This is a genomic window from Acinetobacter sp. ANC 4558, assembly GCF_002135375.1.
Classification (GTDB): domain Bacteria; phylum Pseudomonadota; class Gammaproteobacteria; order Pseudomonadales; family Moraxellaceae; genus Acinetobacter.
The window spans coordinates 115,344-280,052 of record NZ_NEGH01000004.1; the positions used below are offsets into that span (position 1 = coordinate 115,344).

A 164,709-nucleotide genomic window follows, 5' to 3' on the forward strand; every position below is an offset into this window, starting at 1 on the left:
TGGTCTGTTAAATAAAGTGAGCAATGGTGGTGGTTTAGCAATAGGTACAAAAAATCAAGTTTCAGGGAGTTCATATAGTTTAGCGCTTGGGCAAGGAAATGTAAGTTCAGATTATTTTTCAGTTACCTTAGGGATCGGAAATTTAGCAGATAAACATTCATCTATTGCGATTGGCGTTGCAAATAAAGCACAAGGAATTATGTCTATTGCTATGGGGCGCCAAAGTTATGCAACTGGAAATCAAAGTACGGCAATAGGCTATATCGCAACTGCCACTGCAAAAAATAGTGTTGCATTGGGGAGTGAAAGTAAGTCTGCAGGAATAGATAATATTGCGATTGGAAGTAAAGCAGTTACAGGACAAAAAACCAGCCCTTCATTGGATGGGCGAGTCTTATTAGGAGGGGGGCAAATTGCAATTGGTAAAGAGGCATTTACAGATGCTGTAGGTTCAATTGCAATTGGTGCTTTTGCGAAAACTGGAGACAGCCAAAATTTTGGTTTAGCTATAGGTGGCTATGCGAAGGCAGTTGGAAATAGTGCAATTGCAATTGGACGTAGGTCAGAAGCAATTTTGCAAAATGCTACCGCTATAGGGAGTAGAGGTACACAAGCGCTCGGTGCTGGTTCTACTGCACTTGGATCTGGAGCAATTGCAAAAGGGCTAGAATCTTCTGCATTGGGTGCAGGCTTAGGAAGTGATCTTTCAAAAAATAAAACCATTGCAGAAGGCGCACAATCACTTGCTTTAGGAACAGCCTCTCGTGCAACAAAAACTTTTTCAACAGCAATTGGAGGTGGCGTCTCTGAAGGTGATCATGCAATTGCAATAGGAAAAAATGCCACAGCATCTGCAAAAAATGCACTTTCCTTTGGAATAGATTCACGATCAAATCTAGAAAATAGTGTATCTATTGGTTCAGGAGCTATAACCTCAAAATCATCAGACATAGCCTATTTAACAGGTCAAGCAGCAGTAGAAAAAAATGGCGTGATTTCTGTAGGGAGAGCCGATGCCGCACGTCGTATTCAACAGGTTGCAGATGGGTCTTCTGATTTAGAAGCAGTTAATGTGAGGCAGTTAAAAAAAGCACAAAGTCATTTAGAAAGTATGATTGGTTCAAGTGCAAAGAATGTAAATGGAAATATTACAACAACTAATATTGCGGGTACGGGGCAAAATACTATTGATGGGGCGATACGTGCAGTCAAAACGAATATTCAAGGTGCCAATAATAGCGTATCAATTCATAAGAAAACCGAAGCTGATGGCGCAACAACCTATCAAATTGGTTTATCTAAATCTACACAAGATGGATTAAAAGCAGGACAAGATGCACATAAAAATATACTCGAAAAAGGTCTAACGTTTAGAGGAAATAGTGGATTAACAGAGCAGAAAAAATTAGGTGAACAGATTTCTATCATAGGAGATAAAAGCGGCAACATTACAACAATTGCAGATAATGATGGTTTAAAGTTAGCACTGTCTAAAAATTTAAATTTAACAGCCGATGGTAATATTACCATTGGAAACGTGCATTTAAAAAATGACACCATTCGTATTGGTGAAGTTCTGATTGAAAAAGGTTCAGCGATCGGTTTAAAAAATAGAGTATTGACGCATCAAGATTTTGCCAAAGTTGGGCGTGCAGCAACGGAAGAACAATTAAAATTAGTCGCAAATCAAACGCAAGCTACTCAAAATGAAGTTGTTCAAAAATTAGATGGATTATCTAAAAATACCAATGATGCGCTGCTATTAGGACAAGCTGTCCAAAAAAGTGTATTAGAAAAAGGTTTAACGTTTAGTGCAGATACAGGACAAACGCATCTTAGAAAATTGGGTGATCAGTTATCCATTATCGGTGATGATAGTAATATAAGAACGATTGCAGATGGGGATAATCTAAAGATTCAACTCGCTAAAAACTTAAACTTAAGTACGACTGGTCGCATTATTATTGGGAATATGCATTTAAGAAATAATGCTTTGCAAGTCGGTGAAACGCTATTGGAGCAAGGATCAGTTAAAGGTTTAAACAATACAACATTAACCGATCCTAATTTCGCTACAACTGGACGTGCGGCAACGGAAGAACAATTACAATTAGTCTCAAATCAACATCAAGTTGGACAAAAAGAAGCATTAAAAAAATTAGATGGTTTAACAAAAAATACCAATAAAGCGCTACAGTTAAGCCAAGAAAACAAGAATATACTGCTCGAAAAGGGCATAACATTTCAGGGTAATAATGGCAATACAGGACAGAAAAAATTAGGAGATCAATTATCGATTGTTGGTGATCAAGATGGAAATATTACAACAGTAGCAGATCAAGAAGGACTTAAGTTAGCACTTTCTAAAAATTTGAATTTAACAGCCGATGGAAGTTTAAAAATAGGAAATATTTTTTTAAAAAACAACACTATACAAATTGGTGATACATTGTTTGAGCAAGGATCAATTAAAGGACTAAAGAATAAGACATTAGCAGATTCAAATTTTGCTAAAACTGGACGTGCGGCAACAGAAGAACAATTAAAATTGGTCTCGGATGCTCAAGGTGTAGCAAGTAAATCGGCAGTGAGCTATGTCGTTAATCAGCAAACAGGAGACGTTAATTACAATAAAATTGTATTGAGAGGAGAAGGCTTTAAATTGACGACTCATCCGGAGAACAATAAATGGATGATGACAGGAGGAACAAGTATTTCCAACTTAGCGAGTGCCGGAGATTATACCAATAAAGCAAATGCAAATAAGGCTGTAAATGCCGGTGACTTACATAATGCAATTGGTCATGTCATTGGTAAAGGTATTATTTTACAGGCCAATAGTGGAGTACCTTATAGAATAGCATTGGATGAAGCGATCACATTTAAAGGTGCTGAAAAAAATACTGATTTTAATCAATCGGATCAAGGTAAGAACATCTACACCAAAACTAAACCAGGAGGAGAGGTTTTATTTGGGTTAGCTCGTAATATTGAATTAGGTGCGCAAGGAAGTATTTTGATTGGTACAACCAATATTAGAAATAATTATATTACAGGGTTGGCGAACACAAAATGGGACAGTAATAATGTTCAATCAGATCGTGCCGCAACTGAAGGACAATTACAACAAGTATTAGCCAGTATAAATCAAAAAGGTAATCAGCAAAGAGGAGATATGCCACAGTATGATAAAAAAAGAGATGGTTCTACAGATACATCGAAGCTGACTTTTGAAGGTTCTAAAGGAACTAAACTATCAAATGTTGCACCTGGCGATATTGGTCAAAATTCAAAAGATGTTGTCAATGGTGGTCAGTTATGGGGTGTACAACAACAAATAGAAGCGAATAAGAATAATATTTTAAATTTACAGCAACGTTTAGGTAATGGTAGTAGCAGCCCTGGACTTGTACAACAGGGAACAAATAATGCAGATATTACATTAGCGCAAAATAGTGGTGGTAATAAAGTTAATATGGCTGGAAAAGATGGAGATCGAGTTCTTGCTGGGATTGCAGCTGGTAAAGCTGAAAATGATGCGGTAACGGTTGGTCAATTAAATACAACGAATCAAGTCTTAAGCCAATATTTAGGCGGAGGTGCGAAATATGATCAATCGAAACAAATATTTCAGGCACCCACCTATCATGTTGCAAATAAAGCTTATCAGAATGTTGGAAGTGCGATAGATGCGTTGAATAATACAGATAAAGTCTTAGATCAACGAATCACAAATTTAGATCAAAAAATAGATAAATCTTTGGCTGCTACTCATAAGAAAATAGGTCAGGTTTCTAAACAAGCAAATGCTGGTATTGCGGCAGCTATGGCTATGGAGCCTGCACCATTTGTTGCAGGTAAATATACTTATGCTGCAGGAGTAGCTCATCATGGTGGGGAGTCTGCAGTGGGAATGACCCTAAAGCGGACAGCAGAAAGTGGGAATTGGGCTGTAACAGGTGGGTTGGCAGTCGCTTCAGAAGGTGATCCGAGTGTACGCATTGGTGTAAGTGGTGTGATTGATTAAAATCTGCATAAATGAAGTGATTCGCTTTTAAAATTATGAATAAAAAAGATACGATTTTAAATGATGATGAGTTATGCTAAATTTATATTTTAAAATGATATAAATATAATTGACTAAAAATATAAAGAAAATTCCACAATAGAATGAAACTTATCATTTTTAGTCAATTTAAAACTTTTAGAAAAATTTCACACATAAATATAATTTTATTTAAAGAAAAAATAAAGAAAAGAGGAAAAATAGCATGCTAAAAAAAATATTTATTTTGTGCTTATTATTAGGTCATACGTTAAGTGTCCAAGCGTTGGATAAAACCAGAGTTAATTTAGATAAAGAGTTTTGGGGGACGTGGGTACTACATAATCCAAAAACACAATGTATCGAAAAATTTGAATTTAAAAAACCAGGTGATTTTAAATATCAAGTCAATAAAAAGTTATTGGTCGGTGAATTTGCAGTGGTAAGATCGACTTCATCAGATAATTTAGATGTTCTTTTAATGAATGTGACTACAGATAATTTATTAGAGGGGTGTGCAGGAGATAAATCAGACTATAACAATACAAAAATTCAATTGGCATTGAAGTGGATAACACCTAAAATGGCTGAAATTTGTACAAATGTTGATGCAAAAGCATGTACTGGTTTATATTTGACTAAAAGTAAATGATAGAAAAAGGTTTCTATATAAGGAACCTTTTATAGCTTTTTTTTATGCAAAATGATAAAAATATTCATGAAAGTTTTGTTTTTTCTCTATTCAGATAACGATATAGTAGTTCTTCAATTTAAATTTTAATTAAACATTTAGAAATATCTTTATAGATTGTCTTGATAAGAGTTCATCTATTCTTCATGAATTATAGTATGATATTTAGTCTTAGACTGATCAACTCAAATATTATCAGGGATATTTCGCCAGAATGAGTGAAACTATTCATTCAAGCACAAATACTGTTGGAAAAATACCATGCCAGATTATCGTTCAAAAACATCTACACACGGAAGAAATATGGCTGGCGCACGTGGTTTATGGCGTGCGACAGGAATGAAAGATGAAGATTTTGGTAAACCAATTATTGCAGTCGTCAACTCATTCACACAATTTGTACCAGGTCATGTCCATCTTAAAGATTTAGGGCAACTGGTTGCAGAACAAATTCAGGCTTCTGGCGGTGTCGCAAAAGAATTTAATACGATTGCTGTAGATGATGGTATTGCAATGGGTCATGATGGCATGTTGTATTCACTTCCTTCACGTGATTTGATTGCCGATTCTGTTGAGTATATGGTCAATGCACACTGTGCAGATGCAATGGTATGTATTTCAAACTGTGACAAAATCACCCCTGGAATGTTAATGGCTGCAATGCGATTAAATATTCCAGTTGTATTTGTGTCAGGCGGACCTATGGAAGCGGGTAAAGTTAAAATCCGCGGAAATGAACATGCCATTGACCTTGTAGATGCAATGATTGTTGCGGCAGATGATAGTTTCACTGATGAAGAAGTTGCAGAATATGAACGTTCAGCATGTCCAACATGTGGTTCATGTTCAGGAATGTTCACTGCAAATTCAATGAACTGTTTAACAGAAGCATTAGGTTTGTCACTTCCAGGTAATGGTTCAACACTTGCAACACATGCGAATCGCAAAAAATTATTTGAAAAAGCCGGTCAGCTCATTGTTGAAATTACGAAACGTCATTATGAGCAAAATGATTACAGTTTGTTACCACGTAATATTGCAACCAAAGCGTCGTATGAAAATGCCATGACTTTAGATATTGCAATGGGTGGTTCAACAAATACGGTGTTGCACTTATTGGCTGCTGCATATGAAGCAGAAGTTGATTTTACGATGGACGACATTGACCGTTTATCACGTCAAGTGCCTGTACTTTGTAAAGTTGCACCTGCGAAACAGGATGTACATATGGAAGATGTGCACCGTGCAGGTGGAATCATGTCGATCTTAGGTGAATTAGATCGAGCAGGTCTATTAGACACTTCGGTTGGAACAGTTCACGAAAAAACGTTAAAAGATGCTTTAGATAAGTGGGATATTATCCGTACAGAAAATGAAGAAGTGTACAATTTCTTTAAATCTGCACCGGGTGGTGTACCAACACAAACTGCATTTTCACAAGATCGTTACTATTCACGCTTAGATGGTGATCGTGAAAATGGTGTCATTCGTAATGTAGAACATGCGTTTTCTAAAGATGGTGGTTTGGCTGTACTTTACGGTAATATCGCGCTTGATGGTTGTATCGTAAAAACTGCAGGTGTAGATGAGTCTATCCTAAAATTCAATGGAATAGCACGTGTATTTGAAAGCCAAGATGCAGCAGTAGATGCGATTTTAGGCGGAAAAATTGTGGCTGGTGATGTTGTTGTTATTCGTTACGAAGGCCCACAAGGTGGTCCTGGTATGCAAGAAATGCTTTATCCAACCAGTTATTTAAAATCGAAAGGATTAGGTAAAGATTGTGCATTAATAACCGATGGTCGTTTCTCTGGCGGTTCTTCAGGTTTATCGATTGGTCACGTTTCACCGGAAGCTGCTGAGGGTGGTGCAATTGGTCTCGTTGAAGATGGTGATCGTATTGAGATTGACATTCCAAATCGTACCATTCACTTAGCAGTAGAAGATGCTGTAATGAATGCTCGTCGTGAAGTGCAAGAAGCCAAAGGTTGGAAGCCTGCACAAGAGCGTCCACGTAAAGTGTCTAAGGCACTTAGAGCCTATGCGATGCATACAACAAGTGCTGCAAAAGGCGCAGTACGAGAAATTTAAAACATTGAATTATTCGATGATAAAAGCATCCTTTTAATGAGGGTGCTTTTTTAATTTATAGGGTGCATAAGAGAATTTATAATATATTTAAGATCATATGTTTTATACTTTGAATAACTTATTATAAGTAAATGATTGAATATTTTAGGTGAGCTTGATATAAGTTTTCACAAGATTTGTATTTCTAGATTGTATTAAATAAGAGAAAATAAGTTTGATTTGTAAATCACAAATGTATTTATTTCTTCGAGGTTAAATCCCATGTCATTGTTACGCCGTTGGTTTGATCCAATTCGATCGAGCTGGTTTTACCAAAAACCGATTCGAAAAACGGTGTTATCTATTGATCAAGGTTTGAGTATTCATCTTCGTTTAGATGATGTTTATAGTTATTTGACTGTACAACAATTGCCACAATTAGAAGAAATATTAGTTGATGAATTAAAGCCATTAAAAATTATTATTTCCAGCCAAGCCGCTGAGCCCCCAAATGCAATGTCATATTTGGAATGGCAAAATTATTGTTTAAATGACGCAAAAATTTTATCTAAACAACATCGTTTTAGTTTTGATGAAACACCTGAACAACCAACCGCTGAAGCCTTACAGCAAGCAGAAATCATTTTAAAAAATACACCTTTGAGAGGACAAGATTTCTTATATTTGCTAGAAGATATTTTTCATATGTTGTGGCAAAAACAATATGGAAAACTCAGAATGCTTCATGCAATGGCAAGTTATCATCATAAAGCACAAAACTTTCCAGAGCGTATTTTTAATGATGATCCTGTATTGGTCAGCTATTTTGAAATTGGTGGGCGACAATATCATGCCGTAGATGATTTGCTCCGATTGACACGACGTTTGAAACAACAAAAATTATTGACGGATAATCCAATTTTTTTGATCAATCATATTGATTGGCGTGAACATTTAATTAGTCATGCAGAAGCCTTAAATGAAATACAAAAATTAGATCCAGAACTTGATTTGTATATTGCTTTAGAAGATCCTATTTCATGGTTGTTATTGGCTTATATTAAGGAAGAGTTAGCCAACTATTATAATATTCATTTAAAAGTTTACCCGTTAAGTTATCATGGGCGTGATTTATTTGATTGGAGTCTCGCAACAAGGTTATCTAAACGTACGGAAGTTACTTTTACCCCATTTTGTCGCCCAACAGAATCAGCCAGCATGCAAATGGCTCAATTATTTTATAGTGTTCCTGAAGATCAGCAAATCGATGCAATCTATCGTATTTTACAAGCGGTTTGGACGGAAGGAAAAGACTTATCTTACGCACCTCATTTTAATGAAGTTTTGCATGAACTTGGTGTAAAAACTTTGTTTGATCAAGATATAAGAAAAAAGTTAGCAGAAAATGATCATCATTGTGAAATGAAATCACAACCAAACTTCCCAGTATTAGAATTACGTATCGCGGGACAAAATTTTGTATTTAATAGTCTTTATCGAGTTTGGATGATTGAAAGTATTTTTAGTAATGTGTTAGAAGAAAAGTATAAAAGTGAAAATGATATAGAAGAGTAACAAGGGGTGTGTATGGAAAAGAAAAAAGTTGAGACTTTGGAGCAGGCACAGGCCAAAATAGAAGAGATTGATATGGCTTTGGTCGAATTAATTGCAACACGTCAGTTTTACCTTGATCAAGTGCTGCGTTTTAATCGAAAAAAACAGGACATTGAATCACCTAAAATGGATGAAGTAATTGCACGTGTTCGGCAGCATGCACAGCATCAAGGTTTAGATCCAGACCTTATTGAAAGCTTATATACGGAAATGCTTCAGTATTTTTTACGCCGTGAATTAAAAGAATTACGCCCTTAAGAATTATTGCTCAATTCAAGCTGTTCATTTTTTAAGTATATGGATGGTTGTAGAAAGAGGATAATTTTGCATGAGCATTTATTTTGTAATGTGTACTTATAATAGAAGAGATAAAATAGGCTCAATTTTTTATTGAGGCTTCCTTCAAAAAACAATGATATGAGAAGAATAAGAAAGGATTTAGCATAAGCTAAATTTTTAATATACGAGTTAAGTGCTCATGATGTTGTTTGTAATGATGGTATTTGCAGTTGCAGGAGTCATCAAGGGAACCATTGGTTTAGGTTTGCCAGCAGTGTCGATGGGGCTTTTAACTATGGTCATTAGTCCATTTCAAGCCGCAACGTTATTAATTATTCCTTCTATGGTGACCAATTTTTGGCAGCTTTTTGCAGAAGGAAAGGTCCTTAGATTAATTCGTCGTTTCTGGCCAATGTTGATTTTTATTGGAATTGGCTCGGTATGGAGTATTTTCCCAACATTAGGTCATAGTGCATTTAAAAGTGAGGCATTATTAGGCGCAATGTTGGGATTATATGGACTTTATGGTTTATTCGCTAAAAATATGCCAAATCTTTCTAAACATGAGAAATGGTTATCTCCAATTGTTGGCTATTTAGGTGGTGCCTTAACAGTTGCAACAGGAGTTGTCGTTATTCCAGTTGTTCCTTATTTACAAAGTTTACATTTACAACGAGATGATTTAGTTCAGTCATTAGGTTTAGCATTTACCACTTCTACACTTTTTCTTGCGATTTTTCTTTATAAAAATCCAGTTGATAATATGCCAATTGATTATGCAATGTCTGCGATGGCTTTAATACCAGCATTAATTGGAATGTGGTTAGGTACAAAATTGCGTTATAAAATACCTGAGCAAAAATTTCGTAAGGTGTTCTTTTTTGGTCTAATTGCTTTAGGCTCATATATGATTTTACATTAACAAAATGACTTACCCTCTAACTAGGAATTAGAGGGTAAGTGTCATCACTATCATTCCCAGATCATATAAGTCTGTTGCATATGAGGTTTCTAATGCATGTTCAAAATGATATTTTTTATAGAATTTTTGGGCTCTAATATTATTATTTAATACTTCTAGATAAATAAATTTATAGTTTTTTTCATGTAAAAAACGAAGAATATATTGAAAAAATTGCTGACTCATTTTTTTTAAAATTGCTGCATCTAAAAGATAAAATTTTTGTAATTCAGTGCCTATTTGTTTTAAGTTCGGATTGTATTTATTGAAGTTGATTTTTGCAAACCCTTGGGGGATTTGATTTTCATCAAATAAAATAAACCATAATTGGTTTTTATCATTTAAAGATAACGTTAATGATGCTAAAGAAAAATCTTGATTTAAATAATCGATGATTCCTTCTTTACTCCATATATCTGAAAAGTGTTATAAGTAAGTTTCTTTCCCTATTTTTTGTAAGATTAAAATATTTTTATAATCCGCTTGTATTATTTTCATCGATTCTTATCTATAAGCTCATGGTTAGAAAGTAGTTTTAATAGGCTGCTTTGTGAAATTAAAAATTGCGTGAAATGTTGATAAGCCATTGGGAGTTCATCAAAGTTTTTTGCAGTCAGTAATAATCTTCTGTTGGCCCATTCACCTTCAAGCTGAACTTGTTTAAATGCAAATTGTGAATTATTACGTTGAGCCGCACGTTTGGGCATAATCGCAATACCGACGCCACTTGCAACGACTTGTGAAATAGCTGCAAAATTGGGAAGTCGTAAACGGTATTGAATTTGACAACCGAGTAGTTTAGCTTGTGTTTCAATGGATTGTTGCAATGAATGGTATTGCATTAGCCCTACAAATGGATAGTTCAGAATATCATTTAAGTTAAGTTTTTCGTATTGAGTGAGTTCATGTTGTGGTGGGCATATTAGAACCAATGGATCTTCTGAAAAATCTAATGTTTGGAGATTTGGAGATTTAAAAAAGCTTGAAATAAGCCCTAATTTTGCTGTGCCATTTTCAATATTTTGTACCACAATACTTGATTCGGCTTCTTTTAATAAAATTTGAGTATTGGTATTTTCAACTAAATATTGTGGTAAAAGCATGGGCAAGTATTCACTTTGAGCTGAAGAATTACACCATAACGTAACGGAAGAACTGAGTCCTTGTGCAAATGGGGACATCGCTTGTTGTAATAGTTTTCCTTGTTGCAAAATGCGCTGTGCATGTTCGATAAAGGTTTGACCTGCTAAAGTGAGTTTTACGCCAGATGCATGTCGTGTGAATAAGTTAACGGCATAGAGCTGCTCTAATTTTTTTATTCTTTCACTACAGGCTTGTAATGAAATAGAAGATCGCTCAGCACCTTTAGTTAAACTACCAGTTTCTACAATATGTAAGACGAGCTCTAAATCAAAAAGGTCTAAACGCATATAGTTCACATCATTCTAATGAGCCTCCCATCTTATGAAAAAATTACAAATAAAAAAAGCAGTCCGAAGACTGCAATAACAATTCAATATATTGAATGAATGTAATTAAGTTTTATCAGTTAAATTGAAGAACCAATTGAGTAATAATGCAGCAAATGTTGCTGTACCAATTCCACCTAAGTTAAAGCTACCAAATTGAAGTGCAAAATCACCAGTTCCTAAAATAATAGTCACAGCCGCAACCATCAAATTTTTATTTTTAGAAAAGTCGACTTTGTTTTCAATCCAGATTTTTGCACCTGCAATGGTAATTAAACCAAATACAACAATAGATGCACCTGTTAAAATTGCAGTAGGAATCGTATGAATCACTGCACCAAATTTAGGAGAAAGCCCCAAAAATATGGCGAATACACCTGCTATGGCAAAAACAATGGTGGAATACACGCGTGTTACTGCCATTACGCCAATATTCTCGCCATAGGTGGTCATACCTGGTGCACCGACACCGCCAGATAGTGTCGTTGCAATACCATCTGCAACAAAGGCTTTACCAATTTGCGGATCTAAGTTTTCACCAGTCATAGCACTCACGGCTTTAATATGCCCTAAGTTTTCAGCGACAAGAATTAATGCAATAGGCGCAATAATGAGAACAGCATTAAAATTAAATGTTGGTGAATGGAATGTTGGAAGACCAAACCACATAGCTTGTTGAATAGGAACAAAATTAATTGGTGTTCCATAACCCATTATATTGGAAACAAGATAATACAGCAGATAGGCCATAACCAGTCCGACCAATAATAAAAGCCGTTGCAATAAGCCCTTAGTAAAGACAGCAATTGAGCCCATACATAAAATGGTAACCAAGGCCATCCACATATTAAAATTATTTCCAACAACACCTTTTACGGTGACAGGCGCTAAATTTAGTCCAATGATCATCACAACTGCGCCTGTTACAACAGGAGGCATCAGCTTTTCAATCCACCGAGTCCCAGTGGCCATGACAATGAATCCAAAGATTGCATATAAAATACCACATGCCATAATTCCGCCTGCGGCAGCTGCGATATTTACATTGGGTGCACCAGTGCCAGATGCAGCATAACCAGTTGCCGCAATAACAACGCCAATAAATGCAAAACTTGATCCTAAATAACTTGGAACTCGTCCACCGGTCATAATAAAAAATAAGATGGTACAAATTCCAGACATCATAATCGCAAGGTTAGGATCAAAACCCATTAAGAATGGAGCAAGAACAGTTGCTCCAAACATTGCAAAAACATGTTGTATGCCTAGAACAGCACTTTGGAAGGGAGGAAGGTATTCATTTGTACCTACAGGACGAGCATCGATACTGCCCGAATAAGGGCGCCATTTGGGAAACCAATTGGACATAAAATGAACACTCAATAGATAAATTGTGCATATGATACGCTTGTTTATTCGAAGATTTAATCACTGATACAAAATTTTGTTCAAATTAATTGTATGACTTATATGGTATTTTACCAGATGGTAAAAGTATTATTATTTATAAAATAATTTTAAATCAGTAAATTATGTTAGACGAAAATTTTAAAATGAATCAATAAAGATGATTCTTAAAGATTGATAAATCATTTTTTCTTTGGATAGTCTACGCAAGAAAGCACATGAATTGTGCATGTGCTTTCTTTATATTGAGTAGATTAGCCTGTATTTCGAAGACCTGCAGCAATTCCTGTAATACTCACCATTAAAGCGTGATCAATTGGAGTTCGGTCAGTTTGTTGTGTTGCTAAGTAGGCACGACGACGCTTCATCAGTTCTGCTTGTAATAGGTGTAGTGGAAGTAGATAGGGTTTCCGCACTTTCATAGATTGATCCAAGACATCGTTACTACTGAGTAGTTTAGATTCACCTTTTAGTGCTAATAATGTTTGAACTGCATTTTGAAGGCGTTCACGTAATTCAGCACCTAATTCTTTTAAATTTTCATCTTGTGTTAAATGCGATTCATAATAAAGCGCAATATGCCTATCTGATTTTGAAAGCACCATTTCTAACATGTCAATTAAGGTTTGGAAGTAAGGCCATTCTTTTAGCATTTCTTCTAAACGTGCTTTTTGGTTTTGCGTAATCACTTGATGAAGTGCAGTTCCAGTCCCTAACCAAGCAGGTAACATGAGTCGAATTTGTGTCCAAGCAAAAACCCAAGGAATTGCTCGTAAAGACTCGATTCCACCACTGACTTTGCGTTTCGCAGGTCTAGATCCTAATGGTAGCATTTGTAACTCAAGCTCTGGTGTAACCGTTCTTAAGTATTGAACAAAATATGGATTTTCACGAACAGTTTGACGATACACCTGCACAGAGAGTTCTGTCATGGTATTCATTAAGTCACGCCATTCCTGTTTAGGCGTTGGAGGGGGAAGAAGCGTGGCTTCTAAAGTTGCTGCAGTATAAATTTCAAGTGTTTGGAGGGCTATTCCTTCTAAACCGAATTTAAAGCGAATCATTTCACCTTGTTCAGTAACACGAATAGCCCCTGAAATTGAACCAGGAGGTTGTGAAAATAAGGCTTGTTGAGTGGGCGCACCACCACGACTGATTGATCCACCACGACCATGAAATAACGTTAATTGTACATTGTGCTTTTGAGCAATCGCTGTGAGTTCTTCCTGAGCTCGGTATTGTGCCCAATTGGCTGACATAAAGCCTGCATCTTTTGCTGAATCAGAATAACCAATCATAACTTCATGTTTACCTTGAATATGCTGTTTATACCAATGCATATTGAATAAGGTATTCATGGTATTTGCTGCATTATCTAAGTCTTTTAAGGTTTCAAATAACGGCACAACTCTTAAAGGGTGTTGAATTCCCGCTTCTTTTTGTAAAAGTAGTACCGCCAAAACATCACTTGGGTATTCAGCCATAGAAATAATATACGCACCTAAACTTTCAGCAGGTTGCGCTGCTAATGTACGCATTGTTGCAAAGACCTCTTGTACATTGGGGTCTTCAATTAAGCTTCCTTTGGGTTCTTGAAGAAATTTTGGTAATAATGGTCGTTTACTTTGTAACTCTTGTAACAAGAAGTTTTGACGCGCTTGCTCGGTCCATGTTTCAAAATTCCCTAAACCTAAATACTCCGTGATTGCAGAAATTGCTTGGCGATGGCGACCAGACTCTTGACGAATATCTAATTTTAGTAATTCGATGCCAAAACAATTGACACGATGAATGAAATCTAACAATTTACCATTGGCAATTTCAGGTAAATTAGAGGCAATTAATGAGCGATGACAAAGGAGGAGAGGTTGTAGTAATTCATCTTTACTTTTAATAACAAGATGGTCATCTAAATCTTTACCTGACAATTTTGCTGTTAACCATTCACGTGTTGTTTTTAAGCGTTCACGGATATCACGTAAATATTCTCTGTAAGGTTCTTGATGATCTGAACCTAATGCTTGTAAAAGTTCATCAGAACATTGTTGGATTGAAAGTTCCCAACGTAAGTTTTCAATATCACGTAAATATAAATCTGCTGCTTTCCAGCGAGATAGCCATAAAACTTCTTGTGTAACTTGATGAGTCACATTTGGATTACCATCTCGGTCTCCTCCCATCCATGATGCAAAGCGGATTGGAGAAATCGTTAATGGCAGCGGCTGTTCACAATGTATCGCAACAAACTCATCTAATTCACGCATAAATTTTGGAACTGCATTCCAAAGCGTTTGTTCAATGGTTGTGAATCCCCATTTTGCTTCATCGACTGGGGTTGGACGATGTTGCCGAATTTCATCGGTTTGCCATGCAGAACAAATGAGTTGTTTTAGATCATTTAAAACCGCTTGATGTTCTCTTGGAGTAAGCTTTTGTTGATCCATCTTGAATAAACAATCATTAATTCCATCATACTTTTGAATTAATGTTCTACGGCTGACTTCGGTTGGATGTGCTGTAAGGACCAACTCAATTTTTAATTCACAAATTTGTTTAAAAAGAATATCGGAGGAAATTTTTTGATCTTTAAATTTTTTAAATAAATGATCAAGAGGGTTTGGAGAGGGGGAGTTTTTGTCAAATTCACTTTGTCTACGGTTACGAACAACGTGGTATTGTTCCGCAATATTGGCAAAATTTAAAAAATGTGTGAATGCACGAGTTAAAGGTAAAATATCTTCATCATTTAAACTTGAAAGTAAAATTTCTAATTGTTTTTCAGCTTCAGCTTGACCGTCTCTTGCACCTTTAGATAAGGCACGTATTTGCTCTACTTGATTAAACAAATCTTGGCCTACTTGCTCCTTGAGTGTTTCCCCAAGTAAATTTCCAAGTAATCGTACGTCTTCGCGTAAAGGGGCTGCAATTTGTTGAATCATTTTATGCTCTCCATTATATCTTTCTTTGTTGACTATACTCTGAAAATATGACATTCCAAGTAATATCCAACAAAAGTTGCATATTAATGACAGTCTTAATAGATAAAAATTACGAGCAAAATATTAGAATTATGATGGAGAAAATTTTGTGCGCGTTCCATAAAAGTGAAATTCTTTTTAATATGTTTTTTATTAGGTTTTAAGGTAAGTATAAAGTTTGGCGCAGCGATATAAAATTAGTGGAATCAGTGAAAATAAATGTCTATTGATTGCCATTACAAATTTATATTGAATATAAAGAAAAAATACGAATAATATTGATTTGCTAGTATTTGAATGAATGATTTTATGCGCTATTATTCGATGTACATAGAACATTTTTTATTGCTATACTTGCGGAAGGGTATTCTGATGAATGTTCTATTTGGCTCTATCTTATAAATAACAAGATTTAAGATGGAAAAATAAACAATATTATTTAAATATTCTGTCATTCTATAGCGGAAAATATTGAATATTTCGATACGATTATCCTCTGTATTTTGTAATACGGTTTTAAAATTGATGGGTCACATAGTATAAAATAAAAATGTGGCATTTGGGGTTGAGTTTAGAATGGCAAAAGATAATTTAGCAAAGTATCGTCGCTCAATTATGATCGCTTATATCTGCATGTTTTTCGCTTTATTTACAGTATTTACAAGCATATTTGCTTATTTTTTTGCAAAAAAAATAATAGCTGCTAATGATGCGGAAGTTTGGTTGCAGGCGCAAGCATTCTGGGTCATGAGAAATTCGCTCATTTATTTTATTGTTATGATTTTTGCATCCTTGTGGTTTATTCCTCTCTATTTTTATTATTGGGATACATATATCTGGGTAACTGCTTGTACGGTTATTGGTGTAGTATTCGTTCTAATTGCCTTTCTTTATTTGCTCAATGCTTGGATTAAAGGCATTTCTAAGTTTATAAAAAATAAAGCAGTTTTTTAATTGCATTAATTTTTTATATATCACGCTTGTAAAATATAATTTAACCCCCAATTAAAGACGACATTAAGTCGTTAGTAATTTCCGTGAGGAGCATCGCCAGACATGGCTAAACGTGATTATTATGAGGTTTTAGCTGTTTCTAAAACCGCTAGTGATGATGAAATTAAAAAAGCCTACCGTAAGTTGGCGATGAAATATCATCCAGACCGTAATCCAGATAATACGGAAGCTGAAGAAAAGTTTAAAGAAGCAGCTGAAGCATATGAAGTTCTTTCAGATTCTGAAAAACGAAGTATGTATGACCGTATGGGACATCAAGCATTTGAAGGTGGTATGGGCGGAGGCGGCGGTTTTGGCGGCGGCTTCAGTGCAGAGGATATTTTCAGTCAATTTGGAGATATTTTTGGCGGTGCATTTGGCGGAGGCGGAGGCCGAGGTCAACAACGAGCACGCCGTGGTTCAGACTTGCGCTATGTGATGGAGTTGACGCTTGAAGAAGCAGTCAAAGGCGTTAAGAAGACGGTTACCTTCACTGCACCAGCACCTTGTGAAACATGTGATGGAAAAGGCTCTAAAAATCCAAATGATGTAGAAACTTGTAAAACATGTCATGGCGCGGGTCAGGTGCGTATGCAGCAAGGTTTCTTCTCCGTTCAACAAACTTGTAGTACTTGCCGTGGACAAGGGAAGATCATCAAGAATCCTTGTAATACCTGTCATGGATCGGGTGTATCAGATCGTCAACAAACACTTGAGGTGACTATTCCAGCAGGTGTAGATAATGGTGACCGCGTTCGTTTATCTGGCAAAGGTGAAGCGATTCGTGATGGTCAATCTGGTGATTTATACGTTGAAGTTGTGGTTCGTGAACATGAAGTTTTCCAACGCGATGGTGCTGACCTTTATATGGATGTACCTGTAAGTATTGCTGATGCTGCTTTAGGTAAAGAAATTCAAATTCCGACACTTGACGGTCGTGTAAGTTTAAAAATTCCTGAAGGAACACAAACAGGTAAATTATTCCGTTTACGTGGTAAGGGGGTAAAACCTGTTCGTACCAGTATGGTTGGGGATTTATTGTGTAGAGTTGTGGTGGAAACACCAGTACATTTAACATCCCGTCAACGTGAATTATTACAAGAATTACAGGCAACCATGGATGGTGATGATAATAAATCATCGCCAAAGAAAAAATCTTTTTTTGACCGTTTGTTTGATTGATGAATTGATCTAAGATTAAAAAAGGATGCTTAAGCATCCTTTTTTTATGTGTTGAAATAGATGTGTATAAAATCTTGACTCAATGTTTTTGATTTTATATTCATTATTTAATTAAAATTTAAAACCAAGATCAAGTCATCTAGGTTTTAGTTTTATTTTATAGATTTATTTTTTTTTGAATGAATTATTGCCAAACCGTACAATGGCCATTTTTGTTTGGTTTTAAAATTATTGACTAAATGAGCAATAGTTACTAAGGCAATAGAACCAAGTAACACAGGGAAAATTAAAAAACTCCATTCATAATGTATGCTATTTCCAGTCAGTAAGATGAGTAGAGGGTTTGCACCTGCAGGAGGATGAACACATTGTAGTAATTGCATTGCAGCAATTGCGCAACCAACCGATAACGCCATTGTAAAAATAGAAATTCCAAAAACTTTTAAAAATAACAAGCCAATAAATGCAGAAACAAAATGACCAAAAATAATATTTCTAGGTTGTGCAAGTGGAGATTGAGAGACTGCATAAAGTAAAACACAAGTAGCGCCAAAAGGAGCCATAATAAATGAATTATTTGTCCACTTTCCTAAAAGCAATAAAACGAAGATACTTAGACTCCCTCCAATTAAACTTCTAAAGGCTTCAGAGCTTGGAGATTTTGTCGGAAGTTTTTCTTTTCCACTGAATAAAGCATACATGATAATTTCTTCTGAAATATTGTTTATAGAGTATGATAGCGTTAAAATTAAAAATAGTACAGAGTTGTACTATTCGGGGAGTTTAAATGTCTAAATCTGCATTAAAAATATTAAATACTGCTGAAAAGTTATTTAATCAGTATAGTTTTACCAGTGTGGGAGTAGATTTGATTAGAGATGAGTCGGGTTGTTCAAAAACTACGCTGTACACGTATTATAAAAATAAAGATCATCTGATGAATGCTGTGCTTATAGCGAGAGATCAGTATTTTCAAACATGCCTTTTAGCTTATGTTGGTGAAGCTCATGGCAAAGATGCTTTACATAAAATTTTAGATTGGCATGTACGATGGTTTAAGGAAGATACGTTCAAAGGCTGTTTGTTTATTCGTGCAGTGGCTGAAACAACTCATCGAGATCACGAAATCCGAGAGATTGCTCAACAACATAAGCAATGGATCAAACAACTTATTTATCAATATTGTCCTATGGAAAATCAAAATTTAGTTTCAGAGTTACTTTATACCTTAATTGAAGGTTTAATCAGTCGGTTTTTAGTAGATGGCTTTGATGAACAAGTTGCCGAGCAGATCAGAAAGTTTATAGATAATTGTGATATGACTTCATTTAAATCATAGATAAATATCAAATTCATTCGTTATGATGAATATTCCATTTATCAAAAAAGAAAAGCCAATGCACTTGATTCGTTGACTTTTCTTTTTCAACTGATTTTATTTTTTACTTTATCTTCTTGTCATTTTTTTCTTTATTTGGTTCATTAATGGGAATAGGTGTTTCTGTTCTGATATGAGGTTTCAATTTTAATTTTCCGTCTTTAGCTGACTTTTTCATATGAATGGGCCTATATTTTTTGCTAAATACGACACCACCAATTCGCCAGCCATCTAAACAGGTCACACTTCCCCAAAATCGTTTTAATGATTCAACTTGAACGCCAATAATTCCTTTATTATTATCAATATCCACCATTTTATCACCCGTAACACCAGTCGGATGTAGTGGTTCGTTATATAGTGCAGTCTTAAAAATAACATCCCAAATAGCAAAAACTTGTCCAAAATTACAGTTATGTAATGTGGGGCGCTCAGGTACAAAATCCATATGATGCAGGCGATGAAATTCTGGGCTAACAAAAATTCGACCAAAGATTGGACCAAAGCCAACCCGTACATTGGCATGGGAGAAATTTTGTACTAGCTCGCCAAGTAGCATTAACCAAACAAATTCTTCGCCTGACAAGCCCCAAAAAATACCGACACTTGCTAAAATAAAAGACTGAAAAATTCCGTCTAAATAGTTTGTTCGGTCATTTGTCCAACAACTCATTTGACGTTGACTGTGATGAAGGCTATGCATTGCCCACCACCACGGTAAAACATGTTGGATTCTGTGGATCAAATAATAAACGAAATCATAAGTTAAATAGTAAAGGATAAAAAATATCCAAGGGTGATCTTTAAACCAAGGAAAGAGCGCGCGAACACTCCAAAGAGGTTCATCACCAACAGCTGGTGAAACATCACTTAAATAATTGACGATAGGTGTCATGATAAGGAAGGCAAACAATGGAAATAAGCCAACTAACATGAGCCAAGTTAAATGAAAATCTACGCGTGCATAACGACGATCTGCCCATTTTTCAGCAGGAATCCAATTTTCTAAAGGGCGAAATAAACAACCAATAATGAGTAGTTGTAAGGCACCAATCATTAAGGTCGTCGCAATTTCTATTGGTGATTCAGTGTATTGCGTAATATTTAGAAAATCTAGAATAGGCAAAACTGCGTGATGGCCTAGCCAAATAGCGCATTGTTCCCAAAGAGTCGCTATTTCAGATAACATATTATATTCAACCCTATGAATTACACCTTACTTTGTCAATTGGTTACAGTTTGGTGCAAATATATCGATGTAACTGTTTACGTAACCAAGGTCACTTAGTGCGTACTTATTATAACCTTATTAAAAATAATCATCATGTAATAAAAGCATGTAATAACTAAACTTAAGCACAGAAATTATTCAAAAAACTTTTGTTTTAACCAAAAATTATCAATACATAGTCACTATCTATTTCTAATATCTCTTTATATTAGAACATATATTTCATGATGCACAAGCTTGACGCACTTTTTAAAAAATCAATGGAGATAAAAGGTGAATGAAAATGCTAGAAGAGAGGTATTTTTAATTATGATTTAAAATCATATTGTTTAGTGATTTCAATTTTTTTTTGGCAAACTTTTTATTTCAATCTGGTCAATTGCGTATCTTGTATTTTTTCTTTGAGCTAAATTAAGTGATAAATAGATATATTTAAAAATAAAAACCTGTAAAATATAGAATAAAATTACAATTAAAAAAGAGAGTAATTGAAAATTTATTCGAGCTAATTTCTTTAATTTGGTTTTATTTTTATACGAACAATCTTAGTGAAAGTCGTGACTTTTGCTATAGTAAGAACAATTTCGAATGATCATTAGGAAAATGTTATGTCAGCAGCTCCACGCATTGGTGTTTTAGGTGCCGGCGGTCGTATGGGACGCATTCTTATTCAAGCGGTACAACAAGCGGGATATCAATTGGCAGCAGCAGTGGAACGCCCTGAAAGTAGCTTAGTCGGTTCAGATGCAGGAGAGCTCGCAGGTATTGGTGCGATTGGGGTCAAGGTCGTAGGTGGTTTAGAACTTGTTTTGAAAGATTGCGATGTTGTGATTGATTTTACAGCACCAGTTGCAACGGCACAGCATTTAAAATTATGTCGTGAAGCTGGTGTTGCGATTGTCATTGGTACAACAGGCATGAGTGACGAGCAAAAAGCATATTTAGATGAATCTGCAACTGAAACACCAGTTGTTTATGCAGCAAATTACTCAGTAGGTGTAAACGTTTCGATTAAATTATTGGAGCTTGCATCTAAAGTTTTTGGGGATACCGTCGATATTGAGATCATTGAAGCACACCATCGCCATAAAGTAGATGCGCCTTCAGGAACTGCACTCATGATGGGTGAAGCGATTGCTGAAACACTGGGGCGTGATTTGAAACGTGATGCCGTATATTGTCGTGAAGGTCATACTGGACCGCGTGAACGCCAAACCATTGGTTTTCAAACCATTCGTGGTGGAGACATTGTTGGAGAGCATACAGCAATGTTTATTGGTGAAGGTGAGCGTGTTGAAATTACACATAAAGCGACAAATAGAATGAATTTTGCTTCTGGTGCAGTACGTGCAGCAGCTTGGGTTGTTGGTCGTGAAGCAAAAAAATATGACATGAAAGACGTCTTAGGTTTTAATCATATTCAAGTATAAGACATAGTTTTTGTAAAGATTTTTTATCACATGATAAAAATGCTTTACATAATTATTGGTCTTAAACCAATAAAAATCCCGCCTAAATGGAGGGATTTTTATTATAAAAGTAGTTTGAAAAATGTGCGCCTGAAGATGAATCGTTTTATAACGCTTATGCTTAGTTGTCTACGACAATAGAATCAAAGAGATGTTAATCATTTGATGAGAAAAGAATATTTAAATTATTCGAACACATCGTGCTAGAAAAAATCATTAAGTTTTCAAAGTAACACGTTGAAGGTATCGACTGATCATGATTTGAAAAAATATATCACAGAAAAAAAAGACGTTTCCTGATATATTACTCTTCGTTTTTATAAGGTTAAATCCTCAATTATAAGGCTCTGCAATGTCACAACTTACTGAACTAAAAATTGCCATTATTGGATTGGGTTATGTTGGTCTTCCCTTGGCCGTAGAGTTTGGTAAGAAAGTACCAGTCATTGGTTTTGATATTCATCAAAAGCGCATTGATGAATTAAACGCTGGACATGATCATACATTGGAAGTCTCATCTGAGGAGTTGGCTAGTGCGACTCAGCTTGATTATAGTGCAAACTTAGCTGACTTAAAACATTGTAATTTTTTTATTGTGACGGTTCCAACACCAATCGATGAATTTAAGCAACCAGATTTAACACCGCTCATTAAAGCTTCACAAAGTATTGGACAAGTCTTAAAATCAGGCGATATTGTTGTTTACGAGTCTACGGTTTACCCAGGTGCTACAGAGGAAGTTTGTATTCCTGTATTAGAACGTATTTCTGGTTTAGTGTTCAATCAAGATTTTTATGCAGGATATAGCCCAGAACGAATTAATCCAGGTGATAAATTACATCGAGTCAATAATATTTTAAAAATCACCTCTGGCTCAACGCCTGAAATCGCAGAATTTGTAGATCAAGTTTATAATTTAATTGTTGAAGCGGGAACATATAAAGCAGAAAGTATTAAGGTGGCCGAAGCTGCGAAAGTGATTGAAAATACGCAACGTGATGTCAATATTGCTCTCATTAATGAACTCGCTTTAATTTTTAATAAACTGGGAATTGATACTGAAGCTGTCTTAAAGGCTGCCGGCACGAAATGGAATTTCTTACCATTTCGTCCTGGTCTTGTTGGAGGTCATTGTATTGGCGTTGATCCCTACTATTTAACCTATAAAGCGCAGGCAATTGGTTATCATCCAGAAATTATATTAGCAGGGCGTCGTTTAAATGATGCGATGGGAAGCTATGTTGTTACTCAGCTTGTTAAAAGTATGATTAAGAAAAAAATACAAGTTGAAGGTGCCAAAGTCTTGGTATTAGGGCTGAGTTTTAAAGAAAACTGCCCAGATATTCGAAATACTAAAGTCATTGATATAGTAAAAGAGCTTCAAGAATATCATATTGATGTAGATATTTATGATCCATGGGTCGATGCTTCTGAAGCGGAGCAAGAATATGGCATTAGAACGATCGATGAATTGCAACAAGGTTCATATGATGCTGTTATCTTAGCTGTTGCGCATCAACAATTTATAGAATTAGGTGCAACAGAAATACAAGCACTTGGAAAATTAAATCATGTTTTATATGATTTAAAATATGTATTAACTCAATCTGAATCTGATATTCGTTTGTAATTGTAAGATAGAATTTAGGAATGAAAAATGAACCAATTTAATACGGTTTGTGAACAACTGAAACAAACGCCAAAAACATGGTTAATTACGGGTGTTGCAGGTTTTATTGGTTCAAATTTATTAGAAACATTATTGAAACTGAATCAAAAAGTGATTGGTTTGGATAATTTCGCGACAGGTCATCAGCACAATTTAGATGAAGTTCAACATCTTGTATCAACTGAACAATGGGGAAATTTCACCTTTATTCAAGGAGATATTTGTCGTTTCACAGACTGTCAAAAAGCTTGCCAAAATGTAGATTATGTCTTACACCAAGCAGCTTTAGGTTCTGTTCCACGTTCGATTACAGACCCAATTACGACGAATGAAACAAACATTAGTGGATTTTTAAACATATTAACAGCTGCACGAGATGCTGAAGTAAAAAGCTTTACTTATGCAGCCAGTAGTTCGACCTATGGGGATCATCCTGCGTTACCAAAACTAGAAGAAAACATTGGAAATCCATTATCTCCGTATGCTGTTACTAAATATGTGAATGAGTTATATGCAGATGTTTTTGCTCGCTGTTATGGATTTAAATCGATTGGTTTACGTTATTTTAATGTTTTCGGACAACGTCAAGATCCGAATGGTGCATATGCTGCAGTGATTCCGAAGTGGACGGCAGCGATGATTCATGGAGAAGATGTTTTTGTGAATGGTGATGGCGAAACCAGTCGAGACTTTTGTTTTATAGACAATACCGTTCAGGCCAATATTTTAGCAGCAACAACAGAAAATGAAGAAGCCAAAAATCAAGTTTATAATGTTGCTGTGGGTGATCGCACAACATTGAATGATTTATTCAATGCCATTCAAACAGCATTGGTAGAGAATGAGGTGATTTATTCTAAAAATGCGATATATCAAGATTTTCGAGCAGGAGATGTTCGTCACTCACAGGCGAGTATTGGCAAAATAGAAGCATTTTTAGGTTATCAACCACAATATCGAATTGATGCAGGCATTCAACTTGCAATGAAGTGGTATGTAAATAATTTGACATGAGCATACAACGGCTTATTTTGAAATATAAATCAATTGGATTAATTTCATCTAGTCTTTTAGTTGGTGCGATTATCACATTTATCGCACTTCCTTTTTTAACGCGCTTGTATTCTGTAAAAGATTTTGGAGAATATGGGGTCGCTTTGGCCCTTGTTAGCGTACTGTCGACGGTTGCAAATTTACGTTTAGATCAAGCACAATTGGTCGCAGATGAAGAGCATCAAAAAGGTTTAATTTTTGAAGGTTCTATTATTTCTATTATTTTTTGTGGCATTTTAGCGATTATTTTGGGTTTCTTTTTTAGTTTTCCTATGATTTTGGCAATTTGCTCGGGGATATTTTTTAATACGATTTTACAAAGTCTTTATAATTATAAATTTTCACAAGAAGCAGAGCTTTTTTGTGCAGGTCTGAATATTTTTAGAAGTTTACTGGTGGTTTTAGTTCAAATTGGCTTACCGCTCATGATGAGTGTTACGTTAGTAATGAGTTATGCAATCAGCTCATTATTATTAATGATGATGATTTTAATTTACATCTTGCGTCATAATCTTTATAAAATAAGCTGGAACAATTATAAAAATTACCAAGATTTCATTTTTTCAAATACGCCTCATGCTTTACTCAATAGTTTTTCACATAATCTACCTTATTATGTTGTTTCTCATTTTGTTGGTTATCAGGCAGTTGGTTTTTATGCGATTGTTGAGCGAACATTAAAAGTTCCTATAAATTTAATGTCCCAAACTATTCGACAATTTTTTATTCGAAAGTTTAAACAACAGAGCTCTGCATTAGAGGCTTTAAAAAGTAGCCTTCTGCTAAGTCTAGTATCATTGCCATTTTTTGCATTATTTTTTATTTTACCAGAATCACTTTATTTACTTATTTTTGGGCAAGAGTGGGTCGGTATTTCACTTTATTTCCAAATATTAGCATTAGGTTACTGGGCGATTTTTTGTAATCCACCGAGTTCTGCATTTTTAGTTGCAAATCGAAAGAGCCAAGTCTTATTTAAAATTCAAGTAGTTGAATTAATTATTAAATTAATATTATTTGTGCTCTTATATATGAGTGTATCAAATAAAATTTATATGCTATTTTCCGTACCAATTTCTCTCATGTTTTATAATTTTTCAATTTTATATTGGGTATGGAGAAGCCAAAAATGATTTTTTTTAAATATTTAAAAGTTTTAAATAAGCTTCTAACCATCTGTAGAAATATAATCTATGGTTTCGCTTTTAAAACCAAATTTAAACATTTTGGGCATCATGTAAATCTTGAAATTTCAGGTCAAGTCAATATAGGTAAACATGTTTATATTGGCAATAATGTGACATTAATTGTGGAGAAAGGGGCATCTTTATCGATTGGTGATCATAGTTTCATTGGTGAGAGTTGTTATATTAAATGTTTTGGTGGGAAAATTGAAATTGGTCATGATGTAAGTATTAATTCAAAATCATTTTTAAATGGCTGTGGGAACTTAAAAATAGGAAATAATACGAGAATGGGTACACAAACAATTATGATTGCCAGTAATCACAAGTTTGATGACCCAGAAATATTGATTAAAGATGCGATCACTAAAAAAGGAATTGTCGTAGGTCAAAATGTTTGGTTCGGTGCACGCGTAACGATTTTAGATGGTGTTAATATCTGTGATGATACCGTTGTCGGAGCATCATCTTTAGTGACTAAAAGTATTGATCATCAAGGTATTTACGTGGGAATTCCTGCCAAGAAAATATAAATTGTAAATGAATCTATTCAAGATAGATATGTTGTTGGCTTAATGGTGATATAAACATCATGCAGTGAATTTTATGTTTTATATCGTGTTGTATTGCCGTGAGAAAATTTTTTAAATTTTAGTTAATTTATTCTCTTATATAATGTGTTTTTATAGGCTTTTTATTGGATGGTAGAAAAGTGAAATTTCTATTGAGTAAAGTATGGGATATATTTTCATTTTATTTACATGGTTCCGTAAAATATGCACGTAAAAAAGGTGTAAAAGTAGGTGAAAATTGCCGTATTTATATTAAAAACTGGGGCTCTGAACCATTTTTAATTTCTATAGGTGATCATGTTACAGTGACATCTGGAGTAAAATTTATCACTCATGATGGCAGCACGTGTTTAATCAAAGATGAACATGGAAAGCGTTATCAACGTTTTCTACCTATTGAGGTAGGCTCGAATGTATTTATTGGGGTAAATACCATTATTATGCCTGGTGTAACTATTGGTTCTGATGTTGTGATTGGTGCGGGTTCTGTTGTGACTAAAGATATTCCTAATAACAGTGTTGCGATTGGTGTACCTGCAAAAGTCGTTTCAAGTTTTACAGACTATCAAGAAAAAATTAAAGCCACATGTGTCAGTGATACTGATCTTCAAGGCATTCAAGATTATTCCGAACGTGTGCATAGTGCGATAGAATTACAACGTCAAAAAACCTCTCATTAATCTCCATACATTAGGTTCTATTATGCTGAATAAAGTCATGTTCTTTTTACCTACTTTAGGTGGTGGAGGAGCAGAGCGAACCATCATTCAATTGGCGAATAGTTTTGTGGAGCAAGGCTTAAATATAGACTTAGTGGTCTGTAACATTCATGGAGATAAAGGTAAGTTATTACCAGAGGTCAGTACAAAAATTGAATTGATTGATTTAGATTGTGGTCGTGTTGCCAATGCAATTTTTTTATTAAAACGACGCTTACAAGAAAAACAATATGATTGTGTTATCGCAACACAAACGCATAGTAATATTATTTGTACAATTGCAAAAAAATTAGCAAAAGTAAAGACAACGCTTATTCTGAGAGAAGTTTCAACGCCGTCTAAAAATATTAAAAGCCGCGGTCTGTCTCAATTTATTTTAAAAAAATTGGTTAATTTTATTTATCCTCTGGCCAATCATATTGTTTGTGTTTCTCATGGTGTTTTAGAAGATTTTCGTGAATATTATCAATATAAAAAAAATAACTTAACGACGATTTATAACCCTGTTCTTGATGACTCATATTTTAATAAAATTAATGTTACCGTAACGCATCATTTTTTTCAGCCTGAACATCAAGTGATTATGGCTGTAGGACGCTTAACAGAAGCAAAAAACTTTGAATTACTGATTCGTTCATTTTACCAAGTTTATTCTCAGCATCCTTCTATACGCTTAATTATTTTAGGTGAAGGTGAGTTACGTCAGTCTTTAGAATATTTGGTTAAAGAATTGAGTTTATCTGAAGTTGTCGATTTACCTGGTTTTGATGCAAATCCATATGCTTATTTTAAGTATGCAGATTTATTTATTTTAAGTTCAAATTGGGAGGGTTTACCTGGGGTATTAATTCAAGCACTGGCTTCAAAAATTAAAGTGGTAAGCACTAATTGCCCAAGTGGACCAATGGAAATTTTGAATCATTCAAAATTTGGATTGTTGGTGGAATGTAATGATGTCAATGGAATGAGCCAAGCAATCGAGCAGGCAATCTTTAAAAAATACGTAGAATATACAGATGATGAGTTTGAGGCACATTGCCGTCAATTTCAAAAAGCGAATGTACTTGAGCAATATTTATCGATGATGGAGACTCCATCATGAAGCACAAAGAAACAATCGTGCATGTCATTACGAATTTTGCTGGGGTTGGGGGTGCTGAGATGATGCTTTCGCGCTTAATTCAGCAAACTCATCATGAGTATGACCATGTCCTCATTTCTTTAATGAAGGTTTCCGAAGTATATAGAGATACTTTGACACAATGTACGTCACACTATGCATTGAATTGGAATGGTTTGAATAGCATAGCTGTTGCGACTAAACTAAGAACAATCTTAAAGCAAGTGGCTCCAAAGACCGTACAGTGTTGGATGTATCATGCCAACGTCATGACCAGTTTAAGTCTTTTGGGTCTACAGCATAAACCCAAGGTTTTTTGGGGTATTCATCATTCTTTATCAGCACCTAAAGAAGAATCGATAAGTACAAAAGTCGCTTTAACGTTGAGTAAGTTTTTTGCATCACAAGCCACTGGGATTATTTATTGCGCACACTCAGCATTACAGCAACATGAAAAATTTGGGCTAAATAATTCTAATACAGCAGTGATTGCCAATGGTGTTTCGCTTCATCACTTTCAAATGAATCAAACTTTACATACACCCACAGTGATTGGTTTTGCTGGACGGCATCATAAAGCGAAAGGTTATCCTTATTTATTTGCAACCATTCATCAATTAAAAGATCAGCCCATTATTTTTAAAATTGCAGGGCATGGTGCCAATTTAGATCATCCTGAAATAAAAAAATATTTTGAGCAATATGAATTAGACTCAGAAAAAGTGCAATTACTGGATCAAGTAGCAGATATGCCTACTTTTTATCAGTCTATTGATGCATTTTTAATGACCTCAATTACTGAAGGTTTTCCCAATGTTTTAGTTGAAGCAATGGCTTCGGGAATTCCATGTATAAGTACTGATGTAGGCGATGCAAAATTTATCGTGCAAGATTTGGGATATATTGTGCCATCTCGTGATACAACCGCCTTAGCTCAAGCTGTTTTAAATTATGTTCAGTTATCATCTGTAGAAAAACAACACTTCAAGCAAGCAACACGGCAACGGGTAGAGCAGCACTTTGCAATTGAGCCAATTAGTCAGCAATATCGTGCAATGTGGAGATCAAATAGATGAAATTTCTAATGATTAGTAGTTATTTACCCTCTGTTTTGAATTTTCGAGGAAAGTTATTAGAAGCAATTCATGCACAAGGTTTTGAAATTCATATTTTTGCGCCAAATTTAAATGAGTTCCAAACAGAATTAAATCAATTAAATACTTTGGGATATCAGGTTTATGAGATTCCAATGCAACGTACTGGTACGAATCCTGTACAAGATTTAAAAACATTCACTGCCATGTATCAGCTGATGCGAGAAATTTGTCCAGATTATGTTTTATCCTATACCATTAAGCCTGTTATTTATGGAACACTCGCGGCATGGCTTGCCAAAGTTCCTCATCGTTTTGCTTTAATTACTGGCTTAGGTTACGCTTTTCAAAATGTGGAAACAGGTCAGCGTAGCTTTTTTCAAAAAATGGTTCATCGTTTGTATGCCCAAGCATTAAAACATGCACATCAAGTTTTTTTTCAAAATCCTGATGATTTAAAATTATTTAGGCAAATGCATCTTCTCAATCAAGATCAATCTGCTGTTGTGGTCAATGGTTCAGGAGTGAATGTTCAAGATTTTGATGTGATTGATTTACCTAAAAATGAGCAAGGTGAAGTTAAAGTATCTTTCCTCTTAATTGCACGTTTATTAGGGGATAAAGGTATACGTGAATATGCGCAAGCAGCACGCATTGTAAAGCAACAATATCCGACTGTTGAATTCCATTTAGTTGGATGGATTGACGAAAATCCTTCAGCAATTTCACAACAGGAATTAGAGACTTGGGTGGCTGAAAAAATATTAAATTATTGGGGTAAACTCAGTGATGTGCGTCCAGCGATTGCGGCAAGCTCTGTATATGTTTTACCGTCGTATAGAGAAGGAACGCCCCGTACAGTTTTAGAAGCAATGGCAATGGGGCGAGCAATTATTACCACGGATGCTCCAGGATGTCGGGAAACAGTGATTCAGGGTGAAAATGGATATTTGGTCACCGTGAAATCGGTGGATGCGCTCGTTCAAGTGATGAATGAGTTTATCAAATGCCCTGATTTAATGATTTCTATGGGTCAAGCTTCACGTAAACTTGTGCTAAATAAATATGATGTTAATCGAGTGAATACACAGATGATGTCTGAGATGGGATTACGGTCATGATGAAACGATTTTTAGATGTTGTGATTGCCTCTACTGCATTGATCGTGTTATCGCCTTTATATGTTTTTGTGGCATATAAGGTCAAAAAGAATTTAGGTTCTCCTGTATTATTTAGACAAGCGAGACCTGGTTTAAATGGGCAACCATTTGAAATGGTAAAGTTTAGAACCATGAAAGATGCAATAGATGCTCAGGGTAATCCATTACCTGATCGTGAACGTTTAACTGCATTTGGTAAAATGTTGCGTGCGACCAGTTTAGATGAAATGCCAGAACTTTGGAATGTGATTAAAGGTGATATGAGTATTGTTGGACCACGTCCTTTATTAATGGAGTATTTGCCATTATATAATACTGAGCAAGCGAAACGTCATGATGTCCGACCAGGCATGACGGGGCATGCACAAATTAATGGACGTAATGCTATTAGTTGGGAAGAGAAGTTCAAATTAGATACATGGTATGTAGAACATCGATCTTTGTGGCTCGATTTCAAAATCATGCTAAAAACAGTCAAAAAAGTCATCGCAAAAGATGATATTAGTGCTGAAGGTGAAGTGACAATGACAAAGTTTACGGGAACTTCGGAATATAAAAATGACTAAGCTTTATGCAATTTATGGGGCGGCTGGTTGTGGGCGTAGCTTAATGCCCGTTGCACGTCAACAATTAGCTCGAGAAGCAGATACATCCGAAATTGTTTTCATTGATGATTCATTAGAAAAAATATCAGATATTAATGGTCATCGAGCAATGAATTATGCAACATTCAAAGCTCAAAATTTTACCCAGAAGATGGTTTTAATTGCGATTGCAAATAGTCAAATTCGAGAAAAATTGGCACTGCAGTTGATACAAGATCACATTGGATTATGGTCAATTCAAGCAGATAATGTGGTTATTATGGATCATGTTGATATTGCTTCAGGTGCAGCATTGAGTCCATTTGTCAGCATTACGTCTAATGTGAAAATTGGAAAATGTTTTCATGCCAATTTATATAGCTATGTAGAGCATGATTGTGTGATTGGAGATTTTGTTACTTTTGCACCAGGTGTAAAATGTAATGGTAATGTTCATATTGAAGATCATGTTTATATTGGTGCAGGAGCCGTCATTAAACAGGGAACTCTAGATCAACCTTTAGTCATTGGCCAAGGTGCTGTGATTGGCATGGGCGCCGTTGTAACAAAAAATGTTCCAGCTGGTGTAACCGTTGTGGGAAACCCTGCAAGAATTTTCAAGAAATCATAAGCTTAAAATATGAGGAAATGTCCATGTTAAATACTGCATTCGAGCCATGGCCTAGTTTTACGCAAACTGAAGCTGATGCTGTGTCAAAAGTTCTACTCTCGAATAAAGTAAATTATTGGACAGGTCAAGAATGTCGTGAATTTGAAAAAGAATTTGCACAATTTACAGGAACCAAACATGCTGTTGCTGTGGCTAATGGTACGGTTGCCTTAGACTTAGCCTTGAAGGCATTAGAAATTGGTGTAGGAGATGACGTGATTGTGACATCACGTACTTTTTTAGCATCGGCAAGTTCCATTGTCACAGCAGGCGCAAATCCAATATTTGCGGATGTGGAACTAGATTCACAAAATATTTCGCGTAGAACAATTGAAGCGGTTATTACACCGAAGACTAAAGCCATTATTTGTGTGCATTTGGCAGGTTGGATGTGTGATATGGATCCAATTATGCAATTGGCTGAAGAAAAAAATTTATTTGTAATTGAGGACTGCGCTCAGGCACATGGCGCACAATATAATGGTCACTCAGCAGGGTCTATTGGTCATATTGGGGCCTGGTCATTTTGCCAAGATAAAATTATGACTACGGGTGGAGAAGGAGGCATGGTCACTACCAATGATGAGCATCTTTGGAAAAAGATGTGGTCATATAAAGATCATGGCAAGAATTTTGACAGTATCTATCATAAGCAACATCCACCAGGGTTCCGTTGGTTACATGATTCTTTTGGTACCAATTGGCGTATGTTAGAAATGCAAGCAGTGATTGGTCGGATACAGCTTCAACAGATGAACGATTGGAATAAAGCACGACGTCATAATATGAGTCGTATACAAGCTATTTTTGCAAACCACCCATATTTTATAGTGTCTCAACCACCACAAAATTATATACATGCCGCATATAAATGTTATGTACAAGTCAATACGGAGACATTACCAGAAACATGGTCACGTGATAAAATCATGAGTGAAATGAATGCACATGGTATACCTTGTTTTAGTGGTTCTTGTTCAGAAGTATACTTAGAGAAAGCCTTCGATCAGACAAATTGGAGACCTCAAAAAAGGTTAGTCAATGCGCAACGTTTAGGTGAAACCAGTTTGATGTTTCTTGTGCATCCCACTTTATCTGAAACTAGCTTGGATCAGATGGTTGAGGGGATTCAAAGCGTTATTAACCAGATTTAGAAACGAGCATCGAATGATGAAAATTATTTGAATCATTCGAACAGTTAACATTTAAGTAGAAGTCCGACACTGTGAATTCAATTATTCTCCCATTATCGACTGCGCCAAGACTTGTAAAGCAAGGTGTTTTACTGGCAATGGATTTTTTAATTTTTCCAGTATTGGTTTGGCTTTGTTATGCCATTCGCTTATTTAATTTAGCTGCAGATGTTGTGCCTAATATTCCCTTTGGTCCGCTTTGGGTGACTGTTATTGCAACATTGATGTTGTTTTTATGCGGGGTATATCAATTTATTGTTCGAACTTTTAATGAAGCATTTATTACCAAACTTGCATTTGCAACAACATTAACGGTTTTTTTCTTATATGTTTTGGCCTATTTAACTCCTGCTTTTATTCCAATGTCCATTCCATTGATGTTTGGATTTATGATGTTTGCATGGGTTTGGTTAAGCCGAAGCATTATTCGATTTATTGTTCGCTCACATTTTAAATCAGATGTTCCACGTAAACGTATTGCAATTTATGGAGCAGGTTTTGCGGGGCAACAAATTGCTGCCTTACTAGGTAAGTCTGATGAACATTTTCCCCTGTTTTTTATTGATGATAATTTATCACTATCCGATCAAATGATTGGGCGGTTAAAAGTCTTTAATGCGGAACAAGCAATAAAGCTATTAAAAAAAGAGATGGTTGATGAAGTACTTATTGCTTTGCCTTCTGTGAATCGGCAACGTAAAAATGAGATCATTAAATTTTTAGAACCTACACATCTCAAAATTACTGAATTGCCAAGCTTAACCCGATTGGTCGATGGCAATGTTCAAATCTCAGATATTCAAGAAGTCGATATTATTGACTTGCTTGGTCGAGATCCGATTCCTCCTGTTCCAGCATTATTAGCAAAAAATATTGATCAAAAAGTCGTGATGGTGACGGGAGCTGGTGGATCGATCGGTTCAGAATTGTGTCGTCAGATTGTGAAAAATCAACCGAAACTTCTCATTCTTTATGAGGTAACAGAGTTTGCTTTATATCAGATTGATAAAGAATTGAGTCAAGTTTCAACCATTCAAATTATTCCAATTCTCGGTACAGTACTGGATCAGCAAAAGCTTGAGCGTGTGATTGAGCAGTATCACGTGCAAACTGTTTATCATGCAGCTGCATATAAGCACGTTCCGTTGGTTGAATGTAACCCGATTGCGGGGCTCAAAAATAATGCAGTGGGTACCGCATTTAGTTTAAATGCAGCAGTTAACCAAGGAGTTGAAACTTTTGTATTAATTTCAACAGACAAAGCTGTTCGCCCCACCAATGTGATGGGTGCTTCAAAACGATTAGCAGAGTTATATTGTCAGGCCGTTGCGGAAAGAGAGAATCATACCCAAATTAGCATTGTTCGTTTTGGAAATGTATTAGGCTCATCTGGTTCTGTCGTTCCTTTATTTAAGCAGCAAATTGCCAAAGGTGGCCCAATTACTGTTACACATCCCGATGTAACACGTTACTTCATGACGATTCCTGAGGCATCGCAATTGGTAATTCAAGCAGGAGCGATGGGTAAAGGTGGGGATGTTTTTTTATTAGATATGGGACAGCCTGTACGGATTCAAGATTTGGCACGACAAATGATTTCTTTGAGTGGATTAAAAGTCAAAGAACATGCAAATCATGAAGGTGATATCGAAATCAAATATACAGGTTTACGACCAGGTGAAAAACTCTATGAAGAACTACTCATTGACCAAGATAATACAGAAGATACCGCACATAGTCGTATATTAAGATCCTATGAAAAGCATTATCCTTTAGACGAAATTTTGAATACTATTCATTATATTAATGAATTAACAGCATTGGAAAAAGATGTTAATTGGGTATTAGATCAATTAGAGTATTATGTTGATGGTTATCAACGTAGTAATAAAATTCAAGTAAACTAACGTATATATTTACGATAAAGCAGAGGATTAGGTATTTGTATGGCGGTTAAAAAAGCAATTCTTCCAGTAGCAGGTTTAGGTACTCGTTTTTTACCAGCGAGTAAAGCAATTCCTAAAGAAATGGTGACAGTTGTTGATCGCCCAGCTATTGAATATGTAGTGAAAGAAGCAGTTGCAGCGGGAATTGAACAAATTATTTTAGTCACACATTCATCTAAAGCATCGATTGAAAATTATTTTGACCGTAATTTTGAACTAGAAACGACTTTAGAAAGCAAAAAGAAATTTGATTTATTAAAAGAAATCACTGAAATTTTACCTGCTCATGTCAGTATTGTGAGCGTACGTCAACCTCAACCACTGGGTTTGGGACATGCTGTTCTTTGCGCTAAAGATGTTGTTGGTGATGAAGATTTTGCAGTTTTGCTACCTGATGTATTGGTCAAAGACTCTGATGTAACAAATGATTTAAGTTTAATGATACAGCGTTTTAACGAGACTCAAGCATCACAGATTATGGTTGAAGCTGTTCCTGATCATTTGGTCGATCAGTATGGGATTGTAGATGTAAGTTCTAGCCCAAATGAAGGTCAAAGTATTGTGATGCAAGGTATTGTAGAGAAACCAGCGATTGGTACTGCACCATCAAATTTATCAGTTGTGGGTCGTTATATTCTTCCAGCAAAAATTATGCAGCTTTTAGAACAAACCCCTAAAGGTGCTGGTAATGAAATTCAATTAACCGATGCAATTGCAAAATTACAAGAGAAAGAAATTGTTGAAGCCTACCGCATGAAAGGTCAAACATTTGATTGTGGCAGTAAGATCGGTTATCTAAAAGCGGTATTACATTATGGTATTGAACATCCAAAATTAGGATCTGACTTTAAGAAACTCATTCAAGAACTTGCACTATAAAGTTTAATTTTCTATTTCTTGTGATTATAAATTTACGGGGAAATTTATGAAAGTCGCAATATTAGGGCATACACTTAATGCAGCAGTTTTTGCTGCATTAATGGCCGAGTGCGGGCACTATGTTTATTGGTGTAAACTATTAAATAAAGCACGTACAGAACGTTCTTATATACAAGATGAAGCAGTTAACCAATTATTAAATAAACAAGAACAAAAAGGTTTTCTTAAATATTGTAGTTTTGATGAAATTGGGCTAGATATCGATGTTTATTTTTTTAGTTTTCTTCCAACAGAAGAAGATCAAAATATAGATGTATTGTCGAAATTGAACTTACGTCCAATTATTCATCCAAAATTAATGATTAATACCTCTACTTTTGGTTTACATGGAACTCAACGCTTAGCAGAAAACCTACCAGATGATGATTGGATCTATCTACCAGATACTATTCAGGAAGGAAATGCATTATCGAGCGTATTAGAGTCTAAGCAACTGGTCGTGGGGTACTCTAGTGAAGCAAGTCAGATTCAAATTATTGAATTATTAAGACCTCTTTTTCCACGGAAACAACAGTATCTTTTTATGCCTATATTGGATGCTGAGTTTGCTAAGCTCAGTGTTTCTGGTTTATTGGCAACACGCATTAGTTATATCAATGATCTAGCTGTTGTGGCTGAAAAATTAGGGGTTGATATTGAGTACGTTCGTCAAGGAATGGCATCTGATAGTCGTATAGGTGCATTATATTTATATCCTGGAGCAGGATTTGGGGGCGAAAATTTCTCACATGATATTCTAACTCTTGCAAATACAGTGTCAGGTACAGGGGTACAAAGCCAGCTTTTAGCACAAGTTTGGGACATCAATGAACAACAAAAAGAAATTTTGTTTCGTAAATTGTGGAACTACTTCCATGGGGATTTAAACGGTAAAGTTGTTGCCATTTGGGGAGCATCATTTAAAGAAAATACGGCCAGTATTCGGCAGTCTCCAATTCATGCCATGTTGAAAGCACTTTGGGCTCAAGGTGTGATTGTGAGATTACATGATCCTCAAGCTTTACCAGAAATTGAAAAAGTATATGGTTATCGAGATGACTTAATTTATTGTAGTGATCAATATGAGGCTGTTCAGGGTGCAGATGCTTTATGTTTATTGACGGCATGGAAGCAATATTGGAGTCCGAATTATACTGATTTATTACAATGTATGCGACACCCTTTAATTCTTGACGGTCGTAATATTTATGATCCAAGTTATGTTAAAAGTCAGGGGTTTGCATATATGGGGGTAGGGCGTTAATGGCTAATTTATTCAGTTCTTCCTGGATTGAGGAAGATGAGAAAATAGTAAATGTTGAAAATAAATTAAGTGAGCTTAAAAAAGAATTCGAAACTAAACATTTAACAGAGCTTTTCGCTGAAGATTCTAATAGATTTCATCATTTTTCTGTGCAGTTAAATCCAATTGTTTTTGATTATAGTAAACATCGTATAGATAAAGATGTCATTGAAAATTTAATCGAATGGGCAAAGCAACAGAATTTAGATGGTTGGATTCAAAAACTTTTTTCAACAGAAAAAATTAATTATACTGAACAACGTGCGGTCATGCACTGGGCTTTGAGACTACCTAAAGGTAGTAAAGTACAGTCTGATGTTGTTAATCAAGTACATGAACAGCTTGAAAAAATGTATGCTTTGGTGAATAAAGTTCATGCAGGACAATATCGAGGTGCTACAGGTGAAGTTATTCAAGATATTGTAAATATTGGTGTAGGTGGGTCTGATTTAGGACCACTTATGGTGAGTCATGCATTATCAGATTTTAAAAAAGCCACAGAAAAACCTTTAAATATTCACTTTGTTTCTACGATTGATGGTAGTCAACTTTCAGAGATTTTACATAAATTACGACCAGAAACCACATTATTTATTATTTCATCAAAATCATTTGGTACCATTGATACACTTTCGAATGCACAAACTGCACGAATTTGGTTAGAAAAAACCTTAGGAAAAGTGCCGCAAGTACTCAAACATCATTTTGTTGGTGTGTCAACAAAACCTGATAAAATGTCAGCATGGGGAATTGCACCTGAAAATCAATTTCAATTATGGGATTGGGTGGGTGGTCGTTATTCGTTATGGTCTTGTATTGGTCTTCCAATTGCATTAACGATTGGTGTAAAAGGTTTTAAGCATTTCCTTGCAGGTGCTTACGCTGTTGATGAACATTTCAAAAAAACACCATTCGAGAGTAATATTCCCGTATTGATGGGGTTATTGGGTGCATGGAATAATAATTTCTTAAATATTCAGACACATGCAATATTACCTTATGATGGTCGTTTAAAGTATTTTGCACCGTATTTGCAGCAGTTAGAAATGGAGTCGAACGGAAAGTCGATTCGACGTAATGGAAAAAAAGTTGAATTTAAGACATGTCCAATTATTTGGGGAGAAGTCGGCCCAAATGCACAGCATGCATTTTATCAATTGTTGCATCAAGGAACTCATTCAGTCAGTAGTGACTTTATTGCACCGATATATCGTTATAATTCAAATCATTTTACCTATGTAGATAATGCTGATGCATTGATAGAGCAGCATCATTTGGCTTTATCAAACTGCTTAGCTCAATCACGGTTATTGGCATTTGGTAATCGGGCATTGGATCAGACAGAATTAGCTTCTTTGCCTGAGTATAAACAATACGAAGGTAATCAGCCGAGTACCACCATGTTAATGCAGGAATTGAATCCTTATAGTTTAGGAATGTTGATTGCAATGTATGAACATAAAGTATTTGTGCAATCCGTCCTTTGGAATATTAACTCATTTGATCAATGGGGCGTTGAAAAGGGCAAACAAATTGCAGATCAGCTATTACCAATTCTAAATGGTGAACAAACCAATTTCTCTCAATTAGATGCATCAACAAAGGGTCTGATTGAAATTATAAAAAGTAGTTAATTAAAAAAGAGCCTTTAAAGGCTCTTTTTTAAGCTGAAGTAAAATTATTCTTGAATTAATTGTGTAAGTTCATCAACATAAGTTTGCATTGGTTGAGGATTTCTGTCTAAACGACTTTCAATATTCAGACGTAATAATGGTTCAGTGTTTGAAGCACGAACATTTAACCGCCAAGCACCAAAGTCTAGACTTACACCATCTGTTTGATCAAGAGTCGGATTTTGTGGCGCAAAATGATCAAAAATTTTCTGAATGGTAATTTGAGTATCTGTCACCTTGAAGTTAATCTCCCCTGAACAAGGGAACTTTTCAATCATTTCTTCAACCAAAGAAGATAAAGATTGCTTCGTCTCAGACAAGACTGAAACGGTCAATAACCAAGGAATCATTCCGCTATCACAATATGCAAAATCGCGGAAATAATGATGAGCACTCATTTCACCGCCGTATACAGCATTATTTTCACGCATAACATCTTTAATAAAGGCATGACCAGATTTAGATTGAACAGCGATACCTTGATATTTATCAAGAATATCTAATGTATTCCAAACTAAACGAGGATCATGAACGACTTTTTCACCAGACTGTTTTAATAAAAAGGCCTGTGCGAGTAAGCCGACAATATAATATCCTTCAATAAATTGTCCTTTTTCATCAAATAAGAAACAACGATCGAAGTCTCCATCCCATGCAATGCCCATATCTGCTTGGTGATCAAGTACAGCTTGACGTGTACTATCACGATTTTCAATTAAAATTGGATTCGGAATCCCATTCGGGAAATGACCATCGGCTTCATGGTGAATTTTAATGAATTCTATTGGAACTTGAAGTTGTTTAAATTTAGTTTCAATTGCATCAATAACATGACCAGCAGCCCCATTGCCTGCATTAACAACAAGTTTAAGAGGCTGAATTTTTTGAGGCTCAATGTAGGTCATTAAGTGCTCAATAAATTCAGGTAGAATATTGTAGGTTGTTGTTGTGCCTTGTTGAGAAACATCTATAAATTGCCCTGATTCTGCCAGCAATTGGATTTCTTTTAAACCTGTATCAGCACTAATTGGGCGAGAGTTCTCACGAACAAGTTTCATGCCATTAAAGTCTATCGGGTTGTGACTTGCGGTAATTTCAATACCACCTTGCACCCCAAGATGAAACGTCGCGAAATAAACCTCTTCTGTTCCAGTCATTCCTAAATCAAGAACATTCACCCCTGCATCATTTAAACCTTTGATCGTTGCTTGTTTTAAACCTTCACTAGATAAGCGAATATCGCAACCAATAACAACAGTTTTAGGTTGATAAATTTGGCCATATGCACGACCAATTTTATAAGCAATATCTTCATTTAATTCTGTACCAAGCTTGCCACGAATATCGTAGGCTTTGAAGCAGGTAAGTTTTGTCATTTTAATTTCCCAAAATTTAAAAGAAAGCCAGAAGTTGCTTATATAAGCGTAATTAGAATTTATACTCAACAGATTTTATATGAAATAAGATAAAAAGTAGTATAAATATCAAGCTTATGATAATAGATAATCATCTTATTATAGCGTGAATAATATTTAAATTATGAGTCATTAATCTCAATTTCATGATTGTTTTAATATTGATGTTTATAGGTTGTTCGCTAGTCATGATTTCTAATTCTTTTAAAAATGTTGAGTATGGATTATTCATGATATCTTTTAAAAACTCACTTCATCGTGTGGGTTTGGGAATAATATGAATATCATTGAGTAATATGATTTAATAAAAAGCCAAAAAATTTTGGCTTTGATCTTGGGTATTAAGTTGCTAATTTTGTTTGTTGAACTGATTTTTTTCGAATTGACAGCCAGCAGATGAATGAACCTACAGTTACAGTAATAGCGCCATACCAAAAATTTGAAGAGAGGCTCGAATGTAACACTAGAACGGAAAATGATGATGAGAGTAATGGTGAAAAATAAGAAAGCATGACTAAAACTGGCATATTTCCTTTAATAATCCCAACATTCCATGCTAAATATCCCATGGCGAAAAAGAAAGCACCAATTAAAATGAACAGATAACTTGTCATTGAATTAACATATGGAAAATTAATACCTTGGATTGAAATAGTAAGTATCCATAATGCACTTGCAGTTAAGATAAAATATAATGATATCGCATTTGTTCCATTACTATATTTTTTTGTATAAATACAATATACCGCCCAAAGTAATGCAGCTAAAAAAATTAATAAATAACTAATAGGATTTTGATAAAAATTATCAATAAAATTAAGGTTCGGATGATAATTAATGATCACGATACCAGAGAAACTAATCAGTATACCGATAATGGTTAAGAAATTTACTTTTTCTTCTTTTAAAAATGCGAGCATTAAAATAATCAATGTTGGCCATAGACTAAAAGTAATATTCATTTCAATTGATTTTTCAGCAGATGGAGCTAATGTAATTGAAAATGCAAAGCACAATTCAAAAATAATAAAAAGAAGGCTAGAGATGATTAAGAATTTTTTAGAGATTTTTTTGAAATCAGGTAATCCATAAGAAAAGTATAGAATTACAGCGCTAAGAGTATAGACGTAAGTCACTGTATACATGGGACCAAATGCTTCGGTTGAGAGGCGTAATAATCCTACCAAAGTCGACCATAATAGAAGTGCTAAAATACCTATGCTAGTTGCAATCTGACGATTCATGGCATATTTGATCTAAATAATACGCATCATAATTTTTTACTTCGCAATTGAAAAGTTCTATTCACATGATATTTTTTTATAGATCAATGAATTTTTGTTATGGATGAATTTTTATGAAAATTGTTTATCATTTTTTAATAGTTTTTGAATTAATTATAAAAATTCTTAAATGAATATTTTTCTAAAACATAGAATTTATACGCTTTTTATGCAAATAATATGAGGGCATTTAAAAGTACCCTCATACAACAGCTATGGTTAAGTAATAAAGTATCATCCTAAAATCAACACAAATTATTGATTTTAGGCTTTTAGCAAGATTCTTGAGAAAAATAAAGTTTCATCCTATATTATAAATTCTTCTCGAATTTCAAAAAGTAGAAGTAATAAAGTTTCATCTTAGCCACTGATGTTTGCAGCATCACTCCATTGTAGAAATGCTATTGGTTCAGCACCGCTTAAATTACCAAATTCAACCTTTATTTTGAAGGAGTTGCTTACAATAGACTTTTCTTTGAATGGTTTATTAAAATCATCTGAAGAAACGTTGTAAGAACCCGATTCAGTATCAATAAATAATTGGCGAAACGAGTTTATAATAGCAGTTTTACCAGCCCCATTTTCACCAACAATTACATTTAAACCTTCCCTCAAGTTAATTTTAAAAAGTTCGGAAAAACAACGATATCCGTTAATCGATAATTTTTTTATATACATGAAATATTTCCAGATTCTAGGAATGGATATAATATGAAATTAAGTGTCATATCCTTGGACATGATGGTGATCAAATGCAATTTGTATTTCTCATTAAGCAGCTCATTTACTCCATGAGTTTTTATAACATTTTGATACTTACTTGAAAAAATCCGAATGTATTCTGCAAGCGGGGGCTAAGCCCACAAGCCTTTAAACAGAAATACTCTAGAGAGTTAGAGAGATTCCTATCCACTTTACTGTCTCGGATTAAATAATGGCTTGCTTAAACAATAGGACAATAAATAGTGTAAATCAAGACTAATAAGCTACTAAAAATCTTAATAAATTTAGATATCCGAATTGCTTAAATTACTCTGTAGGAAGCCTATTTAACATCCTCAAACTCTTTACCCTAAAGATTTCAAAACCACCCCAAACCGTCTTCCCCAATTCTTAAACTCTTCATCAGACTCAGCCATTTCAACTAGATTTCGTGGGTGATTAAAGGTTTTCCTTATCCCTATATCCTGTAAAGACTTGGTTGTTGGCCAACGTAAAGAGCGTTTAACGACTTGTTTCCGAAAAGTTGGAAAATGTGAGTTCTATGAGTCTGTATCTGAGATTTTGATAATCAGTGTAGAAAGAGGCTTCAGATTATCACTAGTATCTATTTCCAGAATGACAATTTTTTTGCCTTGAAAACTAAGTTGGACTTCAATAATACACCTCGGATTACCATCATGGGTTCTATGTAGCTTGGAACGATTGACCGCAGGCAGCTTATGTACATGAATGATGGGCTGAATACGATGTTGTGATGCAAATTGTTCAACCATGACTTTGAATGCTTCAAATCTTTTCATGAAAAATGCAAGGTCATCACTATCATCATGGACATTCTCAAATTCCCCACGCCCAATTTCACCAAAGATCGTGGCTTCACCTGTACTCACACCATGATCGGGTAGAATTTCAACATCATTCTGATTCGGTATACCTTTTTTACCTGAACGTTTAGGTATTGCCTTTTTTGTTCCATAAGGACTGGCAAGGGACATAGCAACTTTTGGAGATTCGATTTTGATAATTTTCCGATCACTATCCGCTTCTTTTTCATCATCAATGGTTGGATCATCGTTGGAGGTATTACGTCCTCCAGAGTTTCCCCCTGTTTTTTTCATAACTATTTTTTACGGTAAATTTTGGACTACAAAAAATCACTTCATTAGAAATATCAGTCGGTAAATTAGCAATCCCAATGGTTTCATTCACATAATATTGTTGGCTTTTTTCACTGAAGTAAACTTTCATTGTAATTTCAGACCCTATTAGTGAGGGCGGTGCAAAATTGAAATTCCAAAAGGTTTGTGTTTTAGTTTTAACTTGCTCAATCGAAAAATGTTTGGAAATACTTTCATAGGACGCTCGTGCCTCAGTATCCAGTAATATCCATAAGAGTAGACGAGGCATACCGACACTATCATATTGATGGGGTGGAAATCGGCAAAATTCATGAACCTGAATAATGGTTTGATGTTCTTCTGGGACAATATAATATTCTGTTGTTAGCTTTCTTTGATCCAAAGCTATCTTAGATAAATAGGCATTATGGAAAAATAGAACCCGTGCCAGCTCTATGTGCGGTAAATGGATTTGAATATCTGTATATATACCTTTTAAGTCGCTTACAATATGGCTAAATATGTACTGTCCTGATTTATTTCTTGTGATTTTCTAATTGTTAAAGTCATCTATTTTAATGGTAATGATAGATTCATTGTAGGGAGGGATTTTTTTGGTTTGATTAAATCTTCTATTTTTTGCCAACAGGGGCATATCGGAAAAACGAGCATGTTTTACCATATATTTTTCATAATTTGGTAAATGGTTATAGTGATTTTCTAAACCAATATGAATGTTCCACTCACTATTTTTATGATCCTTAAAAATAGAGCCGAGAAAGGTAATTCGAGCATTCTCTGGAAAATTTCTAATCTTTATCATATTGTGTGACTCTATTATTAGATTTTTTAAGTTTCTCTAAATATTTGATAATTTTTTAATAAGATTTTCTTTTACTTGATACCACTCATCATCAATGATACTAAATCTAACAGAATTTCTTTTTCGTCCATCAGGCATAATTCTTTCATTTCTGACAATGCCTTCTTTTTTTGCCCCTAATCTCAGAATTGCAGTCTGTGATTTTTCATTTAACACATCTGTTGTAAATTGAACTCTAATGCAGTTTAACTCTTCGAATGCATATTTAAGAAGCAAGTATTTTGTCCCTGTATTCGCATATGTTCGTTGCCAAGATTTTGAATACCAAGTGCTTCCAATTTCTAATTTTAAATTTTTTCGGTCAATTTTCCAAAGTCTAGTAGACCCAATTATCTTTCCTGTTAATGTATTTTCGACTACAAAAGGGAGTACCGTACCTGATTTGTAACCATCTAATGCGTTATTAACATATTCGTCAACTGTCTCTGCCGAGGGTATTACAGTGAAAGGTAAGTTCCATAGTTCTCCATCTGAAGCGGCCAATACTAGGTCTTTTGAATCTTCAATCGTTAATAGGCGTAACCGAATACGATCACTTGAAAGAGTTAAAGCGTGGTTCATAACGAAACTCCTAGGTAAAAATTTTCAAATATGTAGAAATTCACACAAATTCTATTTGAATCTATTATTAAGGTTGTCACCTGAAACTAAATTATTGAATGCGTGGAAATTACCAGTCTCAGCAAGAGTACTTGCCGCCTTAATAAAACCGTCCCAAGCTGTGCGAGCCAATGCACCGCCAACACTGATACGTCTCACACCTAAGTCTGCAAGCTCCGCTACAGTTAAATCACTATCCCAACCGATTAAAATATTGACTGGTTTGGGAGATACAGCGTTTACTACAGCGGTGATTTGTTCACGAGTTTTTATACCTGGAGCATAGAGACAGTCTGCACCTGCCTCAGAATATGCTTTTAACCTGATAATGGTATTTTCTAAATCAGGAACACCAACAAAGAAGTTTTCAGCACGACCTATCAGTATTGTATTAGTTTTACTTTCATCAATAGCTTTACGTGCAGCACGAATTCTTTCTATCGATTCTGAAATTTCACGTAATGGTTTCTGGGGATTACCAGTTGAATCTTCTATGGAGATACCTGATACACCTGTTTCAATCGCCAGATGCACACTTTCGGTGACGCCATAAGCCGTTTCAGAAAATCCACTCTCAAAATCTGCGTTAATGGGAAGATTGGTTGTTTGAACCATATAGCGAAGGTGTGCCAAAGTTTCTTCTCTGGTTAATTGACCATCTGCTTTGCCACAAGCCCAAGCATATCCAGAACTCGTTGTTGCCAGTGCTTTAAAGCCTAACTGTTCAAGTATTTTTGCACTTCCTGCATCCCACGAATTTGGTAGAATAAAACATCCCGTTTCGTGAAGATTCTGGAAAATTTTTCTTTTTTCATCAACTGTTGGATGTGTCATGTTTATTATTCCTCAATAGAGTAAGTCAAATATGAAGCTTAACTTATTTTAAGTTGCTTACTTCGAGCAATTTATCATGATAGTGTGAATAACGAGGAAGTTTTGTAATATTAAACAAGAGTTTAACTATATATATTAGTATATTACTCTATCATCAGAAGAAGATTCTTTAAACCTAAAGCCAAAATCTTTATTGATTTTGGCTTTTTTTTTTCAAVCAGAAGACGGCATACGATATTCAATGATTCCTGGCTTTTCAGCAACCCAGTTATAAAGTTTTTGGGCGGTATGATTGGTTTCCTGTGTATGCCAATATAAGCGGTCACATTGTTGAGCAATCGCCTGTTTTTGTACATATTCAATCAGGCGTTTACCAATATGCTGACCACGAGTTTCAGGTGACACATATAAGTCTTCCAGATAACAATAATTTTGTTCTGCCCAAGTCGAACGGTGAATGACATAATGCACAAAGCCTAGAACTTTATCCCCCTGTTTGGCAACAGCACAATATACAGGTTCAGCTTCATCAAAAAAGCGTTGCCATGTGGTTTCAGTTACCTTCGTAGATAAACAGACCTTATAAAAATCCTGATAGGCTAACCAGTAAGGTATCCATTGTTGATAATCTTGTTGCAGTACAGGAATCACCTGAATTTCTTGGCTTTGCATGATAATACTCCCATGATTTTGTGAGTTAAAAAATAGATGAGCAAAGCATAATCCTGATATGGTGCTGTTTTAAGATACAGTTTTAATATTTTCCTCAGTACCAGTTTTGATATAAAAATCTAGGATATTTTTCTATTCATCATCTCCTGAATAAAGATAATCACTACAGTCAGTAGAATAAAAGCAACGGCTAACCATAAAATCTCTATGGCTAACTTTTTATCCAGTAAAAAACTACAGATTAGGGGGCTAACCACGCCACCCAGATTAAATCCTGTGGAAACAATACCAAAAGTACGTCCTTCTGCTCCGACAGGGGGATGCCTTGCGTACCAACATATCTCGGGATGGGGCAATGACGCCCATTAAAAATCCAGCACAGGCAAACGAAGCCACCAATGCCAAAGCAGACATCGGCATACAAATAATCATGATAAGCACTAAGGCAGCACTACCAAACGCTGTCGCAGCAAAAACTGAATGATGCTGAACTCTATCTGCAATAATTCCACCTGCCAGTACCCCAAATGCACCCGAAAACATAAATGCAGTTAAAGAATAATTCGCTGTGTTGAGGTCGATATGTAGTCCATTGATCAGTGAACTGACAGAAAACTTTTCAATTGCCCCTGTGCTTAAGCTGAGCAAGGTAAAAAACAGGGTCAGGATGGCAATGGTTGAAAAATGGATAGCATGAGGGCGAACTTCTATATGGGAATGTTGTTGTTTCTTATCATCTTGACGAGGCTGAATATGAATCTGTGAGAGATTCAACATCAGTAATAGACCAACAAGGCTGATGACTGCTGCCAAAGCGAATGCCCAATTTATGCCAAAGGTCATGCCTATACCAATCATCATCAATGGTGTAATTGCAGCACCAAAGAAACCTGAAAAAGTATGAATGGAAAAAGCCTGACCCATCTGTTTTGCAGGAATGCCTGTAGAAAGCAAAGCATAGTTTGCAGGATGATATACACCATTTGCCACACCAGCCAATGCCATTGCAACGATAAGTGAAATATAAGACGTGCTGATAAAAACTAAAGTGAAACTGATGGTACCCAGCAACAGGGCATAAATCAGCATCTTTCTTGCCCCAAGACGGTCTACTAAAAAGCCAAATGGGGCTTGTACCAGCAGAGAAACCACATTAAACACTCCGATTGCAATGCCCAGTTCCATAAAGGAAACATTGATCGCCTTTGGCAAAATGGGCAATAAAGCAGGTAAAGTCATAATATGAATATGACTAATGGCATGAACAATAGAGATGTAAGTTAAGAGAACTTTAGCACTTCTTTCCAATGGATTGCCTCAAGATGATTAAATTACAAAAAGGGTATGCGTGATACCCTGAATATCAATGGCTGACTCATGAACTGAACTTAAATTTACCATTCAGTACAAGATAAGAAATTAATCCTAGAACTAATCCCCAGAATGCCCCACCAATCCCAAATAAGCTAATATTGGCAGCAGTGGCAACAAAGGTAATTAAAGCAGCTTCACGACTATCAACATCACTCATGGCATTGGCAAGGCTTCCTGAAATCGTGCCTAATAAGGCAAGCCCAGCCAGTGTGCTAATAAATGCGGTTGGAAATGCTGTAAATACTGCGGCCAATGTCACGCCAAAAATCCCGACCAAAATATAAAATATCCCTGCGGCAATCCCTGCGACCCAGCGTTTTGATGGGTCTTCATGTGATTCCTTACCTGTACAGATTGCTGCGGTAATGGCAGCCAGATTAAACGCATGTGAACCAAAAAATGCCATGATAAATGAGCCTAAACCTGTCACAGCCAGAATCGGTTTGGCACTGGTTTTAAAACCATCATTTTTAAGCACAAAAAAACCTGGCATATATTGCCCTGTTAAGGTAATGAGGAATAAAGGTAAGGCAATACTGAGTATTGAGTTAATCGAAAACTCAGGTGTGGTAAAAATCGGTGATGCCAATTTTAGCTCAAATCCAGCAAAGTCAATTCGTGATTGCAACATCAGGAAAATAAAACCAAAAACTAAAACGCTGACAATGGCATAGCGTGCTGAAAAACGCTTGGTGATGAGGTAAACAAAAAATAATGAAATCGCCAGAAATGGGTCAATGGTCATATTGGTAAAGGCCGCAATCCCAAACTGTAATAAAATTCCTGCCAATAAACCAGAGGCAATGCCAATCGGAATCAGGCGAATAAATTTTTCAAAATAGCCTGTAATCCCTAAAATGACAAAGGCAAAGGCAGAAAGTAGATATGCCCCAATCGCTTCGGCATAAGGTACGGTCACAAGAGCAGTAATCAGGAAAGCTGCCGCAGGGGTAGACCATGCAGTAATAATCGGTTCTCGTGTGTACCAGCTTAATATTATCCCTGTGATACCGACCCCAATCGAAATCGACCATACCCATGAAGAGGTAAGCTCAGGGCTAAGTCCTGCCATCTGTGCAGCCTGAAAGATTAAAATAAATGTACCGCCATAATTGACAATGACTGAGATTAAACCTGCCATAATTGGGGGCAGCAAATCATTGGAATGACGCTGAAAAGATGAGTATTGACCAGACATAACCCAACCCCTGAAAATTTAAAAATTAAGTAGCAGAGTGTATTTTTAATGATGGTATTGTCATAAGATACAGTTTGGATATTTTTTAAAGTACCAGTTCAATCATGGCAACGCCACCTTCTGCTTATTTCCCACACTTAATTTTGCCCAAAGGACAGCAGATTAAAGACGGTTTATATTGTATTTTGCGTGATGCGATTTTAGAGGGCCGCCTATCTGCGGGTACAAAATTGCCCTCAAGCCGTGCTTTGGCAGAAATGATGTTGATTTCCCGTAATTCGGTCTTGGCAGCGTTGGAACGTTTGCTTGATGAGGGCTATTTGGTCACTAAACCGAGTTCAGGCACGTATGTTGCCGATATTATCCCTGACCAACTGATTCAAATTCAAAATGATAGACAACAAGCGGTATATCAGTCCACACAAACACTCAACATTAATCCTTATATCGCCAATTTATTGCCACATTGGCACCAGCAGAGTTTTTCTAACCAAGAAAAGAAAATGTTTCATATCGGTGTGGGCTGTGTGGACTTATTCCCCCATCAACTTTGGGGGAAATTATTAGGTCGAGCATGGCGACAGTCCTATTATCAACTTGGACAATTCCATGACCCAAGAGGATATTTGCCATTGCGTCAGGCAATTTGCCAATACGTCCAATCAACACGAGGGTTAAACTGTAACGAAGAACAAATTCTGATAGTGAATGGGACACAGCAGGCAATCCATCTGGCAGCTTATGCCCTGTTACAGCCACATGACCAAGTATGCTTAGATGAACCAGGTTATGATTCGGCTCTTCATATATTTCGTAGCTTTGACGTGACTGTGCAGCCGATTGAAAGTGATGATGAGGGGATGAAAATTCCAGAGATTATTCAGCACCATGCAGCCAGTAAATTAGTCTATACTGCTCCCTCGCATCAGTTTCCACTGGGTGGTACATTAAGCCTTGCCCGACGTTTTGCCTTACTGGATTGGGCGGCTCAACAACAAAAATGGATTTTTGAAGATGACTATAACAGCGAGTTTCGTTATGGCACACACCCGATTCAGGCATTGCAGGGTTTAGACCAACAGCAACGGGTAATTTATGCAGGCACATTTTCCAAAATGATGTTTCCTGAATTTCGACTTGGATTTATGGTCGTTCCAGAAGCCTTAATTGATACATTTAGTTTGGCAAAATATTATACTGACACTCGTAGTTCTTATCTGGAACAAGTGGCACTGACTGAATTTATAAAAGATGGTCATTATGCTCGGCATGTGCGTAAAATCCGTAAAGCATGTTATGAACGGCAGCAGACTTTAATTGCAGCGATTCAACATCATCTCTCGAATGTATTGGATGTACAATCTACCGATTCAGGGATTCATCTGGTATGTTGGCTAAAAGCAAATTGGACAGAGCAGGATTTTATAGCCCAATGTATACAAGTAGGTTTATCGGTACAACCATTATCCCGATATTGTCAGGTTTCATCGCAAAAAGCAGCCGTACTGTTTGGTTATGCGGCACATACACCTGATGAAATCAAAGAGCATATAGAGAAACTGGCAAGACAAATTCAAAAAGAGACGATTTAAGGAATTAGAAAGTTTAAAAAAGAAGTGGTTTCTTCTGTAAGCCTTTCCTCACTGAGACCTGTAATCAAACATTCAATTTAGTAATAGATAATTTTATATGCAAAAGTAGTTCTGTAATAAGAAATTTTACTGAATAGCACCAACCAAGAAGATTCGGGTTTTGGGGCTTATAGTTCGTTGAAACTATTTAGAAAATTTTTTCTTTAAAAAATGATCACTGTCCTCATACTATGATGTGTAGTTGGATATGTATCATTTAACATAAAATTAAGTTATGTGACTTCAGAGTGACCAAAAGTTTTAAGAATTTTGTTTTTTCTTTAAAGCAGTGGTTTCGATAGGCTTTGTTTTTATTTCATTACTATCGTAGCAATACCATGCCACAACAGCATAGCCATTACCATTTATCTCAGTAATAGTCATATTTGGACTACCTGATTTAAGTTCAACAATATCACCTTCTTGAAAATTAGACATAACATCCTTACCTTTTGTAAAGTTAATGTACTATATAAATATTAGTTGTTTTCAGTATTTCAAGTGTGAATTTTTCATGGCTAAATCCGCAAGCATTTATGAACGTATAATAATGTCTTTATCAGAGTATCGAACTATTTCGGCACATATAACTGCTCTTGGAAAAATTAAGATAGTTTCTGATGATGAAATCGTGACAACAATGATTAGGTATGTTGCGTATGATCTGCAAAAAAAGATATGAAGATCCTTATGCTAGAAAGGCTGGTCCTATATCTTTAGAACGATGGAATAATCAGATTGTTCAAAATCTTATTCAATATTGTAACTATATGATTGGTGAAAAGAAGCCTGAATGGCAAATTTTGGCAGAACGTCATGGTTGGATACCACTAAATAAGCTATAACAAAAAAGAGTCCACGCTATCTAATGGTGGACTCTTCTCTCACTTCAAATTCTTACAACACATTGAGCAGAAACCGAGCAGCTTCCGAAACCATACGCTCATCACTTAGACCTGCTTTGCGTAGAATTTTCCAACGAGGCAGAACTTCCCCCTTTATTTTCATTTCAATGAAAGTTTTGGTTAAACGTCTAATCTGGTATGTCCCAATATCTTCGCTATATTGTTCTAAAAATAATTTGGTTAAAGGTAGCATATCTAGATTTTTCTCAAGGGTTGATACATGGGAAGTCTGTTTCATCCACCAATTTGCTGAACGTCTAGGACTGTCCAAATCCCATAGTAAATCATTGTTGAGCTTAATGAGCTGTGTTACAAAGAACAAATCACGGCTATGCCAATCCACTTTAGTGCCTTGAGGAATATGTTTCTGGTGAAACCCCTGATTGGTCTCTAATAACCAATGTTTATCATGGCGGTATAACCAGGCATATAAAGTAGCATTTAAAAGTCGGGCAGGCTTTATGCCATTTTGTTTGATTAAGTTCAGCCAATTTTCTCGCTGTGCTATGGTGAGATCAGTAATATGGTTGTTATGAGCATCTACATGATTATTTTGATTTATTTTACGGAAAGAGCGAACTTGGTTGAGAATTTCGGCAAAAGACCATTCTCTATTGATTAAAGCCTCAATCGTAACGATATGTTCCAGATAACTAAAACTTTTGCGATGTTTTCTGAAAATGTGGTGTAGCCAAGAGGTCTCGGAAGTTAAATCGGCTAAATAATATTGCTCTAAACATTTCTTTGACCAACGAGTAGTTATTCTTTCTAGAATACGCTCATGCAAGATTTGGTTTTGTCCCCGAATACAGTTATTCTGCCGAGCCAGTTCACAATAAAACATCGTCCATTGTTCATAGCTGGCTGACTCAGAGGGAGGCAAGGTCAATAACTCTAACAATTTGGACGTAATAAAAATATCGTCGGGATTGGTGATGGTTTGTTCTGTTTTAGGACATGATTGATGAGATGGAACTAAAAAATCATGCCGATGTAATGATCTTAAATCTAGTTCTGAGTCAATGAGTTGACCATGCTGAATACTTCCCTCAACAACTTTTAGCAATGCGATATCTGCAAAGGGATCTTCAATCCATTCAGCTTCGTTTGCTTCTATAGATTTAGTTAACTCATTTTTTTCGATAAGAAAGGGGTTAGCACTCTGACTATCAATATCAATCCATACGATGTGATAAAGTGTCATTTTAAGGATACGAAAAGATGTATCGTGCAGCTTATAAACATCATTGATTCGAAACATGGCGAATTTCCTCCCACACTTCAATATCACCTAATGTAATTTCAGATAATTTGAGCTTTTTATAGTCCTTGGTGATATCAAAAATAAAATAACGTTGAGCAAGAAGCTCTCGAATTTCTGATAGCGATGAACCCAGTTCTAAATCATATGCCTGATCTACTTTTTTACTTAATTCAATTAATGTGAGATGAGGATATTGAGCAAATTTCTGCATATAGTCATCGAGCTTTTCATAAACAGGGATGGTCGATTCCCTCATGGCAGGATAGAGCCATTTGATATTGTGAAGTACAGTCGCAGGAATATCTTTTTCTGTCAGAATGTACCAAGGTGTCTTTGTACTTTCCCAATATTTTCGTTCCAGCTCAAGTTTTTCAATGGTTCTAATATCTTCTAAATCTGCTACGTATTTTGTTTGCAGAGCAAAATTGGATTGCCTGAAATCTTTACGATCTACATAAAAATCTGAACTCATAATTTGTAGGGCATCACGAACTCTAGGATGAGTAATTTGAGCTTGTTCTGCAATTTGAGTTGTGGCTTGAAGTGGTAAAGGAAACTGTTCCCGAATATCAGTAACTGATGGATTCCAGTCTAAAAGTAAAAAGGTTGCAAGTTCTAAATCAGACAATAAATGATGTGTACGTTTGGTTGTATGTCCATATACCCGATGTGAGCGACCTTTTGAACCAAAATCACGAACAGTCACCCAAGGTTTATAACTCTTTAAGTAGCCCTGACCACGACCTTCTTTAATCCAATTGTCTTGTTATTTTTCAGTCGCCATAGCAAATCGCCTGCTACTCTCATTAATTTAAGAATAGCAGGCGATTGTTATTTGAGCAATATGAGATGATACTTTATTACCTAAGATGAAACTATATTACTTAGGATGATACTTTATTAATCTCATACAACAGCAATTTTAAATTATAAAATATTATTCCACCGTCACAGATTTTGCTAAGTTACGAGGCTGATCAACATCTGTACCACGAAGTACGGCTACATGATAAGAAAGTAATTGAATTGGGAGGCTATAAACAATAGGTGCAAGTAAAGGATCAACACTTGGAACATTGACTACATGCTGACGATCTTTGACTTTAATACCACTATGTTCATCTGCAAAGACAAATAATTCCCCACCACGTGCCTGAACTTCTTCCATATTAGATTTGAGCTTATCTAACATTTCATCTTGTGGTGCTAAAATAACAATTGGCATTTCATTATCAACAAGTGCTAACGGTCCATGTTTAAGCTCACCCGCAGCATAACCTTCTGCATGAATATATGAAATTTCTTTAAGTTTTAAAGCGCCTTCTAGTGCAATTGGAAAATGGGTGCCACGACCTAAAAATAAACAGTGTTGCTTTTCAACAAACAGCTCAGATAAAGCCAAAATTTCATCATCATTTTGTAATGTATCTAGTAAAACTTTAGGAATATGCCAAAGTTCAGTAATGATTTTGGCAATTTGTGCTACTGAAATGGTTTGCTTAACTTCACCAATTTTTAATACCAAAAGTAATAAAGCAGCAAGTTGTGTCGTGAATGCCTTTGTAGATGCTACACCAATTTCAGGGCCTGCTAATGTAAGCAAACAGTGATTAGTTTCGCGAACCATTGAAGATGTTGCAACATTACAAATTGCCATCGTGATAATGTTCAGATTTTTTGCTGTAGCACGTTTTTGTGTATCGCGTAAAGCAGCTAAAGTATCTGCAGTTTCGCCTGACTGAGAAATGCATAAGTATAAAGTACGATCCACAATCACAGGAGAGCGATAGCGATATTCACTTGCAATTTCAACATGACAAGGTAAATCTATGAGCTGCTCAAACCAATATTTTGCAATCATACCGGCATGATAACTTGTGCCACATGCAATAATTTGAATTTGTTGAATGTTCGCAAAGTCTGAAACCGCATCAGCAAGAAAATCTTCACGTAAATGATCATCATTCAGTGCTTGAGAAATGGTTTGCTTAATTGCTTCAGGCTGCTCGTAAATTTCTTTCAGCATATAATGCTTATATTCACCTTTAGAGGCATTTGTAACTGTTGCATCTAATTCTTTAGTGGGGCGACTAGTGAGTTGACCATTGACAAAAATTTCAATGGTATTGCGTGTTAGGCGTGCAATATCACCTTCTTCTAAATAAATAAAACGATTGGTAATCGGAAGAAGTGCCAACTGGTCAGAACTAATAAAGTTTTCACCAATTCCTACACCAATGACTAAAGGGGAACCTTCACGAACGGTAATTAACTCATCTGGATGATCGGTGTGAATAATTCCAAGCGCATATGCACCTTTAAGCAGAGGAATAACCTGTTGAACAGCAGCCAATAAGCTTGGTGTTGTTTTGAGTGCATCATTAATCAGATGTGCAATTACCTCAGTATCTGTTTGAGATGTGAAAACATAACCTAAATCTTTAAGGTGATCTTTTAACTCTTGGTAGTTTTCGATAATTCCATTATGAACGATTGCCACGTTCCCAGAAACATGAGGATGTGCATTGTGTTCAGTCGGTTTTCCATGAGTTGCCCAGCGCGTATGCGCAATCCCTAAAGTACCTTTTAAATCAGATTCTAAAACAGCTTGTTCTAGATTAGCAACTTTACCTACACGACGTTCACGTAAGACTTGTCCTTGGTTAATAAGGGCTAGACCTGCGGAGTCATAGCCACGATATTCCAGACGTTTTAAACCTTCAATCAAAATATGACTGATATTACGTTCTGCAACGCCACCGACGATACCACACATAGTAAATTCCTCTTATTTCTTAATCTTTTGTGGACGTTGATAATTTTCTTTCGAAAACTGCTTAGATCGTTCAACAGCCAAACTATTTTCAATGACATCACGTGTAATTGTTGAGCCTGCGCCAACCGTCGCACCATGACCAATGCTTACTGGAGCAACCAAAGAGCTATTTGAGCCAATAAACACATGGTTGCCGATGAGTGTTTTAGATTTATTCACACCATCGTAATTACAAGTGATGGTGCCTGCACCAATATTTGAATCTATTCCAATTTCAGTATCACCCAAATACGTGAAATGATTTGCTTTTGAGCCTGCACCAATATTTGAGTTTTTAACTTCAACAAAGTTACCAATATGCACATCATTTGCTAATTGGGTACCAGGTCGTAATCGCGCAAATGGTCCAATAATTGTATTTTCACCTACAAGCGTATCTTCAAAAATACTATATGGTTTAACGATAGTTCCTGCAGCAATTTTAGTATTTTTTATGATACATCCAGCGCCAATTTCAACATTATTGCCAATTTCACAATGTCCTTCAATAATGACATTAATGTCTATACGTACATCTTGCCCAGCAATTAATTTACCGCGTAAATCGAAACGAGCTGGGTCAATAAGATGAACACCTTGTTGCATTAATTGTTTTGCTTGAAAGGCTTGAAATTTTCGTTCTAAAGCTGCAAGTTGAAGACGATCATTCACGCCTTCAACTTCGAACGAGAACTCAGGTTCAACAGATGCAACACGTAGGCCATCTGCAATTGCCATTGCAATAATATCGGTCAGGTAATATTCACCTTGCACATTGTTATTACTTAATTGAGGAAGCCATTCATGTAATTTGGCATTACTCACACAGTAAATTCCAGTATTAATTTCTTTAATTTGATGTTGGTCATCTGTTGCATCTTTATGTTCGATAATGGCTTGAATTTGACCATTATGACGAATAATTCGACCATAACCTGTTGAATCCTCCAAGGTTAAAGTCACAATCCCAATGCCTGTTTCACGTGAAACGCTAAGAAGTTGGTTTAATGTTTTTTGACCAATGCAAGGCACATCACCAGAAAGAATAAGTGACATTCCCTCTGTAGGCAAAACACTGAGCGTTGTTTGAACAGCATGACCTGTACCTAGTTGTTCTTTTTGCTCAACCCATAGAATATTTTCATTTCTAAACGTATCTTGTACGAATTCACCACCGTGACCGAAAATGGTAATTATATTTTGTACGTTTAAGGTTTTTGCCGTTTCAATGACATGGCTTAGTAAAGGGCGCCCAGCGAGAGGTTGTAATACCTTGGGTAAACTCGATCGCATTCGAGTTCCTTTTCCTGCAGCAAGAATAATCACAGAAGTAGACATAGCACACCTTTTAAAACTGGGTTTAAGCCATTGAAATATTTAGATAAAATAGGATGCAGAGCGCAGCCCAGATTCCAGCAAGAATATCATCAAACATGATACCGAAACCACCATCAATTTGACGATCAATCAGGCGAATAGGCCAAGGTTTCCAAATGTCGAATAAACGAAATAAGATGAAAGCAATAAAGACCCACCAGCCATTGATATAACCAAAGTAAATCAGCGGTAAAAATGTAATGGACTGACCTGCAAACTCATCCCACACAATACGACCATCATCGTGGACCCCCATTATTTTTGCTGTATGTCCACATATATAGATGCCAATCAATGACATGATCAACATGGTAATGAGTGAGTTCCAAAAGCCAAGGTGGAGCCAGATGGGTATAAAGAGTAAAGCAAATGCGGAACCAAAGGTTCCAGGTGCTTTGGGTACAAGGCCTGAACCGAAACCGACACCAGAAAATACAATGATGCGGTTAAACCAAGACATCTGTTTAAATTGAATAGGTGGCTTATGCAAAGTGTTGATATCCATTGAATTTTAATAAAATTGGATTGCCATGTTGAACAAAATTTAACGTTTGTTCTGAAATGACTTTGCCAATTTTTGTAATTTTTATATCTAATTTCTGTTTTAAGAGTTCATCATATTGCTTCGGTGATAGGGTAAAACAGAGCTCATAATCATCACCCCCTGCAAGTGCATATTGGGTGTATTGTTCTGAACTTAATGTTTTTAATGCAGGAGAAATGGGTAATAAATCTAATTCGAGAATTGCACCGACCTGCGAAGCTTTTAGAATATGTCCTAAATCTTGTGCAAGACCATCAGAAACATCAATCATACTATGCGCATAATCTTTTAATAGATGTCCTAAATGACAACGTGGCGTTGGATAGTCTAGACGCTGTTGTAGAGGATGACCTAAATGATGCAGTGCAAAGGCAGCATCACCAACAGTACCGCTGACACAGATATAGTCACCAACTTGTGCACCTGAACGTTTTACTGCTTTATTTTGTTCAATCCAACCTAAGGCAGTCACTGAAATGGTCAGGTGAGGGCTTTGTGTGGTATCGCCGCCGATTAAACTTACACCGAATTGATCACAGCAATCATATAAACCTTGGCTAAAACCTTTAAGCCAAGCATGATCAATTTGGGGTAAGCTCAGTGCCAATAAAATACTTTGCGGTGTTGCTCCCATTGCAGCAATGTCAGATAAATTAACAGCAACAGATTTCCAGCCAATCGCATGAGGATTTGTATTTAAAGGGAAATGCCGACCAGCAACCAATGTATCGGCACAAATGACCAACTGTTGCTGTGAGGGAGGGGTGAGCAAGGCTGAGTCATCACCCACACCTAAATCGATAGCGTTTAAATTCTTACGATTAAAGTAAGTGTCGATAATTGAAAACTCAGCCATACAACAATGTGACCCAAATGATTAGTTAGATTGTTGCTTTTCTGCTGCACGTAAAGTAGTTGCTAAACGATCTAATACACCATTGATGTACTTATGACTGTCTGCACCACCAAAGTGTTTAGCAAGCTCAATGGCTTCATCGAGAACTACACGATATGGGATTTCCACATGTTCTTGTAATTCATATGCACCAAGACGTAATGTTGCAAGTTCAACACCATCTAATGCATTAATTTCACGATCAAGCACAGGAATGAGAAGTTCATCCAGTGTGACATGATCAGCAACCACTTGTGTCAATAATTCATGATAATAACCGAGATCCACTTTGTGCATTGCATTATCAACACGTGTACGTGCTTCAATTTCATGTACAGGATTGCGGCTCATTTGCCATTCATAAATTCCTTGTACAGCAAAGCGACGTGCTTTACGTTTTGCTGCATAAGCTGCTTGAAGTGTTTGCGACATAACGTTAAATAGCCTTTAACAAATTAACCATTTCAATTGCGGTAAGAGCGGCTTCACCACCTTTATTACCTGCTTTTGTACCAGAGCGTTCAATCGCTTGTTCAATACTGTCCGTAGTTAATACACCATTAATGACAGGTAGACCTGTATCTAGACCAACGACGCCTAAACCTTTGGCACATTCACCCGCAACAAAGTCGAAATGAGGTGTGCTGCCACGAATTACTGCGCCTAGTGCAATAATTGCATCAAAACAACCTGAAGCTGCGAGTTTTTTTGCAACAACTGGAAGTTCCCAAGCACCTGGTGCATGAACAACCGTAATATTATCTTCTGATACACCATGGCGTTTCAATGTGTCAATTGCGCCTTCTAATAGATGTTCTACAACAAAGCTATTAAAACGACCCACTAAAATCGCGTAACGACCTTCGCTCGCGAGATGTAATAAACCTTCAATACGGCGAACTGCCATAGAAACCTCGATTATTTCTGTGATGTTTGATCGGCAGTGATATATTCCACTACCTCTAAATTAAAGCCAGATAAAGCATTAAAACGTAATGGAGAGCTTAGTAGTCTCATTTTTTCAACGCCTAAATCACGTAATATTTGTGCACCTACACCAATGGTTTGGTATTGCTGTGAAAGTGCAGCATTTGATTTTACATTCTTTGGTGTTTTTAGGGTATCTAAAGCTGGACCTAAATCTTGTAAATGGCGTTGACCAATCCAAACTAAAATACCACGTTCGCTATCGGCAATGGTACAAAGTGCTTTATCTAAATTCCAAGCAGCTTCACCACCTTGCTTGTTGAGCTTCAGTAGGTCACGTGTTGGATTAAAACCATGAACACGAACGGTCGTTACACCTTCTTTAGGTTCACCCTTGACTAAGGCTAAATGAATATCAGGATTACCAATTTCACGGTAGCGGAATAATTCAAAAGAACCATATTCAGTATCTAATGTTTGTTGATCAATTCGCTCTACCGTTTGCTCATTGGTCATACGATAATGAATAAGATCTGCAATTGTACCAATTTTTAAACCATGTTTTTCAGCAAAAATTTCTAAATCTGGACGACGAGCCATGGTGCCATCATCATTAATAATTTCACAAATGACAGAAGCAGGCTCTAAACCAGCTAAACGTGCTAAATCACAACCTGCTTCAGTATGTCCAGCACGGTGCAATACACCGCCAGGCTGTGCCATTAATGGGAAAATATGCCCTGGTTGTACAATATCTTGTGGTTTTGCATGAACAGCGACAGCGGTTTGAATCGTATGTGCACGTTCAGCTGCAGAAATACCCGTGGTAACTCCCTGCGCTGCTTCAATTGAAAGTGTGAAGTTCGTGCCGTGCTGAGCCCCATTTTGACCAACCATTAAGGGTAAAGCAAGTTGTTGACAGCGATCACGACTGAGCGTTAAGCATACTAAACCCCGTGCATGGGTAATCATAAAATTAATGTCTTCTGGGCGTACATGTGTTGCCGCCATGACTAGATCGCCTTCATTTTCACGATCTTCGTCATCCATTAAAATGACCATTTTTCCTGCACGGATATCAGCTACAAGCTCTTCAACAGTATTGAACGGCATTAACCTTCACCTTTTGATGTCTGTTAAGACAAGTTGATTGTATAGATGGGACATAGTTTAACGTGTTTTAAAAATATTTGCCTACGATTATTGGCATCATTTCATGACTCATTGTTATACACAGTCTCGTAAGAGTTAGATAGACGAATGATTTAAAAATACTGAATTATTGTGCATATTTTAATCTTATGTTAATCATTAAACTTCATAAATATATGATGAGAATGGGTAAGACTAAGTAATGTCACATAAAGTAAGTGAATATTTTATATGCTGGAAATATATGTCTTTATTAATATATTTTTAGCCGTTATTATTGCAGGTAATTATGTGAATAATGCTAGAAATAAGCAACGACTAATTCCAACATGAAAGAACACGCTAATTCGATGACCTTAAAGAAGCTTCCTAGACTTCAACCACGAAGTGGTTTGAAGGTAATGCTCGCTTCAATACGTGCTTTGTTGTTTCGAGAAGTGCAAACACGATTTGGTCGTTATCGGCTTGGCTATTTTTGGGTATTTTTAGAGCCAATGCTTTCTATCGGAATAATGGTACTTATTTTTGGTACGATTCGAGAAAGGGTTGCACCTGGTATAGATTTTGTTGTTTTTTTAGTGAATGGTATCATTCCATTTTTTATGTTTCGTACAGGTGTCAAACAATCAATGGGTGCGGTGCAAGCAAATAAAGGGTTATTTAGCTATAAACCAGTTAAACCGATTGATGCTGTAATTGCACGAAATTTTTTAGAGCTTATTTTGAAGTTCATTGCTTATTCAAGTTTTAGCGCTGCTTTAATTTGGTTTGGTTATCATATTAGTTTTGAGTCTATTCCACAGATTATAGGTTATTGGGGATTATTGTTCTTATTTATGTTTGCATGTAGTTTAGTATTTATGGTCATTGCAGACTTCTCTCAAGAAATACAGAAATTTTTATCCGTCGTTTTTATACTATTATATTTACTATCAGGAATTATTTATTCCATACATATTATTCCACCACAATATCGTGAATATTTACTTTGGAATCCTTTAATTCATATTTTTGAAAATATGCGTCATGCTGTTTCACCTACCTATGCGTTAGTTCCTGGTATTAGTTTAACCTACTTTATGGAGTGGTTGATTGGAACTTTATTTATTGGATTACTTTTATATAAGCGTTTTGAAAAACGTATGGTGAGTTCAAAATGATTGAGCTAAGAGCACTTACAAAATCGTATGTGACTCCTAAAGGGCGTCATTTTGTGTTTAAAAATTTAAATGCAATTTTGCCAGAAAATAAAAGTATTGCTTTACTGGGCAAAAATGGTGCTGGTAAAAGTACATTACTTCGAATTATTGGGGGTATTGATTATCCAGATTCGGGGCAGGTTATTACTGATAAATCCATTTCGTGGCCAGTAGCATTGTCTGGAGGCTTTCAAGGAAGTTTAAGCGCTCGTCAGAATTGTCGTTTTGTTGCACGCCTATATGTGAGTACAGATGAAGAAGTCGAGTATGTCGTAAATTTTGTTAGAGAGTTTGCTGAGATTGGTAAATATTTTGATATGCCGATGAAAAGCTACTCCAGCGGTATGCGTAGTCGCATTGGGTTTGGTTTAAGTATGGCATTTAATTTTGATTACTATTTATTAGATGAAGTTGGGGCTGTAGGGGATGCATCTTTTAAGAAAAAAAGTCAAAACTTATTAAATGAGTTAAAAGAAAGATCAAATATCATTATGGTTTCACATGATTTAAAAGACCTAACCAATAACTGTGATGTGGCTTTTTGGGTACGAGATGGAAAAGCGGAATATTTTGATGATATTCAAAATGCGATAGAGGTATATAAAGCACATGCAAAATAAAACTAGAAAGTCACTTTGGATTGCATATATTTGCTGTGTGTTAATACCAGTATCTATTATTACGCTCTATTTACTTGCTTATGCAAAAGACCGTTATCAGTCAGCATCGCTGGTTTTAGTTAAGCAAGTTGCAGATACACAAGTTTCAGATGCTTCGGGCTTAGGGGCTTTATTTGGCGTTTCGAGTACGAGTAGAGAAGACTCTCAAATTTTAAAAGAATATATCGCATCTCGAGATATGGTTGCTAAATTAAATAAAAAGTTAAATTTAAGAGAAGAGTTTTCTTCAGTTAAAGATCCAGTATTTGCATTAGCGAAAGATGCATCTGTTGAAGACTTAGTTGCATATTATAATAAAATGGTTAAAGTTGAATTGGATGAACAAAGCATGATGTTAAAGGTGAGTAATCAGGCATTTTCACCAGAGTTTTCACTCAAACTTAATCAAGAAATTTTAAAACAAAGTGATGAATTTATTAACCAAGTTTCAAAAAATATTGCTCAAGAGCAGCAAACCTTTGCTGAACAACAATTCAATGAAGCAAGTAAACAATTAGAGCAGGCGAGACAAGCTGTTTTAACCTATCAAAATGAAAATGAAATTTTTGATCCAGAGTTACAAGCTCAAGCAGTTGCAGCACTAATTTCAGGGTTGCAGTCAAATTTAGCGCAGCTTAAAACTGAGGAACGAACATTACTGAGTTATTTAACGCCAGATGCTCCCCAAGTTATTGCTTTGAAAAGTCAAATAGAGTCCGTGGAACAACAAATTAAAAATGAAAGTACAAAATTAACATCTCCAACTAATCTAAAATTAAATAAAAATGTTGCAGATTTCGAGGCATTGAAGGCACAAGTCGGATTTGCATCTGATTTATATAAAATTTCACTTGGTTCACTTGAAAAAGCAAGACTAGAAGCATCTAAAAAATTGAAAAAATTAGTGATTATTGCTCAACCTTTACTTGCCCAAGATGCACAATATCCACGTAAAATTTATATTATTCTTACTTCATTAGTTTTATTAAATATTATTTTTGGTATAGGTTTACTTATCCAGTCAATTATTCGTGAGCACAGAGAATAAGTTATGAAAAAAATTGCTTTATTATCAGTTTTATCATTCGCATGTGCTACGGCTACGTATGCAGCTGATCAAAGTATATTGCCACCAGAATTATCGAGTATTGGTGGTCATATAAATACATCTTCATCTGATAATCAAATTTTGAATAATGAATCTACTGTAGAACTTTCTCCAAGTAACTCTTTAAAATATCCAAATAATAATCAAATGTTTGGTTCGCAATTGTTTAAAGGTGCTTTTGCTTCAACAGTAGGTTCCACGTTTAACAGTAATTATAAAATTAATCCTGGTGATAGCATCAATTTACGCTTATGGGGAGCGTATCAATTTGCAGGTTCTCAAAAAGTTGATCCACAAGGAAATATTTTTATTCCTAATGTGGGGCCAGTGAGAGTCGCTGGAATAAATAATGGTAGTTTACAATCCGTTGTAGAATCAAATGTACGTCGTATTTATGCATCTAATGTAGGGGTGTATGCCGCATTAGAGCAAGCACAACCTGTTAAAGTTTTAGTAACTGGTTTTGTAAATCAACCTGGTAACTATGGTGGTGTCGCAAATGATAGTGTTATTGCATATTTAGATCGAGCTGGCGGTGTAGATCCAGACCGTGGTAGTTATATTAATATTAAAGTAATGAGAAATGGGCAGCCAATTCAGCATGTCGATTTATATGATTTTTTGTTAAATGGGCATTTAAATCCATTATCTTTTAAAGATGGTGATGTCGTTGTTGTTGGGCAACGCACACATACCTTTAATGTCTCAGGTGAAGTATATAATCAGAATGACTTTGAATTTGATCAACCGAGAATATCTTTAGGGCAAGCACTTGCATATGCAAAACTAAAACCTGGTGCGACAAATGTCAGTATTCAGCGTCGACAAGGCTCAGAATATCGTAGTGAATATTATGATTTAAAACAAGCAAATCAAATTTCTGTTGAAGATGGAGATTTGGTCACGGTAACTGCAGATCGTTATGCAGGAACAATTCAAGTGCGAGTCGAAGGTGCGCATAATGGTGCACATGCAGTAGTATTACCTTATGGTTCTAAACTTTCAGAGGTTTTAGCACAGCTTAATCCAAATCAATTAGCAGAAATGGACTCATTGCAACTATATCGACCTTCAGTGGCTGCACGACAAAAAGAGATGTTAAATGTCTCTTTAGATAAATTAGAAGATGCCACATTTAATGCACGTTCAAGTACCCAAGAAGAAGCCAATTTACGATCTAAAGATGCTGAATTAGTTAAGCAATTTATTGCGAAGGCGAGAAAAGTGCAGCCAAGTGGTCAAGTTGTACTTGACCCAAAAACGTATAATGATGTGATTTTGGAACAAGGTGATGTTCTAAAAATTCCAGAGAAGACTTCAGTGGTGATGGTTCATGGTGAAGTTTCATTTCCTAATGGGGTTGAATTTAAAAATAATCAAAAAGCGATTGATTATATAGAGCAAGTGGGTGGGTTTAGTCAAAAATCAAATACATCTAAAGTGATTGTCATGAGCCAAAATGGTAAGACAGAACTAGTATCTAAAAATACGAAAATTAAACAAGGGGATGAAATTTTAGTATTGCCTAAGGTACAGACGAAGTCGATTGAAGTGACTCGTGGAATTACACAAGTTCTTTACCATTTGGCGATTATGGCGAAAGTTGCTTTAGATTTATAAGAATAAGCAAAAGCTAGAAGTAACTCTAGCTTTTGCTTTAATGATGAAAATTATTTTCCAAATCGAAGCTCATTAAAAGTTTCGAATTTTTTTCCTTCCATTAGATCGCTTATTAATCTAGTACGTGCAGCAATAAAACTATTGCCTAAGAGAGAGTCAACATTGGAGTTAAATTCATGGAAATGACCTGGTCTAGGAGTTATTTCACCAAAATAAATACTATCCTGAGAGGCTAAAAAGTCAATTATTAAAAATGGAGTTGGAATATTTAAGCTTAGTTTTTTGCATAAGCTATTAAAGTCATATTTTTGAAATTACTTTGAAATAATGATTCTTTGAATCGACCAGTATCAATTCTTGCAAAATTTTCATCTAGCCATTCATATTTTATTTTAGCTCCATTTTTATCTATTATTAATATAAGTTTAATAACTCCATAGAAACAAAAAGCTTTTATATCATAAGGAATCAATTGATTTGTATTGCCAGGTATATATTGTTCAACCATCCATTCTGTATATGGAAAAGTTTCAATTTATGTTTTTAGTTCATTTTTAGAAATTTTTTTCAGTTTTCAATAGAGGTAATTAAATTATTATGAATAATATATACATTTTTAGAAGTATGTTCATCCATTGGTTTAATAACGATATTATTCCTTTCAAAATTATTTTTATTTATATGATTTTGATAAATTATGGGCACTGGAATTTCATGAATATTCGCAAATTTAATGGCATTTACTTTGTTGTTAATAATATTCTCGACATTATATTTATTTTTAGAAAAAAAGAACTTTCGAAATAAGGTATGCTCAACTAATTGAGCAGAGAATGAAGGTGTATGAGTTATATGTTCAGAAAAAAATCCCCTTGAGTGACTAAGTTTTCAGGAATATATCTTGAAGGAAGTAGTTAAAATAATTTTCTAGAGGAAGAGTTTTAAAAAGACCTTTCTATATAAAAATTAAGCTCTTATGGTTTTGATATTGGATGTTAATAATAAAAAAGTAGTATTTTCTAAGTTTAAAACTAAAGCTTGTATCTTAGATAGTAGAGTTAATAGTAGTTTACCTTCTAATGATAATGAAATTCTCTTAATAGAAAATTGACACTATCCATATATATTTTTTGTATTTTGCAGTAGTTTTTTTAATTCTGCTTTTGTTGTAGTATTCATATTATCGGAAATTAAAATATTTAAGCAAATCATGGGTATATTCTGAAAATATGTTTAGGCATTTTTGATAGCAGAACTATCAAAAACACCATGATTAATACCTATTAAATTAAGCATCTAATATACTTAATTTTTTTAATTCATTTTCGGTAAAAAGAGTTTTGTCAATATATGGGCTTAATGCTTCGTGATATAATGATTTCATTTCAGTTAGAAATTCATCTTTTAAATCTTTTTCCATACGGTCGTAGGTATACCACAATGAATTAATCTTTTTATAAACTAAGTGAGCTGCATACTGGTCATAGATTTTAAAAGATTTAAAATATTTTGAAACATCATAAAAAGAACGAAGAATTTCAAAGCCTTTTCTTCCCATTCGCAATTCTGTCGTTGAATCCTTACGATTATAATTATAATAGTACCAAGATCCATTAACTTTTTTAGTTTTTTGAGCAAAAGCATGAGCAACAAAAGAAAAACTCATATCTTCTGCCAAATATATACGAGGGAAATATATACAATTATTTTTGATTAGTTCTGTTTTGTAGATCCGATTCCAAATATTAGAAAAATAGCTACTCTCAAAAGCTTTTTCTCTATTTTCAGATTTAGAAATTTCTATATAGTTAATTTTTTGGGGATCAGCAACTTTTCCATCATGACGGAAAAATCCACTTTGAGATGCAATTTCAGCTTTTTCATTTTTGGCTGACTCATATAACTTTTCAAACATTGATGGAGTAACCCAATCATCAGCATCAACAAAACCAATATATTCACCTTTTGCAATACACATTCCCATATTTCTTGGAGTACCCGCATTTCCACTAGGTATATTGCAGTTAATAACTTTGATAGATGGATTTTCTGAATAATATCGTTTAATAATATCTAAAGTACCATCTGTGGAACCATCATTAATAATAATAATTTCAATATCTTGTAAATGTTGTTTCAAAATACTATCTAAACAGCGGGACAAGTAAGTTTCAACATTATGACAAGGAATAATAATTGAAACTGTAGGTTTGGATTCATCTAGTGTAAGATTAGAAGGAGTTGGGTTTTTAAATGTTTTTAATATATCTAAAAACTTACGTGCATTTTCACTAAACAAACCATAATTATTAATTTTATGAGCTTGAATTAAATTTGCTAATTTTTCTTTAAAATCATTTTTAAGATCGTCGCTAATAAATTTTGAGTTGTAGAAATAATCACCTACAGCCTTATACATAACAAATGTAATATATTCATCATATAAATTATGTTTTTTCAAATAGTCGACAATATTGTCATAAGATTTGTACATTTCAAATGCGCCTGTACCTTGTCTACGCTCAATAGTTGAGCCTGGGCGACCGAAACGATAATGATAGAAAATTTCTTCAATTTTATCAACTTGATTGGCTTTTAATAAAGATTTAAAGGCAAATGGCAAGTCGGCAGATGTTTTTACTTCACCAAAAAGAATATGATTATCTAATATCATTTCTCTTTTATAAATTCGATACCAAACAATTGGAAAATGACTACTTAAAAATAATTTAGAGCGTTCGGATTCTGTAGGAATAAATCTACTATTGATGATTTTTTCAGTAATTGTTGTGCCATCCGCGTTTTCACGGAAAAAACCACCACTGCAAACAATATCAGAGTTTGATTTTACACCACGAGCATAAAGTCGTTCGAACATATTTAATTCAATCCAGTCATCTGAGTCGACAAATGCAATATATTCACCACGTGCTTTATAGATTCCCTGATTTCTTGGTGTACCAGAGTTGCCACTTGCTTCAGTATTATTGATTAGAACAATTCGATTATCATTTACTAGGTACTCATGAATAATATTTAAAGAATTATCCGTAGAACCATCATTTATTAAGATAATTTCAATATCTTTTAGGGTTTGATTAACTACGCTATCCAAGCAATTTTTAAGATAATCTTCAACATTATGAATTGGAATAATAACGGATACTTTAGGTTGAGTAAGTATTGGTTTAATATCTGATTCAAATGAGTTTAAAAAGTTTGATTTACGATACTTACTTCCAATAACATTGAAAAAATTTTTAATTTTTTCAATGTCGATGGCGTTTAAAAATTCTTTGTACTCGATATTTAAATTATTTTTTTGATGAACAAAAGGTAAGTAACTGCTCACTATCTTAAAGTGAATAATATCTTGATAGGTTTTATCAATATTGTTTTCATCGATCCAATTTTTAATGAAAGAATATGCTAATAAGTCTGATTCATTATAAATTCTTCCACTCTCTAGAACTTGATGATTTTCATAATTACTATAAAAATAACCATCATTATTTTCACATAAAATAATATGATCGGCATAATAATATGCTTGATTAGTAAAAATAAGATCATGTGTTAATTTATGATCATAAAATTTGATATTATTATCTTTTAGGAATTTAGTTCTAAAAAGCTTATCAGATATTAAAGTACTTTCATGGAAGTGAAATAAAGGATGTTGAAAATCATTAAATTGGGCTTTACTATTTTTGAAAAGATATTTTTTATCTGAATTTATAACTTGAAATCCACTAGCTTGAATAATATCTAATGGGGAATTATTAATATCGTTAATAAAATTACTAATATAATCTGATGCTATAAAATCATTGCTATTTAAGAATAGAGTATAAAATCCTTGAGCTATATCTAGAGCATTATTTTTCTGATCACTTAGTGAGGTAATACCATTTGTTATGTTGTCAAATTTTATAGAAGTATTTCTAACAGTTATTTGGCTTTTGATTAATTCTGATATATTGTCATTAAAGTTTCCAATAATAATAACCTCTAAATAACTATATGATTGTTTTATTATGCTCTCCAAGCATTTTATAATGCTTTTTTCATTGTTTGTAACTGATAATATAATCGTAATTAGGGGGGCCTTTGGTGGAATAATATTGTTTTCATTCTTTTTTTTAAAAAAATCAAATAAGCTTCTAAGATTGCTTTTATTACTTGATTTTTCGTATAAAAAACGTAATTTTGTTAAATCATTTTCTTGAATATACATATAACCAAGATTAAAATTTGCATGATCATTAATATTACTAATTTCTTGATATAAAAACTGTGCTTTATTTAACTCATTATTAGAAAAATAGTGATTTGCTTTTTTAAAAACACTAAGTGCTGCTTCTGGATTGTAAATATCCCCGAAAGAATTATAGTTTTTAACTACAGTAGTCATTTCATAACTCACAAAAATATAATGTTGGTTTTAATGGCAGTATTTTCCTAATAAATCATTAACTTTTCAACTTAAACTTTAATATTTCTATACCAATTTTAAGTGGAAGTTTTAATGTTTCTTTAGGGCTATTGATTGAGTTTATGACAGTATTACCTAAACGATATGACAGGTGCCTTTTAACTTTTTCAGCATCATTTATATCAGCATATTCAGAAATAGGAGGTAAATTAGAAGTTTCTTTTTGACTCTCTTCTTTTATTTTTTTATAAATAATATATGGCATTTTTATAGAATCATTTAGATTTTTAGATTTTTCTATCATTGTTTGACCAATTTGATATGGTAGTTCACTTTTAATTCTATTCGGTGCACCAAATAACAATATTTCAGGATTTTTTGAAGTTACTGAGCTTTGTGAGTTAATTGTTAAGTTAATTGTATTTTGCTGAGTAGTCAATTTTTTTACTTTATTTTTTAATATGTTATTTTCAACTCTAGATTCACTCAGTTCTTCTTGTACATTTAATAGCTGAAGAAATGTAAATTTTTTTTCCTTTTCTAATAGTTGAAGCTTTTGCTCATTCAATTTATTTTTTTCTAATGCGGCAATTTGATCTTTCAATTTTTTATTTTCAAGCATTAATTGATTATTTCTAACATTTACTAACTTATTACTTTCAATTTCTTTTTTTAGGTTTTTGTTCTCTATTTCATATGAATTTAACATTTCTTGTGTAAGAAACATTGTAGTAAGTGCAATTTTATTTTTATGCTCAAATTCATTTTTTGAGTTGATTAATTTTTCATGAATAATATTATTTTCCGACTCTAATTTTTTATAGTTTTCATGAGTGATTTGAGTATTTTTTAAACTATTCACTTTGTCCTGTAAATTTTTATTGTAAGTATTATATTCTACTAATGTTTCTTGGAGTTTCATCATGTTTTGACGAGTAATTATATTTTCTAATTTTAATTTGCTATTATCTTTATATTCTAAATTTTTTTGTTTAAATTCTTCTATTTGTTTTTTTAAATTTTGATTATCAGAAAGAGCACTATCTAATGATTTTTTAAGATTTAGTGTATCTCGATCATTTTTAGCATTTAGGTTTAAATCTAATTTATGAGTATTATTTCTGATAATTTGATTTTTCTTTATATTGTCAAGTTCTTCTTGAAGATATTGATTTTCTAACTTAAATCTGCCAAGTTGTTCTTGTACATTAAGCATTTTTTGAAGTGTTAAATTTTCAATAGTTTGTTGAGAGCTTTTTATCTTACTTAAGTTTACTAACGCAAGTTGTAGATCATCATGTGAATGTTTTTTTAATGAGTCTTGAGCATTACTTTTCAGATGGTGCTTATTGACTGCATTTTTTTTACTCATTTACTTTTTCCAATAGGATTTCACTATATATTTCATTTAATCATAAAAGTATGAATATGTAAGCAACTAATGTATTTTTCAATTAATAAATTGTGACTATTCTTATCAAAATTTTAAAAAATAAGTTCAATAAATTTATCTATTTATTCAATTGTTTTTAGATGCATCACTTTTTATGGAAAAAGTTTTCATTATGTCTCTTTATTCGGTGAATTTATATTGTATCGCATATTGTATTAGATAATTCTATAGATATGACCTAGAAAATAAATTTTTACTATATTATTGTTATTAAAAAGTATATTAATAACATTATTTTTAATAAGATGTATAAAAGTATATTTGTTAGAATTATACTAAAAGATAAGGTAAAAAAGAGTATTGTTATGTTGAATATTACGATTGCTGGAATAGGATACGTGGGGTTATCTAATGCTGTTTTACTTGCTCAATATAATCAAGTAACAGCTTATGATATTGATGAAAAAAGAGTTACTGCGATTCAGCAAAAAAAATCGCCTATAGTAGATGCAGAAATTACAGATTTTTTAAAAAATAAAGATTTAAATTTAACAGCAACGGCTAATTTAGAGTCTGCATTTAAAAATGCAGATATTGTTATTGTTGCAACACCAACCAATTATGATTCTGAAACGCATACATTTGATACTTCTTCGATTGAAGCAGTGATTGAACAAGTATTAAGGATTAATCATGACGCCTTAATTGTTATTAAATCAACAATTCCAGTAGGATATACAGAAGAGGTAAGGACTAAATTTAATACAGATAATATTATTTTTTCTCCAGAGTTTTTGAGAGAAGGTAAAGCATTATTTGATAATTTATATCCATCGCGAATTATTGTCGGTGAAGTTTCTGAGCGCGCTAAAAAATTTGCAACTTTATTAGAGCAAGCATCTTATAAGCAAGATGTGCCTGTACTATTAACAGACAGCACAGAAGCAGAAGCAATAAAATTATTCTCAAATACTTATTTGGCAATGCGTGTTGCATTTTTTAATGAGTTGGATAATTATGCTATGGTTTATGGGTTAAATAGTAAACAGATTGTTGAAGGTGTGTCTTTAGATCCCCGTATAGGGCAGCACTATAATAATCCATCATTTGGTTATGGTGGTTACTGCTTACCAAAGGATACGAAGCAACTTCTTGCAAACTATAAGCAAGTACCTCAGAATCTTATTAAAGCGATTGTAGATGCGAATGTAACTCGTAAGCATGTGATTGCTAAAGATATTATGAAGTCTAAGCCTAAATGTGTTGGTATTTATCGTTTAATTATGAAAGCTGATTCTGATAATTTTAGAGCTGCGGCAATTTTAGATATTATGCATATGCTGAAAGCAAATGATATTGAAGTTATTATTCATGAACCTGTATTTAAAGATGATATGTATAATAATGAGTTTAAAATATGTAACAATTTTAAAGATTTTAGCGAGAATTGTGACATAATTGTTGCAAATAGAATGGTGTCCGAGTTATCTTCTATTTCAACAAAAGTCTATACCCGTGATCTTTTTGGTGGAGACTCGTAATATAGTTAAGGTTAGTAATTGAATCCTATTATTTTTTTAAAAATAAAGTTATTGCTCAAACAGTCGAGATTAATAGAAGTTTGTGCTATTGATGATAGTGATTATTATTTAAATTTAGCATGGGTATATTACCGTTTAGGTATGTATGAAGCAGCTTTTGCAATACAAGTTCAAAACAATAATTTTGAAACACTATTTGCGAAAACTGTTTCTGCTTCATATCTTGGAAAGAGGGACAGTGTTTTAGATTTTTTAAGTATTATTCAAAAAAAATACCCGAAAAGAATAGCGTTATTAATTCCATATCTGGCAACTTATTATCCAGAATGTGCATATGATTTAATCCATAAAACGCAAAGTTATCAAAGTCCTTTATATTTTTCATTATGCCTATTGCTTGAAGGAAAGGCATTTGCAAGAAAGAAGTATGATGAAGCTACGAATAAATCTAAATTATTGTACGATAACGATGAAAGATTATTATATGCAAATATATGTGTAGATGGTCAAAATGAAAAATTAGTCATTTTAAACGATTATTTAAATAGTTTTGAGTTAAGTTCCATTGCTTTACAACAACCAAGCGGGAATTTAACAGTTAATAATCTAAAATCAAATTGTACAGGCATTTCGGATGCGCTAAATAAACCATTGGTTTCAATTTTAGTCCCTGCTTATAATGTAGAAAGATTACTCAGAACCAGTATTGAAAGTTTGGTTAATCAATATTATAAAAATTTAGAAATTTTAATTATTGATGATGCCAGTACAGACAATACTGCAACTGTAATTAGAGACTTAGAAAAACAGTATTCCCAAGTGAGAGGAATATTCTTGTCAAGTAATGTGGGGCCTTTTGTTGCAAAAAATTATGCCGCGCAGCAAGCCTTAGGCGAATATTTAACGACGCATGACGCTGATGATTGGGCTCATCCAGAACGAATTTCACGACAAGTTCAGCCGTTATTGGATGATAAAAAATTAATTGCAACAACATGTCAATGGATTCGTTTAGGTGAAACTGGGGATTTTTATGCTAAGCAGCATTTCCCATTTAAACGGTTTAATCCTAGTTCGCCTTTATTTCGAAAGAAGCAAGTTATTCAAGATGTTGGATTATGGGATAGCGTGAGAATTGCAGCCGATACGGAGTTTATTGAACGATTACGTTTAGTTTATGGAAAAAAGTGCATTGCCTATTTAAAGCTCCCTTTAGTTTTGGGGGCCCATCGTACGAATTCATTGATGACATCAGTAGATACGGGAAATTTAGCGACTCATATATCGCCTATACGTTTATCTTATTGGCAAGCTTGGAGAAATTGGCATATTCAGCAAACTAAACTTGGCATTACTCCTTATATGCCTTGGGGGGCTGACTATCAATCACAATTTGAGATTCCATGCGCTATGCAAAATGAACAGTTAAAGTTATCAAAAATTTATGATTAAACGTGTTGGTGAAGTGTGAAATATCTTACTTCTCGTGGAATACGAAAAATACGCTTTTTAGATCAGTTTCTAGACCATATAGAGACGGATGAACATTTTAAATTAACGAAAGAGCATCTAATACTGGGATGGGGGCGCAAAAAGAGTTTTTTTAAAGCCAAAGCATATGCAAAAAAACATCATCTGCATCTCTTATGCTTAGAAGATGGTTTTATTCGCTCTTTAGGATTAGGTAAAGACGGTTATACACCGTTATCCCTGATTTTAGATGAAACAGGTATTTATTTTGATGCTTTACAACCCTCTGATTTAGAAAATCTAATTCTATTGGCAGAAAATTCTGAGTTAAATCAACGAGCAGAACAAAATATTCAAACCATTTTGAAAAATGGAATCACAAAATACAATCAAAAATTTATACCTTTAGATCCCCAAAAATTTACACCTACTCAGCAGCATATTTTAGTTGTAGATCAAACTTATGGAGATCAATCAATTCAATATGCAGGTGCAAATGTTTTAACTTTTAAGAAAATGTTAGCGCAAGCGCAACACGATTTTCCAGATGCTATTATTTGGGTAAAGGTTCATCCTGATGTACTTGCAAAAAAATCAAAAGGTCATTTTACACATAAAGAATTGAATCACCCTCAAATTCGGGTTTTAACTCAACAATATAATCCGATTGAATTATTACGGCAGTTTACCCATGTTTATGTGGTGAGTTCTCAATTAGGCTTTGAGGCTTTGATGTGTGGTAAGCAGGTCTATTGTTTTGGTATGCCTTGGTATGCCGGATGGGGCTTAACAGATGATCGTTATGCACCAGTTTATTTGGTTAATGAGCGTAGAAATAAGCAACGTTCCTTATTGCATTTGTTTGCTTGCGCGTATTTAAAGTATGCACGTTATGTACATCCAGTCACACAGCAACAATGTGAGCTAGAAGATCTCTTAAGCCTTTTTATACCGAATATTCGTGCACAAAAATATATTCCGATAAAATTATCTGCTTATGGTTTTAGTCATTGGAAACGACAGTTCATCTCAGATTTTCTGAACTTCCCAGATACACAAATAAATTATTATTCACTTTTTAAACCACCTAAAACGGATATTGTTTTGGCATGGGGGAAAAAAGCGCAGCGCTTAAGAGCAAGCGGTTATCAATATGTCATTACAGTTGAAGATGGTTTTATACGTTCGATTGGATTAGGTGCAAATCTAGTGAGACCTTGCTCATTGGTTTTTGATGATATTGGAATTTATTATGATGCGACTCGACCATCAAGATTGGAAAATTTATTAAAATATAGAGCAGAATTGAGCCTTGAAGAAAAACAACGCGTATTAGAATTAACGCAAATGCTGATTGAGCTGCATATTACAAAATATAATGTGGGTATTCAACAAGAATTGGTTCGACCACAGGGATATGACAACGTAATTTTAGTGATCGGACAAGTTGAAGATGATATGTCGATTCAACTCGGTAGCATTGAAATAAAAACAAATTTGTCACTTTTAAAGACGGTTAAAGCTAGAAATCCAACGGCATATATTATCTACAAACCTCACCCAGATGTTGTAGAGGGACTACGGGTTGGTGCTATTTCAGAACATATTGCATATCAATATTGTCATCATATCGAGACTAAAGTTTCTATTTTAGAATGTTTTAAAATTTGCGATGATGTACACACCATTTCCTCATTGAGTGGTTTTGAAGCATTAATTCGAGGTTTGAATGTTTATTGTTATGGTTTGCCATTTTATGCTGGATGGGGATTAACTTATGATGAATATCAATGTGAACGACGAGGCACGCTGATTTCTTTAGAAAAGTTGATTTTTTGTACTTTAGTAGAGTATCCTTTATACAATTTTAAAGAAATTAACATATTACCAACAATACACCCAGAGAATGTCATTGAGCATTTAAGTAAGATGGGATACTTTCAGCACCCTAAATCATATTTAATGAAGGCCATTGGCTTTTTCAGAAATTTTAAAAGTTGATTAAGGTAAGAACTACGTGTCGAAACATTTGAAAGGATTGCTCAGCTGTAAGCGAGTATTACTTTTACAGGGGCCAATGGGAAATTTCTTTTCAAAATTCTCACAATGGTTAGTTCAACACAAAATTGATTGTTTAAAACTAGACTTCAATGGTGGAGATGCTTTTTTTTCTAAAAATATAAAAAATACCTTTGATTATACGGATACATTAGAAAATTTTGAGAATTGGTTAACTCATTTTATTAAAGAATATAATATTGACGCAATTGTTTGTTTTGGAGATTGCCGTTTTTATCATGTCATTGCAAAAAATGTTTCTAAACAGTGTCAGATAAAATTTTATGCATTTGAAGAAGGCTATATCCGCCCGAATTATATTACCTTTGAACAAGATGGTGTGAATTTTTATTCAAATTTCAATGATGCTTTTACAGTGGGGTATTTAGATCAATCAAAAAGCGTGATTCAACCTGCTGTAGCTGTAAATAATCGTTTTTCATTAATGACATTAAGTGCAATTTTATATTATTGGTTTTGGGTTATGCGTAGTTCAAAGTACCCGAATTATCAACACCATCGTCAAATCGCACCTCGATTAGAATTATATTATTGGTGGCGATCTGCATATAGACGTTTAAGAAATCGAATTTTTGAAAAAAGAAGATTTAAACTTTTTTTACGTCAATATTCAAAACAATATTTTATATTTTCACTACAAGTACATAATGATTCTCAGATTCTGACGCATAGTCATTTAAAGTCTGTTGAACTTTATATTGAAAAAGTGATTGAAAGTTTTGGCCAGTATGCAAATAAGAATCAGCATTTAGTGTTGAAACACCATCCTATGGATCGTGGTTATAAAGATTATTCAAAGCTTATTCATGAATATATGATGAAATTTAATTTGGAAGGGAGAATCCATTATTTTTGTGATATTCATTTCCCATCTTTATTGAAACATAGTTTGGGAATGGTGACTGTAAATAGTACAACAGGGTTACAAGCACTTTTTCATGGTATTCCAGTGAAAACAATAGGTTATGCAATATATAACCTTCCAGGTTTAACAAATCAGTATCCATTACAAAAGTTTTGGCTTGAACCTGGTGAGGTTGATATGGCGTATTTTTATTATTTTAGACAAAAATTAATAGATTATTCACAGCTTAATGGATCATTTTATGGGAAATCACCTTGGATGAGTGAAACTAAAAGTATTGAAGATGAAAAATAATGAAATAAATTTATTATTTATTTAAAATATTGTTAATTAAGTCACTGCTATTTTTAGAATTCTTAAATTGAATAGTACATAATAATATAAATGCGACACATGCTTAGGATACAATTCATGGTTATAGATTTTGAGCGATGAATGATGTGCCATGAATTATGAATTAGACGTCTTTTCTACGATCGTTATTTCAGTGATTGTTTTATTTATAGGTCATTTTTTTGTCAATAAGATTAGTCCCTTAAAAAAGTATAATATTCCAGAACCTGTGGTCGGGGGATTAATTGCAGCAGCAGCTACTTATATCCTATTTATAGGGTTTAATATTACGATTTCTTTTGATGCTAAAATTCAGCAAATTTTTATGTTGATGTTTTTTACATCGGTAGGGTTGAGTGCGAGTTTAGCTAAATTAAAAGAAGGTGGAAAAGCATTAATTCTATTTCTCATCAGTGTCATTATCTTTGTATTTTTACAGAATATTGTGGGAATTAGTCTTGCAAAAATACTTGGTCTAGATCCACTTATTGGGTTAATTGTTGGCTCGGTTACATTGACTGGTGGTCATGGAACTGCGGGGGCTTGGGGCGCTGTTTTTGAAAAGAATCATGGTATTCAAGGGGCAGTTGTATTGGGGATGGCCAGCGCAACTTTTGGTTTAGTTATCGGGGGAATGATGGGTGGTCCTGTTGCTAAGTTCTTAATACGCCGTTATCAATTAGCAGAAGAGATTACCCCATCCAGTATACGTGGTGAAGCGCCACCAGCTGCTGAAACAGCGCCTTTTGAATATCCAGAAAAAACACGTTTAATCACAGCAGATGATGCGGTTAAAACTATGGGAATGTTCGCATTTTGCATTTGTTTTGCATATTTTATGACGAGTATAGCTCATGGCCAATGGTTTGAATTACCCACTTTTGTATGGGCTTTAGCATGTGGTGTTATTCTTCGAAATATCTTAGAGCATGGTCTTAAAATTGAAATGTTCGATCGTTGTATTGATGTCTTTGGTAATGCCTCTTTAGCATTATTTTTATCGATGGCGCTTATGTCATTACAACTTTGGTTATTGGCAGACTTGGCAGGTCCTTTAATCATTATCTTATTGGTACAAACCTTAGTGTTGGCCTTATATTTATACTTTGTGACATTCCGTGTCATGGGGAAAAGTTATGATGCTGCTGTATTATGTGCAGGTCAATGTGGTGTGAATTTAGGTGCAACACCAACTGCAATTGCAAATATTCAAGCCGTAACCAATACATATGGCCCATCACATAAAGCCTTTTTAATTATCCCTTTAACTGGTGCTTTTTTTGTTGATATTGTAAACGCAGTTGTCATTCAGTTTACAATTGGATTGTTCAGTTAAGACAAATCAGACATGTTTTAGAGCTCTTTTTGAAAGGGCTCTCAACATTTTAGGAAAATATAGTTAGACGATAAAACTATATATTTCACATAAGATTAGTATAAATAACATCCAATTAATACCCTTATTCATCTTATTTAAAATAAATTAAACACGATTCGTAAATCTTAAATTCATAGATGATCGATTGATTAAAGTTGAGATTTTCTTCATTTTTGAGTTTCTTTTGTCAAGGATGCAAAGAATGAGAACATGGCTATACTCAATTGGGTTAGTGACGACTTTAATGAGTTCCTCTAGTTTCGCGGCACAATTATCTTTAGGTGATCCACAATTAGACAGTGGCGAAGTCAAGCTTACAGGCGCAATTCGCACACGCTATTTGCATAAAAATTATTCTAATAAAGCCAATCAAGGATCAGCCAATAACGATTGGAAGCTTGCGGATATTAAACTCGTCTTGAGTTATGAAAATCCAAATTGGATCGCATCAATGGATACGCGGTGTTACCAATATAGTTCATTATGCGATGCTGTTTTTTTGAAAGATGCATGGGCGGGTTATAAGTTTAATGATGAGCAGAGATTAACTGCGGGCTTGCAATATGTAGATTTTGGTATTGATCGTTTATGGGGGAATAGCTATTACGAAACCATTCTAAATACCGTGGGTGTGGAAGATATTCAAAATTTAGGACTTAAATATCGCTTTAAAAATGATGATTACCATGTTGCACTCGGTTTTTATGCTAGAGATGGTGGAAATTTTAAAGGGACTTCTAAGGATTCTAGTCGTTATTCTGGAAATTTTGTCGCTGCTGATGATGCAACATTTGGTACACATATTAAGGAAAAAAATATGTGGATTGGTCGAGCATCAAAAAAAGTTGAATTGAATAAAGAATTAGGGCTGAAATCTGAAATAGGGGGTTCATTTTGGTATTCTGATTTAGACAATAAAAGAACCGATGTTGATGGACATCGTAAAGCATGGACGGTTTTTGCATTAACTGAACTGGATTCATGGCAATGGTTATTTGTAACGGGTGGTCAGAATATTAATAATGGTGATGATAGACATCCAAATTATTCGACAATGGGTGCCTTTGATTATTCATACCAAGTGGCTAATAAAGGGAAATTTTTAGTCAACGAAATTAGTTATGCCGTAAAAAATCCTGTTTATAAGTTAACGAGTGTTAAGCCTTATCTTTCTTATAGTCAGTTTTATAAAGATGAGGCAGGCTATAAAGACTCTACACGTATTAATGCAGGGGTGTATTTCTTCTATAAAAGTATTGGTATTCAAGGAGAATATATCTGGAGTAAAAATGATCCATTTACTGGAGGAAGCGCCAATGGCTTAGCGGCTGGTGAAAATACTCGTTGGGATCAATTATTCTACTTATCTTTAGGCTACTATTTCTAAAATTATATTGTTTTGAAATTTAGAGCTCCTCTTCGCCCGCTGATCATCAGCGGGTTTTTTTTGAATGATTTATATCGCGATATAATGTGAATAATATTTTTTGTAAATTATAAAAAGACCTTTTCTTTTGAGGGTGAATTTTCAATAGGTCGAATGAGTTCCCCCCGAGGTAAATTCTGAATATGTGCTAAACGACCAATCAGCTCTTGTTGAATAAAAAGAATACATGTTTGTAATTTGGATGAGCTTTTTAAGCGAGATGGATAAACTGCCCAAATATCAGCATCTTGCCAATAGCCAGGAAGAATATGTTGTAACTGCCCTGAAAGTAGTTCATCGGCAACATCCCAAATTGAACGTAGAATAATTCCTTGTCCATCAATGGCCAACTGATTGGTAATCTCTCCATTATTCGATACAAAGCGAGGTGTTACACGTGTAATAACATCTTCACATGAATGTCTTAATTTGAGTAAAACAGAAGACTGATCACGTTCACTAATGGTTAAGCAATCATGGTGTTGTAATTCATCAATATGCTCAGGAATACCATTTTTCATTAAATAGCTTGGTGAAGCGCAGAAAACCCGAAAATTTGAGGCGAGTTTTTTTGCAATCATATTGGGTGCAATTTCATTTCCAATACGAATATCTAAGTCAATACTATGTTCAATTAAGTCTTTTGTATTATCTATCGTATCAAAGTGAATCGTCAGTTTTGGATATAAGGTAATGAGCTTAGAAAGAATAGGTGCAACGTGTTTGCGACCAAAACCAAAGCTACTAATAATATCTAAGTGTCCTACGGGAGCATTTTGTGGGTTATTAATGAGCTCACTGATTTCATGGAATTCATCTAAAATATTTGCAACACGCTCAAGAATAAGTTTGCCATCTTCAGTGAGGCTGACATGGCGAGTGCTACGATGAAATAATTTACTATTTAAACTTGTTTCTAAAATATTAATTCGTTTACTAATATATGCAGGGGATACACCTAATTCTTCTGCTGATTCTACAAAGCTTTTCCGTTTAGCAATGACACAAAAAACCTTTAAATCCGATAAGTTGGGTAAATTATTCACGATTCGTGTCCATTAGGTTAATAGTTTGTATATTGATCATTTTACATGAAAAGATCATTTTTATAACTTGTGAGAAATGTTCGAGCGACGGAGTGAAGTAAGCATATGGCAAAAACATTTAAAATTGCCACCCTTGCAGGTGATGGAATCGGTTTAGAGGTTTTACCAGAGGGGATAAAAGTTGTAAAGGCTGTAGCTGAAAAATACGATATTGATATACAGCTGGATGCATTTGATTGGGCAAGCTGTGACTATTATTTAGAACATGGTCAAATGATGCCAGATCATTGGTTTGAAACGCTACAACAATATGATGCTATTTTCTTTGGTGCAGCGGGTTGGCCAGATAAAGTTCCAGATCATATTTCATTATGGGGATCTTTGCTGCAATTTCGTCGTCGCTTTGACCAATATGTGAATTTACGCCCTGTTCGTTTAATGCCAGGGGTAAAATCACCATTGGCTGATAAACAGCCAGGTGATATCGATTTTTACGTTGTACGTGAAAATAGTGAGGGTGAATATTCTGCAATTGGTGGTAAAGCTTTTGAGGGCACGGATCGCGAATTTGTTTTACAAGAAGCTGTCTTTACTCGTCATGGTGTAGATCGAATTTTAAAATATGCATTCGAGTTTGCAAAAGAACGTGATGCTAAAAAACTAACCGCAGCAACAAAATCAAACGGTATTGCAGTGAGTATGCCGTATTGGGATGAGCGTGTAGATGCGATGTCAGCAAAATACCCAGAAGTTAAAGCAGACAAGCAACATGTTGATATTTTAGCAGCGCGTTTTGTTTTACAACCTGAACGTTTTGATGTTGTTGTCGCATCTAATTTATTTGGTGATATTTTGTCAGATTTAGGACCTGCATGTACCGGTACAATTGGTTTAGCTGCTTCTGCAAATTTAAATCCAGAACGAAAGTTCCCCTCTTTGTTTGAACCTGTACATGGTTCGGCACCAGATATTTATGGACAAAATATTGCAAATCCAATAGCTGCAATTTGGTCAGGTGCAATGATGCTGGAATTTCTGGGTAGTGATGAACCAAAATGTATTGAAGCAAGCCAAGAAATTATGAATGCGATTGAACATGTATTAATTAATGGACCAAAAACTGCTGATGTCGGCGGTACTGCAAAAACTTATGAAGTAGGTGATGCAATTGCTGAATTAATTCGCAGAAAATGATGGATGTATTCGTTAAGGAATAAGAATTTAATTCCATTACAAACGGATTTATGGATATGGAAAATCAAAAGTCAAAAGTATATACAGATAAAATGCTTGCAGTAACAAGCCTTGTATTTGTATTCGTCTCTGTAGCAGGACTTGCAATTTACTCGACTCAATCGATTGAATTGGCATCCAAGTTAATGTACTGGGCAACTTCAATTTTTACGACGCCAGTTTTATTATTTGCTTTTTTATCGATTATTTTTACGGGTATTTTAGCATTTAGTAAATATGGGAAAATCAAACTCGGTGAGGGAAAGCCAGAATACAGTACCATGTCATGGATATTCATGTTTATTCTTTCTGGCATTGGTTCTTCTAGCTTATATTGGGGATTTTTAGACTGGGCGTATTATTATCAAACACCTGGTTTAAGTTTAGCGCCCGAATCTGCTGAAGCGCTTAAATATAGTGTTGCATATTCATTTTTCCACTCAGGTATTAGTGCTTGGGCAATTTATGCATTAGCGTCTATTTCACTGTGTTACAGTTTTCATGTGCGTAAAAATAAAGGGTTAAGCCTCGCTTCAATTATTGAAGCAGTAACAGGATTCAAAGCAACAGGTCCTGTAGGTCGTATTGTTGATTTACTCTTCTTGTTATGTATGTTTGGTGCGTTAACAATATCATTAGTGCTAACTGCGGTCACATTTACCAATATTTTATCTTTACTCACAGGCATTCCAAATACATTCACAACCAAGGTCATTATTATTTTGGCAGTTGCGGTTGTCTTTGCATTAAGTTCATACGTTGGTATGGAAAATGGTATGAAGCGTTTAAGCCATGCTGTGTGTTTGGGTGTTGTATTGTTTGCTGTATATGTATTGGTTTTTGGTCCAACACAATTCATTTTAAATAACTCATTGATGAGCTTTGGTTTAATGGCAACCAATTTTGTAGATATGAGCCTATTTACAGATCCAATGGGAGATGGGAAATTTACCCGTGAATGGACCGTATTCTATTGGTTGTGGTGGATTTCATATGCACCTGGTGTAGCATTATTTGTTACCCGTGTATCTAAAGGACGTACCATTAAAGAAGTCATTGTTGCAATGGTTGTCGGTGGAAGCGTTGGTTTATGGTTTATCTTTGGCGTATTTGAGAACTTTAGTGTCTATAACTTTATTCATGGTGTGGTCGATGTACCTCATATCTTAAGCAATGATGGTGGAGAAGTCGCAATTGGACAATTGCTCAGTCTTTTACCAGCAGGGCAAGTGATGATGTGGATTTTCCTGGCAATTATGGTGGTGTTCTTGGCTGCACATATGGATGCTGTGGGTTACGCTGTATCTGCGACATGTACCAAAGGTTTAGAAGAAGGGCAAGATCCATCACCAAAAGCACGTTTATTCTGGTGTGTCATGTTAACGTTAGTTCCAATTGCAATGATTTTTTCAAAAGCGCCGTTGGACACAATGAAAACAGCAACCATTATTACAGCACTGCCTTTTATTGTGATTATCTTGATTCAAACCTATGGTTTAATTAAATGGTTAATTGAAGATTATTCTAAAATTCCAGCACATTTAATTGATCAACGAAACTTAGAGTTAGACCAAGCGGCATTGAATGAACACATTGATATTGATGTCGGAAAATCTGTATCAGATGAACGTAAAAATGCAGAAAGAGAAGCATCATGAGTACAACAATGCATACAGACTATGTGCTCAGCGAAGAAATGCAGAGCTTAGTGTATTGGAGTGGTGTTTATAGTCCGGCAGATGCAGATATGGACTCTATTCGAGCGGCATATGATGCAATGTGTAAACATTACACATTGCCTAGAGATGGCAAAATTGAAATTCATGATTTTACAATTGAAGATGCTAAACCTGCTGTAAATGTCAGATTATATACACCAAAAAATCAACAACCACCTCAAAATGGTTGGCCGTGTGTTTTATATTTTCATGGCGGTGGTTGGGTCGTTGGCGGTCTAGATTCACACGAATTTATGCTTAGCTATATTTGTCAAGATCTGAATATTGCAGTGATGAGTGTTGATTATCGTTTAGCACCAGAACATAAGTTTCCAGCGGCATATGATGACTGCCTAAATGCTTATATGGGCTTACGTGATCATGCTAAAGAATGGAAAATTGATGTTGAAAATATCATTATTTCAGGTGATAGCGCTGGTGGAAATTTAGCAGCTGCAGTTGCAGTCAATCTGCAAAAAACTGGTCATCAAGCGAAAGGATTAGCGGTTATTTATCCGCTTTTAACAACAAAGTTTGATTTACCCGCATATGAAATTCATGCTAAAGCACCATTGTTGAGTCGTGAAGATTGTGATTATTACTTGCGTGAATATGCACCTGATATTTCAACATGGGAGGATACGCGTTTAGCACCTTTGTTAGCAAAAGACTTTTCAAATATGCCTGAGAGTTTTATTGCAGTTGCTGAATATGATCCTTTAAGTGATGACGGGAAAATTTTTTCTGAGAAACTAACCCAAGCAGGAATAGAAAACCGCTTGCATGTTGCAAAAGGAGTATTACATAGCGGTTTGCGCTTAATGAGAGATTGTCCAGAAGTACAGCAAATGTATCAAGAATTGATCAAAGCCATACAACAGATGATTAATCGCACATCAACTACGTAATCTAAATTGTTTGAAATTAAGAAATGAATGGAGTGAATAACATGAGTTCAGTTGAAACATTACCAAAAGATTTTTGTTCTGATCCAGATAATGCATGGACATTTCCAAAAGTATTTTATACATCATCGCAAATATTTGAGCGTGAAAAAGAAGAGATTTTTGCAAAAAGCTGGATTTGCGTTGCACATGGTAGCGAACTTGCGAATTCTAACGATTATATTACGCGTAAAGTGATTGGCGAAAATATTGTTATTATTCGTGGGAAAGATGGCGTATTAAGAGGATTCTATAATGTTTGCCCGCATCGTGGCCATGAATTGTTATCGGGTAGCGGAAAAGCTAAAAATGTGATTACTTGTCCATATCATGCTTGGACTTTCAAGTTAGATGGCAGCTTAGCTTTAGCACGTAATTGTGATCATGTAGAAAATTTTGATAAAGAAAAGTCAAGCATGGTTCAGTTAAAAGTTGAAGAATATGCAGGCTTTGTTTTCATTAATATGGATGAAAATGCAACATGTGTTGAAGATCAATTACCTGGTTTTTCTGCCAAATTAAATGAAGCTTGTAGCGTGGTTAAAGATTTAAAACTGGCTGCACGTTTTGTTACAGATACACCAGCAAACTGGAAAATTATTGTTGATAATTATTTAGAATGTTATCACTGTGGACCAGCTCATCCTGGTTTTGCTGACTCTGTACAAGTTGATAAATATTGGCACACGACTCACCAAAATTGGACACTTCAATACGGTTATGCACGTTCTTCAGAGAAGTCATTCAAGCTTGATCCATCGATTACAGATCCAGAGTTTCATGGTTTTTGGACATGGCCAAGTACGATGTTTAACGTACCGCCTGGTAGCAATTTCATGACCGTTATTTATGAATTTCCTGTCGATGCTGAAACAACGCTACAGCATTATGATATTTACTTTACAAATGAAGAGTTAACTCAAGACCAAAAAGATTTAATCGAGTGGTATAAGAATGTATTCCGCCCAGAAGATCTAGATCTGGTTGAAAGTGTTCAACGTGGTTTGAAATCACGTGGTTATCGAGGTCAAGGTCGTATCATGACAGACAAACAGCGTTCAGGTATCAGTGAACATGGTCTTGCATATTTCCAAAACCTTGTCGCACAACATCACCAATAAGTGAGTGAGTGTAATTGAACCTTCTGTGAAGGATGAGCCCATTCTCATCTTTCACTGATGTCGCTAAAAGTAGGATGTTAAAGATGTCAGTATTACCAGATAACGATTTATTTCAGCAACTTGGATTCATTCATGGTCAATGGGTAAGTGCACAAAATCAAGATCAATTAAGTGTGACTAATCCTGCCACAGATGAAGAAATTGGTCATATACCCAATATGGGAGCAGCAGAAGCAACCGAGGCAGTTGAAAGTGCATATCGAGCATTGCAATCTTGGAAAGCATTGACGGCACAGCAACGTGCAGACTTACTCTTGGCATGGCATAAACTGATTTTAGAACGTGCAGACGATTTAGCACGTATTATGACCATTGAACAAGGAAAGCCTCTTGCTGAAGCACTTGGTGAAGTGAAATATGCTGCTTCATTTATTCAATGGTTTGCAGAAGAGGGTAAACGTGTTTACGGTGATGTGATTCCAACAACCAATGCAGGTCAGCGCTTTTTAGTAACGAAAGAACCTGTTGGTGTTGTTGCAGCGATTACACCGTGGAACTTTCCTTTGGCAATGATTACACGTAAAGCGGCACCAGCTTTGGCAGCAGGCTGCACAATTGTAATTAAACCCGCAAATGAAACGCCATACTGCGCATTAGCATTGGCGAAATTGGCAGAGCAAGCTGGAATTCCTGCAGGTGTTATTAATGTCGTAACAGGAAAATCGGCTGAAATTGGTTTAGTTTTTACATCACATGAAAAAGTGAAAAAACTAACCTTTACAGGTTCAACGCCAGTTGGTCGATTATTGATGCAGCAATGTGCTTCAACAATTAAAAAACTAGCTTTAGAGCTTGGTGGTAATGCGCCACTGATTGTGTTTGAAGATGCAGATTTAGATAAAGCCGTTGAAGGTGCAATTTTTGCAAAGTATCGTAATGCAGGGCAAACCTGTGTATGTGCCAATCGTATTTATGTACATACAAGTGTTTATGCAGCATTTACAGAAAAATTTGTAGCGGCAGTACAAAAATTAAAAGTTGGTAATGGATTAGACGCAGGGGTAAATATAGGCCCACTGATTAATGAAAAGGCTGTTTTAAAAGCTCAAAAGCTGATTGATGATGCTGTTAAAAAAGGTGCAAAAATTGCTTTTGGTGGTCAAAGACATACATTGGGTTCAAGCTTTTTCGAGCCAACGGTTTTAACTGACGTTAATCAATCTATGGAAATAGTAGACGAAGAAATTTTTGGACCTGTTGCACCGTTGATCCGCTTTGAGTCAGACGAAGAGGTGGTTGCCCAAGCCAATGATACAATTTTTGGTTTAGCTGCTTATATTTATACCGAGAATATTTCTCGTATTTTTAAAGTGTCTGAGCAATTAGAGTATGGAATGGTGGGTATGAATTCAACAACGATTTCGAATGAAGTTGTACCATTTGGTGGTGTAAAACAGTCTGGTGTTGGTCGTGAAGGATCTAAATATGGTTTAGAGGAATTTATGACTATTAAGTATTTATGTCTAGGTGTTTAATACCTAAAGACAGTTGAGACGGATGTAATTCAACGGTCTTAACACATGGCATTTGAAGTAAAATAAGGATATGCAGATGACTGAAAGTTATCAAATGTTTCCTACTGTTGTAACAGCAGTTGAGCAATTAACCCCTTTAATTAAACGCTTTACTTTTAAGCGTAAAGATGGCCAAGACTTTCCCGCATTTACTGGTGGTAGCCATATTATTGTAAAAATGAATGATAAGTTATCTAATGCTTATTCACTCATGAGTAATTTTAAAGATTTATCTACTTATCAAGTTTGCGTTCGTAAGGATGTTGAAGGTAAGGGCGGTTCTGTTTTTATGCATGAACAATGCATACAAGACTTCGAACTGGAAGTATCTTCTCCGAAAAACTTATTTGCTTTAGCTGCAACAGGTCAGAAGCATATTCTTATTGCTGGTGGTATTGGTATTACGCCATTTATTCCTCAAATGGATGAATTGGCTGAGCGTGGAGAAACCTACGAATTGCATTATGCTTTTCGTGCACCTGAACATGCTGCACTATTAAATGATTTACAACACAGTCGTCATGCAGATCATGTTTTTACCTATGTTGATAGTGAAGGCAAGTCGCTTGATTTAGATGTACTTCTAGCAAATCAACCTAAGGGGACGCATGTCTATGTATGTGGCCCAAAGCCAATGATTGATGCTGTGATTGATGCGAGTAATCGCCATCGTTTCCGTGATGAAAACATTCATTGGGAGCAGTTTGCCTCTACTCAACCTGAAAATGGTGAAGCATTTACTGTGGTACTTGCTAAATCTAATCAAAAAATTGAAGTCCGAGCGGATCAAACCATTTTACAAGCTATTGAACTACTTAATATTGATGTAGAATGTTTATGTCGTGAAGGTGTTTGTGGAACATGTGAAACAGCCATTCTTCAAGGCGAAGCAGAACATTATGATCAATATTTAAGTGAGGCTGAAAAAGCATCTCAACAAAGTATTATGATTTGTGTTTCTCGCGCCAAAGGTAAAGAAATTACGTTAGATCTTTAATCAGCAATCAAGCTTATATACATCCTATATAAGCTTGTTTTTATGATGCATTTTCATTTGAATTACTTTATTTGAAAATTTTACTTTTTTATTATGATTAACATAAATACCATGTAGTGATTGCTTAATTTTATAGATTTATACTGCTTATATTTCAATTTTATTCTTTTAATCGTTCACTTAAACAATAAAATAATTTAAGCAGAATTAATTTTATTTTTCAATTAGATGCTTGTATGTGCAAGTATTGAGCATTTTTGTGGCTGATTTCATCTAAATGAGTCTTCATTTAATATTCATAAATTCACTTTTACAGATATAGATTTCTTTTTTTAATATTTTTCTTAATCACATATATTCATTAAGATTTAGAAAATTTGCAAAAATCTGGAAATAGAAATGTTAAATACGACAAGCTTTGGTTTTAAAAATTTAGCATTGTCCATTGGGATTTTGGGCTCTGTATTTTTAGTTGGCTGTGGTAATAGTGGACAACAAAATAAGGAATCAAAAGCTGAGACATCTCAAACCACAGCTGCTGAACTACCAAAAGAAGTTCGTTTAGCCTGGGGCGGTGGTCCACGTGTTTGGGTGTTAGGCAAAGCGAATGGAGATTTTGAAAACGCACTAGGTACAAAAGTGAAATGGATAGAATTCGCAACAGGTGCGGATGTCATTAACTATTTTGCAGCAAATGAAATTGATATCGCGCGTTTTGGTTCAAGTCCAGCTGTTGCTGGTATAACACGTGGTTTACCGATAGAAATTATTGGCTTAGAAGGTCTCATTTCAAGTGCAGAGCGTTTAATTGCTCGTCCAGATATTAAAAACTTACAAGGTTTAGTGGGTAAAAAGGTTGCCTTTCCTGCAAACTCAACAGCGCAATATGCTTTAGAACAAGCATTGGCTTTAGAAAAAATTGATAAGTCTAAAATTCAATTAATTGCACTCAAACCTGCTGAAATTGTTTCTGCATGGACTCGTGGTGATATTGATGCTGCCTATGTTTGGGGACCATTCACCCAACAGTTAGAAAAAGAAGGCGGTAAGGAAATTTTTAGTACGACGCAGCTCAATAATCAAGGCATTTTGGTGTATAACAATTTTGCGGTTCGTAAGGAGTTTGCAGAAAAATACCCAGAGCTGGTGGTTAAATTTTTGAAAACTTATCAAAAGCAAGTGGATGAATATCAAAAAAATCCAAAAGAAGCTTCTGAGAAAATTTCAAAATATTTAAGTCTTCCATATGATCAAGTTGAAACGACTTTAGCAGGTATTGAATATATTCCACTTAAAGAGCAAATCTCTCAGAAATATCTGGGCGCTACTCCAGATGATGAAACATCAGGTATTGCGAAAGCAACTTTGGATATTTCGAAGTTTCTTGTCACGATTGGTGAATTAAAACAATCTGATGTACCAAAAAGTTATGCGCCAAACATCAATAGTAAATACCTTATTGAAGCCACAAAATAAGGTTATAGAATGGTTCATATCAGTTCTTTAAAAGCAAAAGTAATTAGTGCAGTGTCACTGATTACTTTTGTAATTATTTGGCAATTGGCGTGTTCATTTAAATTAGTCTCGCCTATTTTGCTACCTTCTCCCTTACAGATTATAGATACCGTTGTAGATTTAACCCAAAACGGTTACCGAGATGCACCGTTTTATCAACATATTTTAGTAAGTACAGCACGCGCTTTTTTTGCATTTTTTATCGCAATTATTATTGGCGTTCCTTTAGGGTTACTCATGGGGCGTACTCCTGTATTAAATGCAATATTTGATCCATTTGTACAGTTTTTACGTCCGATTCCTAAGATTGCACTAATTCCTTTGGTTGTGGTGTGGCTTGGTATTGGTGAAGAGTCTAAATTTTTCTTGATTTTTATTGCAACGTTCTTGAGTGTGATTGTGGGCTCAACCTCTGCCAGCCATAATGTTCCTACTGGCTTAATCCAAGCTGCTCAAACCATGGGACTCGGACGTACTGCAATTTTATTTCGTGTCATTTTGCCATCATCATTGCCTGAGCTTTTTACTACGATTCGGTTGTCGATTGGAATTGGTTGGACATCTCTGATTGCAGCAGAAATGGTTGCAGCAAATTCTGGTTTAGGTTGGATGATTATTAATGCAGGGTCTTATTTAAGAACAGATGTGGTTATTGTTGGCATTATTTTACTGGGAATGATTGGCTTCTTATTAGACTGGCTCATTGTGAAAGCACAACAGAAATGGGCGCCTTGGACAGGAAAAGCATAATGACATCATCATTTATTCAGCTGAACAATGTTCAAAAGACATTTAAGCAAAATAAAACTGAAAATACGGTACTTGAAAATATTCATTTAGAGATACCAGAAGGTCAATTTGTTTGTTTACTTGGGCCATCGGGCTGTGGTAAGTCGACCATTTTAAATTTGCTAGCAGGTTTTGAAAAACCGACCCATGGTGATATTTATGTCGATGGACAAACTATTGAGGGACCTGGAATAGATCGGGCTGTTGTGTTCCAACACGCACAATTATTTCCGTGGTTGACGGTAAGAGAAAATATTCAATTTCCACTTAAGCAATCTAAAGCAAATGCGCAATATATTGCGGAACAAACTGAAGATTACTTAGAAAAAACAGGCTTAAAAAAGTTTGAAAATCATCGTATTTGGCAAATTTCAGGCGGAATGAAACAACGTGTCGCTTTGGCTCGCGCTTGGATTATGAAACCGAAAATTTTGTTAATGGATGAGCCATTTGGGGCTTTAGATGCACAGACCCGAATTCTAATGCAAGAAACGCTCACGAAGCTTTGGCAAGATAATAAAACCACAGTTTTATTTGTCACTCATGATATTGATGAGTCCTTATTATTGGCTGATCGAATCATCTTAATGGCGGGACATCCAGGTCGAATTGCAGAAGATATTGCTGTGCATTTACCTCGGCATCGTACTATTGAAAATATTGCGCCCCAAACAGAATTCATTGAAACCAAAAAACATATTTTAGAAGTTATGCGTAAAGAAGTTAGTCGCATGATTGATTACGCACATTAAGATTACAGGATATTATTATGTTATTAAGTCATTTACCTCGCGTTAAACTAGTACAGGCACCGACACCACTTGAATTTCTACTTAATTTAACCAAAGCCTTAGGTGGTCCTGAAATTTATATTAAACGTGATGATGCAACAGGTTTGGCAACAGGTGGAAATAAAACACGTAAACTTGAGTTTCTTATTGGGGATGCAATTGCAAAAGGTGCAACCCATGTCATCACACAAGGTGCAACACAATCGAATCATGTACGTCAAACCATAGCGGCTGCAAATAAGTTTGGTTTAAAAGCATCAGCTATTTTGGAACAACGTGTGAATGATGGTGCGGTTGAATATTATAATAATGGTAACGTATTACTAGATGAAATTTTAGGTGTCCATTCAATTGATATCGTTCCTGGCGGGACAGATATGGTGGCTGCTTTAGAAGCGAAAGCAAAAGCATTAGAAGCTCAAGGTGAACGTCCGTATATTATTCCTGGTGGTGGCTCAAATGCGGTTGGCGCATTAGGTTATGTTTCTACAGCAATTGAATTAATTTACCAATTGAACCAATTACAACTTGTACCTACGCATTTAGTTCACGCAACAGGAAGTACAGGAACCCAAGCTGGTTTATTGGCAGGTTTAGCGGCAACAAATTCTAATTTACCTGTTTTGGGAATTAGTGTTCGTGCAGAGAAAACAAAACAAGAAGAAAATGTATATAAGCTTGCTCGTGCAACATTAGAGCACTTAGGTTTAAATACAGATATTCTTGCGCGTGAGAAAGTGGTTGCAAATAGTGATTATGTCGGTGAGGGATACGGTATTCCAACTGAAAGTATGATTGAAGCTGTAGAGCTTCTTGCACGTACAGAAGGGATTTTTCTTGATCCTGTATATTCGGGCAAAGGTTTTGCAGGGTTGGTCGACTTAATTCGCCAAGGACACTTTACGAAAGACGATAAAGTGATTTTCTTACATACAGGTGGTGCAGTCGGTTTATTCGGATATCGTACAACATTCTCTGAAAAAGATGCATATCGTATATAAGATGACCGATTTCTCAGCACAACCTACATTAGGTATTTTAGGTGGGATGGGACCAGGAGCCGCTGTTGATTTTCAGCAGCGTTTGCTTGATGGTAGTCCAGCAACGAAAGATCAAGAACATATTCCAACCATTGTTTGGAATCATGGTGGAATACCAGATCGACAGTTAGCACTTAAAAATTTAGGGGAAAGCCCTCTAAATGCCATGTTACATGGGTTGAAAATTTTAGAACGGAGTCACGTTTCTAAAATTGTGATTCCGTGTAATACAGCACATTTTTGGCATACAGCCTTGCAAAAACAGACCCATATTGAAATTTTAAATATGGTTGAAATTACAGTACAGCAGATTTTAAAAACCTATAAATCTGGTGATAAAGTGGGAATTTTGGCAACACAAGGCGCACTTTCAACTGAATTATATCAGCGTGAGTTAAGCAAGTATGACATTCCTTTTGTGATGAATTCGGATGATGAGATTGAACAAGAATTTATGCCTGCTGTTTATCAGGTAAAACGTAATGAAGTAGAAATAGCAGGTTTCGTTTTTCAAGATTTAAGTCAGCGTCTTGTGGAAGCAGGTGCTGGGTCTATTATTTTAGCGTGCACTGAAATTCCAATTGGTTTACATGCAATTCATTCACCCATTTTAAAGGTAAGTTTTGACACCACACAAATTTTAGCGAATGCTTGTATTGACTGGTTTTATCACAAGTAAAAGTGTGATAAAAAGCCCGAATTGATGAGGGCTTTTTATCATTTGAAATTTAAGTTTTTCTTTCAGTATACAATCGTATTTGAACCAATGAACTTTCGACGAAAGGATCATCATATGCAATCTATAAAGATAGAATAGATCGCAGTGACGATTGAAAGAATATCAGGATTAAATTTCACTCAACTTTTGTAGTTCTTTATAGCGTTTAGATTGAGATAAACGTCCATGATCTCGTGCTAAAAAACTATAAATGGTCGGTAGCACAAAGAGTGTAAATAATGTCCCAATCACCATGCCACAAACAATCACAAGTCCTAGACCAAATCGACTTTTTGCACCCGCACCTGTGGCAAATAATAAGGGAATTAAACCGAAAATCATGGCTGCAGTTGTCATTAAAATAGGACGTAAACGAATTTGAGCAGCTTGATAGATTGCATCTATACGATTCATATCATTGCGAACTTGTAATTCATTTGCAAATTCCACCATTAAAATACCATGTTTACTGATCAGTCCAATTAATGTGACCAGTCCAATTTGAGTGTAAATATTAATACTCGAAAAACCTAAAGCAAGTGGAATGAGAGCACCGCAGATTGATAGCGGGACAGTAATTAAAATGATGAGAGGATCAATGATACTTTCATATTGTGCAGCTAAGACGAGATAAATCATGATTAATGCCGCAATAAAGGCGAAAACTAAAGTATTTCCTTCATGCATAAATTGGCGTGCATCTGCTTGCCAGTCATAGCTAAAACCATTTGGTAAGTCTTTTAATTGCTCTTCTAGATAATTTACAGCTTGACCAATAGAAACACCATAAGCAGGAATTGCTTGAAAGGTTGAAGCATTTTGTTGATTAAACTGACTTAACTTGTTGGGACCAACTTCAACTGATGTGGACACGATTGTAGAAAGAGGAATTAATTGACCTTGATCAGTCCGGATAAATTGTTGTGCAAGCGATTCAGGACTCAGACGCTGTTCTTTTACACTTTGCGGAATAACATCATAGGCACGACCTTGATAAGCATAACGATTTACATAGTTTTCACCAACCAGCGTTGAAATAGAGTCAGCAATATCTTGCATGCGGATGCCTAGACTATTGGCTTTTTCACGATTGATTTCAATTTTAACAGCAGGGTTGTTGTAATCTAAATCACTATCAACAACAACAAATAGTCCGCTTTCACGTGCATTTTGTTTAATACGTTCCATTTGTTGATACACACTGACATAGTCTTGCGCACTACGTAATACCATTTGTACAGGCAGACCTCCTGTAGAACCAGGTAATGCAGGGAGTTGGAATGCAAAAATATTATTACCTTCTACTTCTGATACTTTGTTTTGTAATTCTTGTTGAATAACGTCTGCGGATCGATTTCGTTGTTCCCAACGCGTAAGATTGGTACCACCAAAACTATTGGCAGGTCCATCTGTGCCATTAATAATCCATGTATTTTCAGTTTCAGGAATGCTCCAAAAAATTTGATCAAGTTTTAGATTAAACTTTTCTGCATAGTTGAGATTCGCATATTGCGGAGATTTGATCGCAGCGAAAACAGTGGCTTGATCTTCAGTTGGAGAAAGTTCTTTTTGAGGTAGTGCATAAAGAAAGGGTAAGCTGATCAAAACAAATGCGGCAAAGCTAATAGTTATCCAGCGATGATGTAAACTGAACTTTAAAACTTTTGCATAGATCATTGTTAAGCGATGGAAGAATTTCTCAGCTAAAATAGCCATTTTGCCTTCATTCATTTTTGAATCGAGCAAAAATGAACTCATGACAGGTGAAAGGGTAAGGGCAATAATTCCAGAAACAATGACGGATCCAGCCAAGGTAAATGCAAATTCTTTAAATAGAGATCCTGTTAGTCCACCCATGAGACCAATCGGTGCGTAAACGGCTGCCAATGTGATGGTCATGGCAATCACTGGCCCTGCGACTTCACGGGCACCAATAAGCGCTGCCTCAACGGGTGATTTACCTTCTTCAATATGTCGATGTACATTTTCAACAACGACAATCGCATCATCAACTACGAGTCCAATCGCCAGTACCATCGCCAATAATGTTAATAAATTAATACTAAAACCGAAGAGCAGCATGATTGCCATTGCACCCATTAATGAAAGTGGAATGGTGATAATGGGAATAATGACGCTGCGTAAAGAACCTAAGCATAAATAAATGACGAGTACAACAATGATTAATGCTTCGATAAATGTATGAGTCACTTCACGAATTGAAGCATCAATAAATCGTGCTGTTTCATATGCCAGTTCGACAGAACTGTTCGGTGGTAGTGTTTTTTTGATTTCTGGTAAGAATTTCTGAATACCTTCCACAATAATCAGTGGATTACCTTTGGGTGTTGCTTGTAAGCCAAGAAAAACAGCAGGTTGACCATTCATTGTAGCACTGGTTTCAAGAGATGCTGCACCGAGTTCTACCGTTGCAACATCTTTAAGTTGAATTAAATGCTCACCATCATTGCGAATCACTAAATTTTGAAAATCACGAATACTGATTAAATCGGTTGAAACATTGATATTAGAAACAATGTATTCACCTTTCATTTGACCAGGTGCTGCTTGATAATTATTTTGTCGGATAGCATTGGCAACATCATTTGCCGTAATACCGCGCCCTGCCATGCGATTACTATCTAGCCAGATTCGCATAGACAAGCGTTGTCCACCATAGGTTTGAACTTTTGCGACACCATCAATGGTACTGAGCATGGGTTCAACAACACGAGATAAATAATCTGAAAGCTCTGCAATATTTTTTTGATCTTGGGTAGAAAAACCAATATAAGCAACATCAGTAGACTCACCTGAAGAACGTTCAATGACGGGATCATTGGCTTTTTCAGGTAGTTTATAGCGAATTTGATTGACCTTTGCCATGACTTCAGTCAAAGCTTGTGTCGAATCACTATTCAACTCCATGCGAATGGTAATCGTACTGCGACCTTGTACGGTAGAGGATGAAATATAATCAATTCCTTCAAGAGAAGAAACAGATTGAGAAATAGGCTGTGTAACAAAACCTTGCATCAATTCGGCATTTGCACCTGGGTATTCGGTGGTGATGATGATGCTAGAGCTTTCTAATAATGGATATTGTCGAATGGGGAGGTTGTTGAGCGCAAAAAGCCCTGCCAATAAAATTAAAGTGCTGACGACAATGGCAAGAACAGGTCTTTTGACAAATACATCAGTAAATTTCATTGTGTTGCCTCCTGTTTTTCAGGAGCCTGAACTCTTGGAGGGATTGCTAAAGTATCGTGTTGAACAAGATCAATTGGCGTACTATCACTGAGTTTAATTTGTCCAGAGGTGACCACTAAATCATTGGCTTGTAAACCTGAAACTTCCACCCAACCTTGATTTCTTTCCCCGACAGAAACTTTTACTCGTTGTGCGATGAGTTGATTATCTTTTTTCACAGCAATATAAACACTTTCACCATAAGCCGTATAGGTCACAGCAGTTTCAGGAATTTCTACAACTTGTTTTGAAACGTTCTGTTGTAAGGTAATATTGGCAAACATCCCCGCTTTTAATAATCCTTTGCTATTATCTAATAATGCTTGAATTTGGACAGTACGAGACTTTGAAATAAGCGGATCAATTGCTGTTACTCGAGCATTAAATGATTCATCTGGATAAGCATCAATATGTGTTTGGAGTACTTGTCCTATTTTCAGATTGGGTACAAGTTTTTCATCGAGGGTGAAGTTAACAAATAAAGACTGTGTATCAACTAAATTGACAATAGATTCACCGACTTGTAAATATTGTCCTAGATTAATTTGTCGTATTCCGATGTGACCCGAGAAAGGTGCTTTAACTTTCTTTTGTTGAACTCGAGCTTGCAGTTGTTGAATTTGTCCTAAAGTCATATCTCGATTGGCGAGTGCGTGGTCTACTTCTTCTTGAGAAACTGCATTAATTTTTACCAACTCATTTGCACGTTTATAGACCATTTCATTCAACTTTAACTTTGCTTTGAGTTGTGCTAATTCTCCTTTTTCTGTTTCATCATTCAGTTGAACCAGTAATTGCCCAGCATGGACATATTGCCCTGATCGGAAGTAAATAGATTGCACACGACCAGCAACTTCAGACGAAACTTGAACTTGTTTCACTGCTTCAAGTTCACCAACAGCGGTAATTTTTTTATTTTGCTCTGTTAAAATAGCTTTGGTTAATGCTACTTTTACGGGAGGATAGCTTGATTGAGCTGCGACGGGTTTTTGTATGAACTGATAAGTGAGATAACTCAAAATAGAAATAACAAAAACACTGGTGATGATCACAATTAATTTTTTATTCATTGAATTGCTCCAATCAAGTGAAGCTTTTGACGAAAATGATCTGCAATGGCAAGGCTAATGAGCCCACCAATCACCGCAACATGTTCGAGTGCAAAGTACAGTGCGATTTTAGCTTCTAAACCTGCCATACTCCAAAAAGTATGTACAATAGCGATGGTCAATATTAAAAAAATAGAAAGTCCAAGTGATGCAAGCCAGATCTGTTGATTGAATAAAATACAGTAAGTGCTAGCGAGTAAAATAAATGCTGAGGCGTAGTTAAAAAACCAAGCAGGTTCTAGACCAGCAGACTGCATTTCTTGAAAGCTACCTTCGACATCGAGAATTTTAGCTAGACCTGAACATAAAAATAAAATGGCAACACAACAACGGGCAATGAACCAAAGCCAACGACTACTTAAACTTTTTTCAACAAAATTAGGCATATATGCTATTCCGAGATGTGAATTTTGTATTCTCTTGAAAGATAAGAAAATATTTGAAATTGACAATCAATCAGCGACCGACTATAAAACCTCAAGTAATGTTGAGGTCAAGTGCTATGCAAAAAGAAAAAAAGATAGATTTCAGTCGTCTAATGACTGTTGGAGAGGTTGCAAAACGTAGTGGTATTGCAGTTTCAACCATTCACTTTTATGAATCTAAAGGGCTTATTAAAAGTATCCGAACCAATGGTAATCAACGTCGTTTTGATTCGGTGGTGTTACGTTATATTAGTATTATTAAAGTTGCACAAAAGGTTGGAATCTCCTTAGAAGAAATCAAAGAGGCATTAGGGATTTATCCAGTTGGAACAAAACTGACTGTAGAACAATGGAGAGAGCTTTCTATTCGATGGCGAGAGGATTTAGATCAGCGAATTCAAAAATTAACTCGATTAAGGGATGAAATGGATTGGTGTATCGGATGTGGATGTTTATCTTTAAAGGAATGCCCGTTACGTAATCCAGAAGATATATTAGGAGATGATGGCGTAGGTCCAAGAATTTTAGAGCGACCATAAATATATTTTTGATATACATTTACTTTTATATTATAAAGATCATGTGAAAGATGATTTAAGTCATGGGCTTTCTCATCAATCAATAAAAGGGCAAAAAACATTTGATTCTATTTATATGCTTAAATTTTTGATTATTAATGATAATTTATTATGAGTTTTAGGTTTTTGAAGTATATTTTTAAGTTATGATCAACGTAGTACTGAGCATAATAGACAAGAAAACGTGTAAAAGAGAAATTGACTAACGTTTTTATTCATGCCAAAAATGATCTTTGCAATTAAGAACTTAAGAATTATAGAAGAATACTTAAATTCTTTATTCAAAGTTATTTCTGTTTTAAATAAAGGGCAATTGGCTTAATGCCAAAATGCTGAGGTTAAACTTTCAATGAAAATTGAAGATATTCATGCTTTTACTATATTTGTTAAGTTACAGTCTACCAGCTTAGCGGCTCAACAGTTGAGTATTAGTCAGCCTGCGGTAACACGTCGTATCCAAAACTTAGAGCAAGATTGTGCTGTACAGCTTTTTGATCGTCATACTCGACCTTTGAAACTGACCGTAAAAGGACGTGAAATTTATGAGCAATGTTGCGTGATTGAACGAGAATTTAATAAATTAAAACAAATTATTGCATTACAAAATAAAGAAGAAACATTACTCAGAATTGGAATTCCAAATAGCTTATCTGAATCTGGCATATTTGAAATTTTACAAGTTTTACAAAAAGATTATTCAACGACTAAAATTGAAATTAGTACTGGATGGGGGAGAGATCTTTTATTAAAACTCGAACAGGGTGAGTTAGATGGGATCATTTCTACTGCGAAAGAACAAGCACATCTTCCCCATAATTATGCTTTAACGATTATGGGAACTTTACATATTCGTCCCGTTGTTTCAAAAGCATTGTATAAAGCAGGCGTTTCAACTTGGCAAGATTTGCAAGAATTAGGTTGGATTTTAAATAATGAAGGTTGTGGGTTTCGGCAATTTTTAACAGAGCAGCTTGAGTTACAACAACAGCGATTAAATTTAAAAGTTGAAGTCACGGGAGCACATATTCAAATGGATTTAGTTCGACAGGGTGTAGGGGCAGGCTTTTTTGTACAAGAACTTATTTTAAAACAGTCCTATTTTTCTGAGTTTGCAGTTATAGAGTCTGAACAGCTTAATTTAGATGTATTGGTTTATCACGTACATCGTACAGATTTAACACCTGAACAAATCGAAATTTTTGATATTGTCATGGAACGGTTTAATCAAAAGTTAAATTTGAATTAAATTATAATTTTTGTATGCGAATTTTTAATATTAGTTTATTAAAAATATGTATTTCACGCATACTAATTAATTGATTACAGTTGTTTCAAGTTCTCATTCATTATGGAAATTGAAATGACCATTCAAATTTTGGGCATGATTGGCCATCGTAAGTCCTCAGAAATTATTCCTGCACAAGGTTCTGTCTTTGATGCAGATTATGTTGCAGCTTTTGCAAAAGCACATGAAGATGCTGGTTTTGACCGTGTGTTAATTGGACAATGGTCTGATCAACCTGATGGTTTTATCGTGGCTGCCCATGCGGGCGCCAATACGACACGCTTAAAATTCTTATTGGCGCATCGACCAGGTTTTATCGCGCCTACTTTAGCTGCTCGTAAGTATGCCACTTTAGACCATCTTTTGAAGGGGCGTTTGGCTATTCATGTCATTACGGGGGGAAGTGATCATGAACAGCGTCGTGATGGTGATTTTCTCAATAAAGTTGAACGTTATGCACGAACCAAAGAGTTCTTAGATGTTCTTAAACTTTCTTGGACGAGCAAGCAACCATTTCAATATCAAGGAAAATATTATCAAGTTCACGATGGTTTTTCTGAAATAAAACCAGTTCAATCGCAGATTCCTGTATATTTTGGGGGTTCTTCAGCAGAAGCTTTAAATGTAGCAGCAGAACACGCAGATGTTTTTGCACTATGGGGAGAACCACTTGCTGGGGCAACAGAACTGATTCAATCTATTCGGTTACAAGAGTTAAATTTTAAACGTTCAAATGCATTAAACTTTAATATTTCATTTCGGCCTATTATTGCCGAAACAGAAACTCAAGCATGGGAAAAAGCACAAGATATTTATCAGTTAACGCATGCACAAATTGAAAAAAATAAGATCAGAAACGATAAGAAAAGTGCTCAAAGCGTAGGGGCAGAGCGGTTAGTAAATTTAGCTTCGCAGGATGTGCACGATACTAATTTATGGACAGGTATTTCAACACTCGTTCATGGTAATCATAATTCAACCGCACTTGTCGGGACACCAGAACAGGTCGCATCTTCAATTGTTGAGTATTACAAATTAGGCATTGGTAGCGTATTGATTCGTGGTTTTGATCCATTAAATGATGTGATCGAGTATGGAAAAGCGCTGTTGCCGAGTATTCGAGAAAAAGCAGCCAAAGTAGATACATTCAATAAAACAGCATAAATAGTATACAAATTTAAATGAGACAAGTATGAAAAAAATATTAATAGGTGTGCTGACGACAGTATCGTTAGGAATGGTTGGGTGCAGTTCATCAAGTGAAGAAAATAAAGCTCAGAAAGAAACGCATCACACGCAAAATTTAAAGGGTGTCGAATTAAAAGTAGGTGATCAAAAGGGGAATATGCGTGCCCAATTAGAAGCTTCAAAATTATTAGATGGAATTGATTATAAAATTTCATGGTATGAATTCCCTGCAGCAGCGCCCGTTGCTGAAGCCCTTAATGTGAATGCGATTGATATTGGCTATTTAGGAGATGCTCCTTTTATATTTGCAAATGCCAATGGTGGACATACGCGTGCAATCGCAGTCAATCGCTATGATCCTTACGCAGTTGCGTTATTGGTTCCTAAAAATAGTCCAATCAAAACTATTCAAGATTTAAAAGGTAAAACAGTAACAGCAAACAAAGGATCAATCGGGCAGTTGGTCACATTACGTGCTTTGGAACGAGCAGGATTGAATGCAGAAGATATTCAGTTTAAATTTTTACCACCATCAGATGGAAAGTTGGCTGTAGTGAATGGTTCGGTCGATGTTTGGGCAGTTTGGGATCCATATACTGCTTATGCAGAAGTGATTGATGGTTTTCGTATCGTTGAAAATGGTCGAGGTCTATATTCTGGTTTCACCTTCTTAGCAGCGACAGAAAAAGCATTGCAAGATCAACAAAAACGAATTGCTATTCAAGATTTTATTTACCGTTTAGAAGAATCTCAAGAATGGGTAAATCAGAATTATGAGTCTTTTGGTAAAGACTTGGCACGCATAACGGGTATTCCTGAAGAACCTTCAACACTTGCGTTTAAACGTAAAAATGCAAAATGGACCGCAATTACAGATGATGTCATTAGCACATCACAAGAAACGGCAGACTTTTATCAAAAGCATCAATTATTAAATAAAAAAGTTGATGTTAGCGGTTTATTTGATCGTGAGTTTAAAACCAAAAAGACTGGGAATTAAAATGACACAGCAATTACACGCTTTACAACCCGTCATTCAGCTCATTGAAGCGGGCTTGACTCAAAATCTTGAAGAGTCTCTTTTAATTGCTTCATTTTTACCGAAATTTCAAGAGCTCTTAAAGGATTCGGCATGGCTCAATGCACAGTTTAAGCAAGCGCACCCAGAACATTATCAACAGTATCTTTTGTATCTTGATCCCTTAGAACGTTTTTCAATTGTCAGTTTTGTTTGGGGAGAAGGACAAAAAACGCCCATTCATAATCATGAGGTGTGGGGAGTGATCGGAGTGTTAGAGGGTGCAGAAATTTCAACTCGGTTTACACATCATAAAGAAGGTTTATTTCCTGCAATCCAATCAGACTATTTAGCTGTGGGTGAGGTGGATTGGTTCACACCAGAGACAGGTGATATTCATGCAGTAGAAAATGCATTTAAGGATCAAGTTTCTATTAGCATTCATATTTATGGGGCAAATATAGGAAAAGTTGAACGTTTTATTTATCAAATAGATGGAACAAAAAAGTCTTTTATTTCTGGATATTCAAATGACAAATGATATTAAAGTGAACACGATTTCTTATACTGAAATTCGTGAAAAATTATTGAATAATGTAGAAATTGCAATCGTTGATTTAAGAGAAGAGCATATTTTTGCGCAAAATCATCCATTATTTGCAACTAATATTTCTTTATCGCGTTTAGAGCTTGAAATATATAATCGAATTCCTCGGTTAGATACGTTGACCGTCATTTATGATGATGGCGATGGTCGTGTCGAGCGTGCTTATCCTAAATTACTAGAGTATGGTTATACAAATATTGCAGTTTTAGAGGGGGGAGTAGATGCTTGGCAACGCGATGGTGGTGAATTATTTATAGATGTCAATTCTGCAAGTAAAGCATTTGGTGAATGGGTTGAACACATAAAAGCAACACCATCATTAAGCGCTGAAGAATTACAGAAAAAAATACAAAATGAAGAAAATATTGTCATTTTAGATGCACGCCGTTTTGATGAATATCAAGTCATGAGCATACCTACAGCGATGAGTGTTCCAGGTGCTGAACTTGTATTACGAGCATCATCTTTAGTAAAAGATAAAAATACTACAATTATTGTGAATTGTGCAGGGCGAACACGCAGTATTATTGGGACACAATCATTAATTAATGCAAAAATACCGCATGCTGTTTTTGCTCTGCGTAATGGAACTATTGGTTGGACTTTAGCAGGACAGCAACTTGCTTATGGTCAACAATATTCTTATGAGGATGTCAATATTCAGATTGATACTCAAGCCAAAGAAAATGCGAGAGCACTTGCTGATCAAGCAGGTGTCATACAAATTAACTCAGAACAGTTCGCTCAATTGCAAGCAGAAAAAACGAGGACAACTTATATTTTTGATGTGCGTACCGAACAAGAATATATTGCTGGACATATAGCGGGTAGTCGTTGGATTGCTGGTGGGCAGTTAGTACAGGAAACTGATCATTATGCAGCTGTACGAGGTGCGCGCATTGTATTGGTAGATGACCAGCAAGTACGTGCAAATATGACAGGTTCTTGGTTGGCTCAAATGAATTGGGAAGTATATGTCCTAAACGATCAAGATATTGCATTGATTGAACAAGGAAGTTGGAAACCCGTTGTACCTGATATTTCAATTAGTTCTTATCTTCAACCAGAGCAGCTGCAAAAATTAAAACAATTGAAAAATATTGCAATTTTGGATTTTACAACAGCTGCAAACTTCAAAAAAGGTCATATCCCAGATGCGCAATGGATTCTAAAAGCAGATATTCCTCAGATATTCGAACAAGGTAAATTTCAAAATAAAGATGCAATTATTGTGACATGTGGCTCAAGTTTATTAGCGCAATATACGGTTTCTGAAATTCAAGCGTTTTTAAAAGATAATCAAGAGGTATATGTTTTAGAAGGTGGTAATGCAGCTTGGGTAAATGCAGGATTACCCGTTGAAATGGATATAAATTTGTTATCTGATGAAATTGATCGCTACAAACGGCCTTATGAGGGAACAGATAATTCAAAAGATGCAATGCAAGGCTACTTAGATTGGGAGTTTGGTTTAATAGACCAATTGAAAAAAGATGCAACGCATGGATTTCTTGTGATTTAAATCATCGTTGTATTTTAAAACTCAAATACATCATAGTAGATTGCCATAATTGTAATCTACTATATAGATTTGCGTATGCTATTTTATGTTTGTAGAGGCGATTTAATCTTAATTATTTCTACTGATTAAAATAAAATTGATATAACTTAATAGGCCTGATAGTTTACATTTAATAAAATATTTATAATCTATTAAAAATAAATAAATAATTGATAAAAAGTAATTGTTCTTTTGATTTATTAAAGTGGCTTATAGTATGATATAAATGGTCTAAAACCTATTTATGAGTTGTTGATGGAAGTTAAAACATATTTTTCAGATACATATGAGGTTTTATTTCAATATTTAAAACATGCACAAAGCCGAATAATTATTTCTTTAGAATGGGCATTACATTCTGAAATTTACGCGATTTTAAATAAAAAAATTCAAAATAATATTAAATTAGATATAGTTTTAACAAAAGGCCAAATTAATAAAAAAAAATTAAAACAAAAAATAATGAAGGAATTAAAAAATAATGTTTTTTGGATTAATTGTGAAGATTATTTTAGCTATCATATAAATGGAAATTTTTGTATTATTAATGATGACATTATTTTTAGTTCCTCTGATCTTAATAAGCCAAATAAAATTATTACCGTGGTTAGTGGGAATAAAAAAATAATATTAAATTTTATAAATATCACATTCAAGAAAATATATCATCATACTTTAACTATTGAAGATATAAAAAATAAACTTAAAAAAATTACTGAATATATTATATCGAAAAATTTTAAAAATATTGAATTTTGTTTGATAAAGTTATACGCAGTTTCAGAGTCATATGGGCTTTGTTTTATATTATTTGATTTGCAAGTTAAAAAGTATAAAGAGGCACTAGAGGCAATTAATTTATATTTAATGAAATTTGAAAATGCTATTGTAGTCTATAGTAAAAGTTCATTTGAAATGGATTATCAATTAAAAGTACTTGAACTAAAATTGGAAATGATTTCTTTAGAAAAGGAAGGATTTGAAAAAAAAATTATTTTTTTTAATGAACAGTATTATAAAAAATTAGATTTTTATATTCAAGAGCTAGAAAGTGCTAAAAATAAATATTTTGAATTATTAAAAGTTGAAGATAATGATAAAGAAGTTGAAGAAGAGCATTTGGAAAATCATATCAATAACATTTTAGTAAATGAAGATGAAAAGAAAGAATTAAAAGAATTATATAGAAAAGTATGTCGACTTTGCCATCCTGATAAAGTAGGTGAAAATAAAAAAGAAGAAGCACATCAATTATTTATTGAACTTAATTTGGCTTATAAAGAACAAGATATAAGGCAAATATATCGAATCTATGAACAACTCAAAAATGATCAAGAACTTATAACTGATAAGTTCTCATTGGATAAATTAGAAATCTTAAATAGAGCAATAAATAGAACACAGTATAATATTAAAAATTCTCTGGATGAGCTATTTAAATTAAAGAATAGTTATGCAGGTGAAATGCTATTATTAGCAGGAAATTCTAGTGAAGATTGGAATACATATTTTGATGCGGAAAGAAAAGTATTTGAAACTCAAATTCAAGAGATATATTTAAATATTAATTTTATTTCTATGATGAAAGCATAATTTCTAAGTTTATTATAGTAAGTTTTATTGTTTTAAATATTAATTAACTTAATTTTTTGTAATTTAATTTTCTGAATATTAAGTATATTTTAGTAGATGTATATAAGTGCATATCATTTGAAAATGAGCCATAATCTTTGTTTTACTCTTTACTAGATTTTAATATTTTTATTATAGTTTAATGATAATTTGCTAAATGTTTAATCATATAGATCAGACTCCTAGAAAATAGTATGATCGCTTAGATTATGACTATAAGATTTGAATTCTTTAGATGTTTATCATTGTGAATATTTTGGCTATAGGGGGAAATACGTTATTTTAATAGAAATTGTAATAAACTATTTTCTATTGGGCTTAAAATACGATGACTAAGGTAAGCTAAACGCAGAATTCGGTTTAGATTTGGTTTTAATTCAATAAATCTAACTTTTCCTTGTTCTACCAGTTGTGAGACTGCTGATTTGGGCAAAATGCTGGCATAGCGACCTTCGATGATCCAATGTTGATTAATATTTAAGCTGTCTGATTGGATTTCTGGCTGCAGTTCAATTCCAAGGCTTAAACAGTGCTGATCGATTAATAGTCGCATGCCATTGCCTTTTCTAGGTAAGACCAATTGAAAAGCACTTAAATCTCTCCAATCTAACTCAGTCACTGTCGCATCAATTTTTGTAGGATGAATGACTAAACCCATACTTTCAGGCTTTTGAATAGGTACATGTGAAACCCAAGGTGAATCTGCTTCAATAATCGCTAAATGTAATTCATGGTTGCGAAGCGCATCTACTAGATAACGATGTCGTTCTTCAACGATTTCTAATCTCACCTGAGGATTTTGTTGTTGCCATTCATTGACTTGATTTGCAATAACTTGAACCAGCGTACTTTTACTATCAATGCTTGGCAAAAGCCCTAATGATAAATGTTGTTGTTGGTTGAGGCGTTGACCATCACAATATTCGAATAATTTGGTAAAAATATGCTGCATACCTTTACATAATTCGAAATATATTTCCCCAACTTCTGTTTTTAAAATATTGCGAACTCCCATTTTTCGTTGGAGCAATTTATAACCTAATGTGTATTCCAATTGTTTCAATTGAATACTGAGATTGGATTGGGTCATGAACAAAGATTCTGCCGCAGTACTGATTGATCCAGCTTGAATTGTTTGATGTAAATAGCCCCAGTGCTTGAGTTGTGTTTTGGGGATCCAACTGACATTACCTAAATCAGATTGAAAAGCATCTAAATAGGTGTGTATAAATGTTTCTACAACTGGGTGTTGTCCTTCATGTTGAATTTGCACAAAAGCATGGGGTATAGCTTCAATTTGGCTGATGCGCCAATCGGAAGCCAGAACTTGTTTATCAATCAGTAGGCGATTAACTAAAAAAGATTTTTTTTGATCATTAGGACGACTTAAGATTTGCCGATAGTCGGTTGTGATATGTTCAAAAGATAAGTTAGCTGATTCAATGAAAGAAGCAATTTGCTGTAGTAAAATCCAAGGTAAGCGGGGTAGGGATAGCTTTATTTTGGCTAAATCTTTTAACGAAAGTATTTCTGGAAGATCCAGTGATTCATGGCTAAGCAAGCACCAACCACCTGCAATACTTTGGTTTGTAGCGCTAGATGTTTTTAACTGCTGTGCCCAATCGATATGTACCTCACCAATACGAGACCATTTAGGTAACCATTCAGCTGTTTGGCTTTGTCTAATCTCAAAACCGTCGTATGGTAAGGGCCAAATTAAAATATTCGGATAGTGTTGCTGGCAGGTTTGAATGGCATTTTCGAGTGCTCGGCTCAAACGTCCGCCATAAAAACGTAATGGTAATTTTACTTCTAACCACTGAATTGGCTCAGCTAAATCATGTTGATAATGTGTGGCGAAATGTTCAAGGATTAGCGCAGGTAAGATGAATTTACCTAAGGATAATCCTTGTTCGTTGACATAAAGCCTTTTACGCAAGCGTTCAAATAGCGGTAGAGACAAAACTTCTTCAAGTTTGCTCAACCGCTCACTTAAATTTGAACGAGAGTAGCCAAGAATGTGTGCACTCTGACTGAGGTTGTTGGTATGACAGACCACTAAGTAGTAACTGAGTGCAGACCATTCAATACGATTGAGCTTTGCTGATCGTGGTACTGGCTTCATTGACTGGCTTTTATACTCCAATTTTCAGTGGGTGTGTTTGAATCTAAGTTAAACATGTAGTGTAAAGCAACTAATCCTACCAGACTTGCAAACATTAAATAATATGAAGGTGCCATTGCATCGTAGGTAGATGCCCAAGTGAGCAATGCGGGAGCAAAACCTGCGAAGAAAATAGTGGCTACATTATATGAAATGGACATTCCTGTTGTCCGTACAGATACAGGGAAAATGCTGGCCAATGCAACAGGAGCAACACCACAGAAAATTGAAACCATAATACAAAATGCAATATGTACCATGATGAGTGTGGAGAAGGTTGGGCTATATTGTAGCCATGCAAGTAAAGGATAGCTACCGAGTAAGAGTACGATTGCACCAATACGCAACATTCGAGCCATACCAAAGCGATCGGCTAAAGAACCTGAAATGACACAGACAACCACCATGAAAATATTACCAATCAAGGATGCAGTAAAGGCTTGGTTGCGTGTGAACCCTAAATGGGCACTGCTTGAAGCATAATAGGTTGGCATATAAATGATGAGCGTATAAATACAGACTGCCCATAAAATTGAAAACATGAAACCAAACAGTATATGTCTTGGATATTCTTTTAAAATGCTTTTTAAAGATGGTGGTTTTACATGTTGCTGTGCACGTTGCTGAATTTGGAAGTCTTCAGTTTCATCTAGATTACGTCGAATATACCAACCAACAGGTACAATCAGTAGACCAATGAGGAAAGGAATACGCCAAGCCCATTCCTGAATTTCAGGGTCTGTAAAATAAGTTGTAATGGTCACACCGACTAATGCCGCGAGGATATTAGAAATACCCATGCTGGCTTGTAGCCATGATGCATATACGGCTTGTTTTTCTTTAGGTGCTGATTCAACTAAAAAAGCAGTCGCTCCTCCAATTTCTCCACCTGCAGAAAAGCCCTGTAATAGACGTCCAACCAAGAGTAAAATTGGTGCACCAACTCCAATCATCCAAATTGGTGGAGCAACAGCAATAATAAATGTACCAATCGCCATGAGTGCAATGGTGAGCACAAGTGCAGATTTTCGCCCAACACGATCACCATATAAACCTAAATATAGTGCACCAAGTGGACGTGCAATAAAGCCCACTGCAAAGATTAAAAAAGTTTTAAATAGGGTAGAGCTTTCATCGCCATCAATAAAAAAACTATGTCCAATATAGGTGGCAAAAAAAGCAAATACACTAAAATCATACCATTCTAGTGCATTACCAATGGATGCAGCTGCAACGGCTTTGCCGGGGGACTTCTTACTTGAAGTCATATCTTGTTCTATTCGTTCCATGATGTTTCCTGATATTGGAAATAATATTTTCCGTAATGCTATTTCGTAATTTCTTTCCCTAACCTTTCCCCAATTTTATTGGTTCATTTTTATTTATGGGTATTGAGCATATGAATGATTTGGGTTTATCCAAATTCAAAACCTGGTTAAACCCAAAAGTCATGCCAGTTATGGTTTAGGTCAATGAAATATAATGTAGTCCTTTTTGCATTGCTTCATCCAAAGCCTCTGGATAGCCTGCATCGGCATAACGCATGATGCCTAGACTCGTATCATTGGTTAAGCTGAGTTGTAAGCGTTCAGTTGCTGCAGCTGTTCCATCGGCAATGACAGTGACACCTGCAGAGGTCATATAGCCGCTATAACCGCCACCACCTGAATGAATTGCGACTAAGTCTGCACCAGAGGAACAGTTAACCATGGCATTAATTAATGGCCAGTCTGCAATGACATCCGAACCATCTTTCATGTTTTCAGTCATGATATTTGGATGTGTCATTGCACCAGCATCAAGGTGATCACGTGTAAACGCGATAGGTGCTTTTAATATGCCTTTAGCGACCATGTCATTGACTGCAAGTGCAAGTTCAGTCCGTTCCAAATGACCTAACCAACCAATACGTGCTGGTAATCCTTCAAAGGGAACATGTTTACGCGCAAGATGAATCCAGTTTGTGACAATTTGGTTATCAGGGAAGCGTTGTAAAATAAAGTCATCAATGATACGAATATCTTCTGCATCATTTGATAATGCGACCCAACGGAATGGCCCAATCGCACGGCAGAAGAGTGGGCGCAAGAAAGCCTCGGTAAAGACAGGAATATCAAATGCGTTGCTTACACCAGTGTTAAATGCATGAGTACGAATCAGATTACCATTATCAAAAACCACAGCACCTTTGGCTTTAAAGTCTAACATTGCAGTGACATGTTGTTTAATGCTTGCAAGGCTTGCTGCCATGAGCTTTGGATGGTCATGCTGACGCATTTCAAGAATGCTTGCATGATCATAACCATGTGGAATATAACCATACACGAGATCGTGTGCAGAGGTTTGATCTGTCACGATATCTGGGGTGATATTACGACGAACCAGTTCTGGGTAGATTTCAGCAGCATTACCGACAAGCCCTACAGAAATTGGTTTTCTTTCTTTTTGTGCTTGCTGAATTAAGTCTAGTGCATCATCTAAGTGATCAACACGGTGTTGCAAATAGCCTATTTGCATACGCTTATCAATACGTTCAGCATTTGCTTCAACGACCAGCGTGACCGCATTTGCCAAATAACCTGCTAAAGGTTGAGCACCACCCATACCGCCTAAGCCTGCGGTTAAAATAAAACGACCTGTTAAATCGCCATCAAAATCGCGTTTGGCAATGTGATTGAAAATCTCATAGGTACCTTGGATAACACCTTGTGAGCCAATATATTGCCATGCGCCCGCTGTAAGTCCGCCCCAGCAAATTAAGCCTTTCTTTTCTAAATCATAAAAGACCTCAGCTTTTGCCCACTGACCAACCATATTACAGTTGGCCATAATCACAAGAGGGGCTTTGGCATGAGTCTTCAGTAATCCGATAGGTTTACCTGATTGCACAATCAGCGTGTAATCTTCGGTCATACTTTTCAGTGTATTCACAATTGCATCATGACTTGGCCAATTACGTGCAGCTTTCCCCATTGCAGCGTAAACGATCAAATTTTTAGGATCTTCACCAACTGCTAAAACATTTTCGAGTAAGCGTAGTAAAGCTTCTTGACGCCAACCTTTACAACGAATTTCACTTGAACCAGTCACTGTAAATTCTTGCTTCATATTCTTTCCTTGAACTAAATTTTGCGTATTCAACCATATTTATTAAGTGATGTTGATTTAAAACATCACTGTTAGGCTAAAGCATATTCTTTGAGTGGAATTCCCAAAGTTGCTTCTACATGTGGGTAGACGCTTGGGTCAATGACACTAGATGACAGTGGTAATTTAGATTTCTCGATATGAAATACAAGAATTTCCATGCCTGGTAAAACTTTACTGGCGCTGAGTGGTTGACCATCCATATTTAATGTCGTGATGACATCTGGATAAGTTGCTAAACGATCACCTTGAGCATTTTCAACCGCCATATGTTCATTCATGACATGAATTCGAACCAAGTTTGCGCCACTTCCAATTTCAATCACACCAACATCAAATGCTTCATCTGTATAGCGAAGTGTGTTCGCTGTAACTTTACCTGAAGCTAGAATTTGACCATTGGTTTGCTTGCAAATTGCATCGACTACTGCTGAACCACCCGCAGGTTCAGCTGTACAAATGGCTTGACCCAAAGAAAGTGCTTTTGAAATACCGCCTAAAGCAGCATGTTGACGAACATAAGACGCACGTAAAGGGTTACGGCAACTGGCAATAAACCCACCAGACATATCGGATGCTTTACGTAAAATTGGAGACACTTTGGCCGTAGCACCACGGGTTACCAACTCAATATATTGATGATTAGCACGATTACCACCAACAGCCGTTTGAATCATCTGTTCCGTCGAATTCGCCATACCAATAGAGCCCATATCGCCAGTAGGATGAGCGCGTATATCACCTACAGCATCAATTACTTTCGTGCCTAAAACCGCTGAAGGTAACCAAGCATTTAAGGTTGATGACATACCATTTTGACCAATAATTAAGCCATAAAGTTTGTCACCTAAAGCATCTTGTAGTAATGATGCTGCTTTGACATAGTCCATGCCAAGCATTTCCCAATCGGTTAAACCGCCTGGTGCACCAATGGCCGCTGCTGTTGCAATCCAAGCATCATCAGCCACTTCATCCATGCTCACTAATTCTGGACGACCAATAGTGACAGCCATGGTTCCTAATTCACGACCATGTTCTACCCAACCACCACCGCCGCAAGCAAATACAGAACCGCCTTTAATGGCAAAGTCGACATCTTGTAATGTTAAAATTCGAGACATTTCATTTCCTTATTCATCTAATACATCATCGAGATTACGCATCATCGATATGTGTGCTCATAGGTTTATTTATTGTGTGGATTGAACCGCAGCATCCACGTTTAAAAGAGTTTGCATTAACACTGCGATACCACGACTTAAATCGGTTTCATTTGTCCATTCTTCTGGGCAATGGCTTTTTCCATCGACACTAGGTACAAAAATCATGGCACTTGGCGCTATTTTTGCGATGAATGCTGCATCATGACCTGCACCGCTTGACATGGATTGGTAGCTACATTTTTCTGTTTGACAGGCAGCTTCAATATGCTGCATCAGAGCAGTATCACATTGCATTGGATAGGTATCTGTTAAGCGCTCGAATTCGATCAGTTGTAGTTTTCGTGGTGAAATAATGTCTTGAATGATGTGTTGCAAATGATCAGTAAATTCTTCCATCCAACCACGTGTGTCTGAACGAATATCAAAAACTAATTGGGTTCGACCAGGAACGACATTACTCGCATTAGGTTTATTAAATACTTGGCCACATGTCGCAACGAAATATCCATTTGCACGATGAGAAAATTGTTGAGCCAATTTTTCTGCTGCCAAAATAATTTCTGCTGCACCTGCCATGCTGTCTTTACGTAAATTCATCGGGGTGGTACCCGCATGTGCTGCTTGTCCAGTTAAAGTCAGACTTAAACGGATAATGCCAACAATTCCTGTCACAATTCCAATATCAATATTTTTATGTTCAAGTACAGCCCCTTGTTCAATATGCAATTCTAAAAATTGAGCAACATTTTGACGTATTGCTAACTGAGAGGTATTGCCGCCCATGCGAATAACAGCATCTGCAAGTTTTTCTTGTGTTTGTGGGTGTGGCGTATCACTTAATTCTTGAGTCAAATAACCAGTAATACCACGGCTACCGACACATGAAATTCCCCATTCACTTGGTTCTTCAGCCAAAAAGTCAACAATTTCTAAATCATGATTGAGAGTAATTTGATGATCTTGTAGTGCTTGAGCACATTCGAGTGCAGCAATGACACCTGCAATACCATCAAAACGTCCTCCGGAAGGAACGGAGTCACTATGTGAGCCAATCATGATGCAACCAAGCTCAGGTTGCTTACCTGCTTTACGGCCAATTAAATTGCCAGCCGCATCTACATTGACGGTTAAGCCTGCAGCAAGCATCTGCTCGGTTAACCAAGCACGACCTTGTAAAAAACATTCACTAAAAGAACGACGAGTATATGGACGATCGGGTTCTGTAATATCACCCAAACTCATCAATTGTTGCCAGTAACGATTACGATTGATCAAGCTCATGTTGACACCTTTTTAAGTATTAGTGGACGAACAAATTGACCAAAACCAGGCGGGCTTAATACATTTTGATCTTTGAAGATCCATTCACCGCGAACCATGGTTGCAATCACTTGATAATCGATACTGAGACCGTCATATGGGCTCCAATCGGAGAAGTTATAGCCTCCTTTTTTTGCGTCATAAGTATAAGATTCTTTTTTGACAATGGCTAAGTCGGCATCACGACCAATTTCCAAAGCTCCCTTTTGATGTTGAATACTAAAAAGGCGAGCAGGGTTATAACTGAGCACTTGAACAATACGACTCAATGGAATTCCACGTTTTGCAGCACCATCAATCATAAGGGTGAGTAACAATGCCAGACCCGTTGCACCTGAAGCATTATCAAAAATATTTGGATGCGTTTTTCGATCAATTGACCAACTGACATGGTCGGTAGAGACGACTGTAATATTGCCTACAGCCAAATGTTGCCATAAGGCTTCACGTTCAGCTTTGCTACGAATTGGTGGATTTACTTTGGCACGACCACCTAAACGTGCGACGTCTTCATCTTCACAGAGAATTAAATAATGTAAACATGCTTCAATGGTGCTATCAAAACCTTGACGTTGGTAACTTTGACATATTTCATAACCACGATGATTGGAACAATGCACAATATGTGCACGACAACCTGTATCTGCACCTAACTCATATACTTGGTTAATTGCTAAATTTTCAGCATAAATTGGACGTGATGCCGAATGTGCAGAGTAGTCGTGATGACCTTTGGCTTTGCATTCAGCAATCATTGCCTTAACTGTTTCATCATCTTCATTATGTACACCTGCAAATAAGCCATACTTTGCAATTTTAGCCATGCAATCATGCATTGTTTTAGGTGGAATACGTGGAAAACGTTCTGGGTCTGTTCCAAAAGTAGAGAACTTAAAGCCGATCGCCCCTGCAGAGATAATTTCATCAATTTTTTCATCACCTTGATCGGGATGAACTGTACCATAGAGTGCAAAATCGACACGTGCTTGAGCTTTTGCTTCAGACTTTTTGAGCTCGAATCGTTCAGCATCACAAATTAAGCGACCTGCATCATATGGCATATCAATAATGGTGCCGACTCCTCCTGCTGCTGCAGAATGAGTTGACCAAATAAAATCTTCTTGATCTTTTTGACTACGACTATGGACTTGAGCATCAATAGCAGCAGGGAAGATATAGTGACCGCGGAAATCATGAACAACTTCAGCAGATGGAAATCCTACGTCAAATGAACCGACATGAATTACTTTTCCTTGGTTAATGGCAACATAACCATTTTCAATTTCTCCTGATGCAAGAACAACATGTCCTAACACAAGTTGTTGATACTTTTCCATAAGCGATCTCCTGCTTGCCACTTTAATATTTCTTCATGTCATCAAGATTAGCGCGCCCTGAAAAAAAATTCCTATTCTAATTTTGAGAAAAAATATAAATAAAACCGAACAACTTTTTAATTTTTATTTAGAAGTATAGAGAAAAAAGAGATTGTTCAATCATGTATCAATTTTGATCATCTTGAATATCTTGAGTTTTATGATGAGAAAATTTTAGTGCACTCAATTGTTTATAGAAGCTTATTCAATAAAATAATAAAATAATAAAGAGATGAATAAACTCCTATTTAAATAGATCCTAAAAAATTGGCTGTTACGTCATGCAAATAGTTTGCAAAGCTCTATGATTGAGGTTGTGAAGAGTGGGTAGTACCCATTCAATTTATGCCGCTAAATGGATAATATTCCTCAGTTGAGTTTCGAATTGAAGCCAGTTGAAAATATTAAACAGGAATTGCTGTTGTATATTTAATTCGAGATAAAGCAAAACGTGAATTGGCATGGGCTACTGTAGGGTGTCTGAGCAGAACTTTTTTTAGAAATGTTTCATAACTTCGAATATCAGTTTCAACAATTCTTAATAAATAATCCCATTCGCCTGAAACGGTATAGCACTCTACAATATTATCCTGTTGATTAATAAAGCTTTCGAATGAAATTGCATCCAGTTCACTATGACTGACTAATTTCAGCATGCAGATGACATCAATATCTTTGTTGACCGCGATACGATCTACTAAATAAACTGGTTTATTTAAAATACCTGCATCTTGCATAGCGCGAATTCGTCTCCAACAAGAAGCAGGGGAGCTAGAAACAGCTTCTGCTAAGGCAATTCCATTTAAATTGGCATCCTTTTGTAATGCATTCAGGATTCGTTTGTCCAGACTATCAAGTTGAATAATATCTTTCATCATAAATAAATTATTGATTTTAAAGTTTCATAATATATATAAATTTTTAACTTTTTGATCGTATTTTTTTTTCATAAGCATATAGCCTATTAAGTTAAATTGAGTACTGAGTTATTGATTATTCATGGCATTATCAGAATCCGCATGGACAAAAGTTATTTCACCTGAAAACTTATTGATGTTCTCTGGTGTGATTGCTGCATTTCATTTAGGTAAAGTATCACCTGCAATTCCTGTGCTACAGAGCACCTTGAATTTAACTGTGATACAGGCAGGTTTTTTAATTTCCTTAATGCAATTTGCAGGTGCCACCTGTGGCTTAATCATGGGCATTTTGAGTGAAAAAATCAGTGCGTGTAAAAGCATCATTATTGGGCAATCTGTGCTTTTAATTTCAAGTTTGTTGGCTATTTTTGTTGATCAACCATTCCAGCTTTTAGTTTTAAGAGCATTTGAAAGCTTTGGTTTCTTAATGGTGATTTTACCTACCCCAAGCTTAATACGAATTTTAGTTCCAGCAGAGAATTTATTCTTTCGAATCGGACTATGGGGATGTTATATGGCAATAGGGACATCTGTCGCATTTATGATGGGGCCATTTTTCATTGATATCATGGGGTGGAAAGGATGGTGGTTGATTCCAGCATCATTCTCTGCAGTGTCAATTTTGTTTTTAATTAAAATGATTCCAACTGCATTGAAAGATATTAACTTTTCTAAAAAAATATATAGTCTTAAAGACTTATGGACGGGACAACTTCAGTCTATTTTAAGACATAGAAATGCTTGGTTTATTGGTCTAGCATTTGCAATGTACACTGGACCATGGATTGCGATTATTGGTTTTTTACCGATACTTTATGTTCAGGCGGGAATTAGCAATGTCGTTGCGGGCTTACTCACTGCATTAGCATCATTAGTCAATATATTTGGCAATGTTTTAGCTGCCATTTTAATTCATAGAGGGGTTCGGATTAAAAAACTGTTAGCCACGGGTTATCTAACAATGTTGACGACAGGAATCATTGCATTTTCATCCCTGATTCATTCTTTTTTAAGTGTCCAATTTATTGCAATTTTATTTTTCTCTGCTGTAGGGGGCTTAATTCCTGCAATTTTATATGTATTGGGAGTTAAAAGTGCACCGAATGATGAAACTGTTGTGACGGCTATTGGTTTTATTCAACAATTTTCCTCTATAGGTATGTTATTGATTCCACCATTGATCGCACAGCTTGCCGTAGAAACAGGAACTTGGAGTTTTACATGGCTGATTACAGGCATAGCAGCACTGCTTGGGTTATTTTTAGCGAGGCAAGTCGCACGAGAATATCAATAATTTCTTCACTTGAAAGCTGTTTTTGATTCGTGAAATAAAGTGATTTGAATGAAATGGGTGTTAAAAAATTGTCACTCAATATACTATAGGGTACTATGGTATTAATTCTTTGGGTGAATATTATGCCAAATCAAATTGAGGACAAGAGAAAGATTCTTTTACGTGTAAAAAGAATTAAAGGACAAGTTCAAGCGTTGGAAACTGCATTAGAAGATGGGGTTGAGTGCGGTGCAATTTTGCAACAAATTTGTTCTGTTCGTGGTGCGATAAATGGTTTGATGAATGAAATGTTAGAAGTTCATTTAAAAGATACATTAGTTACAGGTGAAACGACGGAACAAGAACGCAGAGATGAACTCACCGAAATAGCGAAAATTTTGAAGTCATATTTAAAATAAGTTTTTTGAAAGGATAAATTTTATGAAATCACGTGCTGCTGTTGCATTTGGTCCAAATGAACCACTGAAAATTGTTGAAGTAGATGTTGAACCACCAAAAAAAGGTGAGGTTCTTGTTAAAATTTCGCATACGGGAGTTTGCCATACCGATGCATTTACATTATCTGGTAGCGACCCTGAGGGTGTATTTCCCGTCATTTTAGGGCATGAAGGTGCAGGGATCGTGATTGAGGTGGGAGAAGGGGTGACCAGCGTAAAACCTGGCGATCATGTCATTCCTTTATATACAGCTGAATGTGGGGAATGTTTATTTTGTAAATCAGGTAAAACCAATCTTTGTGTTGCAGTTCGTAATACGCAAGGTAAAGGTTTGATGCCAGATGGAACAACACGTTTTTCATATAATGGTCAACCAATTTATCACTATATGGGTTGCTCAACTTTCAGTGAATATACCGTTGTTGCAGAAGTATCATTGGCTAAAATTAATGAAGAAGCCAATCCAGAGCATGTGTGTTTATTGGGTTGTGGTGTGACGACAGGTATCGGAGCGGTTCATAATACAGCGAAAGTACAAGAAGGCGACACAGTTGCTGTCTTTGGATTGGGGGGGATTGGTTTAGCAGTTGTGCAAGGTGCACATCAGGCTAAAGCAGGTCGTATTATTGCAATTGATATGAATCCAGAAAAATTTACTTTAGCAAAAGAGTTTGGTGCAACTGATTTTTTAAATCCTCAAGATTATGATCGACCAATTCAAGAGATCATTGTTGAAATGACTGGATGGGGTGTAGATCATTCATTTGAATGTATTGGTAATGTCAATGTGATGCGCTCTGCACTGGAGTCTGCACATCGTGGTTGGGGGCAATCCATTATTATTGGAGTTGCTGGTGCTGGTCAGGAAATTTCAACTCGACCATTTCAATTGGTCACAGGTAGAAAATGGTTGGGTTCAGCATTTGGCGGTGTAAAGGGGCGTAGCCAACTTCCTCAGATGGTTGAAGACTCCATGAATGGTAAAATTAAATTAGAACCCTTTGTTACTCATACAATGGGCTTAGAGCAAATTAATGAAGCCTTTGATTTAATGCATGAAGGTAAATCAATTCGTACGGTAATTCATTACGAGAGTTAATTGAAAGATTAACTTTTTCATGGGTAATTTTAGCTCATTTTTTAACAAGTTATTTCAAGCAAAGCTTTTCAAGCTTTGCTTGTCTGGTTAATTAATTAAAAAATTTAGAACTTTAAATTGGAAAAATTTATGAATATTTTAGAGGCAATTCAAAGCCGTCGAGCAACCAAACGGTTTGATGAGAATTTTGTACTTTCTTTTGAAGAAAAAAAAGCCTTGTTATCATTATGTCTTGAGAATGCCCCAAGTGCATTTAACTTACAGCATTGGCGCTTGGTTTTAGTGGAGAGTAAGGAACAGCGAAAAAAAATTCATGAAATTGCGTGGAATCAACCCCAAGTTTTAGAATCTTCGATGTTAGTCGTGATTTGTGCACAAAAAGAAAGTTGGCAATATAATGCACGACGTGTTTGGGACGGTGCTGCCTCAGAAGTTCAGGATTATATGTCTGGTGCTATTGATCAATATTATCGTGGTCATTTAGCAGTACAACGTGATGAAGTAATGCGAAGTGCGGGAATTTTTGCGCAAACATTAATGCTTGCAGCTCAAGGCAAAGATTTGGACAGTTGTCCAATGGATGGTTTTGATTTTTCGGCAATGGCTAATATTATTGATTTACCGAATGATCATGCAGTATGTATGATGGTTGCCATTGGTAAGTCGACTGCTAAAGCGTATCCTAAAGTAGGTAAATTACCATTTGATGAGTTGGTAAAAATTGATCATTTTAATTCAAATGAATAAAAGTTTGACTTCTTTTAAGTAATATTTCTATTTTGAATATTAAATTCTTCATTTTTATCTGTTGATTATAGTGGGTCATGACGTCAATAGATAATCATGGAAAATATATGAAAAAAACCCTCATCTTTCGATGAGGGTTTTTTAGAATTTGGAGCGGGAAAGGAGACTCGAACTCCCGACCCCAACCTTGGCAAGGTTATGCTCTACCAACTGAGCTATTCCCGCGGGGTCGAATAATTTTTTTCTAAAAACTAAACAAAAAATTTGAGCGGGAAAGGAGACTCGAACTCCCGACCCCAACCTTGGCAAGGTTATGCTCTACCAACTGAGCTATTCCCGCATGCGGTGTATAATACAGTATGCAAAACTAGGGTCAATAACTTTATTCAAAATATTGTACTGTTTGCATAAATAAGAACCAAATTTGGCAATAAAAATAAGGATTCATCGTAAAATAGTTGAAAATGATGTTCAAAAGTTGGATAGAACGTAAGAATTAATGAAAAAGCATAGGCGATAGCCGTTATACTGATGTGAAGATGAATGAAACTGGATTTTAAATATGAGCTTAGAACAAGAACTTATTGAGCGTTTACAAGTGCTTTCACCCATCTCTTTAGAAGTGGTTAATGAATCATCAGGTCATGGTGGTTATTTTCCAGGTAAAGAATCTCATTTTAAAGTGGTTATTGTTAGTGAGTCTTTTGATGGTCTACGTTTAGTTCAGCGACATCAAAAAGTATATAGCGCCACTGGGGATCTACTGAGTGCAGGAAAGATACATGCTTTAGCGATACATGCATTTCTTCCCTCGGAGTGGGCAGGACAAGATACATCAAGTCCTGAGTGTGCTCATGCGCCTAAAATACCTTAAGAGATCTTGTAAATGTTAAATATGAATCTGTTTAATATATTGCATCTTTTAGGTGTCGTCTTACTCTTTATATCGTTAATTTTTAGTGGATATATTCTATTTAAGAATACTCAGAAATATTCATCAGAACTTAGCGTCAGAAAAATATGTATAGGCATACAACATTTTGCTTTAACAATTTTAATCGTTAGTGGCTTTATACTTTTAAGTATGAAAAATTTTCAAGTTGAAACGTGGTTTTACGCAAAAATAATATTATTTTTTGTTATGGTTTCATCTGTAATTAAAGCATTTAAGAAAGATGACACGATTCTACTTGTACAACGCCGTGCAGGTTGGACTATTGCATTCATTGCTTTTATTGCAATTTATGGGCTGGTTCAGATCCAGCCGACATTTTAATAAAAATTTAAACTTTTTCGAATATAAAAAGTTTGTAATTTAGATGACGTATAAAATAAATATATTGGGGTTCTAATGTTAACAAGAGTAGTATTTAATCAAAAAGGTGGCGTTGGTAAGTCAAGTATTACAGTAAACCTTGCTGCTATTAGTGCATATCAAGGTTTAAAAACACTTGTGATTGATTTAGATCCCCAAGCAAATTCAAGTCAGTATATTTTAGGAGATGACGCCACTTATTCTGCGGATAAACCTGCTCTTGAACCCAATATTGAAAATTATTTTCAAGATGTACTTGGAACAAATCCAAATAAAGGCTTAATTGGGCAAACTTTAGGCAATATTTTAAAATCTAGAGCAAAAGGATTGGAAGCCTTTATCCATCAATCTAATTTTAAAAATTTAGATGTGATTCCAGCAAGCCCACAGCTAGGAGGGCTTGCACATGCTTTGGAGTCTAAACATAAAATTTATAAACTCAGAGATGCATTGCAACATCTTGAAAGTCATTATGATCGTGTATTTATCGATACTCCTCCTGCATTTAACTTTTTCACCTTATCTGCACTTATTGCCGCAGATCGCGTTTTAATACCATTTGACTGTGATGTTTTTTCTAAACGCGCATTGCAGACCTTAATGGAAAATGTATTAGAAACTCAGGAAGATCATAATGAGAATTTGGTGATAGAGGGAATTGTTGTGAATCAATTTCAACAACAGGCAAAATTACCGAAAGAAGTTGTTCAGCAGCTTAAAGATGAAGGCTTACCTGTATTGAATAATATGTTGCCTCCTTCTGTGATTATGAAAGAATCACACCATAAAAATTTACCATTAATTCATATGAATTTTGAACATAAATTGACTCAGACCTATCAATCATTGTTCAATGAAATAGATAATCGTTCGAGATAATAAAATGAAATTAATTTCAATGACTTTAATATTAGGTTCAACCTTATTATTGGGTGCTTGTGCTACAACAGTGAAACCTACATATGTTTCTCCTACACAATATCAATCATTAGATTGTGGTCAGTTACAAAATGAATATAACCGTATTCAGCAATATGTTGAGAATGGTGTTGAACCAGCTAAACGGACGGGTGTTGGTCTGGGTGTGGGTTTAGGCGGTGGATGGGGAAGTCGAGGTGGATGGGGTTTTGGTCCAAGTATTTCTGTAAATATGGGTCAATCTTCTAATACGAAAAAAACTGAGTTAGCTCGAATTTTAGGTGAGCAAGAAGCAATTGTACAAGCCGCTCAGTTTAAAGGCTGCCCAATCATTGTGAGAAATAAGTCAACAAAATAATGAAAAATGCATTTTGTTGTCACCGCTGAAACATGTGATAACAAAATGATTTCTATGATTGAAAAAAATTATAAAGTATTGTATTAAAATAATATTTTTTAATAAAATAAAATATTTTTGAATGAGTTCTTTGAAAAATCTCATTGTTATTTTTATTCACTTTCATATAAGGTGGCGACCATATTTGGTATAAAAAGATGCTTTGATGATTGAGAACTGGCTTTTTATTTTGGCAGTAATTGCAGTTTTGATGATCCCAGGTCCTACAAATGTTGTACTTGCAAGCTCAGCGCATCAGCAAGGATTAACAAAGACGAGTTTTTTTATTCCTGCTGAATGGCTAGGTTATTTATATGCAATCAATTTATGGGCTTTGCTTATTCATCTTTGCTCTTCGACATGGCCTTATTTAGTCACAGGTTTACATGTTTTAAGTTTTGGTTATGTGTGTTGGTTGGCTTTTCGATTGTGGAAGTTACCTCATTTAGAAGAATATAATCAAAAGCATCATAATATTCGACCACGTCAATTATTTTTTGCGACCTTAAAAAATCCGAAAGCCTTATTATTTGCAGCAGGTATTTTTCCTGAGGAAACGTGGGGGAGTGTGATGAATTTTATGCTCGTTCAGTTAATTTTTTGTATGGTTTTAATTCCTACAGCATTGTTTTGGATGTTTTTTGGACAAGCCATATTGTCAGGAAAAATCAAAAAAATAAAAGCCGATATATTATATAAATATTCGGCACTTATTTTAATCTTGTGCATATTACCTGTGATTATTCAATTCTTTTGATTTCCTCTGATGAGGATCTAGTTTTTTTTTTATTCATATATTGCTTAATTAGACCAAAAATACCAGGTAAAATACTAATAATGATGATTCCAAAAATCAGATAGGTAAAATTCTCTTTAATAATCGGTGCATTACCAAATAAATAACCTAAAACAACAAAAGATGTAATCCAGAAAAATGCACCAATGACATTATATGTGAGGAAAAATTTATAATTCATATTGCCTGCACCCGCAATAAATGGTGCAAAAGTGCGTGCAAATGGAATAAAACGGGCAAAAATAATGGTCTTTCCACCATGTTTTTCGAAAAATTTCTGCGTTGAAATCAAGTGTTGTTTATTAATGAGTTTCGATTCAAGTTCAAATACGCGTGGCCCCACATATTTACCAATATGATAATTTACTGTGTCACCTAATACTGCAGCAATAAACAAAATAATAATCAGTGTAACTGGATTCATTGCACCTGTAGAAGCGGCTAATGCACCAGCTGCGAAAAGTAAGCTATCACCTGGTAAAAATGGCATAACAACAAAGCCAGTTTCTACAAAAATGATTAAAAATAAGATGGCATAAACCCAAGTACCATAATTGGTAATAAATTCGAATAAGTGCTCATCTACATTTAATATAAAATCGATTAGTTCCATGCTGGGCAGTATTGCGAAAAATTAAACAAATCCTAGCAGTCCATAGTTAGAAAGTCAGTATTAAAAAATATTTATTTTTATATTGTTTGTTTTATTTATGGAACGATGGGTGTTAATTATACATATTTATTCTAAACATAATGCTTACTATTATTTATATCTGTTCAATAATCATATTAAAGAGAATTTAAAATGTTTAATCCAAATCAAATTTTGAAAAATATAGTAGAAAAAAATCAAATACATATGTTTGTAAATTTTATTGCGCGAGCGTTATTGGCTTATATTTTTATTGTTGCAGGGTGGGGAAAACTTACAGCCTATAGCGCAACGGCTGGATATATGGAGTCAATGGGTGTGTCTGGTGCATTATTACCATTAACCATATTGGTCGAATTGGGTGGAGGGTTAGCCTTATTATTGGGTTTTCAAACACGTTTTGCCGCTTTAGGTTTAGGTTTTTTTAGTTTAATTACAGCATTTATATTTCATTCTACAGACGCTGATACCATTAATTTTATGAAAAACTTTGCTATAGCCGGTGGCTTATTTATCTTAATGTTACAAGGAGCGGGAAAATTTAGCTTAGATGACTTAATTGAAAAATGATAATTCATTGATTGTTATTTGCATGATATGGATTCTGTATTATGAAATGGTAAATATAAAAATATTTCTTAAAAGATCTGTGTACGAATAAAGTGCGTATAGCAGATAAAAATGATAGAATATGGCGCTTATATTCATTTGCCTGCATAGTTGTTTACCATGACTACCAATACCCAAATTACTGAAGATCGTATCCTCATCTTGGATTTCGGTTCTCAATATAGTCAGCTTATTGCACGTCGTGTACGTGAAGCTGGTGTCTATTCAGAAATGTACGCATTTGATATGTCTGAAGAAGACATTCGTGCATTTAACCCAAACGGGATTATCCTTTCAGGTGGTCCAGAAAGTGTTCATGAAGAAGGTAGTCCGCGTACACCGCAAGTTGTTTTTGAACTTGGTGTGCCTGTTCTCGGTATTTGCTATGGTTTACAAACCATGTCAGAGCAATTGGGCGGCAAAGTAGAAGCTGGTACAGTTCACGAATTTGGTTATGCTGAAGTTGACGTACAAGTGCGTGACCAACTACTTGGTGATTTAGATGATGGCAACAACCAGCTAAAAGTCTGGATGAGTCATGGTGATAAAGTATCACAAATTCCAGAAGGTTTTAAAGTTACAGCAAGTACACCAAGTTGCCCGTTTGCTGCAGTTTCTGATGAAACCCGTCGTTTTTATGGCGTTCAGTTCCATCCTGAAGTTACACATACTGCAAAAGGTGCAGAACTTCTGTCTAACTTTGTTCATAAAATTTGTGGTTGCGGAAATCTTTGGAATTCTGAAAACATTATCGAACTTCGTATTGAGCAATTGCGCAAACAAATTGGTAATGAAAAAGTATTGCTTGGCCTTTCAGGTGGTGTAGATTCTTCTGTCGTGGCAGCACTATTACACCGTGCAATTGGTGATCAATTAACATGTGTATTTGTAGATAATGGCTTGCTTCGCTTAAATGAAGGCGATCAAGTAATGGATATGTTTGCGAAAAATATGGGTATCCGTGTCATTCGTGCAGACGCTGAAGAGCGATTCTTAACTGCACTTGCGGGCGAAGTCGATCCAGAGAAAAAACGTAAAATTATTGGCCGTGAATTTATTGAAGTGTTTGCTGAAGAAGCGCGCAATTTAGATGGCGTGAAATTCTTGGCGCAAGGTACAATTTATCCTGACGTGATTGAATCTGCTGCAAGTAAACAAGGTAAGGCACATGTCATTAAATCGCATCATAATGTTGGTGGTTTACCAGATGATTTAGCCTTTGAATTGGTTGAACCGATTCGTGACTTATTTAAAGATGAAGTCCGCCGTTTAGGGACAACCTTAGGTTTACCATTTGAAATGTTGTACCGTCATCCATTCCCAGGTCCAGGTTTGGGCGTGCGTATTTTGGGTGAAGTGAAAAAAGAATATGCTGATATTCTTCGTTTAGCTGATGATATTTTCATGCAAGAACTTCGTGCAAGTGGATGGTATGACAAGACTGCTCAAGCATTTGCAGTGTTCCAACCCGTTAAATCTGTTGGTGTAGTTGGCGATGGTCGTCGTTATGCATGGGTCATTGCACTTCGTGCAGTTGAAACGGTTGACTTTATGACGGCTCGTTTCGCACATCTTCCTTATGATTTGGTTGATAAAATTTCAACACGCATCATGAATGAAATTAAAGATGTATCTCGTGTGGTTTATGACGTTTCGTCTAAGCCACCAGCGACGATTGAATGGGAATAGTCTAGTATTTAATCGTAAAACCAAAAAGTCCACGTAATCGTGGGCTTTTTGGTTTGATGTTGATTGGCTATATTCGTTGTTTATTCACTAACAGCAGATTTCTTATACGCAATTAACGTAATAAGGATGGTTGCTATCATGACGGCAATTAGGTTGTAAATCATCGCACTAGAAAAAGCATCAGCATATTGACTCGTTTGGGAAGTGCTTTGATTGGCATCACTATTGAGAACAGTGACGAAAAAGATCCCAACAATGGCAACGCCTAATGCCCCACCGACTTGTTGCATTGTGGAAATAAACCCTGCCGCCATTCCTACATGATGCTCCTCAGCATAGCCAATGACCAAATTGAGTAGCGGTGTCATAGACAGTCCTTGTCCGAAGCCAAATAGAATCAGGGGGGATAAAAAGATCAAAATTTCAGATTGATGGTCGAGATTAGATGCAGTAATGATTAACCAGCCGATTCCGATGGCATAGATCATTGTGCCAAACGCGATACTCATGTTTCCGAAATGAGCAACTAGTTTTGGTGCTAGTAGCGATGCAGAGATAAAACCTAGACTGGCTGGAGCAAATAAGGTTCCCGCTTCAAATGGTGTTAAACCAAGACCAGATTGTACAAGTAAGGAAAAACATAGAAAGAGTGATGTTGCTGTTGAGTAAATGAGCAGCACGACAAGAGATCCTATTGAGAAACCAGCATTTCGAAATAAGGCCAAATCAATGGCAGGATTACCATTGCGTTTAGCGACTACATGTTCCCATATAAGAAAGGTGGTTAGCAGTAAGATTGAAGCAGCTAAGCTGATCCATGTCCAAAGTGGCCACCCAATATTTGGCCCTTCGAGCAGTGGAAGAAGTAAGAGTAAAAGCCCTATTGTTGCCAGTCCTATTCCTGACCAATCAACATCTAAGGCATGAGGAGATTTAGACTCTGGGATGATTTGAGCAAACAGTACTGCGATGATGCCGATTGGTAGATTGATGAGAAAAATGATTCTCCAACCCAGTCCCAAAAGATCACTTTCGATGATAAAGCCTCCCAATACTTGTCCAGCAATCGCTGCTAACCCAAGTGTCATTCCGAGAAGTCCGAATACTCGACGACGGCTAATATCATCATACATGACGTGTAATAGTGCATAGACTTGTGGAAATAGAATTGCACCCGCTGCACCTTGTAGAAGGCGGGCAGCAATTAGGCTTGAAGCATTAGGTGCTATACCACAAAGAAATGATGTAATAGAGAACCCTAGCATCCCTAGTATAAATAGTCGTCGCCGTCCGTGGCGGTCGCCAAGCCTTCCACTAGCAATTAGTAATACACCGAAAGCCAATTCATATCCTGCGATGACAAAACCAATATCGGAAAACCCAACGCCAAGGTCGGCTTGCATAGAAGGAATAGCGACGTTAACAACGAATAGGTCGAAAACCGTAATGAATCCACCAAGCAACAGAATCATTAGTGCAAATGCTGAGGGTTTTGATGGCGTATTAATTTGCGTAGTGCGTGTAGCGGAAGATAAATGATCGTCAGTCATGACAATTCCAAATGTGATTTCAATGTGCTTGAAAGAGTGTTACACGTAATTTAAACTATTACTATAGAAGCATTTATACTATTACTACGGGTGATATGTTGGACAACCGTTTAGATCGAAAACGCACTGAACTAGCAGATTTTCTACGGCGACGACGAGAGAGTCTTTCTCCTCTTGATGTTGGCTTACCTCTTGGAAAAAGGAGACGAACATCAGGGCTTCGTCGTGAGGAAGTTGCTGCACTCGCGGGAGTTGGGCTTACGTGGTATACATGGTTAGAGCAGGGGCGTGTTATTACGGTATCCACTGAATTTCTCGATAGTGTATCTCGGGTCTTAAAATTGGATGAAATTGAGCGACGACATTTATTTCTGTTGGCACATCAACGTCCACCAGCTGTAGCAGGAGAAACGTGGTGCGAACTGCCACCACTGGTGCGTGTGTTGCTTGATGATTTGACGCACCGTCCTGCCTACGTATTGAACTTGAGATGGGATGTGATAGGGTGGAACACTGCCGCTGAGAACCTTTTTCAATTTGAGCAACGTGATGTGTCTGAACGGAATATGCTTTGGATGTTATTTTCGGACGATCGCTTGAATAGTCGGATCGTAGAATGGTCTGCTCAGGCCCCACAGGTTTTAGCGAGTTTTCGACGAGACTTTGCACAGGCTCCCGAAGATGACGGAATGATCGCACTTGTAGAAGCATTGGAACAGATTTCACCTTCTTTTCAAAGTCTATGGAATCAGCATGATGTGCATGGTCGCTGCGAAGGACGTCGTAGTTTCATGATCGATGATGTAGGTCGAGTAACATTTGATCACTCATCCTTTATTGTAGATGAGGAAAAACACCTTCGATTGGTTTTCTATGCAATGGTTACTGGGAATGTTGTCAAATGAAAGATAGATTGCATAATAAGGTTATGAATCCATAGTTTTATATTCATTTAATATTTTTAATAATCCCACCTGTAGCTCTTTCTAGTTGAAAGTGTATAAACATTAAATAAGATGAGGCTCCAATCTTTAATATCAATTGGTTATATCTCATCTTATTCTTTATTCAGCTAGCAAACTCGACGCGTCATCCACCAAAATAGCAGTGCGAGTAAACTGACTGATGCACCCAATAAGCATACGCCTTGCCAGCCAGCAGAGGCATAAATTACTGTGGTACTGATCGCACCGAGTCCACTACCAATGGCATAGAACAACATGTATAACCCCACCATTCGACTATGTGCTTCAGGTCGAGTACGAAAAATCATACTTTGGTTTGTCACATGTAGGGCTTGACCGCCTAAATCGAGTAGTAATATCCCAATAATGAGTATACCCAATGACCATTGCATTAATGATATTGGCCACCATGCGAGCAGTAAGATAACAAGTGCTGCCGCACTCGTATATTGGGCATAGCCTTGATCAGCCCATTTTCCAGCCCATGTGGCAGCAAGTGCACCGATAACACCAATTAAACCAAATGCACCAATGATCGTATGTGAAAAGTTATAAGGTGGTGCACTTAATGGTAAGACGAGTGCACTCCAAAAAATATTGAATGCGGCAAACATGAGCAATGCTAAGATTCCGCGCACTTGTAGAATTTTCTCTTCACGTAATAACGTCAGCATAGATGTAATTAATCGAGCGTAACTTAGCGGGTTTGAAGTCGTCGTTAAGTGCGGTAGGCATCGCCATAGTGGAATTGCAATCATGAGCATAAGGACAGCGGCACAAAGATAAACGCTACGCCATCCAGCTAAATCACTGATACCACCAGAAAATACACGAGCCAAGAGTAAGCCAATAAATACGCCACTTTGTGCAACACCAACAACGTGACCTTGTTCATGAGGTGCTGCGGCGCTGGCTGCATAGGCAATCAAGCCTTGTGTCATTGCCGTCCCTAATAAGCCGACCATCAGCATACTCATTAAAAGTGCAAATGCAGTGTGTGCTATAGCAACTGCGATTAATGCCCCTACCAGTAAGAGGAGTTGTATGATCATCAGATAACGACGATTTACTCGGTCTCCTAAGGGAACTAATAAGAATAAAGCCAGTGCACAACCAATTTGGGTCGCTGTAATGACAATACCTACAGCGGCTTGTCCAATGCCAAAGTCTTGTGCTAATGCATTCAGTAAAGGCTGAGCATAATAAACATTTGCCACGCTTAAACCACTTGCAATAGCGAACAACCATATAAGACTACGAGACAAGTGTACTTGGGTCTGTATCTTACTTTGTTTAAATGAGGAAATAGGAGAAGTTGCCATAATCAAAAAACCGCCAATGTGGTTTCAAAACAAAACTAGTTGAATCTTATGCCTATCAGTTTTAAAATGCAACTAGGTTTATTATTTTATCGAGTAAGAAATTTTTATGTCGACTTCTCAATTAATCAATGAAGAACCTTGTCCAGTTGCGCGTTGTGTCGATTTAATCGGTGATCGTTGGTCTCTTCTTATTGTGCGCGATGCATTTGATGGAATGCGTCGGTTTGGTGATTTCCAGCGAAGTTTAGGCGTTGCTCGTAATATTTTATCTAATCGATTACGTAAATTGGTCGAAGCGGGTATTCTAGAAATGCAGGATGCTTCTGATGGTACGGCATATCAAGAATATATATTGACTGCTCAAGGTGAAAGTTTATTTCCTGTTGTGGTGGCATTAAGACAATGGGGAGAGCAGCATTTATTTAAACAAGGTGAATATCATTCTGTTCTTATTGAAAAACTTACGGGTCAACCGATATCTTTTATGGCTCCTACTATGCAAGATGGTTCTGTAATTACGTCCTCAATGACTGAAGTAAGAAAAATAAATTGAAATAATCAGATGGTCTTATTTGCCACAGAACTTATGCTTGAATGAGTGTCTGTGGGAATTTCAGAATAATAATATGATTTGGTTTTTTGCAAGATATTTTCATTTGTCTAACATTCATTTTCTGCAAAAGAGATATTATTTTTGGCATATTTTATTGTGAATTTTCTATATGTAAAATCCTGATACTTGAGGTTTTGAGCTGTAATTGTAAGTAACCTTTGAAATTGTATTTCTTTATATGTGAATAAAATAAAGTTTGAATACCAATCCTTATGTAATCCATTTTTAAGAATTAATTTGAATAAAATCAATTTAATAAAAGATAAGTTATATCTTTTCTCGACAAAAGATATATTAAGATATATCTTAATATATATAAAATAAGCAAAATTGGAAGATAACAAATGAGATCACATCAACATCATCATTCCAGAAATGAATTTGAAAAAGGCGAACATCATCTAGAACGTAGGCATGGTGGACGTCGTGGACGTTTATTTGAATCTGGTCGTATGAAACTTTTGGTTTTATACCTTATTCAGCAAGAAACAAAGCATGGTTATGAAATTATTAAGGACATTAGCGATTTGGTTGGTGATGGTTATAGTCCAAGTCCGGGTACAATTTATCCAACATTGGCATATTTGGAAGATATGGGATTTGTTTCTGTGGAAAGCATAGACGTAGATCGAAAACAATATCGTATTACAAATTTAGGAAATATATATTTAAACGAACAGCAAGAATTAGTGAAGAAGCTCTTAGAGAAATTAAAGTTAAAGCGTGAAATCATCAACAATGACAAGTTTATTGATATTCATAGAGCGATGGAAAATTTAAAAACTGCACTTCGCTTAAAGCTAGCTACAGCAGATATTGAAACTGAAAAAGTTCGTCAAATTGCTGAAAAAATTGATCATGCAGCAGTAGAAATTGGGCGTTTATAATTAAAAGTGGATTGAATATGACGATAGCAATTCAGCAGAATATCAGGAAAGCTGGACTAAGAGTGACATCTGCCCGTGTAGCAGTCATGTCTCTTTTAACTGCTCAAGCAGAAGATTTAACAGTGAAGGAGTTGTATCAAAAATTATATCAACAAAATAAAAAAATAGGTTTAGCAACCATTTATCGTGTTATTGCAGACTTAGAAATTGTTGGTTTAATTAGTCAGAATAAACTGAGTCGAGGTGATGCAAAATATGCTTTACCTCATTTGGTGGAAACTGGTGTTTTACAAATTAAATGTGCCGATTTAAAGCATCATGATCAAGCTGAATTGGTTGAATCGTTACAAATAGTTTTTCAAAAATTTAATGCCAATTTATTGGAGATTGAATTTATGGAATTATCACAAATAAATTAATTAAGACGAGAAATGATGAAATGAAACAACATCAATACCATGTAACAGTACAACATCTTACTGACCTAAAAGGTGAGCCTTCCCATTACAAAGAAAACCTGCAATTTAATGTGGGTAATCATGATGATATTTTTGCAATTGTCGAGCGGTTAAATCGTGCAAAAATATTCAATGATGAAACTATCCCAGCGTTTGCTGTTGGATTAAAGCTTTTTAGTGAGGTGATGTTAGAAAATAGAGAACATCCCATATTTCAAGATTTTCAGCCTGCATTTATGCAATTTATGAAAAATCTGAAACAGAATATTAAGAGCAGCCAATCTTAAACAGTTAAGACCTTCATCGCCACTTTATGTGGCTTTATTTTTGTCTCAAAATTAAGTTGAAATCACGATTGTTCTATTCATAATATGAAGCATATTAACCAAGTTCTAGAGAAATATGACCTATAACACTAGAATAAAAAGAAAGAATTAATCATTCATCATCAAATGAATAAGCATAGAGGGAAATATGAGTACGATCAATGATACTGAGTTTTTGAATTCAAATGATGACGAAAATTTTGTCAATCAACACATTCAAAACTTTGAAATTCGCTCTGCTGAAATTGGAAAGGGCACGACAATTAAACGTGCTTTACCTAATCGTCAAAAACGGATGATTGGTGCGTGGTGTTTTCTAGATCATGCAGGTCCTGTTACATTTTCTCAAGGCGATGGTTTAGATGTGGGGCCACATCCACATATTGGCTTGCAAACATTTACTTGGATGCTTGAAGGTACCATGCTCCATAGCGATAGTATTGGCACTAAAAATCAATTAATTCAACCGAAACAAGTGAATTTAATGACGGCAGGTTATGGTATTTCACATACAGAAGTTGCACCAGACACTGAAACGAAAATGCATGCGGCTCAACTGTGGATAGCGCTGCCAGATGATAAGCGAAATATGGCACCTCAATTCGACCATTACCCTGAATTGCCTATAACTCAACAGGATGGTATTGAATTCACGGTATTAGTCGGTGAATTTTTAAAAGTGCATTCGCCTGTTGCAGTACATTCTGATTTACTTGGTGTTGATTTATATGCACAGCATTCAGCAAAAACAATACTCAAACTTAATCCAAAATTTGAATATGGATTGATGGCACTTGAAGGAGCAGCAACTGTAAATGGTCATACATTAAATATTCAAAATATGATTACGTTGGATGTAGGTTTGACCGAAATTGAATTACAAATTCATGCAGAAAGTCGTGTTTTATTGTTGGGAGGAGAGCCCTTTGAGTCTCCTATTTTATTGTGGTGGAATTTCGTTGGACGAACACAAGACGAAATAACGAAAGCACGAGATCAATGGATCAATGAAGATGAACGCTTTGGTGAAATTTCTCATTATGTCGGTTCAAGAATGAAAGCACCTGTTTTACCTGATCGGATGAAAGCTTCAAAATAGATTTGATAGAACGATGAATACAAATAAAAAAAGATGCTTAAGCATCTTTTTTATTGTAAATATTTTGATTAATGTTTAATCACGATAGAATCGATTCCACTATTTTGTAAGGTTTGCTGAGCAATAATCGCAGCTTGCTGAGATTCATATGGACCTGAAATAACGCGATACCATGTTTCGCCATTCTCTACTGTTTTAATAACATCCGCAGACAGTCCGTTTAAAATAATTTCTGCGCGACGTGCATCAGCTGCATCTGGATTATTATAACTGCGAACTTGTAAGATAAAACTCGTTTTGGCAGGAACTTTAGGCTCAGTTAATAAGCCAGCCTCAGATGCCGCAATAGGTGCAGTTTGTGGTGCTTCAACAATAACAACTGCCGTTGGACCTTTATTTTCGGGAATAGCTTGTTCAGGAATGGGGGTTACCTGTTGTTGAGGCAAGAGGTCATAAAAGCGATAATCATGATTGGTATCTTCTTGAGCACGTTCAACCGTTGTATCACTCTGTGGTTTTACAGGTTCCCAAGGTTTCCACAATAAAAGTGCTAATCCAAAACACAATATCATGAGAATAATAATAAGCGTTCCTAGCCATGCGGGAATTAAAGATTTTTTTGGCTTGTTTGGTCTGTCAGATACACCACGTTGCGTTTTTCCAAACACGAAGAAACCTCATTGTTATACATTATTTAATTTATAGAAGCATTTCAACATTACTGGAGTACCTCAAATAAGTAAACAGGACAAGTTGTCCTGTTTACAAAGAGTGTTCAAAAATCATTGATTTGTATGATTTTAGAAATCAAGCGTATTCAATAATGTATGGATTTAGCGTTTACATTGCTTCAGGTGCAGAAACTCCTAACAACTCTAAACCATTATAAAGAACACGTTGTACGTTTACAGAAAGAAGTAAACGTGCTTGTGTGAGTTCAGCATTCTCACTTAGAACTTTATGTTCATTATACCAACCGTGAAATAGTGCTGCTAACTCTTTCAGATAATTACCTACTTGATGTGGCTCATGACTATTTGCAGCACGCGCTACAATCTCAGGGTATGCTGCCAATTTTGCAAGAATTTCAGTTTCGGCTTCAAGTTCAAGTTTTACTGCAAATTGACGAGCATTTTCAGAAGAAAATGAAATGTTCAATGATTTAGCTTTTTCAAGCATACGACAAATACGTGCATGCGCATATTGAATATAGTACACCGCATTATCTTTGCTTTGTGAAACGGCTAAGTCTAAATCAAAATCAATATGCTGTTCTGACTTACGCATTACGTAGTAAAAACGTGCTGCGTCATTACCCACTTCTTTACGTAAATCACGTAGCGTTACGAACTGACCTGAACGAGATGACATTTGTACCATTTCGCCACCACGCCATAAACTGACGAACTGAACCAAAAGTACTGTGAGTTTTTTAGAATCATAACCCATTGCATCAATGGCAGCTTTTACACGTGTGATATAACCATGGTGATCTGAGCCCCAAATATTAATGAGGTCTGTATAGCCACGTTGTAGCTTATTTAAGTGATAAGCAATGTCAGATGCAAAATAAGTCGGTTGTCCATTGCGACGTTTAACAACACGGTCTTTTTCATCGCCAAATTCAGTCGATTTAAACCAGATATTGCCATCTTTTTCGTATAAATAACCACGTTGATCTAAAGTTTGTAGTGCTTCATCAATTTTACTTATTAATGTTGCCTCACTGAACCACTGATTGAAGGTCACTCCAAACTCACCGAGGTCATCTTTAATATCATCAAGGATTGCTTTCAATGCTGCTTGATGGAAAACGCGATAGTCTTTGCCTAATCGCTGTTGTGAATTAAAAATTAAACCATCAATGTGCTTTTCTTTATCACCAGAAAGTACAATTTTTTGACCTTCTGCATCAAGTTCTTCTGCATACTGAATATCTTCTGGTACATCTTTGTAGATATCTGCAACAGCTTGAACATAAGCATCACCATCTTTATCGATAATGCTTTGTGCGATTTCTTTAACATAGTCACCTTGATAAGCATTTTTAGGAAATACTAAACTTTGACCAGTCAATTCTAAGTAACGTAAATATGTTGATGTCGCTAAAATGTCCATTTGACGACCAGCATCATTGACATAATATTCACGATCTACTTTTGCACCTGTTGCTTCTAATAAATTCGCAACGGTCATACCGTATGCAGCACCACGTCCGTGACCGACATGAAGGCTAGAAGTTGGATTTGCAGAAACGAATTCAACTTGAATACGTTTTTCAGCATTGAGTGTTGTGCGACCAAAATGTTCTTTTTGAGCGTATATTTGATCTAAAATAGTAAAGCGTTGGTCAGCATTTAAAAAGAAGTTAATAAAACCAGGACCAGCGATTTCAGCTTTACTAATGTCGATGACTTCTGGCAAATTTTGCAGAATTTTTTCTGCTAAATCTCGTGGCTTCATACCTGCAGCTTTAGAACCTATCATTGCAATATTTGAAGCAAAGTCACCATGACTTCGGTCTTTTGTACGAGTCAGATTGCTTGTATTGTTCCAGTCAGATGGAAGAACACCTTCTGCTTGAAGGTTTTGCACTGCATGTTCGAGCGCTGCTTGTATTGCCGTATTCATATCAATTGAAAATAAATGTCGCAGAGGAACGTTAAATATAGCAAATTTCATTGCCTTTAGGTGAATGCAATTTGATGGAATGAATCGTGTTCGGTTCTTTTAATCATTAAATTTGAAAACATACATGAAAAATTATGACGTTAATGGCATATTAGTTAGGTTTTAATTTATGTTTTGAAAAGTTCAATGAATAAGCCTCGTCCAATGATTATTGGCAATATACCTAAGCTTCCTATTAAATGGGCAACAATCATGATCCCATTTTTTTTATCATTTCTCATGAGTGGAATTATTTCTTTAATTAATATGCTCAGGAATTTGGGCTGGTATGATGGTTTTATAGAATTTTGGTTCACAAATTGGATGATCTCTTGGGCATTTGCTTTTCCAATTGTTTTAGTTTTATTGCCGTGGGTAAGAAAGATAGTGAGTATTTTTGTTGATATGCAACAAATGACACCACCGAAGTCATGATGATATTTTATACGATTCCCTAGTGCTTTATATGGTATTTTTTTATTAAATGATTTTATGGCATTTAGAACCTGTAATTTTCTTTTTGTTTTTTTCAAAAAAAATAGCTTTTTTTAGACATTTTTCTTCCTTTAAATGAAAAATGTCTATTTAAGAATAAATTATAAACACAATTTGTACAAATATAAGTCAACTCTCTTTTTTATTTACACATAAAATAATAATGAATTTAGTATAAATCTATAAAATGACATTTCTTGTGGAAATAAAGGTAAGCTATAGAGAAAGCTAGATAGGAATTTTTCATTTCGAATATTCCATCGGAATTGTCCCAAATGAGATCGGAAATGGTACTAGAAACGACCGTAACAAAAAAACCTTTATATACACCTTATGCAGGTAACACTCTATTAGAATTACCTTTATTAAATAAAGGCTCAGCTTTCTCAGTGGAAGAACGCACGAATTTTAATTTACATGGTCTTATTCCACATGTAATTGAAAGTATTGAAGAGCAAAGTCAACGCTCTTATCAACAGTTTAGTGCATTTAGCGATGCAATTAACAAACATATCTATTTAAGAAATATTCAAGATACGAATGAAACCTTGTTCTATCATTTAATTGAAAACCATTTAAGTGAGATGATGCCAATTATCTATACACCTACTGTAGGTGAGGCATGTCAAAGGTTTTCAGATATTTACCGTCGTCATCGGGGCGTCTTTATTTCTTACCCTGATCGTGAGCATATTGATGCTATTTTGCATAATGTAAATAAGAAAAATGTCAAAGTGATCGTCATTACAGATGGCGAGCGAATTCTAGGTTTAGGTGACCAAGGAATTGGTGGAATGGGAATTCCAATTGGAAAGCTTTCTTTATATACCGCATGCGGTGGTATTAGCCCAGCTTATACTTTACCTATCACTTTAGATGTCGGTACAAATAATCAACAGTTATTGAATGATCCTATTTATATGGGATGTAAACAACCGCGTATTAGTGGTGATGAATATTATGCTTTTGTAGATGAAGTTATTACTGCTATTAAAAAACTTTGGCCTGAAGCCTTAGTTCAATTTGAAGATTTTGCACAAAATAATGCGATGCCATTATTACAAAAATATCGCGATAATTTACGTTGTTTTAATGATGATATTCAGGGTACAGCAGCAGTTTCTGTTGGTAGTTTAATTGCTGCATCTCGTGCGGCTGGCAAGCAAGTTAAAGATCAAGTCGTTACTTTCTTAGGTGCTGGATCAGCAGGCTGTGGTATTGCTGAGCAAATTATTGCTCAAATGGTTTTTGAAGGTTTAACAGAAGCTGAAGCACGTGCGCGTGTTTATATGGTTGATCGTTTTGGTTTAATTACTGAAAATCAGCCAAATTTGTTAGATTTTCAGCGTAATTTAGCACAAAAACCCGAAGGTGTTGCTGCGTGGGCAGATGCGAATGGTGTAATTTCACTCTTAGATGTCGTGACTTATGCGAAGCCAACTGTATTGATCGGGGTCTCTGGTCAACCTGGATTATTTACTGAAGAAGTGATTAAGACATTGGCACAAAATTGTGAGCGGCCAATTGTTATGCCATTATCTAATCCAACATCTCGCGTTGAAGCAGTACCTGCAGATATTTTAAATTGGACAGAAGGTAAGGCGCTTATTGCTACAGGTAGTCCATTTGCACCTGTAAATTATCATGGAAAATTACATAATATTTCTCAATGTAATAATTCTTATATTTTTCCTGGTATTGGTTTAGGTGTTATTGCATCGGGTGCAACACATGTGACAGATAGCATGCTGATGGCATCAAGTAATGCATTAGCAGATTGTTCACCTAAATTGAATGATATAGAAGCAGATTTATTACCAGATATTGATGATATTCAGAAAGTTTCTAAAGCAATTGCATTTAAAGTTGCTAAGGCAGCAGTAGAGTCTGGTGTTGCCCAGCAAGTGAGTGATGAACAACTCAAGCAAGCTATAGAAGATAATTTCTGGAAACCAGAATATCGTGAGTATAAGCGTGTGACTTTCTAACGAGGTTAACTAAAAGAGTGCAATCAAAAGGGAGCGAATGCTCCCTTTTATTATTTAAATGAGTATTTGACCTTAAAATTGTCGGGCTCATTAGTCATATTATAATTTAATTTTCTAAAATTTCTTCTAAAACCTCTTCGCTTGGGGCAAAGTAATAAGCCCCATCTTTTGGTGTTACAAAGTGTAATAGACGATCATGAATACCATCACCACTGGTTCCAAACATATGGAAAAGCATATCATCAATGGTTTTTAAATTATTGGTATATGCCACAAAGTATAGCCCTTGATCACCTTGCCCATCACCATAAGGAAGAGAATGTCGAAGAATAGCGAGTTCTTCTCCCTGATCATCTTCAATCACAACACGTGCAACATGTGAGTTTTCTGGTTTAACATCATCCTCTAATTCAATACTTTCAAGTTTAGTACGACCAATCACATTTTCTTGAGCATCAACTTTTAGTTTTTTCCATTTTTCTAAATTGTGTGCATAGCGCTGAGCAAAAATGAAAGAACCATCTTTAAAAATACCAGCGTCTTTACTTAATAATGCGGTTTCTGCCCGATCATCAGGAAACTGTGGGTTTTCTGTACCATCAATAAAACCAGTTAAATCACGACCTTCGAAGTTACGGAAACAAGCACGTTCTTCGAGAACCTCCACTTGCGATTGTATATCTTCAAAAAAAGCTTGGCTTAATGCAAAACAGACATCAACACGTTGTGACGCAATATGAATAAAGAGATCTGCGGCAACAACTGGCATTTCAAATGAACCATGAATAGGTTCGAGTTGTTTGAAATTATCAGGTACTTGAGGATAAAGCTGACTCCAAAGTTCTGGGCCAAAAGCGACAGCAGTTTTAATTTCAGCATGAGGATGTTGTGAAATTAGGCGATCACGAGTAGAAAATAAATATTGTAATTTTTCTTTTAATTTTTTAATTGATAAATCTTTTAAACGTAAACTAATAAATCGAGCATGATCCGATGGTAAGGGCAAAATTACAGATTGGGCAGTCATTCATGGCTCCTAAGTATTTTATTTTCTGTAGTGGCTTTAGCTATTGTGCCTGAATGATAATTATATGAATAGTATGTTATTAAGTTTACACATTTAAATTTTGTCTTTTAATTATAGAAAATATTTTATAATTTAGTAGTCGATAGTAGTTGTTAAATTAGTGCGTAAAATATGTCATATCAAATGTGGTTTGCTTTTATGTTGGCGTGTTGGATAATTAGTATCTCGCCTGGTGCAGGTGCAATTGCTTCTATGTCGAGTGGCTTAAATTACGGATTTCGTCATGGATATTGGAATGCATTGGGACTTCAGTTAGCACTTCTCATACAAATTGGGGTTATTGCAGCGGGGGCAGGGGTGCTTTTTGCAACGACGCCGTGGGCTTTTTTAATCGTAAAGTGGTTTGGTGTAGGTTATCTATTATATCTTGCATATTTGCAATGGAAAGCACCGATTCAAAATATTGAAATATCGAATGGCTTACAGAATAAGTCTCGCAAAAAGTTAATTATTCACGGTTTTTTGGTCAATTTAAGTAATCCAAAGGCCATTGTTTTCTTATTGGCAGTTTTACCTCAGTTTTTAGATTTAACGCGACCGCAACCTACTCAATATGCCATCATGGCAATGACGATGATCACGATTGATTTAATTGTGATGGCAGGTTATACAGGGTTAGCTTCAAAAGTTTTGCGTATATTAAAATCACCGAAACAACAAAAATATTTAAATCGAACTTTTGCGGGTCTATTTTCAGGTGCAGCATTTTTATTAAGTTTAGTACGTCAATCATAAGCGTCATGGGTTAATCATGTGAATTATTTTGATTTCTATTTATATATCATCAGTGTTGTAATTATGATAGCAACGCCTGGTCCTGTCATGATTTTGGTGGCAAGTGCGGGTTTGAAAGGTGGATATGTTAGTGCATTAAAAACTATTCTGGGTACGAATCTAGCATCTTTGCTTCTGATTGCTATTTCAATATTGATTATTAAAGGAATTTTTGATGTTAATGAATGGTTGTTCATTGGTATTAAAATAATTGGATGTTTCTATATTGCCTATTTGGGCTTTGAAATTTTAAAAGAAGTACATCAAACCAAAGAACAGAAAGTTCAAGCGATTTCACCAATCAGTGGTGGGTTAAAAAAAGGTTTTTTGGTGGGTATTTCGAACCCGAAAGATATTATTTTCTTTTCATCATTTTTTCCTCAATTTATTGGGGTGCATACCAATATCAATATCAGCTTAAGTATTTTAGTGCTAGCTTGGATTATTTTAGACTTTCTGACTTTGTCTTTCGTTTATTTGGGTTTTAATAAACTGGCACAAAGTCAGTATTACTCTAAAATATTGACGCTCTGTGGTTGGTTTCTAGTGATAATTGCAATTTATGGTGTATATAGCTCTGTCGCGGTATTAATAAATTGAGATGCATAGCCTATAAGCATAATACAGTCCTAAGCCAAACAGACTATGCGCAATAAGACTGTTTCTAATGCTTTTAAGAGGATTTGGTGTTTTTTGTGCAAAAATACCAAATCCTAAAACGGGTTGTAGAATGATGAAAGGAAATAATGTTGTGATCAAGGCAAAGATCAGTGTATTTAATAGATTAATCTCATAATTAAAATATGTGCTACTGATGAAGTATAAATAAGTCCATCCAATTCCAGTCGCATAATGAATCAGCCACCCTACACATAATTCATGCTTTATAGCGGAGGTATTAAGAATAGTATTGTGACTAAACTTAAAATTTTTCCATGATAAAACCCAACGACCAATTAGGGCATAATTTAATGGAATAATTTTAAATATTTTTTGATTCAGAATACTGAAAATATCCATAAATATTGTTGCAAGAATGCCAATAGCAATGGTATGCATAAAGAAAAGCATTGTGCTGTTTTCCTATTTTTGATTGAATGGCATTCTAGTTTCCAACTTAAAGTTAACTTTAAGTCAAGAGGTCTTTTATGCAAGAAATCGATATTGGAGTTTTATCAAAATTAAGCGGATTATCTACAGCCACGATTCGATTTTATGAATCTAAGGGTTTAATAAAATCAATGGGCCGAAAAGGCTTAAGAAGACAGTATTCAGAACATATTTTACCCACCGTAAAATTGATTAAGTTTTTAAGAGAAGGTGGATTGTCTATCGCTGAGATTGAAAAAATATTTATTTCTAATCATCGTATTCAGGTCAATAGAAGGGAGATTAGTGAAAAAATACATGATATCGAATTGAAAATTAATCATTTATTGGAAATGAAAAGTATTTTACAACACATGGAACATTGTCCTTTTGAGGATCATTTACGTTGTCCAGATTTTATTAAAATAATTTCTTAAGATTTTAAATATTTTTATACTGTGTAATATTTAAAATCTTAGAAAAAGAAGATCTAAATAGTTTTTTTAATTTTTTGTATTGAAAATATTGCAGCAAATATAATAGCCATGGTTAGGACAATACTTAAGCCTGTAGAAATATCTAGCGCAGCACTTGACCATAAACCAATTGAGATCCCGACTTGGGCTGTAATAAATGCCCAAATGACCATTTGTTTTGGTGAATGTGCCAATAAGCGTGCGGTTAAAGCAGGAATAACCAGTAAAGCTCCCATTAATAGCGAACCCACTGCACGTAATGCCAGTACCGTAAATAAAGCTAAGAGTAGCATGAAGATTAAACGTTGCCATTTTGCATTAACACCTTCACTCATCGCTATATCAGGATCTATTGCAATTTGAATTTGTGCTTGCCAAGAACGATATAGAATCAACAATGCAATGAGAATAATGAGGATAAAAAAAGGCAAATCTTGCCAAGAAATTTGTAATAAATCACCAAATAAGTAACTTAAAAGTTCAGGACGTAAACTGGGTAAATTTTGAATTAATAATAAACCTGAGCATAGAAGTGTCGCAGAACAAAGTGCCAATAAAGCATCATTTGGTAAGCGTGGATCATGGAGAATCCAGAGAATTCCAACCAGTAACAAGGCCAATAAGCCGACCCCTAACCAAAGTGGTAACTGAAGAATTCCTGCAATGGCTACGCCTAATAAAGTGCCATGTGCCATGGTATCGGCAAAGAAAGACATTCGTCGCCAAAGCATCAAACAACCTAAAGGTGCAGTTAGGAAAACTAAGAGTGTTCCCATGGTCCATGCAGGTAATAACAATTGTAACCATTCCATCATGGTTTACGCTTCCGGTTCTGGGTGAATGTGAGGGCGAGAGTCATGTTGGCAAGGTGTTGCAACATCACCATGTACACAGTGATCATGATGGTGTTGATAATACACGCGACTTTTTCCAAAAATTGCTTGATATTCAGGATGTTGTTGAATACTTTCAGGAAGCCCACTACAGCAAATATGTTTGTTTAGGCATACAACGCGATGAGTACCTTGCATAACCCATTGTAAATCATGGGAAACTATAAGTACGGCACAACCATATTTAGCAGGAAGACTGCGCACATAATCATAAAGTTCAGCTTCCGACTGAATATCTAAGCCCTGCATGGGTTCGTCTAAAACTAAAACATCGGGTTGGCGGAGTAATGCTCGTGCTAATAGCACTCGCTGACGTTCGCCACCTGAAAGTTGTTGTACTTTCGCATCTTTTAATTTGGTAATACCTGTATCGTGAATAATTTCTTCCTTTAATACAGATGTACACTTTTCTAATGCCAATAAGTCTTTTACACGAAGCGGGAGGCTATGAGAAGGATTGAATTTTTGTGGAACATAGGCAAATTTAAGTGCTGAGATTGTTTTAATTTTCCCAGAATTGGGTTTAAGTATGCCAAGCAATACTTTAATTAAAGTTGATTTTCCTGCACCATTTGGACCAATGAGCGTGACAATTTCTTGTGGATTTAAATTGAAATCTACATTTTTTAAAATTTCACGATCATCGATACGAACAAAAATGTTCTGTAATTCAATCAGTGGCGTAGTTGGTTTTATGGTATGCGGCACTGCTGACATATCCCAGAAATTTCAATAATACTATGGTGTGCTGTAAATCCATCTGAAGAAGAAATACTTTCTAATTGCTGTAATAATGCTTGAGCAGATGCTTCTTTTACAATTTTACATTCTGTACAAATTAAAAAAGCGGCTTGATGACCTTCTCTTGGGTGGCAGCAAGGAATGTATGCATTAATCGAGGTTAAACGGTGGATTAATCCTTTTTCTAATAAAAAATCCAAGGAACGATACACAGTTGGCGGGGCAGCTGGACGGTCGGAATCACTTTTGATTTTTGCCAATAAATCGTACGCACCCATTGGACCAGAGGCATTTAAAATAAGTTCTAGAACTTCTTTGCGTAAAGGCGTGAGGCGTGAACCTGTTGCAGCACATATTTTTTCAGCATCGATTAATCGTTGACCAACATTGTGGTGGTCGTGCACGCCATGTAAGGTATCGTGAAGTTCATGAGAACAAATACTCATCGTAGCCTCATTCGCATAGAAAATTAGACATTTCATAGTAACATGAAGCAATTGCACTTATGAAATAGCATATAAATTTTTATTTATTTGTTATATTATAACAATTCCGAAATAATTTGTTGATACATTTTATGTCTCGCATTCTTGCTTTTATTTCTTTATTTATGTTCAGTGCTTTGGGGTGGTCTCAAGGAATTGTTGTCTCAACGCATCCAATTTATTTAATTGCGCAAGAAGTAACAAAAGGCATTGAAACACCACAATTGTTGTTGGGCGATCAGACAGGTCATGATGTAACCTTAACGCCAAAACATCGGAAAATGATTAATGATGCATCTTTGCTAATTTGGTTAGGTCCTCAACATGAAGCACCGTTAACCAAGTTGTTGGCGAATAATCCAACCGCAATTTCTATTTTAGATTCAAATTTAATTCAAGAATTACCCTTACGGAACACGAAAGGGCAGGCGATCAAAAATACGGTAGATACGCATGTTTGGTTAGATCCAAATAATGCAATTAGAATTGGCTTTTTCATTGCAGCGTTACGTTCACAGCAAAAACCAGAATTAAAAGAACAATATTGGGATAATGCACGTAGTTTTGCAAAAGAGATGATTGAAGCATCTAATAAATATGGTGCAAATACCGTAACACGCCCATATTGGTCATATCATGACGCCTATCAGTATTTGGAGCGTGCATTAAATTTAAAATTTGCAGGTGCTTTGACATCAGATCCACATGTTGCGCCAACTTTGGCACAAATTAAATATTTAAATGATAATCGTCCTTATAAGAAAATGTGCTTATTGGCAGAAGGGCATGCTAGTAAAAATCAGTATCAGAAATTAGATCCAATTGTATTTCAAAAAGTTGATGAAAGTATGGTGGGTGAAGATAATTTCATACAGGCTTGGGTGAAGTTGGCGACGGACGCACAGAAATGTGTATTAAATGCACAAAAATAAAATATTTTTTCATAAATTGTAAATTTCATACTGTTATTAATTAGTTGCAAAAAATATCTACTAAGGTCGGGAAAAGATTGCATGTTCAGGGGTGTAACTCTATAATGCCTGCGATAAAAAACGATCATCAGTTGAACTTGACCAACATTTATGTTGTGAGTAGATAGATAATGAGCCGAACTAGTCGCATGATTGACCGACGATTAGCGAAAGCTTTGGTCTTCTTGCAAACGTTAATGATACCGATTTCAGCCTTGATTGCATGGCTTATAAAAGATGAAGTCGCAGCTTTAAGTGCCGCACTTGGTGCCTCGGTTTGCTGGCTTGCAAGTTGTTATTTTACATGGCAATCATTTCGTACAGCAGGTGCGAGAGCATCTAAACAAGTTCTATTGAACATGTATAGAGGTATGCTGGGTAAGTTTGCAATTTTGATCGTAGGATTCATTTTAATTTTAAGCAATGTAAAACCGTTATCCCCGGTTGCATTGTTTTGTGGTTTTATTCTTGTGCAAAGTATGACGTGGATAGCTCCTTATTGGGCGTCACGTCTACAAAAGCGAGTATAAAGGCTACAAAAATTGAAAAGTTTTTTGGGAGCCGAGTGAGATATCAAGCAGCACGCGATGTTCACTCTCTCCTTTAGTATTTGACATTGACCAGGTGTGATTTATGGCTGCTGAAGAACATGCCCTTACTTCGACCGAGTACATCAAGCATCACTTGACGAATATGACCTATGGCAAAATGCCAGATGGTACATGGAAGTTAGCTGAAAGTGGTGCTGAGGCTCAACAGATGGGGTTCACTGCAATTCACTTGGATTCAATGGGTTGGTCAATCGGACTTGGTTTGATTTTCTGTATACTGTTTTGGAGTGTGGCGAAAGTTGCAAACTCTGGTGTTCCTACCAAGTTCCAAGCAGCAATTGAAATGATTATCGAATTTGTTGACTCAAGTGTACGTGATACTTTTCATGGAAAGTCACGTTTGATTGCTCCGCTAGCACTAACTATCTTCGTGTGGATTTTCCTCATGAACTTGATGGATTTAGTGCCTGTAGATTTTATTCCACATCTTGCCACTGTTATTGGCAGCAATGTATTTGGAATGGATCCACATAGCGTTTATTTCAAAATTGTACCTACAACAGATCCTAACATCACTTTGGGGATGTCTTTATCTGTATTTGCTCTCATTCTTTTCTACAGTATTCGTGAAAAAGGTGTGAGTGGTTTTGTAGGTGAATTGGCACTTAATCCATTTAATCCGAAGAATCCAATCGCTAAAGCGCTTTTAATTCCATTTAACTTAATTTTGGAATTGGTAACTTTCCTTGCACGTCCAATTTCTTTGGCTCTGCGACTATTCGGTAATATGTATGCCGGTGAGTTGATCTTTATTTTGATCGCACTTTTACCGTTTTGGATTCAATGGGCGTTGTCTGTGCCGTGGGCGATTTTCCATATCTTAATTATTACGTTACAAGCGTTTATTTTCATGATGCTAACTATCGTATACTTAAGCATGGCAAGCGAAAAACATTAATGGTATTGCCTAGTTTACACATGTTAACTAGGCACAATTTTTATTTTAATTGGGTATACACCTAACCTCTGAGGAATTTTTCATGGAACTCACTTTAGGTCTAGTTGCAATTGCATCTGCTATCTTGATCGCTTTTGGTGCTTTAGGTACTGCGATTGGTTTTGGTCTTTTAGGTGGTCGCTTTTTAGAAGCTGTTGCTCGTCAACCAGAATTAGCTCCACAACTTCAAACTCGTATGTTCTTAATCGCAGGTCTTCTTGATGCTGTGCCTATGATCGGTGTTGGTATTGGCTTGTTCTTCATCTTCGCTAATCCATTTGTAGGTTAATCAGCTTAATTCCCAAAAACCACTATTTGAGGAATAGAGAGCAATGAATATCAACCTCACATTGATTGGCCAAGCAATTGCATTTGCGATCTTTGTCGCATTCTGCATGAAGTTTGTCTGGCCACCACTAATCAATGCGATTAGTGAGCGTCAGCGTCGTATCGCTGATGGCTTAAATGCTGCTGAAAAAGCAAAAGCTGATCTTGCGGATGCGCAAGCTCAAGTTAAAGCTGAATTAGATGCAGCTAAAGCACAAGCGGCTCAATTGATCGAACAAGCGAACCGTCGTGCGGCACAATTGGTAGAAGAATCTCGTACTCAAGCGACTGCTGAGGGTGAGCGTATTCGTCAACAGGCTAAAGAAGCTGTTGATACAGAAATCAATGCTGCTCGCGAAGAATTACGTCAACAAGTTGCTGCTCTTGCAGTTGCTGGTGCAGAAAAAATTCTGAACCAACAAGTTGATGCAGAAGCTCACAATGCCATGCTTACTCAGCTGGCTGCTAAACTTTAAGCGAGGCGGACTATGGCTGAACTCTTGACGTTGGCACGCCCATACGCAAAAGCAGCATTTGCTTATGCAACTGAGCAAAATGCAACTGACAACTGGTCAAATGCATTAGAAGTGCTTAGTGCTGCTGTACAAGATGACGCATTTTCAGCTTACTTAAATCGCCCTGAGCTTACTCCTGCTGAGCAGGTAAGTCTTTTTGCTAAAGTATTGGGTGAAGAGCAAACGACAGCAGTGTCAAATTTTTTGACATTACTTGCTGAAAATAATCGTTTGATCCTTCTTCCTGAAATCTTAGCAGAATACGAGCAGCTCAAATCACAGAATAACAACAATGTGGACGTCATTATTGAATCGGCTTTCCCATTGTCTGCTGAACAAGAAAATTTGTTGAAGACTGCACTTGAAAAGCATTTCAATAGTACAGTTTCTATTTCAGTAGAAGTAAATCCAGCGTTAATTGCTGGTGTAGTTATTCGTGCAGGCGACCAAGTGATAGATGATTCTGCGCTTAACAAGCTTGAAAAAATGCGGACGCGTCTTCTTGCGTAATTGTAGATAAGAAGACTGAACTTTAAAAAGATTGAGGTATAGCGCAATGCAACAACTGAATCCATCCGAGATCAGTGCGCTCATTAAACAGCGTATCGGCGATCTGGACACCAGCGCGACCGCTAAGAACGAAGGAACCATTGTTATGGTTTCCGACGGTATTGTGCGTATTCACGGCCTAGCTGATGCTATGTACGGTGAAATGATCGAATTCGACGGCGGCTTATACGGTATGGCACTGAACCTAGAACAGGATTCAGTGGGCGTCGTTGTTTTAGGTAACTACTTAAGCCTTCAAGAAGGCCAAAAAGCTCGTTGTACGGGTCGTGTATTAGAAGTTCCGGTTGGTCCAGAACTTTTAGGCCGTGTCGTAGATGCTTTAGGTAATCCAATTGATGGTAAAGGCCCTATCGATGCTAAATTAACGGATGCTGTTGAAAAAGTAGCTCCAGGTGTAATTTGGCGTCAATCAGTGGATCAACCTGTACAAACTGGTTATAAATCAGTAGATACAATGATTCCTGTAGGTCGTGGTCAGCGTGAGTTGATCATTGGTGACCGTCAAACTGGTAAAACAGCAATGGCGATCGATGCGATCATCGCTCAGAAAAACTCTGGCATTAAATGTGTATATGTAGCAATTGGTCAAAAACAATCGACAATTGCTAACGTTGTGCGCAAGCTAGAAGAAACTGGCGCAATGGCGTATACAACTGTTGTAGCAGCAGCTGCAGCTGATCCAGCAGCAATGCTGTATTTAGCTCCGTACTCTGGCTGTACAATGGGTGAATACTTCCGTGATCGCGGTGAAGATGCACTGATTATTTATGATGACTTGTCTAAACAAGCTGTCGCATATCGTCAAATTTCATTGCTTTTACGTCGTCCACCAGGTCGTGAAGCATATCCAGGGGACGTGTTCTATTTACATTCACGCCTACTTGAACGCGCTTCTCGTGTATCTGCGGATTATGTTGAGAAATTCACGAATGGTGAAGTTAAAGGCCAAACAGGTTCATTAACTGCATTACCAATCATTGAAACTCAAGCAGGTGACGTATCTGCATTCGTACCGACAAACGTAATTTCAATTACAGATGGTCAGATCTTCCTTGAAACATCATTATTCAACGCAGGTATTCGTCCTGCTGTGAACGCAGGTATTTCGGTATCTCGTGTTGGTGGTTCAGCGCAAACTAAGATCATCAAGAAATTGTCTGGTGGTATCCGTACTGCTTTAGCACAATACCGTGAATTGGCAGCGTTTGCTCAGTTTGCTTCTGATCTTGACGAAGCAACACGTAAGCAACTTGAACACGGCCAACGTGTAACTGAGTTAATGAAGCAAAAACAATATGCTCCTTACTCAATTGCAGACCAAGCTGTTTCAGTTTATGCATCTAACGAAGGCTATATGGCTGACGTAGAAGTGAAGAAAATCGTAGACTTTGATGCTGCGTTAATTGCTTACTTCCGTTCAGAAAATGCTGCGTTAATGCAAAAAATCGATGAAACTGGTGATTATAACAAAGACATCGAAGCTGCAATCAAAGCAGGTATTGAAAGCTTTAAAGCGACTCAAACTTACTAAGTTTCAACTTTGTTGAATTTAGTATTGGTTTGGTTCACGGATCAACCTTCGGAAGCTCGAAAGGGCTTTCGAATACTAGGTTAAGCGTATGGCAAATTTAAAAGAAATTCGCGCCAAGGTAGCTAGTATCAAAAGCACGCAGAAGATTACTCGCGCGATGCAGATGGTAGCAGCTTCTAAGATGCGTCGTGCGCAAGAGCGCATGGCTCAAGGCCGTCCGTATGCCGAAAATATGCACCGTGTAATTGCTCATTTGGTACAAGCGAATCCTGAATATAAACACCGCTATATGGTTGAACGCCCAGTAAAACGCGTTGGCTATATCATTGTTTCTTCAGATCGTGGCCTTGCTGGTGGTTTGAACATCAACTTGTTCAAAAAAGTGGTAAAACACGTACAACAGCAACAAGAGCAGTCAATTGAAGTTCAATTTGCTTTAATTGGTCAAAAAGCGGTTTCGTTTTTTAAAAACTACGGCGGAAAAGTTCTTGGTGCAACTACAAACGTAGGTGATACACCAAGCCTTGAACAGTTATCTGGTTCTGTACAGGTGATGTTGGATGCATTTGATAAAGGCGAGTTAGATCGTATTTATCTTGTATCAAACGGCTTTGTCAATGCCATGACTCAAGATCAAAAAATCGAACAACTTGTTCCTTTAGCTGCTGCTGAAGAAGACAAGAATCTTAATCGTCAATATGGTTGGGATTATATCTATGAGCCAGAAGCTGAAGAGCTTTTAAATGGCTTATTGGTTCGTTATATCGAGTCTGTGGTATATCAAGGTGTGATTGAAAACATCGCATGTGAGCAGTCTGCGCGTATGGTTGCAATGAAAGCTGCAACGGATAACGCAGGTGATCTTATTAAGAGCCTACAACTTATTTACAACAAGCTGCGTCAAGCCGCGATTACTCAGGAAATTTCTGAAATCGTTGGTGGTGCCGCTGCCGTTTAACATTATTAGTTTGAATTGAGGAGACAGCAATGAGTAGCGGTCGTATCATTCAGATCATCGGCGCGGTTATCGACGTCGAGTTTGAACGTAATAGCGTTCCTAAGATCTATGACGCTCTCCATGTTGATGGCACTGAAACTACATTAGAAGTTCAGCAACAACTTGGTGACGGTGTTGTACGTACAATTGCGATGGGATCTACAGAAGGTCTTAAGCGCGGTTTAAACGTTACAAACACAAATGCACCGATTTCTGTTCCAGTAGGTACTGCCACACTTGGTCGTATCATGGACGTTCTTGGTCGCCCTATCGATGAAGCGGGTCCAGTTGCAACTGAAGCGCGTTTGCCAATTCATCGTCAAGCACCTTCTTATGCTGATCAAGCAGCTTCTACTGATCTTTTAGAAACTGGTATTAAAGTCATTGACTTACTTTGCCCGTTTGCTAAAGGTGGTAAGGTTGGTTTATTCGGTGGTGCCGGTGTTGGTAAAACCGTAAATATGATGGAGTTGATCAACAACATCGCGAAAGCTCACTCAGGTTTATCTGTGTTTGCTGGTGTTGGTGAGCGTACTCGTGAAGGGAATGACTTCTATCACGAAATGAAAGACTCGAACGTTCTTGACAAAGTAGCAATGGTCTATGGTCAGATGAATGAGCCACCAGGTAACCGTTTACGCGTTGCGTTAACTGGTTTAACGATGGCTGAGTATTTCCGTGATGAGAAAGACGAAAACGGCAAAGGTCGTGACGTATTATTGTTCGTAGATAACATCTACCGTTATACACTAGCAGGTACTGAAGTATCAGCACTTCTAGGTCGTATGCCATCTGCAGTAGGTTATCAGCCTACACTTGCAGAAGAGATGGGTGTTCTTCAAGAACGTATTACTTCGACGAAGTCTGGTTCGATTACATCGATTCAAGCGGTATACGTACCTGCCGATGACTTAACAGATCCATCGCCTGCAACAACATTTGCTCACTTAGATGCAACTGTTGTATTGAGTCGTGATATCGCATCTTCTGGTATTTATCCAGCGATCGACCCACTAGACTCGACTTCACGTCAGTTAGATCCATTAGTTGTTGGTCAAGAGCATTATGAAATTGCTCGTTCAGTTCAAAACGTTCTTCAACGTTATAAAGAATTGAAAGACATCATTGCAATTCTGGGTATGGATGAATTGGCAGAAGAAGATAAACTTACTGTATACCGTGCACGTAAGATCCAACGTTTCTTCTCTCAACCATTCCACGTAGCTGAAGTATTTACTGGCGCGCCTGGTAAACTTGTACCGCTTAAAGAAACAATTCGTGGCTTTAAAGGTCTTCTAGCTGGTGAATACGACCACATTCCAGAACAAGCGTTCTATATGGTTGGTGGTATTGACGAAGTGATTGCTAAAGCCGAGAAACTTTAATTAGCTGCTCTAATTTAGGAGATTCTCATGGCGACGATGCAATGTGATGTTGTAAGTGTTCAAGAGTCTTTATACTCTGGCACAATTACTATGCTAATTGCTAAAGCTGCTGGCGGTGAGATTGGTGTTCTACCAGGTCACACACCGTTAGTAACTTTGCTCAAGCCAGGCGCAATTCGTGTTTTGCTTGAAAATGGTACAGAAGAGTTAATCTATGTATCTGGTGGTGTTCTAGAAGTTCAACCTCATGTCGTGACGATTCTTGCAGATACTGCAGTTCGTGCTCATGACTTAGATGAAGCTGCAATTGTTGAAGCACGTAAACATGCTGAACAATTGCTAGCAAATCAAAAGAGTGATTTGGACTCAGCTGCTGCTCTTGCTGCTTTGGCAGAAACAGCTGCACAATTGGACACAATCCGCAAAATCAAAAACCGTGCTCTATAAGACACAGTTTGAGATTGAAAAACCGCCTGAGAGGGCGGTTTTTTTCACAAAAAGAAAACAATAGTTGTTCAATTGATTAATAGTTAAACATAGTTAATATATTAATTTGTAATCTTTAAACTAAAATTAGTAAGACCAAATTGACTAAATGTTTTCTTATGAAGATCAAACTTATTTTATCATTATTATGTACATTGGCTTTTGTTGGATGTGCTTCAGTTCCCAAAGCAGATCAGACAGAATCTCAAAAATTGAAAAATACTCAAGTATTAGCTCAAGGAAAATCGGGTATTTATGTTTATAGAAATAATAGTTATCAAGGAGCAGCATTAAAAAAAGATATTTGGATTAATGGTGAGTGTCTAGGAGAGAGTTCTAAAGGTATTTTCTTTTATAAGGAAGTTGATGGTGATCAAGACTATATTATCTCTACTGAGTCAGAGTTTTCACCGAATCATCTGACATTGGCAGTTCAATCGGGACAGAACTATTATATTCAACAAAAAATTAAAATGGGTGTAGTAGTTGGTGGTGCAAAATTAGAAAAAGTAGATGAGGTGCAAGCTCAAAAAATAATTTCTCAACTAGATTTAGGTGTGCAGGGACATTGTAGTAAACAACATATTGAATTACCTAAAAAGTAGAAATAAGATACATGAATCTGTTGGTAGTAGATTTTTTACCACCAACAGAAAATAAAAATGAATAAAAAAGATGTGGTTTATAAAATTATTTAACTTATAATTGTGATATAAGTCGCAAAATTAAATAATCATAACGAACAATGAAATTTACTATTAAATTTTATCTCATATTTTTATGCGTTGTTTTGTCTGCATGCCAGAGTATACAGTTTGTGACGACCCCTAATTATTCAACGGAAGCCGCATTAGTTGCAAATGCTTATAAAAATGGATTGAGCGCAGAAATAAATATTCCTTATCAACAAGCCTACAACCATTTAAAAAGTGCATTGCTTTTACTACAGAAGAAGAATTGGTATATAGCGATAATCGTTTAGAAGAGCACTTAGAAATGGGTACTATTTTAATTAAGGTTTATCCAAATAAGTTTTTACAGAAAACATTGGTTGAAGGGCTTTCTACAGATACAACAAGAATTACTTTATTTTTACCAGAAAAATATCCTTTTGCACAGTCACGATTTAATCGAGATTTAAAAAGAGCATTAGGACAAGATAAAGTCTGTAATCTCGGTCAAATTATTCCGTCTAATTTGTAATTTGTGAACTATTCTCAATACCTACCAAATTCCAACCTTATCTATATTAGTATCTTTTTAAATCTAAAAATGTGAATAATCAATTTAGATATACAAAAACAAAGGAGATGTAATATGGCAAAGTTAATGAAAGCAGCCGTTGTAACTGAGTTTAATAAACCATTACAAATCATGGAAGTTGAAATACCAAAAGTTTCTGCAGGCAAAGTGCTTGTAAAAGTCATTGCAACCGGTGTTTGTCATACCGATTTACACGCAATGCATGGGGACTGGCCAATTAAACCGACGCTACCATTTATTCCAGGACATGAAGGTGTTGGGGAAGTGGTTGAAATTGGTGATGGTATTGATCATTTAAAAGTAGGCGATATTGTTGGTATTCCATGGTTGTATTCAGCTTGTGGTCACTGTGAGCATTGCTATGCAGGATGGGAAACACTGTGTAAGTTACAACAGAATTCTGGCTACTCAGTAAATGGAAGCTTTGCTGAATATTGTTTAGCAGATGGAGAATATGTTGGCGTAATTCCAGAAGGCGTTGATCTATTGGAAATTGCACCAATTCTTTGTGCTGGTGTAACGGTTTATAAAGGTCTGAAAATGACCGAAGCAAAAACAGGTAATTGGGTTGCAATTTCTGGTATTGGTGGATTAGGCCATGTTGCAGTTCAATATGCAAAAACAATGGGATTCAATGTTGTTGCGATTGATGTCGATGATTCTAAACTGGAGCTCGCAAAAAGCTTAGGTGCAGATGTTGCTATTAATGCATTAACCACAAATGTTAAAGATGCTGTATTAAATGCAACGGGTGAAGGATGCCATGGCGTACTAGTAACGGCTGTTTCACCAAAAGCATTTGAACAAGCAGTATCCATTATTCGTCGTGGTGGAACCATGGTATTAAATGGTTTACCACCAGGTAAATTTGACTTGTCTATTTTTGATATGGTTTTGGATGGTATTACAGTCAGAGGATCGATTGTTGGTACACGTTTAGACTTAAAAGAAGCACTTGAGATTGCAGCAAAAGGTAAAGTAAAAGCTCATATTAGTGTTGAACCACTTGAAAATATTAATGATATTTTTGAACGTATGGAACACGGGAAAATTGATGGACGTATTGTTGTGGATTTACGTCGCTAATTTTCTAACAAACGTAAACAAAAAGCCAACTTCATATTAAAGTTGGCTTTTTGTTGAATGCTAAAAATTTAAGGAGGCTTATTTGCTTAATTCGTTGTTGATTGCATCAACAATACGTGCATCATCAGCTGCAATATCTGGTGCAAAACGCGCAACGATCTCACCTTTTTTATTGATTAAAAATTTTTCAAAATTCCATAAAACTTCTGGAGGATTATTTGGGGTTAAACCATAATCTACTAAATTGTCCCACCAAGGACCTTCGCCCTGACGTTCTGGAATGGTTTGAGTCAATGTTTGGTAAAGAGGGTGTATATCACTTCCAGCGACTGAAATTTTTGAAAAAAGCGGGAAATCAACTTGATAATTAATAGAACAGAACGCTTGAATTTCTTCATCCGTTCCAGGTTCTTGCTCTAAAAAATTATTTGCTGGAAAACCTAAAATTTCTAAACCATCTTCTTTTTTTGCTTGATAGAGTTTTTCTAAACCTTCATATTGTGGTGTTAATCCGCATTTAGATGCAACATTTACAACTAATAAAACTTTACCTTCGTATTGGTTCAGTGTTACCTCATTTCCTTGAATGTTCTTAACTGGAATATTGTATATAGATGTCATGTCCTAATCCTTAAATAAATTTTCATAAAGAGTTTTATATGGATTTTTCTGAAACGACAAGGTGTATATCTTCAGGTTTAAAAGATTTTTGTAAGTATTTTATTTATATTGCAACGCAGATTTCATTATTTGAATCAATTCATTTTAAATATCATATTAAATTTATAGATTTAGTTAAAAGCCTCAAAGAAGATTATTATTATGAGTATTCAGTTGAATAAACAATTTAAAAATTGATTTCATTCTTTTATGAAATTGTCCAAGATAGAGTCTGTAAAAATTTTAGTTTGAAAAAAATGGTGTCTGGAAATAAAAATATACATATAGCGATTATTCTTCCATTGATTGCAGTATTCATTTGGTCTTTGAATATTGCCATTACCCGTTATGTGACAGAATTTATATCTCCTGCAAGTATTAGTTTTTACAGATGGTTTGTTGCTTTTATTGTGTTAACACCATTTTTATTACCACGCGTCTGGAAACATCGAAACTTAGTCAAGCCACATTTAGGTCAACTTGCTGTATTAGCAGCATTCGGTATGGTGTTATATCAAGGGCTTAGCTATAGCGCAGCACATTATACCTCTGCAACGAATATGGGAATTATTAATGCATTTATTCCCGTATTTACGATTTTTGTCTCTATTTTTATCTTAAAAGAATGGCCCAATCGGTTTGCGGTGCTAGGCAGTATTATTTCGTTCAGTGGGTTATTGTTGGTGATTACCCAAGGGAGTTTTTTAAATTTACTGCAATCAGCCAATTTTATTGGTGATGGGTTAATGATCATTGCAGTATTTTTCTATGCATTTTATGGTGTTTTTTTAAGAAAATGGCAATTGCAAATTCCATTGTTCGTTAGTTTATATATACAGATTAGCTTTGCAGTTCTATATCATATTCCTTTTATTCTTTGGCTAGGGTTAGATCCTATTACTGCTGAGAATGGATGGAGTGTTTTATATGCAGGAATTTTTCCATCTTTAATTGCACCTTTGGTTTGGATGCTGGCTATACAAAATTTAGGACCGAATAGAACCAGTATTTTTATGAATTTGACACCAATTTTTACAGCTATTTTGGCTTATTTTTGGTTAGGAGAATATTGGACAATTTTTCATACACTCGGTACGATTATTGCCATTATTGGTGTTATGCTAGCTCAGAAAAAAAACTGAATGATCAGATTATTTCTGTGTAACGTCATCAGAAAATATGGCGAACATGATTGTAAATAAAAAATAGGAATGACTATTTTGGTTGTTTATTAATCGTTTAATTTGATGTTTAATTTAAAAAAATTAAACAAAGCGTAAAAAATAATTATAAAAATAAGGGAAAACTATTAAAAAAATAGATAGATAAATTGAATTCTATAAAAAGAAAATAATTAATAAGACATAATAGCTATGAGAATATAGTTATTATATATTTCTAATCAAAATATGAATAACCGATAATGCTCGATATTGAATAACTAAACAATTGAAATACATTGTACTTTTTATTCATAAAGATTTTAGACCCTCTGGATGTGATTAACACATCCTTTTTATGCTCAACTTCTTCTATAGAGTTGAGCTTTTTTTTATCTAAAGTTTAATATTTTAGAAAATATTTAAGCTCGAATAATGACTCCTGTTTCAGCATCAATGATTTGGCTAGGCTCATGACAGCGTCCTAAATCACCATTTAAGTAATCTACTTGGTGTTTAAAGTAGTAACTGGCCTCTGGGAACGAGCGAGCCGGTTCTAAACCAGCTTTATTCGCACTGGTTGAAACAATAAAACCATTAAATGCGTGACATAGAGCAATACATAAAGGATGAGTTGTAACACGAATAGCAACTTTCGGATGATTGCCTTTAATCCATGTTGGGATATCATCAGTTGCAGGTAAAAGCCAAGTGGTTGCACGTTCAGTCGGTTGGCGATTAGACCAAGAATCGACGACTTTTTTTTGCATATCTTTGTTGAGATTTTTTAATAAATGGTCTACTTGTGAAATATGTCCGGCCAGTAAAATGACGCCTTTTTCAATAGGGCGTTCTTTTAGTTTTAAAATATTTTGAAAAGCACGTTCATTATATGGATCACACCCGAGTCCCCAGACAGCTTCCGTTGGATACGCAAGAACGTTCCCATGTTTTAAAATCACGGAAGCTTCTATTGCTGAGGTTGTCATCATTGGTATGTTGCCTGAATTAAGTAAACTTAAGTGCTATTTTGAACGTTATTAAGCAGAACGACAACGTAAATATAAACCCGCTTGCTGCAGGCATACACCTAAAAGTTCTAATTCAATTAAATGACTTGTAAGTGTGGCAATATCTAAATTGAGCTGATTTGCAAGTTGATCAATATTTTTTCCAATCCAATCTAATTCAGCATATAGTTGAATTAAATGCTCAGGAATGGATATTGTTTCTTGAGAAAAAGAAGTTTCTATATTTTGACTATGCCACTGGGTTGGAAGGGCTAAATCCTCAATAATTTGTTCTGGATGATCCACTAAAATTGCACCTTCACGAATAAGTAAATGGCACCCCTGATGGGATTCACTATAAATAGGACCAGGTATGGTAAAAATGCTTCGACCTTGTTCTGCTGAAAGTTTGGCTGTAATTAAAGAGCCACTGTCTAAGCCAGCTTCTGTCACAAGTACGCCCAAACTTAGCCCACTCACTATACGGTTTCGCCTTGGAAAATTTTGTTGAAGAGGTTTAGTTAAAGGCAAAAATTCAGTAATGACAGCACCTTGTTGTTTAATAATTTCAGTTCGAAGTGATGTATTGTGAGAAGGATAAGTTTGTTCTATTCCAGTTCCCATGACAGCAATGGTTCGATGGTTTTTTAATGCGCTCTGGTGTGCCACCTCATCAATGCCTTGAGCAAGACCACTTGTAATATAAAATCCTTTATGACTTAAGTAATAAGCAAAATCATATGTGACTTGGCGTCCGTATTGACTGGCTTTTCGACCTCCAACAATGGCAATTTGTGGTTGTATTAAAGTCTGAATATTACCTTGCCCAAAAATGATAGGAGGCTTGTCTTCAAAGGGTTGTAATTGTGTTGGATAATAATGATCTTGTGGCGTTAAAATAAAATCACAATGTTGATGAATATGTTCAAACAAAGTTTGAAGATGTTTTTGAGTTTCTGTGCTATGTAGTTGTTTGAATCGTTCGATGTGGTTTTTATGAATAGCAAGGTTTTGCCAAATTACAATATTGTCTGGTTTGAGCGCATCTGCAGGTGTTTCGAAATGATTTACAAGTTTATAGAAGCTCGATAAAGAATGCTGAACCACATACCATAGCGTAATGGTTTCGATATGGTGTTGTGATAAATGATTCAGCATAATTTTATTACTCAATCTTGAATGATAGGAGGTGTTAGCGTCGCATTAACTCGAATGGGAAGCTGACTTTCTAATACATATGCATAGCTAATATGATCAAAGGTTTGAATAATCATAATTTCGCCAATCACTTCAGTTGGAAGCTGAATTTTTTTATGTGTCTTAGGGTCAGTCGTTATTTGTCCTCGTTGATTAACAGTAAAAACCTGTCCGACTTTAACACCTTCTAAATGACCTCGATCAATGGAGACGATACTCCGTTTTGCTGCAGCACCGATAGAGTCGTGGATACGAATCACTTTACCCTCTAGACTGACATCTTCTGCATATACAGGGTAAAACATGGTTGGATAAAGCACCTCATGTTCAGGAAGAACGCGATAACCTTTACGAATTTCTTGATGATATGAATGTGTAATTTCAAGGGTGGTGATATCCTGTTTAGATTGGATCGCAATACCAGATGCGACTTGTGTAAGTTCTAAGCCAGCATTTACTTTGTTACCTTGTTCATCAAGCAGAATATAAGGTTGACCTTCTGCATATATGCCATAACGTTGACCAATAACTAATCCTAGACCACGTGCATATACATTTTGTCCTGCGCCTGCAATAACTCTCTCATCGGCCATTCCAACAATATATGGTGTGTTGTTTAAAGAATCTGGGGGGAGGATAAAAGAACGATCAAGCCATTGTTTAATATCCTCTAAAGGAATGATAGGTATCGCATTATTTAAAGATTCAATACGAACTTGCGGATAAAGTACTTGTGATTTATTACCACTATAGCGACGAATCACTCCATCACAACCATCGCCTTCATCTTTACCAATAATTGGGCGACCTTGATAAGTACACATGAGTAAACGATCACCTGGAAAAATCCAATGTGGATTTTTGATATATCGATTACTTGCCCAAATTTCTGGCCAACGTAATGGATTATTGAGAAACTTTTTAGCAATTGCCCAAAGCGTATCTCCCTTTTTTACGACATAAACATTGGGGGCATTGGCTTTTAAGGTGGGTGGACTTTGATTGCGAATGGGTGCAGCAGTTGTGATTGAAATTAGTCCCAGCCCGACGCTGAAATAAATTACAAAAGTTAAAATTTGTTTTTTAAACCCCAAAGCACGAAAAAATGATGTGCCTTTAAAAACTTTTTTCATTATCATAATTCCTAAAATTATGTGTAGTTGCTGTATAATATCGACCTTACACAGATTTTTTTTGATGAAGTATTGTCTTCATTTTGGTTTTATTCAATGGCATAAGTGAGGACGCAATATGGCCTTATTACCTATTTTAAGTTTCCCTGACCCTCGTCTTCGTACCATTGCACGACCTGTCGAAGAAGTCACCGACGAAATTCGTCAACTTGCTGCAGATATGTTTGAAACCATGTATGAAGCACCAGGTATCGGACTTGCAGCAACACAGATAGATCGACATATTCAATTAATTGTTATGGATTTATCCGAAGATAAAGATCAGCCTATGGTTTTTATTAATCCCCAAATTACACCTTTGACTGAAGAAACCCAACCTTATGAAGAAGGGTGTCTATCTGTACCTCAAATATACGATAAAGTTGAGCGTTCGTCACGTGTAAAAATTGAAGCAATAAATCTTGAAGGTCAATCATTTACACTAGAAGCTGATGGATTATTGGCCGTGTGCATTCAACATGAGATTGATCATTTGAATGGTAAATTATTTGTAGATTATTTATCGCCACTCAAGCGACAGCGTGCGCGTGAAAAAATTGAAAAGCAGGTTCGTCAACGTCAAAAAGTTGAAGCAAAGCGTTAATTTTTTTGTGAATAAAATCAAAATAGAGCCCAATTTATATTGGGCTTTGTTATACTGTTTTCCGACAAATTTTAGGGTTTGCCTTTGTTGCTACGTAGCGGGCTATTCTTTTCTTTTATAGCCGTATTTTTACAGATAGCTGTGTTCTTACAGCCACTTTTACCGAAGCAATATCAAATTGCTCCGGTCTGTGAAACTATTACTCGTGCATTACTGCTTAAAGCACCTACAGATCTTCATCATATTCATTCTTCAAGTTCTCATTTTTCTCATCATGATGAGAAAAAACTCTCAACCTATTCAGATCATGAACATGATGCGAATCATCAATGTCAATATTGTACGGTATATGGGAATTTAGTCTTACCACCGGAGCTTGAAATTAAAGAAGTTCTAGATCGTATCCAAATTCGTTTAATTGCATTCCAAAGAACATTTAGTCATGTTTGGTTTGTTTTACAACGTCTTTTTCTCATTCCACAAGGGCGAGCCCCACCACTTTTTGCATAAATCAAACCCATTATTCGGGGTCTTTATGGGCTTCGATTTCGTTTTATTTATGAATTGAGTGAAAAAAATGGCACAGCCAAAATTCTTTTTACAGCCTCTTGCGGCTGCGATTTGTGTTGCTTGTTATTCAAGCGTTGTTGTTGCAAAAACTGATGTTGTACCAACCATTGACAGTAGTGAGATTGAAACTTTAGCACCTATTGTGGCTACAGCAATTAAGGGAAATGATGCAAATGGTTTAATTGTTCGCGCAGACCCAAAACAGCCTATTCAGCCGATACCTGCAAGTGATGGTGCGGATTATTTACAAAGTATAGTCGGCTTTAACTCAGTCAAAAGTGGCGCAGGAACGAACGGAGATGTGACTTTTCGTGGAATGTTTGGTTCACGAATTAAAATTTTGACGGATGGTACGGAAAATTTAGGTGCTTGCCCAAGTCGTATGGATTCTCCAACATCTTATATCTCACCAGAAAGTTATGATCGAATTTCTGTGATTAAAGGGCCGCAAACGGTGCAATATGCAGGGACAGGTTCTGCGGCAACGGTGATCTTTGAACGTGAACCTGAAAAATTCACGCAAGAGAGAATGTATCGTGGGCAAGCAAGTGTTTTATTGGGTTCTTATGGACGTTTAGATCACAATTTAGAAACTGCAATCGGTGATGAGCAAAAATATATTCGTTTAAATGCGAACAGATCCGTGTCAGATAGCTATAAAGATGGAGAGGGACATACCGTTCCATCAGATTGGATGCGTTGGAATGCTGACTTAGCTTTAGGCTGGACACCCGATGAGAATACATGGCTTGAGTTGACTGGCGGGAAAGGAGATGGTGAAGCTGTATATGCTGGTCGGACCTTGGATGGTTCTCAATTTGCACGTGAAAGTATGGGGTTGCGTGTAGAAAAGAAAAATATCACCAATGTGATTAAAAAAATAGAAGCACAAGTAAATTATAGTTATAACGATCATGTGATGGATAACTTTAGTTTACGTAAGGTTCCTCAAGTACATGACATGATGACACATCAAATGGTGGATGATCCATCTTCAATGCAAGTGACTCGCCGTACTTTAAATACACGTATAGCGGTAACTCATGAATGGGATAAAACGCAATATATTACGGGTATCGACTCACAGCATAATAAGCATGCAGGTGGTATGCGTTCTAGAATGATGAATATGCCATTAACGGCTGATATGAAATATCAATCCTATGGCGCATTTGGTGAATTAAGCCATCAATTGACTGAAAAGAATAAGCTAGTTACAGGTGTGCGGATTGATCATGTGCAAGTTGATGCTTTAAAGACGGACATTAAGCGTAAAGAAAACCTACCCAGTGCTTTTATTCGATTAGAAAGTAGTCATCTAGGTCACGATGATGGAAAAACTTATATCGGAATTGGTTATGTTGAGCGTATGCCAGATTATTGGGAACTATTCAGAACTGATTATCACGGTGTAAGTGGCAATACGTTTAAGCAATTGCAAACTGAAAAAACACTACAGTTAGATTTAGGTTTTCAGCATCAGCATGGTGCAATAAGCTCATGGGTCTCTGCATATACGGGTATGATTAAAGATTATATTTTAATGACTTACCCTGATTCACAAAATGACACAGGTCATGGTCATGCAATGAATATGCATTCTAAAAAACAAAATACAGTAGATTCACGTAATGTGGATGCACTTATTGCAGGTGCTGAAGCAGGAATTGCATATGAGTTTACAGATCAAATTCAAGCAGATTTTAGTGTAATGTATGCATGGGGAAAAAATACAACAGATCATACACCTTTGGCACAGATTTCCCCTTTGGAAGGTCGATTTAATCTGCGTTATATTGAAGAAAAATATAATGTAGGTTTGCTATGGCGTGTTGTTGCCCGTCAAAATCGTATCGCATTAAATGAAGGTAATATCGTGGGTTATGATATGAAAGAAAGTGCAGGTTTTGGTACTTTAGCCGTGAATGGAACATATCATCTTCAAAAGGGTGTAGATGTATCGATTGGAATTGATAACGTATTGAATAGAACCTATACCGAACATTTAAATAAAGCGGGCAGTGCAGGTTTTGGTTTTGCCAGTAATGAGCAGTTTAATAATACGGGTCGTAATTATTGGGCAAGAATGTCAATGAAGTTCTAATGAACTGAAATCATCTAAAATGGAAGCTATTGCCTTTGAGCAGTAGCTTCTGCCTTTATGTGCTATAATAAAAACTGTAAAAATGATATAAGAAAATAATGAAAAATTTACAATATTATTTAGAGCAATTCTATTCAGATGGAGAAGTTTTAATTTCAGATCAAGCGTGGACAGATGAGTTTGAGAGAACCTTTCGAGAAGAGTTAACAAATAAAAACATAGCAGAAATAAGAATTTATCGCGCTGTAAAACACCCGAATCATAAACTTATATGTCGTTTGTTTCATCATCCCAAAATGGAGATAGAACAAATGTATTCCGAGCGTTCAATATTTCAGTTGTGGTTTCCACCTTTAATTTTGGTATTCATTTATTTTTTAGCTATATCTATATTGGCTGTGAATGCAGAAAGCATGCTAACACAGGCCTTTTTATTATATTTACCATTTAGCATTGGTGCACTGGTTGAATATGTCAGTTCATTACATCGACCACGTCGGGCACTATATACTTTTTTCCGTCAAATTATATTGGTGGCTGTCTTATTGCTATTGGGTTTAATTGTATTAGGGGAAGGCATTATTTGTTTAATTATGGCTGCTCCAATCTTTTTAATTTGCGCAAGTCTTGGCGCATTTCTTATGCGTTGGTGTTGCAGAAAATTATGGAGACCTTATAAAAAACTTTACTCTATTGGATTGTTGCCTCTAATTGCACTATTACTATTTCCAGATCTGGGACAGTATCAGCAAGGTATGACACGTCAAGAATTAATTATTAATGCACCAATTGAAGAATTATTCACATCAATTAATCATATTCAAAACATTCAACCCAATGAAGTGAAACATAGCCCGATATTTACAATGGGATTTCCTAAACCTCTTTTTGGTATGACTGTAAATACAAAAGCGGGTTTAATTCGCCAAATAGAATGGCAACGTGGTATTCATTTTCAAGAAAAAATTATACGTTCAGAAGCACCTTATAAATTGATGTGGACATATATTTTCACACCACAATCCTTCCCTAAAGAATCTTTAGATGACCACTTGGAAATGGGAGGGGCATATTTCAATTTGTTAACAACAGATTATGAGTTACAAGCAATCAATCAACATCAAACACGACTTATATTGCAAATAGACTATCGTTTATCGACCGAAGTTAACTGGTATGCAGATTTATGGGTTCGTTATGTACTCAATGAATTTAGTGATGTTGTCTTGCATATTTATAAAAATAGATTGGAAAACAGTCAAACAAGTTAGCAATTTGTATGTAGATTCAACGAAATGATAAAAATATATATAAATATCATGGGTTTAATTTTATATTTTTTAATTTTTAAATATTAATTGTAATAAAAATATAGAGTTATGTTTATTATAGGTTGAAAAGTAATCACTCAATTTGATCTTTTTAAAAATAGTATTGCATTGGAATGGGTATGGTGTAGAATGCACATCCATCGGCGGTGATGTTGATTAAAACTTGTTGAGAAACAAGGATTTAGCCTTAAGTGGTAAGATCTGAGAGTTTTGAGAAGGTTTTAAAAGATTAACAAAACTAGTTGACTTTCTGGAAAAAGAGAGTAATATAGCCGACCTAGCTTACTGATGACGAGTCAGTAAGAAGATCATTAAGAGAATATGAAGAACAACTTGTGTGGATTTTTACTGATTGATCGATCGAAAATATTTCATTGATAAT

General features: G+C 35.8%; 148 protein-coding genes, 2 tRNA genes and 2 pseudogenes (1 of these 152 cut by a window edge). 96 read left to right on the plus strand and 56 right to left on the minus strand.

Features of this window, described 5'->3' with window-relative positions:
* The 6 genes from B9T31_RS06635 to B9T31_RS06660 all read left to right on the plus strand — a co-directional run.
* Positions 1–4,027 carry the 3' portion of an ESPR-type extended signal peptide-containing protein gene (locus tag B9T31_RS06635; protein ID WP_086181178.1) on the plus strand. 458 nt of this gene lie to the left of the window's left edge, so only the last 4,027 of its 4,485 coding nucleotides appear in the window; its start codon lies off the left edge, out of view; its stop codon occupies positions 4,025–4,027.
* Positions 4,028–4,271: 244 nt separating this feature from the next.
* The gene (locus B9T31_RS06640) at positions 4,272–4,697 is read left to right on the plus strand and encodes a hypothetical protein (protein WP_086181179.1); all 426 of its coding nucleotides are present in this window, start codon (positions 4,272–4,274) and stop codon (positions 4,695–4,697) included.
* Positions 4,698–4,997: 300 nt separating this feature from the next.
* Positions 4,998–6,827: a dihydroxy-acid dehydratase gene (gene ilvD, locus B9T31_RS06645; RefSeq protein ID WP_086181180.1), complete on the plus strand. Its 1,830-nt coding sequence runs from the start codon at positions 4,998–5,000 to the stop codon at positions 6,825–6,827.
* Positions 6,828–7,088: 261 nt separating this feature from the next.
* A complete protein-coding gene (locus B9T31_RS06650) occupies positions 7,089–8,381 on the plus strand; it encodes a hypothetical protein (protein ID WP_086181181.1) in 1,293 nt (430 codons plus the stop codon).
* A 12-nt stretch (positions 8,382–8,393) separates the two neighbouring features.
* Positions 8,394–8,678 (plus strand): chorismate mutase, encoded by a 285-nt coding sequence (locus B9T31_RS06655; RefSeq protein ID WP_086181182.1) that lies wholly within the window; start codon positions 8,394–8,396, stop codon positions 8,676–8,678.
* 220 nt (positions 8,679–8,898) lie between these two features.
* Positions 8,899–9,621: a sulfite exporter TauE/SafE family protein gene (locus B9T31_RS06660; RefSeq protein WP_086181315.1), complete on the plus strand. Its 723-nt coding sequence runs from the start codon at positions 8,899–8,901 to the stop codon at positions 9,619–9,621.
* 27 nt (positions 9,622–9,648) lie between these two features.
* Here B9T31_RS06660 and B9T31_RS18225 read toward each other — a convergent pair whose 3' ends face one another.
* The 4 genes from B9T31_RS18225 to ppc form a co-directional block, all read right to left on the minus strand.
* A complete protein-coding gene (locus B9T31_RS18225; RefSeq protein ID WP_416202526.1) occupies positions 9,649–10,074 on the minus strand; it encodes a GNAT family N-acetyltransferase in 426 nt (141 codons plus the stop codon).
* A gap of 80 nt (positions 10,075–10,154) precedes the next feature.
* A complete protein-coding gene (locus B9T31_RS06670) occupies positions 10,155–11,090 on the minus strand; it encodes a LysR family transcriptional regulator (RefSeq protein WP_086181184.1) in 936 nt (311 codons plus the stop codon).
* 105 nt (positions 11,091–11,195) lie between these two features.
* The gene (locus tag B9T31_RS06675) at positions 11,196–12,497 is read right to left on the minus strand and encodes a solute carrier family 23 protein (RefSeq protein ID WP_086181185.1); all 1,302 of its coding nucleotides are present in this window, start codon (positions 12,495–12,497) and stop codon (positions 11,196–11,198) included.
* Between the two features lie 293 nt (positions 12,498–12,790).
* Positions 12,791–15,475 carry a phosphoenolpyruvate carboxylase gene (gene ppc, locus B9T31_RS06680; RefSeq protein ID WP_086181186.1) on the minus strand — a complete coding sequence of 895 codons (2,685 nt, stop codon included), beginning with the start codon at positions 15,473–15,475 and terminating at the stop codon, positions 12,791–12,793.
* A 615-nt stretch (positions 15,476–16,090) separates the two neighbouring features.
* Here ppc and B9T31_RS06685 point away from each other — a divergent pair.
* Positions 16,091–16,468, plus strand: coding sequence for a hypothetical protein (locus tag B9T31_RS06685; protein WP_086181187.1), 378 nt, complete (start codon positions 16,091–16,093; stop codon positions 16,466–16,468).
* Positions 16,469–16,570: 102 nt separating this feature from the next.
* The gene (gene dnaJ / locus B9T31_RS06690) at positions 16,571–17,689 is read left to right on the plus strand and encodes a molecular chaperone DnaJ (RefSeq protein WP_086181188.1); all 1,119 of its coding nucleotides are present in this window, start codon (positions 16,571–16,573) and stop codon (positions 17,687–17,689) included.
* Between the two features lie 152 nt (positions 17,690–17,841).
* Here dnaJ and B9T31_RS06695 read toward each other — a convergent pair whose 3' ends face one another.
* The gene (locus B9T31_RS06695; protein WP_086181189.1) at positions 17,842–18,390 is read right to left on the minus strand and encodes an HPP family protein; all 549 of its coding nucleotides are present in this window, start codon (positions 18,388–18,390) and stop codon (positions 17,842–17,844) included.
* 86 nt (positions 18,391–18,476) lie between these two features.
* On the opposite strand from B9T31_RS06695, the gene B9T31_RS06700 reads away from it, so the two are divergent.
* Positions 18,477–19,028, plus strand: coding sequence for a TetR/AcrR family transcriptional regulator (locus tag B9T31_RS06700; RefSeq protein WP_086181190.1), 552 nt, complete (start codon positions 18,477–18,479; stop codon positions 19,026–19,028).
* A gap of 103 nt (positions 19,029–19,131) precedes the next feature.
* On the opposite strand, the gene B9T31_RS06705 is transcribed toward B9T31_RS06700, so the two are convergent.
* A complete protein-coding gene (locus B9T31_RS06705; protein ID WP_086181191.1) occupies positions 19,132–20,256 on the minus strand; it encodes a sterol desaturase family protein in 1,125 nt (374 codons plus the stop codon).
* A 650-nt stretch (positions 20,257–20,906) separates the two neighbouring features.
* Here B9T31_RS06705 and dapB point away from each other — a divergent pair.
* The 16 genes from dapB to pgi all read left to right on the plus strand — a co-directional run bounded on the left by dapB (position 20,907) and on the right by pgi (position 38,586).
* Complete coding sequence (gene dapB / locus B9T31_RS06710) at positions 20,907–21,728, plus strand: 4-hydroxy-tetrahydrodipicolinate reductase (protein ID WP_086181192.1); 822 nt, start codon at positions 20,907–20,909, stop codon at positions 21,726–21,728.
* Positions 21,729–22,119: 391 nt separating this feature from the next.
* The gene (gene tviB / locus B9T31_RS06715) at positions 22,120–23,397 is read left to right on the plus strand and encodes a Vi polysaccharide biosynthesis UDP-N-acetylglucosamine C-6 dehydrogenase TviB (protein WP_086181193.1); all 1,278 of its coding nucleotides are present in this window, start codon (positions 22,120–22,122) and stop codon (positions 23,395–23,397) included.
* Between the two features lie 27 nt (positions 23,398–23,424).
* Complete coding sequence (locus tag B9T31_RS06720; protein ID WP_086181194.1) at positions 23,425–24,450, plus strand: NAD-dependent epimerase/dehydratase family protein; 1,026 nt, start codon at positions 23,425–23,427, stop codon at positions 24,448–24,450.
* Positions 24,447–25,622, plus strand: a complete 1,176-nt coding sequence (locus B9T31_RS06725) for a lipopolysaccharide biosynthesis protein (protein WP_086181195.1) — start codon at positions 24,447–24,449, stop codon at positions 25,620–25,622. The genes B9T31_RS06720 and B9T31_RS06725 overlap by 4 nt, the downstream gene beginning before the upstream one ends.
* Positions 25,619–26,206, plus strand: coding sequence for an acyltransferase (locus B9T31_RS06730; RefSeq protein WP_228145994.1), 588 nt, complete (start codon positions 25,619–25,621; stop codon positions 26,204–26,206). The genes B9T31_RS06725 and B9T31_RS06730 overlap by 4 nt, the downstream gene beginning before the upstream one ends.
* 179 nt (positions 26,207–26,385) lie before the next feature.
* A complete protein-coding gene (locus tag B9T31_RS06735) occupies positions 26,386–26,925 on the plus strand; it encodes an acyltransferase (RefSeq protein ID WP_086181317.1) in 540 nt (179 codons plus the stop codon).
* Between the two features lie 22 nt (positions 26,926–26,947).
* Positions 26,948–28,066: a glycosyltransferase gene (locus tag B9T31_RS06740; RefSeq protein ID WP_086181196.1), complete on the plus strand. Its 1,119-nt coding sequence runs from the start codon at positions 26,948–26,950 to the stop codon at positions 28,064–28,066.
* Positions 28,063–29,160 carry a glycosyltransferase gene (locus B9T31_RS06745; protein ID WP_086181197.1) on the plus strand — a complete coding sequence of 366 codons (1,098 nt, stop codon included), beginning with the start codon at positions 28,063–28,065 and terminating at the stop codon, positions 29,158–29,160. Before B9T31_RS06740 ends, B9T31_RS06745 begins: the two co-directional genes overlap by 4 nt.
* The gene (locus B9T31_RS06750) at positions 29,157–30,299 is read left to right on the plus strand and encodes a glycosyltransferase family 4 protein (RefSeq protein WP_086181198.1); all 1,143 of its coding nucleotides are present in this window, start codon (positions 29,157–29,159) and stop codon (positions 30,297–30,299) included. The genes B9T31_RS06745 and B9T31_RS06750 overlap by 4 nt, the downstream gene beginning before the upstream one ends.
* Complete coding sequence (locus B9T31_RS06755) at positions 30,296–30,904, plus strand: sugar transferase (RefSeq protein ID WP_086181199.1); 609 nt, start codon at positions 30,296–30,298, stop codon at positions 30,902–30,904. The genes B9T31_RS06750 and B9T31_RS06755 overlap by 4 nt, the downstream gene beginning before the upstream one ends.
* Positions 30,897–31,553, plus strand: coding sequence for a NeuD/PglB/VioB family sugar acetyltransferase (locus tag B9T31_RS06760; protein ID WP_086181200.1), 657 nt, complete (start codon positions 30,897–30,899; stop codon positions 31,551–31,553). Before B9T31_RS06755 ends, B9T31_RS06760 begins: the two co-directional genes overlap by 8 nt.
* Before the next feature lie 23 nt (positions 31,554–31,576).
* Entirely contained in the window at positions 31,577–32,746 is a 1,170-nt protein-coding gene (locus tag B9T31_RS06765) for a DegT/DnrJ/EryC1/StrS family aminotransferase (RefSeq protein ID WP_086181201.1), read from the plus strand.
* A gap of 71 nt (positions 32,747–32,817) precedes the next feature.
* The gene (locus B9T31_RS06770) at positions 32,818–34,692 is read left to right on the plus strand and encodes a polysaccharide biosynthesis protein (RefSeq protein WP_086181202.1); all 1,875 of its coding nucleotides are present in this window, start codon (positions 32,818–32,820) and stop codon (positions 34,690–34,692) included.
* Positions 34,693–34,731: 39 nt separating this feature from the next.
* A complete protein-coding gene (galU, locus tag B9T31_RS06775; RefSeq protein WP_086181203.1) occupies positions 34,732–35,610 on the plus strand; it encodes a UTP--glucose-1-phosphate uridylyltransferase GalU in 879 nt (292 codons plus the stop codon).
* A gap of 46 nt (positions 35,611–35,656) precedes the next feature.
* Positions 35,657–36,913: a nucleotide sugar dehydrogenase gene (locus B9T31_RS06780; RefSeq protein WP_086181204.1), complete on the plus strand. Its 1,257-nt coding sequence runs from the start codon at positions 35,657–35,659 to the stop codon at positions 36,911–36,913.
* Positions 36,913–38,586 (plus strand): glucose-6-phosphate isomerase, encoded by a 1,674-nt coding sequence (gene pgi, locus B9T31_RS06785; protein WP_086181205.1) that lies wholly within the window; start codon positions 36,913–36,915, stop codon positions 38,584–38,586. The genes B9T31_RS06780 and pgi overlap by 1 nt, the downstream gene beginning before the upstream one ends.
* A gap of 44 nt (positions 38,587–38,630) precedes the next feature.
* On the opposite strand, the gene B9T31_RS06790 is transcribed toward pgi, so the two are convergent.
* From B9T31_RS06790 to B9T31_RS06830, 9 genes and pseudogenes are all read right to left on the minus strand, one after another.
* Entirely contained in the window at positions 38,631–40,001 is a 1,371-nt protein-coding gene (locus B9T31_RS06790; protein ID WP_086181206.1) for a phosphomannomutase, read from the minus strand.
* 380 nt (positions 40,002–40,381) lie between these two features.
* Positions 40,382–41,284 carry an aromatic amino acid DMT transporter YddG gene (gene yddG, locus B9T31_RS06795; protein ID WP_086181207.1) on the minus strand — a complete coding sequence of 301 codons (903 nt, stop codon included), beginning with the start codon at positions 41,282–41,284 and terminating at the stop codon, positions 40,382–40,384.
* Between the two features lie 399 nt (positions 41,285–41,683).
* Positions 41,684–42,001 carry an AAA family ATPase gene (locus B9T31_RS06800; RefSeq protein WP_228145995.1) on the minus strand — a complete coding sequence of 106 codons (318 nt, stop codon included), beginning with the start codon at positions 41,999–42,001 and terminating at the stop codon, positions 41,684–41,686.
* A gap of 389 nt (positions 42,002–42,390) precedes the next feature.
* Positions 42,391–43,987, minus strand: a pseudogene (locus B9T31_RS18170) (Tn7-like element transposition protein TnsE).
* A gap of 36 nt (positions 43,988–44,023) precedes the next feature.
* Complete coding sequence (locus tag B9T31_RS06810; protein WP_086181208.1) at positions 44,024–44,608, minus strand: GNAT family N-acetyltransferase; 585 nt, start codon at positions 44,606–44,608, stop codon at positions 44,024–44,026.
* Between the two features lie 51 nt (positions 44,609–44,659).
* Positions 44,660–45,481: an isocitrate lyase/PEP mutase family protein gene (locus tag B9T31_RS06815; protein ID WP_086181209.1), complete on the minus strand. Its 822-nt coding sequence runs from the start codon at positions 45,479–45,481 to the stop codon at positions 44,660–44,662.
* Positions 45,482–45,694: 213 nt separating this feature from the next.
* Positions 45,695–46,153, minus strand: a complete 459-nt coding sequence (locus B9T31_RS06820) for a GNAT family N-acetyltransferase (protein ID WP_086181210.1) — start codon at positions 46,151–46,153, stop codon at positions 45,695–45,697.
* Positions 46,154–46,420: 267 nt separating this feature from the next.
* Positions 46,421–47,392, minus strand: coding sequence for an MFS transporter (locus B9T31_RS06825; protein ID WP_265733380.1), 972 nt, complete (start codon positions 47,390–47,392; stop codon positions 46,421–46,423).
* A 136-nt stretch (positions 47,393–47,528) separates the two neighbouring features.
* Complete coding sequence (locus tag B9T31_RS06830) at positions 47,529–48,725, minus strand: benzoate/H(+) symporter BenE family transporter (protein ID WP_086181211.1); 1,197 nt, start codon at positions 48,723–48,725, stop codon at positions 47,529–47,531.
* Between the two features lie 104 nt (positions 48,726–48,829).
* Between B9T31_RS06830 and B9T31_RS06835 the strand changes: the two genes are divergently transcribed.
* A complete protein-coding gene (locus B9T31_RS06835) occupies positions 48,830–50,317 on the plus strand; it encodes a PLP-dependent aminotransferase family protein (protein WP_086181212.1) in 1,488 nt (495 codons plus the stop codon).
* Positions 50,318–50,617: 300 nt separating this feature from the next.
* On the opposite strand, the gene B9T31_RS06840 is transcribed toward B9T31_RS06835, so the two are convergent.
* Positions 50,618–50,794, minus strand: coding sequence for a DUF2158 domain-containing protein (locus tag B9T31_RS06840; protein WP_086181213.1), 177 nt, complete (start codon positions 50,792–50,794; stop codon positions 50,618–50,620).
* A 221-nt stretch (positions 50,795–51,015) separates the two neighbouring features.
* Here B9T31_RS06840 and B9T31_RS06845 point away from each other — a divergent pair, with 221 nt between their 5' ends.
* On the plus strand, positions 51,016–51,201 hold the full coding sequence (locus tag B9T31_RS06845) for a hypothetical protein (protein ID WP_086181214.1): 186 nt from the start codon (positions 51,016–51,018) through the stop codon (positions 51,199–51,201).
* 52 nt (positions 51,202–51,253) lie between these two features.
* Here the strand turns inward: B9T31_RS06845 and B9T31_RS06850 are convergent, their stop codons facing one another.
* The 9 genes from B9T31_RS06850 to ribBA form a co-directional block, all read right to left on the minus strand.
* Positions 51,254–52,522 (minus strand): TnsD family Tn7-like transposition protein, encoded by a 1,269-nt coding sequence (locus B9T31_RS06850; RefSeq protein ID WP_416202527.1) that lies wholly within the window; start codon positions 52,520–52,522, stop codon positions 51,254–51,256.
* Entirely contained in the window at positions 52,506–53,279 is a 774-nt protein-coding gene (locus B9T31_RS06855) for a TnsA endonuclease N-terminal domain-containing protein (protein WP_086181215.1), read from the minus strand. Before B9T31_RS06855 ends, B9T31_RS06850 begins: the two co-directional genes overlap by 17 nt.
* 183 nt (positions 53,280–53,462) lie before the next feature.
* On the minus strand, positions 53,463–55,301 hold the full coding sequence (gene glmS / locus B9T31_RS06860; RefSeq protein WP_086181216.1) for a glutamine--fructose-6-phosphate transaminase (isomerizing): 1,839 nt from the start codon (positions 55,299–55,301) through the stop codon (positions 53,463–53,465).
* 12 nt (positions 55,302–55,313) lie between these two features.
* Positions 55,314–56,678 carry a bifunctional UDP-N-acetylglucosamine diphosphorylase/glucosamine-1-phosphate N-acetyltransferase GlmU gene (gene glmU / locus B9T31_RS06865; RefSeq protein ID WP_086181217.1) on the minus strand — a complete coding sequence of 455 codons (1,365 nt, stop codon included), beginning with the start codon at positions 56,676–56,678 and terminating at the stop codon, positions 55,314–55,316.
* Between the two features lie 22 nt (positions 56,679–56,700).
* On the minus strand, positions 56,701–57,222 hold the full coding sequence (locus B9T31_RS06870; RefSeq protein WP_086181218.1) for a phosphatidylglycerophosphatase A: 522 nt from the start codon (positions 57,220–57,222) through the stop codon (positions 56,701–56,703).
* A complete protein-coding gene (thiL, locus tag B9T31_RS06875) occupies positions 57,200–58,117 on the minus strand; it encodes a thiamine-phosphate kinase (RefSeq protein ID WP_086181219.1) in 918 nt (305 codons plus the stop codon). Before thiL ends, B9T31_RS06870 begins: the two co-directional genes overlap by 23 nt.
* Positions 58,118–58,138: 21 nt before the next feature.
* Positions 58,139–58,588: a transcription antitermination factor NusB gene (gene nusB / locus B9T31_RS06880; RefSeq protein ID WP_086181220.1), complete on the minus strand. Its 450-nt coding sequence runs from the start codon at positions 58,586–58,588 to the stop codon at positions 58,139–58,141.
* 4 nt (positions 58,589–58,592) lie between these two features.
* Positions 58,593–59,063: a 6,7-dimethyl-8-ribityllumazine synthase gene (gene ribE / locus B9T31_RS06885; RefSeq protein WP_086181221.1), complete on the minus strand. Its 471-nt coding sequence runs from the start codon at positions 59,061–59,063 to the stop codon at positions 58,593–58,595.
* A gap of 11 nt (positions 59,064–59,074) precedes the next feature.
* Positions 59,075–60,196, minus strand: a complete 1,122-nt coding sequence (gene ribBA / locus B9T31_RS06890; protein ID WP_086181222.1) for a bifunctional 3,4-dihydroxy-2-butanone-4-phosphate synthase/GTP cyclohydrolase II — start codon at positions 60,194–60,196, stop codon at positions 59,075–59,077.
* A gap of 368 nt (positions 60,197–60,564) precedes the next feature.
* On the opposite strand from ribBA, the gene B9T31_RS06895 reads away from it, so the two are divergent.
* From B9T31_RS06895 to B9T31_RS06910, 4 genes are read left to right on the plus strand one after another with little or no spacing between them, the layout of a single operon-like run.
* The gene (locus tag B9T31_RS06895) at positions 60,565–61,395 is read left to right on the plus strand and encodes an ABC transporter permease (RefSeq protein WP_086181223.1); all 831 of its coding nucleotides are present in this window, start codon (positions 60,565–60,567) and stop codon (positions 61,393–61,395) included.
* Positions 61,392–62,054 (plus strand): ABC transporter ATP-binding protein, encoded by a 663-nt coding sequence (locus B9T31_RS06900; protein ID WP_086181224.1) that lies wholly within the window; start codon positions 61,392–61,394, stop codon positions 62,052–62,054. The genes B9T31_RS06895 and B9T31_RS06900 overlap by 4 nt, the downstream gene beginning before the upstream one ends.
* Positions 62,044–63,141, plus strand: a complete 1,098-nt coding sequence (locus B9T31_RS06905) for a capsule biosynthesis protein (protein ID WP_086181225.1) — start codon at positions 62,044–62,046, stop codon at positions 63,139–63,141. The genes B9T31_RS06900 and B9T31_RS06905 overlap by 11 nt, the downstream gene beginning before the upstream one ends.
* A gap of 3 nt (positions 63,142–63,144) precedes the next feature.
* Positions 63,145–64,821, plus strand: a complete 1,677-nt coding sequence (locus B9T31_RS06910; protein ID WP_086181226.1) for a polysaccharide biosynthesis/export family protein — start codon at positions 63,145–63,147, stop codon at positions 64,819–64,821.
* A 50-nt stretch (positions 64,822–64,871) separates the two neighbouring features.
* Here the strand turns inward: B9T31_RS06910 and B9T31_RS18230 are convergent, their stop codons facing one another.
* From B9T31_RS18230 to B9T31_RS06930, 4 genes are all read right to left on the minus strand, one after another.
* Positions 64,872–65,087, minus strand: coding sequence for an ATP-grasp fold amidoligase family protein (locus B9T31_RS18230; protein WP_086181318.1), 216 nt, complete (start codon positions 65,085–65,087; stop codon positions 64,872–64,874).
* Positions 65,088–65,095: 8 nt separating this feature from the next.
* Complete coding sequence (locus B9T31_RS06920) at positions 65,096–65,329, minus strand: hypothetical protein (RefSeq protein WP_086181227.1); 234 nt, start codon at positions 65,327–65,329, stop codon at positions 65,096–65,098.
* 780 nt (positions 65,330–66,109) lie between these two features.
* Positions 66,110–69,235: a glycosyltransferase family 2 protein gene (locus B9T31_RS06925; RefSeq protein WP_086181228.1), complete on the minus strand. Its 3,126-nt coding sequence runs from the start codon at positions 69,233–69,235 to the stop codon at positions 66,110–66,112.
* Between the two features lie 58 nt (positions 69,236–69,293).
* Positions 69,294–70,628 (minus strand): hypothetical protein, encoded by a 1,335-nt coding sequence (locus B9T31_RS06930; protein ID WP_086181229.1) that lies wholly within the window; start codon positions 70,626–70,628, stop codon positions 69,294–69,296.
* 389 nt (positions 70,629–71,017) lie between these two features.
* Between B9T31_RS06930 and B9T31_RS06935 the strand changes: the two genes are divergently transcribed.
* From B9T31_RS06935 to B9T31_RS06960, 6 genes are all read left to right on the plus strand, one after another.
* Positions 71,018–72,190 carry a nucleotide sugar dehydrogenase gene (locus B9T31_RS06935; RefSeq protein ID WP_086181319.1) on the plus strand — a complete coding sequence of 391 codons (1,173 nt, stop codon included), beginning with the start codon at positions 71,018–71,020 and terminating at the stop codon, positions 72,188–72,190.
* 18 nt (positions 72,191–72,208) lie between these two features.
* Positions 72,209–73,642: a glycosyltransferase family 2 protein gene (locus B9T31_RS06940; protein ID WP_086181230.1), complete on the plus strand. Its 1,434-nt coding sequence runs from the start codon at positions 72,209–72,211 to the stop codon at positions 73,640–73,642.
* Between the two features lie 15 nt (positions 73,643–73,657).
* Complete coding sequence (locus B9T31_RS06945; RefSeq protein ID WP_086181231.1) at positions 73,658–75,661, plus strand: capsular polysaccharide biosynthesis protein; 2,004 nt, start codon at positions 73,658–73,660, stop codon at positions 75,659–75,661.
* A gap of 16 nt (positions 75,662–75,677) precedes the next feature.
* Complete coding sequence (locus B9T31_RS06950) at positions 75,678–76,898, plus strand: capsule biosynthesis protein (protein WP_086181232.1); 1,221 nt, start codon at positions 75,678–75,680, stop codon at positions 76,896–76,898.
* A 151-nt stretch (positions 76,899–77,049) separates the two neighbouring features.
* Positions 77,050–78,273, plus strand: coding sequence for a sodium/glutamate symporter (gene gltS, locus B9T31_RS06955; RefSeq protein ID WP_086181233.1), 1,224 nt, complete (start codon positions 77,050–77,052; stop codon positions 78,271–78,273).
* 244 nt (positions 78,274–78,517) lie between these two features.
* Positions 78,518–79,702, plus strand: coding sequence for a porin (locus B9T31_RS06960; protein WP_086181234.1), 1,185 nt, complete (start codon positions 78,518–78,520; stop codon positions 79,700–79,702).
* A gap of 107 nt (positions 79,703–79,809) precedes the next feature.
* On the opposite strand, the gene B9T31_RS06965 is transcribed toward B9T31_RS06960, so the two are convergent.
* Positions 79,810–80,787, minus strand: a complete 978-nt coding sequence (locus B9T31_RS06965; protein WP_086181235.1) for a LysR family transcriptional regulator — start codon at positions 80,785–80,787, stop codon at positions 79,810–79,812.
* A 105-nt stretch (positions 80,788–80,892) separates the two neighbouring features.
* On the opposite strand from B9T31_RS06965, the pseudogene B9T31_RS06970 reads away from it, so the two are divergent.
* The 11 genes and pseudogenes from B9T31_RS06970 to B9T31_RS07020 all read left to right on the plus strand — a co-directional run bounded on the left by B9T31_RS06970 (position 80,893) and on the right by B9T31_RS07020 (position 93,188).
* Positions 80,893–82,004, plus strand: a pseudogene (locus B9T31_RS06970) (tartrate dehydrogenase).
* A 27-nt stretch (positions 82,005–82,031) separates the two neighbouring features.
* Positions 82,032–83,678 (plus strand): BCCT family transporter, encoded by a 1,647-nt coding sequence (locus tag B9T31_RS06975; protein ID WP_086181237.1) that lies wholly within the window; start codon positions 82,032–82,034, stop codon positions 83,676–83,678.
* Positions 83,675–84,646, plus strand: coding sequence for an alpha/beta hydrolase (locus B9T31_RS06980; RefSeq protein WP_086181238.1), 972 nt, complete (start codon positions 83,675–83,677; stop codon positions 84,644–84,646). The genes B9T31_RS06975 and B9T31_RS06980 overlap by 4 nt, the downstream gene beginning before the upstream one ends.
* A 41-nt stretch (positions 84,647–84,687) precedes the next feature.
* Positions 84,688–85,803 (plus strand): carnitine monooxygenase subunit alpha, encoded by a 1,116-nt coding sequence (gene cntA, locus B9T31_RS06985; protein WP_086181239.1) that lies wholly within the window; start codon positions 84,688–84,690, stop codon positions 85,801–85,803.
* An 83-nt stretch (positions 85,804–85,886) separates the two neighbouring features.
* Entirely contained in the window at positions 85,887–87,338 is a 1,452-nt protein-coding gene (locus B9T31_RS06990; protein WP_086181240.1) for an NAD-dependent succinate-semialdehyde dehydrogenase, read from the plus strand.
* A gap of 76 nt (positions 87,339–87,414) precedes the next feature.
* Entirely contained in the window at positions 87,415–88,374 is a 960-nt protein-coding gene (gene cntB, locus B9T31_RS06995; protein ID WP_086181241.1) for a carnitine monooxygenase, reductase subunit CntB, read from the plus strand.
* Positions 88,375–88,773: 399 nt separating this feature from the next.
* A complete protein-coding gene (locus tag B9T31_RS07000; RefSeq protein ID WP_086181242.1) occupies positions 88,774–89,850 on the plus strand; it encodes an ABC transporter substrate-binding protein in 1,077 nt (358 codons plus the stop codon).
* Between the two features lie 9 nt (positions 89,851–89,859).
* Positions 89,860–90,639 carry an ABC transporter permease gene (locus B9T31_RS07005; protein ID WP_086181243.1) on the plus strand — a complete coding sequence of 260 codons (780 nt, stop codon included), beginning with the start codon at positions 89,860–89,862 and terminating at the stop codon, positions 90,637–90,639.
* On the plus strand, positions 90,639–91,430 hold the full coding sequence (locus tag B9T31_RS07010; protein WP_086181244.1) for an ABC transporter ATP-binding protein: 792 nt from the start codon (positions 90,639–90,641) through the stop codon (positions 91,428–91,430). Before B9T31_RS07005 ends, B9T31_RS07010 begins: the two co-directional genes overlap by 1 nt.
* 17 nt (positions 91,431–91,447) lie before the next feature.
* The gene (locus B9T31_RS07015) at positions 91,448–92,470 is read left to right on the plus strand and encodes a D-cysteine desulfhydrase (protein WP_086181245.1); all 1,023 of its coding nucleotides are present in this window, start codon (positions 91,448–91,450) and stop codon (positions 92,468–92,470) included.
* A 1-nt stretch (position 92,471) separates the two neighbouring features.
* Positions 92,472–93,188 carry an aspartate/glutamate racemase family protein gene (locus tag B9T31_RS07020; protein ID WP_086181246.1) on the plus strand — a complete coding sequence of 239 codons (717 nt, stop codon included), beginning with the start codon at positions 92,472–92,474 and terminating at the stop codon, positions 93,186–93,188.
* A 168-nt stretch (positions 93,189–93,356) separates the two neighbouring features.
* On the opposite strand, the gene B9T31_RS07025 is transcribed toward B9T31_RS07020, so the two are convergent.
* The 3 genes from B9T31_RS07025 to B9T31_RS07035 are packed head-to-tail and all read right to left on the minus strand — an operon-like array spanning position 93,357 to position 97,971.
* Entirely contained in the window at positions 93,357–96,437 is a 3,081-nt protein-coding gene (locus B9T31_RS07025) for a MexW/MexI family multidrug efflux RND transporter permease subunit (RefSeq protein ID WP_086181247.1), read from the minus strand.
* A complete protein-coding gene (locus tag B9T31_RS07030; protein WP_086181248.1) occupies positions 96,434–97,546 on the minus strand; it encodes an efflux RND transporter periplasmic adaptor subunit in 1,113 nt (370 codons plus the stop codon). The genes B9T31_RS07025 and B9T31_RS07030 overlap by 4 nt, the downstream gene beginning before the upstream one ends.
* Positions 97,543–97,971, minus strand: a complete 429-nt coding sequence (locus B9T31_RS07035) for a DoxX family protein (RefSeq protein ID WP_086181249.1) — start codon at positions 97,969–97,971, stop codon at positions 97,543–97,545. The genes B9T31_RS07030 and B9T31_RS07035 overlap by 4 nt, the downstream gene beginning before the upstream one ends.
* 116 nt (positions 97,972–98,087) lie before the next feature.
* Between B9T31_RS07035 and soxR the strand changes: the two genes are divergently transcribed.
* The 7 genes from soxR to B9T31_RS07070 all read left to right on the plus strand — a co-directional run bounded on the left by soxR (position 98,088) and on the right by B9T31_RS07070 (position 105,840).
* Entirely contained in the window at positions 98,088–98,549 is a 462-nt protein-coding gene (gene soxR, locus B9T31_RS07040; protein WP_086181250.1) for a redox-sensitive transcriptional activator SoxR, read from the plus strand.
* A 388-nt stretch (positions 98,550–98,937) separates the two neighbouring features.
* The gene (locus B9T31_RS07045) at positions 98,938–99,834 is read left to right on the plus strand and encodes a LysR family transcriptional regulator (RefSeq protein ID WP_086181251.1); all 897 of its coding nucleotides are present in this window, start codon (positions 98,938–98,940) and stop codon (positions 99,832–99,834) included.
* A gap of 114 nt (positions 99,835–99,948) precedes the next feature.
* Positions 99,949–101,037, plus strand: coding sequence for an LLM class flavin-dependent oxidoreductase (locus tag B9T31_RS07050; protein ID WP_086181320.1), 1,089 nt, complete (start codon positions 99,949–99,951; stop codon positions 101,035–101,037).
* A 28-nt stretch (positions 101,038–101,065) separates the two neighbouring features.
* Positions 101,066–102,061, plus strand: a complete 996-nt coding sequence (locus tag B9T31_RS07055) for an ABC transporter substrate-binding protein (protein WP_086181252.1) — start codon at positions 101,066–101,068, stop codon at positions 102,059–102,061.
* A 1-nt stretch (position 102,062) separates the two neighbouring features.
* Positions 102,063–102,620 carry a cysteine dioxygenase gene (locus B9T31_RS07060; protein WP_086181253.1) on the plus strand — a complete coding sequence of 186 codons (558 nt, stop codon included), beginning with the start codon at positions 102,063–102,065 and terminating at the stop codon, positions 102,618–102,620.
* On the plus strand, positions 102,610–104,208 hold the full coding sequence (locus B9T31_RS07065; RefSeq protein ID WP_086181321.1) for a rhodanese-like domain-containing protein: 1,599 nt from the start codon (positions 102,610–102,612) through the stop codon (positions 104,206–104,208). Before B9T31_RS07060 ends, B9T31_RS07065 begins: the two co-directional genes overlap by 11 nt.
* Positions 104,209–104,502: 294 nt before the next feature.
* Entirely contained in the window at positions 104,503–105,840 is a 1,338-nt protein-coding gene (locus tag B9T31_RS07070) for a hypothetical protein (protein ID WP_086181254.1), read from the plus strand.
* Positions 105,841–106,156: 316 nt separating this feature from the next.
* On the opposite strand, the gene B9T31_RS07075 is transcribed toward B9T31_RS07070, so the two are convergent.
* From B9T31_RS07075 to B9T31_RS07105, 7 genes are all read right to left on the minus strand, one after another.
* Positions 106,157–108,004, minus strand: coding sequence for a LysR substrate-binding domain-containing protein (locus B9T31_RS07075; protein ID WP_086181255.1), 1,848 nt, complete (start codon positions 108,002–108,004; stop codon positions 106,157–106,159).
* Positions 108,001–109,332 (minus strand): MFS transporter, encoded by a 1,332-nt coding sequence (locus tag B9T31_RS07080; protein WP_086181256.1) that lies wholly within the window; start codon positions 109,330–109,332, stop codon positions 108,001–108,003. Before B9T31_RS07080 ends, B9T31_RS07075 begins: the two co-directional genes overlap by 4 nt.
* A 175-nt stretch (positions 109,333–109,507) precedes the next feature.
* Positions 109,508–111,151 carry a urocanate hydratase gene (locus B9T31_RS07085; protein ID WP_086181257.1) on the minus strand — a complete coding sequence of 548 codons (1,644 nt, stop codon included), beginning with the start codon at positions 111,149–111,151 and terminating at the stop codon, positions 109,508–109,510.
* A gap of 71 nt (positions 111,152–111,222) precedes the next feature.
* Positions 111,223–112,311 carry a DUF917 domain-containing protein gene (locus B9T31_RS07090; protein WP_086181258.1) on the minus strand — a complete coding sequence of 363 codons (1,089 nt, stop codon included), beginning with the start codon at positions 112,309–112,311 and terminating at the stop codon, positions 111,223–111,225.
* A 69-nt stretch (positions 112,312–112,380) separates the two neighbouring features.
* The gene (locus B9T31_RS07095) at positions 112,381–113,634 is read right to left on the minus strand and encodes a Zn-dependent hydrolase (protein ID WP_086181259.1); all 1,254 of its coding nucleotides are present in this window, start codon (positions 113,632–113,634) and stop codon (positions 112,381–112,383) included.
* Complete coding sequence (locus tag B9T31_RS07100) at positions 113,631–115,010, minus strand: dihydroorotase (RefSeq protein ID WP_086181260.1); 1,380 nt, start codon at positions 115,008–115,010, stop codon at positions 113,631–113,633. The genes B9T31_RS07095 and B9T31_RS07100 overlap by 4 nt, the downstream gene beginning before the upstream one ends.
* A 443-nt stretch (positions 115,011–115,453) precedes the next feature.
* Positions 115,454–115,927 (minus strand): Lrp/AsnC family transcriptional regulator, encoded by a 474-nt coding sequence (locus tag B9T31_RS07105; RefSeq protein WP_213033226.1) that lies wholly within the window; start codon positions 115,925–115,927, stop codon positions 115,454–115,456.
* Between the two features lie 121 nt (positions 115,928–116,048).
* On the opposite strand from B9T31_RS07105, the gene B9T31_RS07110 reads away from it, so the two are divergent.
* The 4 genes from B9T31_RS07110 to B9T31_RS07125 all read left to right on the plus strand — a co-directional run bounded on the left by B9T31_RS07110 (position 116,049) and on the right by B9T31_RS07125 (position 119,546).
* Positions 116,049–117,263 (plus strand): CynX/NimT family MFS transporter, encoded by a 1,215-nt coding sequence (locus tag B9T31_RS07110; protein WP_086181261.1) that lies wholly within the window; start codon positions 116,049–116,051, stop codon positions 117,261–117,263.
* Positions 117,264–117,385: 122 nt separating this feature from the next.
* Positions 117,386–117,661: a metal/formaldehyde-sensitive transcriptional repressor gene (locus tag B9T31_RS07115; RefSeq protein WP_086181323.1), complete on the plus strand. Its 276-nt coding sequence runs from the start codon at positions 117,386–117,388 to the stop codon at positions 117,659–117,661.
* Positions 117,662–117,683: 22 nt separating this feature from the next.
* Entirely contained in the window at positions 117,684–118,799 is a 1,116-nt protein-coding gene (locus B9T31_RS07120; RefSeq protein ID WP_086181262.1) for an S-(hydroxymethyl)glutathione dehydrogenase/class III alcohol dehydrogenase, read from the plus strand.
* Between the two features lie 129 nt (positions 118,800–118,928).
* Complete coding sequence (locus tag B9T31_RS07125; protein WP_086181263.1) at positions 118,929–119,546, plus strand: nitroreductase family protein; 618 nt, start codon at positions 118,929–118,931, stop codon at positions 119,544–119,546.
* A gap of 149 nt (positions 119,547–119,695) precedes the next feature.
* Here the strand turns inward: B9T31_RS07125 and B9T31_RS07130 are convergent.
* Both B9T31_RS07130 and B9T31_RS07135 read right to left on the minus strand, forming a co-directional pair.
* Positions 119,696–119,771: transfer RNA gene (locus tag B9T31_RS07130), tRNA-Gly, on the minus strand.
* Positions 119,772–119,813: 42 nt separating this feature from the next.
* Positions 119,814–119,886 (minus strand) — tRNA-Gly (locus B9T31_RS07135).
* 222 nt (positions 119,887–120,108) lie between these two features.
* Between B9T31_RS07135 and B9T31_RS07140 the strand changes: the two genes are divergently transcribed.
* The 5 genes from B9T31_RS07140 (at position 120,109) to B9T31_RS07160 (ending at position 122,933) form a co-directional block, all read left to right on the plus strand.
* A complete protein-coding gene (locus B9T31_RS07140; RefSeq protein WP_086181264.1) occupies positions 120,109–120,420 on the plus strand; it encodes a BolA family protein in 312 nt (103 codons plus the stop codon).
* A gap of 21 nt (positions 120,421–120,441) precedes the next feature.
* On the plus strand, positions 120,442–120,822 hold the full coding sequence (locus B9T31_RS07145; RefSeq protein WP_228146003.1) for a SirB2 family protein: 381 nt from the start codon (positions 120,442–120,444) through the stop codon (positions 120,820–120,822).
* Between the two features lie 75 nt (positions 120,823–120,897).
* Positions 120,898–121,740 (plus strand): ParA family protein, encoded by an 843-nt coding sequence (locus B9T31_RS07150; protein WP_086181266.1) that lies wholly within the window; start codon positions 120,898–120,900, stop codon positions 121,738–121,740.
* Between the two features lie 4 nt (positions 121,741–121,744).
* Positions 121,745–122,137: a hypothetical protein gene (locus B9T31_RS07155; RefSeq protein WP_086181267.1), complete on the plus strand. Its 393-nt coding sequence runs from the start codon at positions 121,745–121,747 to the stop codon at positions 122,135–122,137.
* A gap of 205 nt (positions 122,138–122,342) precedes the next feature.
* Complete coding sequence (locus B9T31_RS07160) at positions 122,343–122,933, plus strand: LysE family translocator (protein ID WP_086181268.1); 591 nt, start codon at positions 122,343–122,345, stop codon at positions 122,931–122,933.
* Here the strand turns inward: B9T31_RS07160 and B9T31_RS07165 are convergent.
* A complete protein-coding gene (locus tag B9T31_RS07165) occupies positions 122,917–123,585 on the minus strand; it encodes a DedA family protein (protein ID WP_086181269.1) in 669 nt (222 codons plus the stop codon). The two genes, B9T31_RS07160 and B9T31_RS07165, sit on opposite strands and share 17 nt — an antisense overlap.
* Positions 123,586–123,777: 192 nt before the next feature.
* Between B9T31_RS07165 and B9T31_RS07170 the strand changes: the two genes are divergently transcribed.
* Together B9T31_RS07170 and guaA are read left to right on the plus strand one after the other, a co-directional pair.
* A complete protein-coding gene (locus B9T31_RS07170; RefSeq protein WP_086181270.1) occupies positions 123,778–124,194 on the plus strand; it encodes a DoxX family protein in 417 nt (138 codons plus the stop codon).
* Positions 124,195–124,353: 159 nt separating this feature from the next.
* A complete protein-coding gene (guaA, locus tag B9T31_RS07175) occupies positions 124,354–125,922 on the plus strand; it encodes a glutamine-hydrolyzing GMP synthase (RefSeq protein WP_086181271.1) in 1,569 nt (522 codons plus the stop codon).
* Between the two features lie 80 nt (positions 125,923–126,002).
* Here guaA and B9T31_RS07180 read toward each other — a convergent pair whose 3' ends face one another.
* Entirely contained in the window at positions 126,003–127,472 is a 1,470-nt protein-coding gene (locus tag B9T31_RS07180) for an MFS transporter (RefSeq protein WP_086181272.1), read from the minus strand.
* A gap of 95 nt (positions 127,473–127,567) precedes the next feature.
* Here B9T31_RS07180 and B9T31_RS07185 point away from each other — a divergent pair, with 95 nt between their 5' ends.
* A complete protein-coding gene (locus tag B9T31_RS07185) occupies positions 127,568–128,377 on the plus strand; it encodes a helix-turn-helix transcriptional regulator (RefSeq protein ID WP_086181273.1) in 810 nt (269 codons plus the stop codon).
* 167 nt (positions 128,378–128,544) lie between these two features.
* Here B9T31_RS07185 and B9T31_RS07190 read toward each other — a convergent pair whose 3' ends face one another.
* A complete protein-coding gene (locus B9T31_RS07190) occupies positions 128,545–129,759 on the minus strand; it encodes an MFS transporter (RefSeq protein ID WP_086181274.1) in 1,215 nt (404 codons plus the stop codon).
* A 106-nt stretch (positions 129,760–129,865) separates the two neighbouring features.
* On the opposite strand from B9T31_RS07190, the gene B9T31_RS07195 reads away from it, so the two are divergent.
* From B9T31_RS07195 to B9T31_RS07220, 5 genes are all read left to right on the plus strand, one after another.
* Positions 129,866–130,312, plus strand: coding sequence for a winged helix-turn-helix transcriptional regulator (locus B9T31_RS07195; RefSeq protein WP_086181275.1), 447 nt, complete (start codon positions 129,866–129,868; stop codon positions 130,310–130,312).
* 404 nt (positions 130,313–130,716) lie between these two features.
* Positions 130,717–131,259 (plus strand): PadR family transcriptional regulator, encoded by a 543-nt coding sequence (locus B9T31_RS07205; RefSeq protein WP_086181277.1) that lies wholly within the window; start codon positions 130,717–130,719, stop codon positions 131,257–131,259.
* 17 nt (positions 131,260–131,276) lie between these two features.
* Entirely contained in the window at positions 131,277–131,678 is a 402-nt protein-coding gene (locus B9T31_RS07210) for a Fur family transcriptional regulator (protein ID WP_086181278.1), read from the plus strand.
* Positions 131,679–131,698: 20 nt separating this feature from the next.
* The gene (locus B9T31_RS07215; protein WP_086181279.1) at positions 131,699–132,004 is read left to right on the plus strand and encodes a DUF3861 domain-containing protein; all 306 of its coding nucleotides are present in this window, start codon (positions 131,699–131,701) and stop codon (positions 132,002–132,004) included.
* Positions 132,005–132,191: 187 nt separating this feature from the next.
* Positions 132,192–133,142: a pirin family protein gene (locus B9T31_RS07220; RefSeq protein ID WP_086181280.1), complete on the plus strand. Its 951-nt coding sequence runs from the start codon at positions 132,192–132,194 to the stop codon at positions 133,140–133,142.
* Between the two features lie 68 nt (positions 133,143–133,210).
* Here the strand turns inward: B9T31_RS07220 and B9T31_RS07225 are convergent, their stop codons facing one another.
* Together B9T31_RS07225 and argS are read right to left on the minus strand one after the other, a co-directional pair.
* Positions 133,211–133,810: an SPOR domain-containing protein gene (locus B9T31_RS07225; protein ID WP_086181281.1), complete on the minus strand. Its 600-nt coding sequence runs from the start codon at positions 133,808–133,810 to the stop codon at positions 133,211–133,213.
* Positions 133,811–133,982: 172 nt separating this feature from the next.
* The gene (argS, locus tag B9T31_RS07230) at positions 133,983–135,773 is read right to left on the minus strand and encodes an arginine--tRNA ligase (protein ID WP_086181324.1); all 1,791 of its coding nucleotides are present in this window, start codon (positions 135,771–135,773) and stop codon (positions 133,983–133,985) included.
* A 186-nt stretch (positions 135,774–135,959) separates the two neighbouring features.
* On the opposite strand from argS, the gene B9T31_RS07235 reads away from it, so the two are divergent.
* Both B9T31_RS07235 and B9T31_RS07240 read left to right on the plus strand, forming a co-directional pair.
* The gene (locus tag B9T31_RS07235) at positions 135,960–136,247 is read left to right on the plus strand and encodes a DUF2798 domain-containing protein (RefSeq protein WP_086181282.1); all 288 of its coding nucleotides are present in this window, start codon (positions 135,960–135,962) and stop codon (positions 136,245–136,247) included.
* A 347-nt stretch (positions 136,248–136,594) separates the two neighbouring features.
* Complete coding sequence (locus B9T31_RS07240; RefSeq protein ID WP_086181283.1) at positions 136,595–138,295, plus strand: NAD-dependent malic enzyme; 1,701 nt, start codon at positions 136,595–136,597, stop codon at positions 138,293–138,295.
* Positions 138,296–138,401: 106 nt separating this feature from the next.
* On the opposite strand, the gene B9T31_RS07245 is transcribed toward B9T31_RS07240, so the two are convergent.
* On the minus strand, positions 138,402–139,322 hold the full coding sequence (locus B9T31_RS07245) for a Dyp-type peroxidase (RefSeq protein ID WP_086181284.1): 921 nt from the start codon (positions 139,320–139,322) through the stop codon (positions 138,402–138,404).
* A gap of 171 nt (positions 139,323–139,493) precedes the next feature.
* On the opposite strand from B9T31_RS07245, the gene B9T31_RS07250 reads away from it, so the two are divergent.
* Together B9T31_RS07250 and B9T31_RS07255 are read left to right on the plus strand one after the other, a co-directional pair.
* Positions 139,494–140,117 carry a LysE family transporter gene (locus B9T31_RS07250; protein WP_086181285.1) on the plus strand — a complete coding sequence of 208 codons (624 nt, stop codon included), beginning with the start codon at positions 139,494–139,496 and terminating at the stop codon, positions 140,115–140,117.
* A gap of 18 nt (positions 140,118–140,135) precedes the next feature.
* Entirely contained in the window at positions 140,136–140,756 is a 621-nt protein-coding gene (locus tag B9T31_RS07255) for a LysE family translocator (protein ID WP_086181286.1), read from the plus strand.
* Here the strand turns inward: B9T31_RS07255 and B9T31_RS07260 are convergent.
* Complete coding sequence (locus B9T31_RS07260; RefSeq protein ID WP_086181287.1) at positions 140,745–141,227, minus strand: DUF2938 family protein; 483 nt, start codon at positions 141,225–141,227, stop codon at positions 140,745–140,747. The two genes, B9T31_RS07255 and B9T31_RS07260, sit on opposite strands and share 12 nt — an antisense overlap.
* Positions 141,228–141,304: 77 nt before the next feature.
* Here B9T31_RS07260 and B9T31_RS07265 point away from each other — a divergent pair, with 77 nt between their 5' ends.
* Positions 141,305–141,682, plus strand: a complete 378-nt coding sequence (locus B9T31_RS07265; RefSeq protein ID WP_086181288.1) for a MerR family transcriptional regulator — start codon at positions 141,305–141,307, stop codon at positions 141,680–141,682.
* Positions 141,683–141,735: 53 nt separating this feature from the next.
* On the opposite strand, the gene znuB is transcribed toward B9T31_RS07265, so the two are convergent.
* From znuB to B9T31_RS07280, 3 genes are read right to left on the minus strand one after another with little or no spacing between them, the layout of a single operon-like run.
* Positions 141,736–142,536 carry a zinc ABC transporter permease subunit ZnuB gene (gene znuB, locus B9T31_RS07270; RefSeq protein ID WP_086181289.1) on the minus strand — a complete coding sequence of 267 codons (801 nt, stop codon included), beginning with the start codon at positions 142,534–142,536 and terminating at the stop codon, positions 141,736–141,738.
* 3 nt (positions 142,537–142,539) lie between these two features.
* A complete protein-coding gene (znuC, locus tag B9T31_RS07275) occupies positions 142,540–143,331 on the minus strand; it encodes a zinc ABC transporter ATP-binding protein ZnuC (RefSeq protein WP_086181290.1) in 792 nt (263 codons plus the stop codon).
* Positions 143,307–143,801, minus strand: coding sequence for a transcriptional repressor (locus tag B9T31_RS07280; protein ID WP_086181291.1), 495 nt, complete (start codon positions 143,799–143,801; stop codon positions 143,307–143,309). Before B9T31_RS07280 ends, znuC begins: the two co-directional genes overlap by 25 nt.
* Positions 143,802–143,932: 131 nt before the next feature.
* Here B9T31_RS07280 and B9T31_RS07285 point away from each other — a divergent pair, with 131 nt between their 5' ends.
* From B9T31_RS07285 to adhP, 14 genes are all read left to right on the plus strand, one after another.
* Complete coding sequence (locus tag B9T31_RS07285; protein ID WP_086181292.1) at positions 143,933–144,772, plus strand: metal ABC transporter solute-binding protein, Zn/Mn family; 840 nt, start codon at positions 143,933–143,935, stop codon at positions 144,770–144,772.
* Positions 144,773–144,942: 170 nt separating this feature from the next.
* A complete protein-coding gene (locus tag B9T31_RS07290) occupies positions 144,943–145,341 on the plus strand; it encodes an ATP synthase subunit I (RefSeq protein WP_086181293.1) in 399 nt (132 codons plus the stop codon).
* 103 nt (positions 145,342–145,444) lie between these two features.
* The gene (gene atpB, locus B9T31_RS07295; RefSeq protein WP_086181294.1) at positions 145,445–146,320 is read left to right on the plus strand and encodes a F0F1 ATP synthase subunit A; all 876 of its coding nucleotides are present in this window, start codon (positions 145,445–145,447) and stop codon (positions 146,318–146,320) included.
* A gap of 82 nt (positions 146,321–146,402) precedes the next feature.
* Entirely contained in the window at positions 146,403–146,648 is a 246-nt protein-coding gene (gene atpE, locus B9T31_RS07300) for a F0F1 ATP synthase subunit C (RefSeq protein ID WP_000424060.1), read from the plus strand.
* A gap of 43 nt (positions 146,649–146,691) precedes the next feature.
* Complete coding sequence (locus B9T31_RS07305; RefSeq protein ID WP_086181295.1) at positions 146,692–147,162, plus strand: F0F1 ATP synthase subunit B; 471 nt, start codon at positions 146,692–146,694, stop codon at positions 147,160–147,162.
* A 12-nt stretch (positions 147,163–147,174) separates the two neighbouring features.
* A complete protein-coding gene (locus tag B9T31_RS07310) occupies positions 147,175–147,711 on the plus strand; it encodes a F0F1 ATP synthase subunit delta (protein WP_086181296.1) in 537 nt (178 codons plus the stop codon).
* Between the two features lie 46 nt (positions 147,712–147,757).
* On the plus strand, positions 147,758–149,302 hold the full coding sequence (gene atpA / locus B9T31_RS07315; RefSeq protein ID WP_086181297.1) for a F0F1 ATP synthase subunit alpha: 1,545 nt from the start codon (positions 147,758–147,760) through the stop codon (positions 149,300–149,302).
* Between the two features lie 88 nt (positions 149,303–149,390).
* Positions 149,391–150,260 carry a F0F1 ATP synthase subunit gamma gene (gene atpG, locus B9T31_RS07320; protein WP_086181298.1) on the plus strand — a complete coding sequence of 290 codons (870 nt, stop codon included), beginning with the start codon at positions 149,391–149,393 and terminating at the stop codon, positions 150,258–150,260.
* Positions 150,261–150,289: 29 nt separating this feature from the next.
* Positions 150,290–151,684: a F0F1 ATP synthase subunit beta gene (gene atpD, locus B9T31_RS07325; protein ID WP_086181299.1), complete on the plus strand. Its 1,395-nt coding sequence runs from the start codon at positions 150,290–150,292 to the stop codon at positions 151,682–151,684.
* Between the two features lie 27 nt (positions 151,685–151,711).
* On the plus strand, positions 151,712–152,131 hold the full coding sequence (locus B9T31_RS07330) for a F0F1 ATP synthase subunit epsilon (RefSeq protein WP_086181300.1): 420 nt from the start codon (positions 151,712–151,714) through the stop codon (positions 152,129–152,131).
* Positions 152,132–152,289: 158 nt separating this feature from the next.
* Complete coding sequence (locus B9T31_RS07335) at positions 152,290–152,775, plus strand: DUF2846 domain-containing protein (protein WP_086181301.1); 486 nt, start codon at positions 152,290–152,292, stop codon at positions 152,773–152,775.
* Between the two features lie 212 nt (positions 152,776–152,987).
* The gene (locus B9T31_RS18010) at positions 152,988–153,152 is read left to right on the plus strand and encodes a hypothetical protein (RefSeq protein WP_228146000.1); all 165 of its coding nucleotides are present in this window, start codon (positions 152,988–152,990) and stop codon (positions 153,150–153,152) included.
* A 14-nt stretch (positions 153,153–153,166) separates the two neighbouring features.
* Entirely contained in the window at positions 153,167–153,373 is a 207-nt protein-coding gene (locus B9T31_RS18015; protein ID WP_228146001.1) for a hypothetical protein, read from the plus strand.
* A gap of 114 nt (positions 153,374–153,487) precedes the next feature.
* Positions 153,488–154,519 (plus strand): alcohol dehydrogenase AdhP, encoded by a 1,032-nt coding sequence (gene adhP, locus B9T31_RS07345; RefSeq protein WP_086181302.1) that lies wholly within the window; start codon positions 153,488–153,490, stop codon positions 154,517–154,519.
* 78 nt (positions 154,520–154,597) lie between these two features.
* Here the strand turns inward: adhP and B9T31_RS07350 are convergent, their stop codons facing one another.
* Positions 154,598–155,140, minus strand: coding sequence for a glutathione peroxidase (locus tag B9T31_RS07350; protein WP_086181303.1), 543 nt, complete (start codon positions 155,138–155,140; stop codon positions 154,598–154,600).
* A gap of 296 nt (positions 155,141–155,436) precedes the next feature.
* On the opposite strand from B9T31_RS07350, the gene B9T31_RS07360 reads away from it, so the two are divergent.
* Positions 155,437–156,321, plus strand: a complete 885-nt coding sequence (locus B9T31_RS07360; protein ID WP_086181305.1) for a DMT family transporter — start codon at positions 155,437–155,439, stop codon at positions 156,319–156,321.
* Between the two features lie 440 nt (positions 156,322–156,761).
* Here the strand turns inward: B9T31_RS07360 and B9T31_RS07365 are convergent, their stop codons facing one another.
* Genes B9T31_RS07365 through B9T31_RS07375 form a run of 3 tightly spaced genes read right to left on the minus strand, consistent with a single transcriptional unit; the run spans position 156,762 to position 159,679 of the window.
* A complete protein-coding gene (locus B9T31_RS07365; protein WP_086181306.1) occupies positions 156,762–157,331 on the minus strand; it encodes an L-threonylcarbamoyladenylate synthase in 570 nt (189 codons plus the stop codon).
* A gap of 48 nt (positions 157,332–157,379) precedes the next feature.
* Entirely contained in the window at positions 157,380–158,507 is a 1,128-nt protein-coding gene (gene dprA, locus B9T31_RS07370; protein WP_086181307.1) for a DNA-processing protein DprA, read from the minus strand.
* An 11-nt stretch (positions 158,508–158,518) separates the two neighbouring features.
* A complete protein-coding gene (locus tag B9T31_RS07375; protein WP_086181308.1) occupies positions 158,519–159,679 on the minus strand; it encodes a LysM peptidoglycan-binding domain-containing protein in 1,161 nt (386 codons plus the stop codon).
* A gap of 118 nt (positions 159,680–159,797) precedes the next feature.
* On the opposite strand from B9T31_RS07375, the gene def reads away from it, so the two are divergent.
* The 4 genes from def to B9T31_RS07395 all read left to right on the plus strand — a co-directional run bounded on the left by def (position 159,798) and on the right by B9T31_RS07395 (position 164,267).
* Entirely contained in the window at positions 159,798–160,322 is a 525-nt protein-coding gene (gene def / locus B9T31_RS07380) for a peptide deformylase (protein ID WP_086181309.1), read from the plus strand.
* 84 nt (positions 160,323–160,406) lie between these two features.
* On the plus strand, positions 160,407–160,832 hold the full coding sequence (locus B9T31_RS07385) for a DUF2946 family protein (protein WP_086181310.1): 426 nt from the start codon (positions 160,407–160,409) through the stop codon (positions 160,830–160,832).
* A 67-nt stretch (positions 160,833–160,899) separates the two neighbouring features.
* Positions 160,900–162,996, plus strand: coding sequence for a TonB-dependent copper receptor (locus B9T31_RS07390; protein WP_086181311.1), 2,097 nt, complete (start codon positions 160,900–160,902; stop codon positions 162,994–162,996).
* Positions 162,997–163,094: 98 nt separating this feature from the next.
* A complete protein-coding gene (locus B9T31_RS07395; protein WP_228146002.1) occupies positions 163,095–164,267 on the plus strand; it encodes a hypothetical protein in 1,173 nt (390 codons plus the stop codon).
* Positions 164,268–164,709 lie beyond the last annotated feature (442 nt).

What these genes read in the sequence shown, in the direction of transcription:
- B9T31_RS07140 (WP_086181264.1), top strand. Translation starts at nt 120,109, where the DNA reads ATGAGCTTAGAACAAGAACTTATTGAGCGTTTACAAGTGCTTTCACCC.
- B9T31_RS06810 (WP_086181208.1), bottom strand. Translation starts at nt 44,608, where the DNA reads ATGAACCACGCTTTAACTCTTTCAAGTGATCGTATTCGGTTACGCCTA.
- B9T31_RS07280 (WP_086181291.1), bottom strand. Translation starts at nt 143,801, where the DNA reads ATGAGTATTTGTTCTCATGAACTTCACGATACCTTACATGGCGTGCAC.
- gltS (WP_086181233.1), top strand. Translation starts at nt 77,050, where the DNA reads ATGAATTATGAATTAGACGTCTTTTCTACGATCGTTATTTCAGTGATT.
- atpG (WP_086181298.1), top strand. Translation starts at nt 149,391, where the DNA reads ATGGCAAATTTAAAAGAAATTCGCGCCAAGGTAGCTAGTATCAAAAGC.
- B9T31_RS06700 (WP_086181190.1), top strand. Translation starts at nt 18,477, where the DNA reads ATGTCTAAATCTGCATTAAAAATATTAAATACTGCTGAAAAGTTATTT.
- B9T31_RS06870 (WP_086181218.1), bottom strand. Translation starts at nt 57,222, where the DNA reads ATGGATATCAACACTTTGCATAAGCCACCTATTCAATTTAAACAGATG.
- B9T31_RS07390 (WP_086181311.1), top strand. Translation starts at nt 160,900, where the DNA reads ATGGCACAGCCAAAATTCTTTTTACAGCCTCTTGCGGCTGCGATTTGT.
- tviB (WP_086181193.1), top strand. Translation starts at nt 22,120, where the DNA reads ATGTCACAACTTACTGAACTAAAAATTGCCATTATTGGATTGGGTTAT.
- B9T31_RS07085 (WP_086181257.1), bottom strand. Translation starts at nt 111,151, where the DNA reads ATGAAGCAAGAATTTACAGTGACTGGTTCAAGTGAAATTCGTTGTAAA.
- B9T31_RS06830 (WP_086181211.1), bottom strand. Translation starts at nt 48,725, where the DNA reads ATGTCTGGTCAATACTCATCTTTTCAGCGTCATTCCAATGATTTGCTG.
- ppc (WP_086181186.1), bottom strand. Translation starts at nt 15,475, where the DNA reads ATGATTCAACAAATTGCAGCCCCTTTACGCGAAGACGTACGATTACTT.
- B9T31_RS06960 (WP_086181234.1), top strand. Translation starts at nt 78,518, where the DNA reads ATGAGAACATGGCTATACTCAATTGGGTTAGTGACGACTTTAATGAGT.
- B9T31_RS06720 (WP_086181194.1), top strand. Translation starts at nt 23,425, where the DNA reads ATGAACCAATTTAATACGGTTTGTGAACAACTGAAACAAACGCCAAAA.
- B9T31_RS07065 (WP_086181321.1), top strand. Translation starts at nt 102,610, where the DNA reads ATGACAAATGATATTAAAGTGAACACGATTTCTTATACTGAAATTCGT.
- B9T31_RS07005 (WP_086181243.1), top strand. Translation starts at nt 89,860, where the DNA reads ATGGTTCATATCAGTTCTTTAAAAGCAAAAGTAATTAGTGCAGTGTCA.
- pgi (WP_086181205.1), top strand. Translation starts at nt 36,913, where the DNA reads ATGGCTAATTTATTCAGTTCTTCCTGGATTGAGGAAGATGAGAAAATA.
- B9T31_RS06705 (WP_086181191.1), bottom strand. Translation starts at nt 20,256, where the DNA reads ATGTTATCTGAAATAGCGACTCTTTGGGAACAATGCGCTATTTGGCTA.
- dprA (WP_086181307.1), bottom strand. Translation starts at nt 158,507, where the DNA reads ATGCTGAATCATTTATCACAACACCATATCGAAACCATTACGCTATGG.
- B9T31_RS07245 (WP_086181284.1), bottom strand. Translation starts at nt 139,322, where the DNA reads ATGACTGCCCAATCTGTAATTTTGCCCTTACCATCGGATCATGCTCGA.
- B9T31_RS07195 (WP_086181275.1), top strand. Translation starts at nt 129,866, where the DNA reads ATGTCGACTTCTCAATTAATCAATGAAGAACCTTGTCCAGTTGCGCGT.
- B9T31_RS07025 (WP_086181247.1), bottom strand. Translation starts at nt 96,437, where the DNA reads ATGAAATTTACTGATGTATTTGTCAAAAGACCTGTTCTTGCCATTGTC.
- B9T31_RS07330 (WP_086181300.1), top strand. Translation starts at nt 151,712, where the DNA reads ATGGCGACGATGCAATGTGATGTTGTAAGTGTTCAAGAGTCTTTATAC.
- dapB (WP_086181192.1), top strand. Translation starts at nt 20,907, where the DNA reads ATGTCAGCAGCTCCACGCATTGGTGTTTTAGGTGCCGGCGGTCGTATG.
- B9T31_RS07375 (WP_086181308.1), bottom strand. Translation starts at nt 159,679, where the DNA reads ATGAAAAAAGTTTTTAAAGGCACATCATTTTTTCGTGCTTTGGGGTTT.
- B9T31_RS06790 (WP_086181206.1), bottom strand. Translation starts at nt 40,001, where the DNA reads ATGACAAAACTTACCTGCTTCAAAGCCTACGATATTCGTGGCAAGCTT.
- B9T31_RS06835 (WP_086181212.1), top strand. Translation starts at nt 48,830, where the DNA reads ATGGCAACGCCACCTTCTGCTTATTTCCCACACTTAATTTTGCCCAAA.
- galU (WP_086181203.1), top strand. Translation starts at nt 34,732, where the DNA reads ATGGCGGTTAAAAAAGCAATTCTTCCAGTAGCAGGTTTAGGTACTCGT.
- cntB (WP_086181241.1), top strand. Translation starts at nt 87,415, where the DNA reads ATGACTGAAAGTTATCAAATGTTTCCTACTGTTGTAACAGCAGTTGAG.
- B9T31_RS06655 (WP_086181182.1), top strand. Translation starts at nt 8,394, where the DNA reads ATGGAAAAGAAAAAAGTTGAGACTTTGGAGCAGGCACAGGCCAAAATA.
- B9T31_RS06695 (WP_086181189.1), bottom strand. Translation starts at nt 18,390, where the DNA reads ATGTATGCTTTATTCAGTGGAAAAGAAAAACTTCCGACAAAATCTCCA.
- B9T31_RS07260 (WP_086181287.1), bottom strand. Translation starts at nt 141,227, where the DNA reads ATGCTTTTCTTTATGCATACCATTGCTATTGGCATTCTTGCAACAATA.
- B9T31_RS06760 (WP_086181200.1), top strand. Translation starts at nt 30,897, where the DNA reads ATGACTAAGCTTTATGCAATTTATGGGGCGGCTGGTTGTGGGCGTAGC.
- nusB (WP_086181220.1), bottom strand. Translation starts at nt 58,588, where the DNA reads ATGTCGCAAACACTTCAAGCAGCTTATGCAGCAAAACGTAAAGCACGT.
- B9T31_RS07105 (WP_213033226.1), bottom strand. Translation starts at nt 115,927, where the DNA reads ATGATGAAAGATATTATTCAACTTGATAGTCTGGACAAACGAATCCTG.
- B9T31_RS07100 (WP_086181260.1), bottom strand. Translation starts at nt 115,010, where the DNA reads ATGGAAAAGTATCAACAACTTGTGTTAGGACATGTTGTTCTTGCATCA.
- B9T31_RS06815 (WP_086181209.1), bottom strand. Translation starts at nt 45,481, where the DNA reads ATGACACATCCAACAGTTGATGAAAAAAGAAAAATTTTCCAGAATCTT.
- B9T31_RS07185 (WP_086181273.1), top strand. Translation starts at nt 127,568, where the DNA reads ATGTTGGACAACCGTTTAGATCGAAAACGCACTGAACTAGCAGATTTT.
- B9T31_RS07265 (WP_086181288.1), top strand. Translation starts at nt 141,305, where the DNA reads ATGCAAGAAATCGATATTGGAGTTTTATCAAAATTAAGCGGATTATCT.
- B9T31_RS07235 (WP_086181282.1), top strand. Translation starts at nt 135,960, where the DNA reads ATGAATAAGCCTCGTCCAATGATTATTGGCAATATACCTAAGCTTCCT.
- B9T31_RS07090 (WP_086181258.1), bottom strand. Translation starts at nt 112,311, where the DNA reads ATGTCTCGAATTTTAACATTACAAGATGTCGACTTTGCCATTAAAGGC.
- B9T31_RS07285 (WP_086181292.1), top strand. Translation starts at nt 143,933, where the DNA reads ATGTCTCGCATTCTTGCTTTTATTTCTTTATTTATGTTCAGTGCTTTG.
- B9T31_RS06825 (WP_265733380.1), bottom strand. Translation starts at nt 47,392, where the DNA reads ATGACTTTACCTGCTTTATTGCCCATTTTGCCAAAGGCGATCAATGTT.
- B9T31_RS07010 (WP_086181244.1), top strand. Translation starts at nt 90,639, where the DNA reads ATGACATCATCATTTATTCAGCTGAACAATGTTCAAAAGACATTTAAG.
- ilvD (WP_086181180.1), top strand. Translation starts at nt 4,998, where the DNA reads ATGCCAGATTATCGTTCAAAAACATCTACACACGGAAGAAATATGGCT.
- B9T31_RS18015 (WP_228146001.1), top strand. Translation starts at nt 153,167, where the DNA reads ATGGGTACTATTTTAATTAAGGTTTATCCAAATAAGTTTTTACAGAAA.
- B9T31_RS07075 (WP_086181255.1), bottom strand. Translation starts at nt 108,004, where the DNA reads ATGAAGCCAGTACCACGATCAGCAAAGCTCAATCGTATTGAATGGTCT.
- B9T31_RS06755 (WP_086181199.1), top strand. Translation starts at nt 30,296, where the DNA reads ATGATGAAACGATTTTTAGATGTTGTGATTGCCTCTACTGCATTGATC.
- glmS (WP_086181216.1), bottom strand. Translation starts at nt 55,301, where the DNA reads ATGTGTGGTATCGTCGGTGGCGTTGCAGAACGTAATATCAGTCATATT.
- cntA (WP_086181239.1), top strand. Translation starts at nt 84,688, where the DNA reads ATGAGTTCAGTTGAAACATTACCAAAAGATTTTTGTTCTGATCCAGAT.
- B9T31_RS07120 (WP_086181262.1), top strand. Translation starts at nt 117,684, where the DNA reads ATGAAATCACGTGCTGCTGTTGCATTTGGTCCAAATGAACCACTGAAA.
- B9T31_RS06925 (WP_086181228.1), bottom strand. Translation starts at nt 69,235, where the DNA reads ATGACTACTGTAGTTAAAAACTATAATTCTTTCGGGGATATTTACAAT.
- B9T31_RS07310 (WP_086181296.1), top strand. Translation starts at nt 147,175, where the DNA reads ATGGCTGAACTCTTGACGTTGGCACGCCCATACGCAAAAGCAGCATTT.
- B9T31_RS07365 (WP_086181306.1), bottom strand. Translation starts at nt 157,331, where the DNA reads ATGATGACAACCTCAGCAATAGAAGCTTCCGTGATTTTAAAACATGGG.
- B9T31_RS07035 (WP_086181249.1), bottom strand. Translation starts at nt 97,971, where the DNA reads ATGCCTAATTTTGTTGAAAAAAGTTTAAGTAGTCGTTGGCTTTGGTTC.
- B9T31_RS06895 (WP_086181223.1), top strand. Translation starts at nt 60,565, where the DNA reads ATGAAAGAACACGCTAATTCGATGACCTTAAAGAAGCTTCCTAGACTT.
- B9T31_RS07180 (WP_086181272.1), bottom strand. Translation starts at nt 127,472, where the DNA reads ATGACTGACGATCATTTATCTTCCGCTACACGCACTACGCAAATTAAT.
- znuC (WP_086181290.1), bottom strand. Translation starts at nt 143,331, where the DNA reads ATGTCAGCAGTGCCGCATACCATAAAACCAACTACGCCACTGATTGAA.
- B9T31_RS07055 (WP_086181252.1), top strand. Translation starts at nt 101,066, where the DNA reads ATGAAAAAAATATTAATAGGTGTGCTGACGACAGTATCGTTAGGAATG.
- def (WP_086181309.1), top strand. Translation starts at nt 159,798, where the DNA reads ATGGCCTTATTACCTATTTTAAGTTTCCCTGACCCTCGTCTTCGTACC.
- B9T31_RS07110 (WP_086181261.1), top strand. Translation starts at nt 116,049, where the DNA reads ATGGCATTATCAGAATCCGCATGGACAAAAGTTATTTCACCTGAAAAC.
- ribE (WP_086181221.1), bottom strand. Translation starts at nt 59,063, where the DNA reads ATGGCAGTTCGCCGTATTGAAGGTTTATTACATCTCGCGAGCGAAGGT.
- B9T31_RS07165 (WP_086181269.1), bottom strand. Translation starts at nt 123,585, where the DNA reads ATGGAACTAATCGATTTTATATTAAATGTAGATGAGCACTTATTCGAA.
- B9T31_RS06670 (WP_086181184.1), bottom strand. Translation starts at nt 11,090, where the DNA reads ATGCGTTTAGACCTTTTTGATTTAGAGCTCGTCTTACATATTGTAGAA.
- B9T31_RS07020 (WP_086181246.1), top strand. Translation starts at nt 92,472, where the DNA reads ATGACCGATTTCTCAGCACAACCTACATTAGGTATTTTAGGTGGGATG.
- atpB (WP_086181294.1), top strand. Translation starts at nt 145,445, where the DNA reads ATGGCTGCTGAAGAACATGCCCTTACTTCGACCGAGTACATCAAGCAT.
- B9T31_RS06975 (WP_086181237.1), top strand. Translation starts at nt 82,032, where the DNA reads ATGGATATGGAAAATCAAAAGTCAAAAGTATATACAGATAAAATGCTT.
- B9T31_RS06640 (WP_086181179.1), top strand. Translation starts at nt 4,272, where the DNA reads ATGCTAAAAAAAATATTTATTTTGTGCTTATTATTAGGTCATACGTTA.
- B9T31_RS07205 (WP_086181277.1), top strand. Translation starts at nt 130,717, where the DNA reads ATGAGATCACATCAACATCATCATTCCAGAAATGAATTTGAAAAAGGC.
- B9T31_RS06675 (WP_086181185.1), bottom strand. Translation starts at nt 12,497, where the DNA reads ATGTCCAATTGGTTTCCCAAATGGCGCCCTTATTCGGGCAGTATCGAT.
- atpE (WP_000424060.1), top strand. Translation starts at nt 146,403, where the DNA reads ATGGAACTCACTTTAGGTCTAGTTGCAATTGCATCTGCTATCTTGATC.
- dnaJ (WP_086181188.1), top strand. Translation starts at nt 16,571, where the DNA reads ATGGCTAAACGTGATTATTATGAGGTTTTAGCTGTTTCTAAAACCGCT.
- B9T31_RS07060 (WP_086181253.1), top strand. Translation starts at nt 102,063, where the DNA reads ATGACACAGCAATTACACGCTTTACAACCCGTCATTCAGCTCATTGAA.
- B9T31_RS07045 (WP_086181251.1), top strand. Translation starts at nt 98,938, where the DNA reads ATGAAAATTGAAGATATTCATGCTTTTACTATATTTGTTAAGTTACAG.
- B9T31_RS07015 (WP_086181245.1), top strand. Translation starts at nt 91,448, where the DNA reads ATGTTATTAAGTCATTTACCTCGCGTTAAACTAGTACAGGCACCGACA.
- thiL (WP_086181219.1), bottom strand. Translation starts at nt 58,117, where the DNA reads ATGGCTGAGTTTTCAATTATCGACACTTACTTTAATCGTAAGAATTTA.
- B9T31_RS07220 (WP_086181280.1), top strand. Translation starts at nt 132,192, where the DNA reads ATGAGTACGATCAATGATACTGAGTTTTTGAATTCAAATGATGACGAA.
- B9T31_RS07215 (WP_086181279.1), top strand. Translation starts at nt 131,699, where the DNA reads ATGAAACAACATCAATACCATGTAACAGTACAACATCTTACTGACCTA.
- B9T31_RS06800 (WP_228145995.1), bottom strand. Translation starts at nt 42,001, where the DNA reads ATGTATATAAAAAAATTATCGATTAACGGATATCGTTGTTTTTCCGAA.
- B9T31_RS07150 (WP_086181266.1), top strand. Translation starts at nt 120,898, where the DNA reads ATGTTAACAAGAGTAGTATTTAATCAAAAAGGTGGCGTTGGTAAGTCA.
- znuB (WP_086181289.1), bottom strand. Translation starts at nt 142,536, where the DNA reads ATGATGGAATGGTTACAATTGTTATTACCTGCATGGACCATGGGAACA.
- B9T31_RS06650 (WP_086181181.1), top strand. Translation starts at nt 7,089, where the DNA reads ATGTCATTGTTACGCCGTTGGTTTGATCCAATTCGATCGAGCTGGTTT.
- B9T31_RS06905 (WP_086181225.1), top strand. Translation starts at nt 62,044, where the DNA reads ATGCAAAATAAAACTAGAAAGTCACTTTGGATTGCATATATTTGCTGT.
- B9T31_RS06990 (WP_086181240.1), top strand. Translation starts at nt 85,887, where the DNA reads ATGTCAGTATTACCAGATAACGATTTATTTCAGCAACTTGGATTCATT.
- B9T31_RS06685 (WP_086181187.1), top strand. Translation starts at nt 16,091, where the DNA reads ATGGCAAAAGATAATTTAGCAAAGTATCGTCGCTCAATTATGATCGCT.
- B9T31_RS07190 (WP_086181274.1), bottom strand. Translation starts at nt 129,759, where the DNA reads ATGGCAACTTCTCCTATTTCCTCATTTAAACAAAGTAAGATACAGACC.
- B9T31_RS06930 (WP_086181229.1), bottom strand. Translation starts at nt 70,628, where the DNA reads ATGAGTAAAAAAAATGCAGTCAATAAGCACCATCTGAAAAGTAATGCT.
- B9T31_RS06910 (WP_086181226.1), top strand. Translation starts at nt 63,145, where the DNA reads ATGAAAAAAATTGCTTTATTATCAGTTTTATCATTCGCATGTGCTACG.
- B9T31_RS07095 (WP_086181259.1), bottom strand. Translation starts at nt 113,634, where the DNA reads ATGAGCTTGATCAATCGTAATCGTTACTGGCAACAATTGATGAGTTTG.
- B9T31_RS06845 (WP_086181214.1), top strand. Translation starts at nt 51,016, where the DNA reads ATGATCTGCAAAAAAAGATATGAAGATCCTTATGCTAGAAAGGCTGGT.
- B9T31_RS07030 (WP_086181248.1), bottom strand. Translation starts at nt 97,546, where the DNA reads ATGAATAAAAAATTAATTGTGATCATCACCAGTGTTTTTGTTATTTCT.
- ribBA (WP_086181222.1), bottom strand. Translation starts at nt 60,196, where the DNA reads ATGCCGTTCAATACTGTTGAAGAGCTTGTAGCTGATATCCGTGCAGGA.
- B9T31_RS06840 (WP_086181213.1), bottom strand. Translation starts at nt 50,794, where the DNA reads ATGTCTAATTTTCAAGAAGGTGATATTGTTGAACTTAAATCAGGTAGT.
- glmU (WP_086181217.1), bottom strand. Translation starts at nt 56,678, where the DNA reads ATGTCTACTTCTGTGATTATTCTTGCTGCAGGAAAAGGAACTCGAATG.
- B9T31_RS07080 (WP_086181256.1), bottom strand. Translation starts at nt 109,332, where the DNA reads ATGGAACGAATAGAACAAGATATGACTTCAAGTAAGAAGTCCCCCGGC.
- B9T31_RS07240 (WP_086181283.1), top strand. Translation starts at nt 136,595, where the DNA reads ATGGTACTAGAAACGACCGTAACAAAAAAACCTTTATATACACCTTAT.
- yddG (WP_086181207.1), bottom strand. Translation starts at nt 41,284, where the DNA reads ATGAATCGTCAGATTGCAACTAGCATAGGTATTTTAGCACTTCTATTA.
- B9T31_RS07360 (WP_086181305.1), top strand. Translation starts at nt 155,437, where the DNA reads ATGGTGTCTGGAAATAAAAATATACATATAGCGATTATTCTTCCATTG.
- B9T31_RS07395 (WP_228146002.1), top strand. Translation starts at nt 163,095, where the DNA reads ATGAAAAATTTACAATATTATTTAGAGCAATTCTATTCAGATGGAGAA.
- B9T31_RS07145 (WP_228146003.1), top strand. Translation starts at nt 120,442, where the DNA reads ATGAATCTGTTTAATATATTGCATCTTTTAGGTGTCGTCTTACTCTTT.
- adhP (WP_086181302.1), top strand. Translation starts at nt 153,488, where the DNA reads ATGGCAAAGTTAATGAAAGCAGCCGTTGTAACTGAGTTTAATAAACCA.
- B9T31_RS07350 (WP_086181303.1), bottom strand. Translation starts at nt 155,140, where the DNA reads ATGACATCTATATACAATATTCCAGTTAAGAACATTCAAGGAAATGAG.
- B9T31_RS06725 (WP_086181195.1), top strand. Translation starts at nt 24,447, where the DNA reads ATGAGCATACAACGGCTTATTTTGAAATATAAATCAATTGGATTAATT.
- argS (WP_086181324.1), bottom strand. Translation starts at nt 135,773, where the DNA reads ATGAATACGGCAATACAAGCAGCGCTCGAACATGCAGTGCAAAACCTT.
- B9T31_RS07115 (WP_086181323.1), top strand. Translation starts at nt 117,386, where the DNA reads ATGCCAAATCAAATTGAGGACAAGAGAAAGATTCTTTTACGTGTAAAA.
- B9T31_RS07125 (WP_086181263.1), top strand. Translation starts at nt 118,929, where the DNA reads ATGAATATTTTAGAGGCAATTCAAAGCCGTCGAGCAACCAAACGGTTT.
- B9T31_RS07335 (WP_086181301.1), top strand. Translation starts at nt 152,290, where the DNA reads ATGAAGATCAAACTTATTTTATCATTATTATGTACATTGGCTTTTGTT.
- guaA (WP_086181271.1), top strand. Translation starts at nt 124,354, where the DNA reads ATGACTACCAATACCCAAATTACTGAAGATCGTATCCTCATCTTGGAT.
- B9T31_RS07070 (WP_086181254.1), top strand. Translation starts at nt 104,503, where the DNA reads ATGGAAGTTAAAACATATTTTTCAGATACATATGAGGTTTTATTTCAA.
- B9T31_RS06765 (WP_086181201.1), top strand. Translation starts at nt 31,577, where the DNA reads ATGTTAAATACTGCATTCGAGCCATGGCCTAGTTTTACGCAAACTGAA.
- B9T31_RS06750 (WP_086181198.1), top strand. Translation starts at nt 29,157, where the DNA reads ATGAAATTTCTAATGATTAGTAGTTATTTACCCTCTGTTTTGAATTTT.
- B9T31_RS07000 (WP_086181242.1), top strand. Translation starts at nt 88,774, where the DNA reads ATGTTAAATACGACAAGCTTTGGTTTTAAAAATTTAGCATTGTCCATT.
- B9T31_RS06660 (WP_086181315.1), top strand. Translation starts at nt 8,899, where the DNA reads ATGATGTTGTTTGTAATGATGGTATTTGCAGTTGCAGGAGTCATCAAG.
- B9T31_RS07250 (WP_086181285.1), top strand. Translation starts at nt 139,494, where the DNA reads ATGTCATATCAAATGTGGTTTGCTTTTATGTTGGCGTGTTGGATAATT.
- B9T31_RS06920 (WP_086181227.1), bottom strand. Translation starts at nt 65,329, where the DNA reads ATGGTTGAACAATATATACCTGGCAATACAAATCAATTGATTCCTTAT.
- atpD (WP_086181299.1), top strand. Translation starts at nt 150,290, where the DNA reads ATGAGTAGCGGTCGTATCATTCAGATCATCGGCGCGGTTATCGACGTC.
- soxR (WP_086181250.1), top strand. Translation starts at nt 98,088, where the DNA reads ATGCAAAAAGAAAAAAAGATAGATTTCAGTCGTCTAATGACTGTTGGA.
- B9T31_RS06745 (WP_086181197.1), top strand. Translation starts at nt 28,063, where the DNA reads ATGAAGCACAAAGAAACAATCGTGCATGTCATTACGAATTTTGCTGGG.
- B9T31_RS07305 (WP_086181295.1), top strand. Translation starts at nt 146,692, where the DNA reads ATGAATATCAACCTCACATTGATTGGCCAAGCAATTGCATTTGCGATC.
- B9T31_RS06730 (WP_228145994.1), top strand. Translation starts at nt 25,619, where the DNA reads ATGATTTTTTTTAAATATTTAAAAGTTTTAAATAAGCTTCTAACCATC.
- B9T31_RS06780 (WP_086181204.1), top strand. Translation starts at nt 35,657, where the DNA reads ATGAAAGTCGCAATATTAGGGCATACACTTAATGCAGCAGTTTTTGCT.
- B9T31_RS06980 (WP_086181238.1), top strand. Translation starts at nt 83,675, where the DNA reads ATGAGTACAACAATGCATACAGACTATGTGCTCAGCGAAGAAATGCAG.
- B9T31_RS07170 (WP_086181270.1), top strand. Translation starts at nt 123,778, where the DNA reads ATGTTTAATCCAAATCAAATTTTGAAAAATATAGTAGAAAAAAATCAA.
- B9T31_RS07160 (WP_086181268.1), top strand. Translation starts at nt 122,343, where the DNA reads ATGATTGAGAACTGGCTTTTTATTTTGGCAGTAATTGCAGTTTTGATG.
- B9T31_RS06740 (WP_086181196.1), top strand. Translation starts at nt 26,948, where the DNA reads ATGCTGAATAAAGTCATGTTCTTTTTACCTACTTTAGGTGGTGGAGGA.
- B9T31_RS06900 (WP_086181224.1), top strand. Translation starts at nt 61,392, where the DNA reads ATGATTGAGCTAAGAGCACTTACAAAATCGTATGTGACTCCTAAAGGG.
- B9T31_RS07155 (WP_086181267.1), top strand. Translation starts at nt 121,745, where the DNA reads ATGAAATTAATTTCAATGACTTTAATATTAGGTTCAACCTTATTATTG.
- B9T31_RS07050 (WP_086181320.1), top strand. Translation starts at nt 99,949, where the DNA reads ATGACCATTCAAATTTTGGGCATGATTGGCCATCGTAAGTCCTCAGAA.
- B9T31_RS06850 (WP_416202527.1), bottom strand. Translation starts at nt 52,522, where the DNA reads ATGTTTCGAATCAATGATGTTTATAAGCTGCACGATACATCTTTTCGT.
- B9T31_RS07210 (WP_086181278.1), top strand. Translation starts at nt 131,277, where the DNA reads ATGACGATAGCAATTCAGCAGAATATCAGGAAAGCTGGACTAAGAGTG.
- atpA (WP_086181297.1), top strand. Translation starts at nt 147,758, where the DNA reads ATGCAACAACTGAATCCATCCGAGATCAGTGCGCTCATTAAACAGCGT.
- B9T31_RS07290 (WP_086181293.1), top strand. Translation starts at nt 144,943, where the DNA reads ATGAGCCGAACTAGTCGCATGATTGACCGACGATTAGCGAAAGCTTTG.